Annotated in this window: 212 protein-coding genes, 6 tRNA genes, 1 other RNA gene and 9 pseudogenes; 63 read left to right on the top strand and 165 right to left on the bottom strand. The window is 45.6% G+C overall.

The window, feature by feature from the left end; translation table 11 throughout:
- Positions 1-443 precede the first annotated feature (443 nt).
- The 11 genes from UNITIG_RS16565 (at position 444) to gspD (UNITIG_RS16515) (ending at position 11277) form a co-directional block, all read left to right on the top strand.
- Positions 444-1313 (top strand): universal stress protein, encoded by an 870-nt coding sequence (locus tag UNITIG_RS16565; protein ID WP_101759494.1) that lies wholly within the window; start codon positions 444-446, stop codon positions 1311-1313.
- Between the two features lie 19 nt (positions 1314-1332).
- A complete protein-coding gene (locus tag UNITIG_RS16560) occupies positions 1333-1782 on the top strand; it encodes a hypothetical protein (RefSeq protein WP_101759493.1) in 450 nt (149 codons plus the stop codon).
- 214 nt (positions 1783-1996) lie between these two features.
- Positions 1997-2326 carry a metalloregulator ArsR/SmtB family transcription factor gene (locus tag UNITIG_RS16555; RefSeq protein WP_369809215.1) on the top strand — a complete coding sequence of 110 codons (330 nt, stop codon included), beginning with the start codon at positions 1997-1999 and terminating at the stop codon, positions 2324-2326.
- A 28-nt stretch (positions 2327-2354) separates the two neighbouring features.
- Positions 2355-2828 (top strand): arsenate reductase ArsC, encoded by a 474-nt coding sequence (locus tag UNITIG_RS16550; RefSeq protein ID WP_101759491.1) that lies wholly within the window; start codon positions 2355-2357, stop codon positions 2826-2828.
- A gap of 2 nt (positions 2829-2830) precedes the next feature.
- Positions 2831-3865 (top strand): ACR3 family arsenite efflux transporter, encoded by a 1035-nt coding sequence (arsB, locus tag UNITIG_RS16545; protein WP_101759490.1) that lies wholly within the window; start codon positions 2831-2833, stop codon positions 3863-3865.
- Positions 3862-4578, top strand: coding sequence for an arsenical resistance protein ArsH (gene arsH, locus UNITIG_RS16540; RefSeq protein ID WP_200821338.1), 717 nt, complete (start codon positions 3862-3864; stop codon positions 4576-4578). Before arsB ends, arsH begins: the two co-directional genes overlap by 4 nt.
- Positions 4579-4802: 224 nt before the next feature.
- Positions 4803-6140 (top strand): efflux RND transporter periplasmic adaptor subunit, encoded by a 1338-nt coding sequence (locus UNITIG_RS16535; RefSeq protein WP_159931181.1) that lies wholly within the window; start codon positions 4803-4805, stop codon positions 6138-6140.
- Complete coding sequence (locus tag UNITIG_RS16530; protein ID WP_101759488.1) at positions 6137-6352, top strand: efflux RND transporter permease subunit; 216 nt, start codon at positions 6137-6139, stop codon at positions 6350-6352. The genes UNITIG_RS16535 and UNITIG_RS16530 overlap by 4 nt, the downstream gene beginning before the upstream one ends.
- Entirely contained in the window at positions 6346-7680 is a 1335-nt protein-coding gene (locus UNITIG_RS25150) for an efflux RND transporter permease subunit (protein ID WP_159931180.1), read from the top strand. The genes UNITIG_RS16530 and UNITIG_RS25150 overlap by 7 nt, the downstream gene beginning before the upstream one ends.
- On the top strand, positions 7635-9263 hold the full coding sequence (locus tag UNITIG_RS25145) for an efflux RND transporter permease subunit (RefSeq protein WP_101759486.1): 1629 nt from the start codon (positions 7635-7637) through the stop codon (positions 9261-9263). Before UNITIG_RS25150 ends, UNITIG_RS25145 begins: the two co-directional genes overlap by 46 nt.
- Positions 9264-9429: 166 nt before the next feature.
- The gene (gspD, locus tag UNITIG_RS16515; protein ID WP_235015463.1) at positions 9430-11277 is read left to right on the top strand and encodes a type II secretion system secretin GspD; all 1848 of its coding nucleotides are present in this window, start codon (positions 9430-9432) and stop codon (positions 11275-11277) included.
- Here the strand turns inward: gspD (UNITIG_RS16515) and UNITIG_RS16510 are convergent, their stop codons facing one another.
- The 11 genes from UNITIG_RS16510 to gspE are packed head-to-tail and all read right to left on the bottom strand — an operon-like array spanning position 11278 to position 20510.
- Positions 11278-11850, bottom strand: a complete 573-nt coding sequence (locus UNITIG_RS16510) for a general secretion pathway protein GspB (protein WP_101759484.1) — start codon at positions 11848-11850, stop codon at positions 11278-11280. It lies immediately after the preceding gene.
- Positions 11850-12824 carry an ExeA family protein gene (locus tag UNITIG_RS16505; RefSeq protein WP_101759483.1) on the bottom strand — a complete coding sequence of 325 codons (975 nt, stop codon included), beginning with the start codon at positions 12822-12824 and terminating at the stop codon, positions 11850-11852. Before UNITIG_RS16505 ends, UNITIG_RS16510 begins: the two co-directional genes overlap by 1 nt.
- Before the next feature lie 3 nt (positions 12825-12827).
- Positions 12828-13334, bottom strand: a complete 507-nt coding sequence (gene gspM, locus UNITIG_RS16500; protein ID WP_101759482.1) for a type II secretion system protein GspM — start codon at positions 13332-13334, stop codon at positions 12828-12830.
- Positions 13334-14632 (bottom strand): type II secretion system protein GspL, encoded by a 1299-nt coding sequence (gspL, locus tag UNITIG_RS16495; protein WP_101759481.1) that lies wholly within the window; start codon positions 14630-14632, stop codon positions 13334-13336. The genes gspM and gspL overlap by 1 nt, the downstream gene beginning before the upstream one ends.
- A gap of 12 nt (positions 14633-14644) precedes the next feature.
- On the bottom strand, positions 14645-15634 hold the full coding sequence (gene gspK, locus UNITIG_RS16490; protein ID WP_101759480.1) for a type II secretion system minor pseudopilin GspK: 990 nt from the start codon (positions 15632-15634) through the stop codon (positions 14645-14647).
- Complete coding sequence (gene gspJ / locus UNITIG_RS16485) at positions 15635-16297, bottom strand: type II secretion system minor pseudopilin GspJ (RefSeq protein ID WP_101759479.1); 663 nt, start codon at positions 16295-16297, stop codon at positions 15635-15637.
- Positions 16297-16692 carry a type II secretion system minor pseudopilin GspI gene (gene gspI, locus UNITIG_RS16480; protein ID WP_101759478.1) on the bottom strand — a complete coding sequence of 132 codons (396 nt, stop codon included), beginning with the start codon at positions 16690-16692 and terminating at the stop codon, positions 16297-16299. Before gspI ends, gspJ begins: the two co-directional genes overlap by 1 nt.
- Positions 16689-17255: a type II secretion system minor pseudopilin GspH gene (gene gspH, locus UNITIG_RS16475; protein ID WP_101759477.1), complete on the bottom strand. Its 567-nt coding sequence runs from the start codon at positions 17253-17255 to the stop codon at positions 16689-16691. The genes gspI and gspH overlap by 4 nt, the downstream gene beginning before the upstream one ends.
- Positions 17256-17285: 30 nt before the next feature.
- Entirely contained in the window at positions 17286-17708 is a 423-nt protein-coding gene (gene gspG / locus UNITIG_RS16470) for a type II secretion system major pseudopilin GspG (protein WP_101759476.1), read from the bottom strand.
- A gap of 38 nt (positions 17709-17746) precedes the next feature.
- Entirely contained in the window at positions 17747-18976 is a 1230-nt protein-coding gene (gene gspF, locus UNITIG_RS16465; protein ID WP_101759475.1) for a type II secretion system inner membrane protein GspF, read from the bottom strand.
- A gap of 1 nt (position 18977) precedes the next feature.
- Positions 18978-20510 carry a type II secretion system ATPase GspE gene (gene gspE, locus UNITIG_RS16460; protein WP_101759474.1) on the bottom strand — a complete coding sequence of 511 codons (1533 nt, stop codon included), beginning with the start codon at positions 20508-20510 and terminating at the stop codon, positions 18978-18980.
- 129 nt (positions 20511-20639) lie between these two features.
- Here gspE and UNITIG_RS16455 point away from each other — a divergent pair, with 129 nt between their 5' ends.
- Complete coding sequence (locus UNITIG_RS16455; protein ID WP_101759473.1) at positions 20640-21344, top strand: type II secretion system protein N; 705 nt, start codon at positions 20640-20642, stop codon at positions 21342-21344.
- A 17-nt stretch (positions 21345-21361) separates the two neighbouring features.
- The gene (gene gspD / locus UNITIG_RS16450; RefSeq protein ID WP_101759472.1) at positions 21362-23230 is read left to right on the top strand and encodes a type II secretion system secretin GspD; all 1869 of its coding nucleotides are present in this window, start codon (positions 21362-21364) and stop codon (positions 23228-23230) included.
- A gap of 77 nt (positions 23231-23307) precedes the next feature.
- Here the strand turns inward: gspD (UNITIG_RS16450) and sohB are convergent, their stop codons facing one another.
- The 3 genes from sohB to UNITIG_RS16435 form a co-directional block, all read right to left on the bottom strand.
- On the bottom strand, positions 23308-24351 hold the full coding sequence (gene sohB, locus UNITIG_RS16445; protein ID WP_101759471.1) for a protease SohB: 1044 nt from the start codon (positions 24349-24351) through the stop codon (positions 23308-23310).
- A gap of 121 nt (positions 24352-24472) precedes the next feature.
- Positions 24473-25126: a cation/multidrug efflux pump gene (locus UNITIG_RS16440; protein ID WP_101759470.1), complete on the bottom strand. Its 654-nt coding sequence runs from the start codon at positions 25124-25126 to the stop codon at positions 24473-24475.
- Positions 25127-25136: 10 nt separating this feature from the next.
- Positions 25137-26855 carry a hypothetical protein gene (locus UNITIG_RS16435; RefSeq protein ID WP_101759469.1) on the bottom strand — a complete coding sequence of 573 codons (1719 nt, stop codon included), beginning with the start codon at positions 26853-26855 and terminating at the stop codon, positions 25137-25139.
- Positions 26856-27213: 358 nt separating this feature from the next.
- Here UNITIG_RS16435 and nhaB point away from each other — a divergent pair, with 358 nt between their 5' ends.
- Positions 27214-28716, top strand: a complete 1503-nt coding sequence (gene nhaB, locus UNITIG_RS16430) for a sodium/proton antiporter NhaB (RefSeq protein ID WP_101759468.1) — start codon at positions 27214-27216, stop codon at positions 28714-28716.
- A gap of 23 nt (positions 28717-28739) precedes the next feature.
- Here nhaB and dnaQ read toward each other — a convergent pair whose 3' ends face one another.
- The 3 genes from dnaQ to UNITIG_RS16415 are packed head-to-tail and all read right to left on the bottom strand — an operon-like array spanning position 28740 to position 30660.
- Positions 28740-29450, bottom strand: a complete 711-nt coding sequence (gene dnaQ / locus UNITIG_RS16425) for a DNA polymerase III subunit epsilon (RefSeq protein ID WP_101759467.1) — start codon at positions 29448-29450, stop codon at positions 28740-28742.
- A 12-nt stretch (positions 29451-29462) separates the two neighbouring features.
- On the bottom strand, positions 29463-29894 hold the full coding sequence (gene rnhA / locus UNITIG_RS16420; protein WP_101759466.1) for a ribonuclease HI: 432 nt from the start codon (positions 29892-29894) through the stop codon (positions 29463-29465).
- A gap of 1 nt (position 29895) precedes the next feature.
- Positions 29896-30660: a methyltransferase domain-containing protein gene (locus tag UNITIG_RS16415; protein WP_145999205.1), complete on the bottom strand. Its 765-nt coding sequence runs from the start codon at positions 30658-30660 to the stop codon at positions 29896-29898.
- A 123-nt stretch (positions 30661-30783) separates the two neighbouring features.
- On the opposite strand from UNITIG_RS16415, the gene gloB reads away from it, so the two are divergent.
- Positions 30784-31569, top strand: coding sequence for a hydroxyacylglutathione hydrolase (gloB, locus tag UNITIG_RS16410; protein ID WP_101759464.1), 786 nt, complete (start codon positions 30784-30786; stop codon positions 31567-31569).
- Positions 31570-31628: 59 nt separating this feature from the next.
- Positions 31629-33314, top strand: coding sequence for a LysM peptidoglycan-binding domain-containing protein (locus UNITIG_RS16405; RefSeq protein ID WP_101759463.1), 1686 nt, complete (start codon positions 31629-31631; stop codon positions 33312-33314).
- A 130-nt stretch (positions 33315-33444) separates the two neighbouring features.
- Here UNITIG_RS16405 and UNITIG_RS16400 read toward each other — a convergent pair whose 3' ends face one another.
- Positions 33445-34914 carry an HDOD domain-containing protein gene (locus UNITIG_RS16400; protein ID WP_101759462.1) on the bottom strand — a complete coding sequence of 490 codons (1470 nt, stop codon included), beginning with the start codon at positions 34912-34914 and terminating at the stop codon, positions 33445-33447.
- Positions 34915-35149: 235 nt separating this feature from the next.
- On the opposite strand from UNITIG_RS16400, the gene UNITIG_RS16395 reads away from it, so the two are divergent.
- From UNITIG_RS16395 to UNITIG_RS16360, 8 genes and pseudogenes are all read left to right on the top strand, one after another.
- On the top strand, positions 35150-36991 hold the full coding sequence (locus tag UNITIG_RS16395; RefSeq protein WP_101759461.1) for an extracellular solute-binding protein: 1842 nt from the start codon (positions 35150-35152) through the stop codon (positions 36989-36991).
- 11 nt (positions 36992-37002) lie between these two features.
- Positions 37003-38081 (top strand): annotated as a pseudogene (locus tag UNITIG_RS16390) (microcin C ABC transporter permease YejB).
- Positions 38082-38083: 2 nt separating this feature from the next.
- Positions 38084-39121, top strand: coding sequence for an ABC transporter permease (locus UNITIG_RS16385; RefSeq protein ID WP_101759460.1), 1038 nt, complete (start codon positions 38084-38086; stop codon positions 39119-39121).
- On the top strand, positions 39118-40752 hold the full coding sequence (locus UNITIG_RS16380) for an ABC transporter ATP-binding protein (protein WP_101759459.1): 1635 nt from the start codon (positions 39118-39120) through the stop codon (positions 40750-40752). The genes UNITIG_RS16385 and UNITIG_RS16380 overlap by 4 nt, the downstream gene beginning before the upstream one ends.
- Positions 40753-40878: 126 nt before the next feature.
- Positions 40879-41946, top strand: coding sequence for an AraC family transcriptional regulator (locus UNITIG_RS16375; protein ID WP_101759458.1), 1068 nt, complete (start codon positions 40879-40881; stop codon positions 41944-41946).
- Between the two features lie 94 nt (positions 41947-42040).
- Positions 42041-43198: a methyltransferase gene (locus UNITIG_RS16370; protein ID WP_101759457.1), complete on the top strand. Its 1158-nt coding sequence runs from the start codon at positions 42041-42043 to the stop codon at positions 43196-43198.
- A 57-nt stretch (positions 43199-43255) separates the two neighbouring features.
- The gene (locus UNITIG_RS16365; RefSeq protein WP_101759456.1) at positions 43256-43747 is read left to right on the top strand and encodes a low molecular weight protein-tyrosine-phosphatase; all 492 of its coding nucleotides are present in this window, start codon (positions 43256-43258) and stop codon (positions 43745-43747) included.
- Positions 43748-43771: 24 nt separating this feature from the next.
- On the top strand, positions 43772-44644 hold the full coding sequence (locus UNITIG_RS16360; protein WP_101759455.1) for a TIGR03619 family F420-dependent LLM class oxidoreductase: 873 nt from the start codon (positions 43772-43774) through the stop codon (positions 44642-44644).
- Between the two features lie 33 nt (positions 44645-44677).
- Here UNITIG_RS16360 and UNITIG_RS16355 read toward each other — a convergent pair whose 3' ends face one another.
- The 7 genes and pseudogenes from UNITIG_RS16355 to UNITIG_RS16330 all read right to left on the bottom strand — a co-directional run bounded on the left by UNITIG_RS16355 (position 44678) and on the right by UNITIG_RS16330 (position 54233).
- Positions 44678-45205: a hypothetical protein gene (locus UNITIG_RS16355; RefSeq protein WP_101759454.1), complete on the bottom strand. Its 528-nt coding sequence runs from the start codon at positions 45203-45205 to the stop codon at positions 44678-44680.
- A 10-nt stretch (positions 45206-45215) separates the two neighbouring features.
- Positions 45216-45701, bottom strand: a complete 486-nt coding sequence (locus tag UNITIG_RS16350) for a hypothetical protein (protein ID WP_145999204.1) — start codon at positions 45699-45701, stop codon at positions 45216-45218.
- A gap of 110 nt (positions 45702-45811) precedes the next feature.
- Positions 45812-46489: a thiol:disulfide interchange protein DsbA/DsbL gene (locus UNITIG_RS16345; RefSeq protein WP_101759452.1), complete on the bottom strand. Its 678-nt coding sequence runs from the start codon at positions 46487-46489 to the stop codon at positions 45812-45814.
- Positions 46490-46510: 21 nt separating this feature from the next.
- Complete coding sequence (locus UNITIG_RS25705; RefSeq protein WP_159931179.1) at positions 46511-46684, bottom strand: hypothetical protein; 174 nt, start codon at positions 46682-46684, stop codon at positions 46511-46513.
- A 17-nt stretch (positions 46685-46701) separates the two neighbouring features.
- A pseudogene (rlmD, locus tag UNITIG_RS16340) lies at positions 46702-47838 on the bottom strand (23S rRNA (uracil(1939)-C(5))-methyltransferase RlmD); the annotation flags it as partial.
- A 117-nt stretch (positions 47839-47955) separates the two neighbouring features.
- A complete protein-coding gene (locus tag UNITIG_RS16335) occupies positions 47956-51447 on the bottom strand; it encodes an exodeoxyribonuclease V subunit beta (protein ID WP_101759450.1) in 3492 nt (1163 codons plus the stop codon).
- On the bottom strand, positions 51444-54233 hold the full coding sequence (locus UNITIG_RS16330; RefSeq protein WP_101759449.1) for a PD-(D/E)XK nuclease family protein: 2790 nt from the start codon (positions 54231-54233) through the stop codon (positions 51444-51446). The genes UNITIG_RS16335 and UNITIG_RS16330 overlap by 4 nt, the downstream gene beginning before the upstream one ends.
- A gap of 270 nt (positions 54234-54503) precedes the next feature.
- Here UNITIG_RS16330 and UNITIG_RS16325 point away from each other — a divergent pair, with 270 nt between their 5' ends.
- Positions 54504-55577 carry a 3-deoxy-7-phosphoheptulonate synthase gene (locus UNITIG_RS16325; protein WP_101759448.1) on the top strand — a complete coding sequence of 358 codons (1074 nt, stop codon included), beginning with the start codon at positions 54504-54506 and terminating at the stop codon, positions 55575-55577.
- Between the two features lie 319 nt (positions 55578-55896).
- Here the strand turns inward: UNITIG_RS16325 and UNITIG_RS16320 are convergent, their stop codons facing one another.
- Together UNITIG_RS16320 and nfuA are read right to left on the bottom strand one after the other, a co-directional pair.
- On the bottom strand, positions 55897-56106 hold the full coding sequence (locus UNITIG_RS16320; protein WP_101759447.1) for a cold-shock protein: 210 nt from the start codon (positions 56104-56106) through the stop codon (positions 55897-55899).
- A gap of 307 nt (positions 56107-56413) precedes the next feature.
- A complete protein-coding gene (nfuA, locus tag UNITIG_RS16315) occupies positions 56414-57028 on the bottom strand; it encodes a Fe-S biogenesis protein NfuA (RefSeq protein WP_101759446.1) in 615 nt (204 codons plus the stop codon).
- 274 nt (positions 57029-57302) lie between these two features.
- Between nfuA and metH the strand changes: the two genes are divergently transcribed.
- Entirely contained in the window at positions 57303-61001 is a 3699-nt protein-coding gene (gene metH / locus UNITIG_RS16310; RefSeq protein WP_101759445.1) for a methionine synthase, read from the top strand.
- Between the two features lie 64 nt (positions 61002-61065).
- Here metH and UNITIG_RS23645 read toward each other — a convergent pair whose 3' ends face one another.
- Complete coding sequence (locus tag UNITIG_RS23645) at positions 61066-61182, bottom strand: methionine synthase (RefSeq protein ID WP_200821337.1); 117 nt, start codon at positions 61180-61182, stop codon at positions 61066-61068.
- Positions 61183-61440: 258 nt separating this feature from the next.
- Between UNITIG_RS23645 and UNITIG_RS16305 the strand changes: the two genes are divergently transcribed.
- The 3 genes from UNITIG_RS16305 to UNITIG_RS16295 all read left to right on the top strand — a co-directional run bounded on the left by UNITIG_RS16305 (position 61441) and on the right by UNITIG_RS16295 (position 64823).
- On the top strand, positions 61441-63099 hold the full coding sequence (locus UNITIG_RS16305) for a nitrite/sulfite reductase (protein WP_101759444.1): 1659 nt from the start codon (positions 61441-61443) through the stop codon (positions 63097-63099).
- A complete protein-coding gene (locus tag UNITIG_RS16300) occupies positions 63089-63571 on the top strand; it encodes a DUF934 domain-containing protein (RefSeq protein ID WP_101759443.1) in 483 nt (160 codons plus the stop codon). The genes UNITIG_RS16305 and UNITIG_RS16300 overlap by 11 nt, the downstream gene beginning before the upstream one ends.
- Positions 63572-63653: 82 nt before the next feature.
- Entirely contained in the window at positions 63654-64823 is a 1170-nt protein-coding gene (locus tag UNITIG_RS16295; RefSeq protein ID WP_101759442.1) for a cation:proton antiporter, read from the top strand.
- Positions 64824-64897: 74 nt separating this feature from the next.
- On the opposite strand, the gene UNITIG_RS16290 is transcribed toward UNITIG_RS16295, so the two are convergent.
- Positions 64898-65827 carry an electron transfer flavoprotein subunit alpha/FixB family protein gene (locus UNITIG_RS16290; protein WP_101759441.1) on the bottom strand — a complete coding sequence of 310 codons (930 nt, stop codon included), beginning with the start codon at positions 65825-65827 and terminating at the stop codon, positions 64898-64900.
- A complete protein-coding gene (locus tag UNITIG_RS16285; protein ID WP_101759440.1) occupies positions 65827-66576 on the bottom strand; it encodes an electron transfer flavoprotein subunit beta/FixA family protein in 750 nt (249 codons plus the stop codon). Before UNITIG_RS16285 ends, UNITIG_RS16290 begins: the two co-directional genes overlap by 1 nt.
- 367 nt (positions 66577-66943) lie before the next feature.
- Here UNITIG_RS16285 and UNITIG_RS16280 point away from each other — a divergent pair, with 367 nt between their 5' ends.
- A complete protein-coding gene (locus UNITIG_RS16280) occupies positions 66944-68584 on the top strand; it encodes an electron transfer flavoprotein-ubiquinone oxidoreductase (protein WP_101759439.1) in 1641 nt (546 codons plus the stop codon).
- A 74-nt stretch (positions 68585-68658) separates the two neighbouring features.
- Here the strand turns inward: UNITIG_RS16280 and UNITIG_RS16275 are convergent, their stop codons facing one another.
- From UNITIG_RS16275 to UNITIG_RS16220, 12 genes and pseudogenes are all read right to left on the bottom strand, one after another.
- On the bottom strand, positions 68659-69213 hold the full coding sequence (locus UNITIG_RS16275) for a DUF1285 domain-containing protein (RefSeq protein WP_101759438.1): 555 nt from the start codon (positions 69211-69213) through the stop codon (positions 68659-68661).
- Positions 69213-69794 carry a DUF4823 domain-containing protein gene (locus tag UNITIG_RS16270; protein ID WP_101759437.1) on the bottom strand — a complete coding sequence of 194 codons (582 nt, stop codon included), beginning with the start codon at positions 69792-69794 and terminating at the stop codon, positions 69213-69215. Before UNITIG_RS16270 ends, UNITIG_RS16275 begins: the two co-directional genes overlap by 1 nt.
- A gap of 101 nt (positions 69795-69895) precedes the next feature.
- Positions 69896-71076, bottom strand: a pseudogene (locus tag UNITIG_RS16265) (phosphoglycerate dehydrogenase).
- 79 nt (positions 71077-71155) lie between these two features.
- Entirely contained in the window at positions 71156-73036 is a 1881-nt protein-coding gene (locus UNITIG_RS16260) for a SurA N-terminal domain-containing protein (protein WP_101759436.1), read from the bottom strand.
- Positions 73037-73170: 134 nt separating this feature from the next.
- Entirely contained in the window at positions 73171-73443 is a 273-nt protein-coding gene (locus UNITIG_RS16255) for an HU family DNA-binding protein (RefSeq protein ID WP_101759435.1), read from the bottom strand.
- A 160-nt stretch (positions 73444-73603) separates the two neighbouring features.
- Positions 73604-76030 (bottom strand): endopeptidase La, encoded by a 2427-nt coding sequence (gene lon / locus UNITIG_RS16250; RefSeq protein WP_101759434.1) that lies wholly within the window; start codon positions 76028-76030, stop codon positions 73604-73606.
- 511 nt (positions 76031-76541) lie between these two features.
- A complete protein-coding gene (gene clpX, locus UNITIG_RS16245) occupies positions 76542-77843 on the bottom strand; it encodes an ATP-dependent Clp protease ATP-binding subunit ClpX (protein WP_101759433.1) in 1302 nt (433 codons plus the stop codon).
- 123 nt (positions 77844-77966) lie between these two features.
- Positions 77967-78610 (bottom strand): annotated as a pseudogene (clpP, locus tag UNITIG_RS16240) (ATP-dependent Clp endopeptidase proteolytic subunit ClpP).
- A 127-nt stretch (positions 78611-78737) separates the two neighbouring features.
- Entirely contained in the window at positions 78738-80063 is a 1326-nt protein-coding gene (gene tig / locus UNITIG_RS16235; RefSeq protein WP_101759432.1) for a trigger factor, read from the bottom strand.
- 72 nt (positions 80064-80135) lie between these two features.
- Positions 80136-80220: transfer RNA gene (locus tag UNITIG_RS16230), tRNA-Leu, on the bottom strand.
- Positions 80221-80398: 178 nt separating this feature from the next.
- The gene (locus UNITIG_RS16225; protein ID WP_101759431.1) at positions 80399-81763 is read right to left on the bottom strand and encodes a hypothetical protein; all 1365 of its coding nucleotides are present in this window, start codon (positions 81761-81763) and stop codon (positions 80399-80401) included.
- Positions 81764-81790: 27 nt separating this feature from the next.
- Positions 81791-82888 (bottom strand): beta-N-acetylglucosaminidase domain-containing protein, encoded by a 1098-nt coding sequence (locus UNITIG_RS16220; protein ID WP_101759430.1) that lies wholly within the window; start codon positions 82886-82888, stop codon positions 81791-81793.
- Positions 82889-83015: 127 nt separating this feature from the next.
- On the opposite strand from UNITIG_RS16220, the gene UNITIG_RS16215 reads away from it, so the two are divergent.
- Positions 83016-83798, top strand: a complete 783-nt coding sequence (locus UNITIG_RS16215; RefSeq protein WP_101759429.1) for a potassium channel family protein — start codon at positions 83016-83018, stop codon at positions 83796-83798.
- A 259-nt stretch (positions 83799-84057) separates the two neighbouring features.
- Here the strand turns inward: UNITIG_RS16215 and UNITIG_RS16210 are convergent, their stop codons facing one another.
- From UNITIG_RS16210 to UNITIG_RS16150, 13 genes are all read right to left on the bottom strand, one after another.
- Positions 84058-84831 carry a TatD family hydrolase gene (locus UNITIG_RS16210; RefSeq protein WP_101759428.1) on the bottom strand — a complete coding sequence of 258 codons (774 nt, stop codon included), beginning with the start codon at positions 84829-84831 and terminating at the stop codon, positions 84058-84060.
- A gap of 74 nt (positions 84832-84905) precedes the next feature.
- Positions 84906-85265 carry a PilZ domain-containing protein gene (locus UNITIG_RS16205; RefSeq protein WP_101759427.1) on the bottom strand — a complete coding sequence of 120 codons (360 nt, stop codon included), beginning with the start codon at positions 85263-85265 and terminating at the stop codon, positions 84906-84908.
- Between the two features lie 93 nt (positions 85266-85358).
- On the bottom strand, positions 85359-86354 hold the full coding sequence (locus tag UNITIG_RS16200) for a DNA polymerase III subunit delta' (protein WP_101759426.1): 996 nt from the start codon (positions 86352-86354) through the stop codon (positions 85359-85361).
- Entirely contained in the window at positions 86351-87001 is a 651-nt protein-coding gene (tmk, locus tag UNITIG_RS16195) for a dTMP kinase (protein WP_101759625.1), read from the bottom strand. Before tmk ends, UNITIG_RS16200 begins: the two co-directional genes overlap by 4 nt.
- 25 nt (positions 87002-87026) lie before the next feature.
- Positions 87027-88079 (bottom strand): endolytic transglycosylase MltG, encoded by a 1053-nt coding sequence (gene mltG, locus UNITIG_RS16190; protein ID WP_101759425.1) that lies wholly within the window; start codon positions 88077-88079, stop codon positions 87027-87029.
- Positions 88072-88896, bottom strand: a complete 825-nt coding sequence (gene pabC, locus UNITIG_RS16185) for an aminodeoxychorismate lyase (RefSeq protein WP_101759424.1) — start codon at positions 88894-88896, stop codon at positions 88072-88074. Before pabC ends, mltG begins: the two co-directional genes overlap by 8 nt.
- A gap of 43 nt (positions 88897-88939) precedes the next feature.
- The gene (fabF, locus tag UNITIG_RS16180) at positions 88940-90181 is read right to left on the bottom strand and encodes a beta-ketoacyl-ACP synthase II (protein WP_101759423.1); all 1242 of its coding nucleotides are present in this window, start codon (positions 90179-90181) and stop codon (positions 88940-88942) included.
- A 171-nt stretch (positions 90182-90352) separates the two neighbouring features.
- Complete coding sequence (acpP, locus tag UNITIG_RS16175) at positions 90353-90589, bottom strand: acyl carrier protein (RefSeq protein WP_101759422.1); 237 nt, start codon at positions 90587-90589, stop codon at positions 90353-90355.
- A gap of 215 nt (positions 90590-90804) precedes the next feature.
- Positions 90805-91542: a 3-oxoacyl-ACP reductase FabG gene (gene fabG, locus UNITIG_RS16170; RefSeq protein WP_101759421.1), complete on the bottom strand. Its 738-nt coding sequence runs from the start codon at positions 91540-91542 to the stop codon at positions 90805-90807.
- Positions 91543-91563: 21 nt separating this feature from the next.
- Positions 91564-92490: an ACP S-malonyltransferase gene (gene fabD / locus UNITIG_RS16165; RefSeq protein WP_101759420.1), complete on the bottom strand. Its 927-nt coding sequence runs from the start codon at positions 92488-92490 to the stop codon at positions 91564-91566.
- Positions 92491-92526: 36 nt separating this feature from the next.
- A complete protein-coding gene (plsX, locus tag UNITIG_RS16160) occupies positions 92527-93540 on the bottom strand; it encodes a phosphate acyltransferase PlsX (protein ID WP_101759419.1) in 1014 nt (337 codons plus the stop codon).
- 25 nt (positions 93541-93565) lie between these two features.
- Positions 93566-93748 (bottom strand): 50S ribosomal protein L32, encoded by a 183-nt coding sequence (gene rpmF / locus UNITIG_RS16155; RefSeq protein WP_101759418.1) that lies wholly within the window; start codon positions 93746-93748, stop codon positions 93566-93568.
- A 39-nt stretch (positions 93749-93787) separates the two neighbouring features.
- A complete protein-coding gene (locus UNITIG_RS16150; protein ID WP_101759417.1) occupies positions 93788-94330 on the bottom strand; it encodes a DUF177 domain-containing protein in 543 nt (180 codons plus the stop codon).
- A gap of 144 nt (positions 94331-94474) precedes the next feature.
- Between UNITIG_RS16150 and UNITIG_RS16145 the strand changes: the two genes are divergently transcribed.
- Positions 94475-95053, top strand: a complete 579-nt coding sequence (locus tag UNITIG_RS16145) for a nucleoside triphosphate pyrophosphatase (RefSeq protein ID WP_101759416.1) — start codon at positions 94475-94477, stop codon at positions 95051-95053.
- On the opposite strand, the gene UNITIG_RS16140 is transcribed toward UNITIG_RS16145, so the two are convergent.
- Positions 95050-95685: an HAD-IA family hydrolase gene (locus UNITIG_RS16140; RefSeq protein ID WP_101759415.1), complete on the bottom strand. Its 636-nt coding sequence runs from the start codon at positions 95683-95685 to the stop codon at positions 95050-95052. The two genes, UNITIG_RS16145 and UNITIG_RS16140, sit on opposite strands and share 4 nt — an antisense overlap.
- Entirely contained in the window at positions 95679-96671 is a 993-nt protein-coding gene (rluC, locus tag UNITIG_RS16135) for a 23S rRNA pseudouridine(955/2504/2580) synthase RluC (RefSeq protein ID WP_101759414.1), read from the bottom strand. The genes UNITIG_RS16140 and rluC overlap by 7 nt, the downstream gene beginning before the upstream one ends.
- Before the next feature lie 756 nt (positions 96672-97427).
- On the opposite strand from rluC, the gene rne reads away from it, so the two are divergent.
- Both rne and UNITIG_RS16125 read left to right on the top strand, forming a co-directional pair.
- Positions 97428-100100 carry a ribonuclease E gene (rne, locus tag UNITIG_RS16130; protein ID WP_101759413.1) on the top strand — a complete coding sequence of 891 codons (2673 nt, stop codon included), beginning with the start codon at positions 97428-97430 and terminating at the stop codon, positions 100098-100100.
- Between the two features lie 413 nt (positions 100101-100513).
- A tRNA-Ser gene (locus UNITIG_RS16125) sits at positions 100514-100601 on the top strand.
- Positions 100602-100683: 82 nt separating this feature from the next.
- Here the strand turns inward: UNITIG_RS16125 and UNITIG_RS16120 are convergent.
- Positions 100684-101487, bottom strand: a complete 804-nt coding sequence (locus UNITIG_RS16120) for an SDR family oxidoreductase (RefSeq protein WP_101759412.1) — start codon at positions 101485-101487, stop codon at positions 100684-100686.
- 236 nt (positions 101488-101723) lie between these two features.
- Positions 101724-102473 carry an alpha/beta hydrolase gene (locus tag UNITIG_RS16115; protein WP_101759411.1) on the bottom strand — a complete coding sequence of 250 codons (750 nt, stop codon included), beginning with the start codon at positions 102471-102473 and terminating at the stop codon, positions 101724-101726.
- Between the two features lie 95 nt (positions 102474-102568).
- On the opposite strand from UNITIG_RS16115, the gene UNITIG_RS16110 reads away from it, so the two are divergent.
- Positions 102569-103288 carry a hypothetical protein gene (locus UNITIG_RS16110; protein ID WP_101759410.1) on the top strand — a complete coding sequence of 240 codons (720 nt, stop codon included), beginning with the start codon at positions 102569-102571 and terminating at the stop codon, positions 103286-103288.
- A gap of 117 nt (positions 103289-103405) precedes the next feature.
- On the opposite strand, the gene ffs is transcribed toward UNITIG_RS16110, so the two are convergent.
- The 4 genes from ffs to UNITIG_RS16090 all read right to left on the bottom strand — a co-directional run bounded on the left by ffs (position 103406) and on the right by UNITIG_RS16090 (position 106046).
- Positions 103406-103502, bottom strand: an RNA gene (gene ffs, locus UNITIG_RS16105) — signal recognition particle sRNA small type.
- Positions 103503-103640: 138 nt separating this feature from the next.
- Positions 103641-104219, bottom strand: coding sequence for a DUF4136 domain-containing protein (locus UNITIG_RS16100; protein WP_159931177.1), 579 nt, complete (start codon positions 104217-104219; stop codon positions 103641-103643).
- 105 nt (positions 104220-104324) lie between these two features.
- A complete protein-coding gene (locus UNITIG_RS16095) occupies positions 104325-104663 on the bottom strand; it encodes a hypothetical protein (RefSeq protein WP_101759408.1) in 339 nt (112 codons plus the stop codon).
- 18 nt (positions 104664-104681) lie between these two features.
- The gene (locus tag UNITIG_RS16090) at positions 104682-106046 is read right to left on the bottom strand and encodes a DegQ family serine endoprotease (RefSeq protein WP_235015461.1); all 1365 of its coding nucleotides are present in this window, start codon (positions 106044-106046) and stop codon (positions 104682-104684) included.
- A gap of 189 nt (positions 106047-106235) precedes the next feature.
- Between UNITIG_RS16090 and UNITIG_RS16085 the strand changes: the two genes are divergently transcribed.
- Complete coding sequence (locus UNITIG_RS16085; RefSeq protein ID WP_101759407.1) at positions 106236-106658, top strand: nuclear transport factor 2 family protein; 423 nt, start codon at positions 106236-106238, stop codon at positions 106656-106658.
- A gap of 319 nt (positions 106659-106977) precedes the next feature.
- On the opposite strand, the gene UNITIG_RS16080 is transcribed toward UNITIG_RS16085, so the two are convergent.
- The 3 genes from UNITIG_RS16080 to UNITIG_RS16070 all read right to left on the bottom strand — a co-directional run bounded on the left by UNITIG_RS16080 (position 106978) and on the right by UNITIG_RS16070 (position 109195).
- Positions 106978-108042, bottom strand: coding sequence for an SMP-30/gluconolactonase/LRE family protein (locus UNITIG_RS16080; RefSeq protein ID WP_101759406.1), 1065 nt, complete (start codon positions 108040-108042; stop codon positions 106978-106980).
- 121 nt (positions 108043-108163) lie between these two features.
- Positions 108164-108508: a hypothetical protein gene (locus UNITIG_RS16075; protein ID WP_101759405.1), complete on the bottom strand. Its 345-nt coding sequence runs from the start codon at positions 108506-108508 to the stop codon at positions 108164-108166.
- 42 nt (positions 108509-108550) lie between these two features.
- Entirely contained in the window at positions 108551-109195 is a 645-nt protein-coding gene (locus tag UNITIG_RS16070; RefSeq protein ID WP_101759404.1) for an MBL fold metallo-hydrolase, read from the bottom strand.
- 157 nt (positions 109196-109352) lie between these two features.
- Between UNITIG_RS16070 and UNITIG_RS16065 the strand changes: the two genes are divergently transcribed.
- Positions 109353-109438: transfer RNA gene (locus UNITIG_RS16065), tRNA-Ser, on the top strand.
- A gap of 208 nt (positions 109439-109646) precedes the next feature.
- Here UNITIG_RS16065 and UNITIG_RS16060 read toward each other — a convergent pair.
- Together UNITIG_RS16060 and UNITIG_RS16055 are read right to left on the bottom strand one after the other, a co-directional pair.
- A tRNA-Gly gene (locus UNITIG_RS16060) sits at positions 109647-109722 on the bottom strand.
- 123 nt (positions 109723-109845) lie between these two features.
- A tRNA-Glu gene (locus UNITIG_RS16055) sits at positions 109846-109921 on the bottom strand.
- Positions 109922-110131: 210 nt separating this feature from the next.
- Here UNITIG_RS16055 and UNITIG_RS16050 point away from each other — a divergent pair.
- Positions 110132-110905, top strand: coding sequence for a hypothetical protein (locus UNITIG_RS16050; protein WP_101759403.1), 774 nt, complete (start codon positions 110132-110134; stop codon positions 110903-110905).
- Positions 110906-110911: 6 nt separating this feature from the next.
- Here UNITIG_RS16050 and UNITIG_RS16045 read toward each other — a convergent pair whose 3' ends face one another.
- Both UNITIG_RS16045 and msrB read right to left on the bottom strand, forming a co-directional pair.
- Positions 110912-111583 carry a DNA-3-methyladenine glycosylase I gene (locus UNITIG_RS16045; protein WP_101759402.1) on the bottom strand — a complete coding sequence of 224 codons (672 nt, stop codon included), beginning with the start codon at positions 111581-111583 and terminating at the stop codon, positions 110912-110914.
- A complete protein-coding gene (msrB, locus tag UNITIG_RS16040) occupies positions 111583-111981 on the bottom strand; it encodes a peptide-methionine (R)-S-oxide reductase MsrB (RefSeq protein WP_101759401.1) in 399 nt (132 codons plus the stop codon). The genes UNITIG_RS16045 and msrB overlap by 1 nt, the downstream gene beginning before the upstream one ends.
- Before the next feature lie 140 nt (positions 111982-112121).
- On the opposite strand from msrB, the gene UNITIG_RS16035 reads away from it, so the two are divergent.
- Positions 112122-113336, top strand: coding sequence for a pyridoxal phosphate-dependent aminotransferase (locus UNITIG_RS16035; RefSeq protein ID WP_235015460.1), 1215 nt, complete (start codon positions 112122-112124; stop codon positions 113334-113336).
- A gap of 12 nt (positions 113337-113348) precedes the next feature.
- Positions 113349-113828 (top strand): hypothetical protein, encoded by a 480-nt coding sequence (locus tag UNITIG_RS16030; RefSeq protein WP_101759399.1) that lies wholly within the window; start codon positions 113349-113351, stop codon positions 113826-113828.
- On the opposite strand, the gene UNITIG_RS16025 is transcribed toward UNITIG_RS16030, so the two are convergent.
- The 3 genes from UNITIG_RS16025 to UNITIG_RS16020 are packed head-to-tail and all read right to left on the bottom strand — an operon-like array spanning position 113825 to position 115919.
- Complete coding sequence (locus UNITIG_RS16025) at positions 113825-114496, bottom strand: class I SAM-dependent methyltransferase (RefSeq protein ID WP_200821336.1); 672 nt, start codon at positions 114494-114496, stop codon at positions 113825-113827. The genes UNITIG_RS16030 and UNITIG_RS16025 overlap by 4 nt on opposite strands.
- Positions 114445-114765 carry a class I SAM-dependent methyltransferase gene (locus tag UNITIG_RS25140; RefSeq protein ID WP_200821335.1) on the bottom strand — a complete coding sequence of 107 codons (321 nt, stop codon included), beginning with the start codon at positions 114763-114765 and terminating at the stop codon, positions 114445-114447. Before UNITIG_RS25140 ends, UNITIG_RS16025 begins: the two co-directional genes overlap by 52 nt.
- On the bottom strand, positions 114762-115919 hold the full coding sequence (locus UNITIG_RS16020) for an ATP-NAD kinase family protein (protein ID WP_101759398.1): 1158 nt from the start codon (positions 115917-115919) through the stop codon (positions 114762-114764). Before UNITIG_RS16020 ends, UNITIG_RS25140 begins: the two co-directional genes overlap by 4 nt.
- Positions 115920-116067: 148 nt before the next feature.
- Here UNITIG_RS16020 and UNITIG_RS16015 point away from each other — a divergent pair, with 148 nt between their 5' ends.
- Positions 116068-116265, top strand: a complete 198-nt coding sequence (locus tag UNITIG_RS16015) for a PA1571 family protein (protein WP_101759397.1) — start codon at positions 116068-116070, stop codon at positions 116263-116265.
- On the opposite strand, the gene UNITIG_RS16010 is transcribed toward UNITIG_RS16015, so the two are convergent.
- From UNITIG_RS16010 to UNITIG_RS15965, 10 genes are all read right to left on the bottom strand, one after another.
- The gene (locus UNITIG_RS16010; protein WP_235015459.1) at positions 116233-117381 is read right to left on the bottom strand and encodes a 4-phosphoerythronate dehydrogenase; all 1149 of its coding nucleotides are present in this window, start codon (positions 117379-117381) and stop codon (positions 116233-116235) included. The two genes, UNITIG_RS16015 and UNITIG_RS16010, sit on opposite strands and share 33 nt — an antisense overlap.
- A 2-nt stretch (positions 117382-117383) precedes the next feature.
- Positions 117384-118286, bottom strand: coding sequence for a 5'-3' exonuclease H3TH domain-containing protein (locus UNITIG_RS16005; RefSeq protein ID WP_101759396.1), 903 nt, complete (start codon positions 118284-118286; stop codon positions 117384-117386).
- A 41-nt stretch (positions 118287-118327) separates the two neighbouring features.
- Positions 118328-118849 carry a gamma-glutamylcyclotransferase family protein gene (locus tag UNITIG_RS16000; protein WP_255399609.1) on the bottom strand — a complete coding sequence of 174 codons (522 nt, stop codon included), beginning with the start codon at positions 118847-118849 and terminating at the stop codon, positions 118328-118330.
- 86 nt (positions 118850-118935) lie between these two features.
- Positions 118936-120747, bottom strand: coding sequence for an ATP-binding protein (locus UNITIG_RS15995; protein ID WP_101759394.1), 1812 nt, complete (start codon positions 120745-120747; stop codon positions 118936-118938).
- Positions 120713-121771, bottom strand: a complete 1059-nt coding sequence (locus tag UNITIG_RS15990; protein ID WP_255399624.1) for a hypothetical protein — start codon at positions 121769-121771, stop codon at positions 120713-120715. Before UNITIG_RS15990 ends, UNITIG_RS15995 begins: the two co-directional genes overlap by 35 nt.
- A 78-nt stretch (positions 121772-121849) precedes the next feature.
- Positions 121850-123157, bottom strand: coding sequence for a carbohydrate porin (locus UNITIG_RS15985; RefSeq protein WP_101759392.1), 1308 nt, complete (start codon positions 123155-123157; stop codon positions 121850-121852).
- A 487-nt stretch (positions 123158-123644) separates the two neighbouring features.
- The gene (locus tag UNITIG_RS15980; RefSeq protein WP_101759391.1) at positions 123645-124058 is read right to left on the bottom strand and encodes a hypothetical protein; all 414 of its coding nucleotides are present in this window, start codon (positions 124056-124058) and stop codon (positions 123645-123647) included.
- A gap of 206 nt (positions 124059-124264) precedes the next feature.
- On the bottom strand, positions 124265-124597 hold the full coding sequence (locus UNITIG_RS15975) for an STAS/SEC14 domain-containing protein (protein WP_235015457.1): 333 nt from the start codon (positions 124595-124597) through the stop codon (positions 124265-124267).
- Positions 124598-124743: 146 nt separating this feature from the next.
- Positions 124744-127911 (bottom strand): efflux RND transporter permease subunit, encoded by a 3168-nt coding sequence (locus UNITIG_RS15970; RefSeq protein ID WP_101759390.1) that lies wholly within the window; start codon positions 127909-127911, stop codon positions 124744-124746.
- Positions 127908-129113 (bottom strand): efflux RND transporter periplasmic adaptor subunit, encoded by a 1206-nt coding sequence (locus tag UNITIG_RS15965; protein ID WP_101759389.1) that lies wholly within the window; start codon positions 129111-129113, stop codon positions 127908-127910. Before UNITIG_RS15965 ends, UNITIG_RS15970 begins: the two co-directional genes overlap by 4 nt.
- Positions 129114-129316: 203 nt before the next feature.
- Here UNITIG_RS15965 and UNITIG_RS15960 point away from each other — a divergent pair, with 203 nt between their 5' ends.
- The gene (locus tag UNITIG_RS15960) at positions 129317-129889 is read left to right on the top strand and encodes a TetR/AcrR family transcriptional regulator (protein ID WP_101759388.1); all 573 of its coding nucleotides are present in this window, start codon (positions 129317-129319) and stop codon (positions 129887-129889) included.
- A gap of 186 nt (positions 129890-130075) precedes the next feature.
- The gene (locus UNITIG_RS15955) at positions 130076-130777 is read left to right on the top strand and encodes a hypothetical protein (protein WP_101759387.1); all 702 of its coding nucleotides are present in this window, start codon (positions 130076-130078) and stop codon (positions 130775-130777) included.
- A gap of 20 nt (positions 130778-130797) precedes the next feature.
- On the opposite strand, the gene tusA is transcribed toward UNITIG_RS15955, so the two are convergent.
- Positions 130798-131034: a sulfurtransferase TusA gene (gene tusA / locus UNITIG_RS15950; RefSeq protein ID WP_101759386.1), complete on the bottom strand. Its 237-nt coding sequence runs from the start codon at positions 131032-131034 to the stop codon at positions 130798-130800.
- Between the two features lie 182 nt (positions 131035-131216).
- Here tusA and UNITIG_RS15945 point away from each other — a divergent pair, with 182 nt between their 5' ends.
- Positions 131217-131612, top strand: coding sequence for a hypothetical protein (locus UNITIG_RS15945; protein ID WP_101759385.1), 396 nt, complete (start codon positions 131217-131219; stop codon positions 131610-131612).
- 60 nt (positions 131613-131672) lie between these two features.
- On the opposite strand, the gene UNITIG_RS15940 is transcribed toward UNITIG_RS15945, so the two are convergent.
- The 3 genes from UNITIG_RS15940 to UNITIG_RS15930 are packed head-to-tail and all read right to left on the bottom strand — an operon-like array spanning position 131673 to position 133869.
- The gene (locus UNITIG_RS15940; protein WP_235015456.1) at positions 131673-131909 is read right to left on the bottom strand and encodes a YheU family protein; all 237 of its coding nucleotides are present in this window, start codon (positions 131907-131909) and stop codon (positions 131673-131675) included.
- A gap of 6 nt (positions 131910-131915) precedes the next feature.
- Complete coding sequence (fghA, locus tag UNITIG_RS15935; protein ID WP_200821334.1) at positions 131916-132749, bottom strand: S-formylglutathione hydrolase; 834 nt, start codon at positions 132747-132749, stop codon at positions 131916-131918.
- Between the two features lie 10 nt (positions 132750-132759).
- Positions 132760-133869: an S-(hydroxymethyl)glutathione dehydrogenase/class III alcohol dehydrogenase gene (locus UNITIG_RS15930; RefSeq protein ID WP_101759383.1), complete on the bottom strand. Its 1110-nt coding sequence runs from the start codon at positions 133867-133869 to the stop codon at positions 132760-132762.
- Between the two features lie 258 nt (positions 133870-134127).
- Between UNITIG_RS15930 and UNITIG_RS15925 the strand changes: the two genes are divergently transcribed.
- Positions 134128-134646: a glycine cleavage system protein R gene (locus UNITIG_RS15925; RefSeq protein WP_101759382.1), complete on the top strand. Its 519-nt coding sequence runs from the start codon at positions 134128-134130 to the stop codon at positions 134644-134646.
- 46 nt (positions 134647-134692) lie between these two features.
- Complete coding sequence (locus tag UNITIG_RS15920) at positions 134693-135562, top strand: SMP-30/gluconolactonase/LRE family protein (protein ID WP_101759381.1); 870 nt, start codon at positions 134693-134695, stop codon at positions 135560-135562.
- A 41-nt stretch (positions 135563-135603) separates the two neighbouring features.
- Here UNITIG_RS15920 and UNITIG_RS15915 read toward each other — a convergent pair whose 3' ends face one another.
- The 12 genes from UNITIG_RS15915 to UNITIG_RS15865 all read right to left on the bottom strand — a co-directional run bounded on the left by UNITIG_RS15915 (position 135604) and on the right by UNITIG_RS15865 (position 146890).
- The gene (locus UNITIG_RS15915; RefSeq protein WP_101759380.1) at positions 135604-136026 is read right to left on the bottom strand and encodes a hypothetical protein; all 423 of its coding nucleotides are present in this window, start codon (positions 136024-136026) and stop codon (positions 135604-135606) included.
- 135 nt (positions 136027-136161) lie between these two features.
- Positions 136162-137478 (bottom strand): alanine racemase, encoded by a 1317-nt coding sequence (alr, locus tag UNITIG_RS15910; RefSeq protein WP_101759379.1) that lies wholly within the window; start codon positions 137476-137478, stop codon positions 136162-136164.
- A 63-nt stretch (positions 137479-137541) separates the two neighbouring features.
- The gene (locus tag UNITIG_RS15905; RefSeq protein ID WP_101759378.1) at positions 137542-138507 is read right to left on the bottom strand and encodes a biotin-dependent carboxyltransferase family protein; all 966 of its coding nucleotides are present in this window, start codon (positions 138505-138507) and stop codon (positions 137542-137544) included.
- On the bottom strand, positions 138504-139217 hold the full coding sequence (gene pxpB / locus UNITIG_RS15900) for a 5-oxoprolinase subunit PxpB (RefSeq protein WP_235015455.1): 714 nt from the start codon (positions 139215-139217) through the stop codon (positions 138504-138506). Before pxpB ends, UNITIG_RS15905 begins: the two co-directional genes overlap by 4 nt.
- Complete coding sequence (locus UNITIG_RS15895; protein ID WP_101759377.1) at positions 139214-139939, bottom strand: 5-oxoprolinase subunit PxpA; 726 nt, start codon at positions 139937-139939, stop codon at positions 139214-139216. The genes pxpB and UNITIG_RS15895 overlap by 4 nt, the downstream gene beginning before the upstream one ends.
- Before the next feature lie 19 nt (positions 139940-139958).
- Positions 139959-140810 (bottom strand): formyltetrahydrofolate deformylase, encoded by an 852-nt coding sequence (gene purU, locus UNITIG_RS15890; protein WP_200821361.1) that lies wholly within the window; start codon positions 140808-140810, stop codon positions 139959-139961.
- 22 nt (positions 140811-140832) lie between these two features.
- Entirely contained in the window at positions 140833-141081 is a 249-nt protein-coding gene (locus tag UNITIG_RS15885) for a formate dehydrogenase subunit delta (protein WP_101759375.1), read from the bottom strand.
- Positions 141082-141108: 27 nt separating this feature from the next.
- Complete coding sequence (gene fdhD / locus UNITIG_RS15880) at positions 141109-141951, bottom strand: formate dehydrogenase accessory sulfurtransferase FdhD (protein WP_101759374.1); 843 nt, start codon at positions 141949-141951, stop codon at positions 141109-141111.
- Between the two features lie 3 nt (positions 141952-141954).
- Positions 141955-144549: a formate dehydrogenase subunit alpha gene (fdhF, locus tag UNITIG_RS15875; protein ID WP_369809210.1), complete on the bottom strand. Its 2595-nt coding sequence runs from the start codon at positions 144547-144549 to the stop codon at positions 141955-141957.
- Positions 144549-144824, bottom strand: a complete 276-nt coding sequence (locus tag UNITIG_RS25700; RefSeq protein WP_369809209.1) for a 2Fe-2S iron-sulfur cluster-binding protein — start codon at positions 144822-144824, stop codon at positions 144549-144551. Before UNITIG_RS25700 ends, fdhF begins: the two co-directional genes overlap by 1 nt.
- On the bottom strand, positions 144824-146383 hold the full coding sequence (locus tag UNITIG_RS15870; RefSeq protein ID WP_101759373.1) for an NADH-quinone oxidoreductase subunit NuoF: 1560 nt from the start codon (positions 146381-146383) through the stop codon (positions 144824-144826). The genes UNITIG_RS25700 and UNITIG_RS15870 overlap by 1 nt, the downstream gene beginning before the upstream one ends.
- Positions 146384-146386: 3 nt before the next feature.
- Positions 146387-146890, bottom strand: coding sequence for a formate dehydrogenase subunit gamma (locus UNITIG_RS15865; RefSeq protein ID WP_235015454.1), 504 nt, complete (start codon positions 146888-146890; stop codon positions 146387-146389).
- 151 nt (positions 146891-147041) lie between these two features.
- Here UNITIG_RS15865 and UNITIG_RS15860 point away from each other — a divergent pair, with 151 nt between their 5' ends.
- Entirely contained in the window at positions 147042-148040 is a 999-nt protein-coding gene (locus UNITIG_RS15860) for a phospholipase A (protein WP_235015453.1), read from the top strand.
- 88 nt (positions 148041-148128) lie between these two features.
- Here the strand turns inward: UNITIG_RS15860 and UNITIG_RS15855 are convergent, their stop codons facing one another.
- The 12 genes and pseudogenes from UNITIG_RS15855 to ttcA all read right to left on the bottom strand — a co-directional run bounded on the left by UNITIG_RS15855 (position 148129) and on the right by ttcA (position 161932).
- On the bottom strand, positions 148129-149610 hold the full coding sequence (locus tag UNITIG_RS15855) for a flagellar hook-length control protein FliK (protein WP_101759372.1): 1482 nt from the start codon (positions 149608-149610) through the stop codon (positions 148129-148131).
- A 141-nt stretch (positions 149611-149751) separates the two neighbouring features.
- On the bottom strand, positions 149752-150093 hold the full coding sequence (locus tag UNITIG_RS15850) for an Hpt domain-containing protein (protein WP_101759371.1): 342 nt from the start codon (positions 150091-150093) through the stop codon (positions 149752-149754).
- 96 nt (positions 150094-150189) lie between these two features.
- The gene (locus UNITIG_RS15845; RefSeq protein WP_101759370.1) at positions 150190-151899 is read right to left on the bottom strand and encodes a SpoIIE family protein phosphatase; all 1710 of its coding nucleotides are present in this window, start codon (positions 151897-151899) and stop codon (positions 150190-150192) included.
- Positions 151900-151965: 66 nt separating this feature from the next.
- The gene (locus UNITIG_RS15840; protein WP_101759369.1) at positions 151966-152271 is read right to left on the bottom strand and encodes an STAS domain-containing protein; all 306 of its coding nucleotides are present in this window, start codon (positions 152269-152271) and stop codon (positions 151966-151968) included.
- A gap of 128 nt (positions 152272-152399) precedes the next feature.
- Positions 152400-152840: a flagellar export protein FliJ gene (gene fliJ, locus UNITIG_RS15835; protein WP_101759368.1), complete on the bottom strand. Its 441-nt coding sequence runs from the start codon at positions 152838-152840 to the stop codon at positions 152400-152402.
- 14 nt (positions 152841-152854) lie between these two features.
- A pseudogene (gene fliI, locus UNITIG_RS15830) lies at positions 152855-154248 on the bottom strand (flagellar protein export ATPase FliI).
- 5 nt (positions 154249-154253) lie between these two features.
- Positions 154254-155006: a FliH/SctL family protein gene (locus UNITIG_RS15825; protein WP_101759367.1), complete on the bottom strand. Its 753-nt coding sequence runs from the start codon at positions 155004-155006 to the stop codon at positions 154254-154256.
- Positions 155007-155074: 68 nt separating this feature from the next.
- Entirely contained in the window at positions 155075-156094 is a 1020-nt protein-coding gene (gene fliG / locus UNITIG_RS15820) for a flagellar motor switch protein FliG (RefSeq protein WP_101759366.1), read from the bottom strand.
- Entirely contained in the window at positions 156087-157760 is a 1674-nt protein-coding gene (gene fliF / locus UNITIG_RS15815) for a flagellar basal-body MS-ring/collar protein FliF (protein ID WP_101759365.1), read from the bottom strand. Before fliF ends, fliG begins: the two co-directional genes overlap by 8 nt.
- 107 nt (positions 157761-157867) lie before the next feature.
- On the bottom strand, positions 157868-158257 hold the full coding sequence (gene fliE, locus UNITIG_RS15810; protein WP_101759364.1) for a flagellar hook-basal body complex protein FliE: 390 nt from the start codon (positions 158255-158257) through the stop codon (positions 157868-157870).
- 329 nt (positions 158258-158586) lie between these two features.
- Complete coding sequence (locus tag UNITIG_RS15805) at positions 158587-160884, bottom strand: bifunctional diguanylate cyclase/phosphodiesterase (protein WP_101759363.1); 2298 nt, start codon at positions 160882-160884, stop codon at positions 158587-158589.
- A 124-nt stretch (positions 160885-161008) separates the two neighbouring features.
- Positions 161009-161932 carry a tRNA 2-thiocytidine(32) synthetase TtcA gene (ttcA, locus tag UNITIG_RS15800; protein WP_101759362.1) on the bottom strand — a complete coding sequence of 308 codons (924 nt, stop codon included), beginning with the start codon at positions 161930-161932 and terminating at the stop codon, positions 161009-161011.
- A gap of 270 nt (positions 161933-162202) precedes the next feature.
- Here ttcA and UNITIG_RS15795 point away from each other — a divergent pair, with 270 nt between their 5' ends.
- On the top strand, positions 162203-163183 hold the full coding sequence (locus tag UNITIG_RS15795; protein ID WP_101759361.1) for a malate dehydrogenase: 981 nt from the start codon (positions 162203-162205) through the stop codon (positions 163181-163183).
- 78 nt (positions 163184-163261) lie between these two features.
- Here the strand turns inward: UNITIG_RS15795 and UNITIG_RS15790 are convergent, their stop codons facing one another.
- The 11 genes from UNITIG_RS15790 to ffh all read right to left on the bottom strand — a co-directional run bounded on the left by UNITIG_RS15790 (position 163262) and on the right by ffh (position 175083).
- Complete coding sequence (locus UNITIG_RS15790) at positions 163262-164479, bottom strand: cytochrome P450 (RefSeq protein WP_101759360.1); 1218 nt, start codon at positions 164477-164479, stop codon at positions 163262-163264.
- Positions 164480-164633: 154 nt separating this feature from the next.
- Complete coding sequence (gene recJ, locus UNITIG_RS15785; RefSeq protein ID WP_101759359.1) at positions 164634-166373, bottom strand: single-stranded-DNA-specific exonuclease RecJ; 1740 nt, start codon at positions 166371-166373, stop codon at positions 164634-164636.
- A 46-nt stretch (positions 166374-166419) separates the two neighbouring features.
- Positions 166420-167817, bottom strand: coding sequence for a threonine synthase (thrC, locus tag UNITIG_RS15780; protein ID WP_101759358.1), 1398 nt, complete (start codon positions 167815-167817; stop codon positions 166420-166422).
- A gap of 49 nt (positions 167818-167866) precedes the next feature.
- On the bottom strand, positions 167867-169162 hold the full coding sequence (locus UNITIG_RS15775) for a homoserine dehydrogenase (RefSeq protein WP_101759618.1): 1296 nt from the start codon (positions 169160-169162) through the stop codon (positions 167867-167869).
- 169 nt (positions 169163-169331) lie between these two features.
- Complete coding sequence (locus tag UNITIG_RS15770; RefSeq protein WP_235015452.1) at positions 169332-170174, bottom strand: DsbC family protein; 843 nt, start codon at positions 170172-170174, stop codon at positions 169332-169334.
- 116 nt (positions 170175-170290) lie between these two features.
- Positions 170291-171193 carry a site-specific tyrosine recombinase XerD gene (gene xerD / locus UNITIG_RS15765; RefSeq protein ID WP_101759356.1) on the bottom strand — a complete coding sequence of 301 codons (903 nt, stop codon included), beginning with the start codon at positions 171191-171193 and terminating at the stop codon, positions 170291-170293.
- Positions 171194-171368: 175 nt separating this feature from the next.
- Complete coding sequence (gene rplS, locus UNITIG_RS15760) at positions 171369-171725, bottom strand: 50S ribosomal protein L19 (RefSeq protein WP_101759355.1); 357 nt, start codon at positions 171723-171725, stop codon at positions 171369-171371.
- Positions 171726-171870: 145 nt separating this feature from the next.
- Positions 171871-172614: a tRNA (guanosine(37)-N1)-methyltransferase TrmD gene (trmD, locus tag UNITIG_RS15755; RefSeq protein WP_101759354.1), complete on the bottom strand. Its 744-nt coding sequence runs from the start codon at positions 172612-172614 to the stop codon at positions 171871-171873.
- Between the two features lie 64 nt (positions 172615-172678).
- Positions 172679-173218 (bottom strand): ribosome maturation factor RimM, encoded by a 540-nt coding sequence (gene rimM, locus UNITIG_RS15750; protein ID WP_101759353.1) that lies wholly within the window; start codon positions 173216-173218, stop codon positions 172679-172681.
- Positions 173219-173229: 11 nt separating this feature from the next.
- Positions 173230-173475, bottom strand: coding sequence for a 30S ribosomal protein S16 (gene rpsP / locus UNITIG_RS15745; protein WP_101759352.1), 246 nt, complete (start codon positions 173473-173475; stop codon positions 173230-173232).
- Between the two features lie 231 nt (positions 173476-173706).
- A complete protein-coding gene (gene ffh / locus UNITIG_RS15740) occupies positions 173707-175083 on the bottom strand; it encodes a signal recognition particle protein (protein ID WP_101759351.1) in 1377 nt (458 codons plus the stop codon).
- A 252-nt stretch (positions 175084-175335) separates the two neighbouring features.
- On the opposite strand from ffh, the gene UNITIG_RS15735 reads away from it, so the two are divergent.
- Complete coding sequence (locus tag UNITIG_RS15735) at positions 175336-176055, top strand: cytochrome c biogenesis protein CcsA (RefSeq protein ID WP_200821358.1); 720 nt, start codon at positions 175336-175338, stop codon at positions 176053-176055.
- A 110-nt stretch (positions 176056-176165) separates the two neighbouring features.
- Positions 176166-177446: an HlyC/CorC family transporter gene (locus UNITIG_RS15730; protein WP_101759350.1), complete on the top strand. Its 1281-nt coding sequence runs from the start codon at positions 176166-176168 to the stop codon at positions 177444-177446.
- Between the two features lie 14 nt (positions 177447-177460).
- Here the strand turns inward: UNITIG_RS15730 and UNITIG_RS15725 are convergent, their stop codons facing one another.
- The 3 genes from UNITIG_RS15725 to UNITIG_RS15715 are packed head-to-tail and all read right to left on the bottom strand — an operon-like array spanning position 177461 to position 178830.
- A complete protein-coding gene (locus tag UNITIG_RS15725) occupies positions 177461-177649 on the bottom strand; it encodes a DUF1289 domain-containing protein (RefSeq protein ID WP_101759349.1) in 189 nt (62 codons plus the stop codon).
- Between the two features lie 44 nt (positions 177650-177693).
- Entirely contained in the window at positions 177694-178215 is a 522-nt protein-coding gene (locus UNITIG_RS15720; RefSeq protein ID WP_101759348.1) for a gamma carbonic anhydrase family protein, read from the bottom strand.
- A gap of 45 nt (positions 178216-178260) precedes the next feature.
- Positions 178261-178830: a CoA pyrophosphatase gene (locus UNITIG_RS15715; protein WP_101759347.1), complete on the bottom strand. Its 570-nt coding sequence runs from the start codon at positions 178828-178830 to the stop codon at positions 178261-178263.
- A gap of 275 nt (positions 178831-179105) precedes the next feature.
- Here UNITIG_RS15715 and UNITIG_RS15710 point away from each other — a divergent pair, with 275 nt between their 5' ends.
- Complete coding sequence (locus UNITIG_RS15710) at positions 179106-179495, top strand: DUF3135 domain-containing protein (protein ID WP_101759346.1); 390 nt, start codon at positions 179106-179108, stop codon at positions 179493-179495.
- Here the strand turns inward: UNITIG_RS15710 and UNITIG_RS15705 are convergent.
- Genes UNITIG_RS15705 through queA form a run of 3 tightly spaced genes read right to left on the bottom strand, consistent with a single transcriptional unit; the run spans position 179484 to position 182050 of the window.
- Positions 179484-179804, bottom strand: coding sequence for a YqfO family protein (locus UNITIG_RS15705; protein ID WP_101759345.1), 321 nt, complete (start codon positions 179802-179804; stop codon positions 179484-179486). The genes UNITIG_RS15710 and UNITIG_RS15705 overlap by 12 nt on opposite strands.
- Positions 179805-179820: 16 nt before the next feature.
- Positions 179821-180975 carry a tRNA guanosine(34) transglycosylase Tgt gene (tgt, locus tag UNITIG_RS15700; RefSeq protein WP_101759344.1) on the bottom strand — a complete coding sequence of 385 codons (1155 nt, stop codon included), beginning with the start codon at positions 180973-180975 and terminating at the stop codon, positions 179821-179823.
- 22 nt (positions 180976-180997) lie between these two features.
- Entirely contained in the window at positions 180998-182050 is a 1053-nt protein-coding gene (queA, locus tag UNITIG_RS15695) for a tRNA preQ1(34) S-adenosylmethionine ribosyltransferase-isomerase QueA (RefSeq protein WP_101759343.1), read from the bottom strand.
- Between the two features lie 221 nt (positions 182051-182271).
- Here queA and UNITIG_RS15690 point away from each other — a divergent pair.
- Positions 182272-182358, top strand: a tRNA-Leu gene (locus UNITIG_RS15690).
- 507 nt (positions 182359-182865) lie between these two features.
- On the opposite strand, the gene UNITIG_RS15685 is transcribed toward UNITIG_RS15690, so the two are convergent.
- From UNITIG_RS15685 to UNITIG_RS15660, 6 genes are all read right to left on the bottom strand, one after another.
- Positions 182866-183675 (bottom strand): hypothetical protein, encoded by an 810-nt coding sequence (locus UNITIG_RS15685; protein WP_101759342.1) that lies wholly within the window; start codon positions 183673-183675, stop codon positions 182866-182868.
- 128 nt (positions 183676-183803) lie between these two features.
- On the bottom strand, positions 183804-184442 hold the full coding sequence (locus UNITIG_RS15680; protein WP_200821333.1) for a mechanosensitive ion channel family protein: 639 nt from the start codon (positions 184440-184442) through the stop codon (positions 183804-183806).
- Between the two features lie 162 nt (positions 184443-184604).
- A complete protein-coding gene (locus UNITIG_RS15675) occupies positions 184605-185561 on the bottom strand; it encodes an AAA family ATPase (protein ID WP_101759340.1) in 957 nt (318 codons plus the stop codon).
- Between the two features lie 7 nt (positions 185562-185568).
- Positions 185569-185766: a hypothetical protein gene (locus UNITIG_RS15670; protein WP_101759339.1), complete on the bottom strand. Its 198-nt coding sequence runs from the start codon at positions 185764-185766 to the stop codon at positions 185569-185571.
- Positions 185759-187414, bottom strand: a complete 1656-nt coding sequence (locus UNITIG_RS15665; RefSeq protein WP_145999201.1) for an EscU/YscU/HrcU family type III secretion system export apparatus switch protein — start codon at positions 187412-187414, stop codon at positions 185759-185761. The genes UNITIG_RS15670 and UNITIG_RS15665 overlap by 8 nt, the downstream gene beginning before the upstream one ends.
- A 44-nt stretch (positions 187415-187458) precedes the next feature.
- The gene (locus tag UNITIG_RS15660) at positions 187459-189735 is read right to left on the bottom strand and encodes a patatin-like phospholipase family protein (protein ID WP_101759337.1); all 2277 of its coding nucleotides are present in this window, start codon (positions 189733-189735) and stop codon (positions 187459-187461) included.
- A 311-nt stretch (positions 189736-190046) separates the two neighbouring features.
- Between UNITIG_RS15660 and UNITIG_RS15655 the strand changes: the two genes are divergently transcribed.
- From UNITIG_RS15655 to fadA, 4 genes are all read left to right on the top strand, one after another.
- Positions 190047-191111 (top strand): AraC family transcriptional regulator, encoded by a 1065-nt coding sequence (locus UNITIG_RS15655; protein WP_101759336.1) that lies wholly within the window; start codon positions 190047-190049, stop codon positions 191109-191111.
- A 163-nt stretch (positions 191112-191274) separates the two neighbouring features.
- Positions 191275-193068 (top strand): acyl-CoA dehydrogenase C-terminal domain-containing protein, encoded by a 1794-nt coding sequence (locus tag UNITIG_RS15650; RefSeq protein ID WP_101759335.1) that lies wholly within the window; start codon positions 191275-191277, stop codon positions 193066-193068.
- 62 nt (positions 193069-193130) lie between these two features.
- On the top strand, positions 193131-195281 hold the full coding sequence (fadB, locus tag UNITIG_RS15645) for a fatty acid oxidation complex subunit alpha FadB (protein WP_101759334.1): 2151 nt from the start codon (positions 193131-193133) through the stop codon (positions 195279-195281).
- Positions 195282-195306: 25 nt separating this feature from the next.
- Positions 195307-196494 (top strand): acetyl-CoA C-acyltransferase FadA, encoded by a 1188-nt coding sequence (gene fadA / locus UNITIG_RS15640; RefSeq protein ID WP_101759333.1) that lies wholly within the window; start codon positions 195307-195309, stop codon positions 196492-196494.
- A 79-nt stretch (positions 196495-196573) separates the two neighbouring features.
- Here the strand turns inward: fadA and UNITIG_RS24500 are convergent, their stop codons facing one another.
- Genes UNITIG_RS24500 through UNITIG_RS15630 form a run of 3 tightly spaced genes read right to left on the bottom strand, consistent with a single transcriptional unit; the run spans position 196574 to position 198842 of the window.
- Positions 196574-197011: a hypothetical protein gene (locus UNITIG_RS24500; RefSeq protein ID WP_235015451.1), complete on the bottom strand. Its 438-nt coding sequence runs from the start codon at positions 197009-197011 to the stop codon at positions 196574-196576.
- Complete coding sequence (locus UNITIG_RS15635; protein ID WP_235015450.1) at positions 196954-197973, bottom strand: FAD-dependent oxidoreductase; 1020 nt, start codon at positions 197971-197973, stop codon at positions 196954-196956. Before UNITIG_RS15635 ends, UNITIG_RS24500 begins: the two co-directional genes overlap by 58 nt.
- A 23-nt stretch (positions 197974-197996) precedes the next feature.
- On the bottom strand, positions 197997-198842 hold the full coding sequence (locus UNITIG_RS15630; RefSeq protein WP_101759332.1) for an HDOD domain-containing protein: 846 nt from the start codon (positions 198840-198842) through the stop codon (positions 197997-197999).
- Positions 198843-199110: 268 nt separating this feature from the next.
- Here UNITIG_RS15630 and UNITIG_RS15625 point away from each other — a divergent pair.
- Positions 199111-199673: pseudogene (locus tag UNITIG_RS15625) on the top strand (YtfJ family protein).
- Between the two features lie 59 nt (positions 199674-199732).
- On the opposite strand, the gene UNITIG_RS15615 reads toward UNITIG_RS15625, so the two are convergent.
- Positions 199733-200107, bottom strand: a complete 375-nt coding sequence (locus UNITIG_RS15615) for an SRPBCC family protein (protein WP_101759329.1) — start codon at positions 200105-200107, stop codon at positions 199733-199735.
- Between the two features lie 295 nt (positions 200108-200402).
- Positions 200403-200669, bottom strand: a complete 267-nt coding sequence (locus UNITIG_RS15610) for a hypothetical protein (RefSeq protein WP_101759328.1) — start codon at positions 200667-200669, stop codon at positions 200403-200405.
- Between the two features lie 219 nt (positions 200670-200888).
- Between UNITIG_RS15610 and truC the strand changes: the two genes are divergently transcribed.
- A complete protein-coding gene (truC, locus tag UNITIG_RS15605) occupies positions 200889-201599 on the top strand; it encodes a tRNA pseudouridine(65) synthase TruC (RefSeq protein WP_369809208.1) in 711 nt (236 codons plus the stop codon).
- A gap of 120 nt (positions 201600-201719) precedes the next feature.
- Here the strand turns inward: truC and UNITIG_RS15600 are convergent, their stop codons facing one another.
- Positions 201720-202622 carry a DUF4437 domain-containing protein gene (locus tag UNITIG_RS15600; protein ID WP_101759326.1) on the bottom strand — a complete coding sequence of 301 codons (903 nt, stop codon included), beginning with the start codon at positions 202620-202622 and terminating at the stop codon, positions 201720-201722.
- A 128-nt stretch (positions 202623-202750) separates the two neighbouring features.
- On the opposite strand from UNITIG_RS15600, the gene UNITIG_RS15595 reads away from it, so the two are divergent.
- On the top strand, positions 202751-203800 hold the full coding sequence (locus UNITIG_RS15595) for a LysR family transcriptional regulator (protein ID WP_101759325.1): 1050 nt from the start codon (positions 202751-202753) through the stop codon (positions 203798-203800).
- On the opposite strand, the pseudogene UNITIG_RS24495 reads toward UNITIG_RS15595, so the two are convergent.
- The 4 genes and pseudogenes from UNITIG_RS24495 to UNITIG_RS15575 all read right to left on the bottom strand — a co-directional run bounded on the left by UNITIG_RS24495 (position 203752) and on the right by UNITIG_RS15575 (position 206779).
- Positions 203752-205106: pseudogene (locus UNITIG_RS24495) on the bottom strand (methyl-accepting chemotaxis protein). The gene UNITIG_RS15595 and the pseudogene UNITIG_RS24495 overlap by 49 nt on opposite strands.
- Before the next feature lie 179 nt (positions 205107-205285).
- Entirely contained in the window at positions 205286-205609 is a 324-nt protein-coding gene (locus UNITIG_RS15580; protein WP_101759322.1) for a hypothetical protein, read from the bottom strand.
- Positions 205610-205800: 191 nt separating this feature from the next.
- The gene (locus UNITIG_RS23130; protein ID WP_159931176.1) at positions 205801-205959 is read right to left on the bottom strand and encodes a hypothetical protein; all 159 of its coding nucleotides are present in this window, start codon (positions 205957-205959) and stop codon (positions 205801-205803) included.
- Positions 205960-205969: 10 nt separating this feature from the next.
- The gene (locus tag UNITIG_RS15575; protein ID WP_159931175.1) at positions 205970-206779 is read right to left on the bottom strand and encodes a PP2C family serine/threonine-protein phosphatase; all 810 of its coding nucleotides are present in this window, start codon (positions 206777-206779) and stop codon (positions 205970-205972) included.
- A gap of 488 nt (positions 206780-207267) precedes the next feature.
- Here UNITIG_RS15575 and UNITIG_RS24490 point away from each other — a divergent pair.
- Positions 207268-207471, top strand: a pseudogene (locus UNITIG_RS24490) (cold-shock protein); the annotation flags it as partial.
- Between the two features lie 69 nt (positions 207472-207540).
- On the opposite strand, the gene UNITIG_RS15565 reads toward UNITIG_RS24490, so the two are convergent.
- The 5 genes from UNITIG_RS15565 to UNITIG_RS15545 form a co-directional block, all read right to left on the bottom strand.
- Positions 207541-208842 (bottom strand): M18 family aminopeptidase, encoded by a 1302-nt coding sequence (locus UNITIG_RS15565; protein WP_101759319.1) that lies wholly within the window; start codon positions 208840-208842, stop codon positions 207541-207543.
- A 27-nt stretch (positions 208843-208869) separates the two neighbouring features.
- A complete protein-coding gene (locus UNITIG_RS15560; RefSeq protein ID WP_101759318.1) occupies positions 208870-209754 on the bottom strand; it encodes an NAD(P)-dependent oxidoreductase in 885 nt (294 codons plus the stop codon).
- An 89-nt stretch (positions 209755-209843) separates the two neighbouring features.
- The gene (locus tag UNITIG_RS15555; protein WP_101759317.1) at positions 209844-210209 is read right to left on the bottom strand and encodes a hypothetical protein; all 366 of its coding nucleotides are present in this window, start codon (positions 210207-210209) and stop codon (positions 209844-209846) included.
- A gap of 123 nt (positions 210210-210332) precedes the next feature.
- Positions 210333-211043 (bottom strand): tRNA (adenosine(37)-N6)-threonylcarbamoyltransferase complex dimerization subunit type 1 TsaB, encoded by a 711-nt coding sequence (gene tsaB, locus UNITIG_RS15550; protein WP_101759316.1) that lies wholly within the window; start codon positions 211041-211043, stop codon positions 210333-210335.
- A gap of 19 nt (positions 211044-211062) precedes the next feature.
- Positions 211063-213012, bottom strand: coding sequence for an ATP-dependent DNA helicase (locus UNITIG_RS15545; protein ID WP_101759315.1), 1950 nt, complete (start codon positions 213010-213012; stop codon positions 211063-211065).
- A 149-nt stretch (positions 213013-213161) separates the two neighbouring features.
- Between UNITIG_RS15545 and mobA the strand changes: the two genes are divergently transcribed.
- Both mobA and UNITIG_RS22920 read left to right on the top strand, forming a co-directional pair.
- Entirely contained in the window at positions 213162-213728 is a 567-nt protein-coding gene (gene mobA / locus UNITIG_RS15540; protein ID WP_101759314.1) for a molybdenum cofactor guanylyltransferase MobA, read from the top strand.
- Positions 213729-213863: 135 nt separating this feature from the next.
- A complete protein-coding gene (locus UNITIG_RS22920) occupies positions 213864-214706 on the top strand; it encodes a hypothetical protein (protein WP_200821367.1) in 843 nt (280 codons plus the stop codon).
- Positions 214707-214998: 292 nt separating this feature from the next.
- Here UNITIG_RS22920 and hemH read toward each other — a convergent pair whose 3' ends face one another.
- From hemH to rpoE, 16 genes and pseudogenes are all read right to left on the bottom strand, one after another.
- Positions 214999-215985 (bottom strand): ferrochelatase, encoded by a 987-nt coding sequence (hemH, locus tag UNITIG_RS15530; RefSeq protein WP_101759313.1) that lies wholly within the window; start codon positions 215983-215985, stop codon positions 214999-215001.
- Between the two features lie 180 nt (positions 215986-216165).
- Entirely contained in the window at positions 216166-216813 is a 648-nt protein-coding gene (adk, locus tag UNITIG_RS15525; protein ID WP_101759312.1) for an adenylate kinase, read from the bottom strand.
- A gap of 211 nt (positions 216814-217024) precedes the next feature.
- Positions 217025-217834 (bottom strand): nucleoside triphosphate pyrophosphohydrolase, encoded by an 810-nt coding sequence (gene mazG / locus UNITIG_RS15520; protein ID WP_200821332.1) that lies wholly within the window; start codon positions 217832-217834, stop codon positions 217025-217027.
- Entirely contained in the window at positions 217816-220062 is a 2247-nt protein-coding gene (relA, locus tag UNITIG_RS15515; RefSeq protein WP_101759310.1) for a GTP diphosphokinase, read from the bottom strand. The genes mazG and relA overlap by 19 nt, the downstream gene beginning before the upstream one ends.
- A 39-nt stretch (positions 220063-220101) precedes the next feature.
- Entirely contained in the window at positions 220102-221019 is a 918-nt protein-coding gene (cysM, locus tag UNITIG_RS15510; RefSeq protein ID WP_101759309.1) for a cysteine synthase CysM, read from the bottom strand.
- A 136-nt stretch (positions 221020-221155) separates the two neighbouring features.
- Positions 221156-221866 (bottom strand): DNA repair protein RecO, encoded by a 711-nt coding sequence (recO, locus tag UNITIG_RS15505; protein ID WP_101759308.1) that lies wholly within the window; start codon positions 221864-221866, stop codon positions 221156-221158.
- Between the two features lie 41 nt (positions 221867-221907).
- Complete coding sequence (gene era, locus UNITIG_RS15500; RefSeq protein WP_101759307.1) at positions 221908-222807, bottom strand: GTPase Era; 900 nt, start codon at positions 222805-222807, stop codon at positions 221908-221910.
- Between the two features lie 33 nt (positions 222808-222840).
- On the bottom strand, positions 222841-223524 hold the full coding sequence (rnc, locus tag UNITIG_RS15495) for a ribonuclease III (protein WP_369809207.1): 684 nt from the start codon (positions 223522-223524) through the stop codon (positions 222841-222843).
- Positions 223525-223541: 17 nt separating this feature from the next.
- Complete coding sequence (locus UNITIG_RS15490; RefSeq protein ID WP_159931174.1) at positions 223542-223925, bottom strand: DUF4845 domain-containing protein; 384 nt, start codon at positions 223923-223925, stop codon at positions 223542-223544.
- A 78-nt stretch (positions 223926-224003) separates the two neighbouring features.
- Positions 224004-224867 (bottom strand): signal peptidase I, encoded by an 864-nt coding sequence (gene lepB, locus UNITIG_RS15485; protein WP_235015469.1) that lies wholly within the window; start codon positions 224865-224867, stop codon positions 224004-224006.
- Between the two features lie 244 nt (positions 224868-225111).
- A pseudogene (lepA, locus tag UNITIG_RS15480) lies at positions 225112-226910 on the bottom strand (translation elongation factor 4).
- A gap of 109 nt (positions 226911-227019) precedes the next feature.
- Positions 227020-227502 carry a SoxR reducing system RseC family protein gene (locus UNITIG_RS15475; RefSeq protein WP_101759304.1) on the bottom strand — a complete coding sequence of 161 codons (483 nt, stop codon included), beginning with the start codon at positions 227500-227502 and terminating at the stop codon, positions 227020-227022.
- A 45-nt stretch (positions 227503-227547) separates the two neighbouring features.
- The gene (locus UNITIG_RS15470; protein WP_101759303.1) at positions 227548-228576 is read right to left on the bottom strand and encodes a MucB/RseB C-terminal domain-containing protein; all 1029 of its coding nucleotides are present in this window, start codon (positions 228574-228576) and stop codon (positions 227548-227550) included.
- 17 nt (positions 228577-228593) lie between these two features.
- The gene (locus UNITIG_RS15465) at positions 228594-228923 is read right to left on the bottom strand and encodes a hypothetical protein (RefSeq protein WP_101759302.1); all 330 of its coding nucleotides are present in this window, start codon (positions 228921-228923) and stop codon (positions 228594-228596) included.
- Complete coding sequence (locus tag UNITIG_RS15460) at positions 228920-229270, bottom strand: sigma-E factor negative regulatory protein (protein WP_101759301.1); 351 nt, start codon at positions 229268-229270, stop codon at positions 228920-228922. The genes UNITIG_RS15465 and UNITIG_RS15460 overlap by 4 nt, the downstream gene beginning before the upstream one ends.
- Before the next feature lie 62 nt (positions 229271-229332).
- Positions 229333-229953, bottom strand: coding sequence for an RNA polymerase sigma factor RpoE (rpoE, locus tag UNITIG_RS15455; RefSeq protein ID WP_101759616.1), 621 nt, complete (start codon positions 229951-229953; stop codon positions 229333-229335).
- A 324-nt stretch (positions 229954-230277) separates the two neighbouring features.
- On the opposite strand from rpoE, the gene UNITIG_RS15450 reads away from it, so the two are divergent.
- Positions 230278-230686: FAD-dependent oxidoreductase (locus UNITIG_RS15450; protein ID WP_369809206.1), on the top strand; the 409-nt coding region annotated here is incomplete at its 3' end.

Below are 230686 nucleotides of genomic sequence, written 5' to 3'. Positions count from 1 at the left end.
CACGAAAAATGCCTTTCTACTTGAACACTATCAGTTTGCTTGTGCATAGCAACCGATTAGGGCTATCACTATCTACACTTTAATTATGATAGGTAGTATAAAATGAGCAAAGCCTTCGCACTACATTGGCTGATGTGTGGAGCATTTAGCCTCTAATCATTCGCCAATATTATCTACCAGTGAAACTTATCTGAAACAGTTAAATTCTTTATTTTAAATTAACTTATTGATTGTGCTTATCAACCATTATTGTTGAAAAGCCCCAGAAACTGTTGTTGATATATCCTATATTAACGAGATAAAAGCCACTGGGTTTTAGCTTATATCTTTGGCACAGATAGTGCAGCGTAATAGCGAAGAAGGAAATCATATAACCACAGCACCATAGAGAGATATACATTTTTTAAGCGAAACCCTGGTCAGATCTATTAAATGAGGGCAGCATGTCAGTTAAAAGTATTCTAATGCCAATAACTAGTGGCGCATTGATAAATAATCGATTTGAGTGGGCCATACATATATCAAAATACTTTGAAACCAGCATCACCGGATTGTACATAGAACCACCCTATCAGGATGTTACACAACCCTCACTCATGCCTGATGGCCTGGAGAAAAAAACTGACTCATATGCCCGTAATTTTGAGCAGCATCATGCAATCATTAAGCATGAGATAAGTAACATCAAAGATACTTTAAATAAAGTGGGATTATTATTAAAAAAAGACATCCCGTTACTAACCACAACAGAAAAAATATCTACAGCACTAAAAAAATACAGTCAATATTATGATTTGATTATATTAGAAAAAAATCAAGTACCGGATAGTATTCTTTCGCTATTAACCGATCCAGCGATCGATATTGCTGTTAATTCAAGTTGCCCGGTTCTGGTAGTTCCTAACAGAGCTCCCAATTATCAATTTCCTCAGTCACCGGCTTTTGTTTGGGATGAGAGCCACGAAGCAAGCCGGTCATTGACACATTCCTTACCATTAATCTGCGCCAATGATTGCACAAAAGGAACTATTTTAAATATAGGGCAACAACAAAATAAAACGTTGGATTCCGAACTGGACCGTATATCTATCTCGAAATATTTAACACTGCACAAGCTAAATGCTGAGTATATATCTATCAAAGCAAATGAAAAAAATATGGCGGATAGCCTACTTGATACTCTGGATTTAAAGAATCATGATTTATTGGTGATGGGTGCCTATGGGCACTCAAAATTACGCGAATTATTTATTGGAAGTACTATTAGAGAAGTATTCAAGCATGTAGATATACCAGTATTTTTATCTCATTAGTTAATAATTAAGAGGATTTATGAAATTCACAGCAGACGCAAGCAATATTATATGCAGTCGCGTCGACACGCAGACTAAATCAAATCTTACAAATGAGTACATAGTTGCTCACTTTGATAAACGATTAAAGGAAATCCCTCCTCATGTTGAGAGTCAATTAACCGACGAGGAGACAGATGAATTACGGCACTGGCTTCTCGACCGGGAAAAGATTAAGCAAGATCCCTCAGAAAAAAATTTACTGGAATTATTACCAAAGTTAATGGATGAAGGGATTGTAGCTATCGATGAGTTAGACACGATCAACCAGAACACGTTTAACAAATTGCTTACAAGTATTGATCATTTAAGATGTAAATTACTTGGTGCAAAAAGCAAGCTTAGTAGCACACCCGCCAATAGCGCCCAACTTAACAAACAAGAGGCCAACAAAGAGCGGCTCGATCAAGTAGCTAAGCATATTATTTAACCCTGAGACGATCTTGCAAGCCAGTTGGCCCGTGTACTCCCCTGACTCGATCCTTCTCATCACGGTATACATTATCGGTAGCAGAAACCTGTTGCCTTTAAGTATTTGAGCCTATATCATTCGAATATACGGATATCCATATATTCGAATGTATCACTAACCACTATTATTCTTCGACAACATGTTAAGGATAAGGCAATAAGGCCCAACAATGATTAGCCCCGTACAACTATTCAAATGCCTTGCTGACGACACCCGCTTGAATGCCATATTGTTAATTCAGCAAGCCGGTGAGCTTTGTGTCTGTGAGTTGATGGCCGCACTGGATGACAGTCAACCTAAAATATCAAGGCATTTAGCCCAACTACGCAACTGTGGCCTGCTGTTAGACGAGCGCCGTGGCCAATGGGTGTTTTATCGAATCAACCCCGCCCTACCCGACTGGGCCCACGCCATATTCGAGCAAGCAGTCACAGCCCGCGAAGAAAACCTGCACCTCTATCAAACAAAATTAACCCGGATGAGCGACCGTCCTAGCTGCTGACTTTTATATCTTCGGGACCCCATTTCTTATGAAAATTCTATTTATCTGCACCCATAACCGCTGCCGCAGCATACTCAGCCAAGCCATTACCAATCATTTATCCAATGGCCGAGTCACCGCTTACAGCGCTGGTAGCCAGCCTGCGGACCAGGTACATCCACTATCACTTAAATACCTGCAACAAAAAGGGATTAGTACCTCAGGCCTGCATAGCAAATCCTGGGATATCGCTGAAGAACTGACGCCAGATGTAGTGATCACCGTATGCGATAGCGCAGCCAGTGAAGCGTGCCCGGTTTGGTTTGGCAATACCATTAAAGTGCACTGGGGCTTACCCGACCCCTCAAAACTGGACACAACAGAAGAGCAAGTTGAAGCTGCATTTTATTCGGTGATGACAACCATTGAGCGGCGTATTCACAGCCTGCTAGCGTTTGATTTTGAACACGCTGATAAACCTGCACTACAGGCAAAACTGCAAGAAATTTCGGAGATTAATTGATAATGGGGATTTTCGAACGCTACCTTAGTTTATGGGTTGGACTTTGTATTATTGCGGGCGTCACTTTGGGCAATACCATTCCATCATTATTTAAATGGTTTGCGGCACTTGAAATTGCCCATGTAAATATACCAGTTGCGCTCTTTATTTGGGTAATGATTTACCCGATGATGGTGCAAGTGGATTTCTCATCGATTAAAGACGTAGGCAAAAAACCGAAAGGTTTAATACTAACACTGGTCATTAATTGGCTAATCAAGCCCTTTACTATGGCGGCACTTGGCTGGCTGTTTTTTCGTGTATTGTTTGTAGATTTGGTCGACCCGGCAACGGCCACTGAATACATTGCTGGTATGATTTTGTTGGGTGTTGCACCCTGTACTGCAATGGTTTTTGTCTGGAGTCAGCTCACTAAAGGCGACGCCAATTACACCTTGGTTCAAGTGTCAGTCAACGACCTTATTATGGTTGTCGCCTTCGCGCCGATAGCTGCCTTCTTATTAGGTGTTAGTGATGTCACCGTACCCTGGGATACACTATTACTTTCCGTCGTACTTTATGTACTGATCCCGCTGGTTGCCGGGGTTATTACCCGTAAAACATTAGATTCGGCTAATGATCATCACCGTTTAAATCATTTTATCCAGACACTCAAACCCATATCGATTCTGGGTTTGTTATTAACCGTTGTATTGTTATTTGGATTCCAGGCAGAAACAATATTAGCAAAACCCTTTGCGATTGTACTCATAGCTATCCCACTACTGATACAAACTTATGGCATATTTTTTATTGCCTATGGTGCCGCAAAGGCCATCAAACTACCGCACAATATTGCCGCCCCTGCTTGCATGATTGGCACCTCAAACTTTTTTGAATTAGCGGTGGCGGTAGCTATTTCTCTATTCGGACTGCAATCAGGCGCTGCTCTTGCCACTGTTGTCGGCGTATTGGTGGAAGTACCAGTAATGCTTACCCTGGTCGCCATCGTTAATCGCAGCCGCCACTGGTTTGATCCCGAAGGAGCTAAACTATGAACATTAAAGAAATGCCTAACATAGACGGGGATTGTTTTCGCACCATTGATAGCGAACAACTTTTTCAGCGCGACACTGGCAACATAAAACCTAAAATATTGTTGTTGTATGGCTCCCTGAGATCCCGTTCTTTTAGTCGCCTTGCTAGCGAAGAAGCCGCACGAGTTTTACAGGCGCTAGGTGCAGAGACAAAAACCTATAATCCGCAAGGTTTGCCCTTACCCGACGATGACAGTGAACAGCACCCAAAAGTACAAGAGTTACGGGAATTAGCTAGCTGGGCTGATGGCATGGTGTGGTGCAGTCCCGAACGGCATGGGGCCATGACAGGAATTATGAAACTACAAATTGACTGGATTCCGTTGGCACTGGCTGGCGTTCGCCCCACCCAAGGTAAAACGTTGGCAGTGATGCAGGTTTCCGGTGGCTCCCAATCTTTTAATGCGGTCAACCAGATGCGCATACTGGGACGCTGGATGCGGATGGTGACAATACCCAATCAATCTTCAATACCTAAAGCCTATCTTGAATTTGGTGACGACGATCGAATGAAACCCTCTTCTTTATATGATCGCATAGTCGATGTGATGGAAGAGCTGGTTAAATTTACTGTGCTGCTTAAAGGCAATAAAGACTATATGGTAGAACGATACTCCGAGCAGAAAGAAACGATGGCAGAATTTAGACAGCGTATAGATAAGCGCGCGGGGTGATTATATCGCCATGCAGGGGTAGGCCATGCTAACACTAAATAGCATGGCAATGACCCCATTAGCATAGAAAAGCCACCGCCACATAGACAACTGTATCAGTCACCTTCTTTCAAACTTGTAATCATTTTCTGTTTCTAAATCAAATATATATAACCTAATTAGTGTAATATGAGGCCATATTTTTTTAACCTATGCGCTGTATTTTCAAGTTAAGGAAGCATTACGTGAATGTTATTAAACGTACATGGATTACACCACTACTGATGATTGTGGTTGCCACGGCTATTGCCGTGCTGCTCGTGATGAATCGCCCGGACAATGCCAAGGTCGAACAGCAAGTGCGCAGCTTATCGGTCGATGTTGCCGAGGTCAGTTTACAGAGTTTACGTATCCCCATTCAGGCACAGGGCTCCGTCAGCCCACATCGGGAGACGGCCATTGTTGCCGAAGTGGCTGGCAAGATAATTGAAGTGTCGCCCTCTTTTTATGCCGGTGGTTATGTATCAAAGGGAGATGTGTTATTACGAATTGATGACGTTGACCATCAGGCCAATGTATTTCGCGCCCAAGCGGCGGTTGCCTCCGCTGAAAGCCAATTAGCCCAGGAACAAGGACGAGCTGATGTCGCCGCTCAGGAACTTAAAAAAGTACCCAACAAGCATCGCAGCGAAAGCGCCAGAGCACTGTATCTGAGACAACCACAATTGAAGCAAGCACAGGCTGAATTACTCTCGGCACAAGCCAGCCTGACTAAAGCCCGGCACGATTTGAAGCGAACAGTCATTCGCGCGCCCTACGACAGTTTAATCAAAGAAAAACAAAGTGACCTGGGCTTGTACTTATCTCCCGGTAGCCCCATCGCAGTTTTATACGCCATAGATTTCGCCGAGATCAGGCTTGCTATACCGCAAAGTAAACTGTCCTACCTCGAACTCCCCACATTAAAAGACAGCCTCGACCCACTCGAAGAATATAGCAATACACGGGTAGATCTTTATACCAGCACCGGCGATGACCCAGAACACTGGCAAGCCAGCTTGCATCGCACCGAAGGTGTTTACGATGAGCGCTCAAGGGTTTTATTTGCTGTTGCCCGGGTTAAAGACCCCTATTTATTAAATAGCCCGGTATTAAATAATGCTGAAGCAATTACTGCCGCCCAAAATAAGGCGCCATTAACACCGTTGCGAATGGGCACTTTCGTTAGCGCTGCCATTGAAGGGCGCTTAATCGATAATCTGGTGGTACTGCCGCGCAATGTGCTACGCGCAGGGGATTTTTTATGGGTTGTTGATCAACAGAATAAATTAAGTAACCGCAAAGTCAGTACCTTGCGAATACAGGGTAATAAAATTTATGTCACCAAGGGCCTCGAAAATGGTGATCGCGTTTGTCTTACCCCGATTGGGGACGCTATAGCAGGATCAACCGTCATCATAAATTCGATGGTTAATTCCAGTGAACTCTTTAATGATCAAACCTCCATACCCGAAGCTGTAACTGAACAACCGTTGCCGGCGCAAGCTACAGACACGGCATTCGCTACCGGTACTGCACCATGAGTACAGACAAACAACATCAAGGTATTATCGCCTGGTTCACCCACAATCCGGTAGCCGCGAATTTACTCATGTTTGTGATTATTCTTGTCGGGATCGGCTCCGGCTTGGCGATTCAACGTTCGATGTTCCCACAAATAGAAGTGCCAATTATAACCATTAGCATCGCCTACCCCGGTGCCGCCCGGAAGAAGTTGAACTTGGAATTGTGCTAAAAGTTGAAGAGGCTCTAAAAGATCTGGAAGGCATTCAACGACTAACGGCTGAAGCAAAAGAATCAGTGGCCATGATTTTCATCGAACCAGCTGACGGCTTTGATTTATCCACATTAATGGATTCAATCAAAAATCGAGTGGATGGTATTCAGCATTTTCCTGAGCAAGCTGAAAAACCGGTTATTAATCGCTGGACAATGCGCGAGCAAGCTTTACGCCTTCAAATTTGGGGAGATCTTGATGAGCGCGGCATGAAAACGCTGGCAGAAGAAATCAAGCTTGAGCTGATGACTTTTCCAGAAGTGTCCATGGTAGAAATAAATGGCGCCAGAGACTATGAAATCAGTATAGAAATTTCCGAACACTCACTGCGTGAATATCACCTGACCCTGGGTGAAGTTGCCAATATTATCAGCTCATCATCTTTGAACCTGCCCGGAGGTTCGGTGTTCACTGAAAATGGCGATATTATGCTGCGCACTACTGGTCAGGCTTATCGTCAGTACGAATTTGAATCGATTGTATTAAAAACATTTGTCGACGGCACGCGTTTAACACTTGGCGATGTTGCTGTAGTTGATGATGGTTTTGTGGATGAAACCGGCTTTGCGCTATTTAACGGTAAACCCTCCGTCGGTCTTTCGGTGATTGCCAGCGGTGATCAGGATGAATTGGAAACGGCCGCTATTGCCACCGCTTATGTAGAAGCCAAAAGTGCAAGCTTACCTGCTGGCGTCAATCTAACCAAATGGATGGATGTGACCTACTACCTCGAGGAGCGGCTGGGCATGATGTATAAAAACCTGGCCTTTGGTGCGTTGCTGGTCTTTTTTATTCTGGCACTGTTCCTGGAAATAAAATTGGCGTTCTGGGTAATGATCGGGATCCCGGTATGTTTTTTAGGTGCAGTCGCGGTCTTTAATTTGCCGATTATTGGTGGTTCACTTAATGTATTAAGTTTATTTGGGTTTATTCTGGTGCTCGGTATTGTAGTCGATGACGCGATTATCATTGGTGAAAGTGTTTACAGCGAACAAGAAAAAAATGGTCAAACCATCACTTCTGTCATAAGAGGTACGCACCAGGTTGCCACCCCGGCAACCTTTGGCGTGTTAACGACTATCATGGCATTTTTGCCGACATTATTAACCCAGGGGGTAATGGGAGCACTACCGGCAGCTGTTGGCTGGGTAGTTATATTATGTCTTGCCTTTTCGCTGATTGAGTCTAAATGGATACTGCCCGCACACTTGGCCCACAGTAAAAAAGTGACCGGGGCTGGATGGCCGCTGTTGACCATATCCAGGAAAACACCAACCGCCGCTTAAGATCCTTTATTGATTTACGCTACCGCCCCTTTATCGAACGCTGTGTAGCCAGCAGATATACCACGATTGCCGCTTTTGCCAGCCTATTAATTTTAACCTTCGGGCTAATTGCTGGCGGTGTCGTTCGCTATGTCGTCTTCCCGGAATTACCCGCTGACATGCTTCAAGCCGAATTAAAAATGGCTGATGGCACGCCACAGCAATTAGCATTAGACGCCATGGTGAAGATCGAAGATGGCCTGCGCGCCGTCGAAGAAGAGTATCAACAACAGACTAATAGTGATCAAAAAATTATCGAAAACGTGTTTACCTTTGGTTTTAACCGAACCAATGGCGTGATGCTAGGTGAGCTGACTAAATCTGATCACCGTGATATTAATAGCGATGAAGTACTTAAACGCTGGCGAAAACAAGTCGGCGACATTCATGGCGCCGAAGTACTGACCTTTACTGCTCCGGAAGGACCAAAAATTGGCGCAGCTATTTCCTTTGATTTAATGCATAAAGATTTTGAAGTACTGGAAGCCGCAGCTGCAGAGCTAGAAGCCCATCTTAGAACCTATGATGGCGTATACGATATTCAAAATGGTGCCAGCGCCCGATCTGAAGAGTTTCATCTGGAATTATTGCCCGAAGCTGAAACATTAGGCCTCACCCGAATGGATTTAGGCACCCAGGTTCGCCACGCATTTTATGGCGCAGAAGCCCAAAGGATACAGCGTAATACGGATGAAATTAAAGTGATGGTGCGCTATCCACTAGCCGATCGCCACACGACTGGCAGCTTGGACAGCATGTTTATCCGCACACCTTCGGGTGATTCGGTTCCTTTAGCTACGGTAGCTAAAGTAGAAGTCAAACAAGGTCTCAATAAAACCAATCACATTAATTTTCAACGGGCTGTAGAGGTTAATGCCGAAGCCAATAAACAATTAGTTGAACCGTCACGGGTAACCGGAGAAATTCTTGACACGTTTTTGCCACAACTCGCTGAACGCTATCCGGAATTGCGTTACCGACGCTCTGGCATGAGTAACGAAGAAGCCAAAACCGGTCGCAGCCTGATGCTGGGATTTGCACTGGCTCTGGTAGGTATTTACGCATTATTAGCGGTACCCACTAAATCGTATATGCAGCCATTGATTATTATGGGAGCCATTCCATTTGGCATTATTGGCGCCATCATTGGCCATTTAATTACCGGCTATGCTTTTAGCATGATGTCATTTTTTGGGGTTATTGCCCTCTCGGGCGTGGTCGTCAATGACAGTTTAATTTTGGTGGATTTTGTTAACCGTGCCGTTAAATCAGGTACCCCGCTTCATCAAGCGGTTATTGATTCGGGATGCCAGCGTTTCCGCGCTATATTATTAACTTCACTAACAACTTTTGTTGGTTTACTGCCAATATTGTTAGAGACCAGTGTGCAAGCCCAGCAAATCGTCCCAATGGCGGTATCACTGGCTTTCGGGATCGTATTTGCTACTGTGATTACTTTATTATTACTTCCCTGTATGTATATAGTGCTTGAGGATATTAAGGCCGCTGTTAGTGGCGATAAGAAGCTAGCGCTCGAAAGTTAAAAGCGTTGGCGGTTAATCAATGAAAAGCTTTAGCGTAAAGCTCACGCTGAACTACAATTAGTGATAATAAAACTTTGTTTGACTGATTATGCCGCTAGCCACTTCAATCCATCAATTACATCACCACACCTGCACCGCGTTGAAATCTCTACTGCTGTGTTGCTGGTTGAGCTTTGCTACAAGCGTAATAGCCAACACTTCATCTGATGAATTATTAACAATCAATATGCGCGATGCGGATATTGGCGCGGTAATTCAATGGATGGCTGAACAAACCAATAAGAAAATAGTGGTCGACCCGCGGGTTAAAGGCAAAGTCACGGTGCTAGCGAATAAGCCAATGAGTGCCGAGCAAGCGTATCAAGTATTTTTAGCAATGCTGGACGTATACGGTTATGCGGCGGCTGAGAACGGCGGCATCTTGCGTATTTACCCTGCCGCATTATCACGAATATCCCCCGGCGATTTAGTTAAAGACATCAATTCCCTGAGTGGTAGTGAGCAGGCTCTCTATGTGTTCCGGGCTGAGAATGTCTCAGCCAGCCGACTGGTCGAATTATTAAAACCTTTATTGCCCAACTCAGCCTACCTTGCTGCTTACCCACAAACGAATAGTTTAATCATTGCTGATGAAGCCTTAAGCATTAAACGCCTGGTAGCTTTGATTCAGCGTATTGACGCCTCCGGTGATTTTGACATAGAAGTCATTAAACTGGAGCACGCCGCTGCAGACACTGTCGCCGGCTTAGTGCTATCACTTACAACTGACGACAATGCCCCGCCTTTTTCTATTGCTAGTGACGACCGCTCTAACAGTTTACTTATGTCTGGTGACCCTGCCACTCGGCAACGGGTTAAACAATTGATCAAACAGCTCGACAAACCGATACACGGTTCAGGCAATACCCGCGTCGTATATTTGCATTATTTGGATGCGGCAGAACTGTTACCCATATTGCGCGGCATGAGCACAGCAATACAAAAGGATGAAAAAATTGAAGATGGCAGCACTATTAGCATTGAAGCCAGTGAAAGTGCTAATGCCTTAATTATGACCGCCCCGCCATCAATGTTGGATGCTATGGCTGACGTGATTACGCAGGTAGATATTCGCCGTGCACAAGTCCTGGTTGAAGCAATTATCGTTGAAGTCAGTAAAGATTTTTCTGAAACTTTTGGCGTTGAATGGAGTACCAGCCTTAATAATAAAAACGGCGTAGAAGCTATAACCAACTTTGGATTGGGTAGCGCTATCGCTGATGAAGATAGTATCTTAGCCGCTGGCTTAAGTCTTGGTTTTTATCGCAACGGTAGCATCCGAGCATTAATTCAAGCTTTCGCCAATGAAAGCGACACCAATATTTTATCAACCCCTTCGATATTGACACTGGATAATCAAGAGGCTGAGATTTTAGTGGGCTCAAATGTGCCCTTCATTACTGGCCAATCAACTGGCTCATCATCGACCAGCGACCCTTTCACCACCATAGAACGGCAAGACATTGGCCTAACTTTAAAAATCACACCACAAATTAACCAGGGCGATTCTATTACCCTCGATGTTTTGCAGGAAATAGAAACTCTTTCGCAATCTTCTTCGATTGCCAGCGATATTGTTACCAACAAGCGCAGCATAAAAACCAAAGTGCTGGTAGAGGATGAGACCATATTAGTGCTGGGCGGACTGGTCTCGGACGAGGTACAAGAGCTGGTAAGAAAAGTGCCTTTGTTAGGTGACATTCCATTACTTGGAAAGTTATTTAGCAACACCACCAATCAAATAGTCAAAAAGAATTTGATGGTGTTTATCCACCCGGTCATAGTCGATTCCGAACAAGTAGCCAATGATGTCAGCAATAAGCGCTATCACTTGATGCAAGAACTACAAAAAAAGTATAACAGCGGTAAATTCATCGGCGAGACGACCGCGCCTGAATTACCGGAATTTACAGAATACAAGCCCCGCAAAAAGCCAATAGACGCTAATACTGAAAAAGCAAAACAAGAGCAGTAACTACCAGTTTTCCACCACATTGATACTAAAGCGATGTTGCTGCTGCCAATTGAAGACCACACCTTGCGCAGTGATTTCTTCTAACTGCAAACCCTGAGCAATTAAATCGCCTTCTTTGACGCGGCGCTTATTAATAATAATGGTACGCCGGGCAGGATTATCTGAGTAGACGTGGAAGGAAAAAGTCATGGCTGGAATAGCTTGCTGGATAGGATCAGGCAACTCCCAAAACTCAAGCACTGTGTCAAGCGTAGCCACTTGAGCACTAGCTGCAACGGCTTCGGGGTCAGTTACTGGCTTAGTAACTTCAGCAACTGGTGCAGGGCTAGCAATCGCTGTTTTTTCGGTAGCGGGTGCCACTGTAATCGAAACCGCATTGCCTGAAGTGAAATATAACCAACCGCCGAGCAAGCCAACCATCACAACCAAAGATGAAACAATAACCGTTGTCGCGGTGACAGAGTTTGCAGAACGTATCAGCACATGGGGCTTATGCACGGTCTGAATTCCCGGGCCACTATTTTGCTGGCGCTCCTGTTCAGATTTTTTTAGTGCATCCAATATATAAGACATTAGTTTTCAGCTTCACTCATATTTCTAATAACTGAACCTGAATAAGCATCGGCATCAATGTCAGCGCTGGCTTCAGAAATTTTTTGTGTATTCCAGACTGCAAAAGAAACAAGCATAAGAACAATAGCTAATAATATAAACCAAATAGGCTTATTCTTGTCTGTAGACTTACTAGTAAACAATTCCTGAGCGGCATTATTTACAATCTTAACGCTGGCCTGATCACTGCTAGTGGCATAAATGCCTAGCAACGTTCTATCACTGATCAAATTAATTAAACGTGGTATCCCACGACTTAATTGATAGATTTTCTTGATCGCTTTAGCAGGAAATAATTCCGAACGACAACCTGCGACAGATAACCGGTGATGGATATATGCTGTGACTTCCGATTTGGATAATGGGTCTAAATGGTAACGGGCCGTTACCCGTTGCGCTAATTGACGCAGTTCAGGCTGTTCAAGAATGTCCAGCAACTCCGGCTGCCCTAACAGTACCAACTGTAATAGTTTTTTTTCATTGGTTTCAAGGTTGGTTAATAAACGCAGCTGTTCAAGGACATCAACTGATAAATTCTGTGCTTCATCAATAATCAAAATTGTATTGCGACCACGGCCATGGGCCGCTAACAAATAATGATTCAATAAATCAATTAACTCTTTACTGGTGATGCCTTTATCATGCTCGATATTTAAATCACTACAGACAGATTGCAGTAACTGGTTAATGCTTTGCTTGGGGTTAATAATAAAAGCAACATCGGCATTATCAGGAACCTGTTGCAACAAACAACGGCAAATAGTGGTTTTACCGGTACCGACTTCACCGGTTAATACGACAAAGCCACCTTGATCACCAACGCCGTAAATAAGATGCGCCAAGGCCTCACGATGCTTGTCACTGAGATAGAGATAACGCGGATCCGGGGCAATGGAAAATGGGGCGTCGGTTAGGCCAAAGTATTGCTGATACACAATTTATCCCTGTAAGACCAGGCGTACATTAACTGTACCCTTGGCCTCTTCGCGATCAACTGATATTTCTTTCACACTAATGCCGTAGCGCTGATCCAACCGCTCAAGCCATAACACCACATCGTTAAAAGCAACGTTATTTAACCACAGACTTAAACCGTTATCGCCTTCCGGTTGGTAGCGTTTAAAACTTAAATTAAAGTTTTTGGACGTTGTATTGGCTATGCCCAATAATGACTGACCAGGATCACGGCTGGCTGCGCGCTGACTGGTGGCGCTCACCAACTGCTTATTAGCTTGCATCCATGCCAGAGTATCAACACTGCTTAAATAATGCTGCTCCGCGTTGGTTCTATATTCACTGGCTGGCAACAACAAGCCGTAAACGAGCAGCAAGATGAATGCAAAAGCGGAGAGTAACTTCAGCGCCAATTGATCGCGCGAAGCTAGACCTTGATATTTGCTATTAAGCTGTTGATACAGCGGTAGCTGCTGAAGCGCTTCAAACATTATAAGCTCCTCACCACAATACGACCCATAACAAAATTATCTTGTTCGACCGCAGAATTAATATCCACGGATAAACCAGCCTGCGCTAATTGTTGTTTTAAGCGATCCAGCTGATCAAGTGACTTACTTTTGACCTGAAACTGCAAGTCGCCATTGCTACTTTCAAAGCGCAATTGATCAACTTGTAGATCCATTGAAGAATCATCAGCATTCAACTGCTCTGCTGTTTGTGATAGCAAAGCCAGGAATTGGGTATTGCCTTGAACACCACTGAGCCGTAAATGATTTTCCATTTGTTTTTTAGGGCTGACAACACGACGTTCATTCGGAAATAATTGTTTATAGAGCGTCACTGCTTGCCCATCAATATCGTCAGCCTGTGTCTGCAAATACCAGCCACTGGCTAATGATATGATCAAATACGCACTTAGCCCTATTCCGGCAATAGAAGCAGCTGCCAACCAATTGCGCTCACTGATGGCAGTCGTGGATTTAACCGCATACCCACCTTGCAAGACATTTAATTCGCCAGTCTCATTATAAGCCGCTTCTGTTGCCAGAACCTCTGCCAACGTCTGTTGATAAACAATCGATTTAATGTCGAAATCAGCATACTGCTGCTGAAACTTGGCTGTTAATTCCTCAACCATTGCGCTGTCGATATCGCTGCTGCTCGAGCTTGCCAACTTGATTTGAGGCTTAACCCATAGCGGGTTGTCCTGCTGCTGTGACTGCAATAAATTGGACAGCGCCCACTCACACTCGGCAACAGCAACAATCATTGCACTGTACTGCCCCCAACGCAGATGCACATTTTCACCTTCGACCAATAGCGTGATAGTGTTACTGGCGAAAGGTATACACAGTGAATCAATCAATAATTTACTGGGAGAAAAGCCGTGGCTGTGTAAATGATCCAACCAATCAATAAGCACGCGGTGGCTGATAACTGCAAAATCAACGTGAGACGTATTGCTATCCAGCTTTGCAGGAATAGCGATATGAACGGTATCAACGTCATCAGCAATTAATTCTTCAACCATATAGGGCAATGCTTGTTTAACCTGTTTTAATTGCCGGGAAGGAATAGTTGTAGCGGCTAGAAAAAAAGCACTGGCTGGCGCCAGGATTGTGATTCGACAATCAGTGATAGACAGTTCTTGCTGGGCATGCAGTGTTACCAAGGTATCACGACCAAAAGCCAGTAATTCACCCGCCATAGAAAAGTGAAACCAGTCGCAAGCCATATCGACTTCGACGTTACCGTCTGGAATTCGCAGAACTAGCTGATCACTCATAGCTTTACTCAATTACTCGAACAATTGTTGGCGTTTGATTACTATTAACTGGCCATCACCTTTATCGCGATACAGATGCGTGCGGATAACACTAATACGTTGTTGATAATTAGCGATAACCCGAACTTCAAAAAACTCACTCCGCACGGTCAATTGCTGGCTAATCGAAGCAAGATCGGCTAAACCTGAACGGCTCGTCCATTGCCCAACTGTATCCAGGCCGCCCTGCCGCTGTATCTGCTCAATTTGGCTAATTTGGCGCTCATCTAATGCTACGGAAAGTACTTTAAGTAGTTTAGCATCCAAGGTGTTTAAATTGTATTTTGTTATGCCGGTTTTCTTATCATTAACAGCTAACGGTAATGCCGTCAGCGAATCTTTTATTCGCTCATAATCAGCCGCGGTCATTTGTTGTAGTAAGCGTAGCTCAGTTTCATCGATCAGTGGTTGATTAGCAGCAAGATAACCACTCTCAACATATTGCTCATCTTCAGCACCACCTTCTCTGGGGAGGGTATCTGAATCAATCCAATCCAATACTAAATCAGTGTAATCCTGGCTGAGTTCAAGCTGTGATTGCAAACGACTGAACTCTTCAGCAGCCGGGCGATTAACCCTATCCTCTTCGGCGATTAGATTATTGACATTGAAGCGGCTGTGCAAATCAATAATTTCTATGGTCATGGAACCATTTTCAATATCAAACACCTGGTCAATATTAGCCCAATTATCACTCAGGCTATCGACCGCAGTACGATCGCCCTCGCTAAAATCACGGTATAACAACTGTCGTGCCAACTGCTCACCAGCAAGGGCAAAGTGATAAGACTGTTTGCTGTCGATAAAATTAGCGGTTTTTCGAATATCACGATAATTGCGCGAAGCCACCTGGCTAGTGATAATCGCTGCTAACGCAAATATGAGCAGTACGGTTATCAAGGCCACTCCGGACTGCCTGTTAGCGCGAAAACCAATGATCCGTCTTACTCTCAATTGCGCCATCTATAACACCGGATATAAGCGGCTGAATGTGTTGTCATCATCACTCTGCCAACTCAATTGAATAGCTAATATCTTTGTTGCGGGTTTGCCATCTACCTGTTTTTTTTCCGTTGCTGGTAGCGGCCATTCCAATTGCGGCCCATCTTCAGTAATAACCGACACCGTTAAGCCAACCACATCGGCCAACAATACCTGTGTGCGTGGCGTGGCATCTGCCATGCGATCCACTGCCTGCCATATATGCCGGCGCAAGTAACTTTTTTCGTCTCTATAGAAAACACTTTGCTCATTCTCCGCTTGCGGGTGGGGGCCCACATCATAAGCAATCCGCTGCAAACTACTACGAGCCATTAATAAGGGGTTGCGCTGGCCACCACGGGTGAATTGTAGCGGGTACTCTTCATCACCCACCATTAAAGCTGCTAACGTTTGTTCGCCTTCAAGCCGTATAGAGCGATCCACCCATTGTTGTAAATCATAATCCATTACAGACAGTGCCTTAAGGTGCTTACCAAGCACTGACGAATAAACATCGCCCTGCTGCTGACCGACGATAGTGCTATTCAATACCTGGTAAGAGGCAATACCAATCATTGAAAAAATACTTAAGGCAATAAGCACTTCCAATAAGGTTAAGCCTGAATGACGGCGACTGAGTGACATTAATAGCGGCCTCTATAACCGATTAATTGCGCAAGCACCGCTGCCTCCGACTGGTTGGCAACACTATCATCCGTGACTGTTACTTCAATTTTACGAAACCAGGGATCTGAAGTACTGCTTACCTGAGTGGTGACTCGCCATTGCCGCTGAGCCAAAAGGGTAGATTGACTGGAACTACCCAGACTGGGCCAATCATCCGCAATTTGAACAACAGCCAATTGATTTTCTGCCAGCACAATGGCCGTTGCCTTCAGTTGCAATTGCTCTAACTGGCTCAGACTTTGTCGACTTTGACCAATGACCGCCAGCGACGAAATCGCCAAAATGGCCAGTGCGATTAACACTTCCAATAAAGTAAAACCAAGCCCCTGACGCTTACCTGCCAGTCTCCTCATAAGCGTTCTATCCCGGACACCCCATCACTGCGCAGAGTGATCACATCACTGACATCCGGATGCCGCAGGGTAATACTAAATGGTGTTATTTCCCCGCTGGAGAAAAACATAATTAAAGGACGAAAATCACCACCTAATTGCTGCAGCGCCTTTATCCGGGTAGCAACCGATTGATTGTCAATCTCCAGCATTTTATCGTTGAGCTCTACGGACATATAAATTGTGGGCGGCAGTGCGTAAAAACCAAATGCCTTGTCCGGCAGCAGCTGCCATGTCTTATCGACAAGATTCAACCAAAGAAATTGATAGCCGGAAAATTCGCCGTCATTCACTGATGCGAGCGATAATTCGATACCTTGCAGCAGCGCCTCTTCACTGGCCATTTCCAACACAGCCACTAAACGGTCAGCTTCACGATCTAATTGCGCCGCACTGTTATCGCCGATGGATACGGCCACCAGCGATGCCATCACCGCAATAACCACCAGCACCAGCAAAATTTCCAGCAAGGTAAAACCGGATGCTTTTACTGCTGATACCGTTGGCCTAAGCTGTTGTCTCATCGCACTGCAATTAACTGAAAGAGTCTGTGATCAGAAATTACCAATATCTGCATCGTAACCTTCGCCACCTTCGCGACCATCGGCACCATAAGAATATAAATCAAAAGGTCCCGCTGAACCGGGACTGATGTAATTGTATTCTGCTCCCCAAGGGTCAACCGGTAATTTGCCTTTTTTAAGGTAGCCTGCGGGATTCCATTTTTTTGGCGCCGGCGAAGAGGTAGGTTTTTGAACAAGCGCCTGCAGCCCTTGGTCGGTGGTTGGATAGGTCTGATTATCAAGTTTGTACATTTCCAACGCCTGCTCCATCGTGGCAATGTCCGTTTGCGCAGCGGTAACTCTGGCCTCATCAACACGACCGAGAATATTGGGGGCCACCAAGCCAATTAACACGCTGATAATAACGACGACCACCATAATTTCTATTAAGGTAAAACCTGCAGACCGTTTCATCTTACTCTCCTCCACTGAATCCAGAATATACACTGGTGTTATATCAGCTGATTTAAATTAAATATTGGCTGTAAAATAGCGAGCACGATAACCATGACCGCCACACCCATAAATAACAGCATGCCAGGCTCAAAGAAACCAATCAGGGTAGCCACTAAATTGTCTAACTCCCGTTGCTGGTTATCGGCCACCCGCTCCAACATACTATCCAGCTGGCCACTGGCCTCACCGCTGGCGATCATATGAATCATCATTGGTGGGAAGTAGCCATTTTGCTCTAATGCTGTATGCAGGCTACCACCTTCTCGTACATTTTGTGTGGCCACAGAGACGGCCTGCTGCAAAAAGCGATTTTCAATCACTTCCGCGGCTATTTTCATGGCGTCCACCAAAGGAACACCGCTGCTGGTCAAAATACTGAGGGTACTGGCATAGCGTGCGGTATTACTACCACGAGCAAATTTACCGATCAGCGGCAAGCGTAATAATTGCTCGTGCCAGCGTAATTTAAGCCTGTCACTTTGCAAGGCATATTGAAAGCCAGTGACGGCCATTAATAGTAATACAAGGACGGCAATACCATAATCCACAATAAAATCACTAATGCCGATTAAGGCCTGGGTCAACGCTGGAAGTTCCTGTCCTTGACCAATAAAAACCTCAACCACATCGGGTACCACAAAGGCCATTAAGCCGGACACGATAGCAATGGACATAACAAACAAAATAACAGGATACAGTAAGGCCAACTTGGTTTTCTGACGGGTTTGATAACTGTTTTCGGTATAGTCCGCAAGACGATTTAACACCAGATCCAAATGCCCTGCATGTTCGCCAGCTGACACGGTCGCCCGATACAAAGAGGGGAACGCCGCAGGAAAATCAGCCATGCTCACCGCCAACGGATGGCCTTCCATCACCTTGGAGTGCACAGCCATCACAATACTTTTGACGCGCGTGTTTTCCGATTGCCGACCAATGGCAGATAAAGATTCTTCAAGCGGCATTGAGGACTGAACTAATGTCGCTAACTGTCGGGTAATCATAGCAAGTTCAGCGACATTTAAGCGCGGCCCCTTATTCGCTAAAAATGCAGATGATTTTTTTGCCAATGATTTGTTGGATTGCGCGGAGGCATTATCGACTTGCAACGGTGCCAAGCCCTGATCGCGTAATATTTGACGAACCTGCCGGCTACTATCGGCTTGTATGACCCCTTTCTTTTCTTTACCGCTGCTATCTAAAGCTGCGTACGAAAACGCTGCCATATTAATCCTCTAGTGTTACCCGTAACACTTCTTCAACGGTGGTAACGCCTTCTATTATTCGCGCCCGACCATCCTCGCGGATACTCAGCATACTTTTCATTCGCATGGCATTAATCACATCTTCTTCAGAGGATTCATTATGGATAAGCTGGCGAATTTGCTCATCAACGATGAGCAATTCATAAATGCCGGTACGCCCTTTATACCCTTGATGATTGCAGCTTTCACAACCTACTGGCGCAAAAATTTTGTCATCACCCTCTAGTAAATCCCCCAAGAACTCACGTTCCAAAATACTGGGCGGCTGTTCGACTTTACACTCTTTGCAAAGCACCCTGACCAAACGCTGGGCCAGCACCCCAAGCAAGCTGGTTGCCAATAAAAAAGGCTCAACGCCCATGTCACGCAACCGGGTGATTGCTCCAGCCGCGCTATTAGTATGCAAGGTAGATAATACCAAGTGGCCGGTTAAACTAGCCTGCACAGCAATTTGTGCAGTTTCCAAATCACGAATCTCCCCCACCATCACTACATCGGGGTCCTGTCGCAACATGGCGCGCAAGCCTCTGGCAAACGTCATATCTGCTTTTGGGTTAACCTGGGTTTGGCCAATGCCTTCCAAATTATATTCAACCGGATCTTCAACGGTCAGAATATTTCTGCTGCTGTTGTTAATAGCCGACAAGCCGGCATAGAGCGTCGTTGTTTTACCGGAACCGGTAGGGCCGGTTACCAGAATAATACCGTGCGGACGATTCAGTAATCGATTGAATTGCTGGTCGCGTAACCGCGGCATCCCCAGCGCATTCAAGCTTAATCGTCCCGCTTCTTTTTCCAATAAACGCAACACAACACGCTCGGAATCATTGGAGGGCATAGTTGACACACGCACATCAATTTCACGCCCCGCTACCCGCAACGAAATACGCCCGTCTTGTGGTACGCGTTTTTCTGCAATATCCAGCTTGGCCATAACCTTGATACGTGAAATCAGCAAAGGCGCCAGTTCGCGACGGGGCTCTACAGCTTCGCGTAACACCCCATCCACCCGAAAGCGAACGACAAGGCGTTTCTCAAACGTTTCAATATGGATATCTGAAGCATTTTGTTTAACCGCTTCCGTCAACAGCGCATTAATCAAGCGGATAATAGGCGCATCGCCCTCCTGCTCCATCAAATCTTCAGATTCCTGCACAGCATTGGCCAAACTGGTGATATCCATCTCATCACCGAGACTTTCAACCATCTGCATCGCATCTGAAGAGTTTCTTTCATAGGCCGCCGACAGCTGCTCGGCAAAGACTTTCTCATCAAGGTGCAGGCAAATAAAGGGCTGCTGTAAAAAACGCCGCACTTCCGCATAGGTGGTGAGCGCAATAGTGCCCTGATGACAGAGCGCTGGTACTTCACCGCCGCCCCGGTACTGCAAGAACACGCCATAGCGCTTGGCAAAACTAAAAGGCAAGTTACGAGCACCACTAACCACAGCCGTGGCAGCGGACAAATCGGTATCAGGGTTGGTAACTACTTCCATGGGTTTAGCCGTTTTGAACTGTTCTCAACAAGAATAATCGATATCTGCTTATTTTCCACTAAGTTTCATGCCTAAGTTCTTGTTACTAGACTATAATTTAAAAAATTATTTAAGGAATTTTGACTCCAAGTGATCTCGCGCTGGCAACAAAAGTTTGATGATATCGATACCGCCCAAGCACTTCGATACGCAGGGATGCTGATCGCGTTGCTAATGGCCTTGCTCATTGGCCAGCAATTATTCAATACCTTTAACACCTTGGACCATCAACCTGTTCACGGCGTCAGTAAGGTCAGCAAGCAAACTGCTGCGCCTTACAATGCGCGTACCATTACCACCAGCCATTTGTTTGGACTCTACAGTGGTGGCAGCAACGGCGCGGCAAACCTGCCAGTAACACGACTACAGCTGGAGCTGCGCGGAGCATTTACCTCTTCCAACCCGGATCAAGCTAGCGCCATTATCAAAGGGCCTGATGGCGAATCTCGCGCATATAAGGTCAATAGCCGTATTTATGGGACTGCGCGACTGCACAAAGTGTTTGCCGATCGCATCGTACTGTCCCGTAATGGACAGCTGGAAACCCTTTATTTTCCTGACCCGTCCTCAACCACCAGCAGCCAAACTGCAGTTACCACCTCCTATTCCGATAGTAGTAGCGGCTACGACATCCCCGAAGATGCGATGAAGCTGGTGCAGGATAATATGAGTTTGCAGGAAATCCAACAAACCACCAAAGCACTAAAAAGCTCAGCAATGACCGCCGAGCAACGACAAGCCTTGATCCGCAAACGTCTGCAGGATTTACGCGATCGTGCTAATGCAAAAAAATAACCAGGACCGCCATCACCATGCGCTCGATTCGATTATTACCGCTTAACACCTGGCTCTTCTTAGCTCTACTGTACCTGGGCTTAAATAGCCAAAGCTATGCTGATCAGCTCACCATGAATATGCGCGACGCCGATATTCGCTCACTGATTCAATGGGTAGCGGATAACACAGGCAAAAATATCGTCGTTCATCGTGGCGTACAAGGGACAGTAACGGTGTTATCCCCTCAGCCGCTGAGCACCGACGAAGCCTATCAAGTCTTTCTATCGGTACTGCAAGTCCATGGTTACGCTGCTATAGAAACCCCGGAAGCGATAAAAATTGTACCCATCGCCCTCGCCACTGGCAGCGCACTGCCCTATGACACCAATAAGGCAGATGCCGACATGGTGGTGAGTGTGATTAAAATTGCCAATGTATCCGCGGTACAAATGGCTGAAACACTGCGGCCACTGCTAAGCAAAGAAGCCGTTGTTACACCCTATGCGGCTACCAATGCGCTGGTGGTTGCCGATCATGCCAGCAACATCGCCTCTGCCAAGCGGCTAATTCAACAACTGGATACCCAAAGTGACAGCGCGATTGAATTGATACCACTGAAACACGCCGATGCCGTTAGCATTTTGCAGAGCCTTACTAGTCTCGCTGCTGCAGGTGGCGCCAGTAAAGACATTTCTATTTCAGCAGATGAGCGTTCTAACAGCATCCTTATCGCAGGCGATCCTGCCAAGCGTAAACAATACGCTACCTTGATAAAACAACTGGACTCTCCGCTTAATGGCCAAGGCAATACACAGGTGGTTTATTTGCACTATGTGGATGCGCAAGAGCTAGTGCCCATCCTCAAAAGTCTGGCACAAAGTATTCAAGTATCGCAAAAAGACAGCGCCACCCAAGTCAGTATTGATTCCAGCGAGAGTGCCAATGCATTGGTAATAAATGCTCCCCCTGCCATGTTAAACACCATCAAACGCGTGATTGCACAACTGGATATTCGTCGCGCCCAAGTCATGGTAGAAGCTATGCTGGTCGAGGTCAGCGGCGATATAGCTAATGATATTGGAGTGACCTGGATTAGTGATCCCGACAAAGAATTAGTCAGCGCAGTTAATACCTTGGGTGACTTACCATTAGTAGATGTAAATTTAACTGACCCGGACAGTTTCAGACCAGGGCGGGGCTTTACGTTTGGTTATTTTCAGGACGGTGATTTACAAGCGGCGATACGTGCCTTAAACGCAACCCAAAGCGCCAATATACTTTCTACGCCCACCATTGTCGCCATTGACAACGAAGAAGCCTCATTATTAGTCGGCCAAAATGTGCCGTTCAAAACGGGACAATCCACCAGCTCCTCATCACCGACATCAGACCCATTTACTACCATTGAACGGCAAGACATCGGGCTTTCCTTGGTCGTCACTCCTCGCATTAACGAAGGCGATTCCATTACGCTGGAAATCAAGCAGAAGACTGAGAATATTGCTCAATCAATTGATGTTGCCTCGGATATTGTGACCAATAAACGCGAGATCATCACCAAGGCGTTAATTAAAGATGGTCAAATACTCGTACTCGGCGGCTTGATTAGCGATGAAGAAACTGAAATTCAGGAGAAAGTACCATTCCTTGGTGATCTGCCATTAATTGGTAAACTCTTTAGCAGTACTGGCAAATCCAAAAGCAAAACTAATTTTCTGATATTTATCCACCCGACTATCTTGAAAGATGATACCGATATTCAACAAGTAACCCAGCAACGTTATAACTTTATGCAAAATTTGCAACAACAGGCTAAAAACAAGGAGTGGAAAGTAGACACTAAAGAACCTGCGGTACTGGAAGACTTCTCAACTTTTTCCCCAGCCGGGAAAAATAAAGAATAGCTAACGTCATCTGAATAAGGAAAAAAGGAGCTAAATATCAGCTCCTTTTTTTGTATTGATAAACACATTGCCAGTGATTAAAAATGCCGATTATGACTAAAGCGCTCAATTAATTGATTAACAACACCATCAGTTGCCAACCTGGCAGCCATCCCTAATTTTTCCTGCAAGGTTTTCTTTTCCTCAAAGGTCACGGTATAGATATTGGCCTCTTTACGTTTTGACATCAGGTATTCATCACTGGTTTGAACGTCATCAATTAAATTATTTTCCAGTGCTCGCTTGCCGTACCATATTTCGCCGGTGGCGACCGCTGCAACATTTACCTGCGGACGATGCTCCGATACAAAGCTCTTGAATAATTCATGGGTATCTTCCAGTTCCTGAACAAACTTGGCCTTACCTTTGTCAGTATTTTCCCCAAACATAGTCACTGTGCGCTTATGCTCACCGGCGGTAAATGTTTCAAAATCAATATCATTCTTTTTAAGCAGGCGATGAAAATTGGGGACTTCAGCAACCACGCCGATAGAACCAATAATTGCAAAAGGTGCGGCTAATATTTTATTACCAATACAAGCCATCATATAACCACCACTGGCGGCAACCGCATCAACCGCTACGGTTAATGGAATGTCTTTGCTGGTAATGCGAGTGAGCTGCGACGCGGCAAGACCATAGGTATGTACCATGCCACCAGGGCTTTCAAGACACAGCACGACTTCATCAGCAGGTGTTGCCATGGTTAATATGGCGGTAATCTCTTCACGCAGACTAGCCACTGCCGAGGCTTTAACGTCGCCATCAAACTTCAAAACATAGATACGTTTTTTGGGTTCATCTTCATCACTGGCTTTTTTCTTGGCTTTTTTTTCTTCTTTTAGTTTTTTCTTTAAGGCTTTTTGTTCTTGTTTACGCTCATCGTCATCCAGCACAAAGGATTTGATGATATCTTCGGCATCATCATAATGATCATTGAGTAAACTCACTTCGATTTGACCGCGATGTTCTTTTTTCCCTTTACTGCTTGCGGCCAGAATACCGACTACTACAAATAAAATAGCGACAACAATAGTGACCGCTTTGGCCAAAAACAGACCATATTGACTAAGAAATTCCAATGAAAACTCCGAGGATATATCGATAATAGTTATGTTGTGGCTAGATACAATCTCGCCGAGAGCGGGCAATCTTGGAGGGATAATCAGGTTAAGTCAAGGTAGCAGGCTGGCACAAATCGATCTATTGCCATGCTGTGACGGCAGTGGTGGCGCGCTCATTCAATGGCCTGGCTAATAAACCGCTACCTGACAAGCTAACGCTGTACAAAGCACCATCACTCATGGGTAAATACGTCGCACTGCCATAAGAGGCATCCACCAGCGGCAAGAGTTGGCGGCTACTCCGTAACCACTGCCAGACATCCAGTACGCTTTTACTGGTGTTCAAGGAATGCACAGTGCGTGCAGCATTACGGTCTTCTTCCAGGGCTAAATAACGCCCACTAATACGATCCAACCGATAGCCTGGCGTCAAACCAAGTCCAGCCAGCGTTTTATTCCATTTCAGAATTCGTGCATCCAATTGCCACAAATCACCTGCAAGCTCAAAATTTTGCTCGTTACCACTACTATCAACCAGCGACACAGCAAAGCGCTGATCATCAAGCTTGGTAAAACTAATGCTGGCAATCGTCTGTTCCTTGATCAGTTGCTTGTAACTAAAAAAGTCAAAGGCTGAAAGTGCCAGTACCACAGACAACACAACAAAACACAATCCAGTCATACCGCGTAACCAACCCATAAACCAGCGGCCTTTAAAGAGTAGGCGACCGGCTCCCAACACGATGGTTAGTGACAGTGCAATAAAAAAAATCGCCAGAATGGTATAAGCCATGAATCAATCCTTACTTAGCAGGCACTACCGCAAAACCTAAAGCTGCCAAACTTTCTTCAGCAACCAATAAAATATCTTCGTTCACATTCCGGCTCCCTTCCAATTCAGTCAGATAATACTCAAGACTGATTAAAGCATCAGCCAATGTCTCCAGTAACTGATGACGCTGGTCGCCTGGGCTACGCTCACGAATATGGTGTGCGACAAAGTCACTACATCCTTTCAATACGGCCGCTGCACGATGGTAATTCAGAATATGTAAACCGCCCCTGACGGTATTCAGCGTTGTGCCTACATTGGCAATATGCGCACTGTCAAAATTGGAATCGACATAGGAGGTTATCGCACGCTTGGCCAATGAAATACCTGCCTGGGCTTCTTCCAGCACCAATTGCTCTGCTTGCCCAAACTGGCTATTGGCTATAATCTTTTTGCGCGCCAAAGCATTGGCCTGATTAAGATCGTCAATGGTAATTTCACGCCGATCTAGCCCGGATAGTGCGCTATCGATATAAAGTAAATTATCTGCAGCGGTTAAAAAGCTAGCGCTGTCGACCTGCTTTGGATTGTTTGACCAGGCTTTTATTTTTTCCAGCTGCTCATCCAATATTTGCTTTGGACCGGTTAAATTTAGAATGCTGAGAGTGTCTGAAACTCTGGCTACAATTTGACTAAGGATATCAAGATCTTCAAGCTCTATCGATTGATTCTGCGAGGCGATTTCAAGAATATCTTTAGCACTGCGCAACTCTTCAGCCAACACTTTAATAACTGATTCAATCGTATCCTGGCTTGGGCCATGCATTGCTGCACGTTGCTGGCTGATTTGTGTATCGGTAAGATCCATTTGCGGCAAACTGTAAGCTTCACGCACAGCATCAAGCTCAGCACTGCTATAATCTGTTAGCATCAGCATAAACAGGAGATCACGCTTGAGAGAGGTCACATCAAGCTGATTCAGCCCCTCTTCACCTTTGCTGACTACAAGCCGCATCAGCTTTTCAATCTCACCAAAATTACGCTTTCGATTTAAAGTAACCTCAAGCTTACCCGCAGCAAAAGCATTCAGTACCAAGATGGCTAGCTGCCAAATTTCGGCTTGCGGGTGATTACCCAACAGGCTAACAATACGGGTTACCGCACGGGTCATAAATAAATAATGCGGACTGCTATTGGGCTGCTTCAACACGCCAACCAAGCCAGTCTGATACATCTGCCGTAATCTGGGCAAGCTGGCCAGCAATAGGCGTAAATCAGGAGCCCCGTGATCGCCCATCATCATTCCCAACAGGGGAATGTTGCCACGGTAAAATAGCGATTCCGCTAATAAACTCTCGCGACGACTGGCACGCAGTTCATTGACGTAGGGGATGACCAAAATGGGTAATTCACTTTGGCGGACCGTGATAAATTCAATATAACGAGGTAATACAAAGTAGGCATGGGTTAAAGCATTCACCATGGTGTCGGTGGTTTTACGCTCAGGGTCAGCAATTACTGCCACTAACGCAGCCATCTCATCAGCTAATAAAGCCGCCCCGGGGTATTCCAGTAATCTGAAGATCCCCCCGACCTGAGCAATGGCCTCATGGCAGGCCTTAATGTGACCTTCGTTATTTTGGTCGGCGATATAAGCTTCCAGCTCGTTGCCAGATTGCGTTATGGTGTTGCCTAACTCTTCCTGAATTACTTTCAAGGAATTGAGATTGATGCTCACTTCTAGCGTCACAAATACCCCTTCAATGGCTTGTTACTGGTGCGCTGGCTCTATATATCGCGACTCAGCATGGACTGATCATTGCTCAGTATAGTAGCTTATCGGCAGTTGCTTGTTATTTTTAATAACATTAACAGCTACTTGCATCACAATATTAAAGACGAATATGCACCTTCGTATCAACCACAACCTGCAGCAAACGCTCCCGCCTCAATTTACAGCGACAGAAACAGCAAGTTAGCGCCCTTGCCGAGCTATCCAGCACTAAAAATCTTTATAAAAACAACGAAATAGCCTGCATTTTTACAAAAACCGATTATATTCAATAGTTAAGATACATAAGCAGTTATTTAATTTTAAGGAGTTACCAATGGCTCAAACTATGCCACAGGCGTTAGCAGCCAACTTTCTCGGCCAGGCGCCGCAATGGTACAAGCAGTGCATCATCGCTTTTTTGGTGTTGAACCCAATTCTATTATTTACCGTCGGTCCGTTCGTTACGGGCTGGATACTCATACTTGAGTTTATATTCACGCTGGCTCTTGCTTTAAAATGCTACCCGCTACAACCCGGTGGCTTATTGGCGATAGAGGCCATTGTAATTGGAATGGCCTCCCCTGAATCGGTTTATCACGAAGCCGCCAGCAACTTTGAAGTTATATTGCTGCTGATCTTTATGGTCGCAGGCATTTACTTCATGCAAAATTTATTGCTCTTCGTGTTCACCAAGATTTTATTGGGTGTGAAATCCAAAAAAGTATTATCCCTGCTATTTTCTTTAGTAGCCGCTGTGCTAAGTGCTTTTTTAGATGCGCTCACCGTTACCGCGGTGCTAATTAGTGTTGGTACCGGCTTTTTTGCGGTTTATCACAAAGTGGCATCTGGCAAAAAACAAAATCACTCCCACGACCACAGTGATGACGGTGGCGTTATTGAATTGCACCGCAATGATCTTGAACAATTTCGTGCATTTTTACGCAGCCTATTAATGCATGGTGCGGTAGGTACGGCTTTAGGGGGGGTGTGTACGCTGGTAGGTGAACCACAAAACCTGCTAATCGCAGAAAAAGCCGGGTGGGATTTTATTCAATTCTTTTTGCTGATGGCCCCTGTTACCATGCCTGTGCTGGCTGCCGGGCTACTCACCTGCTTGTTACTGGAGGTCACAGGTACGTTTAGTTATGGCGCAGAGCTACCCACTGCGGTGAGGGAAGTACTGGAAGAGTATTCCAAGGAAGAAGAATCCAAGCGTACTACCAGAGACAAAGCAGCACTGATCATTCAGGCGCTTGTGGCAATCTTTTTAGTCGTGGCGCTAGCCAAACACCTTGCCGCTGTTGGTATTATCGGCCTTGCCGTGATCGTGTTACTAACCGCCTTCAATGGCATCATTGAGGAACACCAGATAGGCCACGCCTTTGAAGAGGCACTCCCCTTCACAGCACTGCTAGTGGTGTTTTTTGCAATCGTTGCCGTTATCCATGAGCAACATCTATTTAGCCCCATCATCGATGCGGTATTAGTAATGGATGTCGGCATAAGACCGGTAATGTTCTTTATCGCCAACGGCGTGTTATCCATGATCAGCGACAATGTTTTCGTGGCGACAGTTTATATCAACGAGGTTAAAGCAGCTTTGGATGCTGGCACTATTACCCGCGTCGAGTTTGATCAGTTAGCGATTGCGATCAATACCGGTACCAATATCCCCAGTGTGGCAACCCCTAACGGTCAAGCAGCATTTTTGTTTCTGCTAACCTCAGCACTGGCGCCACTAATCCGCTTGTCTTATGGACGCATGGTAATTATGGCGCTGCCATATACCATTGTGATGAGTACCGTGGGTATTGTGGCGGTTTATTTTTTAATTTAGCCATGTCCAAATACTCAATGGCACTATCGCCATTGAGTATTTCCATCACTCGCTTTATCTATTTCCTCGAGCCGTAACTCATGCGCAGCTAATTCCTCAGCACTAGCACGAACGACTTTCAATGTCGGTCGATCAGCAGCCAAACGCCGAATAGCGGTATCAGCCTCACCGCCCCCTTCCTGATTATCGTCACCGGAAAGCAATAGATTGGACTGCCCACCGGTCATTAACAAATAAACGTCAGCTAAAATCTCTGAGTCGAGTAATGCGCCGTGCAAGTCACGCTGTGAATTATCAACTTCGTAGCGAGAACAGAGCGCATCCAAACTGTTGCGCTGCCCGGGGTGCTTCTGTCTAGCCATGACCAGGGTGTCGACCACAGTACAGTAATCGATCGTTTTACCGGGGCTCGCGGCACCCAATAAAGAAAATTCTGCGTCAATAAAACCAATATCAAACGGCGCGTTATGGATAACTAATTCGGCACCGTCAATGAACTCAACGAAGTCTTTAACAATCTGCTGAAAGCGTGGCTTGTCAGCTAAAAACTCATTAGTAATGCCGTGAACTTCTATTGCCCCCGCATCGATGTCACGATTCGGGTTGATATATTGATGGTAATGGCGTCCCGTTAATTTTCGATCAATTAATTCAACGCAACCGATCTCAATAATGCGATGCCCCTGACTTGGCTCCAAACCAGTCGTCTCAGTATCCAGTACAACTTGTCTCAATGTATCTTCCCCTTACAGTTCATCAATGCCGCGATTGGCCAATTGATCGGCAATTTCATTTTCGCGGTGACCGCTGTGACCTTTAACCCAGTGCCAATCGATTGTATGCCGTTGCGCTTGTTCATCCAGCGCCTGCCATAAATCAACATTTTTCACCGGCTTTTTGGCTGAAGTTTTCCAACCACGCTTTTTCCAGTTATCCATCCATTCAGTAATGCCCTTGCGAACATATTGTGAATCAGTGGTAAGACTTACCTGACAGGGTTCGTTGAGCGCTTTTAAGCCCTCTATGGCAGCCGTGAGTTCCATTCGATTATTTGTGGTATTGGGCTCGCCGCCATACAATGGTTTTTCGTTGCCCTGATAGCGTAACAATGCACCCCAGCCACCCGGGCCAGGATTACCACGGCAAGCGCCGTCGGTAAAAATTTCAATGTGTTTCAATCTACTTCCTCGTTGCCGACTGGCTTGGCCATTGCCGCTTGGCAGGTGCTAGCCCAACAAATTCGTTTCTGGCTTTTTTCCATTTTGGTTTTAACGGTGTCATTGCTGACACTTCTTTAAGCGCAGAAATAATATAAAAGTTTCCAAAGGGCCACTGCGTCAACAATTCATTCAACCAGCGCTTATCCGTGTTCTCAAGCATCGCGGGGAAATGCTGCCCGTAATTAATCTGTTGTGTTTCAAACCCTAACAAACTGAGCCAGTCCTGCATTCGCGGGCTGCTTATCAGTTGATTATGCCACACACGTTGCGGCAAAAAACGGCTGAACTGTTTGATGCTACCCAAGGGTGACCAAGGGTTAAAACCAATCATAATTAAATGTCCGTGGGGAATGACAACCCGGTGCAGCTCACGCAATAATTGGTGAGGGTTATTACTCACCTCCTGAACGTGGTGCACCACAACCACATCGAGACTTTCATTAGCAAACGGCAAGTGTTCAAACTCTGCACAGGTACTAAGCGTGTTTACTGTTGGGTGGCTGCGGTATTTATTTTGCACACGACAATCACGATAAAGCTCCAACCGGGAGTCAACACTCAGTTGCAGCAAATGATAGCCAAAACAATCAGTGAGCATTTCATCTAATAAAAGCTGCTGCTTAGCAAGCAATAAACGCCCACGCTCACCACTAAACCAGCTTTCATAGACTGGCAGCAGCTCTTCAATGGTTGCAGCTTGTTTAAATCTGGAAAAAAATGCCATGGTCAGGTTTTCAGTAGCAATACTGCACAATATGAATATGCATAAGGTAAAATCAGGTAACTATCTTAACTGAAAGCCGTTATTATTCTAGCGTTAATCCTTAATGAGTGATGCCCACCAACTATGATTAAAATTGAACCCATTGCCGCTTTTTCCGACAACTATATCTGGTGCCTTTACGATCAAGAGCGCCGGGAAGCTGCAGTAGTCGACCCCGGTGATGCTGCACCGGTTTTGGAATATCTGCAGAAACACCAATTAACATTAACAACAATTCTGATTACTCATCATCATTTTGATCATACCGGCGGTATCGCAGACCTCCTTGCAGCCCATGGTAGTAATCTGCCTGTCTATGGCCCCTACAGTGACAATATAGCGCAGATCACACATCCTCTGGACGCCACCAGCAGTTTTGAATTATTTAACCTGCATTTTGAATGCCTGACGATTCCAGGGCACACCCTCGACCACATCGCCTTATTCTGTCCCGATAATGCTGGCACACCCCTTCTCTTTTGCGGCGATACTTTATTCGCCGGCGGCTGTGGACGAGTATTTGAAGGCAACCCGGCGATGATGTTGAAATCACTCGAAAAACTGGCCTCACTGCCCGCCAGCACTCTGGTGTATTGTGCCCATGAATATACATTGAGTAATTTAGCCTTTGCTCAAGCGGTTGAACCTGACAACGAGCAGCTATTACAGCGTTTGCAATCCGATAGCGACAAACGTCAGCAGGCATTGCCAACAATACCTTCGACACTGGCGCTTGAACTGGCTACCAACCCTTTTTTACGCTGCCAACAACCATCGGTTATCCGCAGCGCCAGCCATCATAGCGAACAAGCCTGTGATGACCCCGTGGCCGTGTTTGCCGCCATTCGCGGCTGGAAAGATAGCTTCTAACATTGACCCTTATAGGACAGGCCTCTAGAATACGCCCATTTCACAACAATAAGATTCTCATGAAGTTATTATTAATCAGCAAGTTATATTTCTTTATTCAAGTTATTTCTATTCTTCTATTGCAAGCTGGCTGCCAATCTATCGGGATCAATAATAAGCCATTAAATGATCCACCGATTGCCATCACTCACGACATGGCCGCTGCGCTAACGGATGCTGATCCCTGGGAATATTTCACCGACTTCAGCAGCCCGTATGCCTGCATTCACAGCATTGACGAGCCACAAGCCACAGAACCTAACTGGGTTGAGCCAGACACTATTTGGCCCAGAATCCGCCTGGGGTTTCAGTTGGACTGGGGGCTGGAGCAGAAGCGCCTGGACGCCGAGTTTAATTGGTATCAACGTCACCCCGAATATATGTCGCGCGTCAGCAACCGTGCCAGACGCTATATCTACCATGTGACAGAACAACTGGAACAGGCCGGGTTGCCGCTGGAATTAGCACTGCTACCCATTGTCGAAAGTGCCTATGATCCATTTGCCTATTCCCATGGCCGCGCGTCCGGCATGTGGCAATTTATTCCCGGTACCGCCCGCATGTATCATTTACAACAAAGCTGGTGGTATGACGGTCGCCGCGACATTATCGATTCCACGGCGGCAGCCATAAGCCTGCTTGAACGCTTGGCTGACTACTATGACGGAGACTGGCTGCTTGCTCTAGCCGCCTATAACTCCGGCCAAGGCAACGTTAATAAAGCCATTCGTAAAAACAAAAAACGGGGCAAACCCACTGATTTTTGGTCGCTGGACTTACCTAGAGAAACCCGCAGTTATGTCCCCAAGCTATTGGCACTGGCAAAACTCGTCGACAACCCAAGACGCTACGGTATTGATCTTTACCCTGTTCCGAACCAGCCCTACTTTGCCACTGTCAGCACCCAGTCACAGATTGATCTGGCACAGGCTGCTTCGATGGCTGAGATTGATATAGACGAATTGTATCTACTAAACCCTGGCTATAATCGGTGGGCTACTGACCCATCTGGCCCTCACCGCTTACTGGTCCCGCTAGCCAATGAATCGATTTTTGAACAGGCATTAACCAAGCTACCACCGTCAAAGCGACTGCATTGGCAGCGGCATACCGTCAAAGAAGGTGAATCTTTATTGCTGCTCGCCAAACGCTTTAATACCGGTGTGGATACTATCAAGCAAATCAACAGTATCCGCGGCAACATGATTCGTGCCGGACAATCATTAATGATTCCAATGGCCTCACAAGCCGGGGAACATTACAGCTTAAGTGCCGACCAGCGACTCACCACTATTCATGAGCAGCGAACCGGTGGCGCTAACACTCGGCAAATTTTTTATACCGTAAAAAGTGGCGACAGCCTGTGGACCATAGCGCAGAAACATCATGTAAGCACCTCCAAGCTTGCCCACTGGAATGGCATTGCACCAAAGGATCTATTAAAACCTGGTCAAAAACTCAGTATCTGGCTGGCAAAAAATAATAAACAAGCAAAGGGAACTACAGCGCCGGTAAACCAGCGCAAAAACGTAGTAAAAAAGGTGGGATATAAAGTTCGTAATGGCGATTCACTTGCCAGAATAGCCGATAAATTTAATCTACGGATCACTGACATTGTGAAATGGAATAAGGTCAACCCGAAAAAATATCTACAGCCAGGGCAGCGCCTGACACTTTATGTCAATGTGATGAATACCATCAATTAGAGCCGGTGGCTAACCTGGCTAAAAGAATGCTATTACGTGAATACTGAATGGTGAACACTACCCGGCTGATGATTCATCGCTTAATCAAATACATCATTCGTACACACATAGCTGAGTTAAAATGCACGGGTTAACCACGCCGTCGCTGGCGGGCTTTTTCAGCCAGCATGGCTAAAGACATGCTCGTTTGCTGACTAAAATGATCGAAACTCTCATGTTGTTCCTGATCTATCTGCACCGGCTTTTTCAATCCTCGATCGGCAACAATAACACCAATGGGCCGGCTGCCAGCATATACTGCCGAGATTAAACAGTTATTCGTGTCGATCAACCGCTCGGTTTTTTTATTAATTAAATGATTAAACTGGTGTGTGGTGTTTTTGCGCAGCCAGGCATTGGTACGGCTGTGTAAGCAGTGGGCAAATATATTATCCTGATCGCTTTTAATAGGGAAATTTAGATCACTACGCCACTCGTCGGTATTATCACCCAGCACATATTTGGCCTGCATCTGGGTAACTTTTGGATCTACCAAACATATACACACTCGCTCCAAACCAATACCACGATGAATTCCTTCGACCACCATTTGGAACAAAGTATTAACATCCACCATCTGCTCGACCATTGCGCCCATTTCACGCAAAATATCAAGTTGTAATTGGGGGTTGGACTTCATGCTCTTGATTTCTGGGGGTGCGACTTTTTCCGTTGTGCTTGGGATCAAGTGACAAATTTTATTGGCGCCATAAGCCAGCGCAACACCTGCGGCCTTATCAGCTCCCTGCTCTATCATTTCTCGCACCGCTTCCAGGCCTAAACCTGAAAACAAAGAAGCCTTGACTAATACATCTCTAAATTCTTGCGAGTCCCAACCTTTTTCTGTGGCCAGGCTAATTTCTTCGCCGAGCAATACCGCTTCGGTTGCCTTACTAGGATGCATGCCTGGATCTAACGCTTCCTGTAAGCGACTACCAAGCTGCCACTCCTCTGCTAGCGCGCGGGTAATCTCACGCATACTGCTGCCAAGTAACTGCTGCTCAAGCTGTGGATCACCACAACTACCCGCATCAAGCTTACTATCTAACTGCTCTACAGCATCGCCCTTGGTGCTCCAAAACGCCATTTCACCCACATGCAGTAACAGTGAAGTAATAAACACTTCTTCCTCTTTTTCATTGCCACCTGCTTGTTGGAGTAAATTTTCAGCCTGCACAGCGGTATGGAAGCCCCTGGCCATCCACTCCAACATTCGCTCTTTAGTGTTCTGCTTGAGTAGTGAATCAACCATCATCACTGATAATGAAATAGCCTTGATACCCTGAAAGCCAAGCTGCACTACCGCGCGACTAATAGTAGTTACAGCATTGTCTGAATTAGGGTTATGGTAAACACTGTTAGCAATACGCAGAACTTTAGTGGTAAGTGCGCTGTCTTTAAGAATAATCTCGGAGAGTTGGGACGCTGAAGAGTCACTGCTTTGAGTAACGGCATTGAGCTCCTGCATCACGCCGGACAAAACCGGAAGCTGTACATGACTTAATTGCTTAACCCATTGCTGTGTTGTTTTGGTGGTCGGCTTTAGTTCGGGGTCACTCATACAGGTCCTGTTACTGATAATGGCTATAATTTAATGCATTGTAGGCTGTTGTCGTGAAATTGCAGACTCTTTGATCAGACTAAAGCTATTAAAAAATGAATAAGTCCCAGTATAACGTTAACTCTTCCATCCAGCAGAACTTCTTGCTAACGTGGAGGAAATTTACTGTTAAAACAATAATTTGCTCGACCCTTAGGGCAATTCGACTACTAATTAACCAGATCGCGAACCAGCCATGCGCACTAGACTATTCACATTAATTTTCAGCGTTTTAATCGCTGGCGCCAGCTATGGCAACGACACCACCATTTCTCACGCCATTGCTATGCATGGCAATGTTAAATACCCGGTGGATTTCCATGGCTTTGACTACACCTCTGCCAACGCAATAAAAGGAGGCAAATTACGGCTAGGGGTACAGGGTACTTTTGACAGCCTTAACCCATTTATTAGCAAAGGCTCCCCTGGCGATAATATCGGTTTGATTTATGACACGCTGATGGTGCATTCAGCCGATGAAGCCTTCTCCCAATATGGTTTGATTGCGGAAAGAATCGAAACCCCCGCAGATCGATCGTGGGTCATATTTCACCTGCGGAAAGAAGCCCGCTTTCACGATGGTGTCGCGATTACTGCCGACGACGTTGTATTTACCTTTAATCTATTAATCGAAAAAGGCTCACCCCTGTTCCGTTCCTACTATGCCGATGTTCAAACGGTTGAAGCGCTTGACCCGCAGCGGGTCAAATTCACCTTTAAGCCTGGGGTCAATCGCGAACTGGCACTCATCGTTGGCGACCTGGCCATACTCCCTAAACACTACTGGCAAGACCGTGATTTCAGCAAGTCATCACTGGAGATACCGCTAGGCAGCGGACCGTATAAAATCATTAACGCTGACGCCGGACGCTCAATCAGTTTTGAGCGAGTGAAGGATTATTGGGCCAGCGATCTGCCAGTGAATCGAGGGCTCTATAATTATGATCAAGTACAACTTGATTATTACAAAGATGCCGTCGTGTTGTTAGAAGCATTGAAAGCTGACCGCTACGATTTTCGACTTGAAAACGTCTCAAAACAATGGGCAACGGGTTACAACAGCCCGGCAACAGCCAAAGGGCTGCTGAAAAAAGTTAAAATTGAACATAACAATACAACCGGCATGCAGTGCCTGCTGATGAATTTACGCGACAGTAAATTTCAGGATCTACGGGTACGCAAAGCCCTCAATTATGCGTTCGATTACGAGTGGACAAATAAAAATTTATTTTATGGGGCCTATAAGCGCACCGACAGCTTCTTTTCCAATTCTGAACTAGCCTCATCCGGCCTCCCTAGCCCGGAAGAGCTAGACATTCTCACCCCTTTTAAAGAGCAAATTCCTGAAAGCGTATTCACCACGCCTTACACCAACCCTGTTAGTGACGGCAGCGGTCACAACCGTGGTAACTTACGAATAGCGGCAAAACTATTGAAAGAAGCCGGCTGGGTAGTCAGGGATAATGTGCTGGTGAATGCCACCAGCGGCGAACCCTTTACTATCGAAATACTGATTTATATGCCTACTACCGAGCGCATACTTAACCCCTATGCCAAAGCATTACAAAAGCTAGGGATTCAAATGACAGTGAAAAGCATTGAAGTCTCGCAATTTGTCAATCGATTACGTAGCTATGATTTTGAAATGCTCACCGTCGTAATCGGACAATCACTTTCACCTGGCAACGAGCAAAGAGAATACTGGCATTCAACTGCTGCCGACATTGAAGGTAGTCGCAACTATTCCGGCATCAAAGATCCTGTAGTTGACCAGCTCGTCGATCTGGTCATTTCCGCCCCGGATCGCGAACAATTAATCTACCGCACCAGAGCGCTTGATCGGGTACTGTTACATAATTATTTTGTTGTTCCCCAGTATCATAGCGGCGCTCACCGGCTGGCTTACTGGGACAAATTTGGCCAGCCAAACATCGCCCCTAAATATGATCCGAGCTTCAGTATTGGCCTTTTTAGCTGGTGGGTTGATCCCGATAAAGCACAGGCTCTGAACAAGGCCAAAGCTGCTTTAAACGAATAATATAGAGTTATATGGCCAACTACATACTACGTCGACTACTGTTAATCATCCCGACCCTGTTCGGTATTATGGTGATTAACTTTGCCATCGTGCAATCCGCCCCGGGGGCCCAGTCGACCAGATGATTGCGCAACTTCAAGGCCATGATCTTAATGCCACTAGCCGTATCAGCGGTTCTGCCAGCGGCGATACCGGGCAAACAGCACTGCGCCGCGAGCAAAGCTATGGACTCGATGCCGAGACCATCGAACGCATAAAAAAAATGTATGGTTTTGACAAGCCGCCTACCGAGCGCTTTTGGGAAATGGTCGTCAACTATGCACAATTCGATTTTGGTGAGAGCTTCTTTCGCAATACCCCCGTTATTGATCTGATCATTGACAAGCTACCGGTCTCCATCTCTTTAGGCGTATGGAGCACCTTACTGGTCTATTTTATTTCTATCCCACTAGGCATCAACAAAGCGATTCATCACGGCAACCGCTTTGATGTTTGGTCCAGTACTTTTATCACTATTAGCTACGCCATCCCCGGCTTTCTATTCGCAATTTTATTAATCGTTGTGTTTGCCGGTGGTAGTTATCTGGATTGGTTTCCTTTACGCGGCCTAACCTCGGACAACTTTGAAGAGTTATCCATGATCGATAAAATCAAAGACTATTTTTGGCACCTTGCACTGCCACTTACTGCCTATACCATTGGGGGCTTTGCCACCTTAACCATGCTCACAAAAAACTCCTTTCTTGATGAAATCAATAAGCAGTACGTCGTCACCGCCAGAGCCAAAGGTCTTGATGAACAGCAAGTCCTTTATGGTCATGTATTCAGAAATGGCATGTTGATTATTATTGCCGGGTTTCCCAGTGCATTTCTCCACATGTTTTTTACTGGCTCGATGTTGATTGAAGTTATCTTCTCGCTCGATGGGTTGGGGCTACTGAGTTACGAATCGGTTATTAATCGCGACTACCCGGTGATTTTTGCTAACTTGTTTATATTTACCCTGATGGGCTTGGTGATGAAAATCATCAGTGATTTAACCTATGTATGGATCGACCCTCGTATTGATTTTGAATCCAGGGCCGCTTAGACATGCTATTCAAGAGCGAAAATTTTAGCCCCATTAATCAACGTCGCTGGCAAACGTTCAAAGCCAATAGACGTGGCTTTTATAGCTGTTGGATATTCTGTTTATTATTTGGGTTCAGTCTTTTTGCAGAATTTATTGCCAATGATAAACCGATACTTGTTAGCTATGACAGTGAGCTGTTTGTCCCTGCGCTCTTTTCATATCCAGAAACCACCTTTGGTGGTGACTTTGAAACCGAGGCGGATTACAGCGATCCCTATGTGGTTGAACTTATTACGAATTCAGGGTGGATGATTTGGCCAATCATTCACTATAGCTACGATACCCATATAGCTGACTTACCTTCGCCAGCCCCCTCACCTCCTTCGTTAGAAAACTGGCTGGGAACAGATGACCAGGCAAGGGATGTGGTGGCTCGTATTATTTATGGCTTTCGAATTTCACTGTTATTTGCCCTGGCACTAACATTGGGCAGCACTGTTATAGGTGTCGCAGCTGGCGCTGTACAAGGTTATTACGGTGGCAATATAGACTTGTTAGGACAGCGCTTCATTGAAATATGGAGCGGCTTACCAGTGTTGTTTTTATTAATCATTTTATCCAGCATTATAACACCTAATATCTGGTGGTTATTGGCCATCATGTTGCTGTTTAGTTGGACCCAACTCGTTGACGTAGTGCGCGCTGAATTTTTACGCGGAAGAAATCTGGATTATGTTAAAGCTGCGCGAGCCATGGGAGTTACCAATACTACCATCATGTATCGACATATATTGCCCAATGCGGTCGTCGCTACCATGACCTATATGCCTTTTATACTGACCGGGGCCATTACCACTTTAACATCACTAGACTTTTTGGGTTTTGGCTTACCGCCCGGATCAGCATCACTGGGTGAATTGGTAGCGCAGGGTAAAGGCAACCTACATGCGAGTTGGTTAGGCATCAGCGCTTTTACAGTGCTTTCACTTATGCTGACACTACTGGTATTTATTGGCGAAGCAGTTAGAGATGCTTTTGATCCGAGGTTGATCCAATGAAGCCTACTTCCCCGCTTTTAAGAGTCAAGCAACTCTCCACCCGCTTTCGTCAGGGTAATACTAGCACCGACGCTGTGAAGCAGGTTTCTTTTGTCGTTAACCCCGGCGAGACCGTAGCATTAGTTGGAGAAAGTGGCTCAGGCAAATCGGTAACAGCACACTCTATTTTAGGGCTATTACCCTACCCAATGGCCAACCACCCCAGCGGCGAAATTTTTTTCCACGATCAGCAATTATTACATTTAGATGCCAAAAAATTAAAAAAAATTCGCGGCAATAAAATCAGCATGATATTTCAGGAGCCTCTGACTGCATTAAACCCACTGCATAAAGTCGGACAACAGATTGCTGAAGTCATCAGCCTTCATCAAGGGCTTCGCGGTCAGGCGTTGCAGCAACGAGTTATCGATTTGCTAACCCAAGTAGAAATACCGTTGCCCGCAGACAAGGCCAACGCCTACCCTCACGAACTTTCAGGCGGCCAACGGCAACGGGTGATGATTGCCATGGCTATTGCCAATGAGCCAGAGTTGTTAATCGCTGATGAGCCGACGACGGCCCTCGATGTGACTGTACAAAGCCAGATATTAGACTTGCTGTCCACCATTCAACAACGCATGGGAATGGCCATTTTATTAATCACCCATGATTTATCTGTCGTCAGACAAATTGCCGATCGCGTGTTAGTGATGCAACAAGGGGAATTAGTTGAGCAGCAAGACACTGAGCAGTTATTTAGCTTACCCCAACACCCCTATACTAAAATGCTATTAGCAGCCGAGCCTGCCGGTGATGCCGTAACTAGCATGCGCACCAAAGAAAGCAAGCCACTATTAATCACCAAAAATTTATCCGTTAAATTCCCCATAGGTAAACATTGGTTTTATCAAAAACCTAAAACTTTTTCCGCCGTCAGAGAAGCGAGCTTAGAGCTCTACCCAGGGGAAACCCTTGGTGTAGTCGGGGAAAGTGGATCCGGCAAAAGCACTCTGGCGATGGCTTTATTGCGCCTTACAGCTTCTGAGGGCCTGATCGAATTCCAACAACAACCCATTCATACCTATTCCCAGCAACAAATGCAGGCGGTACGTAAACAAATACAAGTAGTTTTCCAAGACCCTTTTGGTAGTTTAAGTCCACGCATGTCCGTCGCCGACATTATCAGTGAAGGCCTGAGAGTTCATTATCAACTTACTGATGAAGAGTGTGATCAGCGTGTCGTTGAGGTGTTAAATGAAGTCGATTTGGACCCAGCTATTCGACACCGCTACCCTCATGAGTTTTCTGGTGGACAACGTCAGCGTATCGCCATTGCACGCGCCGTTATATTAAAGCCCAAATTGATTATATTGGACGAACCAACGTCCGCACTAGACCGCTCAGTACAAATACAAGTACTGGAATTATTAAAAGATTTACAGCGGCGCAGGCAGTTAAGCTATATTTTTATTAGCCATGATTTGCCTGTAGTGCGTTCTATAAGCCATCGTATGCTGGTAATGAAAGGTGGCGACATCGTCGAAAGTGGTGAGAGCCAATCGATTTTTGAAAACCCTCAACATCCCTATACCCAACAATTATTAGCTGCCGCCCTACCCTCCGCAATACACGTTAAGCAGCAGCCAAGCTAATGGCGCCAGCAATTTACAGTGACGGGGTTAATCTAAAAACCGTTAATATGATCTACCGACAATATCAGCTATTATAATAGTAGCTAACCACCATTAATTATAATGACTCATTAGATATTTTTTATCATGGAAAAAGACTCTGTCCCATTAAAATACGCCCGGACCATGCTTAACGTGGCGGAGGCGCAAGGTTACAACCTAAACACACTCGTGGTTTCGTTGAACTCTCCTATCGATATCCTTGATCCAGACATAGACCCCAATACACCAGTACCGTCACAGGTTTATACCAATATTTTCAATTATGTAATGTGGCTGCTTCAGGACGAATCATTTGGTCTTGGTTTAAAACAAAAAGCCCATACTGGCACTTTTCGTATGATGTGCCTTACGATTATTCATTGCAACAACCTTGAGCAAGCCATGCGTAGAGCCGCCGAGTTCAACGCTTTTTGTCGAACATTGAGTGGTGAAAACAGCGCTTTTGACATTAATCCTATCTACCGTTTAGAAGATGGTACAGCCGAATACTTATTCCCCAGTAACAATGAATTATTAGACCAAGAATCTGCCGACAACATTATAACGATGGCGCACTGTGTGGCCATTTGGCGACGATTTTGTGGCTGGCTAATTGGCAAAAATATTGAACTGGTTCAGGTAAATTTTCAAACCAGCGCACCAAAAAATATTTCGTATCTTCAGCAATTATTTAAATGCGATTTACACTTTGAGCAACCGGCCAATAGTTTTCGTTTTCCGGCCAATTATTTACTCGCCCCGCTAGTGCATACAGAAGATTCACTCAAAGAATTTTTACGTAACGCGCCCTATCATCTACTTGCTTCCAATGAGGAAGATGAAAAAAGCATTCTCTCACAAATGAAGCGCATCATTGGCAATGATTTTAGTCGTGACTTTTTAAGCGTAGTAGAGATGGCTAATCATTTGCACATGTCAGTCAGGACACTGCGCCGCCGCTTAAAAGATGTCGGCACTACTTACCAACAATTCAAGGATGATTTGCGCTGCAATGCGGCAAAAAGCTACCTAAGTCGACCGGAGTTAAAAATTAATGCGGTATCAGCGTTATTAGGCTTTGATGAGCCCAGTGCATTTCATCGATCATTTAAAAAATGGACGGGGATGACGCCAGGTGAATTTCGCAGCAACCAACAACAAGAACCCAATTAACCACTAAATGACTGATAGTTAACATCGCTAACGCTAGCTCCAAAGTGCCAAGCCACGTAAAATAAGCTCCCTGCTAGCTCAGAACATTACCCTAATGGACCAACTCGAAACTGCATTCGCCTCGCTTCAACTGGAACGTCTTCCACTTGAGGCCAATACTAAAAACTTACGCGCCTGGGATGCTGCTGACGAGCTAATGCTTACCCACCTTGATCAGCACTCGATACTTACACCAAACAGCTCAATATTGATAGCAAATGATAATTTTGGCGCTCTAGCTTGTAGTCTTCATCAATACCAGTGTCATCACTGGGGCGATTCATATATCAGTCATCAGGCTATTTTACATAATCAACAGCTTAATCAACTCACACCAGCAGAACACACACTATCCAGCATGACACCCTTACAGCACGAATACGACGTAGTGCTATTGAAAATCCCCAAAAGTAATGCCCTGCTGGAACAACAGCTCATCGACTTACAAACAGCTATCAACACTACAACTATTATTATCGCCGCCGGCATGGTGAAATACTTAACTAAAGCACAGTTACAATTATTTGAAAAGTATATTGGTACGACTACCACCTCACTAGCCAGTAAAAAAGCCCGATTAATTTTCTCTATACCTAAAGAAAAAAATGAAATAGGCAAGCTTCATCGCGAACCCTATCCCAGCATAATTACAATTGATGAACTCAACTTGGTATTAAGCAATTATGCCAATGTTTTTTCCCGTGAAAAGCTGGATATCGGTAGCAGGTTTTTCTTGCAACAGTTTCAGCATATGCCACTGGCAGAACATATCGTAGACTTAGGGTGTGGCAACGGACTATTAGGTATTATGGCTCAGCGGCAACAGCCCAATAGCCAACTCTATTTTGTCGACGAATCCTATATGGCGGTAGCCTCAGCCCAGCTTAATTATCACAACAATATCAACCCTTCAGACATTAATGGCGATAAAACCCCAATCTTTAAGGCTGGCGACGGATTAGAGCCACTGGCAACAATGCCCATCGAGCTGATACTGTGCAATCCACCATTCCACCAAAATAATACCGTTGGTGACCATATTGCCCAAAACCTGTTTCATCAAAGCCACCAGCACCTCAGTCAAGGAGGGGCACTGTGGGTCGTAGGTAATCGACACCTGAATTATCATATTACGCTAAAGCGTATTTTCGGCAATTGTCGCACCGTTGCCGGCAACCAAAAATTTGTTGTACTAGCCGCCAATAAACGATGACAGTTACAGCAATATTGTATTTTTTTTGTGCATAACCCAATTGGATGACGTTTTACCATGACCATCAACGTACTATTTGTTTGCTTAGGCAATATATGTCGCTCCCCGGCTGCGCAAGGCATATTTGAAAGACTGGTGAGTGAAAAAAACCTGGCTACGAGTATTTCGGTTGATTCATGCGGCACAGCACCGTTTAACGTTGGCAAACATCCAGACCCGCGATCAGTCGCTGCCTCAGCCAGAGCTGGATATGACATTAGCCAACAAATTGCTCGGCAAATCGATGATCAGGATTACTCGACTTATAACTACATCATAGCAATGGATAGAGCTAACTTAACGAATGTACAAGCATGGGCACCTTCAGACTATCAAGGTGAAATCAACTTACTCATGCACTACAGTCAACGTGGGGGTAACAGGCAAATCCCTGATCCTTACTACGATGATGAAGAGCAGTTTGACAAAGTGATTGTGGCGATCGAAAAAGCGTGCAGGCATTTACTTAGCTATATAATCAATAAACATGAACTTCTACACGATAAATAAAACGAAAATTTACACAGGTCCATTATGAAATTTGTTTTATCCACCTCATTCAGCACAGTCAGTCATCTTACACAAATTGCCCCTGTGGCTGACGAGGCTGGCTGGGAAGCAATGTCTTTTTCTGATCATGTGGTCCACCCTGAAAAAATATCAACACCCTATCCTTATACCAAAGACGGTAGCAGGCGCTGGCAAGCATTTACCGATTGGCCAGATCCATGGGTAATGGTTGGCGCCCTGGCCACCATAACAAAGCGATTACGTTTCACCAATAATGTTTTTGTTCTGCCTATGCGCAACCCATATTTGGTCGCAAAGGCCATCAGTACAGCTGCAGTTGTTTCTAACAATCGGGTTACTCCTGCAATTGGTGTGGGCTGGTCAAAAGATGAATTTGAATTAATGCAACAGGATTTTCATACTCGAGGAAAACGTGCCAATGAAATGATAGAAGTCATGCGCCTATTATGGTCTGGTGAAATGGTGGAATATCATGGTCAATACTATCAATTTGATAAACTGGAAATGAATCCGGCGCCAACAGAATATATTCCGATTTGGTCTGGCGGAATCAGTTCTCCAGCAATGAAACGTGCCGCCAGAATTGCCGACGGCTGGGTAACAGACTTACAAACTTCTGACGAAATAATAGACTCAATTGCCAATATCCAACAATTACGTAAAGACTATGGGCGCGACCACCTACCTTTTGATGTTATGGCCACACCTAGCGATGCATTCACCATTGATGCCTATAAAAAATTAGCCGATGGCGGTGTCACTCATATTTTAACCCAGCCTTGGCCGTTCTATCATGGCGACACACAAGACATTAACAAAAAAATTGACGGGATAAAACGCTATGCAGATGACATCATATTGCCGATGAACAAATAATTCAGGCTAAGTGAATGCACGTATAATAAATAGCTAATCAGCCTGTAAATACGCCATCAATTTTTCTTCACGCTGCTGTGACCTTAAAATTAAATTTTTAATTTTTTTCTCATGATAAAAAAACCACTGTCCTGACCCACGAATCCGACTGGCATTCTCATAATTCACTTTCTGATAGACATCCAACAGCTGGGTGTAATCCTGCTCACTCTCTCCAGATAGCTGATACATAACGCGAAAATTTTCATTTATCGTTAAAATAGACTTATCTTCCATTTTATCCAAATAATTAGCATATTGTTTTTCTGCCTTCTGTTTAACACCTTCAATATTTCTGGAAAACATTTCAAGCTTATTGACCGGCTTTTCGGCGACAATACTGCTAGTTTGTTTGTGCGCGTTGGCTAAGGTAATAATGCCTACCACAAAAATAATTAGTATTACAGGGATGCATGCTATTGCTATCCAAAATTGCTTACTTGCTTTAACAGCGACGACTTCAATTTTATCTTCAAGCGTCTGCTCTTTCGGAGTGTCTTCATCTCTGTTATCGCCTGCCATATCACACCATTTAATTAACTAATTTATCAAGTTTAGCTTTACGAATCACACTGGCATCTTTTAAATCATCCAACGCAGCGGCATGCGGAACCAGCCATTTTTTTGAACCTTGATTCATTCCTGCTAAATTACTAGAACCAGACTTTATTGCTTCGACCAACAGCTGATAATCCTCCTCTCTAGCTGCCAGAAAATCACGGTAAGGAGCTGATTTTTCAGGACTGCAATCATTAGCAATTTTATCAAGCTGCTTGGTATATGCTGATATTTTCTTTAGCTCGCTTTTTCTAAAATCGGCTAACAACATTAACTGCTGTTCAAGAGCAATAAATTGCTCTTCCATTGGGTCTTCCTCTTCTATTTCAGTGGCGGCTGTTAATTCAGCAATTCGTAAAAACATGACTGTCAAACCGGTAGCCATCACAGTAATCAACAAGCCTGAAATTGATAACACCACAATCATCAATATTTTATTAGTTGCTGCTTGCTTTTCCACTTTCTTTAATAGCTGGACAGGGTTCTCTTCCTGTTGCTCGTCATCATCTGCCATTTATTTCTCCAGCGTGAGTAAATTAACATTATCGTTTACATACGTGCTTAATATTATCACCACCAATCTTCAGGCTGATGATCTATTTCATCTTGCATGAGATGGCGAGCAACCGAGAGCAACTCCTCTCTAGTTTTAAATGGCCCCCCGGTCAACACATATTTTCCATTAATCAAAAAGGTCGGGGTTGAACTAATACCAGCCTCTTTCATTACCGCAAAACTAAGGCCAACTTTCGACTTTATCTCTTCTGACTCATATAAATCATTAAATTCGTTTTCAGAAATACCATTGGATTTAAATAAACTGGCAATACGACTGCGATGAAAGTCCAAGTCCTGACTTGAACGCGAAGCCAATACCCGAGTAAACAGCTGCATATGGAAGTCGTGCCCTAACTCAAGTTGTTGTGCAATAAAAAAAGCATGAGCATGAATGATCATAAGGTCATTCCAAATCGCAGGCAGACGCCCAAACTCCAAATTAACCGGCAATGTTTTAATCCAGTCTTGCAGGAAAGGCTCGAAGCGCTCACAATGAGGACAACCGTACCAAAATATCTCTATCATATTCGGCAATGGTGATTCGCCAAAACGAATAGGGGTATTCAGTACTTTATAATCAATACCCGCAACATACTCGGTACCATTAACAGTTATAGTAGTTGATTTATGCTGCTCACAAGCCAACAACATAGTAGCTAACCATACGCCCAGGAATAATTTTTTAAACATTCATCACCTATTAATTTATTATTATAGTGTATTCGGCATCACAAAAAGTGCAATAGCTTCGCTGTGCGCCGTGTGCGGAAACATATCAGCCAGCATTAATTTTTCCAACTGGTAGCCAGCAGCAAGTAATTCTTTAGCGTCACGATAAAGGGTGGATGGATTACACGAGATATATACAATATGCCTAATACCCATCCCCCTATTTGTTGACATAGTGATAAAGCACCAGACCTGGGCGGGTCCAGGACCGCCTTGTTGTAATCTCCAACTACATTTACCTTGTCTGACATCAGGTTTCGACAATGAAATGTAGCATTATCAATACCATTAACTTCAGCACTAATAACCGCTTTTGCAACCATTGCAGGCACTAACTCATAGCCCGTAACACTAGCTGCGAGCTGCGCCAGCGGTAAACTAAAATTACCAATACCACAAAAGAAATCAGCAACGATGTCCTCATCAGTTAGTTCCAGCCATTCCAATGCGGTAGCAATAAGCTGTTGATTAATGACAGGGTTAACCTGAGTAAAATCATTAACAGCAAAGGGTAAGCTTACATCATAGCTATCAAGGCGGTATTCAAATTGCTGCGGCTGTAGCGGCCATACCGACATAATTTCAGGCTGATTTGCCGATATTATATTTATACTCATACTCTGTTGGTGTGCGAAAACCCTTAAACTCTCTATATCGTCATCCGGTAAGCTCGTTTTACAATTTAGCAGTACGCCATGCTTGCCTGCACTATCCTCAACCAAGGTTAACTCGGTAACAGCTTTACGCTTTCTTAGGACTGAGATCAAAGTTTTAAGCATTGGCAGCTGCTGGTTGATACTCTCGTAGACAATGTGGCAGCGATCAATATCAACTAGATTATGACTTTCGCGCTGCCTGAATCCAATGGACAAGCCATCACGATTGGCACTTACTGCAAAGCGCGCGCGATGACGATAATGTGCTGGTGGCGCCGATAGAATTAGTTCGGATATTATATTCTCGTTTGCTAATAATGGCCTAAATTGTGAGGCCAAGCGTTGTTGCTTATGCCTTAACTGCTGCGAGTAATCTAAATGCTGCAGACTACAGCCACCACACTGCTGGTAGTAATGGCATTCAGGTATAACCCGATCAGCTGAAGCCTCTTTTATCGCAAGCAAATCAGCTTGATCATAATCTTTGTGCACTGAGGTATATCGAGCGGTGATTAGCTCACCAGGGAGCGCGCCAGCAACAAAAACACGCTTGTTTTTATTACAAACTCGCCCACTTTCCCCTATAGCTACAGCTATACCACGACCATCGTCGGCAAGAGATTGAACACGAAGCAAATGACTACCTGCAGGCACTTCACGCTTTGACGGTCTGAACGTCCTGAGCTTAGAATGACCTGCTTTGGATTTAAATTTAGCCAAGGGAAACACCCTGCAATATTTTCATCGAGCGACTTCGCGGACATACAACTCTCATAGATCCAACTCCAACCATTGCGGGTAATGAGTAAAATACAAGGCCGTTCTAATAGTGAGCTGATCGAAATTTAGTCCAGCTATAGCACTTGTGGGATCTTTCAGTAGTTGCTGCAAATACACCGAAAGATGCAACTTATAATCTTGTAGCTGTGACCGATGGTGACTCAGCTCTCTACTTAAAAACTGCTCTTTTGATTCTTCCGCTAAAGGCATAGACGTTTTATAATCCACAATCCATACATCATGGTTTGAATCTATAAAACAGCGATCGATAACCTTTTGTTTTAGCAAGCCAGCAAAACTGGACAGCATCGGCAGCTCAGTAAAGGCTAACAAGTGGTCATTAGCTAACAGCCAAAGCCCTTTTTGATCATTTACCGTGTTGTTGACTGCCTGCACAATACGACAGCTAGCAGTAGTGATCATTTCAGGTGGAGTCTGATGATAGTGCAGCAATGCTTGAAGCCAACTCGATTGTTGTTGGGCATCCATCGACCGCCAAAAATCCACCCCTTGATTCGCCAGCACTTCTAACACCCAATGACTGACCGTTCCAATTAATACTGGCAATGAATCGGTAATAATATCCGGAATATTATCGCCAGCTGAGTCGTATTCAAAGTCCAGATAAAATTCTTGAAGCGGGTTGGGTGACGACATCAATGGTGCACGCCAATCAGCAATAAGCCGCTGCAAAATTCCCTGGTGGCTGACTGATTCAAAGTCCAAGCCAAATTGTGTGACTTCATTGTTGCTTGCCGCAGTCGGGACAAACCACTGTACTTGGTCAACTAGAGCCGACCAGGCATCGATGATTAAACTACTTTTAGCTGGCGATTTTGGTTCACCGCTTCTGGCATCTAACTCAACAGTTAATAAACAATATAATTGTCTAATCGCTCTGGTTGCTGCAACATATAATAACCGGGTATTTTCAAGCTGTGTTGACTGCGACTGCTCGTAGCGTAAATGTTGATATATTTTATCATCGACATCACCGCTGGCGCCGAGGGGACTAATTAATAAACCATTTTGAACATGCGTATCAGTCACCGAATGGCTTAGATATTCGCGCCATAATAACAGTGATTTATCATCACTACGGGGGGCTCTAGCCAAACCCGGTAAAATAACGCAGTCAAACTCAAGACCTTTAGACTTATGTATTGTCATGATCGAAAGCTGATGGTGAGTTGATTGGGGCCTGGCGTAGAGCTGACTAACGGACTGTTCAAACGCATCTATTGACGCAATCGACTCGCCCTGCTGATGGCTTTCTAGCATATCAAGATAATCATCAACCATAACAAATTCATCGCTACTGGCGACACAAGCAGCACCACCCAGCGCCATCCATACACCTTCTACCCATACTCGAAATGAATGACGCTGGCGGCCGGTAACCGCAGCATTAAGTATCGGCAACACTGCCGATAACCGGTTGCGTCCGTGCTCAGACAACGCTGACAAAACAACAGATGACTGCAACGCTGAATAGACACTTAGCCTGGTTTCAGCAACTAACAAACTATGCAGGTCATGATTGTTCAAGCCTAACCAAGGAGTGCGCAAGAGTGCCGCCCAACTAATATCATCACTGATATTAAGCAATGCTTTAGTTAAAGTGAGCAGGTCTTTAATCAATCCATAACTTGCCAGCGGGTCAATGTCGGTAGCACTCCACTGAATACCTGCCCTATGCAAAGCGGGAATAATTGCTTGTAAATGCCCACGACTTCTAACCAATATAGCAACACTGCCATTAGCATTTTCAGCTTGAAACTGCTGTACCAACTTTACCACTTGAGCAGCCTCTTCATCGCGCGCATTGTCACCAGCGAATCCGAGTACCTTAATGCTACTATCCGTAGTTGCAGGATTAAAGGCCTCAGCAAACTCAAAGGGCACAGCACCACGGGATAAATTTTCCAGCTTGGGAAATGCTTCACTAAAAGTGTTATTAACCCAATTCACTACCGCAGGATCAGAACGAAAATTCACCGTCAGCCGTAGGTCATCTAATAAAACACCATTGACACCGTGTTTTTTTGCTTCCAAAAATAGACCGACATTGGCTTGCCTAAACCCATAAATCGATTGCATACCATCACCGACAATAAACAAGGTATTTGGTTGCTCAGGGTGCGCGGCATTATATTCATCCCAACCTTCTACTAAACGTTGCAACAATTGAAACTGAGTACTGGCAGTGTCCTGAAATTCATCAACCAATATATGGCTTAAGCGATAATCCAGCTTCATTGCCAATTCACTAGGCCTTAACCCGTCACCTAATGCCTGCAAAGCGGCCATGGAAATCTGACTGTAATCCACTTCGCCATGCTGCTGAAATACCAGCGTTAATTCAGCTACTAACAGCGGCAGCAGGCGACTTAAGGACTCCAACATTTGCCACTGACTGGGTTCATATTTTGTGGCTGGTAGAAAACGTAAATCTAATAAATTGGCCCGTAAACTATCAATTAAAGATAGATTTGCTAGCAAAGCCATAAATTCAGTTTTTAATGTTTTCGCTAAGGCCTTATCCCCATCCTCGGTTTCAGTAGGGAAACCGGATCTTCTATCAACACTCTTACGCCACTCATTGGTTTTAGTCAGCAACAATTCAGCAATAGCTAGCCACTGTGAGATACATTCAGGCTCGGGAGCTGGCAGATCGATATTACCCGCAAGAGAAGTGATAGCCGAATCTGCATTCTGCCACTGTAGATTACAACCGGCATAATCCATTAACGGTAGCAACTCGACAGCCCAAGGCATTAATTGCGCATGCAATGCAGACAGTACATCACGATGCACCTGCTCCAGAACAGCTTCGAGTTGTAGTTTAGCCTTGGCAACATCCTGACCAATACCAAGATGTAACAACCACTGATCTCTTTTTTGCAGCAACGTAATTAGCAAGCGCTCTAACTTGGCCATATCGTTATCGACATGGACAAGCAAACCCGCTAAATCGTCGGCAATAAAATGATTGCTTTCGAGTTTATCGAGCAAGTTATGTACTGCAGTCTGGTAATACGGTTGCGGGTTATCTGCTATTTTCGGTTGCGCACCAAAATTAGATAAAATAGGCATTTGACGGGTCAAATTAGCACAAAGACTATCAATGGTTTGAATTTTTAAGCGCGAGGTGTTACTTAATAAATTCCAGCCTAGCCGATCATTTTGCATTAAAGCATCTTTCGCCAACCGCCAGGTTAATTGCTTATGCCCCGCTTCTGGCTCATCAGCAACCAAAGCAAACTGTAGCGCAGCAATAATCCGGTGATGCATTTCTGCAGCAGCTTTACGAGTAAAGGTGATCGCCAATATTTCTTCAGGCTGTTGTGCACGAGAAAGTAATTTTAGCACTCGCTGACTCAGTAATTCTGTTTTTCCAGAACCAGCAGGAGCAGTAACACAGATCGAACGTAAAGGATTTAATGCTGCCAAGCGCTGGTCATGATCAACAGGTAGCATCATAGTGTTCCACCTGCCAACAAGTCTTCATCCTCTTGCAGAGGGTTAGACTGATGCTCTACTCTGCACAGGGGTGACAAGTGGCAATACAAGCACGTTTTAACTGGCTGCTTCGGGTCAACCTCAGCCTTACCACTAATAAAATCATTCGCCAAGGCTGTTAATACTTTTCGCCATTGCTGCTGTAATTGCGGCCAGGCCATCACCCCTGCATCGGTTTTTATCTTATCGCTCCACTGAATAGCAGGCTCAGCACAATCCTCACTCCCCACACCTTTGAGCTTGCAAGCAGAAAGATTTATTTGTGCATAAGCAATGCCGGCCACTTGCTTTTCGGCTTGGTCAGCTAGCGTGCTATACAAAGGTAATTGTGGCTCATCGGGCCGCTCACCCCACCAGCTGGCGATATTACTGTTAGCCGTTTTGTAATCGATGATTAGTAAGCTACCATCATCTAATCGATCGATTCGATCAATCCGCGTTTGCACCGACAAGGCCTCGTACTGAAAAGCCTTTCTGTCTTCGATACTCTCGACGGTAAAATTTTCGCGGTCTTTTTCAACATTAAGCCAGGCAAGCAGTAATTTTTGCAAGCGCATATTTTCTAACTGTTGGTAACGCAAGCCAAATCGTGCAGGGATTCTTTGGGCGAGTTCATTTATGGCATAACGACTACAATCTTCACACAGTGACTGCAGAGCCGACTCATCCAACACTAGCAATGTCTGCTGGTTTTTTAATTTTTGCCAGAGAAATTCCAAAGCACGATGCAGCAAACTACCTCGATCTGCAGCGCTTAAACCTAAAGCTGGCTTATCCAGAGGCTTCAATACCAGCCGGTGCTGGGCAAATGCTCTGAAAGGACAAGCCGATTGACTGGAAAATATGCGACTACCACCACTGACCGACTCACCTTCCACTAATGAAGGCGCATTACCGGGTTGCCACTGTTGCAACTGCTGAGATTCATAATGACGGCGCCGAATTTCATTAATCGGTAATAGTTGCAATAACGGGCGACCTAATAACTCAGTAATAGTGCGGCGCGGAAATGCGTCGAATAAACGGCTAACTGAAGCAGGACTGTTATCAATACTTAACGGCGAACTCACAACTATATGATCAGCACTATGAATAAACCGATGCGTTAATTCCTGCGCGTATAGCAACTCACGCTCTGCCGTTGCATGCGGCATCTGCTGCTCGCGCTGCAAACCAAAAGGGATTAAAGGATTTGGCGCAGGTGACTGCGGCCATTGCTGCTCGGACATGGATTGCAACCACACATGCGTAAACTGTAAACCAGCAGCTTCCAGGGTACCCAATACCTGCAACGAAGAATCTGCTGTTTGTGGCTGGAAAATCTGTTTGCCAAGAATCGTTCTAAGTTGGCTTATTGCTTGAGTAGCATTGACAGGTGCACCGACTAAATCAAGAGCAACAAAGGTTTTCACTACCGCATGCCATTGCGTCACTTGCTGAAATTCAATGCTATCGAGGCGACGATCACCAGGCCAACCCAGTATCTGCAAAGTCTCACTAAAGAGCGTATACCACTGCTGATAAGTACGCGATTTATAGTGGTCACTTAACCGGTTATTAGTTGATATAGCCTGCAAGCTATTAACAAAGTGCCAGTCATCACAGCAATGTTTTTTTGCGGCACTTTCAGCTAACTGTCTGAGCCTTGCGGTAGTCAAAGAGTATTCACGCTGCTCTCGGAGCAAACGAATGAGTCGACACACAATGGCATCATCGCTTGCACTTAATCGATGGAATGGCGATTGGCACAACAGCTCGATCGAGTCTAATGACATGCGGCCAGTCAGCAATTCGAGCGCATTGAGTGCAAAATTAATAATGGGCGCTTCTGCCAGCGGATATCCTGCTGAAAAATTAAATGGCAGATTTCGTCGCGACCTAAGCCGCCCATCTTCATCTAACGGAATATTATAGCCGGGTTCAAATACCTGCTGTAAAATTCGCTCTACTTTGAGCCGCTGTTGTGCCAAATCAGGAATGACAATTGCCACCGTAGCCGCAGTATTTTGTTTTAATATCTGTTTAGCCCAAACTGCCGCAGCGACTATTTCTTGTTGGATATCTTCGCACTCAACAATGCTGACCTCGCCCGCCTGACGGGAGCTTTGAAATAAGTGAAATTGTCCTGCAGCTTTCAGTAGTGCTTTATCGGCAGGGGCAATATCATCAAAACCGACACCAATAATACTGTCCTCTCCCAATAATAACCCATCGCTATACGCTTGCGAGACCCTACGCTTTACTTCCAAAGCTGTGATCCAGCCTCCCGTTAAGCACAGCTGATCAAATTGTTTAATCCATTCCAGCAACAGCGCTGAATCTTCATCACCGGCAAATCGTTGATGTAGTTGTTCAGCGTATAAATCTTGCTGCCAATCAGACAAAACCTTATAGGCGGCAGCGGCTTGTTGAGCTGTTGCAGCTGGACGCAGCAAGGCCGCCCCAACATTCGAGGTGACAACCACTTGCTCCCAAAGTATTTGCTCCTGCGCCTGCGATAGCGGACGCACTGACAAAGCCAGCGGATTTGCAGCCATTAGCAATTGCTGCCAGCATTGGTCGACCCATTGCTGCAACGAATAAACCTGCGGGGCGCGCACAACTTTTAATCCACGGTGATGACAGGCGATATTAAACGCCGTACGGATACGGCTGGCCAGCCGCTGGTTAGGCGTCAATATGAGCTGCCCACTTAATAACTGCTCGAAAATTGGCTCAACATCAAAAAGTGAAATGAGTCTTGGCATGATTTTATTCTTAGGGAAGTATTAGGTTCTTATCAACACCCCAGTAAATGACCGCTGCAATGTAGGATAATTCTAAGCCAAATTGTAACTGTGATAACTGCAAAGTTATAGCGTAAACAACATATTATCTTGGCCCTTAAGACTTAAATAAATAAGAAGTTTTTCTCTAGAACAACCCTATTGCTTACATTTTCGGCTACAATTACCGGCTTTATTATTTGGGTAAGATATGCCCGCGCCAATTACTGTATAAAACGGGATCAACAGAGCATGAGCACTACCGTCGTAGACAATTTAAATGTGGAATCGCAGGAAGTATTGATTACCCCGCAACAACTTAAGGCCGATCTCCCCATGTCAGCCGCGGCAGCCGATAGCATTGCCAACAGTAGAGAAGTCATTCGCAATATTCTGGACGGCACAGATCACCGCTTATTTATCGTTGTTGGCCCCTGCTCTATTCACGACGTTGATGCTGCTTTAGATTATGCCAAGCGCCTACAGGCCCTTGCCGAGGAAGTAAAAGATACACTGTACATTGTCATGCGCGTCTATTTTGAAAAGCCACGCACCACCGTGGGCTGGAAAGGTCTGATTAACGACCCACACCTGAATGACACTTTTAAAATCCACGAAGGTTTACATATCGGCCGTAAATTATTGCTTGATGTCGCTGAAATGGGCCTACCCACTTCCACCGAGGCGCTGGATCCTATTTCACCACAGTACATGCAAGACTGTATCGCCTGGTCGGCAATCGGTGCCCGCACCACTGAATCACAGACCCACCGTGAAATGGCCAGCGGTCTATCCTCTGCCGTCGGCTTTAAGAATGGTACAGATGGTGGCCTGGATGTTGCGATGAATGCCATTCAATCTGCCAGCAAACCCCACCGCTTTTTAGGCATTAACAGCCAGGGTCAGGTTGCTATTATTCATACCAAAGGTAACCCTTACGCGCATGTCGTGCTTCGCGGTGGCTCCAATGGCCCTAACTATGATTCCGTGCATATTGAACTCACCGAACAGGCACTGGCAAAAGCCGGAGCTGCTAACAACATCATGGTTGACTGCTCACACGCTAACTCCAGTAAACAACCGAATCTGCAACCCAAGGTCATGGAGGATGTCAGCAATCAAATTGTCAGCGGCAATAACTCAATAGTTGGCTTGATGATTGAATCCAATATACACGCGGGCAACCAATCTATACCTGATGATTTATCGCAATTACAGTATGGTGTATCAGTAACCGATGGCTGTATCGACTGGGAAACTACATCGGAGTCTATCAAAGCCATGCGCGACAAACTGAAAGAACTACTCCCAGCCAGAAAACGTTAAGCGCATAAAAGCAAAAATGCCGCGCCAGTCGCGGCTTTTTTCACCTTAAAGCTAACCCGTTTTAATGACAGTATGAAAAGGACAGAAACTGCGGGCATAAAAAAACCGTGGCGAGCACGGTTGTTTACTTTTATCCAGTTTTGAATAAAGCATTATCGTAAGAGTTAAAGACAGGCTCTAATTCTTAACAGGCTTGAGATAACCAAACCCAAAGCAGCAATCAAAGTACCAATTTAAAACTCGTGCTAGCACGAAGCGTTAAAACCAACACTTTAAATAATACTTTTATAAAATATTTATAAAAGTATCTAAACAGTACTTATAAAGGTACTACGTTTTCTGCTTGAGGGCCTTTTTGACCCTGAGTTACGGTGAACTGAACTTTCTGGCCTTCAGCCAAAGTTTTGAAACCTGAAGAGCTGATAGCACTAAAGTGTACGAACACATCAGGGCCAGACTCTTGCTCGATAAAACCAAAACCTTTGCTTTCATTGAACCACTTAACGGTGCCAGTAGTTTGATCAGACATATTACAATCCTATTTATTTATTGAAATTGCGCCTTCATCGCTTAAGCGAAGACACTATCGAAATCGATAATATCACACACAATAGCAACAAAATATTGCGATGCGATGTTGGCAAACTAGCTGGGAAATATTGGTGTTACTTATGATAAACAGGACGAAGTACTACCGCGGAACATCGTTTTGATTGAACATAAAAACAAGCCGTATTTACAAGCTATAAAGATTGTAACTGCTTATAACAGCTCGTCAATGATTTTATGGCATTTTTGCAGGAGAATTTTACGTGCAACCTGCACCAAAAACAGGCCTAGATATAGGCCTGTGAGCGATCGGTATGATCAGTCATATCGCGAACCGCAGTTAGCTCAGGGACCTGTTCAAGCAAGGATTTTTCCACCCCGTCACGCAAAGTGGCTTCAACCATTCCGCACCCCTGACAACCGCCACCGAACTTAAGAATAGCGACACTGTCTTTAGTAACCTCAATCAGGGACACTTCTCCGCCATGAGAAGCTAAAGAGGGATTCACTTCATTGTATAAAACATAATTAATGCGATCTTCAATCGGACTATCCGCATTAACTCTGGGTAATTTTGCATTAGGTGCCTTAATGGTGAGCTGACCACCCATTCGATCCTTGGCGTAATCAACAAAAGCATCTTCCAAAAAAGGCACACTGCGCTGCTCAAACCGGGCGTTAAACTTTTCATACTTGACCAGTACGTCTTCAGCTTCGCAATCATCCTCACGGCAGTAAGCAATACAGGTTTCAGCCTTTGGCGTGCCAGGGGCATTCACAAACATGCGAATACCAAGCACATCACCCTCTTGACCTGCCAATAGCTCCGCGAGGTAATCCTGAGCGGATTCCGTTATGGTTAATTTTAACTCTGTGTTTTGCTGTTCAACTGCTTCTGACATTGCTGCGGTAAACCCTTAATGTTGTGGACTGATCCGTCTATTATGACTAAATCTTTACTGGCCAAAAAATTCAACCAGCAATCTATATCAAAATATTTCAATATAGTTTATTATGCGCCAATCTTAATCCCAAGCAGATATACCAAGGAATAATTCCGCTGCCATTATACTGCTTTCGGGACTCTATAGAGAAGCTGTAATTAGTAATATTTACTCTAAACAACATTAATTAAGCCCTTATTTTCTAAGGGCTTTTAACCAAAGTAACGAGACCATGAACGATAGAAAACAGCGCTTAGAAACACTATTCAACGCTCTAGACCAGCGCATTCTAGTATTAGACGGCGCCATGGGTAGTTTGATTCAAAGTTACCAATTGGAAGAAGCCGATTACCGCGGCGAACGATTTTCAGACTATCACATGGACATCAAAGGTAATAATGACCTGCTCAGCCTGACTCAACCGCAGATAATTGAAGAGATTCATACCGCATATTTAGCGGCTGGCGCTGATATTCTGGAAACCAACACCTTTAACGCCACTCAGGTATCGCAAAGTGATTACGATATGCAGTCACTGGCCCGTGAACTGAACGTTGCCGGCGCTCAAGTTGCACGTAAAGCTGCCGATGCGATGACGGCTAAAACCCCCGATCGACCTCGATTTGTTGCAGGCGTCGTCGGTCCGACTAGCCGCACCGCGACATTATCGCCTGACGTGAACGACCCAGGCTTTCGCAACATCACTTTTGATCAACTAGTGCACGATTATTCAGAAGCTACTGAGGGCTTGATTGAAGGTGGCGCGGACATCATCCTGATTGAAACTATTTTTGATACCCTGAATGCTAAAGCTGCGATTTTCGCTGTACAAGGGGTTTTCGAAAAACTGGGCATCACCCTGCCTGTTATGATTTCGGGCACCATTACCGATGCCAGCGGCCGGACCTTATCAGGCCAAACTACCGAGGCTTTCTGGTATTCAGTTGCGCACGCCAAACCTTTATCGATCGGACTCAACTGCGCACTGGGAGCCAAAGAACTACGTCAGTATGTGCAAACGCTGGCGACCATTGCTGACGTCCGCGTCAGCGCGCACCCTAATGCAGGCTTGCCGAATGAATTTGGCGAATATGACGAAACAGCAGAAGAAATGGCTGCGATCGTCGAAGAGTTTGCCGCCAGCGGCTTTCTCAACATTGTCGGCGGTTGCTGTGGCACTACACCTGAACACATACAAGCTATTGCTGATGCTGTAGCCAAGCACCCTCCACGCGCTATTCCCGACATTAAACCCGCTACCAGAATCAGCGGTTTAGAACCTTTTGTCATCGACGAAGACTCACTCTTCGTCAACGTAGGTGAAAGAACCAACATTACCGGGTCAGCAAAATTTAAACGTTTAATCCTGGATGAGGATTATGACACTGCGCTCGAAGTCGCCTTGCAACAGGTAGAAAGCGGCGCACAAATCATTGATATCAACATGGATGAAGGCATGCTGGATTCGCAGGCCGCTATGGTTCGGTTTTTACATTTAATTGCCTCAGAACCAGATATCTGCCGTGTACCCATTATGATCGATTCATCAAAATGGGACATCATAGAAGCGGGCCTCAAATGCATACAAGGCAAAGCCATCGTCAATTCTATTAGCTTGAAAGAAGGCGAAAAAGAATTTATCGAACGAGCTAAACTGTGCCTGCGCTATGGCGCCGCAGTTATTGTGATGGCGTTTGATGAAGATGGCCAGGCTGATACTGAAACGCGTAAGAATGAAATCTGCAAACGCTCCTATGACATTCTGGTTGAGCAAGTGGGCTTCCCGCCACAAGATATTATTTTTGACCCAAACGTTTTTGCTGTGGCAACCGGTATTGATGAGCACAACAACTACGCCGTGGATTTTATTAAAAGCTGTGAATATATTCGCCGCGAACTTCCCCACGCCAAAATTTCTGGCGGTATCAGTAATGTCTCGTTTTCATTCCGTGGTAATAACCCGGTAAGGGAAGCAATTCATGCCGTATTTCTCTACCACGCCATCAAAGCGGGCTTATCGATGGGCATAGTGAATGCTGGACAACTCGCTATTTATGCTGACATCCCCACTGAATTGCGTGACGCGGTGGAAGACGTCATTCTAAACCGCCGCGAAGACAGCACAGAACAATTATTAGAATTGGCGCCCAAATATGCAGAAGCAGGCACCGTTCGCGAGGAAGAAAATCTTGAATGGCGTGATCTCCCGGTTAATAAGCGCCTGGAATACGCACTGGTAAAAGGAATTACCGCGTTTATAGATGAAGATACCGAAGCCGCCAGACAAATAGCCGCCCGCCCGATTGATGTTATCGAAGGGCCATTAATGGATGGCATGAATGTAGTTGGCGATTTATTCGGTGAAGGTAAAATGTTTTTACCGCAAGTTGTTAAAAGTGCACGGGTAATGAAACAATCCGTGGCTTACATCACGCCATTTATCGAAGCCGCAAAGGATGGCAAAGCCAGCAGTAATGGTAAAATCATCATGGCCACCGTAAAAGGTGATGTTCACGATATCGGAAAAAATATAGTGGGCGTTGTCTTGCAGTGCAACAATTTTGAAATTGTTGATCTTGGTGTAATGGTATCCTGTGACAATATTCTCAAAGCTGCCAGAGAAGAAAATGCCGACCTCATCGGTCTCAGCGGTTTAATTACCCCGTCACTTGATGAAATGGTTTATGTCGCAAAAGAAATGCAACGTCAAGGCATGGACCTGCCATTAATGATTGGTGGTGCCACCACATCCAAAGCCCACACTGCGGTAAAAATTGATCCGCAATATCAAAACTCAGGTGCAGTTTACGTAGCGGATGCGTCACGCAGCGTTTCAGTTGCCAGCATGCTCATTAACAAAGATCAACGGACTGCCTTCTTACAGGAGCGCAGTGATGAATACGCAGTTATCCGAGAGCGTAACGCCAACCGGAAGCCCAAAGCCAATAAACTCAGTTACCAGCGAGCAATCGCTAATGCGACCAAAATTGACTGGACTGACTACCAACCACCAACACCTGGTTTTCAGGGCACCAAAGTATTTGATGACTACGACCTGAATTTATTACTGGAGACTATGGATTGGACACCGTTCTTTATTAGCTGGAATTTGGCTGGAAAATATCCAAAGATACTAGACGATGAAAAGGTGGGCGAAGCAGCGCGTAATCTTTTTGACGATGCACAAAAAATGCTAAGGCACTTAATCGATAATAAGTTAATCCAGGCAAAAGCCGTTATTGGTTTCTGGCCAGCAGCACAAGTTAATCATGATGACATTGAACTCTATAGCGATGAGAGTCGCGACACTGTACTGACAACACTTCATCACATTCGCCAACAAACTGAGAAGCCCAACGGCAAAACCAATAGTAGCTTGGCTGATTTTATTGCACCGAAAACCAATGCAACAAAAGATTACATTGGGGGCTTTGTAGTATCTGCAGGGTTTGGCGTCGATGAACTGGCAAAAGAATATCAGGATAAAGGCGATGACTATAATGCCATCATGGTTAAAGCCCTGGCTGACCGCTTAGCGGAATCGTTTGCTGAACACATGCACTTGCGCGTGCGCAAAGAGTTTTGGGCTTATGCTGAAAACGAAGCGCTAAGCAACGAGGAGCTAATCAAGGAACGTTACCATGGTATCCGCCCTGCTCCTGGTTATCCCGCTTGTCCGGACCACACTGAAAAAGCGACATTATTCAAGTTATTAGATGCTGAACAGCAAATTGGCGTAAGCCTCACTGAACACTTTGCAATGACGCCAACAGCAGCGGTAAGCGGATTTTACTATTCGCATGCGGATTCACGCTACTTTGCCACCGGTAAAATTGGTAAGGATCAGGTTGCAAGTTTAGCAGAGCGTAAAGGCATGCCGCAGGCCGAACTCGAACGCTGGCTCTCACCAGTGCTGGATTATGAAGCGTAACAAGGCATAAAAAAACGGCGAAGTAGCTTAACTACTTCGCCGTTTTTTTATGCCTGACTTTTAGCTAGCTTGGCATACCGCTCAGCCAATATGTGACAGTAACAACCACCAGGGCAATAATGGCTGTAGCGGCAATAGCATCGTTGATGCCATCATTTAGATTCGATTGTTGCTCAGACATACTAGATTCCTCATTTCATCTGGATAAGATATTTTCTATGGGAACTAACGGAGTCAGTTCCAGCGCCATTTTTGCTGGCGGCATTATAGCAGCATAGCAACAAATCAAAAGCAGCAAACAACAAAACAGCGACTCTCTATATCGGTAAAGAGAATAAGCATTATTAGGATAAACCGTTAGATTATAGATAGTTAGCTCGCCCAGCGGAGACTTTTTTAGTATCATTGCGCGTCATTTTCAACAGCATCAGCGATTACCATGTATATATACAATGAATACGACCAGCGTATGGTCGATGAACGGGTTCAGCAGTACCGCGATCAAACCGAGCGATATTTAGCCGGTGACATCACCGATGAGCAATTCCTGCCTCTGCGACTCCAAAACGGACTCTATGTGCAGCGGCTCGCGCCGATGTTACGTATCGCTATTCCTTACGGTACTTTCAATAGCACCCAAATGCGTAAATTCGCCGAGATTAGCCGAAATTTCGATAAAGGCTATGGTCATTTCTCTACTCGCCAAAATCTGCAGCTAAACTGGCCTCAATTAGAAGAAGTACCTGAGATACTGGCGGAACTTGCCACGGTACAGATGCACGCCATTCAAACCAGCGGTAACTGTATACGTAACACTACCACTGACCAATTTGCCGGCGCTGCCGCGGATGAAATAGAAGATCCCCGCCCCTATTGCGAAATCATTCGCCAGTGGTCAACTTTCCACCCTGAATTCGCTTTCTTACCACGTAAATTTAAAATTGCAGTCTGTGCATCAGCCGCCGATCGGGCAGCCATTCACATGCACGATATTGGTGTAGAAGTGGTGCACAATGCCGCTGGCGAAACTGGATTCAAAATTCTAGTCGGTGGCGGTTTGGGCCGTACCCCAGTGATTGGTACCGAGATTATCGACTTTTTACCCAAGCAGCACCTGATCACTTACCTCGACGCAATATTACGCGTATACAACCAGCAAGGGCGCCGCGATAACAAATATAAAGCAAGAATCAAAATCCTGGTTCGGGCAATGGGCATAGAGGCCTTTCGTGAAGCCGTAGAGCAGGAATGGGCTGTACTCAAAGATGGGCCATCTACATTGACTGACGAAGAGTTCAGCTATGCCCAATCGTTCTTCCATTCACCGGATTACGCCGAGATAGATGAAGCAGCAGCCAACCAGGCACTGCAAAAGCAAGCTGAACAAAACCCTATCTTCGGTAACTGGTTAAAGCGCAATACCACCGAACACCAAGCACCCGGTTATAGCATTGCGACCTTATCACTTAAGTCTACCGGCTATGCCCCAGGCGACGTTTCCGATGCCCAAATGGAAGCCATTGCCGATATGGCCGATCAATTTTCATTTGGTGAAATCCGAGCCAGCCACCAGCAGAATTTAATTCTGGCACATGTACGCAAAGATCAATTATTTGCCTTATGGCAACAGGCTCAAGCTAATGGCTTGGCCACAGCCAATATTAACTATCTTACCGATATGATTTGCTGCCCTGGCGGTGATTTCTGTGCATTGGCTAACGCCAAATCCATTCCAATAGCAGAAGCCATACAACGCAAGTTTGATGACCAGGATTACCTTTACGATCTCGGCGAAATCGATCTGAATATTTCTGGCTGCATGAATGCCTGTGGTCACCACCATATTGGTCACATAGGTATTTTAGGTGTGGATAAAAAAGGCCAGGAGTTCTATCAGATTTGTTTAGGTGGCAGCCAGGATCGTGACGCCTCAATTGCCAAGATTCTTGGCCCGTCTTTTTCACAAGAAGATGTTCCGAACGTCATAGAAACGATTCTTAACCTCTATGTAGAGCAACGGACCGAAGAAGAAACCTTTCTCGATACCTACCGCCGTATCGGCCTTGACCCATTTAAGGAGAAAGTTTATGCCAAATAAAATCATTAAAGACGGCGCTGTTATTGATGACCAGTGGCAATTACTTGCTGCAGATGCCACAGAGATTCCAGCTGGTGCTGTTATTATTCCGCTAGCGCTGTGGAACACCCATAAAGACCAACTTGCTGGCCGCGAACAACTGGGGATCTGGTTAGACAGTGATGAATCCCCCAAACTTATCGCCAGCAGTCTCGAGCAGTTTCAGTTGATCGCGATTAACTTCCCTGCTTTCGCTGATGGTCGTGGTTTTTCCTATGGTCGAGAACTTCGCGAAACACACCACTACTGCGGTGAACTAAGAGCAATTGGTGGTATTATTCGCGATCAGCTGTACTTTTTAAAACGCTGTGGCTTTAACAGTTTCGCTGTAAGCAATACGGATTTGGATGCAGCGCTAAGTAGCTTTACAGACTTTTCCAACAGCTATCAAGCTGCAATCGACCAACCCGAACCACTATTTCGAAGACGCTAATACATTAAAGGCCACTTGATAGTGGCCTTTTTTTTGCTTTAACGTAAACTGATTGCCAACACACTTTTGTACTTAAAACCCTATGGATACCAGCAGCATTACATTTGCTTTTTTCCTGATCTTTTCCGGTGCTGCCGTATTAGCCTCGGTAGCACTCTATACCCGCCAACCTATGCTCATTGCTTATATTATTTTAGGCGCCCTAATTGGCCCTTATGGGCTAGCCTACGTTACCGATTTGCAACTGTTATCCGACATTGCTCAATTCGGTATTATCTTCTTACTGTTCTTGCTAGGGCTAGACATGCAGCCGCAAGCATTACTCAGCACCCTTAAAAAAGCTTCCTGGGTTGCCATTATTAGTTCTGTTGTGTTTGCAGCAATTGGTTATGCCGTCGCCTGGCTGTTTGGCTTTATTCATGCTGAAGCGATGGTAATTGGTGCGGCAATGATGTTTTCCAGCACCATTATAGGGATCAAATTATTACCCACTACCGTACTGCATCATCGGCATATGGGTGAAATGATGATTGGCCTGTTATTAATTCAGGATGTAATCGCTATTTTTGTACTGCTTATTTTATTAAGCGGCGATGTAGGTGAGTTCGATTTAATGATCCTGGGCAAAACCATTATTGCGCTGCCTTTGTTTATCGCTTTTGCTGTGCTATTTGTAAAATATATATTACTTAATCTCATTCAAAAATTTGATCGTTTTCATGAATATATATTTCTGCTGGCAATTGGCTGGTGCCTCGGCTTGGCTGAGGCGGCACATGCAGTTGGCTTATCGGCCGAGATTGGCGCATTTATCGCTGGCATATCTTTAGCTACCAGCCCCATATCACAATATATTGCGGTCAATTTAAAACCTTTACGGGACTTCTTTTTAGTATTATTTTTCTTTTCACTGGGCGCGCGTTTTGATTTGACTTTATTAGCAGATATATTAGTGCCTGCAGCGGTGCTGGCAGTATTAATTCTACTCATTAAACCCATCACGTATTACGGCTTGCTGCGCAATGTAAGTGAAAGAAAACTATTGGCCTGGGATATAGGCTTCCGGCTAGGCCAAATTAGCGAGTTTTCACTGTTGATCGCCTATGTAGCGGCTGGCACTTCACTGATTGGCACAGAAGCCTCGCACTTGATTCAAGCCACTGCGATCATTACTTTTATCATTTCATCTTATATTGTTATTTTTAATTGCATGACCCCCATTGCAGTCTCGGATAAATTGCGCAGGGATTGATACCTAAAACGATAAATATAAGCAATAAAAAAACCCAGCTATTAGCTGGGTTTTTTTATTGAGGAAGCGCGTAATTATAACGCGTTTTCTAACTCAGGTACGGCATCAAACAAGTCAGCCACCAAGCCATAATCGGCAACCTGGAAGATTGGAGCATCTTCGTCCTTATTGATTGCAACTATAACTTTAGAGTCTTTCATACCCGCCAAGTGCTGGATAGCTCCTGAAATACCTACAGCGATATACAAGTCTGGAGCAACGATCTTACCGGTCTGACCTACTTGCATATCGTTAGGTACAAATCCAGCGTCAACTGCAGCACGTGATGCACCAACAGCGGCACCCAATTTATCGGCAACGCGCTCCAGCATGGCAAAGTTTTCACCATTCTGCATACCGCGACCACCAGAGATGATGACTCCAGCAGAGGTCAGCTCAGGGCGATCACTAACAGCAACTTCTTCTCCAACGAAAGATGAAAGCGCTGCATCGTGCGCACTAGCAACCGTTTCTACTGCAGCAGAACCACCTTCAGCAGCGACCGCATCAAAGGCAGTAGTACGTACAGTGATAACTTTGATGGCATCAGCAGTCTGTACAGTTTCAATAACGTTACCTGCGTAAATAGGACGCTTAAACGTATCAGCACTTTCAACTGCAATAATTTCAGAAATTTGAGCAACGTCCAGCAAAGCAGCCGCACGAGGCAAAATATTTTTACCCGTCGTGGTCGCCGCAGCCAAAATATGACTGTAATCTTTACCCAGCTCAGCAACTAACAAACTGACATTTTCAGCCAGTTGATTAGCATAAGCAGCGTTATCAGCTACCAGCACTTTACTGACCCCGGCAATCGCTGCAGCAGCAGTTCCAGCAGCGGCACAATCACTACCAGCAACCAGCACAACCACATCACCACCAATAGCATTGGCGCAAGCAACCGTGCTTAAAGTAGCCCCTTTAATCGAGACATTATCGTGTTCAGCAAGAATTAAAATACTCATTAGATCACCTTCGCCTCATTTTTCAGTTTTTCGACCAATTCAGCTACTGACGCGACTTTAATACCAGCAGCGCGCTCAGCAGGTGGCTCAACTTTTACTGACTTAATCCGGGGAGCGGCATCAACACCTAACTCTTCAGGGGTCATCACATCCAATGGCTTTTTCTTAGCCTTCATAATATTCGGCAAAGACGCATAACGCGGCTCGTTCAAACGTAAATCAGTAGTGACTACAGCTGGTAACGTTAATGCCACCGTTTGTAAGCCGCCATCAATCTCACGAGTAACGTTAACCTTACCGTCAGCAACGACTACTTCCGAAGCAAATGTACCCTGAGGGAAGCCAGCCAAAGCAGCCAACATTTGACCAGTCTGATTGTTATCACCATCGATAGATTGCTTACCCAGAATGATTAATTCTGGCTGCTCTTTATCGACAATTGCCTTCAACAATTTGGCCACAGCCAATGGCTGTAACTCAGCATCAGTTTCTACCTGAATACCGCGATCGGCACCCAGTGCCAAAGCCGTACGAATTTGTTCCTGACAGGATTTAGTGCCCATAGAAACTGCAATAATTTCAGTCGCTATGCCCGCTTCTTTCAAGCGAACCGCCTCTTCAACTGCAATTTCACAGAATGGGTTAATCGCCATTTTGACGTTATTGAGGTCAGCACCCGAGCCATCAGACTTAGGGCGAACCTTTACGTTGGCATCAGCTACACGCTTAACAGCAACAAGAACCTTCATAAGATTCTCCGTTTCAAGTTCAGTGGATTTGGCTAACAGAAGCAAGGTTCATAGATAAAAGACCTATCATTAGAACAAACCTCCGCTCTTAGCCTGCGAAAAAACGCGCGTATGTTGACGCTAATCCGAAGTAAGGTCAATACCTTTTTATGTCATCGCAGCTAACATAAAAAGCCATTTTTAGCGGCTTTGAGCAGCATTTTTAGCGAATTTGAAATGCATCAGTAAAATCCTCAATTTTTACTCGCCAACTTCCTATGAGGTTGGCCATTTTGTTAATGAACTTATATACTTGCGGCCTTTCGCGCCCAGCATAAATACAAACTATCGCTGGCGTCATTGTATTCACTAAAATGAGGAATGAATTGTGGAACGTGAATCTATGGAGTTCGACGTCGTTATCGTCGGTGCTGGCCCTGCTGGACTATCAACGGCATGCCGAATTCGACAGCTCAGTGAAGACATCACCGTCTGTGTGGTAGAAAAAGGCGCCGAAGTGGGTGCTCATATTCTTTCAGGGGCGGTTATGGATCCCAAGGCCATGGCCGAGTTATTTCCCGACTGGAAAGAGCGAGGTGCGCCTTTAAACGTCCCTGTATCCAAAGACCAAGTCATGTTGATGCAAAATCAATCCAGCGCTATTAGTGTGCCATTGATGTTTGCCCCTGGCTTCCACAACGATGGCAACTATGTCGTTAGCCTGGCGAATATCTGCCGCTGGCTCGCCGAACAAGCAGAATCGATGGGTGTTGAAATCTATCCGGGGTTTGCCGCCGCCGAAGTGCTCTATCATGAAGACGGCAGCGTTAAAGGTATCGCCACCGGTGATATGGGCGTATCCGCAGATGGCAGCCATAAAGATGCCTATATGCAGGGTATGGAATTGCACGCCAAGTATACGGTATTTGCCGAAGGCTGCAGAGGCCATCTTGGTAAGCAGCTGATTGAAAAGTTTAAACTGGACGAAGGCTGTGACCCACAACACTATGGCATTGGCTTTAAGGAGATATGGGAGATTGACCCGGCCAAACACAGCGAAGGCTTAGTGATCCATACCACCGGCTGGCCCGCCTCTAAAGGCACTGCCTCTGGCAGTTATCTATATCATTCCGACAACAATCAAATTGCTATTGGCTATGTAGTACCCTTAAGCTATGACAATCCGCACGTCTCTCCTTTTGATGAATTCCAGCAATGGAAACATCATGAAAAAATCAAACATTACCTCGAAGGCGGTACCCGTATTGCCTACGGCGCCAGAGCATTGATAAAAGGTGGTCCTCAATCACGGCCCAAAATGAGCTTCCCAGGCGGCCTGTTGATCGGGGATGATGCCGGGACACTTAATTTCGCCAGAATCAAAGGCAGCCACACGGCAATGAAATCCGGGATTATAGCTGGTGATACTTTACATGCTGCGCTAACTGCTGATGCCACAGCTACTACCCGCGATCTGGTTGATTACGCGCAACGCTTTAAAGCTTCATGGTTGCATGAAGAACTACAAAAATGGCGCAACTTCGGCCCGTTGCTGCACAAGTTTGGCGGTATGATCGGCGCGGCATTGGCATTTATTGATCAAGGTATTCTGCAAGGTAAATTACCGATTACGTTGCGTGACACAAAACCAGATCATGAGTGCTTAAAACCCGCAGCCCAGATGCCGAAGATCTCATATCCTAAGCCTGATGGCGTGATAAGCTTTGATAAACTTTCTTCAGTATTTTTATCCAATACCAATCATGAAGAAGATCAGCCATGTCACTTAACGCTAAAAGATGCGGATATTCCATTGCAGCACAATTTGCCTATGTACGACGAACCCGCGCAGCGCTATTGTCCTGCTGGCGTTTATGAAATTGTCGAAGAGAGCAATGGCGATAAGCGCTTTCAGATTAATGGTCAAAACTGTGTCCACTGTAAAACCTGTGACATCAAAGACCCTAGTCAGAATATCGTTTGGGTAACCCCTGAGGGCTTGGGCGGCCCCAATTACCCAAACATGTAATAGCTAAAAAAATAATGGGCGGTTTAACCGCCCATTATTTTATCTGTAACGTTTAATGTCTATAGGCACTGGTGCTAGTTACCCTCTAACTGAAACCAATGACAACCGCTTAACAACCCATGCCCTCCCTCTCGCTCAGTGGCACAATCAACCATACGGTAAAATACAGCCCGACTTACTCTGGCTGTTAGTCCATTGTCTAGCGTAACCACCGGGAATGGCTCGTTCGACGTTTCAGCTGTGGTGACCTGCAATAAATAGTGTTCACCCAACATATATTTTTCGCCGACATTAGACGTAACAACAACACGTTGGTTAGACAAACCCTTATCTAATACATCCATGTCAATTATCAATAAAGCTGTTTGCTCGACCTGAATCCGCCACTTTTCTAGTGGCGTTACTAAATAGTATTCTCCATCCCCTTCACGACGCAAAATGGTAGAAAACAACTTAACCAGCGGCAAACGCTCTATTTTTCCACCTAAATGAAACCAATCGCCGTTGGCCGCTATCCGGATATCAATATCGCCACTGAGCTCCGGGTGCCATAGATGCAGCGGTGGTTTGTCCGGCTGGTCATGCAAGGCAATTTCAATAGCGCTCAAGCTTGTCGAGGAACCAGCCATTAGCGTGCAACCCCTGCTAGATCCTGTGCAATTTTTGTAACAGGCTTTGCCAGCAAGTCCTGCATATCATCACCCAGTAACAACACCCATGAACTCTTTGCCGTAAGTGTAATTTTATCAAGCGTGTTGCCATTCACAACATCCAGTAGGGTCATCGTTAAATGCAGTTTATTGTAAGCGCTATCGGACTGGGCTTGATCATCTTCGACTATAGACTGGCTATCCACTATTTCCAAATATACAAGAAAATGGCTGCCCTTATTTACAGCTAAAGTTCTAGCGGCGGCCAGAGACTCTTTAACATAGCCACCGCTAACACTGGCAAAGTATGGGGACATATTCTGTGCAACAACATTACTTAGCGCCACGGCATCAACCGTATCAATTTTATCACTGACTATCAGGAAGCTTGCACTTGGCTCTAGCCGACGAGTATTCCAGCGACTAATACTAAAGCTGTTAATAACACCAAGACTGCCAGCCATTTGACTGGTTTCACTTTTTACAAAATCAGGCTGACAAGCAGATAGGAACATCGTTGACAAAACGGTCAGCAGCACACTCAAATGTTTAAATTTCATCTCAAGTGACCCTTTAGTAAACACTGTTAACAAACAATATAGCAGAAACAAAAAAGGATTCCTCTGGAATCCTTTAAACACTTACGCAATACTCTATCAGCCTAGCCAATCAAACGAACATTCACCACACCTGTAATCTCACGCATTTTTTGAATAACGCTTTCAGGTGGTGCTGACTCAAGATCGATAAGGTTATAAGCAACTTCATCACGGCTTTTGTTTAACATGTCGATAACATTGATATTTTCGTCAGCCAAAATTGATAGAATATGACCCAAAATCTTCGGCACATTCCGATTACTGATAGATAAGCGCACACTTTTACAACCGGGAGTACGATCAAGCTGTAATGGGGGAAATTGACTGAGTTTTTAATATTACCGTGTTCTAAAAAATCTTTTAGCTGGGTCGCCGCCATAACAGCACAATTTTCTTCGGCCTCATCAGTACTAGCTCCGATATGAGGCATTAATACCGCACCGGCTACTCCGATCAGGTTGGGAGTTGGAAAATCAGCAATATACTTAGCTAACTGATTTGACTCCAAGGCGTTAACCACTGCTGTAGTATCTACAATTTCTTCACGGGCGAAGTTCAACAGGACGGCCCCAGGTTTTAAGTGAGATAACAGCTCACTGTTAACCAAATTGCGGGTTGAATCCAGCACTGGCAAATGCAAAGTAATAAAGTCTGAACGAGAAACCAGCGAAGTAATATTATCGACCTTTTGTACCTCGCTCGATAAACGCCAAGCAGCATCTACAGAAAGTGCCGGGTCATAGCCCGCCACATTCATGCCCAATCCAAGTGCAGTATCAGCAACCATGGAACCAATTGCTCCCAAGCCGATAACACCCAGAGTTTTACCAGCCAACTCATTGCCTTTAAAACGTTTCTTTTCTTTTTCCAGCAACTGACTCATTTCGGCAGCATCAGTCATTTCGTTAAGCGTATTGACATAACTAATGCCTTCAAGGATACCACGTGAACCCAAGGTCAACGCTGAGACAATCAACTCCTTTACCGCATTAGCGTTAGCGCCAGGAGTATTAAAAACAGGAATACCGCGCTCCGTACAATGTGTAACCGGTATGTTATTAACGCCAGCACCCGCTCTAGCGATCGCTAAAATTGATGCGGAAATATCTTCAGGTTTCAGCTTATGGCTACGAACTAAAATCGCATCGGGCTTAGTAAACTCACTAGCAATTTCATAATTATCACGGGGCAGCTTATCCAGGCCCTTTACTGAAATCTGATTTAACGTTAAAACTTTATACACAAAGAACTCCTAAAACAAAGTAACTGGATTATTGTTAATGACTACTTAAAACTCACCCAAACAACTAGACTCAAACCAATCACAAAATATCTATTTCGGCACTTTTACGCAGTGAGCTGACCATATTACTAATACTTGAGCCGACCAAATTACGCTGCAGTTCGTTTTTTAATCCAGCCTGTTCTGCTGCAGAAAGCATTTGCAAATCTCCATCTTTAACTTTTTCCAGCTGCACCACTACTACATCACCATTAGCCAAGCTAACGGTTTTATGGCTAAATTCATCATCGTTAGCTAAGGGCATCGTAAAAACTGCTGCTAATATTTCACGGTTCACTTTAGACGAGCTACGACGAAGACCTTGCTGCACTTGCCATTCATAACCCATCTCTTGGGCTAATACATCCATCGCCTGACCTGTTTCGAGCTTCGCGATCAGTTGAGCAGCCTGAGCCTCTGATAATTCAATCGCTTGTTGCATTGCTAATTGTGAAACGATTTCATCTTTAACTTCAGCCAAGGCTTTAACTTTAGGAGGCTGACTCTCAGTAACATTTACCACGATAAAATGATCAGCTGCCAGTTCAATCACCGGGCTATTATTACCTTCCTTTAGCACATCATCACTGAATGCTGCAGCTAACACTTGTCGACCAGCCAAACTACCTGTCGCAGTACGACGACTAAACAAATCAGACTTGGAAAGTGTTAAGCCTAATTCTTTTGCTGGCGAAGCCAAACCCTCGGAATTAAAAACTATATCTCTTAAGTCTTCTACAGCGGTGACAAATTCTTTTTCAGCTGCCGCTAACTGTAAGCGTTGGGTTAATACCGGTTTAAGCTCATCGATTGACGGTTGCTCACCTTGATTAATTTCAGTCGCTTTTATTAAGTGATAACCAGAGTCGGTTTTAATAATATCTGAAACTTGATTCAAACCGAGATCGAATAAAGCATCTTCAAACTCCGAAGGGAAAGTTTCACCGGCGGTGTAGCCCAAGTCACCGCCACTTTCGGCAGAGCCTATGTCATCTGAAAAAGCTTTCGCCAGCTCGGCGAACTCTTCACCAGCAGATAACTTTGCTGCTACGTCTTCGATCCGCTTTAAAGCGGAGGCGTCATCACGATCATCGGTAATTTCCACCAAAATATGCGAAGCACGTCGCTCTTCACTCGCCTGAAATGCAGCCAACTCTAGCGCGTAAGCCTCATCCAGATCTTCAGGCGAAACGGGCTTGAAAAAATCCTGTTGTTTAACCTCAATATAATCGAGTTTAACCATGGCTTCAGACATAAAACTATCGAGGTTATCATCGTAATATTGCTGTACGTCCTCATCCGTTACATTGACCTGAGCTGCGACTTTATCTTTTGGCAGTGTCAAATAACGGAAACTGCGTGTCTCAGCGACAATATGAGCGACCGCTTCCATTTCTTTCGCAGTAACAAAATCAGAACCGGCAACCCCCGCATTCATTTGGCTGGTCAACATCTCGTCAGCCATCAACCGCTTGAAGTAGGCCGTGGTATAGCCATTGCTACGCAGCACGTTCTCGTACATCTGCGGAGAAAATTGTCCGTCCAGTTGAAACTGCTGCATATTGATAATATTTTGATCAACCGCCACCGCTGATACGCCAATATCTTCAGCTTTAGCAATCTGTAATAACAACCGTTGTTGAATCAAGCGCTCCAGAGCCGGGGCGCGTAAACGCGCTTCATCCAGCAGCTCTGGTTCAACCTGCTCACCCATTAAATTGAGTAATCTACGACGCTCTACATTAACTGCCTGCTGAAGCTCTGCTGCGGTAATATCCTCACCATTGACGGTAGCAACTTTAGCGGGCCCTCCACCGCCAACAAGGCTATCAATACCAAACAAGGCAAAAGGAATAATAATCAGACCAATAATAAACTTGGCAATGAGGCCTTGGGTATTATCACGTATGTTTTGCAGCATCGGGGCTCCCGGCGGATATAATCCTTAACAAAAAAAACGCATCAAATTGATGCGCCTTTTAGATAACTTGAAATCTTTACATATTATTGTTGTTTTACCAGCCCTGCAGGCAATGCAGAGCTAACAAAATACAATTAGTTAACAGCGTCTTTTAACGCCTTACCGGCTTTAAAACCAGGTACTTTAGCCGCTTTAATTTGAATTTCAGCGCCAGTTTGTGGATTACGGCCAGTACGTGCAGCGCGATCTTTAACTGAAAAAGTACCAAAACCCACTAAAACCACTTGATCATTTTCCTTTAAAGCACCGGTAATAGAGTCAACCATGGCATCTAAAGCACGTCCGGCAGCAGCTTTTGGTAAGTCAGCAGAAGCTGCAATAGCTTCGATCAATTCAGATTTATTCACACTTATCCCCTTAGAAAATTACTGATGGTGCTAACCGAGGTCTGATTAGGCACCGTTGAATTTATTCGCCCTATTTATTATCACTAACAATTTGGCACCGCTTAAAGCAGGACGCAATTTATACCAATTGCGTCCATAGCGGTCAAGCTGAAAGCCTTATTTAATGGGCACTTATGCGAGATTTACCACTCTTTTTAGGTTTTTCTTTTATTGCTGGCGAATTGTCATCCGACTTGCTCAGAAACTCATCATCACTAATCGGTTTTGGCATCGCCTCCAAAGCAATCTCCAGAACTTCATCGATCCACTTAACCGGCTTAATATCCAGATCTGCCTTAATATTATCAGGAATTTCTTTTAGATCACGACTGTTCTCATCAGGGATAATAACGGTTTTGATACCACCGCGATGGGCCGCTAATAACTTTTCCTTGAGCCCCCCTATCGGCAACACTTGTCCACGAAGTGTAATCTCACCTGTCATCGCCACATCTGACTTAACCGGTATGCCCGTTAACACGGAGACCAAGGCAGTACACATGCCAATACCCGCACTTGGACCATCTTTGGGGGTAGCACCTTCAGGCACATGTATATGCAAATCATGCTCATCAAAGTATTTAGCCTTTATACCCAATAACTGTGAACGACTGCGAACAACAGTGGTAGCGGCCTGAATTGACTCCAGCATCACATCGCCCAATGACCCTGTTTTAACTTGTAGGCCTTTACCTGCAACGGAGACGGCCTCAATAGTTAACAGCTCTCCACCGACCTGAGTCCATGCCAAACCGGTCACCTGACCAATTTGGTTCTTTTCCTCAGCCTTACCGTAGTTAAATTTACGCACACCACTATAATGCTCCAGTAATTCCGGCGTAATAGTGATCGGAGACTCTTTTTCCTTGAGAGAAAACTCTTTAACCACCTTACGGCACAACTTGGCGACTTCACGCTCCAGGTTACGCACGCCGGCCTCTCGGGTGTAGTAGCGTACCAAGTCACGAATCGCGTCTTCGGTAATATCTAACTCAGACTCTTTCAAGCCACTATTCTTCATCGCTTTAGGTCTTAAGTAGCGGGTAGCGATATTAACTTTTTCATCCTCGGTGTAACCGGGAATACGAATAACTTCCATTCGATCCAGTAGCGGTGCCGGAATATTCATCGAGTTGGAGGTACAAATAAACATTACATCGGATAAATCGTAATCAACCTCAAGATAGTGATCATTGAAATTGTTATTTTGCTCTGGATCCAGAACTTCCAATAATGCCGATGCAGGATCGCCACGGTGATCCATGCCCATCTTGTCAATCTCATCTAATAAAAACAGTGGGTTTTTTACACCGACCTTGGCCAATTTCTGAACAATTTTGCCTGGCATAGAGCCAATATAGGTACGACGATGACCACGAATTTCGGCCTCATCTCTCACCCCACCCAAAGCCATACGGATAAATTCACGATTAGTAGAGCGTGCGATCGACTCCCCTAATGAGGTTTTACCCACCCCAGGAGGGCCGACTAGACATAGAACCGGACCTTTAATTTTGCGGACCCGTTTTTGTACCGCCAAGTATTCAAGGATACGCTCTTTGACTTCTTTCAAGCCGAAGTGATCAGCTTCTAAAATTTGCTCAGCACGCTTTAAGTCATGCTTGACCTTGGAACGTTTTTTCCAGGGTACAGTCACCATCCAGTCTATGTAGCTGCGTACCACCGAAGCTTCTGCTGACATAGGCGACATCATTTTTAATTTATGCAATTCAGCATTGGCTTTTTCAGTCGCTTCCTTACTCATGCCACTTTCCTGAATTTTACTAGCAAGGGCTTCAAGCTCATTCGGCGCCTCGTCCATATCACCCAATTCTTTTTGGATGGCCTTCATTTGTTCGTTCAGATAATACTCGCGCTGACTTTTTTCCATCTGTTTTTTAACGCGACCACGGATGCGCTTTTCAACCTGAAACAAGTCAATTTCTGCCTCCATCAAGCCCATCAAATGCTCAATGCGTTCATGGACATCAGCTACTTCCAGAATGGCCTGCTTTTGCTCAAGCTCCAATGACATATGAGCGGCTATGGTATCTGCCAACCGACCCGGCTCATCGATACCTGATAGCGAATTCAATACTTCAGAAGGGACTTTCTTACTCAAATTGACGTATTTATCAAACTGCGTCATGGTCGATTGAACCAGTGCCTCACCCTCTGTTGCAGCTAACGGCTCCGGCTCGTCCTTAACGGTAATTGCAGAGTAGAAGGTATCCGTTTCGACGACATCTTCGACCTTAGCGCGATAACCGCCTTCAACCAGTACTTTCACCGTGCCATCAGGCAGTTTCAATAATTGCAGCACGGTAGACACCGTACCAACCCGGTAAATATCATCTTTACCCGGATCATCTATAGAGGCGTTCTTCTGCGCCACCAGCAAAATTTGCTTATCGTTAGCCATCGCCTCTTCCAGCGCATCAATAGAGCGCTCGCGGCCGACGAATAATGGAATGACCATATGTGGATAAACCACTACATCACGCAATGGCAATAGTGGTAATTCGATGGTTTTCAGGTTGTCACCCATATAGCTCACCTTGAGGGTCTGTCGGCCAAATGTAGCACCGGAAATTCAATACATTGATTAATAATAGGCGCATATAGCGATTAAGCCAAAACCTATAATCTCTGAATAAAGAAATTGGGGCAATAACTAAAGATTACAAGGTTGCTCGTTAATATTTTATAACGTTATAAATAATGATCATTATTTATACACACCTGCTTAAATGAGCTCAAAGCCTCATTAAACCATCAACCATTCCAATATTTTGCACGAAGGCCATAAATAAAAAAAGCCGGGAATGAATTCCCGGCTTTAGACTTGCTATCAATACCCTATTACTTAGAAGTTATAAGTACCGCCTAATGTTCGCGCTTAACAGGAGTCATGTTCGAAATGCTCCATGCGACCAATAGAGAAAATTAGCCGAAATAAAATGACTTCTTGGTCAATATAACCAGGCAAAAAAACAAAAAACCCCAGCAAAATACCGGGGTTTATAGCTAGCGAACACAGGCAGGCGTTTTGAATCCAGTTACTCTTCCGGCCTGGCTGACTTCAACGGCTCATCAACGTGTTCAGGTGTCTTATAGACCAGCAAAGGCTCTGAATCACCATTAATAACAGATGCATCGATAACCACTTTGGAAACGGTATCTTCTGATGGGATTTTATACATTGTCTCAAGCAGCACCGATTCTAATATCGAACGCAAACCACGTGCGCCGGTCTTACGCACCATTGCCTTTTCAGCAATAGCCCTAACACCATCCTCACGGAAATCAACCTCCACTGACTCCATCTCAAACAATTTAGCATACTGTTTGGTCAAAGAATTCTTGGGCTCAGTCAAAATACTCACAAGCGCATCGATATCCAATTCCTCAAGCGTTGCAATAATGGGCAAACGACCTACAAACTCAGGAATTAAACCGTAACGAACCAAATCCTCTGGCTCTACAACGGCCAGCACTTCACCTACATTTTTAGAATCATCTTTACTTTTTACTTCAGCACTAAACCCTATCCCGCCTTTTTCTGAACGGTCACGGATAACCTTATCAAGGCCAGCGAACGCACCACCACAAATAAACAGAATATTGGCAGTATCTACTTGAAGGAACTCCTGCTGTGGATGCTTACGCCCACCCTGAGGCGGCACTGAGGCAACAGTCCCCTCGATTAATTTCAACAGTGCTTGCTGAACACCTTCACCGGAAACATCACGAGTGATAGAGGGGTTATCAGATTTACGGGATATTTTGTCAATTTCATCGATATAAACAATGCCGTTCTGGGCTTTCTCCACATCGTAATCACATTTTTGCAACAGCTTTTGGATAATATTTTCAACATCCTCACCCACATAGCCTGCTTCAGTTAAAGTGGTGGCATCAGCAATGGTAAAAGGGACGTCCAATAAACGAGCAAGGGTTTCTGCAAGTAACGTTTTACCGCTACCCGTTGGGCCTACCAGCAATATATTACTCTTACCCAACTCAACTTGATCCTTCTTCGGATCACCGTAACGTAAACGCTTATAATGGTTATATACCGCAACGGCCAACACTTTCTTAGCGCGCTGCTGACCAATAACATACTCGTCAAGGATCTCTTTGATCTCTACTGGTGTTGGTAGCTTATCCTGGCCGCCCTCACCTGAGGATTCCTGAACTTCTTCACGAATAATATCGTTACAAAGATCGACACATTCATCACAAATAAAGACTGATGGACCGGCAATTAACTTCCGAACTTCATGCTGACTCTTTCCGCAAAAGGAACAGTACAACAGCTTGCCGCCATCATCACCGCTGTCTTTAGTATTATTACTCATTGAACGCTCTACCCCGTCTCACTCTCAATCTTCACATTCTTACTGCTAAAGATGCTGCCTTTTAGCTGATATTGCAAGCCCCTATAGCTATATTCGGCCACCATGGTGAATAATTAAGGAGGATTAATCTTTACTTAACTTACGGTTGGACAATACTTCATCAACCAGGCCATATTCCTTGGATGTTTCTGCGTTCATGAAGTTATCCCGCTCAGTATCACGGGCGATGGTCTCATAGTCTTTACCGGTATGCTCAGCCATCAAGTGATTTAAACGCTCCCGGATAATCAAGATTTCACGCGCTTGAATATCGATATCAGTTGCCTGACCCTGAGCACCGCCGCTAGGCTGATGGATCATGGTTCGCGCATTAGGCAGCATAAAGCGCTTGCCCTTGGCGCCACCAGACAAAAGGAAGGCACCCATGCTAGCAGCTTGACCAATACACATAGTACTGACATCCGGCTTGATGAACTGCATAGTGTCATAAATCGATAGGCCAGCTGTGACGGACCCACCCGGGAGTTGATATACAGGTGAATATCTTTATCAGGATTCTCGGATTCAAGGAATAACATCTGCGCGACGATAAGGTTCGCCATATGATCTTCCACTTGCCCAACCATGAAGATTACCCGCTCTTTTAATAGACGTGAGTAAATATCATAGGAACGCTCACCCTTGGCAGTTTGCTCAACCACCATAGGCACCAAACCTAAATTAGTAACTTCTTGCTGATTGATGCTATTAGGATCAAATCTGGACATAGTGTATTCGCTCTCGGGTGTTATCGTGTATTTATTAAGCGCTTAAACAAACAAGCGGCTATCTACGCTGCCGTGTTAGGCAACATAGTATAGCCGCTTGTGTTAAATTGTAGAGTATTCAGAACAATTAGGCCTCTTCTGCTGATGCCTCAGGAGCCATAACTTCGTCGTAGCTGCATTTCTTTTCAGTAACTTTTGCTATCGATAAAAGCTTTTCGACTACAGAATCCTCTAACACCATTGCCTGAATTTCCTGCAACTGCTGCTGGTTACTGTAGTAATAATTTACCACTTCTTCAGGATCCTCATAGGTTGAAGCAAAACCTTCAATAGTTTCTTTAACCTTTTCCGGGTCAGCAGAAATACTCTCTTTGCTGATATATTCGTTCAAAATCAAACCCAGACGAACGCGACGCTCAGCCTGCTCGATAAACATATCATCGGGCAACAGTGAATCAACATCCAGAGAAGCAGCGGCACCGCCAAACTGCTGTACCATTTGACCCTTCAAGCCTGATATCTCTTGCTTAACCAGCGCCTGAGGTAACTGTAAATCGCTATGAATATCAACCAACCCTTCCATCACTTGATTTTTGGTTTTGGATTTAATGCCGTTGTCCAATTCACGCTGCATATTCTGGGTAACATCTTTACGGAACTGCTCTTCACCGCCTTCTTTAACACCGAACTTCTCAAAAAACGCGTCATCCAATTCAGGTAGTTTTTTCTCGGAAACTGAATTCACAGTCACTACAAATTCAACAGCAGCACCTTTCAACTCTTCAGCGTGATAATCTTCCGGAAACGATAAAGACAAGGTTTTTTCTTCGCCTGCACTCATCCCAACAATGCCATCTTCAAAACCGGGAATCATTGAACCCGAACCCAGTACCAGGCTGGAACCTTCAGCAGTACCACCGTCAAAAGCCTCACCATCTTTGGTGCCGGCAAAATTAATGTCTACCGTATCGCCGCTTTTAGCCGCACGCTCAACAGCGTCCAATGTTGATTGCTGCTCACGCAAGGTGGCAATCATCTTATCAATATCAGCGTCAGTAATAGCTGCAACTGGTTTTTCGATAGTAATAGCACTGTAGTCTTTCAAATCCAGCTCAGGGAATACTTCAAAAGTGGCGACGTATTCAAGGTCGCGCCCCTCTTCCAGATTCTTGGGTTCAATGTTAGGCATACCTGCTGGCTTAAGGTTTTCCTGTACTACGGCCTCACTAAAGCTTTGGTTCATCACTTCCTGCAATACCTCCTGACGAACTCCTGCACCAAAGCGCTGCTTCATCACTTTCATTGGTACTTTACCTGGACGAAAGCCATCCAGGCGAACCGTCGATGATGCTTTTTGCAAGCGATTATTGACCTCATTATCAACACGGTCAGCAGGAATACCTACTGTTAACTTACGCTCAAGACCTGAAGTCGTCTGAATTGAAACTTGCATGGAAAAATCCTCTAAACCCCAAATGCGTTCAGGTAATTTTTGCGCAAGAAGGGATATTTTTATCTGAATAAATGGTGCGGACGGAGAGACTCGAACTCTCACACCTTGCGGCACCAGAACCTAAATCTGGCGTGTCTACCAATTTCACCACGTCCGCTTGATCAATAAGGCCTTTAAAAGCGCCGCCCAGTTTTTAATCAACATGAGCTATTTCTGCTAACTAATTGAAATCCCACACCTATAAGTAATGATCCCGTGGGGCACCTCAATCTCAGGGGCGGTGATTCTGCCACATGATGCTAGCCGGTTCAACAGACCTTTTTCGCTTATATCGGCTATTTAGGGTAAGCCAGCAAAAAACTGAGGGATTTTGATGAAGGATTGTACAAATCCAGACCCGAGCAGCTGCCCGGCAGTAACAACGCCTGCTCTGCCGTTAACTCAACCTCACCTGCTTTCAAGCCTGCGTCAATACTCATCAACAAACCATATTTCAGTGGCGAATTAATTTTCAACGCCTCCCCAACCCCCAACACAACACGTTGAACTTCAAAATCCTCAAAATCCACAATACGATCAACCGCAACACCTTTGTTGGCAAAGATAGTCTGATGCGCTTGCTGCTGTGGCGACTCTATATTCATGAGCTCGACTGCCTGCGCCGTATCCCAGTGCGCCTGGGTAAGCACTTTTTGCGCAAAAGACAGAATTAAACGCTCGTATACCGGAGTTTGAAACTCAACCGTCCTAACCCCGTGCTGCAAAGCATGCGGCGTTAAACACGGTACTTTCACCACATCTCCCACAGTAAGCGGCAGCGTATCAGTAAAAGCGTCCATGTGCTGTCGCAGGTCAATCTCTTGCTGCCTCAATTCAACTGGTGTCTGCAGCAACCAATCAGATACCTGCTGAGCACTTACAGGCTCATTTAATTGATAACCTGCGGCAATACGCAACTCATCGAGACGATCATCCAACTGCCTGCGAATGGCTTCATACTGGCGCACCGACTGAGCAAATGCCTGCTTAAAAGCGGCATCATCGCTATATAGTGCGCGCTTAGCAGCATTAAAACCAAACCGTATAGCGCCTACTTTATCTGGCCATGCGCGCTCATCGACATGAGTAACCACGTAGACTTCACGCTTTTGCTGATGTAGCTCGAAATACAAATCACCAAAGACCGGCTCTGGTAACGGATCAAGGATCTTTAACAGAATCAACTCTTGCTGACAGCCGGCACTCAATCGATTCGGCAGTGCGGATAGAATATAAGGCAATAACTGCTTACCACCTTCACCGACGGCGAAAACTACACCGCGCTCCTCTACACCCGTAAACCAAATCTCCTGCCCCCATGGCTTAGGGATTTTTATCGGCTCAAGAGACAATGGTCTGGACGTGGTAAACACCGCAAGGCCATGTTGCTGACACCACATACGGAAGTCGGAAGAAGACTCATCCAACTCGAACTTTTCGCTGCTAACAGTAAACTCGATATCTACATCGCCATGCCGTCGGGCAAAAGCGTAGTAAGCCGTCAGCTGAACAACTGGCTTGCCAGGAAGCCAATACTGGGCAAACAGGTAAGATACCTGCAACCGTGATACAGGCTCATCCCCCTCCAATAAACGGGCAACAGCCGCATCAACCAAAGGTTCCGGCTTATCATCGGCGCTTACAATGACATCAATTATCAACTTCCAACCTTCCTAATTTAGCTGCTATCAACCGGTCAAACAGGCCGGATCAAACGTATACTCACCGGCCAACCATGCTGCTATCTCATCGGCAACCGGGTGATTAAACCGACTATAAGTCTCGAATAACTGTGTTTTGACCTGGACATCCAATGACTGCAGGCCTTCAAATTGGAAACTGTGCATATCTGTAGCTAGTTGCTCAGCCAATTGATCGTCCCCCAACCAAGCAAAACTCTGCTCTAACACATCATCAACCGAGTAAGCACGCACCGCATAAACAGCTGCAAGCGTCTGCAACACAAATTGAGACAATGAAGGCTGATTCATAGGGTTCACCACATGGCCTGCCGTCCACTGAGCGAGAGCCCCCGAGCGTCCACTGTAGGGTGCCAAATGTAAATACTGACTCGTCAGCCGACCATCATTAACCGGATAATTATCCCAAAGTACTGGGGCGCGCTGTAGCATCGCAGTTATTTTAGCTAAATCCGGCTGGTTGTACTGCTGAGATATCACCTGATTTCCAGTCCAGAAAACACCGACTTCTGCAGGCAAGCCGGCACCTAACATGGCTAAATACCCCTCAGGCATTGGCCCGAATACCTGCTCAAGTACAGGATCAAATGAATAATAGGTCGGACAAACGATATGCCTCGCCGCGGTACTGACGGCTAAAATATCTCCAACGATCTCCAATTGACGCTCGGCGATCCCTTCAATATCGCCTCTTACATCATCAAATAAGATACAAAGAATGTCTGGCGATAAGGTAGATATTTGTTTAACTTTCGACTGTAACTCACTCTTATCATTATGAGAATAAGATTCAGACAATCCCAGAGGAGAAATACCCAGCCCCCAGCGCAGACCCGCGAGATGATAATGTGCAGATAGCCTCTGCAGCTTCTCCCATTCCTCCTCAGGGTGCCGCTGACGCCAGTCAGATCGCAAATACGAATCACCTTTGGGGGCATAAATGTAACAATCAAAACCGAACTGTTTCAAAAAAGCAGCGTAATCAGCTCTAGCCTGCCATGACCATTGCCGACCATAGAATCCCTCGATTACTCCATAAAAAAAACCAAACATGGTAGCGCTTGCCGGCAATAAGAAAGCTGGCATGTTACACAAGCCAAGTTAACTTTAAAACATTAGTATAATCAGCGACCTATTTTGCCAATTCGATAAAGTACATCAACTGAAGTATGCTGCAAAAACCAAAGGAATCAGGCAAGCAAAGAGTAATGTCATGACCAACAAGAGACTGCATGACTGGATCGGGCTCAGCGGCGTAGGCGCCCATGAAAATCCTCGAGCGAAAATGTGGGCCAAGCGACTGGACTTACCGCTACTTCTACTCGCGTTATGGATAGTGATCAGCTGGTATTGGGAAACGACTACTCAAGCGACACTGCATAATAACTATATTGACTGGGGGGTCTGGCTGTTCTTTGTTATTGAAACCTGTGTGCTGTCCCTTCTTGTCGATAACACTAAAAGCTACCTGACGCATAACTGGCTTAATCTAGTCATCATAATCAGTGGCTTTCCTATGCTTTGGCTGGATAGCCCGACAGTAGGAGGGCTGCGCGTTTTACGCATCTTAATTTTCGTCAGTCTGATGCTACAACTATCAGGGTCAATTCAACGCGTCCTTGCCCGCAACCATCTTGGCGCCACACTGGCGGTAAGTGCCATTTTTATCATTTTCGCAGGCTATCTAATTGCGGCCATTGATCCAGCCATCAACACGCCTGCCGATGGCATATGGTGGGCCTGGATAACTGCCACAACCGTCGGTTACGGCGATATCGTCCCAGTTAGCCAGCAAGGCAGAATTATCGCAGGCATCCTGATATTACTCGGTATAGTGCTCCTATCTCTGATTACCGCAAATACCTCAGCTTACTTCATCGCAAGCCAGCGAGATCAAAATGAAAATAAACGACTTAAAAAGATAGAAAAACAACTCAACCGGATTGAACAGCAACTGGAATCGCTTAGTCAAAAAAATGAGCCTCCGGATTTATGAACCTAAGCAGATAACACGCAGACTGGTTATGAAAAAAGTGTTTAAAAAGAGACCAACACAGACTGGCAAAGATGACAACTTTAACGATACTTAAACATGCAGATGTCTTATCCCCTATGTTCAAGCAGACATCTACTGGAACTGGCGGGCCGTAAATCCCTCCATGTTTCACTCCTAAATGGTCTTAACCGGCACTCTTCCAAGGGCGCCGGTTTTTTTATTTATGCTTACTTTATAACTACGCAAAGATAAACATTAATTATTTATTAAACAGTAAGTTATCGAAGTTATCTGAAGTGATTTCTGCGATTCGATCAATCGGCAAACCCCTTAATTCAGCAAGGCAGCTGGCAACCTCTACCACATACTTAGGCTCATTCTTTTTCCCACGATAGGGTATGGGGGCCAGATATGGCGAGTCGGTCTCAATCAACAACCGGTCCAGCGGCACTTTACGCGCCACCTCCCGCAGCGTATCTGCATTCTTAAAGGTGACGATACCCGAAAAGGAAATATAGTAATTTAGATCAAGCGCCTGCTTAGCCATCTCCCAACTTTCAGTAAAGCAATGCAAAACGCCTCCAACACTACTATCACCATATTCACGGATTAGTTGAATAGTGTCCTCACGAGCGTCCCGAGTATGCACTATCACTGGCTTGGCAAGCTCTGCAGACAACGCTAAATGCAACTTGAAACTTTCTTGCTGTAGCAGCGCTGATTCTTTTGAATAAAAATAGTCCAGTCCAGTCTCACCAATAGCGACGACTTTGGGCTGAGTCGCCAACGCTCGTAACTGGTTCCTATCCACCAAGTCATCTGCGACATCCATTGGATGTACTCCGACAGAGCAATGAACACCTTCAAATTGATTGGCGATATCTACTACGGTCTGTGCATTTTGCATATCAACACCAATGCAAAGCATCCTCTCAACACCACACTGCCTGGCAGCATCGACAGCTGCCTCAAGGCTATTACCGTAAGGCGATAAATCCAGGCGATCAAGATGACAATGGGAATCTACAAACATAAAAACTCTGATACTGGCATATTAAAACGACTACGGCCCGGTAAACCGGGCCGTATAATTGGTTAAAAACATCATTACATAGTATGAGTAGGTCGATCAGAATCCAGGGAGCCAGCCAAATAATTTTCAATTTTATTATTTGCGGTATCATCCTGACCATTAAACTGAACACCGATACCGGCGGCGCGATTTCCTTGAGCACCACGAGGAGTCACCCAAACCACCCGCCCTGCCACCGGAATTTTTTCAGGCTCATCCATTAAATTCAGCAGCATAAAGACTTCATCATTTACTTTATACGGTTTATTAGTGGGGATAAACAATCCACCATTAATTAAAAAAGGCATATAGGCAGCGTACAATACGGCCTTATCTTTTATCGTTAGCGAAAGAATGCCATTTCTTGCACCTTGCGGTGCGCTAGCTGTATTCATTCCAGAGATTGCCTCCCGAGGCTACTATTCATTAATCTATCCACACCTAAGAATAGACCTAGTTAGACAGATTCACCATACTCAAGCCGCTGTCTAACTGTGATTTTTTTCACAACATTCGAGCAACAAGCTTTCCAGTGCCAACAGTTTATTGGGGTTTGCACCCCGCTCCAAGCTAACTCGTAGATTAGTGACTTGATCGAGTAGAGCAAATAAGTTGCGCGCACTTATCAAGGGCATATGCTTGAACAACTCGGCGACACCTGCTGCAACCTCACCTTCCTCAGCGACATAGGGCCGGGCTAGTAAGCCAGAAAACTTGTTTGCCAGCCAATACAGAATATCGCGCAAATCATACTGTTGCCATTTTTCAGCTAACGCCAATGCTGACAAGCGCCCTGAAAGCAGCATACTGAAATCCGTCATTAATTGTTGGCGACGCTCTAAACCATCGTCACTTAACAACTCCAATGCAGTCATTGGCTGACCAGCAGCCTCCTCATAGAGCAGCTCTAACGATGTACTGGCCGGTGCCAATGTGGCCAGCCAATCTTTAACTATTGGCATAGACGGCAAAGGAAAGCCAACAACCTGACAGCGTGAACGTATCGTTGGCAACAATTGGCTTTGCGCATCGCTAATCAATACCAGTAACGTTTTCGCAGCAGGCTCTTCAAGACTTTTTAGCAACGCATTCGCAGCATTAATATTCATTGCCTCAGCCGGTGCCAATACGACAACTTTATAACCACTTTGCTGAGCGGTATGTCCAAGTGACTCTACCAAAGCCCTTACCTGATCAATTTTAATTTGCTTACCACGTTCCTCAGGTGCAATCCACTTCAAGTCCGGGTGTGAACCCGCTTGAATAAATCCACACTGGCGACATTCTCCGCAAGCGACATTTTGACGCGGAGACTCACACAATAGATATTGAGTAAACGCTTCAGCAAACCGCTGCTTACCTATCCCCTGAGGCCCTGCCAACAAAATGGCATGAGGCAAGGTATTTTGCTGATGCAGTTCAACTAAGTGCAGCCATTGTTGCTCTTGCCAAGGTAATCTGATGGCCGCAGCAGCTTCCGTCATGAGCTAGCCTTTAAGCCAGCAACTGCGGCTAACATTTCAGTAATAACTATAGCCAAATCTTGCTGCACTTCAGCCAGCGATTGAGCCGCATTGATAATCCTAAAGCGATCAGGGTTAGCCTTCGCCAGAGACAAGTAGGTCGCACGGACTTTATCAAAAAAATCCTGCTGCTCCCGTTCAAACCGATCGAGTTCGCCGCGTTTATGTGCCCGCCCCAAACCTACGTCAACCGGCGCATCCAGAAGCAAGGTATAATCTGGCCGCAATTCACCTTGCACCCACTGCTCCAGATCGGAGATTTTTGACAGCGAGATACCTCTTCCACCGCCCTGATAAGCATAGGTTGCATCGGTAAATCGATCACAAATAACCCACTCGCCCCTGGCCAAAGCAGGCTCAATGACCTGAGCGATATGCTGCGCCCTGGCAGCAAACATCAATAACAGCTCGGTATTTTCCGCCACAGCTTCCTCTCTCGGGCTTAATAACAATTTCCGGACATCTTCTGCCAACGGCGTGCCGCCAGGCTCACGCGTCAAACACAAAGCGATGCCCGCAGACGATAATTGCTCAGCCAAATACTGGATGTTAGTGGACTTACCTACGCCCTCCCCACCCTCTATGGTAATAAAGACACCACGCGTCACTGACAAAAAAACACTCTCCTCACACTCAACCTTGCCGCTTACTATCCGGCATAGATGAGTAATTTTTACTGCGTTGAAAAATTTGATATTTGCGCACCGCTTGTTGATGCTCCTCAAGCGTGCTCGAAAAATAATGGCTGCCGTCACCTTTAGCAACAAAATATAGGGCATCTCCTTTAGCGGGATGCAACGCCGCGTGTATCGCCTCTCTACCAGCAAGCGCAATCGGTGTAGGCGTTAAGCCATGGTAACGATAGGTATTATAAATATTAGTTTTATCTTTTAAATGACGCGAACGTAAATTGCCATCAAACCCGGCACCCAAACCATAAATTATCGTCGGATCTGTTTGTAATCGCATACCTTTTTGCAAACGACGCACAAACACTCCCGCAATAATCGGCCGCTCATTCGCCACACCGGTTTCTTTTTCAATCAGTGAAGCCATTATCAACGCCTCATAAGGTGATGCGTAAGGCAAACCCTCCTCGCGAAGCTGCCACTCCTCGAGCAAAACCTGCTGTAAACGTGCTGCGGCTTGCTGCAATAGTTCTAAATCTGAAATGCCTCGTTGATAGCGATAAGTATCGGGAAATAACAACCCCTCCAAAGAAGAATATTCTTTGTCTAGACCCAGCAATGCCGGTGTAAGTAACTCAGCCGAAGTATCAAGTGTTTGCTTAAGCTGAGACTGAGCACGCAGTGCAGCGATAACTTGTGTTAGATTCCAACCTTCTACTAAAGTGACCGTATAATATCGAACGTCACCACGCTCTAATTTGTTTAGCAACTGACGGGGCGTCAAACCTGCTGCAAAAAAATAATCCCCTGCTTTAATATGCCGCCCCTTACCACTCAAACGAGAATATATTTTTAATAGCAGCGGGTTGCTTAGGGCGCCCTCAGCGGTTAAATCAGCAATCACTGAATGAAAAGAACTGCCTTTTAATAAATTATATTCCAGCCCATCGGCTGATAAATCCAAAGGACTGTCCATATAGCGCTGTACATATGAGAATGAAATAACACTACCGACGGCCAATAACAACACAGCAATAACGAACAACCGTTTAATCATTACCTTTCTCCGCCGAGGCCAACAAACGCTGCAATGCCAACGTAAATGCTCCGACATTTTTTTGATGGCAACCGATAGCGGTCACCGGCAAAATTCCAATCAAGCTATTACAAATAAAAACTTCATCGGCGCGATAAACATCCTCAAGGATACAGTCGCGTTGCAGGCACTCAGGACTTAACACCTCACAAATTACTCCGCGAATAATACCGGCGACCCCGCATCGATGTAGCTTGGGCGTCCACAACCGGCCCGATAAAACCAGAAATACATTCGACATAGTCCCTTCAATGAGTCGACCATCAGTATCCAACATTAAACCTTCAGTAATCGACGCTTGCGACCACTCGGCTCTAGCCAATACATTTTCCAATCGACACAGATGCTTAACTCCGGCCAAAGCGGGATTAACGGTTAAACGCGTATCACACACACGGACATTTACGCCCGCTGCACGCTGCTGCTGATAGTCGCTACTGTCTTTTGTGATTGAAACAATACGATGACAGCCGACTGCAATGCCTGGTCTATAACCACGAGCTTGTCCCGCACGGGTGATAATTATTTTAAGGATATAGGAACTATGATCACAACCTGACAACAAAGTATTTATATCAGCAAGCACCAACGCAACATCCAATGCAATCGATAAGCGCTGACAGCCATCGACTAAGCGTCGCAGATGACGATCAACAAACACTGCACGCCGATTAACGACACGAAGTGTTTCAAAAACACCATCACCATAGGCAAGACCACGATCGTTAATATCGACAGTATGACAGGCCCTGCCGTCGACTAACGCACACTCATTCATAAAGCTAATGCCAACCCAAACGCGAATGCGTTTTCATCACCGGTTAAACCATCTTCCCAAATAACAAACTACCATTCGTGCCACCAAAACCAAATGAGTTTGATAGCGCATAATTTATTGTCATTGGTTGAGCATTATGCGGAACGTAATTTAAATTGCAGCCTTCATCCGGATTATCGAGATTAATAGTTGGGGGAGCTACCTGATCACGAATAGCTAGCACTGAAAACACCGCCTCGACAGCACCAGCAGCACCCAATAAATGGCCAATCATCGACTTGGTTGAACTCACCGCTACGCTTTCTGCCGCAGCGCCCAACACTGATTCAATAGCCTGACTTTCTGCCACGTCACCCGCCTGAGTAGAAGTGCCATGAGCGTTTATATAATTAATATTTTCAGCGGCCAATCCCGCATCAGCAATCGCGTTTCTCATTGCAGCCGCTGCACCACGCCCATCTTCAGGGGGTGATGTCATATGGTAAGCATCGCCACTCATACCAAAGCCAACAAGTTCAGCATAAATAGTAGCGCCGCGTGCTTTTGCCATTTCATATTCCTCAAGCACCAACATGCCGGCACCGTCAGACAGTACAAATCCATCTCGATCTTTATCCCAAGGACGACTGGCCGCCTGCGGATCATCGTTACGAGTAGACAATGCCCTTGCGGCTGCAAAACCACCCAAGCCTAACGGGGTTGATGACATTTCTGCACCGCCAGCAACCATCACATCCGCATCCCCGTAAGCAATAACTCTAGCCGCATGACCAATATTATGGGTCCCCGTGGTACAAGCTGTGGTAATAGCAAAATTGGGGCCTTGTAAACCATATTTGATAGACAGGTTTCCTGCCACCATATTGATGACTGTGCCAGGAACAAAGAAAGGAGATATTTTTCGCGGGCCATCCTTAAGTAGGATGTCGTAATTTTTTTCAATATAACTGACCCCGCCAATTCCTGAGCCAATAGCCACCCCAATACGACCCGCATTACTTTCTGTTACGGTGACCCCGGAATCATCAAAAGCCTGAATCCCTGCAGCCAAACCATACTGGATAAAAACATCCATCCTGCGGGCATCTTTTGGTGACATATAAGGACTAATATCGAAGTCTTTAACCGAGCCTCCAAATCGAGTGGTGTAAGCAGAAACATCGAAATGGTCGAGTGGCCCAATGCCACTTTTGCCGTCAAGTATATTAGCCCAGGTACTTTTAACGTCATTGCCCAACGGCGTGACTAAACCTAAACCAGTTACTACAACTCTACGTTTTGACACCGCAACCTCCCTTCAAAAACGCTCAATCATTATTAGGATTTAACGAGCATTATGCACAAGGCACTGACTAAAAACAAAAATTACGAAGCAAAAAATGAAACTACTGAAACGAAAAAAGCCGCTCTAGATAGAACGGCTTTTACACAAGACATCTGCAAAGCAGATTGGATATTAACCCAGGTTCTTGTTGATGTAATCGATAGCTAACTGAACAGTAGTAATCAGTTCGGCTTCTTCATCTGGAATTTCAGTTTCAAATTCTTCTTCAAGAGCCATAACCAATTCAACGGTATCTAAAGAGTCAGCACCTAAATCCTCAACAAATGAGGCGGATGCCTGTACTTCTTCTTCTTTAACACCTAGTTGCTCGGCGACAATCTTTTTGACGCGATCTTCAATGCTGCTCATAGTCTTTATCGACTCCTGTTATGGAAAACAAAAATGGTACATCCTCAACCATACGGCTTACTGGCTGAAAGTTTACTCCAAAAAACACGGATGAAATAAACCGGAATTAGTTACCGTTGGATTTCGGCGGGCATTTTACTCGATTTTATCCAGCTTGTAACAGTGTTTTATAAAATTAGTCTTCAAAATATAAAAAATCTTTATATTTCAGTTAGTTAACCCATGTACATACCGCCATTTACATGAATGGTTTCACCTGTAATATAAGCTGCTGCATCACTTGCCAGAAATGCAACAACCGCTGCAATTTCTTCAGGCTGGCCTAATCGCGACAATGGAATTTGCGCCAACATCAAATTTTTATTGTCCTCAGCCAAATCTTTTGTCATATCAGTATCAATAAAACCCGGTGCAACAGAGTTAACAGTAATACTTCGTGAGCCTAACTCTTTTGCCAACGCTCTTGAATAACCTTCCATACCGGCCTTGGTCGCCGCATAGTTGGACTGACCAGCATTACCCATCGATCCCACCACAGAACTGATATTAATGATGCGTCCCCACCGCGCTTTAGTCATGCCACGAACGCACGCTTTGGATAATCGATAGATTGAACTGAGATTAGTGCCAATCACATCGTCCCACTCCTCATCTTTCATCCGCATTAAAATATTATCCTTGGTGATCCCGGCATTGTTAACCAATACCAATGGCGCCGCATATTTTTCACCAACAGCTTTCACTACTGAGGCAACAGAATCAGCATCTGTTACATTTAACGCCATACCTTCACCAGTAATTCCTGCGGCGGCCAGATACTCACTAATACTCGCCGCGCCTCTGTCAGTAGTCGCCGTACCCACCACAATAAAACCGTTAGCACCCAATTGCTTGGCAATGGCCTGACCAATACCCCGGCTGGCACCAGTAACTAATGCAACTTTTTCTGTCATGCTTTTACTCTCCCTAACAATTTATAATTCAGCTACTGCCTGCTGCAATCCAGCCGGCTCTTCAATGTTATAAGCGGATATTGATCGATCTATGCGCTTACTCAAACCACTAAGGACTTTACCCGGACCACACTCCAGTGTTTTTGTTACACCCGCCGCAACCATAGCTTGTACGCAGCCCGTCCATTTTACAGGGCTGTAAATCTGTTGTACTAATAGTTCTTTAATTCTGTCTGGGTCAGCTTCGGTTTGGGCATGAACATTATGAACTACTGGAATTAATGGCGCCTTAACATCTAAAGCGGCAACTTTTTCCGCAAGTTTCTCACCTGCAGGTCGCATCAATGATGTATGGAAAGGCGCGCTAACAGGTAATGGCAATGCACGCTTTGCACCCGCCTCCTTCAGTTGTTCGATAGCCTGCTCTACAGCCGCAACCTTACCGGCAATAACCACTTGGCCAGGAGAATTAAAATTCACTGCCTCAGCACCAGTAGCAGCACAAATATCTATAATCACATGATCGTCCAACCCTAACACCGCCGCCATGGCGCCCTCACCTACCGGCACGGCCGTTTGCATAAACTGACCACGATCCCGCACCAGAGTAACCGCATCGGCAAAACCTAAACTACCTGCGCACACCAGTGCAGAAAATTCACCGAGACTATGTCCTGCCAGCATTGCTGGCTGAGTTGCTGATTGCTGCTGCCAGACCCGCCACAAAGCAACGCTGGAAGTTAATAATAAAGGCTGGGTTCTTTCTGTAAGATTTAATTGCTCCTGCTCACCATTTTGGATTAAATCCCAAACATCATAGCCCAGCGCCTCTGATGCCTCAGCAAAAGTATCTTTAACAATTGAAAATTGCTCGGCGATATCGGCAAGCATGCCGACCTTCTGCGACCCCTGACCGGGAAAAACAAAGGCTAGTGATTGGTCGGTCATAATGACTCCTCTGAATTCTTAATTAAAATGTATTATTTATTTATCGATATTATGTAGTTGCGCCAAACGCTCGCTCAGCACCGCTATTAAATTACTTTTCACTTCCAATCTGGCGCGGGCAATGGCATTCACAAAACCTAATTCAGTACTGGCACCATGGCTTTTTACGACCACGCCCTGCAAGCCCAAAAAACTGGCGCCATTATACTGCTCGGGATCAAGGTGATGGAAAATTCTTTTAAGTACCGGGCTAGCAATTAATCCTGCTAAACGTGACACATAAGATTGATTAAAATATTGCTTCACCACATCGGCTATATGAAAAGCCGTCCCCTCACAAACCTTAAGGGCGACATTACCCACAAAACCATCAGCGACTACCACATCAGCGACACCTTTAAATAATGCATCACCTTCAACAAAGCCGACATAATTCAAACCGGCGTTGACATCAATAAGCTTGCCGGCTTGCTGAACTTGCTCGTTACCTTTTATTGCCTCTTCGCCAATATTAAGCAACGCGATACGCGGCGCATCAATACCATCAACAACAGAGGATAAGGCAGCACCCATAATGGCAAATTGTTCCAACTGTTCCGCACTACTATCAACATTGGCCCCCAGGTCCAATAAATGGCAATGCCCAAGAGGAGATGGCAAGGCCGAACAAATAGCCGGCCGCTCAATCCCTGGCAACGTTTTCAATACCAAACAACCAATCGCCATTAACGCGCCGGTATTGCCAGCACTGACTACAGCATCAACTTGTGATTGGGCGAGCAAATCAATAGCCATGCGCATTGAAGATTGCGGCTTTCGCCTGAGCGCATGAGATGGCTTATCAGACATTTCGACAACGTCTGGCGCGTGCAAAATAGTAAACGAAGAATTGGCCTGACCTAACACTGAGGCGATAGCTGACTCATCACCGACTAGAGTGATATCAAGATCTGGAAAAAGGGACTGCGCTTGAATTGCGGCGGGGATAGAAACGCGGAGACCTAAGTCTCCGCCCATACAGTCAATAGCTATGCGGATGCGCGAAGCCATTTATACAATATGAATAGACTCGAACTTAATCGTCGTTTGACGTATCAACAACTTTTTTACCACGGTAAAATCCATCAGCTGACACGTGATGACGACGGTGAGTTTCACCACTGGTAGGATCAACAGATAAAGTTGGTCCAGTTAATGAATCGTGCGAACGACGCTGACCGCGACGTGAACGGGTTACTTTACTCTTCTGTACGGCCATTGCCTGATACTCCTCTAGATCTTAACTGTTCGATAAGATTTATTTATCGAACTTCAAATTCTTTAATACTTCGAAAGGTTTAGGCCTTTCACTTTGCTCTGCTTTAGCAATTGCAGCTTCAACTTTAGGGTCGACACTGCTGTAGCCAACCGTCTGTTTACATTCCGCTGCCGGATGATAATTTACGAAAGGCAAACTTAATATCAGCTCTTCGGAAACTATATCAGCCAAATCAACCAACTCTTCACCAACAATCAATGGCTCAAGTGATTTAGGTAGCCGCTCCGCGTCTTCTTCAGACCAAACAATACCCAATTCAAAACGGGTATCTACAGCAACCGACATCGGCTCCATACAACGCTGGCAAATAACATTTACAGTCCCTGCGACTTGCCCATCGACACGACGAAAATGCCCTTCATCCTTGTAAAACTGCAGATCAACTTGCAGCGAACCCTCAACATCGGCCAATAGATCAGCAACTCGTGGCAGTGAAGAAACCGGGGCTTGCGCACTAATTTCAGCACCTTTTACCACCAGTTTGCGGATATCAATTTCGCTTGGCAGAGGGGTGGTCAACATAAGCGCGCCATCATAGGGATGAAGACCAGAACTGTCAAAGGGAAATAGCTGTAAAATGGGGTTTTATGTAGCAAAATCAGTGATTTCCCGGCCAAACTAATAAATTATCTTACCGAACGACTCGAAAACTGCTAATTTCACTCCATGCTTCCCATTATCCTTGCCTCAAGCTCAGACTATCGGCGCCAACTACTGACTCGGCTGGGTTTAGATTTTGAGTATTTCAGCCCGGACATTGACGAATCTGCACATATAGATGAAAGCGCCCAGCAACTTGCCTGCAGGTTGGCCGTCGAAAAAACCCAAGCCGTCGCCACCCACTACCCCAATGCATTGATTATTGGCTCCGATCAAGTTGCGTCAGCAAATGGCTCCATCCTCAATAAGCCTGGTAACTATCAACGGGCCCATCAACAACTATCAGCCTGCAGCGGCAACGCTGTACATTTTTATACCGGTCTTGCACTACTCAATAGCCAAACCAATGAAATCCAGTCCGTTGTTGAAACATTCACCGTCCACTTTCGGACACTCACCGCTGCCAACATCGGAAAATACCTTAGCCTTGAACAGCCTTATGATTGTGCAGGTAGCTTTAAAATGGAGGGGTTGGGAATCGCGTTATTTGAGCGATTGGAAGGTGACGACCCAAATAGTTTGATTGGCCTGCCGCTAATTCAATTAATTAATCTGCTCAAAAACCAGGGGCTAGAGGTTATCTAATCGATACATTCGAGTAACTGCTCAAATCGATCAATAATTCGTCGCGGCTTATGTAGCAGCAGTCGATCGACCGGATGTGCACCGTAACTCACCCCGACACTCGCCACTCCGGCATTGGCCGCCATTTCAAGGTCGAAAGCGGTATCACCTACCATCACTGCCGCACCGGCGTCATAATTCAGCTCTGCTAGTAGTTGGTGCAACATTAATGGGTCAGGCTTAGACGCCGTCTCATCAGCACAGCGGCTAGCGTCGAAATAATCCGTCAATTGTAAATTACTCAATACTCGATTTAAGCCGTTGCGGCTTTTGCCAGTAGCGACAGCTAACTGATGCCCCTTATCCCGCAAGTGATCAAGAACCCTCTCAACATCGGGATAAAAATGACACGGAACCCGGTCTGCCGCTATAAAATACTGCGAATAACTACTGCGCAACTGATCCAGTCGGGCGACATCAGTGCCGGGGTATAAGGTAGCCACAGCCTCGGGCAAGCCCAAACCAATAATGCCTTTCACTGCATCATCAGCTATGGGCGGCAAACCTAACTCGGCAATAGCCAGCTGCATGCTGCCAATAATCTTAGCGGTGGAATCGATTAATGTGCCATCCCAATCAAAAATAATCAGCATCGTGATTCGTCTACCAAGGAATCTAACAGTGACTGAAGATCAGCACTCAACGCAGCAGACACCTCAAGCGGCTTCTCTTCCTCAGGCATGGGCACTTTTAGGCTCGCCGCATGCAGAAATAGCCGTTTCAAGCCTTTTTCTTTAAATAACTTGCACGCTTGCTGATCGCCGTATTTATCATCACCTAGCAAGGGGTAGCCAACATGCAACGCATGCACTCTTATTTGGTGGGTGCGACCGGAAATCGGCTTTGCTTCCACCAAGGTTGCCTGCTGGTAGCGCGAAATAACCGCAAACTCCGTTACTGAGCGTTTTCCTTCAGGCGAGACATGCACCATCCTTTCACCGGATTGCAGGGTATTCTTTAATAGCGGGGCATTGACCACCTTACGCCGATTAGGCCAGCGACCCGCAACCAAGGCGAGATAGCGCTTATCAATTGTGCCATTGCGTAATTGCTCGTGCAGGAAGCGCAGCATGCTGCGCTTTTTTGCCACCATGATGCAGCCAGAGGTGTCACGATCCAGGCGGTGAACCAGCTCCAGAAAGCGAGCATCCGGCCGCATCACCCGCAGGACTTCAATTAAACCCTGTGAGATCCCACTGCCACCATGCACTGCGAGACCAGAGGGCTTGTTAACTACCAGCAACCGGTCATCTTCAAACAGAATAGAGGCTTGAATTAACTTGCCCAAGCTAGCCGATACTCCCAATGGGCGCTTCTCTTCAGAGACTCGAATCGGTGGAATTCTAATCAAATCGCCTTCACATAGCCGGTATTCAGCTTTGATTCGCCCCTTATTAACCCGCACCTCACCTTTGCGTAGAATCCGGTAAACCCTTGATTTAGGAACCCCTTTCAAATAGGTAATAAGGAAGTTATCAATTCGCTGGCCCGCATGAGCATCGGTAATCTCAACGAAACTGACTGCTGATTTTTCAGCCTGACTTTGTGGACTGCCACTCCCTACTTCCAAGTCAGTCATTAAATACCTTCGCTAAGTAATTGATACGCATAGTAAATACTGTTACACTCCTGCCACATTTTGCAGGCTATGGTTTCCGCCTCGCTGATTATGCTAACCGTCGAGTGCTGTAAAAGGCGCAATTGTATATCCCTTTTAAGGAATTAAATAGGCGACAAAGCAGTAATCGAAATCGAGATGTTTGGAAATACCTCCGACAAAATGTTGTTGGTGCACCGCGACTAAAAATTTCATTGTCGCTAATGGGTGCAAGAGAAAAATTGTCAGACCACTTGCTGAATTGATTAGCAAAGTAAGTGAATTATTTAACAATGCAGACGAAATGTCGCAAGCATCGTTGACACAGTTTAAATTTGAGAGCGTGTGAAGCACCGATAAGTTTCCGCAAGTTTTTATTGAAGTAAACTTGCCTAAACCGAAAGTAACTGCCTAAGGCAGCGCAATTTAAACAAGCGCCTTTCCAGTTAAAGATCTCAACGTAATCGACAAACGATTACCAGCTTCACCGCAGTATTGCGAGATTGTTACCACCAGAAGAATAGAAGGTGGAATATTGAGTGTGTTTTTTCTGTTTTTTAAAGAGCGCACCTTTTAGTAATAAACCGTTATTTTTTGCGGGCTATAACACTAAAATTATGGTTTTATGCCACTCACTATATTGGCCAACCTAACAAGCAAGCACTACCTCCTCCCAAGCTAAAACCGTACTCACGGCGCTGCACAAATCCTCCGCAAACTTTAGGATTTGTTTTCCACATGAAAAGAATGCTCATTAATGCAACTCAACCCGAAGAGATGCGCGTAGCCCTCGTTGATGGCCAGCGTCTTTACGATCTAGATATAGAAAACCGAACTCGTATACAAAAGAAAGACAATATTTATAAGGGCGTAATCACCCGCGTCGAGCCCAGTCTCGAAGCAGCCTTTGTTGATTTTGGCGCTGAACGCCATGGTTTTTTACCACTGAAAGAAATTTCCCGCGAATACTTTTACCGTAAACCTTCCGATGTCCAAGGTCGGTTTAAAATAAAAGATGTCGTTAAAGAAGGTACAGAAATAATTGTACAAGTGGATAAGGAAGAGCGCGGTAATAAAGGCGCTGCGCTCACCACCTTTATCAGCCTGGCAGGTCGTTACTTGGTGCTTATGCCCAACAACTCCCGGGCCGGCGGTATCTCACGCAGTATCGAAGGTGAAGACCGCATAGAACTAAAAGAAGCCTTAAGTAGCATGACAATACCCAATGGCATGGGAACCATCGTAAGAACAGCAGCCTTAGGCCGCAGTGGTGAAGAGTTACAGTGGGATTTGAACTACCTCAGCCAGCTATGGGAAGCCATAGTGAACGCCTCTAATGAGAAAAAAGCGCCATTTTTGCTACTTCAGGACAGCAATGTCGTTATCCGTGCTATTCGCGACTACTTACGGGATGATATTGATCAGGTATTAATCGATAACCCTGATGCCTACAAAGACGCCATGAGTTTTGTTACTCAAATTATGCCACATTACCAGAGCCGCGTGCGCCTTTATGAAGACCCAGTGCCGCTGTTTAATCGCTACCAAATTGAAAGCCAAATCGAAACCGCCTATCAGCGAGAAGTGCAGCTCCCCTCGGGCGGCTCTATTGTTATCGATCCTACTGAAGCACTGGTTTCAATTGACATTAACTCTGCTCGTGCCACCAAGGGCGGCGATATCGAAGAAACCGCACTGCAAACTAACCTCGAAGCTGCTGATGAGATTGCTCGTCAATTACGCCTGCGTGATATGGGCGGTTTAATCGTCATCGATTTCATTGATATGAACCCCGCGAAAAACCAGCGCGCAGTCGAAAACCGGATGCGCGATGCTCTCAACATTGATAGAGCACGGGTTCAAGTCGGCCGAATCTCACGCTTTGGACTACTGGAAATGTCCCGCCAACGTTTACGCCCATCATTGGATGAGACCAGCGCCAAAGTGTGCCCCCGCTGTACTGGGCAGGGTACTATCCGCGATACCAAATCGCTGTCTCTATCAATTCTTCGTTTGGTCGAAGAAGCAGCTAATAAAGAGCGCAGCGCAGAAGTTCGTGCCTTAGTACCTGTAAATGTAGCTTCATATCTACTAAACGAAAAACGCGAACCGATTCTGGATATTGAACAGCGCACCAGCGTTCGAGTCGTGATCGTACCAATTCCGGAATTGGAAACTCCGCACTTTGAAGTGCAACGTTTACGAGATGATGAAATCAGCAGCCAAGTTGCGCTGAGCTATAAGATCCAGGTCGACCAGCCTGATGAAAATAGCCCGCAACAAAGGGCAACAGCCCCGATGCAGCAAGCTGCAGTGCAGGCAGTCAATCAACAGGCACCAGCACCCGCTCCCGCGGCGCCTGCACCAACAGAAGCTGTAGCTACGGCAACACCGGTAGCAAAGGCCCCCGGCTTTTTATCTAAAATTATTAGCCTCTTTGCAACTGAAAAAACAGAAGAACCTAAAGAACCTAAAGAACCTGAAGTAAAAACCGAACAAGAGTCACGGCCCAACAATCGTAATCGCAACCGCAATCAAAGCCGTGGCAACCAACAAGGACGCAATCGTAATCGCAATCGCAACAATGAACGTCGCAAAGATCGTGATGAAGACGGCGGCTCAAACAGAAACAAAAACCGTGAACAGCGTAAATCGGAACCCAAAGCTGACCCTAAGCCGGCCCAGGAAGAAACGACTTCAGCAACGGATAGCAATGAGGATAAGCCACAACGCCGCCCCTCAAATCGCAAGCCACGTAACTCGCAGCGTCGCCGGAACAGAGGCCCACGCACTGAAGCTACCGACAATGAAGTGAATACGAATAATCAGCAAGAAGCTGAGGATAGCAACGCAGCCACTAAAGCAAAGCCAATTGAAAAGATTCAGGACCAACAGGCTGTTGCCACTGAGGAGGCAACTGAAGGCACTGCGATCGCCAACCAAGAGCAACAAGCAGCGCCGGAAACAGCGCTTCAACAGGAGCAACCTACTGAAGCTGTTGTTACCACAGCTGAGGAAGCTACCGATGAAAAAGTCGCGTCGCCTGCCAGCAGTGATGATGAGGTAAGTGCTATAACGAAAGAGGTCATTGAGCAAGCTGTAATCGAACAACCGATCAGTGAAACTGCCTCAGTTACTGAAACCTCCGAGCCGCCAGCTGTAGAGGTTATTCAACCTGCAATCGCCATCCCTGAGGCTCCGGCAAAAACAAATACTGCCACCGTAACCAAGCCCCAAGGCCGCGCGGCAAATGACCCTCGCTTAACACCTAAAGTCATTACGGAAGTGGCGATTGTCACGCAGCTATTGGATACCGCACCGAAAGAACCAGCAGCACCAACACTTCCGGATGCCAATAAACCAAAAGCCGAGCGCGCTCAAAACGATCCAAGGATCAAACGTCAAGCGTAATTGATCAAGCTTAAAAGCCCGGTATTAACCGGGCCTTTTTTTGCTCATTGATTATAAAACAGCCTAAATAACAGTTATCAAAACAATAGCTTAGCTGCAAAGACATATTCACTTATTACAGTAAAAGCCCTTGTCTATAGAACAAAGCTATGTATAATTCCGTCCGTGTTGAAAGGACGCCTAGCGTATTCAATTCGTTGATATAACGCCAAGCAACGTTATTTATCCGTGCCGACAACAGCACCGATTTAGTAACCTACCGATCTTGAACGTCATATTGCACCACAATCCAATTTACCGATTAAATGGATTAGTTAAACAGCTGAAGTTATCAGTATTGATAATACTTATAGGCATGCAACTCAAGATCGAACAAGTCTAATGCGGCTTAAAAAATACAGCATTACAGTTATGGTGAGGTGGCTGAGTGGCCTAAAGCACCGGTCTTGAAAACCGGCGAGGGTAATACCTCCGAGAGTTCGACTCTCTCCCTCACCGCCATATAAAAAAAGCCCGGCTAATTTGCCGGGCTTTTTTTATGCGTTTGTAAACTGCATCTGCTCAGCTAGCCACAACTTACACCTCAACCTTGGCGATACTTCTGTTTTTTCTTTCTGCCTAACCAATATAAAAACCCACGACTAAAACGCCTTAGCCCAGGAAAAAAATAGCCTACAGAGGTAAGCAAGGCACTAGTGCGTGGAAGACAGATCTCCACAGCGTCACCGCGAGCGATGCTAACTACCGCATCAGCGACTTGCTGCGGACTACTCATCCCTTGCGAAAACACAATATCCTCTACCTGATCAATATCATTCATAATAAAGCCTGTATCAATTGGACCAACAGACACGACTCCCACATGCACTCCGCTACCACGCAACTCATCGTCCAGTGAATAAGCGAACGATCTAACGGCTGCCTTGGTTGCTGCATATATTGAAGCGCCTTGCAGGGGCGCCCTACCAGCTAATGAACCCACCATGATCACAGCGCCACCGGATTGCAGTAAATAAGGAAGACATTCTGACGTGAGTTGAACGGGCGCGCGCAAATTCACATCAACCATAGCGCTCAACTCACGAGGGGAGCGCGTGCTAAAATCTCCGCGATGATGCAAACCGGCGTTATTGACTAGAATATCTATCTTTCCAAAATACTCGAGACACTGCTTAACCAAGTCCGTACACGCCTGCTGATCGGCGACATCGATTGTTAGAGCCAATACTTTGACCTGTGGACTTAATTCCTTGGTCATTTTTTCAAGCGCTTCGGCACCTCTGGCAACTAACACTAAATTTGCGCCGAGCCCCGCAAAAGTCCTAGCACAGCTAGCGCCTACCCCGGCCGATGCGCCGGTAATAATTACTGTTTTATCAGTAAACATGGCAGCGTCCCCGTACAAAATAATTAAGTAAGAATATCTCGATGTTAACACTATCGCGCAAGCAGTGAGTCCGCCATAGTATTTTATCCTGAGAAACCTTCAAACAACCGGCAGAAAATAGCAGAAGAAATCAAAACCCTAAGCACACTAGCTTATTGTACTTGCCGCCTAACACCACCACGATGGCGCACAAAAATATTACCAATCAGGCATTAAATCCACCCATTGAAAGTAGGTTAGCGAATCATCTTGCCAATTTGCTGTAACATCGCAGCCACTACTATCTCCTGTTGCTCTGCTCGAGTGATAGCCGGCGCCCACTCTTCCTCGTAACCCCCACCAGCAAAAGAGCCAAAATACATATGCTGCCCCCCTGGTATCGGAATCCACTGGCTATTAACAGGGAATAGATCTCTGACCACTGCAAACTTTCGCGGCGGCAAGGCATCAGGAGTGGCTCGATGAATCAGCGTGACTGGCAGTGGCGAATCAACCAATGAGCTGGATTCCGGAGGATGAGAATCCCAGAGAATAATCCCCGATAACAGCTGTGGATTATTTGCAGCAAAACGCCCTGCCATAGCTCCGCCCAAAGAATGGCCAACAATAATCCAATGTTTAATGTCCGGATAGGAATTGATCACCTCTGCAGCCACATCGGGCGACAGAATAGCCATACCAAACGGCATCGCCACAGTGACACTAAAGTAACCTGCAGAGGCAATTCTTCTTAGCACTGGCGCGTAGCCGGAAATATCGCAATAAGCACCCGGGTAAACAATTAAACCGGTATGAGTCGTATTGTTCGCGGGCGTCATCACCATCCAGTCATTCACCTTAACTGTGACTTGCTGATCGCCCACTATTGCCGCCAGTGCTTGCTGGTCTGGAGCGGCGTAATTACTAGTGGAGTTGTATTCCAGCCAGGCGTAACTGCCAACGACAAGAATAATTAAAGCAACGAGACCAATTTTTATTATTTTCATAAAGTAATTTTATAGTTATTAAACAATTATAGGCTATTAAATAAATGGCTAATTAGTTAGGCTCTGTACTCTGCATTAGCAAGGACAGTATCAAGATGATAACAGTATTGCCAGATTGGATTAGACAACAGCCATTATTATTTTTATTCACCTTTATCCTCCCTTGCAGCACTTTCGCCAATAGTGAGTGGCCACAGATCGATGCCAACAACACTGAGTTCTGTCAGACTGTACAACAAAAAATCTCCAACACCAAAGTACCGAGTCACAACACCCTGCTCACCGATATGGCCTCTTTTCGTCATGCAAAACCCGCTATAGATCCACTGACTATTTATCAAGTTGTGACCTACCAGCAAAGCTTACCCGTCATGGTGTCATGCAAAGTAAAAAGCGCCGATCATATTAGAGAACACTATGGGGCCAATGCTGCTGGAGAGCAGCAGCATTGCACTGATATAGCTAAATTGACTATCGCCAAAGCGATATCAGAATTACAAATGACCAATACCCAAGCCGCACATCAGGCAGAAAAAATACAAGTCAATAACATTGCACCGGGAGTCACTGGCCGCAGCTATCTTGCTTCTTTTCAATTGTCATATCTGGATGACGCGGGACGAGTCTATTTAAATGCGCCCGGCCTATTAACCCGCTGGGAAGATTGGCGCTTTTATTTATTCCCCAACAAACTGCGTGGTCAGGTTTATTGCCATATTCCGACCACTGAATATATCAAAGCACTGGCTCTGGGCAAAATTGAACCGGGGCTAGAGGTAACGACAGAGGATGATGCACCGACACAGCCTTGGTAATACCAGACAAGTAACGTGCTATTGTTAATACCCAGCTGCTTGTAACAACATCGAGAATTGCAGTCTTAACCTGACAAAATGAAATGGATATAAGTAACCGCTTGATAAGGGTGGCGATCCAACCAGCCACATCTCGGCACACATGTCAGTAACTACCGTTGCTCCCTTCCGGGCCTGGCGGGGTTTGCTACCTAATGTTGCGAGAGGACCAGAAGGACCACCATAAAGACATTGAAACTCGCTATGCACTAAACAAAAAACTGGCTTGCTTCAAAGGCCGCGTATTGTGCTTAAAATTGTAACGCCATGCAAGGGGCTTGACGGCACAATACAGGCAAAAATTTTAACTTTATTAATTCGTTTTCCCAGTCGGTGGAAATTTAGCCAATATTGCGGTGACAATTTCATCTACAAACACATCACGCTCCTGCGGTGTTCTAGTCTCACTTAACCGCCGCCCCGCTATTCCACGCCAAATTAACCCACTATTTGCCGGGTCGACGACATCCAGCATAAAAGTCCCCTGCTGATACTCACGTACGGTTGTGTGCTGGCCACCAAAACTGTTGTAGCCAAAACATCCCCAGCAAGGATAATAACCGTAGCCTGCATGAAAGGTATCAACACTGAGCTTGGTTTTACTGCTGACATGATAAGTAATTAAAAAATCGACCGCGGTATCGCCTTCAGCCTTAACGAAGCCTTGCGCCGCTAATTGCCGCTCAACCGCGCGTTGCACGCGCATATTCATCAAGCTGTTATCCACCAAAGGATCTACAACCAATTTCTGCTTTGGTTCAAGCCATGCATAGTGCTTCAACTTGCCGAAATTGCGCGAAGTATCATAATCAGTATTAACCACAACGCCCGTACAAGCGGTCAAGCTAGTAACCAGCACTAGCAATAGGTATTTTGCGAAAATGTTCATCATTGTTATCCTCTGCCAATGGCTGTAGATGATACGCGATAACACAGTATAAAACCACATAGCGTATCCTAATCCATCACACATGAGACCGCATAAGCCTGATTCAGTTCAAGCCTCGATCTTATCTGCCGACGGCCAATGCACGCCACAGCGCTGACAGGTAAACCCGGACTGACCCTTGCTGAGTATAGCGTTGCTAACTATCCATCCCTGCTGCTGCCGCTGCAAACAGTTAGGGCATTTATGCATGACTACTTCACAGCGATGGCAAGACCATCGTGCCACCCCGCCTGAGCTGTCAACCAAGCGCCGGACTGTTCGTCGCTCACAATAGTGGCAATCTAATAACAGCGTCTCAGCCTGGCACTGTCGACATGCGAAAACTTCCTGCCGGCGGTCAAAACGGACCAGTCGCATTTCACCTTCAGCACACTGATTACATTGCATTCGTTTTCCTATGCATACTTATTGCAAAACCAAGTAAAAAGCAGCATTGCCACGCTTGATCCTTAAAACGAGACGCTGTTTGTATCGTGCCGCCAACTCACGTAAATCATCGACCGAATTCACTGCATAGCGATTTACTGAAAGAATCACATCACCGGCACGAAGGCCCGAGCTGGCAGCCCTGGAGCCCTCCGCCAATGCAGTGACCTCTATGCCTCCCTGCTTGGAAACTTGTAAGCTAGCACCTTCAAGGGCCGGGTGTATTGTGGCACTAGATATCTGCTTACTTACCGCCTCCGCCACTGTAGCCTTAACGGTTTTGCTGCGGCCTTCACGTAAAATAGTAAGGGACACCTTCTCACCAATTCGACGCTGTCCAATTTCATTACGCAACTGGGCAGAATTCTCTACTACATCACCATCCACGCTAATCACCACATCACCCGCTCTCAAGCCAGCCTTGTCAGCAGCCGAGTTCAACTGAACTTCGGCAATCAAAACCCCCTGCTGCTGTTTATCAATAGCAAAAGCCTCGGCTAAATCGCGAGTCAAATCCTGGATAATAATACCTAGCTGGCCTCGGCGAACTTCTCCGTGCTCGACAATTTGATCAATACTTGATTTAGCCATATCCGCAGGAATAGCAAAGCCAATACCAATGTTACCTCCCGCAGGCGCTATAATAGCGGTATTGATACCCACTAACTCACCTCTTAAATTTACCAGCGCACCGCCAGAGTTACCGGGATTAATTGAGGCATCTGTTTGAATAAAATTTTCATAACCCTCTATTCCCAATCCGCTGCGCCCCAAGGCACTCACTACACCCGAGGTAACACTCTGCCCCAAGCCAAAAGGGTTGCCAATCGCAATCACAAAATCACCAACACGTAACTTATCAGGTTTAGCCATTGGCAATGCTTTTAATTCACCAAACTCTTTTAGCTTAAGCACAGCAATATCTACATCGGGATCCGAACCAATCAATTCAGCTTGATAGGAACGCCCATCCTGAAGGCCCACATGTATCTCATCAGCACCATTAATCACATGATGATTGGTAACTACGGTGCCATTTTTTGCATCAGTAATAACGCCAGAGCCCGCACTCTGTGTTTTACGGGTATGCGGTACTTGCTGGCCTGGAGGTACATTAAAAAAGCGCCTGAAAAAAGGGTCTCGTAATAGCGGGTTTTGCTGCAATGTTTGTGTTGTATAGGTTGAAATATTAACCACAGAAGGTGCCACCTCTTCGACCAATGGCGCCAGACTGGGGAGCGGCTGCCCTTGACTATCCAATGCCGGTAACATCGACCAGGATAAATTGGGTACTAACATCATCAGAAATAAAAACCCAAACGCAGGACCAAACATTGATCGCATAAAACACTCCTTACAAATTGTTAATTAACTGTTTTATAGCTTGTCGAATATGGGGATCTTAAAAGCAAAGACAAGTAGTAAGCACGCGCTTTAGAGTCTACAAATATATTATATATCCGTAACAGCCAGAATTTTTTATTCATCTATAATAAAATCGCAGCGAGTCCATTAATCCCCGAGAACTAAAATATGCCCCACTATGCCAATGATCGTATCTGTATCCGTGATATTGCCTACCTTTATGCTAATGCAGTCGACCAACGAGACTATCCATTATTTGAAAGCATCGTTACTGAAGATGCCAAAATATATGGCCCGGAATTTTGTTTTAACGGTACCGATGAAATTATTGCAGGAATGAGCGCGGTAGAACAATTCAAGCGTACCTTTCATGCCGTACACAATCACATTGTTACCATTGAGGATGATATTGCAGAGGGCGAGATTTATTGTGTAGCCACACACATCTACGATAAAGACGGTATCGAGAGAAAACTGGATTGGGGCATCCGCTATCAGGATAAATATCGACGAACCGATGCAGGCTGGCGCTTATATGAAAGGGAATTAATACTGGATTGGAGCCAGGACTTACCGACAAAAGGCGAATAAAACCAGGCTAGCTGGCAGGCAACACTTTTATTTTTTAACTATCTGCTGATCCGACAACAATAATATTGCTAAAATCAAGTGAGCGCGATGCAAATAACATTGAGACAAGCTGCCTGTCGACTAACATCATTCTACTGATAGAAATATTCAAAACAAACTAAGCGAGCATAAATCTTTACTAACATAATAATTAAAACCAATACAGACATGATGTATGCAAGGGTATTTTAACTATCGTATGACTATCTATTAATCCCACGAAACTGTGAGCTATTAATATCTACTGGTAGATATTAATAGCTCGGAAGAACTACAGCCACTAGACACCAGGCTGGCAAATTAAAAACTTTTTCGGGGTAATTCCACCGACATAAAATTGCCCCGCAAATTCTGCCGCCACACTGGAAGCTGACAAATCATCTCCCAGACTGGTAAATAAATCCACTGGCTCAGCTAAACGACCATCAGCAGCAACGGTATCCACAGGCAATAAATAAATTTGGGACGGAGCCGGCTTATCCCCATTACTGGTAAAATGGCTAATGAGATCAATCACTTTAGGATGACCCGCAACCCACACCGAACCATCCGCAGCCACATCAATATTATCAACACCCATTGCCAAAGGAATAGACTGCATAAACGTTAAAGCACCTGTAGCCATATCGCGACGATAAACCTCTAGCGTCTTACTGGAAGTACCACCAATATAAAGCGTATGTCCATCGGCACTGCGATTAATTCCACCGGAAGTAGGGAAGTTTTCCAATACTGGCTTGGCAGACTCACCGTCAAAATACACAATTTTAGCCAGTGACATAAGACCCATCATCTCCATGCCTTTTTCAAAGCCTGTCGTTGCGCCGGAATCATTGGCGACGTAAAACTGTTCCATACCGACAGCGACCAAATCATTGGGAGAAAACAATAATTCATGTTTGATGGTTTTAACATGCGCTAGAGAGTGATCTGCCGCGACATCGAACAATTCAATTGACTCCTCCCCCGAATGGCGATGGTTAATCACAAATAATCGGCGCAGACCTTCCGGAGATTGATACAAACTAATACCGTGGGGACTAAAATCATCCAATGAGGATATAGGCAGCATATCGAATTGCTTTGCTGCTTTGCCTAAATCATAAACAGAAATTGTGCCATTATTTTCAGCGCCACTAGCGGCTCCCAATCGATCTTTGGCCGAGATAAACATGACACCTGCCTGCCGATCAATATCTATATCTTCAGCGCTCCCCTCACCAGTGACAGTTCGGCAACTACCAGCAAAATGCGGCTCTATGGATTTAAAGCCATCCATCGACCAATACGACCAGATAGAAAAACCTGCGACTAAAATCACTAGAGAAAGTAATATTTTTTTCATCAAAGATACCGCCACTAAATTAATTATTGTCGTGCGACTCAAACAAGCCAAGCACTCAAGTCTATACACTGAGACCAAAGTTCAGCAAGCAACTCTGATTTAAGATTTATTAACAGCGTAATTACTGATAGAGCTCGAGAAAGCTAATAGTGGTCCCGTCCCTACTTGCAAGGTCATGATAGATAGGCAGCGAAGAAAATACGATGAGCGCGGTTAATACCGCCAAGCCCATAATCGAGCCACGAATCTTAGCCGGCCACATCGCACTGAGCAGCCCGTAGGCATAGGCTATTCCAGCTATGACCAACACAGCGATGATACCTTGCGCAACTAACAACCAGGAAAAAGTGCTAAACGCCATGACGAATAAGACGGTAGAGCTATACCAACCTTCGAAATAAAAAGGCATTGGCAGCAGCACTATTAGTGACACCGCTAAAAACCAGCGCGCGGTCATGACTGGCACAGTAAACTCCCGATAAGGTAATAACGGTTAATTGCCTGCCACTTAACCAAAACGCATATCCGCAACAAAGGGGTTGGTCTGCCGTTCCTGACCAAAGGTAGAGGTCGGCCCATGACCGGGAATAAAGGATACATCATCGCCAAGCGGCCAAAGCTTCTCTCTAATAGACCGGATTAACGCTTCATGATCACCCATCGGGAAATCGGTGCGTCCTATGGACCCCTGAAAGAGGACATCACCAACAATAGCCACTTTAACCCCGGCATGAAAAAACACCACATGCCCAGGTGTATGTCCCGGACAGTGTTTAACATCCAACGTTTGTTCACCAAATTGTACTGTGTCACCATCGTGCAGCCAGCGATCGGACTCAAAAGCCTCAGCATGAGGAAATCCAGACATCTCACACCACTCTGGTAGTTTATCAATCCAGAAACGGTCGGCTTCATGCGGACCTTCGATAGGTACGTTATATTTTGTCCGTATGTCGTCAGCAATTGCGCAATGATCCATATGGCCATGGGTCAGCAGTATTTTCTCTAACTTCACACCTAGCTGCTGAAGCGCTTGCTCGATTTTATCTAAATCGCCCCCGGGATCGACTACCGCTGCTTTTTTAGTCTGCTCGCAGACCAAAATTGAGCAGTTCTGCTGATAGGCAGTGACAGGGACAATAGCGCACTTCATGGAAACTCTCACAACAATAGAAACTGGCCGCGAAGAATAGCATAAATGACTAAAAAGACCTTGGGAATCATTGATATGGAGTTGCTAAAGGTACCGTTCTCCAGTACATTAGCGCCCCTCTTTATGGCCTATCGCTTATCCCGTTAGACCAAACTCTGGTGAGTTGTCCGAGTGGCTGAAGGAGCACGCCTGGAAAGTGTGTATACGCAAGTATCGAGAGTTCGAATCTCTCACTCACCGCCATTTCCTCCAGTTATGATGAATCCTGCTGCAAAGGTGGCACTAGTTTACCGTATACCCTATAAAGCCCTATATAGTTTTGAAATGCCCGCAGTTAAAGCCAGACTCGAAATCTGAATCAGTTTGCGATGGATGATATTTCACAAGCAGGCTAAATGAGTAGTAGCGTACTACTATCGACGGGCTGTACTTAGAAAATGACAAGAGAAAATGGAGCGGAATATCGGGTTCGAACCGACGACCTGTACCTTGGCAAGGTACCGCTCTACCAACTGAGCTAATTCCGCATTCTACTGACGGCTAAACAATATCGTAAGACACTGTATTCAATCATCAACAACTAACACATTGTCCCGATTGTGCCCAAGCAACAACTAAAACCATAAGCTGTTGATTACATAGTAAAAAATTGGCGTCCCCTAGGGGGTTCGAACCCCTGTTACCGCCGTGAAAGGGCGGTGTCCTAGGCCTCTAGACGAAGGGGACGCATCAGGTCTTCAGCGGTGTCCGTTGAAGAGGCGCGCATAATAAGAAGCTTCCTTGCAAAGGTCAAGCCCCATTGTAATTTTTTTCTATAAGTTGCTGTTTTTATGGCTTATTAGCTAAAAAATAATCGAAAAAAAGCTAGACTATATACTGTAGTAACAGCGACTGTTATAAAGCCTATGTATTTCACTTAGCTATACGAGAGTAATTATGTCCACCACCGTTATCGTCGGCATCATCACGATTGGTTTGTTCATCCTGGTGACCCTTGCCATCACCATGCAGACTATAGATAAAAACAACAAAGAAAAACGCCGCCTTGAAGCCGCGCTAAATTCCCGTTCACGCAACTTCGACTATATGCTGGATGGCTTCCCTGAAGGTTTTCTCAGCCGCGATCTGCAAGTGTTAGTCTGTAACTGCTTGGTAGAAGTCTATTCTCAACTCTACCAAATTAACTCCAAGAACAAGGACTATAAAGACAAACTCGATAAAGCCAATATGCGGATGGCCGAATGCAAGCAAAAACCGGCGAATGCTCCTAGTGTTACATTAAGCGACCCGGAGCAAATCAAAGAAGTCCAGAAAATGCTGACTAGTTTGTTTAATTTTATTGCCAAACTAGCTGCCAGCGGCAGGGTTAACAGCAAAGAGGCTAAAATCTATGGCCAACAAGTGCGTCGTTTAATTGTACAAACTTCAGTTGATGCACTGGCTGAACCGATACAGAATGCCATAAAGCAAAGCAAGCCGCGGCTTGCCATTCACTATTTGCATATGATTATCGAAAAAATGAAAAAGGAAAACAACGACGGCTTCTATACCGATCGAATTAACCAGTACACTGCAAAAATTGCCGAACTAGAAGTACAGGCAACCAAAGTTGATGCTAAAGAAGACCCTAATAGAGCAGCAGCTGACGCAGAATGGGATGAGCTGAATAAACCGGATGACACCTGGAAAAAGAAAGCGGTATACGATTAATTAAGCTCAGTAATTCACTGTCATTGCCAGCATCCGGCTGATTTGACACAAAGGCCGCCCACTCTGTTCCATCCACTGATTAAATGCGGCCTGAACCTTGGCTAAATCTTTCTGGCTCGTCGGTTTTTTATCGACAATACCCTGGGCTATTAAAGCCACAACGACATCCTCAGTTAAAATAAACGTATCTTTGCCGACCATTCTTAAAAAGGAAGCCGCAGAGTTGCCGCCCATTTGACTGCCCTGCTTCTTCAATGCCGTCCATAAACCAACCACATCATCACTGTGCCACTGCGCTAACCAATGGCCAACACTCTGATATTCCTCAATGATAGCCAGTAAGAAACCCGCATTGACAGGAACCGATTTAATCTTGCCCCAATGACGAATGATTGCGGTATTCGCCATCAAAGCATCCAGTTCATCATCGCTCATCATCGCTACCCGACGAGGGTTAAACTGGAAAAAGGCTTGCTCAAATGCGGGCCATTTAGCATCCACTAAGGCATGCTTTAAACCCGCTCGAAAAATCCGCCGCGACATGGCTGACAAATAAAAACTATCTGATTGTTTAATCAGCTGGCTGGCTGTTTTAGGCGTTTGTAACAGCGCCTCGAATTTTCGTTCGTCACCGTACCGCTCCAATACGTGATGATAAATAAAATCAAAGTCCTTCATTACTCCCCATCAGCCTGCAAAGTCAATGAAGCAGAATTAATACAATAGCGTAAGCCGGTTGGCGCGGGACCATCATTAAAGACATGCCCCAGGTGCGAGCCACAACGCTTACACATTACCTCGACCCTGACCATGCCGTGAGAGCTATCTCGGTCTTCAGCAATAACTTCAGCGGAGACGGGTTGATAGAAACTGGGCCACCCTGACCCCGAGTCATACTTTGTTCCGGATTCAAACAAACTATCGCCGCAGCATTTACACAGATAAACCCCCGGAGTCTTGGTATCCCAATACTCACCACTGAATGCCCGTTCAGTTCCCTTTTGACGGCAAATAGAAAATTCTTCTGCGCTTAGCTGCTGCTTCCATTCCTGCTCAGTCTTCTCAACATTACTCATAATAAACACCCCAATAATCTATTTCTTTTCACTAAACCCTCATAAACCGAATGGATAGATGGCGTGAATCATTTTTTTTTCTTAAACTAGCCTTTTACTTCACCGGCAATAACCGGTTTATAACTTTTACAGGTCACCCCTTGAACAAGCCAGCCATCACAAAATCCAATAAACTCGCTAATGTTTGCTATGACATCCGCGGCCCCGTGCTGATAGAGGCCAACCGCATGGAGGAAGAAGGCCATCGTATTTTAAAATTAAATATCGGCAACCCCGCTCCATTTGGCTTTGATGCCCCGGATGAAATATTACAGGATGTTATTCGACTTTTGCCTAGCAGCCAAGGGTATTGTGAATCCAAAGGCTTATATTCTGCACGTAAAGCGGTCATGCAACACTACCAGCAACGCGGCTTGCTAAATGTAGACATTGATGACATATACCTAGGCAATGGTGCCAGTGAACTGATTACCATGTCGATGCAGGCCTTACTTAATAATGGCGACGAAGTATTGATTCCAGCTCCTGATTACCCGCTATGGACTGCTGCTGTGTCTTTATCAGGGGGCAAACCCGTACATTATATATGTGACGAGCAATCAGGCTGGTTTCCTGATGTAGAGGACATGCGCAGTAAAATTACTGCTAACACTAAAGCTCTGGTGATTATCAATCCCAACAACCCTACCGGGGCTGTTTACTCCGAAGATTTATTACTGCAGATTGTGGCCCTTGCTGAAGAACACAATTTAATTATTTTCGCTGATGAGATTTACGACAAAATTCTTTACGACGAAGCCAAACATATTCCAATGTGTACGCTAACACACAATGTGCTGTGCGTTACCCTAAATGGCTTATCAAAAGCCTATCGGCTGGCAGGTTTCCGCAGTGGCTGGATGCTATTAACCGGTGCCAAGCATCGCGCCAAAGATTATATCGAGGGTTTGGATATACTTGCGAATATGCGGCTGTGCGCCAATGTTCCTGCTCAACATGCCATTCAAACTTGCCTGGGAGGCTACCAAAGTATCAATGATCTGGTCCTTCCCGGTGGCAGGTTGCGTGAACAGCGCGATGTTGCCTATGATTTAATCACTAAAATACCGGGCGTTAGCTGCGTGAAACCAAAGGGGGCCATTTATATGTTTCCCAAACTGGATCCCAAAATATTTGACATCGAAAGTGATGAAAAATTAATTCTGGATTTTTTGCAACAAGAGAAAATCCTATTGGTACAAGGTACCGCTTTTAATTGGCCAACACCGGATCATTTTCGTATCGTGTTTTTACCAAGAGTCGATGATTTAACTCATGCCATCACCCGACTTGAAGAGTTTTTATCCCGTTATTGAGTAGTAATTAGCATGTCAGATATCCATATCGATGATTTCTATAAGGATGTAGCTGTGAGCTTTCTACATCTTTATAACAGTTTCCCTCGTAAAATAATTCTCTATACCGAGGATATTTGCGGGTCCGACGAACCTGATGAGTTTGGCTTACACAGTGTGCGGTTTTTATCCGCCTTCAGCGCGATAGTTTGGCTAGGAGAGCAAGGTTACTTACAATATGATGCAACGATTAAACAGGAAGGTTTGGACCAGGTAACGCTCACAGAGAAAGGCCTATTGCTCCTTTCATCACGCTCCGACCTGGATTTTGGCGACCCTTTAATTCAACACCGTGATGGTCACGTTGACGACAGCACATCACTACCTAGCTCGATACTGGAGCAATCAAAAACCAATATTAGCCAATTACGCAAGGCGGTCAAAAGCGGCTCTTCGATCATGATCGGACAATGTGTGCGTCATATGCTCAGCACCGCTTACGAAAGAGCTTAGCCAGCAGGTAAATAATAGTGAAGCATCTTTAAGTTACGCTGCGGGTTTTTCTCAGGAAAATCTGCACGATTAGATAGCCGCTCAACAAACTTCGCTAGCGGACATTCCTCAGCCATCAATTCCAGTAAAAAATGTTCACTCAATTCCGGCGCATTTAAACACGCTAATACTTGACCACCATGAGGCAATAACGCCGGTAATCGCCGTAACACCTTGGCATAATCCGTGTCAGCAATAAAACTGCCCTTTTGTCGCGACGGTGGGTCAATGATAACTATATCGTATGGCCCTTTACTGGTAATTTTTTTCCACGAACGAAAAATATCGTAGGGCAAAAACTCAATATCACGACGTAATTGTTGTTCATGTCCATTTAGGCGGTGATTATGGCGGCCAACATTTAATGCCGCCCGACTCATATCAGCATTAACGACTGTTTTAGCACCGCCCGCGATTGCGGCAACAGAAAATGAACAGGTATAGGAAAACAGATTAAGTACCTTCATCCCCTGACTACGCTGCTTTAGCCATTCGCGGCCTGGTGCCATATCCAAAAAGAAGCCTATATTTTGTTTACCACCCAAGGTTAACTCGAACGTCATGCCTTGCTCTACTGCTAACGCTTTGATTGAGTGGCCACCTTGCTCGTCTGTATCTGGTTCGCCCACAGACACTCAAAAGGCGCGCCACGAATGTAACGCCGCTGCACCAGCGCACAATCGACCTGTCCTTTAACAAGCTCGAGCTGCTTTATAAAATCAGCCCATAGAGTTGCGTCCGGTTGTTGGTATAAGGTCAGGAGCAATACCGGAGAAAACCAATCAACATTAATAAATTCAAGACCTTCATAATACTGACCGCGACCATGAAACAAGCGACGGGCATCTGTTATTGTTAGTGATAAGCCCGTTTGAATAGCTTCAAGAACCTGTTTCATGAAACAAGCTCCGGTACCGCTTTTGCCCCATAACCGACAGGATAAATTATGGAATCATGATACCCCGTGATGACTGTACGATAGCCAGACAAGGCCTCATCCAGTTCGGGGTCATTACTGTCCACCAGCAAGGGCCGGCCTGACAGACCAGTGATTTTGGTTTTAGTCGCAACGATAATCAAATTATCCAAGCCCACCATCCTGATCACTGCCGGACTTAATTGTTGGTTGCCACGACCTAAAATATGTCCCTGCCCCCCAATGGCAGTAATTATTATTTTTGTTTTGCCAGGATGCCGCTCAACCAATGCGATCAGCCCTTTTTCATCCAGATCATGACCCAATACCTGCCCCCCTTTAATGGCATCAAAACCCAGTAATGTATTGGGCACCCCTAACTCTTCCATTATTCCCTGAGGGGTTGTGCCCGGGCCTATAAGATACAAATAATCAGCGCCCATGGATTCAACAATATCCGCGCCGATATCCTGTACCACCAATGCTTCAACTTCGCGGCCTGAGGATTTCACCTGCTGTAAAAACTGCCCTTCCCGCGGCACTAATAATTCACCATAAAATCTAGAACGAACCACACCCTGCCGAAAAGCCTGCTCATCGATATCGCGCACCTCTGCCAAACCAATATCGACTAATCCCCCCTCCAGCATTCGCAACATAATTTCACCCGCACCTTGTGGGGAAATAGCATAGACAGCTGAATGCATTTTTACTCCACAGGGGATGCCTAAGACGGGGAAGTCGCTACCCAGCACCTGAAATACATCACGGGCAGTACCGTCTCCACCGGCAAAAACAATAATATCAACCCCCTCCTCAAGCAGCCTGCTAACCGCATGTTGAGTATCAGCTGCGGTACTATGCCGCCCCTTAAGTAAATGCTCGGACTGGCCAACCAATTGATAATTCAACCCAGCCATTTTGGCGGAGGTTTCACCCATATCATCGGCAAAACAAAACACCATCAAGGGCTGCCCAACCAGCATGCGCAACGCCTCCGCAGTCCGTTGCATTGCCCGACACTCGGCACCTCGGCGTTCAGCCTCAGCCACTATGTCGTCACCATCACTACCTTTGAGAGCAAGCGGACCACCAATGCCAGCTAAAGGATTAACCACCAAACCTAAATTAAACATCTAACCTCTGTACTTAGCTGCGTTCAAATAAGTAAAAAATTAACTAAAAAAATAGTAAATAAACTCGCTTTTATCTGTGTAATAGCACATAGGCTGCCACAAAAGTGTCACATATACTTCGTAACATAAGCATAATAAAGGAGGCCGAATGACTATTTCATATCTGACCAATACTGCAAGCAACAATAATGCTGATGATTCAATAACAGAATCTATTTTTCAATGCGCACTAATTGATGATGACGGGCGTGAAATTTTTATCACTGAACAAATGATTCAAAATGCGTGTCAGGCACTCGAAGCTGAAGCGCTTTCATTCTATCAACACAAAACCCAGAGCCGTTAGCGCATCCCGCAATGCCGGTACTAATTTGCCAGTATGGTTAATCTGATACTGACTGATTTCTCGCCTTACAGGATAGTGCTTTCGCAACTGATCAAAAATCGACCCTCGATCGCTATCAGCACCATGTAATATGCTGCCACGCAGCCGCTGATCGTCTAACCCCACATCATAACAAGCCAGTACGGCCTCTATTAAACCTTCATCTAGTAGGTGAGTTTTCTGCAAATGTAATGACAACAACTGGCCTTGATCATGGGATGAATCACACGCTAACACCCCTAAAAATTCACAACACGCCTGATATAACATCTCGCAACCTGCTAACTTACCATCCAGGCTATAACCAGCAATATGCGGCGTTGCAATATCCACTCGCTTCATCAACTCAATATCAATATCAGGCTCCGGCTCCCACACATCGAGCACCACACACAAATCATCACGCTGTTCCAACAATTGTTTTAAAGCCTGATTATCGATAACTGCACCGCGGCCCGCATTAATTAAAACAGTACCGGACTGTAAAGACGCCAATTTTTCTTTATCAAGTAAATGATAACTTGGAAAGTCACCCGTTGTAGTCAGTGGCGTATGCAAACAAATCACATCCGCAGCCAACACAGTTTCAAGATCAGTCATCACGGGATAACGATCCTGTTCAATCAAAGGGTCGTAGCCATAACACTTTATACCCAGCCGTGATAATCGTTGATAAACACGGCTACCAACATTTCCCATTCCCACGATACCTACTGTAGCGCCTCGCAGCAGACTCCCAATAACGCCATCTAACCGGCACAGGGAGCTGATCACATAATCTGCAACTGAGTCCGCATTACTACCCGGCGCGCTGACCCAATGAATGCCATGATCATCAAGGTAAGTGGTATCCAGATGATCTACCCCTATAGTTGCGGTGCCGACGAAACGTACGCCTGTGCCGGCCAGTAATGAGGCGGCAACTGGTGTAACTGAACGCACCAATAATACATCAACATCTTGCAGCTGATCACTCGTTAAAGCCCTCCCATTAACCGTTTTCACTGACCCTAAGCCAGAGAAACGTTCAATAACATTAGGAATATTTTCATCAGCAACAATGCGTATTTCATTCATGCTTATTGCCACCAATAACAACGTGATAACTGTGATTTAAATCTTTTTTCCAAACTATAATCAGCAAAAAAATTATTGACATGACTAACTGGCGGCGGCGACCACTCCAGCATAGTGGTATCAAAATCGAGCAAGTGAGGTATCGCCGTCTCCAAACGAACCAAGGCTTGCGCCATACTAATTTGCTGACGATAGTGCTGTAACTTTAAAGCAATGCTTTTCGCACCTCGCAAACCGCATTGTGCGACAGCATCCAAGTCATTAAACAAATTTTCTATACTCCCAAATTGCCTCAAAAGATTCGCTGCAGTTTTTTTCCCAATGCCAGGGACACCGGGTATATCGTCAACGCTATCACCAAGTAATGCCAAATAATCTAACAACTGATCCGGCCTAACTAAGAAGTGCTCATATAATTGCTGCTGATAGTTTTTTTTATCTGCGGCAAAATCCCAAAGGCAATCGTGCTCATTTAATAACAACTGCCCCAAATCTTTATCCCGGCTTACTATAGAGATAGCTTGCTGCCGCTGCTGAGCCTGTGTGGCTAACGTAGCGATAATATCATCGGCTTCGTAGCGAGCATCAGCTAAAGAAGTAATCCCCAGCGCTTCGGTAAAAGCTTTACATGCCTGTAATTGAAATGCCAAAGTATCGTCAGGTAAAGCTCGACTCACTTTATAGTCAGGGTAGATATCATTTCGAAAGCAACTACCAAGACTTTCATCATAAGCCACAACCAACTGTTCAGGTTTTGCAGCTTGTAAAAACTTTAACATGAACTGAGCATAGCCATAGAGAGCATTAACAGGCATGCCCTCTTTAGTATGCCACTCATCAGGAATCGCAAAATAAGCTCTAAAAATATAGATAGAGGCGTCGATCAGAAACACGGGGCTAGACAAATCTACCTCAACTCAACGGCAGTAATAATAAAATAGATAACCTAAACATTATAAATCAATCCGTCTTTGCCCGAATTATCAACTGTACTATCTACACAAGGTTCATTGAGCAACCGCTGATGATAAGCTTCGCTGTGCCAGGCTTTACCAGCTAATAAATGATTTAAATAGTTTCGCTCGGGCAATAAGCCCTCCTTTAGCATTGCTTTATTAGCGACATACACCCAAGCATGAATCAGCCCAACTGAAGTGTGGAGACTGTAGACCTCACGACTATAACGTACCGGACTACCTTCAAAAGGATCCATCAATGTAATATCTTCAGCAGTGGCCAATCGATAGACAACGCCTTCCACGCACTCGCCGCGGGCATAAGCCACGTTCGCATAAGCAATACCTGGCTTTGCAGTAGCCTGCTTATTAAAAACCAATTTGAAATCGAGCAAACTAGCAGCTACTGCCTCCCTAAAATCGATACCGCGCGCGCGCATTCGATCGGGGTTCATATTGCTACCGTAGGCGAAGTAGTAGTTTACATAATTATGGCGTGTAGATGTTTTCACTAGTGATACTGGCTAAAAATTTTGCGGAAATTGTATGTATAGATCGAAATGAAAGCAATTGCTTAAATAACGTGTAAGCTTAAACATTATGACGAAACCTGAACAGTTACAAGCGGAAGCCAGCTAGTAATTTTTTCATTCAGATCAGCAGCGCTACAGGGTTTTTTCACTACATCATCCATCCCCGCTTTAATGCATTTGTCATTATCAGCGGGCATTACATTCGCAGTCAACGCGATAATAGGCACTCGTGGCTGGCCTGACAAAGCGGCCTCTCGCTCTCTAATCGCCTCAGTCATTGCATAACCATCCATCCTGGGCATGTGACAATCAGAAAAGATAAGATCATAAGCACCTCGCTCCCAGGCAGCCAAGCCCGCAATACCATCATTAGAAAAATCGGCATTATGTCCCAAGCTCTCTAGTTGCTTGGCAATCACCATACGATTGGTTGGATTATCTTCAACAACCAAAATTTTAATAGCATCATTATTCACAGCCTGCCGCGGTGACATCGATAGTGGGGCGAGATCAGAACCACCTGCAACTATTGAAGGCTGATTGGCCGAATGAAAGATCTCAACGGGCTGCTGGTAGTGGAATTTACTTCCTGCACCCTTGGCACTCTCTAAAGTAATATTCCCTCCCATTAAGTGAGCAAGGCGTAACGCGATGGCAAGGCCTAATCCTGTGCCGCCAAACCGGCGAGTGGTTGTAGATTCAGCCTGAGTGAATGCCTGAAAAAGCTTTTGTTGATGTTCAGCGCTAATACCGATACCCGTATCAACAACATCAAAGCAGAGTATAGTGCGGCCATCCTCAATTCCCTTATTGGTAATTTCAACTGTAACGCTACCCTTTAGAGTGAATTTAATCGCATTAGTAATTAAGTTACTTAGTATTTGCTTGATCCTAAAATCATCTGCACAAATTAACCGAGGAACATCTGCAGCTAAATTAACGGTATAGTCAATAGTCTTTTTTTCTGCCTGTTCTTTAAAGGCCAACGTCAAATAATTTACCAACTCGATCAAATCAACTTCATGGATATCAATGTCTAATTTTTCAGCTTCAATTTTAGAAATATCCAGCACATCATTAATTATATTCATAAGAATAAAAGAAGAGGAATGCATAACATCCAAAAATCTTTTTTGCTCAGCATCCAGCTTGCTTTTTCGCAACAGCTCCAACAACCCTAAAATAGCATTCATTGGCGTGCGAATCTCATGGGACATATTAGCCAAAAATTGACCCTTTATCGCATTAGCTTCTTCTGCAGAACTTTTCGCCTGGGACATACGAAGAGCAAAATATAAAATAGCTATTACCAGCACAGTAATAATAAGCAGGTCTAGTAACTCAACGAAAGGATTAATTGGAAATTGATCATTCCAATTTTTTTCTGAATAGTAAACAGCAACAGAGCCTATCGTCATGCTCCCTTGCTTAATGGCGCCTTGCGTCATTTTAGACGACAATATTTCTTCTGCCTTGCTGTGAATTATTTTATTATAGGTAACTAAGTTGCCGCTGGAATCCTTAACCCTACCCATAAAAGTATGACCAAAGTTTCCATACACAATAATCGCGACTATAGGATTTTCCTCTAACTCGAAATCCAGTAACGCAGATGCAGTGCTATCTTCGTAATGCCGGCCTGTTGATTTTTTAAAAACGCTCCAAATAGTAGGCGCCGTAGTCTTTGATACCCTACGAACCACGGATTGAGCCATTTCATTAAGGGCACTAACCCTGTTCTGCTCAAGTAGATTGAGACGAAAATACCCCAAAAAAGACATCCCTGTTAAAACAAGCAGGGAAACAATGATGAAAACGTTTTTGCTGTATTGCAGTTTCATACTAATCGTATGCACCGAACAACAAATAGTATTCATTGAACTTTTGCTTAAACATGCGCTTGGATTTAATTAATTTATCACTAAAATCATTATCCGACTGATATTGCTTATAAATAACATCTGATTCCACTCGCATAGTTTCTATATCTTCTGCAGACCAGCGATTAATGACTGTACCAGAGTCCTTAAATTTTTTAAGCGCTGCGATGTCACTTACTTTGTTTTTCATTGTTGTTGTGAGCGTATAAGAGCGGATTGCCGTTTCTAGAATTTTTTGTAAATCTGTAGGTAACTCAGTATAGGATTTTTCATTAATTAAAAAATCTGCAAGTACCGCCGGCTGCCATATAGCAGGAACAATGGCGTGCTTGGCAATATCCTGTAAGCCTAAATCCCAAGCGCCAGATGTGGTCGTCCACTCAACCGCATCGAGCTCATCACTTTCTAATGCAGGACGTATTTCTTGCGGTATCAAAGGTATTGAAAAAGCTCCGACAGCAGCTAACAACTCACTCGGCAGGCCGGGTCCTACTCTGACCTTCTTCGACTTTAAATCTTCGATCGAACGGATACTGTCCTTGGACAACAACCCAAACTCCATTCCCGGCCACCATGCCGGCCGCCAAATAACGCCATCCGGCATGGATAACTCATTCGCCAGACGCGTCCCATCCCCGGCTAGAAAAAACATCATAGATGCATCAAGATTCATAAAGTCAAAGGGCCCTGCATTCATCACGCCCCAAGCAGGATGCTGCCCCGACCACCAATTGGGCCAGCCATTCCCCATGGCTACACGACCATCTTTTACCGCGTTAAAAATATCCGGACCATTGGTTATGGTCCCGCCAGGCACTGGCGTTATAATAAACCGCCCGGAACTCATTATTTTTATATCTTCAGCCATTACTAACAGCTCTTTGAAGTCGCTACTTGATTCCGTAGCTTGAGACTGTAATTGCCAAGAATAGATTATAGCTTCTTGCTCTGTACAAGCTGATAAAAATATACTGCTGCACAAAAGAAACAAGGAAGTACTCGACCTTAGCTGCCTAAACATATTTAAAATAAAATTTTGTTTTTTCATAAAAACAACTCCATTATCAATCGTGCAAATAGGGCAAGCGCATACTAGTTGTTACCATATATGCTCAATCTGAGTGCCAATCGTCCACCCATCATTATCATTTCCATACGGCGCATTATCTGGTCGATTCCCAACGTAACCCACAAGATCATCACTCCACTGAGCGTAGGTCATAAAAAATCGTAAAACGGGTCTGGACATAAACTTTTTATCAGGACTTAACTGCAATGCAAACGATATTTTTTCAACACTGCCCTGCACACCAAGAATTTCATTATCAACGTAATCAATTCCAAACTCCGCTGCGACATTCCAGCGTTGACTTAAATATAATGTCGGTCTTGCCCCCGTGCTATACCAATATATCGTGTCACCATCGACACCATTTTCCCCATAATTTTCTGCTCTTGCCAATAACAGCCACTGTACAGCGTAATTACTACGGTCATCCCATAGCCAGCTATTATTTATTTCCCATTGACTAGCATTATCGAGATCATAACCACTGGATTCTCTAATCGGCTCAGCATTATAAGTCGACTGATGCATGGCAGCGCCCTCACGATACGTAACTGCCAAAGTGTTTATGCCGCCCATTACATCAGTGAGGTCTAGCCAGCTACCAAGTCCCCAACCACTTTGCTGCTCATACCCTAAATTTTCGTGCTTAGACCTATCCGCATACAGCCCCCAAAAGTTGAGCTGACTGGTTTCACTAATCACCATTTTTTCAAGCCGGATATCCAGCGTCATTGCTTTTAATGTGCCGGTGTTATTATTTGCAGAATTAAGCGAAATAGCATCATCATCACGATGCTGGAAAACTGCAATATTCAATTCGGAATTGGCTAATTTTATGCCTTCGACGCCCAGCCCCAGATTGGACTTCTGGCCAGAATTTAACCACCAATAATCGTTAATATAACTCCCTTTACGCTTATACCAGCGACGCCCCACCCAGAAGCTAACATCATCAGCTAAAACGTTGCCAAATCTTAGCCAGGCTTTTGGCACTTGGTTTAAAGTAAAGTCACGAGAGTTACCCAAACGCTGATAATCCTCTACTGCTATCTCAGCCTGTACATAGGGCTCTGTCGTAGCCACATCCCCATACTGGTAATTTAGGCGCAAGCGCAACTGCACATCAGACTCATTACCTAACCGGTACTTTGCGCCAGCACCTGGCGCTGCGAACTCTGCCGCAGTCTCCCCGGCCTCACTGGTCATAAAACCGCCCCGGGCGTAGCCATGAAATGAAAAATCATGCTCCGTAGCATCCACAACCGCATAGGTTACCAGTGTATATTGAATAGAAAACAAGCAAAAAGTAGCCAGTAAGGCGGGAATAGGTCTTGACATGTTTAGCACTCCAACAAGCGACCCCGATCCGTTAGGAAGCTAAAATCAATAAAAAAGTAGAATAAAGCGGGTTATTTGAAGTTTAGTATAGAAGAGTTCTGTAATTCGCCAAGCCAATAAACATCTATCTTATTGATTTAATGATGATTTAATGATCGAACTATATTTTAGTAAATCAATATCACAAATACAGGTAGATCATTACCTCAGCATTAAACGCCATCCAGACTGCAGATTTGGTGACTGCACTACTGACTCGGACATTTCTTTTACAAAAGGTATGGGCATAACAGCAGCCAACTGCCAGCAATGCACAAGCTCAAGCAACCCCTATCTGTAGAGATAAGGTTAATGAACCTGGTGAGCACTAGTCCGTGACACCATAGCACCAACGAAAAACCCTATTTATCATGGGATGATAAAAAACTAAAACAGACCGCAAAAACCCCGTTTAATAAGACCCGATTTCTTCTTTTTTGCAGTGGCTTTACTCAAACTGCAGGCCTAAAGAAGTAATCAGCTCGTAATAACCAAATATGACGAATAGAAAAAACATAAACAACACAAGCTCATGCTTAAATTGATGACTATGAAAAAAATCACGGTCTTTATGGTGCACTACATCTAGCAACTCATCACCAAAGCGAATAGATAAAAATGTACCAAAACCGGACAATACTATTACCGCCCAATAAGGGAATGGCGTTAGCAATATCGCGTGCATTAATTTTGTTAGCACAGTAGTTTGATAGAAACCGTCAAAAAATAACAAGGCTATAATATTGATCAGTATGGCCACAACCCAAACCACGATTTCTGACAACACCATTCGAATCCCAAACAATAAACGCAGTGGAAAATCCAACAAGAATCCGGCATCTGCAACCGGGGTGCAAAGCACGAAAAAACTCCATGTAATTAAGGCAGCAACGCCCCCGTTAGAAAATCAAATTTATACGTGAGATAAGCAAAGTAACCAATTAATATCAGCAGTAATAATAAAAATTTAACCAAGACCTGATTTTGTAAATTTTTCATTCAAACAACGTTTGTCAATCTCCCACTACCCGATAAATTTTCAAACCTAAATTCAAATAGGCACAGCAACTACTGCGATTTTATCCAAGCCATAGCCTCATTGCTACTAACGAAGCATTTGACATCACCACTAACAAACCAGTCGCCGACTTTAGCAGCAACTTCCATCCATTTTTTATTACCAACAATAGCGACACGCCTAAACTCTTTACCGTGCTTTAAACCCAACTTAAAGTCATCCCAGGCGGCCCTTAGCTCCCAGCCTTCCAAATCCGAGCAATCCGCCAATACATCCAACTGAGCGTTTTTCACGCCCCGGGTCGCATCATCAACCATTGGTACAATTAGTTGATAATCTTCATGAGTTAATTTGCCAACAGCCTTTAACAAAAAAACTCTCATTACCTACAGTTTCAATACTTAATGTTAGCCCATGCCTAATGTCACTCATTATTGTGCCTCCAGAAAAAAAATAGGGACTTAACCGTTTTTAATTCTATACTTACTGCAACGCAATATATTGATATAGCGCAAGCAAAAACCAACTCTCAAGCCTCAACTGGCGCTATCAAAGTGACTTTTTCATCGCTACCGATTCTGGCCAGCAGCAAATATAGACAGGGCACAATAAACCAGGTAATCACCGTGGCAAACAACACACCAAAAGCCAGTGAAATGGCCATGGGCATAAAAAACTGAATTTCCTGGCTAGGAGATAAGATGATTGGTAACAATCCTAAAAAAGTCGTAATTGAAGTCAACAATACAGGCCGAAAACGCACACAACCGGCCTCAATTAATGCATCCATCAAAGGCATACCTTCCCGTCGCTGACGATTGATATAGTCAACTAATACCAAGCTGGCATTCACTACCACCCCTGATAAAGCCACAATACCAAGTATAGAAAAAAAGGCGAGCGGCCGGCCAATCAACCAGTGACCGAGTACCGCACCAATTGCACCAAACGGAATCACACTCATAATAACTAAAGGCTGGAGGTAAGACTTTAACGGGATAGCAAGTAACGCATAAACCAACACCATGCTCAGCAGAAAGCTTTTAAGCAGACCGTAAAATGCACCACTACTTTGCTCGGCCTCACCACCAAGCGCAAAATGCACTTGCGGGTAACGAGCTAATAAATCTGGTAACTCTTTGGACTGAATTGAATCCAATACCTCCTCAGGCATAGTGATGTCTCTATTCACATCAGCTGTCACTCGAATTATACGCTGCCCATCTTCGCGATTTATGGTCGAAAAGCCTCGACCCAAGGTATAACTAGCCACACGGGAAAAAGGAACTTCCACGCCTTGCTGATTACGAATACGCATTTGTTCCAGATTACTAATTGACCGGCGCTGGTCTGCTGGATAACGCAGCATTACTTTCAAATCATCCTGGCCGCGCTGTATCCGCTGCACCTCTTCGCCATAAAATGCCTGCCTTACCTGACGCGCTAAATCTGCTGCAGTGATTCCAAGCGTTTGCGCCTCAGGTAATAATTTCAGTTGGATCTCCTGCTTCCCCCCGCGAAAACTATCACTGATATCAAAAACACCAGGATAAACAGCTAAAGCCTGTCTCAATTCACTTGCCACGGCACGCAGCTGATCTATATTTCTGCCTCGAAATTCAATATCGATAGGAGCACCAACTGAAACCTCACTGGCAGTAAAAGCCAGCTCTACCGCTTCCGGGACTGGTCCTACTAATTCACGCCAGCGATTAGCGATCTCCGGCGTTGCCGGTCGATTATCTGCACTAACTAATTCCAAAATTATTTCTGCCATATTGGCGTCGCTAGTGGAAATACCGCCATGTGAACCAACACCGGTACTACCCCCGATTGAGGACAACGAGAATCGAAGATGACTGCCCGATGTTAACGGGTATTTGGCATTTAATTCCTGTTCCAGCAAAACGGCAGATTGTTCTAATCTTGTAACTACCTGACTAGTAACATCAATGGGTGTTCCTTCCGGCATAGCCAGTCGCACCGTAATATTGTTACCGGCAATAGCGGGGAAAAACTGCACATTAATCCAGCCACTGATCAACATGGCGATACTGATAATCACAACCGAACAAGCAATTGCTAAAGTAGTCAATGGCTGCCTTAAGACCTTTATTAACAGCGGACGAAAACGTTGCTGCACAAAACGCTCAAGTCCATTACTCAAAGCTTGCTGTAAGCGCCGCCAGGCTCTGGTAATTACCCCCGCCGACAAAGGCTTGTCTTGATCTGATTTGGTTGTGGGGTGGGCAAGATGCGCTGGCAATATCAACTGCGCCTCCAGCACACTAAACAACAACGCTAATATTGCAACGACACCAATAACCAGGAAAAATGGCCCGAGATGACCAGGTATATTCATCAATGGCAAGAAAGTAGCCGCCGTAGTGAGCACGCCAAAAATAACCGGCACTGACACTTCCTGTGTACCTTTTATAGCCGCATCACGCCAACTAAAGCCTTGACGCTGATAAGAAAAAACCCTCTCCCCTACCACTATTGCGTCATCAACTAAAATTCCAATAACCATAATAAAGGCGATGACTGATAAGGTACTGATAGAAATACCCAGTGGTGGAAATAAAGACAAAGCACCCAACATCGCAATCAACAATCCAGCTGCCACCCAGAATGCCAAACGCAGATCTAAAAAAAGAGCCAATGCCGCCAGTACTAGCAACAAGCCACTCAAAGCATTATCTGTTAACACATCGAGTCGCTCGATCAAATCGTCTGACTCATCACTCCATATCAACACATCAATGCCCACTGGCAGCCAACCCTGCATCTCATTAACATAGCTTTTTACTTGTTTGGCTATAGCAACAATATCCTCGTCACCGATCCGCTGTACGTCCACAATAACGGCCGGTTTACCATTAAAGCGAGCAAGCATTTCACTATCTTCAAAACCATCCAATACAGTAGCTATATCCCGAAGCTTTAATTGGGTACCATCTTTACGCGTAAATACCACTACTTGTTCAAATTCTTCTCGGCTATAAGATTGCTCGCGAGTGCGCAGCATCACTTCACCACTGGTAGCTCGAATACTGCCTGCTGGCAAATCAATAGAACTGTTGCGAATGGCGTCTGCAATTTCCTGAAAACTTAAACCATAACGCCTTAAATTTTTCTCAGGGACTTCGATACTAAACTCATAAGGACGCACGTAATTTAGAGTCACTTGTGAAATTCCCGGCTTGGCTAACAGTTCATCTCTAACTCGCTCGCCCAACTTTTTTAAGCTACGTTCATCAGTATCACCTGCAATAGCAACTTGCATTACCTTGGAAGCAAATATCATCTCAGACACAGCAGGTTTTTCTACATCACGAGGAAATGTTGAAATGGTATCCACTCGATTTTTAATATCAGTGATGACACTGGATTTGTCAGCTGAAGACATGAGTTCAGCGTCCACACGGCAATTATTTTCCTGTGCCCTGCTCCTTAACTTATTAACCCCTGCTACACCTTCAATGGCCTCTTCAATACGAATACAAACACTTTGTTCCATTTCAAGCGGCGTAGCGCCCAGATAGGCAACATTGATACTAATCGTATTGGCTTCGATAATGGGAAATTCTTCCTGATAAATACTCGGCAAAGATAGCAAACCGCCAAGAATAAAAATCCACATCAATAGATTGGCCGCAACAGGATTATCAACAAACCAACGTATAGGATTATTCATAACCCCTCCTCAGCCTGAATGGAGAGTGAACTAGTAACCGCCATCACCTCAACCCCATCAATTACAAAAGGAGGCGGCATTAGTGCTATTTTTTCACCAGATGATAATCCTGACCGAACAAGTATTTGATCTTTATCGATACGCAAAATATCAATATCTCTCACCCGTAATCGACTAGCCTCATCCAATACCAACACCTGATTATGCTGATACAAACTACTTCGCGGTAACTGAATAATATTGTCATATTTACGACCAGCAATGCTGACATTTACGTACATACCTACTTGCAAAGCAGTTGACTGTATATCAACGCTATTACTGACCCTGACCACTGCATAAACCATTCGGCTATCCGTATCCAACTCAGCTTCTAGTCGAACCAGCTTTCCCGGCCACTGAAACTGCTTACCGGCAAACTCTCCTGCTACCACAGCATCCATCTGTGTCTCAACGGCAAGATAATTAGCTGAGCTGAGCGATAGATCCAGAAAAGCTAATTGCCGGTCATTCATAGGTAAACGAACCTCTACATAATCAGTGGCATAAACTGTTGCCAGCAACTCACCACGGCGAATGAATTGATTATTCTCAACCTGTTCCTGGCGAATCCGCCCGTCAAAAGGGGCGAACAATTGTGTTCTGGCAAGATCTCGTTGCGCCCGTTTTAGTCGAATATGACTCTCATTAAAATTTGCCGTAGCCACTTTCGCGGTACGCCGCGCCTGGTCAAGTTGCGATTCACTGGCTAATTTTTTGCTATAAAGTTTTTCCAGACGCTGAAGCTCAGCACTAGCCAACTCAAACTCTACTTCCGCTTTAGCTCTAGCCGCCTCACTTAAGGAAACGGCATCCTGATAATCTTCATCATCCAGAGACAGTAACAACTCGCCGTGATGAATATATCCTCCGACCACCAGATTCGGGCTCATGTTTTTTACCCGACCGTCAACTTCTGACATTAACTGGACTTCGGAACGTGGACTAACAACACCCTGTGCCTCAACGTGTAACAACATGGATTCCGGGGTGACCGTTGTAATAACCACAGTAGGTAATACACGTACCACTGGCTGGGTATCTATCACCGGCTTGGTGGCGATAATGACTCCAGCAATAATAAAAGCGACGACTATTATTCCAGCAGGGCGCACCAAATTGCTGTGTTTCACCCGGCTTATTAACTGCTTTAACATTGACATAAGGTTCGATTCTTTAATGACTAAGGTTCAATACTAGATAGACGCACTGATTGAACCACAGCAACCGAAATAACGAAACAACAGTGTTCTATTTTATGCTATGGTAATCTCCTTTACAGGCCTACTTGGCAAGCCAAATTGGCCAAACAAAACACTTCACATTCATTTTGTTCGATTACTGATTTAGTAAAGAGAATACAAGTATGAAAACGCCTCCTACCACCTCAAGCCTGCAGCCGAGGGTCACTCGCAGTAAACAAAAAGTACTTGGCATCTGTGGCACCTTATTTGTTGACCAAGGATTTGAAAACGTTAGTGTCGAAAACATTTTGCAAGAATCAGGTATAGCGCGAAGTACTTTTTATCGACTATTTGAAAATAAAGAAGCGGTACTGGAACAACTCACCTGCCCTGCTTTTTTTGCAGGTGAAAGCCAGTTGCGAAAACTGCGACAAATCGATGGCCGGGAACTCATGCGGGAGCTATTGAACATCTATGTCAATATGTGGGAAAGCCATGCTGACGGGATGATATTGGCGATTAGAATTGGCAAGCAATATCAACATATCATTCAGCACTCTCACGATAAATTTGTACAGGCCATGCAGCCTATCGTGAATAAAATTCAACGCCAGGGGGTACTAAGAAATGGCGATGCCAAGCTAAGTACAATTATCATTGCACGCACCAGTATCACTCTATTACAGATATATCGTCATCAACCACAGAAAAGAGCCTTATTTATCAATGCGATGGAAGGATTATTGCTTATATAAATGAGCGATAAAAGAACTAGCAGATTGATGTAAAATAGCTATAATCGAACAAACAGTCATAAAAAGAATCATCATCGATAAAGAAGCAAAAAAGCTTCCGGCTGTAACTGCATATAATCGACACTAGAACTTCTGGTCGCTAGAAAGCACTGGGGGTATTATCCAAGCGGTTAAATGGAGGTTCGAATGAGCACTTCAATGCATAGCGACTCATCTTCCAGCAGCAACGTCGTTGATCTGTTTTCTGGTAAAACCTACTCCACCCTAAAACATGAGCGCTTTATTCGGTTATCCCCTGAATATGATGGCTTATGCATGCTCTACTCCACCAGCCAAACCAGTGCTGATAAATTCTACACAATGAAAATTTTATGCTGGGGCATCCGTGAAAACGGCGAAGTGGTCGGCCTGGTCCCCTGGCTAAACAAGGTAGTCCCTTGTGATGAGCTAAACGATACTGACCTGGGGCTATACGAAGGTTATTACGATCTCGCCACCGAGCAAGTATTTTATACACCACCAGCACACAAAATAATGGAGCTGGAAACTGCCAGCAACCATTCGGATAAACTGCCCAACAGCGATCGAATTTTACAAGAAATTCCGGATGGCATTGGCACCCATGCGATGCTTACCGCTGACGATGAACACAGCCTGATACTGACAGAAGTGGTGAGCTGGCGATTAATGGGAGATGGCAAGATACTGGCCATGTTAATTGATGAAGCCGGTGTAGATGTTACCCCGGTTTTACCGGGAGATAATTGTCTTTACCCAGCCAAAGAGAATCCAAACTTTCGCTACTTTTTTCAATATCGAATTGCCAATCAGCTGAAATCAGAAGACCCGGAAGCTATGGCCGCGATAGCATTGCTATTTGACGAGTAAAAACTCGCAGCTAAAGATAGCTATCCCTGTTTCTGGATATAAAAGTAAAATTTGTTATCACGCTCTTCATGGCGCAACAATTCATGACCCAGAAAGCTGCAAAATTTGGGGATATCACGTTGCGTCGAAGGATCAGTGGCAATGACTTCCAGTACGGTGCCTACATCAATATCGCGAATAGCATTATGCAACATCATCACCGGTTCCGGGCACATCAAACCACTGGTATCCAGCGTTTTCTCAGTAGAAAAAATCATATATTATTCTAACATTACCATCTCTTCGTATTGTCCGTTATCATGCAGAATTATCAAGCGATACCTGCTATCGTTTTGGCTAATTAATCTGGATGTTCAGGCCATAGCGAAAAAACGAAACGCAATCATCCTGACAAAAATAGCATCACGACATAACTACCACGACCAATGAGGCTTCTATTTTGGACAAGGCTACGTTATTTCATCACTCCCAGCCTATCGACCCGATAGCAATAGCGGCAAACTATTTCAGCCTCGACTGCCTGGAACTATCATTCCAATTACTGAGAGATAACCATCCGGCCACAGCTTTGCGTATTCAAAACCTCATCGCCGAGCAACGACTGCAACACATAAACAATGCACAGGATAAATTAATTGCCCTGGACTTAGATGTCTATGAAGTAAGTGATATCGTGTCGATCATTGCCCAACAAGCAGAAATCATTGCAACTCAAGAAAATAAAACGAAAACTGAAATGATTATTGTTCATCAAACACTGCTGGACTGGCTACTCTACGCACAGAGCTTTTTAGCTGATATAGACTTACTATCAATACATGAACCGAAACTGTAATAGCTACGATCAAGCATAATTATAGAACTTTGACATTCGGATATTAATCCACATCGGCTTTTATCTATTTTCACGCAATAACACACTGCAGCTTTCACTCACCGGGTCAAATGCAATAAATGCCCTGCCTGAACTCAGTTGTTTTTCTACCTGCGCGACTTTTTGCTCAAGCGAGTATTCGTGCACACCGTAATCTGTGCCTTCACGGGTAATAAACTCTTCAATTAATGCCTGCAATACTTCAACTGATAATTGCTGGTACGGGATGTCTATATATTCTTCATTAGATTCTGACATAAGTCCTTATAGACTCAATGCTTCTGCATGATGCTTGATATGATCACCAATAAAACTACTTATAAAATAATAACTATGGTCGTATCCCGTTTTCATCCGCAAGGTTAATGGGTGATTATGTTCAGCGCAGACCAGCTGTAATACCTCAGGCTTAAGCTGCTGCTCTAAAAACTCATCATCACCACCCTGATCAACCAGCAACGGTATTTTTTGAGTGGCTTTGGAAATTAATTCACAACTATCATATTGCCGCCACAACTCTCGATCCGAACCCAAGTATTGACTAAAGGCCTTTTCACCCCACGCGCATTGCATCGGCGCACAAATAGGAGAAAAAGCCGACACTGAGCGATATTTATCAGGATTTTTCAAAGCAATCGTTAACGCGCCATGCCCCCCCATTGAATGCCCAAAAATACCGCACCGGGCAGAGTCTACTGGCTGAGTGCGGTTTATCAATGCAGGTAACTCTTCCACAATGTAATCATACATGCGGAAGTTGTCTGACCAGGGCGACTGGGTCGCATTAAGATAAAACCCTGCGCCTTGAGCGAAATCCCAGGCGTCATCATCAGCTACCGACTCACCACGCGGGCTGGTATCAGGGGCAATAATGGCCACGCCGTATTCGGCTGCATAGCGCTGCGCGCCTGCCTTGGTAACAAAATTTTGATCATTACAGGTTAAGCCTGACAACCAATACAACACCGGGACCTTTTGTGTGGCCGCTTGCGGTGGCAAATAAACTGAGAACACCATGTCACAGGCAAGGACTTCTGACGTATGCTGGTAGCGCTTTTGCCAACCACCGGATACTTTATTACTCGCAATCTCTTTCACAATAGCACCCCTAAAAAATAACTACTGAGCGAATACTTTCACCGGAATGCATTAAATCAAACGCCTTGTTGATATCTTCCAAGCCCATAGTATGGGTAACCATTTCATCAACTTTGATGTCACCCTGCATATACTGATCAACATAACCTGGCAATTGTGACCGCCCTTTCACGCCACCAAAAGCACTACCGCGCCAAACGCGGCCAGTGACTAATTGAAACGGACGAGTAGTAATTTGCTGGCCAGCACCAGCAACACCGATAATAGTCGACTCTCCCCAACCTTTGTGACAACACTCTAACGCTGAGCGCATGGTTTCAGTACGACCAATAGCTTCAAACGAATAGTCGACACCACCATCGGTTAAATCAACAATGACATCCTGAACTGGCGCATCATATTTTTTAGGATTCACAAAATCGGTAGCCCCCAGCAATTTTGCCATTTCAAATTTATCTTCATTGATATCTACAACAATAATCCGGCTTGCTTTGGCCAGTACCGCACCCTGCACTACCGACAAACCGACGCCTCCCAATCCAAAGACAGCAACTGTAGCACCCGGTTCAACCTTGGCAGTATTCAGCACCGCACCGATACCTGTAGTAATACCGCATCCCAGTAAACAGACCTTATCCAAAGGTGCCGCTTTATTTATTTTGGCGACAGCAATTTCTGGCATAACGGTGTACTCAGAAAAAGTCGAAGTCCCCATAAAGTGAAATATTGGCTTACCATTATGTGAAAAACGTGACGTACCGTCAGGCATCAAGCCCTGTCCCTGGGTAACACGAATGGCCTGACATAAATTGGTTTTACCCGATAGACAAAATTTACATTGCCCACACTCAGGGGTATATAACGGAATTACATGATCCCCTACAGACACAGAGGTAACACCTGCGCCCACTTCTTCAACCACACCGCCGCCCTCATGGCCGAGAATAGCGGGAAAAATACCTTCAGGGTCATCACCACTTAAGGTGAAAGCATCTGTGTGGCAGACCCCAGTAGCAACTATACGAATAAGGACTTCACCCGCTTTAGGCCCTGCAACATCCACTTCTTCAATTGTTAATGGTTTTCCAACTTCCCAAGCTACGGCTGCACGTGATTTCATATTTTCGATCCTGTTAATGGTTAATTATTATGATAAATGCGACAGATTAATTGTCCTGAGGCTTTATTATCAGTCGCTAGGCATCAACACCCGATCTCCTCGACTACTGCAGTAATATAAAGGCAATTTTGCGCCAGCACAGTCTATAATGATAACAATAAATAGTTAGGATGGTTAAGTAAGCAATTATTAAGTATTGATTAGTATCCTGCTGAGAAAATAATCTAACCAACAACACTCATCTACTGGAGGCTGCACTTGTCCCACTCAATAGTCTTTACCTTCGTCGGCGCGGACAAACCCGGCTTGGTTGAAAAAGTATCCAATACTGTCACCGTATATGGTGGCAATTGGCAGGAAAGCCGGATGAATCAATTAGCAGGCTACTTCACCGGAATTGCCAAGGTACAAGTCAGCAATGAGCAACATGCTGGCCTGATGACTGCATTAACAGATTTAACGGGCGAAGAACTAACCGTCAGCATCCAACAACAAAACCTAAGTGCTGAGGCCGGTGACTTTAAGCTACAACAACTTAGCCTTCTCGGCAATGACCGCCCCGGCATAGTCAAAGAACTATCCCGTGCACTGGCTGCTTTTAATATCAACGTATGTGAAATGAATACTGCGGTTACTAGTGCACCCATGACCGCAGAACCGTTATTTGAGGCTAACGCCAGTATTCAGGTACCAATTACACTGAATATTAGTCAGCTCAGTGATAAGCTCGAAGAAATCGCTAATCAGCTGTCAGTTGATATCACCCTCGAAGATTAGAATGCCACTCATTGAACGCACCGTCTAATAGCGCTAGAGAAGATTTATGGACACGACCAACGTATTTGATCAGCGGATATGCACGTTGGGAGAAGGCATCTTGTGGCACCCACTAAGGCAACAGCTTTTTTGGTTTGATATTATTGGCAAAAAACTTCTAACGAGCACAGAGGACGACAGTAAACAGCAAATTATTTTCAAGGAGCATGTATCAGCTGCTGGCTGGATAGACCACGACCACTTACTCATTGCCAGTGAATCCGCTCTAAGTAAGCTACATATCGAAAGCGGCTCATGTGAAAGAATTTGCCCGCTTGAAGCCGACAAGCCCAACAACCGTTCAAATGATGGCCGCGCCGATCCCTGGGGCGGGTTTTGGATCGGTACCATGGGTAAAAATGCCGACGCTGATGTTGGCGCCATTTATCGTTATTACCAAGGCGAAGTACGGCAACTTTTTAATGCACTCACTATACCCAATGCGATTTGTTTTTCGCCAGATCGCCGTTACGGTTTTTTTACCGATACCACCAAGGGAATAATCTGGCGACAAGCACTTAATGACACACACGGCTGGCCTCAGGGGGAACCCACTGTCTATATCGATTTTTCTGGCCAAGGCATTTACCCTGACGGTGCTGTAATTGATCAATCAGGACAATTCTGGAACGCACAATGGGGTGCATCCAGAGTAGCCTGCTATGACAGCAACGGCCATATTGTAACGGCCATCTCGCTACCCACATCACACATCACTTGCCCTGCTTTTGGCGGGAAGAACTTAAGCAGCCTTTACGCAACGTCAGCAACACAAGGCCTTTCAACCCAGGCACTTAAAGAACAACCTCATGGAGGAAAAACTTTTATCATAGCAAGCAATGTACGGGGCCAAGCCGAGCACCGAATCTTACTCTGAGCGCGATAAAATGTTGATTAGCACATTACAATATCCAACTACTATTCTGTTTTATAACACTCACACTCAGCAGAATCTACCTTAGTTGCGGTGCCTGCAGTGCAATCAATCGTCTTAGTAACACATCTTCCGCTCATTGAACCACAGGCAGTGTCACAATTACGGGATGAGATATCTGCACTGGGATTGTGCTGATGACAGCTGCTAGTACGGTACTCATTAATAACTTTATCGCTTAAACAAGAGTCACCCACTGCACTGACAACTGTTCGAGCATTATCCGCATTACAACCAGCCAAACTAATGTATTCTTTATGACAGCCCGCAGTTTTAGCATCATTGCCGCCATCAACAGTATCTTTAAAATAATAACTCGGTGTGATTCTGGTGTCGGATGTTGAATTTGTACATGCGCTAAGCAACACCAGGCATACAAGAAAAGTATATCTGCAATTTATTTCCATAACTATTCCTTGAATATTATTCCGTCCCTTTGAGAGTAGCAGCTCTACTATACAGGCTTAGAGTATTTAGTCATTGCTGGACATCGAGTTATTCTTAACTTATCTGATAATACTAACAAACAACTTAAACAAAATTTAACTGCCACCAAACAACTTGCGCAACAACATCCGCAAGCCGGTGAAAGCCAAAGCGGCCATGACAATTATCCCAAGCCCTAATAAACTGGCTAGGAAAAAATTTAGCATTAAGCGCGGATCAACATCAAACACCCATATTGCCGAACCCACAAAAGTAGCCGTGGCAAAAATTGCCAGAAAAATAGTTCGAAAAGAGCGATTTTTATAAAGTTTCACTAACAAAAATTTGACCTTAGTATTTATGTATTCGGGTGTACGCAGGGACATGCGCGTTAACAGTTCATAGGCACTGGTATCAGCCCATTGCGCAATTTCATTAGCTGTAATTGATTCTCCCCATAATAAAACTTCGTCGCCAAGTTTTACACTGGGAATATCAGTAACATCAACGGTAATCATATCCATCGACACCCTCCCTACCAATGTTGCACGCTGACCATTAATAGCTACCGGCGTGCCATTTTTTGCATGCCGGGGATAACCATCACCATAACCAATAGCTACAGTTGCAATTATGGAGTGCCTTTCTGCACGCCAGGTTTCACCATAACCGACAGCTTCACCTATCGCCACTTCACGAAGAGCGATGACAGCTGAACTCAAACTCATTACAGGTTGCAATAAGTCAGCTTGCGGATGCGAGCACGAAAACGGCGTGTTTCCATACAACATAAAACCGGGACGATTCCACTGTAAACGGGAATCCGGCCAGCCTAACAAGCCCGGCGAGTTCGCCATGCTCAACTCCGCACCTAAAGGCTGATTCAACTGCTGCAAACGCTTAAGCTGGAGTTTAGGGCTAGAACTATTTAAATCATCAGCGCTGGCAAAGTGACTGGCCAAAACCATATCACCTTGAACATGATTACAAGCTTCCAGCCGACGATAACACTCAGCGGCTTGCGAGATAGTCACACCTAAGCGATGCATGCCGGTATCAACTTTTAACCAGACAGTTAATGGCGCTGCTGTAGCATTTTGGCAAACCCAGTCTACTTGCTGTGATGTAGACAACATTAACCAAAAATTCAGACTTGCAGCTTCCGCAATTTCATCTGCTGAAAACGGACCTTCCAATAACAAGATAGGCAGCTTTATACCTGCTTGCCTAAGTTCAATCGCCTCTTCAATACAGGCAACACCCAAAGCCGGTGCCACATCAGCCAAGGCCGTAGCTACAGCAACCGCGCCATGACCGTATGCATTAGCTTTTACCACTGGCAAGCACTGTCCTGCGTTAGACAACTCTTCAGCCAAACGGTAATTGTGCAGCAGTGCTTTAAGGTTTATTTCAGCTTTCGCGGGACGGGCCATAAATAGGATTCTTTCGAGTTCTTTCAACAATAAATACACGACAGTATAAGCTAGTCATTACTGTCAACCTACCCTCTGTAGAACCACATCGTTTAATTTCTGATCATACTCACGAAATAATCTTTGTGCTTGCTCAATATTAACGGCTTCAAATTTGATCTTCGCACCTGGTGACAATTGCCCCAGGCGTGGCAGGTCACTGCTAATGACAGCACCCAGCTTGGGGTATCCCCCTATTGTTTGGCGGTCACTGAGTAAAATAATAGGCTGACCATCAGCAGGAATTTGAATGGCACCAAGACAAATCCCCTCGGACAATAACGCCACTGCATCATTGCCATCATCCTCAGCGTCTATGTTGACTTTCGGCCCTTGTAAGCGATAACCCATTCGGTCACTACCCGCAGAGAGTTGATAACTGCTGGCAAAAAAACGTTGCTGCTGATCGTGATTAAAGTAACGATATTGATAACCTAACACTACCCTCAATGTTATCGTTCGGGTAAATGATATGCGCGCGGATTCATCCAAACGTAGCAAATAATCTATTGAATGCGCCTGACAAGGTAATAAATCATTCGCTGCTAAAGCCGCACCTGAAATACCGCCAACGTTTTCACGGACAACGGTTGAAGTACTACCAAACTGCGGCACAATGGCAAAACCGCCAGCGACAGCAAAATAACTCCGACTCCCCTGAGTTGCAAAACCGATGACCAGTTTATCGCCGACCATGACCCGATGAGTCCGCCATAAAGATTTCTGTTTCCCATTGATACTGAAAGGCATATCTGCACCGGCTAACGCTACCACTGTATTGGTATTGGCCACTAACTCCAAACCACCGACAGAGATCTCAATCGCCGTGGCTGACGGTGAATTTTCACAAAGTCTATTGGCCCAATAAAAAGACTCACTATCCATTGGCCCGCCACTGGTCAAACCCAAGCGATGAGATCCATAGCGGCCAGAGTCTTGCAGCAAACTTAAAACACCTGGCTTCAACACGGTAAAACCGTTAGCGCTCATAACTCGCCACCAAGATCCAGGAATTCAAGCTGACTTACTGCTTTAAATTTAACACTATCCCCTACCGCTATCGGCATCACCGGCTCAGCTGCAGGATTAAATAAATCTAGCGGGCAGCGACCAATAATATTCCAACCACCAGGAGAAGGAGCCGGATAAACCGCTGTTTGTTGATCCGCGATAGCCACTGCACCTTTAGGTACTTTGGCTCTAGGTGAGGCCAACCTTGGCATTGCAATGTGACTATCCACTTTACCCAAGTAAGCAAAACCCGGCGCAAAACCGATGGCATAAACACGATACTCGGCCTGCTGATGCAGCTCGATGACTTGCTCCACCGATAAACCTTTGGCTTGTGCTATACGTTTGAGGTCGGGCCCTGTTTGTTGGCTGTAATACACTGGCAAGGTGACCTGTTTTGAAGGTTCTGATTGAATTTGGGTAGTAGCCTGCTGCTCAAGTGCTTTTTCAAGTTGTATTTTAATAGATGCACAATCAATCTTTAACGCATCGTAAACGACTAACAGGGAGGCATAGGAGGGAACGGTATCAATGATATATAGCCCACACAATTTCCTGAACAAAATATCTGCAGCTTTTACTTGTTCCGATAAATGCGGCGCAATAGTATCGCCAAAATAAACAATTAGTGACTGATCGCCAGCCAACTCCACCCGCGGAAAAGAACACGCAGCCACATCATCTATCACCGAATCAAACCATCAACAAGCTGTTTGATTTCTGAAATAACTTTAACCGCTCGCTGATTATCACCATGCACGCATAAACTATCAGCGTCGACAAGTAGTGCTTGACCACTCAAACTGGTGACACTGTTGTGCTGACACAACTGCTGCACTTGCTGCAAAGTTTTCTGTTGATTATGTACAGCGGCTGGATTGCTACGTGCTAGCAACAACCCATCATCGGTATAGCAACGGTCGGCAAAAGCTTCAAACAATAAAGTAATACCGTGCCCGGCGGCTTCTTGTTGATGAATTTGATTTTCTGGAGTGGCCTGTAACATCAACAACAACGCGGGGTACTCAGCTACTGCTGCCATCACGGCACTGCGTAAATCGGCATTACTCATCATATCGTTATACAAAGCACCATGTGGCTTAACATAACTCACCGTCACAGCTAAAGAATCGGCTAAGGTTTTCAGCAAGTTCAATTGCTGATGAATCAAATCAGTAATCTGTTGCCGACTGCAATCCATTGAACGGCGACCAAAGTTTTCCCGATCGGGATAGGATGGATGTGCCCCTACATGAACCCCGTACTTTTTTGCCAACTGTAAAGTACGCAACATTGTGTGCTCGTTACCGGCATGAAATCCACAGGCGATATTAGCTTGATCGATATAGGGCATGACTGCCGCATCAATCTCGTCACTTTCAAACTCACCAAGATCACAATTTAATAGCAACGCAGCACCTTAACTAAAATCATTCAAATACAACCGTCTTATTCCCCAACACAATCACTCTATCAGCTAAATGATTACGTAAAGCGCGTGCTAATACGCTGCGCTCTACATCTTTACCTAAACGCACCAACTCATCTTTGTTGTGGTTATGATTAACACGCACCACATCCTGCTCAATAATGGGGCCTTCATCTAATTCTTGAGTTACATAATGACTGGTCGCACCAATAAGTTTTACGCCTCGTTCAAACGCTTTTTGATAGGGGTTTGCTCCGATAAACGAAGGCAAAAAACTGTGGTGTATATTGATCAAACGGCCGGCAAATTTTTCACATAAGGATGGTGGAATAATTTGCATATAGCGCGCCAATACTATTGTTTCGGCGTTGTGACGCTCAACAATCTCTTCCATTTTGGTAAAAGCGGATTCTTTATCGTTTTTATCCACGGGCACATAGTGGAATGGGATACCATGCCACTCCACCATACTGCGTAAATTATCATGATTAGAAATGACACAAGGAATCTCACAATCCAATTCCCCGCTGTGATAACGATACAATAAATCTGCCAAACAATGCGAGGCATGACTGGCTAGCAGTACCACTTTTTGTTTTACTTCTGAATCACGGATATACCATTTCATCTGATATTCATCAGCAATGATCGCAAAGCGTTGACGAAACTCGGGCAAAGAACAACCCACTGTATTCGCATTAATCACGCAGCGAATAAAAAACCAACCGTTTTCTACATCGGTATGGTTGTTGGCCTCCATTAGGGAGCCACCTTGCTCCGCAATAAAGCGGGTAACACGGGCGACAATACCTACTTTATCCGGACAAGAAATCACCAAACGATAACTGTGTATGGATGTATCACTCATAAACTTCTCATTTATTATTTTGTTTGTTGCTGTCTGATTGTTCTAAACTGGCAATAGCCGCTGCAGCGCAGGCGTTTAAACCGCTAGCATTAGCGCGGCAATGTTCGAAAAGCTGTTGCTTCATCGGCCTTGCCCAAAACCGCTGAATATGATCTGCCACTTTCCCAGCAGCAACAGACTGCTCTTCACCAATAGCAATATTATCTGCAATTTGGTTAGCCATTTTAATCAGGTGATCCAATTCTGTCGCGGACATTATTTACCAATCATTCACATTATCGATTTAAGACTGTTCAGTTAACCGCTGCGCATGGGTATAGACCACATGCCTATTTTCTCTTGAAAACCCTACCAGCGTAATATTGGCCCTATTAGCCATCTCAACCGCGAGCGATGTAGCTGCCGAAACCGTCACTATCACCGCGATATTAGCACGGGCTGCTTTTTGTACAATTTCATAACTAGCCCTGCTCGACATTAATAAAAAACCAGCGGTGTTTATTGTCTCGCAACCCCATAGTGAACCTAGTAATTTATCTAATGCATTATGCCGGCCCACATCTTCAAACAATTGAAGAATGTGACCTTGGTTATTACACCAGGCAGCCCCATGCATCCCGCCGGTATACTTTTGAGCAGGCTGGTGATGCTGCAAACTGGCAGTGGCCAGATCTATGGCACTATGACTTATCAAAAATTGCTGTTCTGGGTTAACCGCCGTTAAATCCAGCGCCACTTGCTGCAATGCCTCAACACCACATAAACCGCACCCCGTGCTGCCGGCCAAGGTGCGACGCCTATCTTTCAGGCGACTAAAACATTGACTGGAGATCTCGATTGCCAGTTCTATGCCCTGCGAGCGATGATGAATTGTTATCTCATAGATGTCTTCCGGCCGATCAATAATACCTTCAGATAAGCTAAAGCCACAGGCAAAATTTTCCAAGTCGGACGGTGTTGCCATCATCACAGCGTGAGAGATGCCGTTATAAACCAGCGCTACAGGAATCTCCACCGCTAGCGTATCAGCTACCGAATTATCACCTTCCGGCCACACCACCACAGCGTGATATAAAGTGCCGTTATTTACAGCGGAGGTGAATTTATCTGGGTTAGACTGCGACATTGTTTATGGTTCTGGCTGCGTTAATAATTTATTTTGTTGCGTATTAAACTGTTCATGCTGAGTTTGCCAGCGGCTAATGCCTGTCACTTTTTTAATGTCTACAGCTGTCACTTTGTACTCGGGGCAATTTGTCGCCCAATCCGAATTATCAGTGGTAATCACATTAGCGCCCGTTTCAGGGTGATGAAAGGTGGTGTAAATCACGCCGGGTTGCACTCTATCCGTTAGCAGCGCAGTCAACACAGTCTCTCCGGCTCGACTGACCACGGATACCCGATCACCATTTAAAATCCCTCTATCCTCAGCATCATGGGGATGTACTTCTAACACATCCTGTGAGTGCCAATCACTATTAGCTGTCCTACGGGTTTGTGCCCCGACATTGTATTGGCTAAGGATTCGACCAGTGGTTAATAACAATGGAAAACGTTTAGTGACTTTTTCATTGGTAGCGACATATTCAGTGATAGCAAAATAACCTTTGCCTCTGACGAATTCATCCACATGCATAATCGGCGTACCCTGTGGTGTTTGATCATTACATGGCCACTGTAATGATCCCTGTTCATCGATACGCTTATAACTAACGCCGCTGAAGGTTGGTGTTAAGGATGCTATTTCATCCATTATTTCTGAGGGGTGACTGTAATTCATTGCATATCCCAATGCATTCGATAACGCTACTGTACCTTCCCAATCGGCTTTACCACCCAATGGCTCCATCACTTTTCTAACTGGTGAAATTCTGCGTTCCGCATTAGTGAAAGTACCATCTTTTTCTAAAAAACTGGCACCCGGTAAAAACACATGGGCAAATTTAGCGGTCTCATTGATAAATATATCCTGCACGATTAAACATTCCAAACTGCGCAATGCCTGCTCAACATGCTGGGTATTCGGGTCGGATTGCGCAATATCTTCGCCCTGACAATAAAGCCCTTTATAGGAACCGGATATGGCAGCATCTAACATATTAGGGATTCGCAATCCCGGCTCATTATCAATGCTAACGCCCCAGACTTTTTCAAACTGCGTTCGCACCGCATCATCAGCGACATGACGGTAGCCGGGCAACTCATGGGGGAAAGAGCCCATATCGCATGACCCCTGCACATTGTTCTGGCCACGCAATGGGTTAACGCCCACGCCTTCACGACCGATATTACCGGTCAACATCGCCAGGTTGGCAATACCCATCACCATGGACGAACCCTGACTATGTTCAGTTACACCCAAACCATAATAGATTGCGGCATTATCGCCCTTGGCATAGAGCCTTGCAGCCTGACGTAATTGCTCAGCGGGGATGCCGGTGATGGCAGCCATCGCTTCTGGTGAGTTTTTAGTTTGACGGATAAATTGCTGCCATTTATCAAACGCCTGCTGATCGCAGCGCTCATCAATAAATGCATCTGCTGCCAAATTTTCGGTGACGATGACATGCGCCATGGAATTAATAAACGCCACATTAGTCCCAGGCAATAAAGGCAAATGATACGCAGCGCTAACATGGGGACTCTTTACTAAATCAATCCGCCGTGGATCCGCGACAATTAGCCGAGCACCTTCCCGTAAACGTTTTTTTAGTCGTGAAGCAAACACCGGATGCGCATCGGTGGGGTTGGCGCCAATCACCAGTATGACATCGGCTTTTTCAACGGAAGCAAAGGTTTGAGTACCCGCCGATTCACCCAAGGTGGTTTTAAGCCCATAACCGGTAGGCGAATGACAGACACGAGCGCAGGTATCAACATTATTATTACCAAATGCTGCTCGTACTAATTTTTGTACGAGATACGTTTCTTCATTGGTACAACGTGAAGAAGTTATACCCCCGACACTGTCTTTACCATATTGCCGCTGAATAGATTTTATTTTGTTAGCGGCAAACGTTACTGCTTCATCCCAGCTCACAAGCTGCCATGGCTGGTCAATACTGTCGCGGATCATCGGCGTGGTGATTCGATCTTTATGGGTTGCATAACCATAAGCGAAACGGCCTTTAACGCAAGAGTGGCCTTCATTGGCTGCACCGCCCTTGTAAGGCTCCATTCGTACAACTTCGACGCCACCAGCCACGGCACTATTATTTTTGACTTCCGCTTTAAACGCACAACCGACACCACAGTATGCGCAAGTGGTAACAACTGAATGCTCAGGCTGACCGCTTTCGATGATCGACTTTTCAGTCAGCGCTACCGTCGGACAGGCCTGTACGCAGGCGCCACAAGACACGCAATCCGAAGCCATAAATGATTGTGCCTGACCGGCTGCAACCACCGAATCAAAACCGCGACCATCAATAGTTAAAGCAAATGTACCTTGTACTTCTTCACAGGCACGCACACACCGCGAACACACAATGCACTGACTACTATCAAAACTAAAATAGGGATTACTGTCATCAATGGCCGCTGTGGAATGATTTTTTGCTGTATTCGTGTAGCGACTATCGGTCACAGCGTATTCCAAGGTTAAATCCTGCAGCTGACAGTTACCATTAGCGGCACAGTTGCCACAGTCCAGTGGATGATCTGAGACGTATAGCTCCAGGACATTGCGACGCAGCTTGGTTAACTTGTCAGTTTGGGTACGCACTACCAACCCTGCTCCACCGGTGTGGTACAGGAGGCCGGATAACCTTTACGTCCGTCAATTTCAACCAGACAAACGCGACAGGAGCCAAAGGCATCGAGTGAGTCAGATGCACACAATTTTGGAATATCAATATTGGCGAGCGCTGCTGCACGCATCACCGAAGTACCCGCAGGCACCGTGACAGCCTGGCCATTTATCTGCAGTGTCACCGGCTCAGTAGTAGTGACAACCGCAGGCGTACCGTAATCTTTGGCTGGATCGAAAAACTGCAACATTAAACGTCACCTTGCGAAATGTTGTTCAGGCCGAAATCTTCAGGAAATTGCTTTAATGCACTTAGCACAGGAATCGGCGTCATCCCACCCATCGCACACAACGAGCCATTGGCCATGGTATCGCAAAGATCTTCTAATAATTCACGACTGGATTCCGCATTATCACCGCCGCGAATGGTGTCGATAAGCTCTACGCCACGGCTTGAACCAATGCGACAAGGAGTACATTTACCACAAGACTCAACGGCGCAAAATTCCATAGAAAACTGTGCCTGCTCACTCATATCGACCGAGTCATCAAACACTACCACACCGCCATGCCCCAATACTGCATCCGCTGCAGTAAAGGTTTCATAATCCAATGCTATGTCCAATTGATCAACAGATAAATAAGCCCCCAACGGGCCGCCAACCTGCACCGCCTTAATAGGTTTTTCGGTTCGAGTGCCACCACCAAACTGATTAAGCAATACACCCAAACTTGTGCCAAAAGCCAATTCAACCAGCCCGGCTCGTTTTACATTGCCCGCTAATTGAAATGCCAGGCTGCCACGAGAACGGCCCATACCATATTGCTGATAAGCGTCAGCGCCATGAGCAAAAATCCACGGCACTGTCGCCAGCGAAATAACATTGTTAATGACTGTCGGCAAACCGAATAAACCTTTTATTGCTGGCAATGGCGGCTTGGCTCTGACCATGCCGCGCTTGCCTTCCAGACTATCCAGCAAAGCCGTTTCTTCGCCACAAATATAAGCACCGGCACCTAAACGTACTTCCAGTGAAAAAGAATGCTCACTGCCAGCAATATTGTCGCCCAAATAATTGTGTTGCTGCGCAATAGCTATGGCCTGCTTCAGTTGCTGATGCGCCAACGGATATTCTTCACGTAGATAAATATAACCGTGACTAGCACCAACCGCTAAACCAGCGATAATCATACCTTCAATTAAGCTCAATGGATCCGACTCCATTAACATGCGATCAGCATAGGTGCCTGAGTCACCCTCATCGGCGTTACAAACAATATATTTTTGTGTTGCTACCGTATCTAACACTGTCTGCCATTTAATCCCGGTAGGAAACGCAGCACCGCCACGACCCCGTAGTCCCGAATCTTTTACAGCATCGACCAACTGTTGCGAAGACAACATCAACGCTTTTTCCAAACCAATAAAGCCACCTGATTGGCGATAATCCGCTAACGATAAGGGATCGATCACACCCACGCGAGCAAAGGTTAATCGTTGTTGATTTTTGAGATAAGCAATCTCATCAGTTAAACCTAAACAGAGCGGATTCTGCTTATTACCCAGCCAACACTCGCCATCAATAAAATCTGCAAGTGCATCTAAAGTCACTGGGCCGTAGGCCATACGACCTTGCTCAGTGTCGACCTCTATCATCGGCTCTAACCAGTAAAGACCACGACTACCATTACGCACAATCTCTACAGCTATTTGCTGATCGTCAAAGTAAGCTGCCAACTTGGTAGCGATTTTATCTGCCCCTAAAGAAACACTTGTTGTATCGCGAGGAATATAAATTTTTGCAGTCATACCCTAAACTACCCTAATCGCAGTGGTGCTTAGTTCATCAATGATTGCGTCAAAACTACTGGCCGACACATGACTGTAGACCGCATCGCCAACCCGCATCGAAGGTGAACAAGCACAGTTTCCCAAACAATAAACCGGCTCCAAATAAAATTCACCATCCGCCGTGGTTTGATGGTAATCAATATTTAATTGTGATTTAGCATGCTGCTCTAACTGACGGCTACCCATCGCCTGACACGACTCCGCGCGACAAATTTGTACTGTATGCCGTCCTACCGGCTGAGTTTTAAAATAATGATAAAAACTGATAACGCCATGCACCTCTGCGCGCGATAGATTTAAACCATCAGCAATTATTGGCACAGCGCCGGCCGGAATAAAACCGATTTCATTTTGCAGCGCATGCAGGATCGGCAACAAGGCACCGGGCATTGTAATATGTTGATTAACTATTGTACTAACCACACCGGCATCAAATGGATAATCAGTAGTCACATGCTCATTCACAACAGTAGTTTCCAAAATTAATAGGCGATAATTAAGTATAGACAGATTTTACCGATTTATTATGTCATTATCCGCTGCCAGCGTGACGCGCCGAAACGGCCACACTCACATGAAAAATAATTAACCCAATACTGCTCCCAGTGACTGCCCCATGAAACCCTATTTAATGCTGTTGCCATTTATTTTTTCCGGGACAAGCTCAGCCGCAGAAACCTTTGAAGCCTGCCTGCTGTCTCAATTACAACAAGCCGCTGACAATACCACCGTCAAAACGATTCGTAATGCTTGTAAACAAAAGTTAGACGCTGAGCCCACTATCAGCGAGCAACAAGTCACAGCGTCAACAACACCCGTGACCACTGCAGAGGAAGCGGTGAGCTATCGATTAGAAAGCGAGGATAGAACAGAATCCAATCCGTTCACGATGAGCTCATACCGCCCCAATTACATGCTGATCGCTACCTATAACGATAATATTGATAGCGGCACCTGGAATAATATTTTTCCCGAGGCTGAAATGGACGCCGTCGAGGCGAAATTCCAACTCAGCTTTAAAACCCGGATTGCTAAAGGCGTATTAGGTGGCGAATTATGGGGAGCTTATAGCCAACAATCCTGGTGGCAGCTTTACAACTCGGATCAATCAGCTCCGTTTCGTGAAACCAATTACGAACCCGAAATTTTCCTGCGCTGGGATACTGACTTCGACATCGCCGGTTTCAATAACAGCGTAGTCAGCATTGGCTTCAATCATGAATCCAATGGTCGTGGTGAATTGCTGTCACGCAGCTGGAACCGAATCATTACCAGTACCACCTTTGCTAAAGACAATCTGCTAGTCATCGGCCGTGCCTGGTATCGACTTCCCGAGGACGAGGAAGACGACGACAATCCGGACATTCTGGAATATATGGGTTACGGAGACCTTCAGCTCACCTATAAATGGGATCAGCAAAACCTCGGCGTCACTCTGATGAATAATTTGCGCAAAGATAATAAAGGCGCCATCCAATTAGACTGGACTTTTCCTGTGGGGGACCGCTTTAAGGGCTATATACAGTATTACAACGGTTATGGAGAAAGCCTGATTGACCACGATGTGATCGTTCGACGTATAGGTGTCGGGGTCTTATTAAATGACTGGCTGTAACCTGCTAGCAGCCAGCCATTTTAAGGTAGAAGTGAAATTAGTTGCTGTAAGGCACTAGCCAATCCCAGTGCCTTTGAATGGAGAAACTTTAAACGTATTGATCGACCAATGACGACTGACTAATTACTACCGCCTGCTCACTTAAATCGTCAACCTGCTCTTCAGTTGCCATCAAATTATCTGCAGTACTACTATTATTAGCGCCGTCAGTTTGTGACCCTTCAGCGCCTGAGCGCTGCTGCTGGGCTTGCTGGTCGGAAACATCCACATCAGCTAAATCCAAACCCTGACTTTCCATCATTTCACGCAGCCTTGGCAAACCTTGATCAAGCGCATCACGCACGACCCCATGGGAACTGGTAAAAACCACGCTGGTTTGATCACCGCTAGAACTGATACGAACTTGCAAAGGGCCTAGCTCCGGTGGATCCAAAGCGATTTCAGCCTTGGAAACATTCTGCGAGCTCATCCACATTACTCGCTGCATGACAGTCTCACTCCACCCCTGCTTACCGACTTCGACAGGCACTGAAGTATGCACAGTGCTGGTAGCAGCTGCAGCTCTCGCCGCTGGCGTGTTATCCGTACGCAATGGGCTGGCAGAGTCAATAGTATCATCGCTTACCGCAGCAGCCACGGACTCAGTAATCAGCTTACCTGCTGTGGATTGCTCCATCACCGCTTTAAACGCATTACTGCTGTTCGCGGCAACTGCTCCAGCCAAACCGGCTTGCTGCAATACATTGTTAGTCTGCACTACAGCAGCCTCAGCCCCCCCGGCAACCGTGGTTGACATAGGCGACGTCGCCGCTGCTACAGTCACAGAGATATCAGCAGGTGTTGCCAGCAACCCTTGTGACGCCCCAGCTGCGGAAATATCAGCCACGGGCCCCGCCACTGATGACGGCATTACCCCCGAGCTACCCGGTTGAGCAAAACCCTGCGATGCAGTATTAGCCGGTTGCGATCCAACCTTACTAGCACCATTGGTCATTTGGGGTGTATTGGCAGGTACCCCGCCACTACTAATAACTGCCGATGCCGCATCGACATCCAATGCATCGTCGGCTGCAATAGCTATTGGAGTAACCGCTTCATCACCCGTCAGTGGATTTTCATCGGTTGCAATCAACGCTGATGGCTCCGTAGCAGCCTGCAGACTTAAAGTCGCAGCACCTTGATCACTGCTGGAATTCGCCCTCCCTAAGACAGTCATACCAGCATTGGCAGCGGTCGAAACGATATCCGTCGTGAGCTCTGGCGGCAAGCCAAGGCCATCAACTGGCAAGCTTTTGCCGCCGGCAGCGGCAAACAACGTCACAGGGCTATGAGCAGCAAATATGGGTATTGAGGGAATGGAAGCTGGACTGGAAACTACCGCAGCGGCCTGCGTGGTCGGCACATTATTTTCGCTCAGCTGCCGCCCCATTATATTGGAAAAGTCTTTATTATTGAGTGACTTGGAGGCAGCTAGTGACGCATCCAGGGACTTACCCCGATCAGCACTGGCAGCTAGATCCACCTTACCCAACAAAGGATTTGAACTAAGTCCCTGACCTGTAGAGTTCATTGTATTCCCCAAAATTAATCATCATATAAGTGTGACTAACGGGATAAATGCAATTACATGGCCAACATTACAGATTTAGCAAAAACAACACTGACCTGAATCTTATAAGCGGCTTTGATAGGGTGTTTTGACAACGAGACTTTATAACGAGGCCAGCACCGTTTTGACCTGTTCATATTCGGCCTCGATACTGACCAGTAATTCTGCACAGCCGTCGCTGCTACCCTGAAAGCCAATTTCTTCCATGGAACGACACAATTCAGTCAGGCGAATGGCAGCCATATTACCCGCACTACCTTTGAAACTGTGAGCCGCGCGCCGAATGGCTTCTGGATCCGCACTGGCTACAGCAGCTTTAATACCTTCAATACGTAAAATACTGTCACTGGTAAACGTATCTATCAACAACGAAAACTCTTCACCCATCACCGCTTGTAGCTCTTTCAAAGCCTCTAAATCGATGTGATCTGTTGCCTGCTCCATTGCACACCCTCTTATTATTGATCAAAATCAAACCTGGTTTCTTAATTTCTTAGCCTAGACGATATCAAGGCCCTAGTCGATGATTGGTTAGCACAATCAATCACCCCAAACAAATGTGGCACAGACCCTATTACCCCGACCAAAAAATTCTACAGACTCACAGATCGAAAGCAATAGATTGATGCCGCGCCCTGAATACGGCTGATCGGGTGAGCCCATTAACAACCCCTGATGATTAAAACCCTCACCACTATCTTCCACGATGATACGTAAAACACCGCCATGGCGACTGCCTTTATAGTCCAGCTCCACACTAATTAAACCCTCGGTAAGCTGCTCCAGCCGCTCCTTGCGTAATTGATAATATTGGTTAAAACCCTCAGTGGAGTCTTTCATTGCAGACTCCAGTTTTAAAACGCCATGCTCTAAGGCATTGGCATAGAGCTCCGCCATGACCGTATAGATTTGGCCTCCAGAGTTACGCAAAAAAGGTACACTCATTAATACGTACAGTAACATTGGCAAAGGATCAAAATCACGTAGTGTATCCGGCCGCAGTTGGTAATTGAGCGACCAATCTCTTGGCCCTGCTTGCTGCTCACCAATAATCTGGGGGCGCTCAACCTTAAATTGCTCTGGAGGGACCATTTTTACTTCAACTAACGAAATGTCATCACCAACGGAATCCTCTGCAATAAAAGAGTTAACAGCGATATTCAATTCCGTAAATAAATTCTCAGCATCGGTATTATCTTCAAAAACCTGAACCAGTCGCGGCTCACCAAACATCTCACCACTTTCATTGGTCGCTTCATGGATGCCATCCGACCACAAATACAATCGATCATCCGTTTCAATCCCATAGGTCATCACACTATTATTAAAATCCAGTTGTGCACGGACACCCAAGGGGAGATGTTGGGAAGCAAGCCGGGTAATATCCGCTGATGATGGCCGATATATAAATGCATCTGGTAAACCGCCATTCCACACCCGCATGGTTGCAGCAGTAAAATTAATTTCAGCCATAATGGCACAACAAAATACACCTACCGGCAACACTTCATGCAATTTACTATTAATTTCTGCCAAAATATCCTGCATGGAAAAGCCTTTTTCCAACATGCTATAAAAGCTTTGTGCCAAAGGCATAGCACCGATTGCGGCATCCAAACCATGGCCGGTAAAATCTCCTAACAAAACCACTAAGTGACCAGCAGAACTAACACCAGCCAAGGCTACATCACCATTAAAAATAGCGATGGGCGATAACGCATACTTAATATTAGAGGCATCAAGACACCCTTCATGGGCGACTTTATCAAACACTCTTTTCGCGACTTCCTGCTCACGAAGCAAGCGATCATTGTGAGCAGAAATTTCATCACGCTGCGACTTAACCGTTCTATGCATTTCGCGCATGCGTGAAAATGCATTAATTTTGGCTTGTAAAATGACGCTATTATAAGGCTTGGATAAAAAATCATCCCCGCCAGCATCCAGACAACGGGCTAGCGAATCAGCTTCTTGTAACGAGGTGAGAAAAATAATCGGCACAAAATCTTCACCCGCTAACTGTTTGATTTTTTGCGCGGCCTCAAAGCCATCCATTCTGGGCATCAGCGCATCCATCAATACAATGCTTGGTGATTGCGCTAGAAAAACATCAACGGCCTCAAGGCCATCGCTAGCAACCACGACCTCATGGCCCTGCTTTTTCAGAATAGTCTGGAGTAGTAAGCGATCAGTATTGCTATCATCAGCAATGAGAATTTTAATCTTACCGAGGGGACTGGAATTTAACATAGCAGCACGGGCTCATCTATAGAGACTGAATGGATAAGCCCTGGGATACTGAATAGCCGAGCCGAGCTACTTAATTTTAAAGAGTTGTTCAAAATTAGAAATTGAAAGGATCTTTTTCACATCATCATTACAATTAGCAATACTGATATTTGCACTGTCACCACCAGCATAATCTCTTAACAACAACAACATCCCCAAGGCTGAACTATCCAAATAAGCGGTTGCGTTCATATCCACCACATAGCTATCTGGCTTAGTGGCCAAACCTTCATAGGCGCGACGAAATTCCTGATGCGAACTAAAGTCAAAGCGTCCTTCAATAGTAATAGTTAGTTCGTTGGAATCTGCCGTAATTGAAGAAGAGATTGCCATAGCTGGGCTCCGTTATAAACTTGAGAGTATGTTGAAATCTATCAATGAATATAGACCATAGCCAAGAAAATACACAAGCGAATCAATAAATTGAAATAAGCTAATACCCATTAACCAAGCCAGAAAAGCTAATCATGGTCAGAAGGATATTTACGATCATCCTGTTCACGTTGCAGTTTTTTATCCTCAGACGCCTGTTCTTGATGCTGCTTGCGCTCAATCAGAGATTGCATATTTTTATGCCGTGAATATTGCTGCTGCCAGAGCGCTCTGGCCTGATCTTGTTGCTGTTCAGCCAGCACCTGTCGCTCTTGCTGGGTTTCCCCCACCTGCTCCAGATTATGATAAAAACGCTGGAAATTAGCCAACTTGGCTACATTAAGCTGTTGCGCAACGGACTGTTGAAATTGATTGCCGTATTCAGCCTTATACTGATCAAGCTGTTGCAACTGCGCTTTCTGCGCCTGCACTAGCCGAATCGCATTGGCGAGCTTCTCCGCTGCCTGCTGCTCTTTTAGCTTAGCCAGCCTAAGTACTGTCTGTAAGCGTTTAGAGGGTTTTTCGGCCATGGCACTCTACCGGCTCAACGTGCTTTTACTGCAGGCAACTCAGCCTGCTGAGTTGCAGCTGGTTTGGGAGGGGTTAAGATACTTTTTAGCTCCGCAACACTCATTGCCACACTCATGGATTCTTTCAGCCCTTGCTGTAAGAATTTTTTAATAGCGGGCAAGCGCTCTATCGCCGCATCCGTTTCCGGGTCACTCCCTGCCACATAAGCTCCAACACTGATTAAATCGCGGCTTTGTTGATAGCGAGAATACAAATGCCGCAACCGCTGTGCCGATGCTAAATGCTCCGGCGCAACAATATTAGGCATTGCACGGCTGATTGAACCTTCGATATCGATTGCCGGATAGTGCCCCTCATCAGCCAGCGCCCGTGACAGCACCACATGACCATCGAGTATGGCTCGGGCAGCATCAGCAACCGGATCTTGCAGGTCGTCTCCTTCAGTCAGCACCGTATAAAATGCGGTGACAGACCCCTTGCCTTCAGCATCGTTGCCTGCCCTCTCTACCAGCTGTGGAATTTTTGCAAATACCGATGGCGGGTATCCTTTAGTGGCTGGCGGCTCGCCAATGGACAGCGCAATTTCACGCTGCGCTTGAGCATAGCGGGTTAAGGAATCCATTAATAACAGCACATGCTTACCTTCATCGCGAAACTGCTCCGCCACCCGGGTCGCCAGCATCGCCGCTCGCATCCTCATTAATGGCGCATCATCTGCGGGGGATGCTATCACCACTGAACGCCGCAACCCTCCTCATCCAGCACTTGCTCAATAAATTCTTTGACCTCACGACCACGTTCGCCCACCAGCCCCACCACCACCACATCGGCCTCGGTAAATTTGGTCATCATACCCAATAAAACACTTTTACCAACGCCACTACCTGCAAACAAACCCAGCCGCTGACCTCGCCCCACAGTTAATACCGAATTAATTGCGCGGATACCAACATCTAACACTGTTGAAATCGGCTTGCGCTCCAACGGGTTAATTAATTCAGCCTGCATATCCACGGTTTGTGTATTACCTAGCGGCCCTTTACCATCCAAAGGCCTACCCGCACCATCTATCACTCGACCTAATAATTCCATACCCGCTGGAATTTTATCGTCGCTACCAATAGGGACAACGCGTAAGCCGGGTTTTAAATGCGCAACAGGCTCGATTGGCATTAAAAATAATTTGTGCTCAGCAAAACCAACCACTTCAGCTTCTATACTTCGTTGGTCGGTATTCAAGATTAAACAGCGACAACCAATCGCCAGCTCCAGACCAACGACCTCAAGAGTCATACCTACTACTCGGACTAACTGCCCGGAAATATGGGGATGAGCAAGATGATGCTCAGAAAGCTGATACTGTGCCAAGCGATCAGTAAACGGACGACGCGGTTTAATAGCAGCCATAACATTCAAGCTTCATCATCAGCCGAGCCCAAACGCTGCTTGGCCGCTTGCGCCAACTCGGCGTAGCGACGCTCAACAATTTCATTCACTGCTTGCTGGAATTGCTCTTCCAAAGTGAAATCGACAACACTGTACTGGCTGCGAACTTGACAACCACCCGGCGTAAGATTTCGCTTGACCTGAAGCTGCCAATTAGAAGGGATTTCGTCAGGCTCCGCAGTTAATAATTTATGGTCCTGTTCACTCAAAAAAACAGTGATATTACTAGCGTCCATTGGCAGCATGGCGACGGCTTCAGTAACGATTTGCAAGATCTGCGAACTATCGATGGTTAATTCGCGTCGCAATACTGCCGATGCAATACAGGTCGCAACATTCATCAATGCCTGCTCGACTTCGTCATCCTGACCCGCTAAAAAATTATAAATTTCTGCAACCGCAGCCTGCAAACCTTGAGATTGTTTTTTTACCGTTTGGCTAGCTGCTTGCATACCTGCTTGATGGCCTTCAGCATGGCCTTTTTGATAACCCTCTTTACGCGCTTGCTCACTGACATCGTTGTAAGCCTGACTGGAAATTTCTTCAAGCTGTGCTGCAGTGATTGAACTATAAATAACTTCGTTTTTATCAACATTAATCAACTCACCACGAGGACCGCGGTTTTGTAGTTTTTCGACCTTAACGATCTGGCCATCCTTAACTTCAGGAATTTGCCAAGCGCCATAAGCACTGGATTGATTGGAAGGAATTCGCGTCACAAGTTACTACCTGGTTTACAAAAGATTGAGCATTGATTTAGAATCACGTTAATACCTTGGTTCAAGTATTAAACCATTTCTTCACCGCTACCACCCAACATTATCTCGCCGGCATCGGCCATGCGACGAGCAATAAGCAGAATTTCTTTCTGTGCACCTTCAACTTCGCTGAGTTTGACCGGCCCTTTGGCCTCCAAATCATCACGCAGTAATTCAGCAGCACGTTTCGACATATTGCCAAAGATTTTTTCCTGCAACTCTTCGTCAGAACCTTTGAGAGCAAGAATAAGCACTTCAGAAGAGACTTCGCGCAGCAACGCTTGAATTCCACGATCATCAACAGCTTTCAGGTTATCAAAGACAAACATTTGATCCTGAATAGTCGCACCCATATCCTCATCAATTTCTTTAATCGACTCCATCAATTCAGATTCAATACTGGTATCGAGGTTATTCATAATTTCGGCGGCCACTTTAGTACCACCCATCGCTTTAGCTTGTGAACCGGCGTTACCTGAGAATTGTTTTTCCAGAATGGTATTCAATTCTTGCAAGGCGGAAGGCTGTACCGCATCCAGTGATGCAACCCGCATGATAATATCCAGTCGCACTTTTTCTGGCAGGTTGGTTAATACTTCAGCGGATTGATCGCCATCGAGATGCGCAATAACAATCGCCTGAATCTGCGGGTGCTCATTGCGAATAATGTCAGCCACCGAACGCGGGTCCATCCATTTCAAGGTATCCAGACCACTGGTATTGCCACCCAAAAGAATACGGTCAACCAATGATCCCGCTTTGTCTTCACCAAGCGCTGCTACCAGCATATTGCGAATATAGCCATCCGAGCCCATCCCCAAGCCGGTGATATTACGCGCTTCTTCGAGAAAGTTGCCCATCACAAATTCAACGTGGCTCTGAGGCACATTTTCTAACGCCGTCATTGCAGAACCTATACGCTGCACATCTTTAGGGCCAAGATGCTTTAACACTTCTGCCGCCTCGGCCTCTCCCAGTGACATCATTAAAATCGCCGCCTGATCCAATGTGGTCAGATTAATCTTGGCTTTGTTTGCGTCGTTACTCACTCGATACTACCCACTTCTTCACTACTTGCGCCACTCGGCCAGGGTCATCAGCAATCAACCCTTTGACTGCATTGAGTTGCTGATCATAACTCTCACTGGGCCCAGTTAACATTAAACTATCACCTCCTGATAAAGTCACTGTTTCATCAGACAAATCGGCGCCTAAATCTCCCGATAATTCACCTAGCGCACGCTGCGCTTCCATCTCACGCATATTTTTGGAAGTATCAGTCAAACCCCGCATCGCCGGCCTCAGCACCAAAATCGCCATCAACAGTACAAACAAAAAACCGGCTAATTGCTTCACATAGCTAAACAGCTCAGGCTGCTGCCAAATGGGGACTTCTTCAAACGGCACTGGCTCAACTACTTCTTTAGGAATAAAAGCAGAATTAACGATATTGACACTATCGCCACGGGTCGCATCAAACCCTACGGCATCCCGCACCAGTGTCGCTAATTGATCCAGCTCCGCATCTGAAAGCGGCTCCGAACTCACCTCACCGGTTTCCGCATCAGTCGATGCGGCGTTATCAACTAACACGGCAACCGACAAACGATTTAACCGCCCTACCTGATGCCGCGTATGACTGATAGTGCGATCTAATTCATAATTACGAACTGATTGGCGGCGGCTCGTTCCTGCACTCGCTATACCACCCGCCCCCTCGCCAGGGCCCGCTTCTTCCGGTGCCTGCCCATCGGCCGGAGGCTGATTGCTCAACGCACCCGGTATCCCGCCAGCACCACCACTACCACGGGCCTCCTCAACGGTTTGTTCGCTGCGAATAGCGGGTAAGTCAGGGTTAAACAGCTCATCGGTTTGTTCTACTTGAGTAAAATCGATATCGGCACTGACTTCAGCACGAAACCGATCCGGACCTAACACAGGCTCCAATATTGAACTGATACGTTTAACTAAACGGGACTCAAGCTGGTGTACATAGTCCAGTTGCTTATTGGCCATCGCCATATCTTTATCGACATCAAAGTTGGACAGCAAGTTGCCGCGCTGATCAACTACCGTCACATTATCAATGGTTAACGCAGGAATACTAAAGGCCACCATATTGGCTACCGCTCGCACCTGTTCGCTGCTAAGCCCGTTACCGGTGTATAAATCCAGGAATACTGACGCCGTCGGCTTACGCACGTCGCGAATAAAGGCTGATGTTTTTGGCAGGGCCAAGTGTACACGGGCTGCCCTTACCGCTCGGATACTGGCAATAGTTCTTGCTAACTCCCCTTCAAGGCCACGCTTGAAACGCGCATTCTCCATAAATTGGCTAGTACCCAGCGGCTGCTCTTTATCGAGCATTTCGAAACCGAAGCTACCGTCAGGCGAGATACCCGCCCCCGCCAGCTTTAAGCGTGCGTTATGTATTTGATCAGCGACCACCAATAAGGCGCCGCTGTTTTCATCAACTTTGTAATCAATTTGATTGCTCTGCAAAATATTGAGCACATCGGAGGGGTCCATCTTATCGAGGTTGGCGTAGAGCGGCTTATAATCTTCACCTTGAGACCAAAGCACCACAGCAAACCCAATCGCCACGCTGGCCGCTAAGCCAATCATCAACCCTAGCTGACGAAATATACCTAAACCACTTATCCCTTGCAGGAAATCACTCTGTGGTGGCGCTGCATTATCGGGTAACGCTGCCATTCTTAACCTCTTAACGACTACTTAATGATGATTCGGTTATTGTTTTACTAACTACCAGCTTGCTGAAAAAAAATAACGGCTAACAATACTGCTACGCGATATAGCCGCTAAATTGGCATATTCATCACATCCTTGTAAGCCTCAACCAGCTTGTTACGTACCTGTGTAATCGCCTGAAATGAGACCGACGCTTTCTGGGATGCCACCATCACCTGGGTTAAACTCACCCCGGCATCACCCTGTTGGTAAGCAGTAGCCAGTGCTGCCGACGTTTTCTGTGTTTCATTCACCGAGTTCACGGCATTGCCAAACATCTCGCTGAAACTGGGAACACTATTACTCCCCTCAACGCGGTTGCTACCTCCGACTTTTAACGCCGCTTCAACATCAGAGCGCGGATTGATAGTGTTAGCAGAAACATCAACCCCTGCCTGCGCCTTCATGTCACGCATTTGCATCAACAAAGAATTTATATCGGTTCGGTTAGAGACATTCATGTGTAATACCTGGAGCAAACAGAGTAAATGATCCTGACCCAAGTCAAACTACTGACACCCAACAGGAGGCTAGCCTCAACAGCGTTGTGAACCAGCGGTAACCATCGACAAGTAATTGACAGATTGGAGACTCAGAGCCGCTTAACGGTAGGAAATTGCATAATTCGGGCCAACTTGATGGCATGGCTTTGCAAGGCAGTGAAAACACTGTCTTTAGTGATAAAGCGATGTGAAACGATAAAGGTTTGGATCGGATAACTGGATACTGGCAAGTGAAAAATCACCAGCCAATTACAGACGAATGTATTCGAAAAGTGACTATTAAAGAATCAACTGCGAGGAGATTCAACTAACAATTGGGCAAAATCGGCCGCCGCAATGGGTCGACTGAACAAATAGCCCTGTAACAAATCGCAGCCCATTTTCTGCAACAGCTGCTGCTGCAAAGCAGTCTCAACCCCTTCTGCCACTGAGGTTAAACCCAGCTCATTACAGATACTAAGAATGGAGCGCACAATAGCCTGGTCATTGCCCTCTTCGGTACAATGATCAATAAATGATTTATCAATTTTCAGTACGTCAATGGGTAGTTGTTTTAAATAGGCTAGCGACGAGTAACCGGTACCAAAGTCATCAATTGAGAAACTAATACCTAACTGGTTTAAAGTAGCCAAAACCAGCCCCACCCGCTCAACATTTTCAACCAGTACATTCTCAGTGATTTCAAATTCGATTAACGACGCGGGTAATTCACTGACAGCCAGCGCGGCTTCGACCTGCTCAACAAAATGTGCTTCCAATAACTGCTTGGGACTGATATTGATAGCGAGCCGCATATCACTGTGCCATAGACCGTCACGCATCCATTGCGCCAATTGCTGAAAACTGCTTTCCAACACCCACAAACCCACTTGCGAAATCAAGGCCGAGCCTTCCAATACCGGAATAAATTCAGCCGGCGAAACGGCGCCAAAGTCCTGATTATTCCAGCGCAGTAATGCCTCTGCTCCCATTAAAGTGTTATCACGCATTGATACTTTTGGTTGATACACCAGTGACATTTCATCTCGACTAATGGCACCACGTAAACTGTTTAACAGCTGCAAGTGACGCGCCGCTTGTTGACTCATTTCGGTTTCGAAAAAGGTGTAATTATTCCGTCCCTTGCGCTTACTCTCGTACAGAGCAAGATCGGCCTGCCTTAATAACTCATCCTCACTGCATTGATCACTATTAAATAATGTTATCCCAACGCTACAGGTTAAGGAGTATTCAGTATCATCGAGCTTGAAAGGATCTTGTAGTAATAATTGCAACGAGCGCGCAACCTGGGCTGACATTAATTGTGACTGTTCGTAATCAGGATCCAATGCTTCTAATAGCACCACGAACTCATCGCCACCAAACCTAGCTAATGTGTCATATTGGCGTAAGCGCGCCTGTAAACGTTTTGCAAATTGCGCCAACACGATATCGCCAAAAGAATGCCCCATGGAGTCATTGATATCTTTAAAGTGATCCAAATCAACAAAAAACACTGCATTGTATTGCCTGGTTCTATTGGCCATACTAATTTTTTGCTGCAAGCGGTCTTGAAAATAATTGCGATTAGGTAAATCCGTTACCGCGTCATAATAAGCTTGACGAGTGATTAATTCTTCACGCTGAATACGCTTGGTCACATCACGTACAAAAGAGGTATAGCCAACCAATTGTTGATCGGCCAAACGCATTGGCACACTAGTCCATTCACAGTTAATGGTTTTACCATCACCTGTTTGGCTGGCTAGCGTTGCGGTTAAAAAATGCTCTGCCGCAGTCAATTTTTCAAAATACTCTACTCCCTGCTGCAACATGGATAGCTTCGAGAAATTCTGGCCTAACATGGCAGCACTGGGGCGACCAAATATTAATTCGGCAGCGGGGTTCCAACGACTAATGCTGAAATCGATATCCCACTCAATAATACCCAACGGGCTGCGATCAAAATGTAAATCCAGTCGCCGCCGGGATTCGATCAACGCTTGTTGTTGCTCATCGAGTGAACAGGACTGCTGCAAGTTTTGATAAGCGGTTTGGTAATTTCGTAAACAAGTTGTCCACATAAAAATCATATATATGTAACACAGGCTAACCAGCCACCAACCCGTTTGCTTATCCAAAAAATAGAGTGCAGTAGACAGCGGCACCAGACAACTGGCCATAAAAAATATAAAAGCCAAAGGTGTTAATGACAGCGTGCTGGATGCCCCGGAACAGACACCTGCTATGGCAATAATAAAAAACAATTGGTGTGCCATAGAATCTGCTGGCATCAACCACAATACAGCGTACCCCCAGACCAAACCAGTGATAGCAGCAAACACTGTGTGCCAAAACAGCCAAGCAAGTAATGACCGGGACAACGGCGCGCGCAGATATTGCAAATAGAATTGATAGCGGACAATTGATATCAGCACAGCGGCCCCAAACCACAACCACGCATGAAAACCCACATCTTCAAGCGGCGACAGCATTAACGTATTCAGCAGCACCAACAACAATGAGCTGGTAATAGCTATAGGATAAAATCCAAATACCGTTTTAAGTTGTCCTGGCAAAATCTGCGAGGCAGCGGAAAATAACATCAATAAAAAACTCTTCGCAACGGGCTAATCGAAGACAAAAGTATAGTGCGGGATCAGTTATATTCCATTTATGGCTATATAATCGGCGCTATGTTGATAAGCAAGGATAAATTATAGGCAGCAATCAGGCTTTTAAAGCATCAATAAAACGTACCACATCGACTGCCGACGCAGTAATTTCTGCCTCAGCAAAAGCATATTCTTCTCGCTCTCCGGCGCGGTCAACACGAAGGCTGGAAAAATCAAATAAGTTGGCATCAGCCAACTGCGAGGGCGCTACGTTTTGTAGCGCGCCAAAAATACTAGCGACTCTGCCAGGCTGTGTTTTTTCCCAACCTTGCAACATGGTTTTGATATTTTGTCGCTGCAAATTTTCTTGAGAGCCACACAAGTTACAGGGGATGATAGGAAACTGTTTCAGCTGTGCATACTCTTCCAGATCGGCTTCCTTACAGTAAGCCATAGGGCGAATCACCACATTGCGTTTGTCATCGGCTAGCAACTTAGGTGGCATTGCCGATAATTTAGAACCATAAAATAAATTCAAAAACAGCGTTTCGACAATATCATCGCGATGGTGGCCCAGTGCAATCTTGTTACAGTTAATTTCTTCAGCAAAGGCATAGAGTGTTCCACGCCGCAAACGCGAACAGAGGCCGCAAGTGGTTTTACCTTCAGGGACTTTTTGCTTAACCACAGAATAAGTGTCTTTCTCAACGATATAGTACTCAATATCTAACGCATCAAGATAAGTTGGCAATACAGTCTCGGGAAAACCCGGTTGCTTCTGGTCCATATTGACTGCCACCAGCTCAAAGGCTACTGGCGCACTGCGCTGCAGGTTCATCAATATATCAAGCATGGCATAGGAATCTTTGCCGCCGGAAAGGCATACCATAACCCGGTCCCCCGCTTCAATCATGCGGTATTCCTCGATCGCCTGCCCGACATAGCGACGCAGCCGCTTTTGCAGCTTATTGAATTCGGTTTTCTCTTTTTTCGACAGTTCTAACACGCTATTACCACCCGGTTTCTGTGTGCGGCGCATTCTACGCAATTTTGCTGAAAAAATCCGCAACAAGGAAATCGCTATTGATGATTAATTAGGCTGGAAATTTAACCGGCAAATCACTAGAATTGCCCCCGATTTTAAGGCATTCGGCTCCACACCCGCCCAATGCGGCCTTACCCGGCCCAGGTAGCCACTCGTTGCGAGACCCGCAACGTTGAAAGACTCCCTGCCCGCAAACCCGATTCAGGGCTACCCTTTAACGATGGTAGCTAAAATAAGCAACATTCCAACTACAGGACTCAACCCATGAAACAACCCGTTCGCGTTACCGTTACAGGTGCAGCAGGCCAAATTGGCTATGCACTGTTATTCCGCATTGCCTCTGGTGCCATGTTAGGTGCTGACCAGCCTGTTATTTTGCAATTACTGGACATCACTCCTGCTTTAGAGGCCCTGGAAGGGGTAAAAATGGAACTGGACGATTGTGCCTTTCCATTGTTAGCGGGTGTGGTATGTACGGATGATCCGAATGTTGGCTTTAAAGATGCTGATTACGCATTATTGGTAGGCGCTCGTCCTCGTGGACCAGGTATGGAGCGTAAAGACTTGCTGGAAGCCAATGCTGCTATCTTCTCTGTGCAAGGTAAAGCCATTGACCAGAATGCCAGTAAAAACATTAAAGTACTGGTTGTCGGTAACCCGGCTAACACCAATGCCCTGATCACTCAGCGCAATGCTCCCAGCATCAACCCACGTAACTTTACTGCAATGATGCGTCTGGATCACAACCGCGCCAAAACACAAATTGCCCAGAAAACAAGCAAGACCGTTGATGACGTCACTAACATGGTCGTTTGGGGTAATCACTCTGCAACACAGTTCCCTGACTTGTACTCTGCCAAAGTATCGGGCACTGCCGCTATCGATCAGGTTGATCAGGCTTGGTACGAAAGCGACTTTATCCCTACGGTTCAGCAACGTGGTGCCGCCATCATCAAAGCGCGTGGCGCATCTTCTGCGGCCTCAGCTGCAAATGCTGCCATCGACCATATGCGCGACTGGGCACTAGGCACTCACGGCGATGACTGGGTTAGCATGGGGATTTACTCTGACGGTTCTTACGGTATTACTGAAGGCCTGATCTATTCTTTCCCTTGTCGCTGCAACAATGGCGAGTGGGAAATCGTACAGGGCTTATCAATCAATGATTTCAGCCGTGCAAAAATGCAAGCGACTGAAAAAGAATTGACTGAAGAACGCGATGCTGTTGCTCACCTATTACCTTAATAGACAGAGCACGCAATAAAAAAGGCGCTCATTATGAGCGCCTTTTTTATTACTATTGATGTTGCTATTGAATAGAAATCACACTTCGGGATCAAAGGTGATTTTCATTTCTTTAATGCCATTAATAAAATTAGAGCGCAAACGCTTTACTGGAGCAGCAAATTTTGGATTTTTCATTCGCGAAATCACTTCTTCAAAAATGACTCGCAATTCCAGTCGAGCCAAATGCGACCCCAGACAAAAATGCTCGCCTATGCCAAAACTGCGATGCTGGTCGGCATTGTTGCGATAAATATCAAAAGCATCTCCTTCATCAAATAAAGCCTCATCGCGATTTGCCGATGGGTAAAACATAATCACCTTATCGCCTTTCTTTAATTGCTGGCCACTAACCACAACATCTTCCATCACAGTACGACGGAATTGAATAACCGCCGGCTGGTGACGCAGCATTTCTTCAACCGCATTAGGTAATAACGACATATCAGCGGCAATAGCTTGTAACTGCTCAGGATGCTCCATCAACAAGCGCATACCATTAACCGTCACAGTTCTAGTGGTTTCATTTCCAGCCACCAATAAAATCAAAAAGAATGAACAGAATTCATCTTCGCTGAGGCCTTCACCATCGACAGAATCAACCAATATTCCAGTCAAAGAGTCGGTAGGGTTTTCGCGATGTTCAGCTAATAACTGCATACCGTAGGTATAAATTTGTGCAGCTGCCATCTGACCATCTTCTTCACTGGTGGACATATCAGGATCATCGGCAAATACCATGGTATTAGTGCAATCAAAAATCATTTGTCGATCTTCTTTTTTAACACCCATCAGTTCACAGATCACAATCAATGGCAAATCAGTTGCCACTTCGGTAACAAATTCACATTCACCTTTTGCCGCAACCTTATCGACAATTTCTTTGGAAATATCTTTGATATTAGCCAGCTTCGACTCAATAACTTTTGGGATAAAGGCTTTGTTAACGATGCGCCGATTTTGTAAATGATCCGGCGGGTCCATGTTGATCATCATCAGCCGCTGCATAGCCACCGCCTCTTCATTCATTTCTCTCATCAGACAGGTCTTTTCGGCGGAGGAGAAAATCAGTGGATGCTTGGAAATATAATCGAGATCTTCATGCTTGGTAACCGCCCAAAACCCCACGCCTGTTGACTTGTCGTCATACCAGGCCAGCGGCGCTTCCGCGCGTAACTCTTTGAGGAAGTGGTTGGGTACACCTTCTCTGTAAATATCCGGATCAACCAAATCTATATGGACTGGGCACTTTGACATTATCACTTTCCTTTCAACGTTATTATTGTTCTACCAATTTTGGGGTATTAGCTAAAACGGTCGTAGATGGCTAGCACTCGACAACCTTTATAGGATAACTATAGTACAAGCGCATTACACATTAATAGTCATTAGTTAGATTGTTAATGACATGTCATCCAACAGCCTCTATATGATCAACCAATAACTGCAGAGATTGCTTGCCACGAAACTCATTCACATCCAGCTTATACGCCACCAGTACTTTTTGAACCGCTGCATTTGGCCACAGTTTAGAGTCAATATTAAATGCGATCGCATCCATTAACTGGCTGCCCTCAGCATCCAGCGCTAACACCATCTTCAAATGATTGGTGCCGACCAGACGCTGCTGTATCAAGTAAAACTGACCATCAAACACTGGCTCAGGGAAGTGCTGCCCCCAGGGGCCGGCATCGCGTAATTCCGCGGCGATTTCAAGCCTAAAATCCTGCTGCATCAACTCGCCATCACTGAGCAGCTTTGCCTGTAAGTCGTCCTCCGTCAGTTGTCGACGCACTTCCCAATCAAAAGCTTGCGCAAACTCATGGTAATTGCTTTTTTCAAGGCTCATGCCCGCAGCCATGGCATGACCACCAAACTTATTCAGCAAATGGGGATAACGAGCAGCGACTGCATCCAGCGCATCGCGAATATGTAAACCGGCAATAGAGCGCGCCGAACCTTTAATGACATTGCTATCATCAGTATCAGCAAAGGCGATGACCGGACGATGATAACGATCCTTAATTCGTGAGGCCAAAATTCCAATAACGCCCTGATGCCAGGCAGCATCATAAATACACAAGCCCATAGGCAAACTGCCTTCCTCCATCTTCAGGTTGGCTAAACCTGCCAAAGCCTCATGCTGCATACTGCCTTCAATAGCTTTTCTATCCTGATTCAAGTCATTCATCTGCTGGGCAATATCTCTTGCCTGATAGGGATCATCGGTGAGCAAACACTGAATCCCCAGTGACATATCATCCAACCTGCCAGCAGCATTCAAACGTGGGCCTATAGCAAAACCTAAATCTGCACTCACTAAACGGTGGACGCTACGATTGGCGACTTCCAACAGTGCTTTGATACCAGGACGGGTTTTACCGGCGCGGATTCGGCGCAAGCCCTGGGCGACTAATATTCGATTGTTGTGATCAAGCGGCACCACATCGGCCACAGTACCCAACGCCACCAAATCAAGGTATTCCGCCATATTAGGCTCTTCAATCTGCTGCTGCTTAAACCATTGTTGCCGACGTAGATGAGTACGGAGAGCTGACATTACATAAAAAATCACCCCAACACCCGCCAGATTCTTGCTGGCGAACGTACAGCCGGCCTGATTCGGATTAACGATAGCTGCGGCAGCTGGCAATACCGCTCCTGGCAAATGGTGATCGGTTACCAGTACTTTAATACCCGCAGTATTGGCAGCCTCAACACCCGCAATACTGGAAATACCATTATCAACTGTGACGATTAAATCCGGCGAATACTGGGTTGCGACTGCCACAATTTCGGGAGTCAAACCATAGCCATACTCGAAACGATTGGGCACTAAAAAATCAACAAAACCAGCACCCATTGCGCGCAAAGCCAGTACAGCTAATGCACTGCTAGTAGCACCATCGGCATCAAAATCACCCACCACTAAAATACGCTGTTGCTGTTGCAGAGCTGTTTGCAACAATTGCAACGCCGCAGGCAATCCTTTTAAAGTGTCAGGCTTTAATAGCAAGGATAAATCAGCGCGCACTTGCTGCCCGGAGGTAATACCTCTGGCGCTATAGATGCGTTGCAACAAGGGGGAAAGACCTTCGACAAGCAGCTGCTTATCTGTTGATTGGGGACGACGCTTTATTATGGTTTGCATTGCTCTCCAAACGTGATCGGGGGAAGCCCCCGAAGCAGTAGCAGAATTAGGCAGTAATATTATTAGCCACAAACTGTTGCACTACCGTCAAATCATTAGCCAACACCGTGCAGCGCTCTTCCTGCTCAAACAAATCAGCCATATGGTGCGGTAATTGTGGTTCCTGTGGATAGCCCGCTTTCATTACCGCTTCCGGGAATTTTGCCGGATGAGCAGTCGCCAAGGTAATCATTGGAATATCATTACGACGACGGACTTTTCTCGCAGCCTCAACACCAATAGCGGAGTGGGGATCTAATAAATATTCAGTACTCTCATAGACATCAGCAATAGTTTGCACGGTCTGTTTATCATCGACCATATAGCTATCAAATAATGCCTGCACATTACTAAAAGCACTATCAGCAATCGAAACTTCTTCCGATTGGAAACGAGTCATTAAATCATCAATAGCAGCACCATCACGACCATAGCAATCAAACAATAAACGTTCGAAATTACTGGAAATCACAATATCCATACTTGGTGACAATGTATGTACTAATGGCTGCTTGGAAAAATCATTAGCGGAAATACAACGGTGCAAAATATCATTGGTGTTGGTTGCAACTACCAATTGATCAATCGGCAAACCCATTTTTGACGCTAAATAACCAGCGTAAATATCTCCGAAGTTACCGGTGGGAACAGAAAATGCAACTGGTCGCAAGGGACCGCCCAGTGATAACGACGCATAAAAATAATAAACGATCTGCGCCATTATCCGCGCCCAGTTGATCGAATTAACTGCCACCAATTGACGATCTTCTGGCAAAAAACTTTTATCGTTAAAGCTGGCCTTAATCATCGATTGGCAATCGTCGAAGTTACCCTGCACGGCGATATTGTGAATATTGTCTGCCAGCACAGTGGTCATTTGCTTGCGCTGCACGTCGGATACGCGCTGATGAGGATGTAGTATAAAAATATCGATATTACTGCAACGTTTGCAGCCCTGAATTGCAGCCGAACCTGTGTCACCAGAAGTAGCCCCCATAATGACAACTTTTTGATGGCGGCGCTCCAATATATAATCCAACAAACGACCCAACATTTGCAGCGCAAAATCTTTAAACGCTAACGTGGGGCCCTGAAATAATTCCAGTACCCATTCATTTTTATCCAGCTGCACTAACGGTGCAATTGAGGGGTGACGAAAATCAATATAGGTATCATCAATAATCGCCTTCAAATCGTCAGCGGGAATACAATCATCGACGAAGGGTTGCACAATTTTAAACGCCAAATCGGTATAACTTAGCCCTGCCCAGGAAGCGATTTCCTGTTGCGAAAATTGTGGCAGTGTTTCCGGTACATATAGCCCGCCATCGGGAGCAAGGCCAGTTAATAAAACCTGTTCAAAATTTAACGCCGGCGCCTTGCCGCGAGTACTTATGTATTTCATGATAAACCTTGCCTGAATTTATTTTATCTTTCTGAATTAAGTCGCCAGCCTAACCCAATGACTCAACTCTAATTCGTGTGACCTGACCGAATATACTCGGCAGCGCTTCAATATCTGTAATAGCCGTATTTAATTTACGTTCCACAACACGGCTGGTCAGAATAATTAAAGGCACATGATCCTGATCTTCTGGTGGCTCCTTCTGAATAATAGCTTCAATACTGATTGCGGCCTCAGAAAGAATTTGTGCAACTTTAGATAAAACCCCGGGGCGATCCAACGCTGAGATGCGCAAATAGTAGGCGGTCTCAACGTCATCCATACTTAAAATTGGCGTATCACTTAACTGATTGGGCTGAAATGCCAAATGAGGAACACGGTGTTTTGGTTCGGCACTCAGCGTTCGCGCCACATCAATAACATCAGCCACTACAGCTGATGCAGTCGGCTCTGCGCCTGCGCCCGCGCCATAAAACAAGGTGGGGCCAACCGCATCACCTTTCACTAGAATCGCATTCATCACCCCGTTCACATTGGCAATTAAACGTTTTTCAGGAATCAGTGTTGGGTGCACCCGTAACTCAACACCTTTCTCGGTCTTGCGTGCGACACCTAAATGTTTAATGCGGTAACCAAGCTCCTCAGCATAGTTGACATCTTCAGTAGATATTCTAGTAATACCTTCGGTAAAAACCTTATCAAATTGCAGTGGGATTCCAAAAGACAACGAAGCTAAAATCACTAATTTATGCGCAGCATCAATACCTTCCACATCAAAGGTTGGATCAGCTTCGGCATAGCCTAACTGCTGCGCTTCGGTTAACACATCACCAAAGTCGCGACCTTTTTCCCGCATCTCAGTGAGAATAAAATTACCTGTGCCATTAATAATTCCGGCCAACCACTCAATTTTATTGGCCGCCAGACCTTCTCGAATAGCTTTGATAATAGGGATACCGCCCGCAACCGCGGCTTCAAAAGAAACACTGACACCCTTTACAGCTGCTGCAGCAAAAATTTCATTGCCAAATTCAGCGATTAAAGCCTTATTTGCAGTGATCACATGCTTACCATTTTCAATGGCTTTCATAACCAGCTCTTTGGCCACGGTCGTGCCGCCAATTAACTCGACCAATACATGAACATCTGGATCTTCGGCTACCGCGAAAATATCAGTACTGACTTTAATTCCAGCTACGTCTGCACCACCACGAGCACCGATATGGGTGATAACAATGTCACACCCTGAACGCGCTGATATTTCTGCATTATTGCGCGTTAAGACATCCAGCGTGCCTTTACCTACTGTTCCTAGACCACAAATACCTACATTGACCGGGTTCAAACTGCCCACTCCCACCTAAATTGATTATTTAAATATTGGTTTATTTTCCGAGCGCGCATTGTATTTCAGCTTGGCGCTCAATGCCATCCAGAAACACCCAATGCAGCTACCGACTCGCAAATACAAACGGCACCCGAAGGTGCCGTTTAACATTATACGTATAGAACTTTTAGCGCTGCTTTTGTGCGGCTTGCTTTGCTTGAAGTTCAGCAGCGATTTCAGGATCAACCGGCACTCCCAACGCACTCGCCAATTGCAAAGCAGGCATATACCCAGGCATTAAACGACCCTGCTCGGTAATAAGTGCAGGCGTTCCTGTCACACCCACTTGTTGACCTAAACTAAACTGTGCAGCGACTGGATTGGTCGCACAAACATTGGTAGTAATCGGCTGACGATTTTTTAATTTAGTCAGTGCCTCTTGCTTATCTTTTGCACACCAGGCACTGGCAATTTTCTTATATGAGTCAGACCCAATACCGGCACGAGGATAAGCCAAATAACGTACCTCAATACCCAAGCGATTCAGATCCGGTACTTCCTGGTGCAGTTTCTGACAATAGAAGCAATCGACATCGGTAAAGACCATGATAGACGCCTTGGCCGGCTGCTGCTTTGGTGAAAACACAATCATATCTGCCATATTGACTCCGGCCATCAACTCGGCACGACCGGATTCACGCTCCTGTTCGGCCAAATTCACAAAGCCACCTACAGCCACCTGGTACAAATCACCTAGCACGAAATACTTGCCATCAGCCGTCGAATACAGCACCGGACCGTTAGCAATTTGGACGGCATACAAACCTGCGATTGGGCTAGCTTTAATACTCTCGACACTTAAACCCGGACGGCTAGCTAGCAAGCTTGTTTTGATAGTTTCCGCGATAGCGGTTTCGCCTTCGATTGCAGCGGGCGCTGCTTGAGCGACAACCACACTACTCATCAAACAGATAAAGCACCCCAGCAAATAGTTGCTTGCAGAGTGAAACTTTCGACCTAAATAATTCATTAAATACTCTCTCAATTGTTATTGTTTACGCACCAGGACCCACATACTGACATTAGTCTTCGGCACACTCACTTGGTTCCTTGATTGCTTATCCCATTATACGCTCAACCCTATAACTAACCGCGCGGATGATGCTGGGTATGTAATTCTTTCATACGTTCACGAGCAACATGAGTATATATTTGTGTGGTGCTCAGGTCACTGTGTCCTAACAGTAATTGTACCACCCGCAAATCTGCCCCATGATTAATCAAATGTGTGGCAAAAGCATGCCTCAGGGTATGGGGAGACAATGTTTTTTTGATTCCCGCTCGCTGCGCATATAACTTTATCCGGTGCCAAAAGGTTTGTCGGGTCATCATAGTGCCACGTCTTGACGGGAAAATAACATCGCTCATGTGAGTCCCCAATAATAGGGGCCGCCCATGCTGCATATACCGCTGCATCCAATATAAAGCCTCCTCACCAGTCGGCACCAAGCGTTCTTTACTACCTTTGCCCATCACTTTAACTACACCTTGCGTCAAACTAAGCTGCCCCATACGTAAAGAGACTAACTCCGTCACTCGCAAACCCGAGGCATATAACAGTTCCAGCATCGCCCGGTCACGCAGTTCCAATGGTACCTCTACATCCGGGGCACTTAATAACTCCTCAACCTCGGTCTCACTAAGTGACTTGGGAAGCGGCATCGGTAGTTTAGGGCTATCTATATCCAGTGTTGGATCCAGTGCTATTTTAGATTCACGCAACTGGTACTGATAAAATCCGCGTAAGCAAGATAACAATCGAGCGGTCGATCGGGGGGATTTTTGGTCGCGCAAACGTGCCGCAAGATAACTTTGAATATCGCTAGGCTGTACTTGAAGCAGCCCGGGACTGGCCGTGCACTGCAACCATTGGTCAAACAGTTTCAAATCCCTACGATAGGAAGATAACGTGTTTTGGCTTAAACCTTTTTCCATCCATAAAGCGTCGAGAAAAAGATCTATAATGGGGTTTTCAGTTGTTATTGTCATCGTGGCACTAGCTTGCCGCGCTTCGCAAACAACCACAAGTGCTGAGTGTCTAATTTGGCTAGCAATTTACAACTAAGCTGGGCGATACTTTCATTCGCGCATAAAAAAGGCAGCCAATGGCTGCCTTTCTATAAGCTGCTGATCGAATTAATCAGCCCGATTTATTCGCTACTGGTTATTTAGCCAATTTCTCTTTAATACGAGCGGCACGACCACTCAATTCACGCAAGTAGTATAGCTTGGCCTGGCGAACATCACCGCGGCGCTTAACTTCAATGCTATCCACCAAAGGACTATAGGTTTGAAAAGTACGTTCAACACCAATGCCGTGAGATATCTTACGGACAGTAAAAGCAGAATTCAGTGCACGGTTACGAACACCGATTACCACGCCTTCAAATGCCTGTAGACGCTCGCGATCGCCGTCAATAACTTTTACCTGCACAACCACGGTATCACCCGGGGCAAACGCAGGAATCTCTTTGCTCATTTGTTCCGCTTCTAATTCAGCGATAATTTTGTTGGTGCTCATTACTTACTCCTAATAGTCCTGACCCAGCTTGTTGACTGCAGTCAGTAGTTACCCCGTACTTATATGCCGCTACTATGTGAAATTCTCGCTTAGCGACTGAAAAACACACACATACATTGGTCCGGATGAAAACGCTGTACCTGTTTTATAGTTGCTTATATGCCGCAATAAAACTGGCCAATAATTCTTGCTCTTCGGCGCTTAATTCGCGGCTTTCTATCAGCTCGCGTCTTCGCAACCAGGTTCGACCTAACGCTTGCTGTAAACGCCAACGCCGAATTTTTTCATGATCGCCACTCATCAGTACCTCCGGTACTGGCAGCCCCTCTAATAATTCAGGCCTGGTGTAGTGTGGACAATCCAGTAATCCATCAACTGCAAAAGAGTCTTCTTGCGCTGATTGCTCATGACCTAATGCCCCGGGTATTTGTCGCACCAAGGTGTCGATCATTACCATCGCAGCCAATTCGCCGCCACTCAATACATAGTCACCAATGGACCACTCTTCATCGACTTCCGTTTCGATTAAACGCTCGTCGATACCTTCGTAACGACCAGCGACAAAAATTAATTGTTGATTCTGACTGAGTAGCTCTACCCCAGCCTGATCCAGTTTGCGACCCTGCGGTGAAAGATATATCACTTTCGCCGTGGACAATTGCTGCTTCGCTGCGGCAATCGCTGCACGTAAGGGGGCGACTTTCATCACCATCCCAGGGCCTCCGCCGTAGGGACGATCATCGACAGTGCGGTGTTTATCCTCGGTAAAATCACGAGGGTTCCAGCTCTGCACTGTCAGTAAATTCTGTTTTACTGCACGGCCACTGATACCACTTTCAGTTACCGCTGCCAGCATTTCGGGAAACAGTGTGATTACACCTATTTGCATCAGCTGTGCACCCTAAAACACTGCATACCGGTTTGTATCGATATCAATCCAACAACGGATCTCATTAAAACTCGGGATCCCAATCAACACGAATTAAACCAGCATCAGTATCAACCAGCTTGATCACCTGATCCGGCAACCACGGAATTAACCGCTCCCGCTTATCAATACTGCCCTTACTCTTTTTTACCACCAGTACATCGTTAGCACCGGTTTCCATCATTTCCTGTACCGTGCCTAGCAACAACTCTTTACCATCGGCGCCGGAGGTATAGACCTCTAACCCTTCAAGCTGATGCCAGTAATATTCATCCTCTTCCAACTCAGGCATGGCTGATCGCTCAACCGCTATATTGCACTGGCAATAAAGCCTTGCCTGTTCACGGTCGTTAACTCCGGCTATTAAAGCCACTAGACCTTTACCGTGAAATTTGGCGTCTTCAATCACTAACGGTTGCCATTGGCCGCCGCGCTCAAGAAAACATTGCTGATAGCCCAATAGATTTTCCATGGGATCAGTAAAAGAATGAATCTTGACCCAACCTTTAACACCATAAACCGTCGTAATTTTTCCAACGACGATCAACTCAGCGGGGTCAACCATTATCGCTGCCGTTAAGCTGCTTTAACTTCTGCAACCAACTTAGCAACACGCTCGGATAATTGAGCGCCCTGGCCAACCCAATATTCAATGCGATCCTGATCAACACGTAAACGCTCTTCAGCGCCACTGGCGATTGGATTGAAAAAGCCAACACGTTCAATGAAACGACCATTACGTGAAGTGCGGCTGTCACTGACATTCAAGTGATAAAAAGGACGCTTCTTGGAGCCGCCACGAGATAAACGAATAGTTACCATTACGCTATATTTCCTACTGATTTGGCCGGGCTAAACGCAGCCCATACACGATAAATTAATTCCTGCCATGGCAGGTCCGAAACCATAGAGCCCCGGAAAGGCGGCGTATTCTACGGTAAAGACCAGCAATTTGGAACTATTGTGAACAGTTTTTTAGCCCTATTTCAGGGACTTAGCGGCTATTTAGCGCGAATTTAACGCCAATAGCCCTTCTCAGAAGCAAAATCCGCCTTACATGCCAGGGAAACCACCCTTGCCGCCAGGTGGCATCATGCCACCAAGGCCGCGCATCATATTCGCCATACCGCCTTTGGATTTCATCTTTTTCATCATTTTGGCCATTTGCTTATGCTGTTTCAGCAGCCGGTTCAAATCCTGAATATCAGTACCAGAGCCCGCCGTGATACGCTTTTTGCGCGAACCGTTTAGCACATCCGGGTTGCGGCGCTCTTGAGGGGTCATAGAGTTAATAATGGCTTCCATGCGAGTAAACATTTTGTTGTCGATTTGTGATTGCGCAGCCTGAGCGATATTTCCCATGCCCGGCAGCTTATCAAGCATATCGCTGATACCGCCCATGTCCTTCATCTGTTGTAACTGATCACGCAGATCTTCCAGATCGAAGCGCTTACCCTTTTTGATTTTTTGCGCGAGTTTTTCCGCTTTTTTCTTATCGAGCTTTTGTTCCGCCTCTTCGATTAATGATAAGACGTCACCCATCCCCAAAATGCGAGAGGCGATACGGTCGGGATGAAATGGATCCAAAGCAGTGGTTTTTTCACCCACACCAAGAAACTTGATCGGCTTACCGGTGATATGACGAACAGATAATGCAGCACCACCACGGCTATCAGCGTCGGCTTTGGTTAATACCACCCCCGTTAACGGCAACGCATCATTAAAGGCTTTGGCTGTATTAGCGGCATCCTGACCGGTCATTGCGTCCACGACAAACAAGGTTTCAGCTGGCGTAATCGCTGCATGTAACTGCTTGATCTCTGCCATCATCGCTTCATCAATCGCCAGACGACCAGCGGTATCCACAATCACCACATCGGCAAATTGCAATTTAGCCGCTGCAATAGCGGCATTGGCGATATCAATAGGCTTTTGCTCGATTGATGAAGGGAAAAACAAGGCACCGACTTCTGTAGCTAAGGTTTCCAATTGCTTGATTGCGGCCGGACGATACACATCAGCACTGACAACCATCACTTTTTTCTTTTCTTTCTCTTGCAGAAAACGCGCTAACTTGGCCACCGAAGTAGTCTTACCTGCACCCTGCAAACCAGCCATCAGAATAACCGCGGGGGGCTGTACCGATAGATTCAGGGTTTCATTGGCCTGCCCCATCACTGCCTGTAATTCATCATTAACAATTTTGACGAACATCTGACCAGGGTTCAGGCTCTTGCTGACATCCTGACCTACCGCCCGCTGCTTTACCGCCTCAACAAAATCTTTAACGACAGGTAACGCGACGTCAGCTTCCAGCAACGCCATCCTCACCTCACGCAAGGTGCCCTGAATATTTTCCTCAGTCAGCCGCGCCTGACCAGTAATACTTCTTAATGAACCGGAAAGTCGGTCTGTTAGATTCTCGAACATAATTTAGCAATTCTCATGACTCTGTTTGTGCTAACGTATTCAAATTAGCAACAGCAAGAGTGCTTATGGTTGATTTAATGGCCCTAAACTGTTGAAGTATAACCGAGCAAGCGTACGAACTAAAACCAACAACAAAGATTTCCTACTTTTCCGTAGCCATTAATTGATATCAATGATCACAATCGCCAATACCATTGCCATCTCGCTATACCTGCTAGCAGCAGCACTGCAAGTCAGGTACTTAGTTAAGCAATCAACGCCGCCCCCGCTAAAGGCCTGTTATTAAGCCTGAGCCTGATCGCCGTCGTTGCACACAGCTACAGCGCTATCCATACCATTTACCGTGACCAGATCATCGATATTGGTTTTTACCGGGTATCCTCGCTTATATTCTGCGTCATCAGCGCTATCACCCTGATCAGCCTGCTGCGACGCCCCACCAATACTTTAGTTATTGCGCTCTACCCGTTGGCAGCCTTATCAGTGATCGCCTCCAGCTTTGCATCCCCCGCGATTGTCTTACATAACACAATCTCTGCCGGTATGTTCAGCCATATATTGATCTCTATTCTGGCTTATAGCCTACTGACTATTGCCACCATTCAGGCCATCACACTGGCATTGCAGGAGCGCCATTTAAAACACCGACACATGGGTGGCATCCTTAAAGCGCTGCCACCACTTCAAACCATGGAGCAAATTCTTTTTGAATTACTCTGGCTAGGCATTGTGTTCCTGACTCTCTCACTGGTTACTGGCTTTATCTTTATTGAGGATATTTTCGCCCAACATTTAGCCCATAAAACTTTTTTTAGTTTTGTTGCCTGGGGACTTTTTGCCACGCTGTTATGGGGGCGCCACCAACTCGGCTGGCGCAGCCAAACAGCCGCTCGCTGGACTATCGGTGGATTTATCGCCCTGATGCTGGCCTATTACGGCAGTAAATTTGTACTCGAGCTAGTCCTTACCTAATTAGCCAGCCATCATCGAAAAAGACTAAAAACATCCATTTTAACCGGTTGCAGCTTCTGAACTTTTTGTTCAATATAAGCGCCTGCCAATAATTAAAGGAACACCACTCGTTGAACGAGTTATCGTTAGAACTTCTCTTCGCCATTCTGGCGGTTTTGCTCATGCTTTCTGCTTTTTTCTCCAGTGCCGAAACTGGCATGATGTCGCTCAATCGCTACCGTTTGAAACATCTTCGTAATAAAGGGCACAAAGGCGCCATTCGCGCATCAAAATTGCTGAAATACCCCGACCGGCTGATCAGCCTAATATTGATTGGTAACAATCTGGTGAACTTTATTGGCGCCTCATTATTTACCGTTATTGTTATTCGACTCTGGGGCGAAGCGGCATCCGTTGTTATCGGTCCCATTATCCTGACCCTGGTCTTTTTAATTTTTGCTGAAATCACCCCCAAAACAATTGCCGCTTTCTACCCTGAAAAGATTGCCTTTCCAGCAAGTAATATACTTACGCCATTGTTGTTCATTCTCTATCCACTGGTTTGGTTCATTAATAACATTACTAACCGCATCCTGCGATTAATCGGCATTGATACCCGCCTTGGCAACCAAGAACAACTTAGCCCTGAAGAACTTCGAACTATTGTTGGCGAAGCTGGACCACACATCCCTCAACGCCACCAGGGCATGCTGCTTAATATTCTCGATCTGGAACAGGCGTCCGTAGAAGATATTATGATTCCGCGCAATGAAATTGTCGGAATCGATTTAAATGACGATGATCTAACGCTACTTGAGCACTTACGTAGCCTGGAGTTTACCCGCATTCCGGTTTTTAAAGATGACGTTAACAATGTGGTGGGGATATTCCACCAACGCAATATAAGTCGCGTCATCGATGAAAATGGCAACCTCGATCGTAACAGCTTGATGTCACAAATTCGCGAACCTTACTTCACACCGGAAATCACCCCACTGCATATGCAGCTGGTTAATTTCCAGCACCAGAAACGACGCATGGGCATCGTGGTTGATGAATACGGGGTAGTCCAGGGCTTGGTGACATTGGAAGATATTCTTGAAGAGATTGTTGGCGAATTCACCTCCAACATGACCAGCCAGTTACGGGATATACACTCGCAACAGGATGGTTCATTTATTATTAACGGCACCACCACTATCCGCGAAGTGAACAAAAGTCTGGGCTGGGAATTACCCACCGAAGGACCAAAAACCCTGAGTGGCTTATTACTGGAAAATCTCGAATCTTTTCCCGACGCCCAGGTGGGTGTCACCATTAATAATTATCATTTTGAGATTTTGGAAATCAAAGACAATATCGCCAAAACCGTCAAGGCCATTGCCTTTGAGGGACCCGAGCAGGAAAAATAAAAACGAACCGGCACTTACAATAACAAATGTTTATTCAGTTGCTTGAAACGTTGCCGCACCTCAACCATGACCGACTGCTTTTCAGTATTGGATAAAACCGACCAATCAGTAATTTCCTGCGCACTGCGATAACACCCTTCACATACATCATCTTCATTAAGCACACACACTGAAATACAGGGTGATTTTACTTCTTCACTCATACACTACTCACACACTTCACTAGCATTACAATAATACCTGCCAATTAATTTTGGACTTTTAAGCCTTTGGCAAAGCGCTGACCATTCGTGACATAGTGCTGTGCCTGTAACTCCAAAGCCAGCTGCTGCTCAGCTGTTAACTGGCGCTTGATTTTGGCCGGGGAACCCACCACCAAAGAACCATCGGGAACATCCATATTTTCTGGCACTAAGGTGTTTGCACCGATCAAACAGTGCTTGCCAATGCGCGCACCATTTAACACCACAGCATTAATGCCCACTAAACTGAAGTCACCTACGGTACAACCATGCAACATCGCCTTATGCCCTACGGTAACCCCTTTGCCCAGGGTCAATGGTACCCCTGGATCCGTATGCAAGACCGAGCCATCCTGGATATTACAATCCTCGCCAATGCTAATTAACTCCGAGTCACCACGGATCACCACGTTAAACCAAATACTGACATTGTTTCCAACACTAACATTACCGATCACGGTGGCGTTGTCAGCAACAAAATTATCGCCATGAAACTGCACACTTAAATCATCCAGACTGTAAATCACATCATCACCCTTACATTACATATAAAAAAATTATAAAACTTGTGCTTAATTATCGATGGTTAAACCTGCATCAAAAGCAGTATTCATTAAATCCATAATCATCAGTGCTGTCACGCCCCAAATACCATATTGCTGATAATCAAAATGAGGGACTTTTTTAAGACGGCCGCGATAGGGCTTTTCAGCTGCCTGCAAATTGTCCGGCTCTAAAAAATGACGCAAGGGCGTTTTAAAAATGGCATCCAGCTCATTAAGGTTCGGTGTCAGCATTAAGCCATCAGGCACAAAAGCAACAAAGGGTGAAATGTTTATGTTGGTCCGTGTTAGATATTGACTTAACGCTCCAACACAAGTCACATCGGCTGCTAACAAACCCACTTCCTCATTGGCTTCTCTTAGTGCGGTTGCCCACAGACTGTCATCCTCAGGATCTCGCTTACCACCAGGAAATGCCACCTCCCCCGGATGCAACGTTAAATGCCTGGCTCTTCGCGTGAGGATCAGTTCAGGCTCTTCAGCTGCAGTTATTGCCAACAACACCGCCGCCTGCCGGTAATTGCTGTTATATAATCGGGGCTCGAAAGCCGCCAGCCGCTGCTGGATCCTGCCTAACATCCAATCTCTGGTCACTGAATTAAGCACCTCACTACCCAAAACTGCGGTAAAAAATCACGATTAAACCTAATAAATAACATTAAATAACATACTTAAATATTTGAAATTTAATAAAATAATATAAAATTAATTTTATATTATTAGAAAAACCAGCATATACGTTACTCCTAAATCGGGTTACCATCGATCCATGCTCAAATAACAACCAGAACAGAGGTGACTAGCCGCACTGAAGCCGCAGCTAAACCACAATCACCTGTTAGAGGCCGCTCACCATGACACCGGATATGCCCAACTTCGACACACTACTGGAACTGGCTCAGAACAATCCTGATGAACTGGAAAAATTACGCAATGAACTGGCCGATCAAATTATCAGCAGCGCCTCACAATCCGTATACCAGCGTCTACTTGGCTTACAATTTCAAATAAACTCCACCCGACGATTGTCTAAAACGCCACTGGCCGCCTGCATTCGTATCTCTGAAATGATGCAGCAATCCTTTGATGAACTTAGAGAGGCACTGAATAAGCCAGCCCCCCCGACGGCGAACCCAGTTCGCAGCCAAACCGCTTCCACGCGAACACTAGCGCTGACATCCTCAGCTTTCCCTGCAATTCCTGATATCGCCACTTACACCCCAAAGAAGTATCTAATCTACTAGCACCGACTCCAAGCGCCAGACATCATAGGCAGGCTCCTCGTAAGGATGGGCTGATTTCAGCGCGCTCACCGCCTGCCCTATCAAGTGATCATCGCACACTAGCTCGACCCGATATTCGTCAACCTGCTCAAGTTGTCCTAACTCACCAATAAAAGGATCACTCCCGGACAAGGCGCGAAACTGTCCTTGCCCTAATACCTGCCAGCAGCACTGATCATAGTTGCCAATGCAACCAGCGCCGGTAGTGAACACGGCTTGCTTTACAGCTTCCAAATGAGAGGGTGGTACAAAAAAACATAGCTTATACATACCAAGCTCCTTCAGGCTAAACCGGGTTTTGATCCTCTGGCGCGATGCCTTGGGCCGCGTAAAATTCTGCGGCATATTCTGCCAGGCGGTTATGCGCTATGGCGTCACGTATATTTTGCATATGCTGCTGGTAATAGCGCAGGTTATGAATAGTGTTCAATTGACCGCCCAGCATCTCCTTGCACTTATCCAGATGGTACAAGTAACTGCGAGTAAAATTTTTGCAGGTATAACAATCACAGTTAGGGTCTAACGGCTCAGTGCTGTGACGATGCTTGGCATTGCGGATTTTAACTACCCCTTGCGAGGTAAACAGGTGGGCATTGCGGGCATGACGGGTTGGCATCACACAATCGAACATATCGACGCCACGCATCACCCCTTCCAGTAAATCCTGCGGCGTACCCACACCCATTAAATAACGTGGTTTATCTGCGGGCAGATGCGGAGTCACTACATCTAATACCCGCATCATATCGTCTTTGGGCTCACCGACTGACAACCCACCAATCGCGTAGCCATCAAAACCTATCTCTTTTAAGCCCTCAGCCGACTGTTGCCGCAAATCTTCATACATACCGCCCTGCACAATACCAAATAAAGCCGAAGCACTGTCGCCGTGTGCTACTTTACTGCGTGCGCCCCAGCGCAGCGACAATTCCATCGAGTCTTTCGCCTGTTCATGGGTGGCAGGAAATGGCGTGCACTCATCAAAAATCATCACAATGTCGGAACCTAAATCCCGCTGCACTTGCATTGAGGTTTCCGGGTCGAGAAAAACTTTTGAGCCATCGATGGGTGATTTAAACGTCACCCCTTGCTCAGTAATTTTACGCAACGCTCCCAAGCTGAATACCTGAAACCCACCCGAGTCGGTCAAGATAGGTTTGTGCCACTGCATAAAATCATGCAATGTGCCGCTCTCATCAGGACCATGTTCTTTGACAACTTGCGTACCTGGCCGCAACATCAGATGGAAGGTGTTTCCCAGAATAATATCCGCGCCAATGGCTTCGATATCGCGAGGCAACATCCCCTTTACCGTGCCGTAGGTGCCCACCGGCATAAACGCAGGGGTTTCTACCACGCCGCGCGGGAACGTCAAGCGACCGCGACGGGCCATGCCATCGTTGTTGTCTTGCTCAAATTCCATAAAACACTGTCGACTCATTATTAACTCTCTTCTCAAATCATTATGCTGATGGCAGCACCAACATGGCATCACCATAACTGAAAAAGCGATAGCGCTCCGCGACTGCCTGCTGATAAGCCTGCATTACATTATCCTGCCCAGCAAAGGCACTGACTAACATAATCAGGGTTGATTCCGGTAAATGGAAATTTGTCACCATCGCATCCACCGAGCGGAATTGATAACCGGGATAAATAAAAATACGACTATCGCCAGCAAAGGGGGCTATTTCACCAGCAGCTGACGCCGACTCCAAGCTGCGAACCGCAGTAGTCCCCACCGCCACCACTCGACCACCTCTTGCCCGTGTAGCTTTGACCTGCTCACAAACTTGCGACGACACCTCGATATATTCGGCATGCATCTGGTGGTCTTCAATATTGTCCACCCGCACCGGCTGAAACGTCCCCGCCCCTACATGCAGAGTCACATACGCGGTGTCGATACCCTTGGCCTGACAGCGCTGAATATATTCCTCGGTAAAATGCAGCCCCGCCGTTGGTGCTGCCACCGCCCCTTCCCGTTTTCCGTAAACCGTTTGATAGCGCTCACGATCAGCTAACTCATCAGCACGGTCAATATAGGGTGGCAGCGGCATATGACCCAAACGGTTCATTACTGCAATAGCGTCTTCTTCGCCCTGATCAAAAGCCAATTCAAATAACGCGTCATGACGACCCAGCACACTCACTGCTGCCAACACTTCATCACTACCTTCAGTGGCAGTAAGATGCACGACTGCCCCAGCCTTCGGCGACTTACTCGAACGCATATGCGCCAACACACGGCGATCATCCAATAGCCGCTCAATCAAAATTTCAATTCGGCCACCGGTCGCTTTTTTACCCCACAATCGGGCTGGCAATACTTTGGTATCATTAAACACCAATAGATCTTCAGGCTTTAGATAATCAATTAAGTCAGCAAATTGCCGATGCTGAACACTGCCGTCAACCCCATCCAACAGCAATAAACGACTAGCCGTACGCTCCGACATTGGATAGCGGGCGATCAGCTCATCAGGCAAATCAAAATGAAAATCGGCTAACTGCATAACACTGAAGTCTAAATAATGGGGATTTGAAAACCAGGACCTGAAATAAAAATGAGGCACAACTCAATAGGCGCGCAAGATTATCGTAAATCGCTACCACAAACCAGCCGAAATGGCTTAATAATGAACAACTTGCAGCAGCCATCGGCAATAAAATCCGTTGACCTTTAAAACTCTATTGCTATAATGCCGCGCTCGCGCAATGCGCCAAACAGCTTTAAGCCAGAGTGGTGAAATTGGTAGACACACGGGATTCAAAATCCCGCGCCCTTAAAAGCGTGCCGGTTCGAGTCCGGCCTCTGGTACCAAATCAAAATGCCTCGTTCACAGAACGGGGCATTTTTTTGGAGTTCGGGGTCAGAGTAAAGATTACTTTCTTTTGAGGCCTAGTTCCAGCAATCTCTGCCTGCGATTCCCCAGAGCATCTATCGCATCCTTAAACCGTCCCGACGCTATGGCTAATTCACTTTGAGTAGGTTGAGTTATATCTTCAGGAGTAAAACGACGTATTCGGGCCATTGATTCATCCATGAATATCATGGCTAGGTGTGAATAATTTTGAACTTACTTTAATTGGCAAGTGTAGGAATCTTCATGGCTTTACTCTGACCACAAACTCTTTAAAACTCCTTAGTTTTTACTCTGACCCCAAACTCTGGTCAGAGCAGTAAATACCAAGCAGAATACTATGGATAGGTATCTAGACATTTTGTTATTACCTTTTAATCAATTACTCACAATCCATCACGCTACAAATTACTAAACAGCAAAAACTTTAACGTCACTATCAATCTTCATGACGGTATATCCTTAAACTACTTCGCACACTGGGTCGACTGCTCAATAAAACGCTGCAGATAGCTACTCATTACTTTATTAGTCAGCCCCTTACTGTTAAACATTGCGAGATGCTTATCGATTGCCTGAAGCGGAGCCTCCCATTTTGAATGGGTTTTTACCCCTGCGTGAATTGCAACATCCTGACGTGGCCAAGAACCGAAATTCAGTTGATTCTCAATGCCATGCTGTCTGGCAATAATTAATGCGTGATAATAATCAATGACAAGGTAGTCAGCCTCTTTGCTAATGATTTTTTGCAAGGCTGCTAAAGTATCTGTTTCTAATGCCTCGATATCGTAGCCTTTGGCTTTAAGGTTTTTATAAACAGCATGCTTTGTTCCCCGCCCTTTAAAATGCTGCATAATGCCTTTGTATGTATCCAAATCAGCAGCATCATGGGTAATTGAAGTATCACCTTTTCGATGAACAATACTGTCTTTTTGCCACGCTAAAGGTGACGAAGATATAGTAATTCCGGGGAGCGGTGGAGAATACATAGTAGGCATTATGTGGATTTTTTCGGTAGCCACTTGACGGTCGAATTCAGCCCAAGCATTGGCATCTGTCTTAATCGGCGGCGCTACCAGCACCTCATAACCCTCCATCTCAAGACTCTTCCTTAACAAATGAATGGAGCCACCTTCTAACACATTGGTGCAGGGATTTACCCAGTGGTAAGGCGGGCTCATTTTATCAGGCACACCGCCAATCACTATTGGCTCAGCTGAGACCAAGCCTACAAACAGAGTTATCAATGCCAATAGCGAAATGTAGCGTCTATCCATAATGCTTTATTGTCTCTTGTTTACAATGATCTTTACTACCCTGGAAGGCCCTTCAGTCTCCTATAATGACATTAGTAGCGCCTTAAGAAAAACCCCCGCGAATTGCAAATGCCAGCCAAAATTACGCTCTATTTAATCATCGGCCGCTTAACATTCGCCTCCAGAAACAATTGTGCCACTCTGCTGGTAATATCACTTTGAAAGGCTTTCTCGTAATTCACATCAAGCACGTAGGCTTTTGCCCGCAACCGAATTGCCAAGCGCTCTGCAATGGCTATCTCCTCAATAGCAAATGTCACCGGCTTTTTCAGAAAAGCAAAGCGGCTAGTGACAATCACCTGACGGACAATTTCTTTTGCTCGCTCTAAATCCGCATCAAGCGCCAAGTGAAAATCGGTCACCACCATCATATCCATCGCGCCCATATTACCCGATGCCACAACGTCGGTGATGAAACGGGAATTAGGAATGGTAACGATATTATCGTCCAGCGTTTGTAAACGCACAGAGCGTAAGGTGATAGCCGTTATCTGGCCGTATACATTTTCAAAGGCCACCCGGTCCCCAACTTGGAATGGACGATCGAACAATAAAATCAAACCCGACACCAGAGAAGCGGCAACATCTTTTAAGGCAAAACCAAAAGCAACCGCTGCCGAACCACCGACAGCTATCAGAAATTCTCTTGGTGGTTGCAGTACACCACTGACCAGCGCAATGGTGCCACCGATATAAAGCATAAAACTTACCAATGTAGATAGCTGCATAATGAGAAATCGGCGTGACGGCAACCGATCCATCAAGCCCTGACTAAAGCGCCGGATACACCAATTAATCAACCAAATAACAAACAAGCCGAGAAAAATAATAACAGTGTGCTGGTATTCAGCATGCTGGAAACCATGTCGAACTCGCTAATCAAATCGGAGTTATTCATGCAACAAATTCTTCCTGGCTAAAAATTTAGTAATCGCCGGGTACCACAACGGTACGATACGATAGCGACGAAGTATGGTGCGCTCAATAAAGCCGGTATCAAAGGCAGTCTTCAACGCCGACCTCACTACACCATGTGGGATGGCAGTAACAGCTACCAACTCATCACTGGTCATGTTCTCGTGCATTACCAGCGCAGCATAAACAAAATGTAATTCCTCGCCTAACTTTTCCAGCGCCGCAGCGTTAACTTCTACAGGTAGCCCAACGGTTACTATTTGCCGGTTGACAGTAATAGAGCCAAGCCACATCTGCAGCGCCAGCATCGGGTTACCACGGCAAGCATCCCATAACAAACTAAAATACAATTGTTCGGCATTACGAATACTACCCGCCTCGGGACCGCGAGTTGACAGCAAAATACTATCGTAGCGAATACGAAAACCACTCAATTGATTGCGCGACAATACCAGCGAGCGAATATCATTGAGACTCCAGGGACGAGTATAGGTCACTGAGCTGAATTGATAATCGCGCCCAAAGACATTGCTGAGGTATGCCCAACTTTGGCTATTGACTGAGATTACCCAGAAGATATTACTCAACCTTGCGTGAGTAAAACTTAACAAAGCTTCCCAGCCTGCCAACCCACCCACTTCACGTAGAAAAAAGTTATGCGCATTTTCCAAAATTATCACGGTCGGCTGACGCTCACCATCCGTTTTGACCAACTCTGCTGGACCGCCACTAAGGTCGACATTCAATTCTGCGCCCAGCAGCGTCGCAACGGCTTCGGCAGTAATAATTTTAGCTGGAATATCGACTGAGCGGATATTCAGATCACCATGTTCCGCCGTCAACCATTCTTGCAAACGATGAATAGTAGTGGATTTACCACCACCTTTCTCACCCGCTATTAACAACGTATTTTCTTCAGAACGATCTGCCAACCAAGGGTTATAAACCCTGAACCCTATCGAGTAATTTTACGTCTATATAAGGGAATTTCTCCGCACCTATGCTCTCACCAAACCAGGATTGATAAGAAACCAGCTCGCCAGCATCAGATTCCACAACATCTTCAGTATCGTGCGCACCCGATCGGAGCTTGAAACCCCGCGCCATAATTTTGCGATACCAATCAAAATTAACCAAACCTTTGTGAAAAATCCACCAATACCGCCACTAAAAACAGCGGTACAAATAACGGCGCCAGTAATATAAAAGCAACGCTATTTAAAATTCGTTCTACTAAATTATCTAACCGTTGCGGGAAAAAAGTTTGTAGCGCGAGAATAAACTCGCGCTGCCAGGGCCCGAGCAAAAAGCCCACCGCAAACCACAATGCAAACAATGTTATCCAATCAAAAATGCCGAGCATTAAGGATGGCCCAATAGCAAGCTTCACCAAATCCATTAACAACCATGGCAAGATGACAATAGCGGCAGCTTGTTTAGTTTGTCTCTCGGCAAGCAGTATTTGCTGTTCATTCTGAAATACACTCGCCTGTTGGTTAACCCGGCTGAGCAACCATCCACCAAAGAGCCGGAGCAAACCATAAACGATATAAAGACGAGCAAAAGACAGCAACGGCAATAGCAGCGGTAAGTCGTAGCTTGCAAACAGGGACTCCATGTACTCCAGCCCCAGCCAGCCAATAACCCAAGGCAGCATTAACGAAATCGTCAAAGTAATACGGCTAACCTGCGCATAACCCCGCTGCCTGCGTAGCTTGAGCACATAAAATGCCTGTATGTCCGCCGCTGGTTTTTTACTTTTACTCGCCACTAGTGCCAATAAAAAAAATGAAAGCAAGCCAAATAAATATTCAAAACCCTGAAAAAACCGCCACACAACCGGGTTATTTCCCGGACCGGATTGACGGAAATCTACTGTGGCATCAACATAAAGCCATCGCAGAATATTGCGTACAGCAAACACTTCATCGAGCAGTAATTGCTGATCACTATCGGCCGAAGCTTGCCGCGCCCGAGCGAAACTAGACTGATGTTTTTTCCACAACCAGGCGCGAATATTATTAACAACATTGGACATCACCAACTGATCCAACTCAGCGATACGATAGTGATCTACCACGATTGATTGAATACCTGCTGGTAGCTCGTCGGTCTCAGGTAACTGGTGCTCGTAAATTAATCGTAACGACTGACGCCACAACACAATCCACTCGGAGACGTTGTGGTAATTAATGCCCTCAGATAATTTCGGCAGCAAACGAAAAAAAGCGATACGCTGTGCTTGCAAGTTACTATGCAGCGCTTCAATTTTGGTCTGCAACGTAACGGACGGAAGGTTTTGTAATTGATTGTTTAATTCTTGCTCATGTTGCAGCAGGCGCTGACGAGAACGCCAAACACTGAGTATAGCCGAACGTACAACGGACGACTGCGCCCACCAATACAAATTTCGCAACTGAGACAAATGTTCTTTTTGCCAGATCAAGCTAGCTCTATTTTTTGTGTAGCTTTGCTGTAAATCCTCACAGCTAATTACTTCAGGCCAGCTGGTCGGCAATGCCTCACCATCCTTACCTGATAGCAACGCCTGCAGTTCAATAACACCTACTGAAACCGAAGCCGAGCCATTGATGACCTCCTCAAGCTGAGTTACTAATGACTGGAAAGTCTGCTGCTCTTTCTCTAAATCACCAGCCAGAATTTTTGCGTCACGACAAACACTAGTCACTGCTGATGCTTCAGCGTGCACATATGAGAATGGCAGACACAAAAACATACCAAGGAGTGCCGCTTTTATTATGCCACCGGCTGTAGATAGGCTCATTTTTTTCACTCTGAAATAGTTAGACGATAATGCAATCGCGACCACTAGAACACCACGCCCAGAAAAACGTATAAACTCTCATCACCTGCATCCGAATGTCCATAGGCTAAATATGCAGGCCCTATCGGACTATCCCAGCCGATGAATACGCTGCCACTATAAATTAGCTCATCATAATCAATATCACTCTTTTGAGCCCAGACATTACCGGCCTCTAAGGATGCACCCAGATATAATGGCAGCTGAATAGCGCCGAAATCATTCGCCGCCATTTCGTAGGTATACACTAAACTACTAAAACGCACATGCTGGCCACTGAGTGATACTGGGCTCAGCCCGGATAAATTTAAAAACCCTCCCAATTGAAAGGCGCCTAGCAAGGACAGCGGATCATCGTTTACCGTACTTTGATAACGCAGCAAGGCTCGCAAGGTGTTATTGCCTAAAGATCCCACTAAATTTAATTCGACATCAACCTGGGTGGTGTAATCGATTATTTTCTCCAGCTCATCTTTGGTGCGGCGTATTTCAGCACTGAGCTTAGCCCCCTTGGAAGGGAAGGTTGCGTGATCCAGTGTGTCGTAGTTGGCATCCAACACAAGCCCGAACTGGTTATACTCCAACTCGTCAATCATCGCGAGTTCTACCAATAAATCCGGCAGCTTTAATTCCCCTTCCTGGTACACCGCAGACAAACGCAAATCAAATTTATCTGTAGTACTCCATCCAATACCACCACTTGCTCCAGCACTGGAGTTAATAGTTTCTCCCAGGGAAACACCCTCTAAAGTGTAACCTTGCACAGATCGGTTTACTGCACCCGCCGTGGTAATAAAAAAACCGGTTGTGGAAAGTGGCCAATACAACTCAGAAAAAAACAATTTATCAGTACCAAACTCTGCCACGCTATACCACTCCGCCCCATAAGGTGAGAGGTTGGTCAACCGAAAAGAACCACCCAGTTGATAACGGCTGAACGAACTAAAATCATCTTCCAGCGCCAGTTTAAAATCCAGATAACCAGGCCCCCATTCTTTTTCACCTACATCGATATTAAGCGTCGATAGGCCATCATCAGTCAAAGACGTATTCGTCCTGGCAATGGTGCCCTGCCCATGCAGTCTTTCCATTCCCAGCTGAATATCCTCTTGGCTATAGGTGCTATTGGGCTGTAGCTGCATACGATCAAGAATATAGTCATCACCGAGACGGGAATTATTATTGAGTTCGATCGCATCAACCTGAAACACTGCTTCCGATAGTAATACCTCGGGCTTGCGAATGTGATCCTCAGCCATTTCAACCAGATTTGCCAATGCCTTGCTCTGGCTAAATACGCGTTGCGCCTCCAGGTAACCCGGTTCAAGTGCCTCCAGCGTTCGCTCAAAGCTCAGTATGCTCACGTCTTGAATATCAGGCTGTAGATACACATCATCCTCACCCAATAAGGATTTTTGTTGTTCGACATTGGCGCGAGTGAGGAACGCAGTAATCTGTAACAGAATCGCCAAGCCCGAATCTAATTCGTCTTTTTGCTTGGTCGGTGAGCCGATATCTACAGCAATAATCAGGTCAGCACCGATTGCTTTGGCAACACTGACGGGTAAATTATTGGCTATACCCCCGTCCACCAATAAGCGGCCATCCAATTCGATCGGTCGAACAACACCGGGGATGGACATAGATGTTTGCAACGCATCGGCCAAATCACCGGCATCCAAAATGACTTGTTCACCGGTTTCGGCATCTGCCGCTACCGCACGAAAGGGAATTGACAGCTCATCAAAGCTATTAAAACGCGGATAGTTACCCAGCAAGCGCTCAACCAAGGCCTTCATCCCCTGACCCTGTACGAAACCTTGCGGTAGTTTTATCGACTGCCCATCAAAACCTAAATCCAGATGGATCGGTATACTATCTAACTGTCTCTTGCGACGATTGGGGGTTTTGCTGCGATCCGTTCTATCCCGATAGCCATCAGTCCAATTGGTTTCCCTGAACAACTGCTCTATTTCATCGGCAGTTTTACCAGTGGCATACAAGCCCCCGACCAGCGAACCGATGCTAGTACCCACAATGACATCCACTGGGATATGGTATTCTTCCAGCGCTTTTAAAACACCGATATGAGCGCTACCACGCGCACCACCGCCACCCAGCACCAAGCCAACACAGGGTCGGCCCAAGTTGGGCGGGCAAGATGAGCGCCACACTTTAGCCGTATCCACGACCGCTTCAGCTGAAGATTGCGCCATCACCGACGCAGCCAATAGCCATAACATCGCAACCAGTGATCTATACTGTACAGAGTGCAACGCCATCAATAGCTTTCCATTATTTTTTTATCCATTTATAAGGCGACATAGGATGATGCAGCAAGTCTAACGGAATGGAAGATGAAACCAAGGATTATCTATAGTGATCGCAGCGAGTGAACCACCCATAGACAAATAACACAGATGGCTCCAAATTAAGCTGAGAGACATCGCCAACCATCATATAAGCTATACTCTAACCACCTGACACTAAAGGATATCTGCCAAGAATATCGATACGAAAGTTATGCCAATATTGTTACCATTCTCAGGCCAACACCATCCTTAAATAACTAACACTTAAGAAAAAATACTTGATGGATAATAACCAGCTTACCGTTCCCACACGATTTGTAAATATCATGCTTTCTATAGCCGCCGATCATCAGTGCAATACCGATGAACTGCTAACCAGTATCGGCATTGATCCTCAAGATATTATTAACGAACAGCCTATCTCCGCCCTCCTCTACGGCGAACTCCATCACCACATTATTGAATTAGTGCAGGATGAATGGTTTGGCATGCTTAGCGGCGGCCCCGTACCCAAAGGTGCCATCCGCTTATTACTGCAAAGCGTGGTGCACTGCAAAAGCCTTGAGCAGGCGCTACTTCGCAGCAGTGATTTTTTTGAAGTGTGCCGGGGCTTTAAAGTCAAACAAATTTATACCATTGAAGGTGATAGCGTAGTACTAAAAGTCGTTAAGCTCGACTGCATTGAGCAGCGGGAATTTGACACCCTGCTTGCCAATACTCATGCCGACACCATCAAAGCTACGCTATCCGCATGGCATGGTTTTTACAGTTGGCTGATTGGCAAATATGTACCGTTGGAGGATGTGTATTACAGCTTTCATAATGATCTTGCAGAACCGATCACGCACAAACCCAAAGCCGGCAAGCATCATACCCACTACCATTATGAACACCCCTTTAACGGTCAGCGTTTTGATAAAAAATACCTCGACTATCCCATTGTGCAGAATGAGGACAGCATTGAAGACTTTATGCGTAAAGCGCCCTACTACGGTCTCATTAAAAAGCACCCCGACGAGGGCTTAACCCCACATGTAAAATCCTTATTGGCCAAAAGCATCGGTGAGGAGCTACCTAACGCCAGCGAAGTGGCTGAATTCTTTAATGTATCTGTCACCACCCTGCATCGGCGTTTAGGCAATGAAGGCTGTAGCTTTCAGACACTGAAAGATGAATCCCGCATGGAGGCTGCCATCCACTATCTAAATTGTCCCGATATCAGCACAGCCGCTATCTCCGACCTGCTCAGTTTTGAAAATCCAAGCACATTTTATCGCGCTTTCAAGAAATGGACCGGCCTTCCTCCCGGGGAATACCGCAAGCAAATACTGGCAAAGCAGCAGTAAACGTCCACAATAATAAGATGGCCACGTGATCTACCCACTAGCGCTATCTAATTGATGACGATGAGCCGATATGCAACTAGGGTTGGTGCAATCGGATATTGTATGTCTACGCCTGATAGCCGATCCTTGCCACCGTTGAAAATTAGCCTTTGAGGACTATGTTATGGCGCACTACAAAGCCCCCCTTCGTGATTTAGAGTTCGTTCGGAACGAGCTATTGTCCATGAATCAATTCTATGCAGACTCAGCACAGTGGAGTGAAGTCAGCCACGACCTCGCTAGCGCTATCCTTGATGAATGCGCTAAATTCAGCGAAAACGTACTTGCCCCGCTCAATCCTATCGGCGACAAACAGGGTTGTACCCTTACAGACGGGCAAGTCAGCACACCTGAAGGCTTTAAAGAAGCCTATCAGCAATATGTTGAGGGTGGCTGGCCAACACTGGAAGGCCCTGCGGCTTACGGTGGTCAGGATTTACCTTCATCGTTGGCACTAGCCGTTACCGAAATGACGGGCACCGCCAACTGGGCCTGGAGCATGTATCCGGGATTGTCCCATGGTGCCTGCCATACCATTGATCATCATGGTACTGACCAGCAAAAAGAAACCTATCTGCACCATCTGATGAGCGGCCAATGGACTGGTACTATGTGCCTGACTGAATCGCACTGCGGAAGCGATCTGGGTCTGTTACGCACCAAAGCAGAACCTAATGCCGATGGCAGCTACAATATTAGCGGCACCAAAATTTTTATCTCCTCCGGTGACCATGATCTGGCTGAAAACATTGTCCACATTGTGTTAGCACGCCTGCCTGATGCCCCCAAAGGCACCAAAGGTATTTCATTATTTATTGTCCCCAAAGTGAACGTTAACCCGGATGGTACCCTGGGCGATAATAATGCTCTCAGCTGTGGTTCACTGGAAGAAAAAATGGGCATTCATGGTAACGCCACTTGCGTAATGAATTTCGATGGCGCCAAAGGTTACTTATTAGGCCCTGAAAATCGCGGTCTGAACTGCATGTTTACCTTTATGAATACCGCCCGCATCGGCACCTCAATTCAGGGGCTTGCCCACGCGGAACTGGCTTACCAGAACTCACTGGCTTATGCCAAAGACCGGCTACAAATGCGCGCGCTCTCTGGCCCGGTAGAACCTGACAAAGCAGCCGATCCGATTATTGTTCACCCCGATGTACGCCGCATGCTGTTGACACAAAAAGCCTTCGCTGAAGGCGGCCGCATGATGATTTATTATGTTGCCCTATTTTCCGATGCATTAAAGATTGCGAAAACGGACGAAGAAAAACAGCAACTGGAAAACCTGCTGGCACTGCTGACGCCAATATCCAAAGCGTTTATGACCGAAACCGGTTTCGAAGCCGCTAACCTTGGCATGCAAATTTTCGGTGGCCACGGTTACATCAGAGAATGGGGCATGGAACAAAATGTCCGTGATAGCCGCATCTCAATGCTCTATGAAGGCACTACCGGCATTCAGGCTTTAGATTTATTAGGCCGCAAAGTTATTATGAGCGGCGGCAAATTATTACAAGAAGCGATCGGGCCTATGATCGAATTTTGTAATAACAATGCCGACCGTGAAGAATTGGCAGAATTTATTACCCCACTCAGCGCCTTGCTAAAACAATGGAATAGCTTAACCGAGCAAATCGGGGCCGCAGCGATGAACAATGCCGATGAAGTTAATGCTGCCTGTGTCGATTACCTGATGTTCTCGGGTTACGTTTGTTATGCTTTTTTATTCGCTCGCGCGGCTAAAATTTCACAAGCAAAATTAGCGGAAGGCACTAATGATAAAGAGTTTTATGAAGCTAAAATTTATTTGGCTAAATTCTTCTATCAACGCCTACTACCCAGAACCAGTAGCCTGGCTCAAACGATGACTTCGGGCGTAGACAACCTACTCAATAAAGACATTAATCCATTTTAATTAACCAGCAAAATCGCTATTAATTTTAACGCCCTATGGATTCCTAACAGGAGCTTTTTGTAATGACCTATCAAGGCAAGGCAATCACTGTCACCGTCAATGAGGGGATCGCGACCCTCACTTTTGATCTGCAAGGCGAATCGGTTAATAAATTTAACCAGCTAACACTGCGGGAGTTGCAGGAAGTTGGTCAACAGTTAACTACCGATAAAACCATAAAAGGTTTATTAGTCACCAGTGCGAAAAATGTGTTTATCGTCGGTGCTGACATCACTGAATTTGGCGAACTGTTCGATAACAACGAAGAAGCCGTTATTGCCGAACAAGTGTATAAGGTTAATACCGAAATTTTTAATGTTATCGAAGACCTGCCCTTCCCGATCGTGAGTGTTATTAACGGCCTCGCGCTGGGCGGCGGCTTTGAGATGTGTTTGGCCACCGACTACCGGGTAATGGCCAGCACTGCTCAGGTAGGCTTTCCCGAAGTGAACCTCGGTATCATTCCCGGCTACGGCGGCACCGTACGGACACCCCGTATTATTGGCGGCGACAATGCAGTCGAGTGGATTTCCGGTGGCAAACAATACAAAGCGCCTGCGGCATTAGCCGTAGGCATTGTCGACGCAGTGGTTGAGCCCGAGCTGTTAAATGAAGCAGCTATGGATTTATTACAAAAAGCCATTGCGGGTGACTTTGATTACCAGCAGCGCCGGACTGAAAAATGTGGCCCGCAATTACTCGATGATATTGAGTTAATGATGGCCTATACCACCGGTAAAGCGATGGTATCGCAACAATCGCCAAAAGGGATGATAGCGCCCATTACTGCCGCTAAAACCATGGAGAAGCACGCCAAACTTAGCCGTGACGAAGCCCTGAAAATTGAAGGCCAGCAAATCGCGAAACTGGCCAAGACCGAAGTTTCTCGCAATCTGATTAATCTGTATTTAGCGGATCAGGTATTAATTAAAACCGCTAAAACCTATGCTTCGGGTTCCGCTCCTGTCAGTCAGGCTGCGGTACTCGGTGCCGGTATTATGGGTGGCGGCATTGCCTATCAATCTGCCTCAACGGGCACACCGATCATTATGAAAGACATTGCTCAGGCTGGTATTGATATGGGCATGTCAGAGGCTGGCAGTTTATTGGCCAAGCGCGTTAGTCGCGGTCGGTTAACCCCCGAAGCAATGGCCGATACCCTCAGCAAAATTACACCAACATTGAGTTACGAAGGCATTGATGCGGCAGAACTCGTCGTTGAGGCCGTGGTTGAAAATGCCAAGGTTAAAAAAGCGGTGCTTAGCGAACTTGAAAACCTGGTCAGCGCCGATACCATTATTACCTCTAACACCTCGACGATTCCGATTTCTGAATTAGCGGGCGCACTAAAAAGACCAGAAAACTTCTGTGGCATGCACTTTTTCAACCCGGTGCATCGCATGCCTTTAGTAGAAATTATCCGCGGCGAAAAAACCAGCGAGCAGGCTATCGCTCGCACTGTTAGTTTTGCTCTGGCCATGGGTAAAAAACCAGTGGTAGTGAACGATTGCCCGGGGTTTTTGGTTAATCGAATTTTATTCGCTTACTTCGCTGGCTTTGTAGCCTTATTAAAAGAAGGCGCTGATTTTCTCGCCGTCGATAAAGCCGCTGAAAAATTTGGCTGGCCGATGGGCCCTGCGTATTTAATTGACGTCGTGGGTATTGATACAGGCGTCCATGCTGGCGCAGTAATGGCTGAAGGTTTTCCTGACCGCATGAAACAGGAATACACTACCGGCATGGAAGTCTTGCTAGAAAATAGTCGCCTAGGCGAGAAAAACGGTAAGGGCTTTTACAGCTATGAAGCGGATAAGCGCGGCAAAGTGCGCAAGACCTATGATGAGAGTGTGCGCGCATTATTAGCCCCGCATGTAGACAGCCCTAAAGAATTTAGCGAAGAAGAAATCATTGATCGCTTAATGATTCCTCTGTGCCTGGAGTCTATCCGCTGCCTGGACGATAACATCGCCGACAATGCTACTGAGTTGGATATGGCTTTATTGTACGGTGTGGGTTTTCCAATCTTTCGCGGCGGTGCTATGCGCTATGTGGAAAATATGGGGCTGGCAACGTTTGTTGCCAAGGCAGACCAATACCAGCATCTCGGCCCGCTATTCCATCCCACGGATTCACTTCGCCAACTCGCCGCCAGCAATGGCAGCCTATTCGCATAACGGCTAATACTTTTAGGAGAACATTGTGAGCTTATCTAACTTAAATCCCAGAGATGCCGTGATTGTTGATTTTGGTCGTACCCCGATGGGACGTTCCAAAGGCGGTTGCTTTAGAAATACCCGCGCAGAAAATTTGTCTGCCCACCTGATCAATGAATTATTTGCCCGCAACAGCAAGCTAGACCCCGCTGAAGTCGAAGATGTGATATGGGGCTGCGTCAACCAAACCAAAGAACAGGGCTGGAATATTGGCCGTATGCTCAGTTTGTTGTCGGTGATCCCCCATCAAGCGGGCGGCCAAACGGTCAGCCGCTTATGTGGCTCATCCATGAGCGCCATGCACAGCGCTGCTCAGGCGATCATGACCAACAATGGCGATATGTTTGTCGTTGGCGGCGTTGAACACATGGGCCATTTACCTATGGATCATGGCATTGACCCCAACCCCACTGCCAGTAAATACGTAGCAAAAGCGGCCGGCATGATGGGCATGACTGCAGAATTCCTGGCAATCATGCACGGTATCAGCCGTCAGGATCAGGATGCGTTTGCTGCCCGCTCACATCGCTTAGCCCATGACGCTACAATTAACGGCCGCTTCGATCGAGAGATCATCGCCACCGAAGGTCATGCCAGCAATGGTTTCAAAACCTTAGTGCGCACGGATGAAACTATTCGACCGGACACCACACTGGAATCGTTAGCCGAACTCAAGCCGGTATTCGATCCTAAAAACGGTACCGTAACTGCGGGAACATCCTCGCAAATTTCTGACGGTGCTTCAGCGATGATTATGATGTCCGCAGAAAAAGCGCAAGCACTGGGTATTAAACCGATTGCGGTCATCCGCTCGATGGCTGTTGCCGGCGTTAATCCATCGATTATGGGTTATGGTCCGGTGCCTTCGACCGAAAAAGCCCTGAAGCGCGCAGGTTTAACACTGGATGATATTGATTGTTTTGAATTAAACGAAGCGTTTGCCGCACAATCACTACCGGTATTAAAAGACTTGAATCTTTTGGACAAGATGGATGACAAGGTCAATTTGTATGGCGGCGCCATCGCCCTGGGTCATCCCTTTGGCTGCTCGGGTACACGCATCACCGGCACTTTGCTAAACGTTATGGAACACAAAGATGCCAGCCTCGGTATCTCCACCATGTGTATTGGTTTGGGACAAGGGATTACAACCGTCATTGAACGGTTGAACTAAACCTCGTTAAACCCACTAATAAAAAAGCCCCGATAACGTTAGCTACCGGGGCTTTTTTATGAGTGAGAATAATTAAATATTAACCCCGCAGTTTTTGTGCGCGCTGACCGACAATATGCAATGCCGCAACACGGTAGGTTTCTGCCAAAGTGGGGAAGTTAAAAATATTTTCAACGAAAGCATCAACCTCCATATGCGATAACAAAGCCATTTGCCCGATATGAATTAACTCAGTAGCGCCCTCACCAATTATTTGCACACCCAATAATTTTTTGCCACTGGGGTCGGCAACCATACGCAGCAACCCGTCCTGAATGCCGGAAATTTGACCGCGCGCAATCTCTTCAAATTTAGCTACACCGATAATCGGATCGCCGTAATCTTCAATCGCCTGCGCCTCACTCATGCCGACAGTAGACAGTTCAGGTATAGCATAAATTCCGCCGGGGATAAGCTCGGTCATTTCACCCATATCCAAACCCAAGGCCGCACAACTGGCACGACGGCCCTGCTCCATAGAGGCAGAAGCCAATGAGGGGGGCCGATCACATCACCCGCAGCATAAATATTTTCAATCGCCGTACGGCAGTGTCGATCTACTGGAATGATACCTCTGTCATTTAATGCCAGACCGACATTTTCAATATTTAAACCTTTAATATTGGAAACCCGGCCAGCAGCTGACAACAATTTCTCACTGCGATAAATGGTGCCATCTTCCAATTCAGTAATTACCTGTGAAACCCCATCCCAATACACTCGAGTAACATTGGCATTAGGAATAAAACGTGCGCCTTCAGATTCAAACGCGTGCACAAAACGATCGGTAAGCGCTTTATCCAAAAAACCCAAGGGCCTTGGATAGCGGTCGATCATAGTGACCCGCACCCCAAGACTGGCAAAAATGGACGCGTACTCGCTGGCAATAACACCACCGCCCAATACCGTTAGTGTTTGCGGCAAGTACATCATCGACAAAATAGAATCACTGTCGTACACATACTCGTGATCCACTTCAATATTATCGACCTGACGCGGAACCGAACCGGTAGCGATTACAAAGTAATCGGCGGTAAGCTGATCAGTGGCGCCTCCGGGCATACTGATATCAATGGTATTTTTATCGACAAAACTGGCGCGACCCAATATCCGTTCAATTTTATTACGCTGAATCTGGTTATTAATATATTCGTCGTGAGCACTAATTACCGAGTGCATATTATCAATTAATGCGGCCATCTCCATATCCGGACGCAACGAAAAAGAAAACAGTTCTGCATGATGACGTAAGCCGGCTATCCGCAATGCATTCTCGCGTAAGGTTTTACTGGGAATGGTACCGCGGTGAACGCAGGCACCACCCAATACTTTATCCGCTTCAACCAGTGCCACTTTTTTATTTGCCTTGGCCGCCTGTACCGCCGCTTTTTGTCCAGCAGGGCCGCTGCCAATAATAATAATGTCGTAATGCTTACTCATAAGGTTTTTACTCTGACTACGCGCTATAGCGATAATTCGGCAATGGTATTGTGAATGGATTCCGCTTTTTCCAGTAACTGCTGCACATCATCAGCATACAGATTCATCTCGATGATAGTGGGATCAGCACTTAGACTATCCGCTTGATAATTTCTATCGCCCAACGTCACCGCCGCGAACACCTGTGCCGCTTTCACCGTAGCGACGACATCAGCTGAGTGTGAAGGCGCTACTGTTGAATTTATACCTTCAATCGTGTGCCCTACTGCTACGGGCAACTGCCAATGCTTGGCTAACTGCTGACCCACTTCGCTCTGATACTGTTGCATAAATTGAGTCACTAAAGCCTCATCAATCGTTAGCTCATCCTGGTTGGCAATATCGATAACCGTTTGCAATACTACCGGACGGCCAATCTGGCATAACAAACCACACAGAAAGGTTGACTCCACATTCCGGCGACCTTGGCGCGCAATTTCCCTTGCCCATACCGCAGTCGCTAGCGAGTCCTCCCAAATTTGCTTTACCAGTGACTCAAAGCCCTTGGCATCAAATATCTTTGGCCCCATTGTCGCCGCCATCGCAATATCCGACATATTTTGCATACCCAGTCGGGCTATCGCCTGCTGTAATGAGGTCATTTTTGCATTGGGACTATAGGCGGCTGAATTGGCAATGCGCATGACATGCCCCGCCAGCGCCTGATCGCTTTGAATCAATTTGGCTAGAGCGGCGGCATCGGAGTTGACATCGTTTACCAGTGACAGCACCTGGGTGGTGACTTGTGGCAGCATTGGCAGTGCCAGGGCTTTCATACTAATACGCTTCTCTAACTGGGAGCGTATGGCGTCAATTAGTGCTTCAGGCATACCGTTATACTCAGGTTATTATCAATAGGCAGCTTACGAGGGCCACAGAAAAATGTTCTATTCGTATCAACAGTTTAGATCATCTTTCTAATAACTAAAGTGAATTTAGCTACTCGCCAACAATCGTCCCGCAGACGCCCTCCTTAAACGGGATAAAATGTGCAAAATTAGCAAATTTTCACTTGATCCATTACCCGCCAATGATACCCTCTGCTGCAAAATATTGGCCTAAAGCCAAATCATACTAATAACAACTCGAGGATAGGAAATGCCTATAAAAATCATAGTATGCTCAATGTTGCTAATGGTGAGCAGCTGGCTGACTCAGGCCGACATTACCGTGGGTGAAAAATTACCCGAACTGGAAATCAAAAAAAAGGGGGAGCTGATCCTGACAGGTGATGACATCAGCTATGCCGAATGGAGCACTAAAGCACTGCAAAATAAAGTACAGATTCTACAATATTTGGCCGGACGTATGACTGCCAGCAAAGTTAACAAACCCTTTACCGACAAACTAGAAACTCTGGATCTGTCGGCCGACCACCACCACACAACCACCATTATCAACTTGAACGACACATTCTTTGGTACTTCTGGCTTTGTCGCCAGTGAACTGAAAAAGAACAAAATAAAATATCCTTCTACCAGCATAGTTGCTGATAAAAAGGGATCCGGTCAAAAATCTGGGGGCTGAAACCAGAAAGCTCTGCGATCGCTATTATTTCACCGCGAGGTGAAGTGTTATTCTTTAAAGATGGCGCGCTTAGCGAAACTGAAATTGATAGTACGCTGGATCTTATCCAGCAACAAATAGCACAAATCAAGTAGGTAAAACCAGGATAGCAGGGAGTCGCTAGGATGCGACTCCTTATTGAAACAAAAAATGATCAACCGGCCACAGCAACTGCCGCTTGCTGCTCAACGTAACGGCGGAAATTTTTAAACATTCGACGATTAAACCAAGCCATTAATGGACCGAATAGGGTTAATACAATTTTGCTGAACCCTTTTGGCTCCATCGCCATAACCCACACCACTTTGCAACTGCCATTCCCCAAATCTGTCACTTGATAATCTTCAGCAAACGATTCAGTGGAATCCTGACTCATAGCAGTAAAACAAAAGGCCATACGCTTTCCGGGCTCCCAAGCAATAAACTCTTCTTCACCCACTAAACCACCGCTCATATAAACCGTACGGGTAGTCCCTACAGCAAATGGCTTGGGCGATGTCCACTCCACTTTTTGAATCGGGTCGCCCATACAGTCCAGGATTCCGCATCTTCAAATACTGCAAATAATTGTTCAGGGGTGGCCTGAATAATTTCCTCACAGTGATAGCGATGCTTTGCCGATTGCAGAAAATCCAGACCCACTTTTTTACATTGAAACATAGCAATACCTATGGCGATTGTTATTATTGACCAATAGCACACCACAACCATAACACACGTACAAGTTAACAGCTGTTAATACAGGCCAGCATATTACTTCGGCTATCCAGAATTATAATGAGACAGGAGTTAATAGGCCTTGGCTCGAGCTGTGTCAAACGGCCTTAAACAATCTCAGTTTGACGCAAGGGAGCCTGCAAGTGATTGCTAAAGCACTTTGAATGCAGAAAACTACCCCCCTCCTCTATGACTACCGGAATCTTACTCAGCTGCTCTATGGGTAGGTCAAAAAAATCTTGCTCAACCACAACAGCCTCTTGTATATGGGAACAAGCAACCATAAAAATGACCAATACAAGCATTGATGCTCGCATCCATCTATCGCAATACCACACTGTTATTGTTTGGCCTACACGAAAATTGCTGTCCATAGTTTCTTCCTTAAAATAAATCCGGTTAAACTAACGCAATCCACTTAAGCTTCCGTTACACAACGCCTACAAAGCCTGTAATTGACTATGAACTACTTTATCCAAAGCACCAGCAACTTAAAATAACTATTAGCTTCTATTCAAAGCCTGTAATATTTAAAAAAATTATAACCAATACCAATCTTCCCTTAGACCTACTAACCCAGAGCGAGCTCACTGTTGACCACTCTTGAAATCATTTACCAGGACGATTATCTGGTTGCGATCAATAAACCTGGCGGCCTATTAGTTCATCGCAGCATGATTGACCGTCATGAAACCCAATTCGCACTGCAAATATTGCGGGACCAGATAGGCCGTCGCGTTTACCCGGTACACCGCTTGGACAAACCAACATCGGGTGTATTGATATTCGCACTTAACGCTGACATAGCGCGCCTGATATCAATCCAATTTGCGGAGCAAAAAATCAACAAAACCTATCAACTGGTAGTTCGAGGATACTGCCCCCAAGAAGGACGGATTGATCACCCGCTAAAAGAACAATTCGACAAAATAACAGACAAACTTAGCCGCAAAGATAAACCCGCACAAAGCGCGGTGACTTCCTATAAACGACTAGCAACCGTCGAGTTGCCCTTCGCCGTTGACCGCTACCCACAATCCCGTTACTCACTGGTTGAAGCCTATCCCGAGACCGGTAGAAAGCACCAAATTCGACGCCACTTCAAACACATCGCCCACCCCATTATTGGGGACGCCAAACACGGAAAAGGAAACCACAACCGTTTTTTTCAACAGCAGTTTAATTGCCATCGGTTACTATTAGCCTGTACCCGAATAGAACTGCAGCACCCTACAAACAAAAAAATATTGCAACTAAATGCTGATCTGGACGATAGCTTTCGAGACATAGTTAAACTCTTCTAATAGCTCACTGATAAACCGTAAAAAAAAACCGCTTCCCCCTAACAGAGAAACGGTTGCAAAGGTCTAGTGAGACCTAGACGAAATTTTTCAAAAGTACAGGTAGTAAAATCAGCCTAACAGTTATTGGTAATTAGGATCTTTCCATGGTCCAGCGGTTTTTGAGCGCACCGGCTGAATCATCACGGGCGGCTCGCTCAAGGGGTAATCTTCCCCCCAGTTGACCGCATCACCTTGCATTTCTACTCGTGCATTGTCGGTATACCAATCGACTAAATCGCCGTCACAACGCAGGATAAAGGTGAAACCATCTTCATCACCAGCGACGAAATCACCATGACGAATACCTGCGGGGCGGAAAAAGTAGCCGCCACGACGAATCTCGCCATAGTTATAATCAAACTCTCCATCTAACAAATAGGCTTCTTCGAACACTGGATGATGCGCTAAAGGGTGCTCAACCCAACCTGCTTTGGCTTTTATTAATCGTGTATAAAACCCGGTATCGGGATTACGATAAAGCAATTTGATGAACAACCCTGGTACCGGCGTACCGCCACGTTCAAAATTCATAGGACTGCCATTATCTGGATCCACTACGTCATACCATTCCATCGCATTGCTATGTTTAATAGTTAATTCAGCATGCTCTGCTTTATCAGAACCGTGTTGATTACCAGGAGCGAACACCCAATCGCCATACTCTCTGAACAATAAGATCTCAGTGCCGGCCTTCACTTCTATCGCGGGCGTTAACACACCTTTAGGCGCACACCAGTAGTCACCCTCACCCAACATTGTGTCCCCTAGCTTCACTTCACCCTTCAGAATAAACCACTCAGTAACCGCTGCATGCAGACCCGCAGGTCGAGACCAATCGGTAACAAAGTCAACTCGCAAGGAAGCCGATCCATCCTCTTCGTCGTAACTAAGGTTTCGCTGCTTGGCCTCGCCAACGCCGTGAGGCAATTCAGCCAAATGCCAAATCAGGTCTTTTTCATCAATAAATTCCACATGGGGACGCATGGCGCTTTCTCCTAACCGTTGCTGTTTACAATAAGTGTAAGGTAGCCCACTTGCTTGATAGATAAAAATAGATATTATATTCATTAATCATAGACTTTAATCTATGAAATTGAATAACAGGACCTCTTGTGACTACCACCATCGACACCCACCTACTGACCAAGCTAGGCACGCTGCGGCAATTACAGATTTTTATGAGTGTTGCCCAGTGCGGCAGCATTGGGCGTGCCGCAGAACAGCTACACCTCACCCAGCCCAGTGTTTCCATGCAAGTACGCAAACTGAGCGAAGCCATCGGCTTGCCGCTCTACGAAGTGATTGGCCGCAAGCTTAACCTTACCGCCGTTGGCCACGAAGTACTGGCAGCGGGAGAAGAAATTTTTGATGCGGTGAACCGACTCAATCACCGAATTAGTGATATCAAAGGCCTGGATTCAGGAATTTTAAAAATCGCCGTGGTTAGCACTGCCAAGTATTTTCTTTATCACGTACTAGGCCCTTTTTGTGAGCGATATCCCGGCGTTGATGTGGAATTTACGGTGGGGAACCGCAGCGAAATCATTGAGCGGATGCATAAAAATCTTGATGATTTATACATTATTGGCAACCCACCGGATGAATTCGAGCTGATTGAATATCCTTTTTTACCCAACCCGGTCGTGGTAATCGCCAGCAACAAACATCCTCTCGCCGAAGCAGCAACGCTGGATTGGAGTGACTTGGCCGAGCAACGGTTTATATTGCGAGAATTAGGCTCTGATACCCGCCTAAGTATTGAGCAACATCTGGCAAAATATCAATTAAGCATGCCTAAGGCAATGACCATAAAAAGCAATGAAGCGATTAAATACGCCGTCATAGCAAATATGGGGATTTCTATTTTATCCGCTTATATTTTATACGACAGCAAAGATTTGATTCAGCTTCAAGTCACTAACTTTCCCATTATGTCGCAATGGCAAATGGTACATTTACGCGACAAGCGACTCTCTGTGGTAGCAGAAAGGTTTTTACGATTTTTTTTAGAGCAGGGCAACAAATTACTGCCATGCAAAGGATTGAAAAAAATATTCGATCTGCCACAGACTGCAACTGGTAATTGCAGCTGGGCCAATCAAGATTTTGTAGACTACACCTTGAACGCTTTTACCATATCGCGTAACGAGGCACCCAATTGAGCCAGATCGTGGCTGGCAATCGATGTCTGCTCGGTCTGGTCGTTAACACCACGAGACAAATCAGAAACGCGAGTAACATTGCGGCTAATTTCTTCTGCAGTTGCACCCTGCTCTTCAGCCGCAGCAGCGATCTGTATGTTCATATCGTTAATGCTACTGATCATCAACGATATATCATTGAGAATATCTGCAGAACGCGTTACCCGCTCAATACCCGTTTCAGCGCGCTGGTTAGAATTACTTACGGTTGCCACAACTTGATTGGTGCCTTGCTGAAAAGCAGTAATAGTTTGACGAATGGTTTCTGTCGATTCCTGAGTACGCTGCGCCAGCGTTCTAACCTCATCAGCCACTACCGCAAAACCACGACCTGCTCGCCCGCTCTGGCAGCTTCAATCGCTGCGTTTAATGCCAGCAAATTTGTTTGTTCAGCGACATTTTGAATGGCATCCAGTACATGCCCGATATTCTTAGAGTTACTTTCTAACTCTTTAATGGCATTAGCTGCGTCCTGAACCTCATGGGTTAAAGTTTCAATTTCAAGTCTGGCTTCTTGTGCAACCTTTGAACCTTCTAATAATTGCGCATGTACTTCCGATACGCTATCAGCCGCGGCCGAAGCATTACGGGCAATTTCCAAGGCAGTGGAACTCATTTCATTCACTGCCACCGCCGCATGCTCCACTTCGTTAGTTTGCGACTCTGAAGACTGCTTCACCTCCAGCGTAATCATTGACATTTCTTCGGCAGAACTGGCCACCATTAAAGACGCTTCATTTATTTTCCCTATCATTTCATTTAAGGCAGCTAACAAATCATTAAACGAAAAAGCTACCTGTGCAATCTCATCATTTCCTTTTGCATCTAGCCGTACTGTTAAATCTTTATTCTTTATAATCTCGGTAATATCCTGGGTAAACGCTAATAGTGGACGCGTAATGGAAAACGCAACCAATAATACAATTACCGTCACTACAATACCGACGATGCTAATGGATGCCACCAGAAATTGATTATGACTAGTGGTTGCTGCAACAATTTCTTCATGAATGGTTTTTTTCAAACCATCAAATAAGGTTTCTGTTTTATGAATAGTTGCTCTTAACTCACCCAAAGCACCACTGCTCGAGTCTAAACCCTTATTTTTTTCCGCTGCTACCAAGGCGTTAAATTGACGAGCATAACTGCTGATCGACTGATTGACCGCAGCGCTTTCAGCAACAGACAAATTAGCCGACGCGATAGATTTAAAGTTGGCTATTTCAGCATCAAATTTCTCCAGATATTTTAGATCGCCGCGTAACATAAAATCTTTTTCATGGCGCCTTAGCATTAACATTGAAGCCAATACTCTTGGATTATCGGATAGCAGTTCTTCAACTGAGTGTACGGCTGATCTTAAGCCACCATATAAGCCTGATTTTGGATCTAAGCCTATCTCCTGTTGTAACGCAGCAATATTATTAAAACGTTGCTTATACTCTGTTAACAAGCCCCCATACTATCCAGACTCGGCGCCTCGATATCTGCGTCATTCAGCTGAGCACTTAATTTTTTAAGATCGGACAAACCCTCTTCAGCGGTAACATTGAAGGCTTCTACATATTTCAGATCTTTTCGAGCAAGAAAGTCCTTTTCATGTCGACGCAAGGTCAACATATTGACTTTCAAATCACTCAATAAGGTATCGCTTTGCTCAATTTTATGAAGAGTCGATACGCTATTAGCAACAATGACACCGATAATCACCAATGCTACTACCGTGACAGCCGCCAATAAAAACAAGCGGTTCTTGATTGATAAACTCATAGTTACTCCAGCAGGGAAAGACATTTAAGCATTACATGTCCCTAGCTAAAAGCGCTTTATTGAAACGCTACGGAACCAGGATTAGTAAATGAATCTTATAGCCACAGTGTAGCCAAAACACATAATTACACTAGGCCTATGAGTTTATCGGCCAAGCGTTTAATAATTAAAGCTAAAATTCACTATATTTGCTACGAAAAGTAAGAAAGCACCAGCAGCAATAAGGCAATGAGCAAACCTGAGCCTATCAAGGCAACCGCATTTAACTCAATAAAGTCTTTTAATGTTAGCCAAAAGCCCTCACCACTACCGCCACCCTCATCCTCTTCCACATAAGCAGGACCGCCCATCCTGGTGATATCAGCACTTGGCGCTGGTCGTGGCTGAGTAGGCGTCGCTTGTTCTGCGGGGTTGCCTAAAGGTAAGCCTAACGATTTCCGGCTCAATTGCTGGCCCGGAAGCTTCATTTGCAGGGACGGTAACAATAACAACAGTGATATTGTCATGACCACCCGCCACTACTGCAGCCCGGATTAGCGCATTCAGGGCCTCTTCTGGATCTTCAGCAGCAGCCAATAGTTTGGCTATATCATGATCCAGTACCTCATCCACCAAGCCGTCACTGCATAAAATAAGCTGCTGACCCGCAGCCAATCTGCCACGAACACTACCAACGTCCAGACCACCTTCGGCGGCCACACCGACAGCCTGAGTGATTAAATTACGATTGGGGTGATTAATAGCTTCTTCGTAGCTGATTGCACCATTGCTGAGCAAACTTTCTACATAGGAATGATCACGACTGATTTGCTTGAGCTCTGATTCACCATCCCATAAATAGGCGCGACTATCACCGACCCAAGCCACGTGATAATCAAGGCCGCTAAACTTAACAGCTACCGCAGTAGAACCCATGCCGGCCTTGCTTTCATCCGCTGCGGCCGCTGCTGTAACTGCACTGTGCGCTTGGGTGATTGCCGCTACCAGATCCTCACCCTTGGCGGTCGCTCGCTCGATGGTGACTTTGACTAGTTCACTGGCAACTTCGCCACAGGCATATCCGCCCATACCATCAGCAACGACGCCCAAGCCTGAGGCCGTATCGACAGCAAAACAATCTTCGTTATGTTCTCTTTGACCGGGGTGGGTAGCTCCAATAATAGAAATCATATCGCGATTAGATCCGGACTGATTCGGGGTCGCAGCTTGAGGACAAACCATAAGGCATTGTGTATATCTCCATCACATTGTTTATTTACTTTATTTTTATTACACACAAAGTATGGCCGACATTTGGCCTTATCTACCCATTGAGCTTAGCAATAGTCCCTGATTATCGCCACTTCTATTACAGATTAGTGCTAAACTACTGCTGGCCCAAAATAAACGTTACGGGCCATTTTTTTAACTATCTACTTAAGAAGAGAACCATGACTATATTTTATCGAATCATACTTAGTGCAGTACTGGCGGCAGCCGGCACTTTCGCTATTCAATCAATGGTACCAAGCGACAATAGCACTGCCTTTAACCCTATCCTATTCGCAATCATTTTTATCTGTTGCGCACTAACTGGATTAATCAGTTCCAGCCTAAACTCATCAACTAGCACCACTGGCAAAACTAGCCCCAAAGCAAAAAAGCCTAGCGCCGAAGGCCGTGAACAAGGTCAAGTTAAGTGGTTTAATGTGAGCAAGGGCTACGGTTTTGTAACCCGCGCCAATGGCGAAGATATTTTTGTACACTTTCGCTCGATTCGCGGCACTGGCCGCAAAGTATTGCGCGATGGACAAGCCGTAGAATTTACGGTGACTGACGGAGACAAGGGACCTCAAGCCGAGGACGTGGAAGCGGTCGCTTAACCCGGACAAGTTTTCGTTCTATCAATACCAAAACGGCTTAAGCAGATAACAATCGCTTAAGCCGTTTTTTTATACTGCCTTTACTCCAACATCAGTCGCTGCAAGAAACTGCTGAAATACACGGTACAAGCTGTAGCCATCACAACTCCCCGCTAATTCACGGATAGAATGCATCGCGAATGTGGGCACCCCAATATCCAACGTTTTAACCCCTAACTCACTCGCTGTAATCGGACCAATCGTGCTACCACAGCCCAAGTCGGTTCTTACCACAAAGGATTGCACCGGCTCACCTGCAACGTCACACCAATGCTTGAATAAAGACGAGGTATCACTATTGGTGGCATAGCGCTGATTGGCATTCATTTTAATCACCGGGCCTGCATTGAGACGCGGGCCGTGATTACCATCATGCCGATCAGCAAAATTAGGGTGAAGTCCATGAGCATTATCCGCCGATATAATCATCGACTGATCCATCGAGCGCGATAAATCTTTGTCACTCACTAATATCCGCTGTAGCACTGACTTCAGCATAGGACCATTAGCACCGACAGCAGAAGTGCTTCCAACTTCTTCATGATCATTACAAACCAATACTGAATTTTGACTATCATCTGCGATTAACGCCTGCAAACCAATATAGCATGACAGCAAATTATCGAGCCGCGCACTGGCAATAAAATCTTCATTCAAGCCAATCAATGCCGCGGCCTGAGTGTCATAAAAACTCAGTTCGTAATCCAGCACTTGTACCGCCGCACAAACAGGGTGCTCTAACAATAATTGTGCAAGCAACAGCTCTCTAAAATTTACTGGATCCGCAGCATCCAACATCAATAATGGCGGGATATCCGTTTGCGGATTCACCGTGCGGTTTTTATTCGCTTCACGATCAAGATGGATTGCCAAACTTGGAACCGTGGCGATGGGCTTTATAAAATTAATCAAGGCACTGCAAACTGCACCCGACTTGTCCTTGAAGTTGACTCGCCCTGCCAAGGATAAATCCCGATCAAACCAGGGATTTAATAGTGCACCACCATAAACTTCGACCCCCAACTGGAAATACCCTTCACCCTGCAATTCCGGTTGCGGCTTGACCTTAAGACACGGGCTATCAGTGTGCGCACCTATCATTCTAAAACCGGATGATACGGGATCTTTATCACTAACATTGAACGCAACAATGGAAGAACCATTACGTACCACATAATAACGCCCTGCGCCCAACTGCCATTCATCGGCTTCACGCAACGCCGTAAACCCAGCAACATCCAAGCGCTGAGTTATTTGCTCAACCGCGTGAAAAGGCGTACAGGACGCCGTTAAAAACGCCAGTAAATCATCATTAAACTCTTTGATATCCATCATTCTCTCTTATCGAATTGACTAATATTACTTTCGGAAATGCTCTAAACGCGCCAATAAACTAGAGGTATCCCAGCGACCACCACCCAAAGATTGCACTTCACTATAAAATTGATCGACCAAACTGGTCACGGGTAAGTGACTGCCATTACGGCGTGCTTCTTCTAACACATAAGCTAAATCTTTACGCATCCAGTCTACGGCAAAACCATGATCATATTGACCGTTAATCATTGTTTGGTGGCGATTATTCATTTGCCAGGACTGCGCCGCACCTTGGCTGATGACTTCAACCACCGCTGCTACATCTAAATCTGCCGCCTGCGCAAAATGCAAACCTTCCGCCAACCCTTGAACCAATCCGGCGATACATATTTGATTAACCATTTTAGCTAACTGTCCGGCGCCAGTATCGCCTAGCCATTTGATGGTCCCAGCGTAAGCTGCAACCACACCCGTAACTTGTCGATAAATATCATCACGGCCACCGCACATGACTGTTAGCTGACCATTTATAGCCCCGGCTTGACCACCAGAAACAGGCGCATCTATAAAACCATTACCATGTGCCGCTAATAAACCTGCCACTTCACGAGCGACTTCTGCAGAGGTAGTGGTGTGATCTACCACAATCGCCGCTGGCGCAAGCCCTCTCAACACGCCATCTTCACCCAGCATCACCGCGCGTAAGTCATCATCATTACCTACACAACTAAATACCATGGTGGCATTAGCTGCTGCCTGCGCCGGTGTCGTCGCCCACTGACCACCATATTCTTCTGCCCATTGGCGGGCTTTATCGGTATTGCGGTTGAAAACCGTGACCTCATGCCCTGCTTTTTGCAAATGCCCTGCCATCGGGTAACCCATTACCCCGAGACCAATAAAGGCTAATGCTTTTGATTCAGACATTGTGTCAACCCCTCTTCAAAGCAAATAAATTACTTTAGTAAATACAGATAATAAATTGATATATAAGGAAATAAATTTTGACTAAAACGCTACGCAAACGTGTCAATACCGACCAATTCAACTCCCAATCGCTGCTCAGGGGTGGGGGTATTTTCAGCAAAGGTTTGTAGCGCCTTACGGGTATTTAACGGTAAATCATCACGACTCAATGGTTGGCGGTTGGCCTGATTACTATTGCTATTATTCAGGCCACTACCTGCCGATGCCGAATCAACTCGTTGCTGTAATAACTCGTCACTGCGAGCACGTAACTCATCCAATGAACTGTTGTTACGGTCGTCATCAGCATTGCGCGTGGTTTCCCGCTGTACGTCCTTCACCACCCGGGTACTAATATCCGAACGCTGGGTTTGCGAAGGCGGGAGCGTAACGATTGGCAGCGAAGAAATTTGCACGCTAATAACTCGACACAGTTAATAAAACGGAGGTTATTATAGGCTCTGATCGTCGCTTATGGAATAGCCTCAAAACCATCAATAACATGAAATAAAGCAGCCACCAGATAAAATAAATAAGCCTTAAACAGATTGCTTTTGCCAGGCCACCTCATCACGTAGATAAACAGGGAGCGCCTGTTCAGCCGGATACAACAGGCCTCGTTCAAAATCATACTGCGCCAGCTCAGCTACGGCAGACGCTGTTGGCAAAATGTCAGCATGCCATTGCTGATAGTGCTCAAATTGATTGACTTGAACAGCGTACTGATAACCACTACCCAAGCCTATAATATTTTGTCTATCGACGTGATGACCGGCTAACAACTGCTCTGGCGCTGTCAACCGCTCATCCCCGACACAAACCAACTGATGCCCCTCTAATTGGTACAGCGCCCAGTACACTTCGCTCATTCGTGCATCCAGAGTACTCAATAAAAAATCGGACTTAACGCCCTGCCCTTCAGTCATGAGCCACGCCTGAGCCTGAGCAGCCAAGGTGGAAATAGCGATCACCGGTATGTCTGCTCCATAGGCCAAACCCTGTACGGCCCCTAAACAAATACGCAAACCGGTAAATGACCCTGGCCCACGACCAAAAGCTATTGCATCTATTTGCGACAGTGACACACCACAATCAACCAGTAATTGATCCACCATTGGCAATAATCGCTGAGTATGTTGACGTGCTGCCAACTCAAAATGATGCTGAATGACTGCCTCGGCATTCGACTGTTTATCTAACAGCGCCACTGAGCAGGCATGCGTTGAACTATCAAGAGCCAGTATTTTCATTTATTACCACACAATCAAATTAACTAACGGCATCGGTTTTTTTGCGAGCTAAAAAATCGGTTACAAGCGGCAGTGAAGTCACTTGAGCCATCACCGGCAAACTAGCTAAAAAAACACGGCCATATGGCTTACTTAGTAACCGTTTATCAGCAATCATTATAACCCCCCGATCAGATGGACGCCGTAATAAACGACCACAACCCTGACGCAAACGAATGACTGCCGCCGGCAGCATATAGTGCTCAAAACTATCAACACCATGGGCTGCCAACTCAGCAGCGCGCAATTGAATCAATGGCGAATCGGGTGGCGCAAAGGGTAACTTATCGATCACCACTGCCGATAAAGGCACACCCGACAAATCCAGCCCCTCCCAAAAGCTGCCCGTCCCTAACAATACCCCATTGTTGCACGCCTTGAACTGCTGGATTAACTGAAAATTATCACCACCTGCCGCTGCAACACCACGCTTATTTGCAGAGGTTTTTTGAATCAGTAGTGTTCGACTGGTTTTAGATGCAAGCAGCGAAGCCGTTTGCTCCAGATACTGATAACTGCTGAACAATACCAATACACGGCCATCAACTTGCTCAATCAGCGATAACAAATGTGAAGCAAAGCACTCAATAAATTCAGCATGCTCTGGCTCAACCGGCAATGGCGGTAGATACAAAATGGCCTGCTGCTGATGATCTATTTCACTGCTCATACGGTTAAAACTTGCCGGTGGCAAACCCAACGAAGATAAAAAGCGGGAGGGATCATCAGCTACGGATAATGTCGCCGAGGTAAACGCCCATCTCGCGTTGGATTCCTGTTGCAAATCTTGCAACAAAGCGGACAAGTGCAAAGGGATCGACTGCATTAAAAAGCCATTGGTTCTAGCTTGCACCCAACACAAGCCCTCCGAGCTAGCAATAGCAGTCAAGCACGCCAATAAATGCTGACTTTTAATTGAGAGCTCCAACAAAATCTGGTCGCGCTGCTCCAGCTGCTGCAAGCTACTCGCCATACGATCAAAGACGCCAACCCAGTGCATGACCACTGCACGGTGCCGGAACGCTTCATAGTCAACCAATGAAGGTAACTTCCCACCCAGTTGATCAGCAACAGCTGTTACTTGCGAAATAAATTTAAGCAAACTGCGTTGTTCGGGGCAAAACTCAACCAATACGTCCTGCGCTTGTTTACAAAACGCCTTTATCTTTTTGCTGCTGACTTGTTGACCTAAAATAGTGTCAGCGAAATCTGCCAGGCGATGCGCCTCATCAACTAACACAAGGTCGACTTCAGGCAATAAGTCACCCAGACTTTCTCGACGCATGACTTTATCAGAAAATAAAATACTGTGATTAATCACCAGGATATCGGCGCACTGGGCTTTTGCTCGGGCTAGCATTAATGGGCAACGATCAAACTGAGGACAACGCTGACCAAGACAGTCATCGTTATCACAACTAACCAAAGGATGAATTTGCGGAGTAAGTAACGACTCGTACTTCGACAATTCACCATAACCGGTCGTATGGTAAAACTGTTTTATTCTAGCCAAAGCGGGCAAGACTCCCAACTTGGATGTCTTTAAGTGCTGCTCAAGATAATAGGGACACAGATAATTTTTTCGCCCCTGCAATAAAGCTACACGAGGGGATTTCTGTAAAATTTTAGCTACTAAGGGAATATCATGCCGGCAGAGTTGATTCTGTAAATAGCGGCTCGCCGTTGAAATGATAACCCGACGGCCGTACTGAATAATGGGTACAAGGTATGCCAGCGTTTTTCCAGACCCGGAAGGCGCCTCAAGTACTAACGGTTGATTTACCACAGTATCATTAGTTACATCTGACTCAATCAACAACTGAATAGCTTCCGCCATCTGCTGCTGCCCTATACGCGGTAAAAAACGCGACCACTGCTGAGCAAAGGGCCCGTTCGCAGACAATAATTCAGCACTACCAAGTTTTGACATTATTAACGATCACTAACTTATTATACGTACGGCGGGTATTGGAATTGACATATAATAATGCCCTTAATTTTACGACCATTGTAACAAGCTGATTCAAGCCTTAATACAATTCAACGTTTCAATATCACAGCAAATCAAAGACAGCACTCATGAAACAGCCGATTACTACAATTATATTAGCCGGTGGACAAGGCCAGCGATTTAACCAACAGGACAAAGGACTGGTTATCTGGCGAGGGAAAAAGCTGGTGCAATATGTGATTGACCAGATGGAGCCTCAGTGCCAGCAAATCATCATTAACTGTAATCGTAATATTGAGCGCTACCAACAACTGGGGTTTCCACTGACCCACGATGAGCTCGATGGTTTTCAAGGGCCGCTGGCAGGAATTCAAGCATCATTACCGCTAGCAACTCACCAATGGGCACTGGTTTGCGCCTGTGATACGCCTCTATTGCCCCAACATCTGGCAACAACATTACTGCAAGCAGCGAGCTCGCAACAGGCAGATATTGCCTACCCTCTCGCCCATAATCGCCAACATTATTTACCGGTACTCTTAAAGCGGTCACTCCTAAACGACATTAACCGGTATTTAGCCAATGGGGAGCGAAGCTTGAAGGGGTGGTACCAGACCATGAATACAGTTGCCGTGCCCTTTACTGCAGAAAAGGCCGCTTTTAGCAACTTTAACGTCCCTGAAGACTTACTTTAAACCGCTATTACAGGCATAAAAAAACCGCTGATTAGGGCAATCAGCGGTTTTGGACTAATACAAAGCTAAATAAGCTTACTTTTTCTTCGCTTTAGCCTTTTTCTTAGCAGCTGGCTTCTTCTTAGCTGCTTTTTCTTGGGTGCTGCCTTTTTCTTGGCAGCTGGCTTTTTCTTAGCTACTGCTTTTTTCTTAGCAGGCTTTTTCTTAGCTGCTTTTTTCTTAGCTGGCTTTTTCTTAGCTACTGCCTTTTTCTTAGCAGGCTTCTTCTTAGCAGCAGCTTTTTTCTTAGCTGGCTTTTTCTTAGCGGCCTTTTTGGCTTTAGCAGCAGCTTTCTTAGCAGCAGCTTTGGCTTTAGCAGCAGCTTTACGCTCTGCAGCCTTGGCTTTAGCAGCGGCTTTCTTAGCAGCAGCTTTGGCTTTAGCAGCAGCTTTACGCTCTGCAGCCTTGGCTTTAGCAGCTAACTTTCTGGCAGCGGCTTTAGCTTTAGCAGCAGCTTTACGCTCTGCAGCTTTAGCTCTTGCCGCAGCTTTACGCGCAGCAGCCTTAGCTCTTGCTGCAGCCTTCTTCTCAGCTGCCTTCACTTTCTTAGCTTCAGCCTTTGCTGCTGCAGAAGCTTTACGGGCTACTACACGGGCATCTGCCAGCTTTGCACGCAAACCTGATAGCTTACCGCCAATTTTAACTACTCGGGCTCTTGCACGCTTAGCAGCGTTCTTATCGACAGCCTTACCAGATTTAGCCGCTTTCTTCTTAGCTGCATCTGATGCTTTCTTCAAAGCGGCCTGGGTTTTCTTTTCAGCAGCTATAGACGCCTGCAGTTTAGCTAATACCGCTTCTGCACTTGCCAATGCTTTTACTACATCAACTTTCTTCTTAGCTTTCTTTGCCGGTGCCTTTTTGGCAACGGCCTTTCTAGCTGCTGGTTTCTTTTTGGCTTTTGCTTTTGCTGTTGCCATTATGGTTTCTCCTCAAATGTGATCACATTTGTGCTAACTCAGTTTCTTAATTCGAGTTAAACAACAAACAGGAAATAAGAAAACTAGCACCGATTTTTAAAATCAATTTAATTTTTAGACTAAAAAATGGAAATACAAAAGTTTTTTTTCGATTTTCAATGCTTTTTTTTCGATTTTTTGCCTATTTTGATAAAAAAGAGATGAAAAATGAGATTTGGCGCATATTTTTATTTTAGTTTGCACAAAATGGCAAAAGTCCGAACTGGGTACTTTCCCTTAAAACATAACAAGGTTTTTACAATCAAAATCAATGATTATGATGTTTTGGGCAAATAATTATCGATAATCGAAGCCATCATTTCTATGTGATCCGGGTGTTCATTCAGACAGGGAATTAGGTTGAACTGCTCCCCTCCAGCTGCAATGAAAACGGCTTTATTTTCATATTGAATTTCTTCCAGCGTTTCTAAACAATCAGCAGCAAATGCAGGGCATATTACGTCAACATGTTTAATCTCTTGCTCACCCAGCTCTTTGAGCACTTCAATCGTGTATGGCGACAGCCATTTAGCAAAACCAATTCGTGACTGAAAGCTCACCAGCCACTGCCCCTGATTCAAACCTAATTTTTCCGCCAATAATTTTGCTGTACCCATGCATTGCTCATAATAGGGGTCGCCAGCATCAACATAACGTTGCGGGATGCTATGAAAAGACATCAATAAACGATCCGGGCGCCCGGTTTGCGACCACTGCTCCTCAACCGAGTGAGCCAGTGCTTTTATGTAAAGCGGGTGATCGAAATACTGCTTAATAATGTGAACCGATGGAATATCACGCTGACGGACAATAATCGCTGCCAACTGATCATAAATACTACCTGTAGTTGTTGCCGAGTATTGAGGATACAAAGGCAGCAGCACAATATGATCCACACCTTGCTGCTGGAGTTCGCTAACCACATCAGCAAGGCAAGGGCCCGAATAGGTCATTGCCAGCTTCACTTGAGGGCAATCGGCTTTACCATAAGTCGTTTGCAGGTGTGTTTGCAGCTTGTCGGCCTGTGCTACGGTAATAACACGCAAGGGCGATCCATCCTGCTGCCAGATTTTTTGATAAGCCCTGGCAACTCTCGGCGTTCTGAAATTCAGAATAATTAAATGCAAAATCCACCACCAAATTGCGCGTGGGATTTCTACTACCCGGGAATCAGACAAGAACTCCTTTAAAAATGACCGCACTGCATTTTTGGTGGGTTCAGCAGGCGTGCCCAGGTTCATTATCACAACAGCTTTTTTCATTAAGGGTTCCGAAATGGTTAGTGGTATAGATGATTGCTAACAATTATTAATCGAATGGAAATTAGCTACCCGTTAGTTATACGTTAGTTTCAGGACTTTGGTGCAGTATTATAAAAGCTGTATAGATAAGTCACCATAAAAAAGGCCCCAATCAAGGGGCCTTTTTTGCTAGCATTTAGCTTAAACCGCTAAAGCCCGGTAAACTTTTTCACGTATTTCATCTACGCTACCCACGCCCTCTACACATCGATAAACTGGCACATTATCACCCTGCATATCCTGATAGAAAGCTACTAATGGCTCAGTCTGCTCATGATAAACATTTAAACGGGTCCGAACTGTATCCTCAGCATCATCTTTGCGCTGTAGCAACGGCTCGCCAGTTTCATCATCGAGCCCATCTTGCTTCGGTGGATTAAACACAGTGTGATAAACACGACCCGATGCTTCATGCACACGACGGCCACTCATACGAGTCACTATTTCCTCATCATCCACTGCAATCTCCAATACCACATCAATCTCAACATTGGCAGCCTGCAACGCTTCCGCTTGTGGAATAGTGCGCGGAAATCCATCAAATAGAAATCCGTTAGCGCAATCACTTTCAGCGATACGCTCTTTTACAATACCTATAATAATTTCGTCAGAAACCAAACCGCCCGAATCCATCACCGCTTTAACCTGAAGCCCCATAACTGTTTCGGCTTTAACTGCGGCCCTTAGCATATCGCCGGTAGAAATCTGCGGGATACTAAATTTTTCACAAATGAATTGTGCTTGAGTACCTTTGCCGGCACCTGGGGGGCCTAATAAAATTGCTCGCATATAAATGCTCCTGACATTACTGAAGGTAGCTAGCCCGGGGTTCAAAAAAACCAAGCTGACCAGAATGGCGCAACACCATACACAGGTAACCTCCTAAGCTCAAGCAAATCGAGTTTAGACCAGCAAGCCTCAGAACAATCACTTTAAAATCAATCACTTAAGATAGTATTTTATTTAACCAGCAACAGCAAAAAGCATTCATTGGCACAGTTTAAAACCCACTTTGCTTGGCCTTCTCCCAAAGCTCATCCATTAGCTCCAGACTTGCATCAGCGGGGGAACTATGGGCCAGCGATAACTGCTCTTCAATAAACCGAAAGCGCTGTTCAAACTTTCGGTTTGCTTTACGCAAAGCCGTCTCTGGCTCTATCTTTAAATGACGCGCAATATTGACCGCACAAAACAACACATCTCCCATTTCTTCCTCAATAGATTGTGGTGATTGCTGCTCTCTTGCTGCTAACAATTCTTCAATTTCTGATTTCAGGTGCATTAACACTTGATCAACATCATCCCAATCAAAACCAACGGCTGCCGCTCTTTTTTGCAGTTTAGCCGCACGAGCTAATGCCGGCAGAGCCAACGGTACATCGTCTAACACGGCTGACTGCTGCTTGGCCTGCCGTTCCGATGTTTTGATTGACTCCCAGTTACGCTTAATGTCTTCAGTAGCAACCTGTTGTTGCCCCACACGACTGCGCAGCGTGCCATCTGGAAATACATGCGGGTGACGTCGAATCAACTTGGATATCAGCGTGGAAACAATATCGGAAAAATTGAAATGATTCTGCTCATTACCTAATTGGGCATGAAACACCACTTGAAATAAGACATCGCCAAGCTCTTCCTTTATCTGCTGAAAGTTGCCACTGACAATAGCATCCTCCAGCTCATAACTCTCTTCAATAGTATGCGGAGCGATAGTGGAAAAATCCTGCACTAAATCCCAAGGACAGCCATCTTGGGGATCACGCAATCGCGACATTAAATACAATAGATCGTCTAGCGTGTACTCAGGCAAAACCTAACCGCCTCCCGCACGCGTTCAGCAGACAATACATTAGGCAAGCGATTGATCCGCACGAGTAAATTACCCAGCGCTTCCAAACCAGCAATTTCAACACTTAAGTTCATGGTGGCAGTATTCGCTAATTTATCAGACAAGGTATTTACTGCGATAACATTGATGCGGGCATTAGCTAGCATAGTAGTAACATCACGTAGTAAGCCACTTCTGTCATAAGCCTTGATAACAATATCAACCGGATAGGTTACTTCTGGCGTATCACCCCAGCTCACTTCAATAATCCGCTCAGGCTCGGTATATTGCAACTGCAATACTTTATTACAATCTTCCCGGTGAATACTCACCCCACGCCCTTGAGTAACGTAACCAATAATCACATCTCCAGGCAGTGGCTTACAGCAGCCGGCATAGTGAATCAGCAAGTTCCCCACACCTCTTACATGGATGGCATCATTACTGACTTGCGTTGATTTAGGCTCAGCAGGTTTTAACGTAGGCTCCGGTAACTGCTGGAATAAATGCTGGACTGCATGCATCACTTGCGCAGCGCTGATATCGGCAGAACCCACTGCCGCATACATATCCTCAACCGCATGATGACCAAAGTACTTAGCCAGCGCTTTGTAATCAAGACTAGTCAAAGCCAAACGCTTACAGATTTTTTCAATAAGGCCTCGACCTGCCGCAACATTATCCTCGCGAGCCTGCTGCTTAAACCAGTGTTGCACTTTGGCGCGAGCGCGACCTGACTTTAAATAGCCCAGGCTGGACTGTAACCAATCGCGACGTGGGGCATTTTCTTTCGACGTAAGGATTTCTACCCGTTCGCCAGTACCTAACTGATAGGTAAGCGGCACAATGCGACCATTGACTTTGGCCCCACGGCAACGATGCCCTACCTCAGTATGAATATGGTAAGCAAAATCCAAAGGCGTTGAACCTTGCGCTAAATTCACTACATGCCCTTCTGGAGTGAAAACATAAACTCTATCCTGTGCACGCGAAAAATGCTCCGCCACTTCCGAAGAGCCTGCCCCGGTTTCTTCATGCCAATCCAACACCTGTCGCAGCCAGGCAATCTTTTCTTCATAGCTATTGCCGCCCTGATTATCGCTGCCTTTGTAGCGCCAATGCGCGCACACACCAAATTCGGCTTCTTCATGCATTTGGAAGGTGCGAATTTGTATTTCTAATACTTTACCTTCGGGACCTATAACGGCAGTATGAAGTGACCGATAACCATTATCCTTAGGGTTAGCGATGTAATCATCGAACTCATTGGGAATATTCCGCCACAAACCATGCACTAAGCCCAAGGCCGCGTAACAGTCTTTCATTTCCGGCACCAACACACGCACGGCACGAATATCGTACACCTGGGAAAAGCCAATTCCTTTGCGTTGCATTTTTCGCCAAATGCTGTAGATGTGCTTGGCTCGACCGCTTAGCTCAGCCTCAATCCCGCTGGATTGAAGTACGGACTGCAAGCTACTAGTGACTTCCATAATATAACTTTGTCGATTTAAACGTTTCTCATCTAATAGCTTGGCAATTTTTTTATATGCCACAGGCTGTAGATAGCGAAAAGATAAATCTTCTAATTCCCACTTAATCTGACCAATACCTAAACGGTGTGCCAACGGCGCATAGATATCATGTACTTCCCTTGCAACCCGGTAACGCTTGGCAGGATTATTTTTTACCATACGGATAGCACACGTACGTTCGGCCAATTTGATTAACGCAACGCGTACATCATCAACCAGTGCCACTAGCATTTTGCGAATATTGTCTTTCTGGGCTTCAGCCTGACCTAGCACCGGACTATCACTGGCAACGACCTTACTCATCGCAGCCATGCGCATAACACCCGCAATCATACGACTAATTTCGTCACCAAATTGTGACTCCACAACACTTAACTCCAGCTTTTCTTCCCTGACCGCGCGATACAAAATAGCGACTATTAACGATGGCTGATCCAAGCGTAAATCGGCCAAAATTTCAGCCATTTCCAAACCGATGCGAAAACTACTGGTCATTTCATCCCAGGCTTTATCCGAAACTGCAATAGCCTTTTTTTCAGCCTGATAACTCAGCTCACAAGCTTGCTGCAACTGCTTTTTATCGAGCTCAGCATCAACAGGCAATCGCGCCAGCCAACGTTCTATATTGACTGAACCATCATCATTTTCCGGATGTTCTTCGCGGACTTTTACCATCGTTATTATATTAATCCTTTTGGTAATGAATAGAAGACGCTAACCATCACCACTAACGTCCGTTAGTGCCGAGTCAAATACCCCCGTCGATAAGTAACGATCACCTCGATCGCAAATAATCGCAACTATCACCGCATTTTCAACCTCGGCTGATAACTGCAATGCTCCCGCAACTGCACCACCAGAAGACACACCACAAAATATGCCCTCTTCTGCAGCTAAACGTTTCATCGTTTGCTCAGCCAACTGCTGATCGATATCGATCACCCGGTCTACTCGTGTACTATCAAAAATACTCGGTAGATATTGTTCTGGCCAACGCCGAATACCCGGAATACTGGAGCCATCTTCTGGCTGCAAACCAATAATTTCAATAGCTGGATTTTGTTCTTTTAGATAGCGCGAAACCCCCATAATGGTACCGGTGGTACCCATAGAACTCACGAAATGAGTAATTCGCTGTTGCGATTGTTGCCAAATCTCTGGCCCTGTCGTTTCATAATGGGCTATGGGATTATCGGCATTTGCAAACTGATCCAGCACAATCCCTTTGCCTTCTGCTTGCATCGCCAGAGCCAAGTCTCTGGCCCCCTCCATACCTTGTTGCTGGGTGACTTCAATCAGCTGCGCACCATAAGCAGCCATTGCCAGCTTACGCTCTGTACTCATATGATTGGGCATAATCAGCAGCATTTTATAACCTTTAATCGCCGCGGCCATTGCCAGTGCTATACCGGTGTTACCACTGGTCGCTTCTATTAACGTATCGCCAGGTTTAATGTCACCACGCATTTCTGCACGGTTGATCATACTCAGCGCAGGCCGATCTTTAACAGATCCCGCAGGGTTATTGCCCTCAAGCTTTAGCAAGATGGTATTGGTGGAATCTCCTATCATTCGCTGTAAGCGAACTAGCGGGGTAGAACCTACATAATCTTCGATGGTTGGAAAGACCATAACAACTTAAAACCTATTACATTCAGTGTGAATTATTAAATATCGACGATGATACACTGGCAATTTGCAATGAACCAGCAAGCCCACTCAGGCAACTTATAATTCCACCTTTTATGACTACAATTAGTTCGCAGATCTAGCGAAATAGTTCCCGGCTTTTTAACGGTTTATCACCTAAATAGACTTTTAATAACTGCCGACAAAGCTGTTTCGCGATGCGGCGATTGTGTTCATCAAACTGACCACAAGCAATGCCCAATAAATCCTTCCCCAGATAAACTGTGCCTGGAACTTGCTGGGCTTCGCCGGCAGGCACGCGTACCAGCCCCTGACCAACTAATAGTTGATAATGGTCAACTGGATCAAGCTGCTGGCCGGATTCCGCATCAACGGTCAAATCCAGGCCGTAACCCATCTCCTCTAATAAACGAAATTCAAAGCGGCGTAAAATTAGATCGATAGCTTCATCTCGCTGCAAACTTTTTAGCGCCCACTCATAGAGCGTATAAATCTCACTATGCACGTCATAGGACTGCAATAAACGCGACAGTAATTCATTAATATAAAAACCACTATATAAACGCTCTGCATGCAAGGGCATAGACGCCCCTCGGCACTCAAGTGCAGTAATGGTTTTTAAATCGGTTTTACCGGTCCAGCTAATTATTAGTGGAATAAAAGGTTGAGTTGCAGCACGTTTTTGCTTGGCTGTTTTGGAACTGGAGCGAACACCTTTGACCACACCGCTAATACGGCCAAAATCAGCGGTAAGAAAATCAACAATTAAGCTACTGTCGCGAAAGTTGCGCGTATGGAGAATATAAGCGGGCTGAGCATCGACGCGCATAAACTCAGCACCGATCAGTCAAATAATCACTGGAGAGAAAATTATTCATCATAACCTAAACTACGTAGTGCACGCTCATCGTCAGACCAACCAGACTTCACTTTCACCCATAATTTAAGCATAACTTTACGTTCAAACATGTTTTCCATTTCCAGCCTCGCCTCTTGGCCAATTAAACGCAATCGACTACCTTTATCACCAATCACAATGCGTTTTTGCCCTTCACGCTCGACCAGAATTAACGCGTGGATATGTAAGCTTTTACCACTGTCTTTAAAATCTTCGATTTCAACCGTCATGGCATAGGGCAACTCTGCACCCAACTGTCGCATGATTTTCTCCCGCACCAACTCCGCCGCCATAAAACGCTGACTACGATCAGTGATTTGATCTTCAGGAAATAGATGGATCGATTCAGGTAAAAAATTATGAATCGCTTGCTCTAAAGGCTCCAGATTTGAACCGTTCAATGCAGAGACTGGAATGAGTTCTGCAAAATTCATTTTTTGGTTACAGGATTCTACAAAAGGCAGTAACATCGATTTATCTTTAATTTGATCGACTTTATTAATCACCAATATCACCGGACAATCCGCGTGCTTCACTTGACCTAACACCCATTCATCGGCGTCAGTCCACTGCCCACGTTCGACTACAAACACCACCACATCCACATCATTAATGGTTGAGCTGGCAGCGCGATTCATATAGCGGTTAATAGCCTTATCCGCATCTCCGCCCTGATGAATACCAGGCGTGTCGACAAATATTGTTTGACAGTCACCCTCGGTTTTAATCCCCATCACCCGGTGACGGGTAGTCTGCGGCTTGCGCGAGGTAATGCTGATTTTCTGGCCGAGAATATGATTCAGCAATGTGGATTTACCCACATTGGGGCGACCAACAATAGCAACGTAACCACAACGGGGTTGTTCTGTCATAAGTATGTCTTTTAGTTAAAATTAATCGAACGATTATAGCTGCAAGAAATCCAATGCGGCCTGCGCAGCAACCTGTTCGGCAACTTTGCGGCTTGAACCCGAGCCGGTGAAACTCTGCTGCAAATGCTCCACTTGGCATTCTACGTCAAACAGCTGCTGGTGATCACTACCCGTGGTAGCGCGTAATAAATACTTGGGTAATCCGCGGCCTTTTGATTGCAGCCATTCCTGCAATAAAGATTTTGCATCTCGATTGGATTGCTGCGGAGAAATAGCCAGTAGTCGTGACTGATACCATGTCAATACATGTTGCCGACAGCTATCCATACCACCATCAAGAAATATCGCACCAATTAAAGCCTCAACCGCATCAGCCAAAATTGACTCACGGCGATGGCCGCCACTTTTCAATTCGCCCGGACCTAAATTAAGGTAATCACCCAGCTCGAATTCTATGGCAATCTCAGCTAGTGTGGCACCTTTGACTAACTGCGCCCGCATCTGACTTAGTTCACCTTCACGACAGTCAGGAAACTTGTAAAACAGCGCTTCAGCCATAAGAAAGTTAACAATAGAGTCACCCAAAAACTCTAACCGCTCATTGTTGTTGGCGCCAATACTGCGGTGACTTAACGCCAATTCAACGAGGGATATATCATTAAACTGATAGCCTAATCGCCTCACTAACGTACGTATTTTAGTTGGATTCAGTGACACTCGTTTAGGCCAGCTTACTATCTTTTGTCAGCTTTGAATTCGAATAGTAAATCATCAAACTTTACTACTACATCAATGTTATACATCATCGGTAAACGCTGCTCATACCTAGCATCAATCTTGATAATACCTTTATCGTTCTTAATACCGATATCTCTGGCATTCACCCCTTCAATCATATTGATTTCAAAAAACTTTCCAATTTTTGACTTCATGGCCCCGGTGCTCATGCCTTTAAATTCGTCCTTATCAATGGCCGACTGAATCGAGCTACGAACCGTAGCGCCTTCAATATAAACCGGGATCAATTTAATGGCCACAGTAGCGGCAAAACCGATAATCAATAGAATAAATAATATGGCCAATAGTGATAGGCCGGTTTGACGATGGGGAGTATGCATTGTAGTGGTTGCTCCTGTTGCTGGCTTTGCACCAAGTTTAGTGCCAATCCGCATAATTGTCCTGTAATTATACGGACACTATTGTATTAAACCGTCACGACTAAAGCTGGGTAGCTGCCCAAACGACGGCCAGTGCATCCAGATAGCAAACGCTTTACCTACAATGCGCTGCTCAGGCACCTGGCCCCAAACACGACTATCACTGCTGTTATCGCGATTATCACCCATCATCCAGTAATGACCTGGCTTTACTGTAATAGAGAAGTCATCCTTGCGCAGCACGCGCTTATTTTTATGGGCCAAATGCTCAGCGCCTAACAGATTCTCAGAAAATAGTTCAACCTGCGGATTAATTGGTGGTAGCTCTGCTAAAAAAGTTTGCGTAACCGGCTTCCCGTTCACAGTCAACATTTTATCTTTATAGGTAACTTGATCGCCAGGCAAACCTATGACGCGCTTAATAAAATAAATATCTTTATGCGGAGGGAAAAACACCATCACATCGCCGCGCTGCGGCTCCCCCAACTCAACCACCTTAGTTCCCAGCACAGGTAAACGCAGGCCATAAGTAAATTTATTAACCAGAATATAATCACCTACCTGAAGAGTAGGCACCATCGATGCAGAAGGTATTTGAAAGGGCTCAACAATAAATGAGCGCAGTACCAATACTATGGCCAACACTGGGAAGAATGAGCGCGCATACTCGCCAACGATCAGATCCTGCTTGAGATAACTTTCCAGAGAGTCACGTTGCTCCTGAGTATATTTACCCAAGTACTCCACCAACGCCTTAGAACTGGCAAAAGCATTACGGCCTTTGCGAAACAACAGATTATCCAAACCGGTAATAACACCGGACAACAGCGTCAGTATCACTAATACAAACGCAAAATCGCCATCTTTCACTAAAATAACCGCAGCCGCCCAACCCAACCACATAAATGAGACTAAATAAAACATCCATTGATTGGAAGCCGGCATTGTCTCCAGCTGTAGCTGATCAACGGGCACTGGCTGCCCCTTGGTTACGAGCTTATCTACTTTGTTCTGTAATTCAGGACGAACCAGCTTTTCCTGTAAAAACCAAATGACAATAGAGGCTAGTGCCACTAATAATAAAATTGAATCAACCATAGAACCATTTAAACCTTTAACATTTATTTATTATAGTTAGTTGCTCGAGCTAGCTATCCATTTTCAATACTGCCAGAAATGCACTTTGCGGTATCTCAACACTACCCACTTGTTTCATTCGCTTCTTACCCGCTTTTTGCTTTTCCAGTAATTTTTTCTTGCGTGAGGCATCGCCGCCATAACATTTTGCAGTCACATTTTTGCGTAACGCTTTGACTGTTTGCCTTGCTACTATCTGACCACCAATCGCCGCCTGAATAGCGACATCGAACATCTGTCGGTGAATTAATTCTTTCATTTTTTCGGTCAGCGAACGCCCTTTGGATTGAGCGTGATCACGATGCACAATCATCGCCAATGCATCAACCCGATCACCATTAATTAATACATCTAAACGAACCAGATTAGCATTTTCAAAACGCTCAAAACTGTAATCCAAGGAAGCATAACCCCGGCTCACTGATTTCAATCTATCAAAGAAATCCATCACCACTTCATTCATGGGAATTTCAAAACGTAACGACACCTGACGGCCAAGGAATTGCATATCTTTTTGCACGCCGCGCTTTTCTATACACAGCGTTAGTACATTGCCGAGATATTCCTGAGGTACAAGAATACTGACCGCTGCAATCGGCTCGCGAATTTCATTAATTTCACCCGCTCCCGGTAAAGCAGAGGGGTTATCCACCATCAAAATATCGCCATTATTTTTTTCAATTTCATAAATGACTGTCGGGGCGGTAGTGATCAAGTCTAAATCATATTCACGCTCAAGACGCTCTTGAATGATTTCCATGTGCAACATACCAAGGAAACCAATACGGAAACCAAACCCTAAGGCATCTGAAGATTCGGGCTCATAAAACAAGGAAGCATCATTCAGGGTCAGCTTGGCCAAGGCGTCACGAAAATCTTCATAATCATCCGAGGATACGGTAAACATACCGGCGTAGACCTGAGGCTTTATAGTCTGAAACCCCGGCAATTGTTTTACATCAGGGGTTTTAGCATGGGTAATGGTATCGCCTACCGGCGCACCATGAATGTCTTTAATACCCGCTACCACAAACCCCACTTCTCCCGCTTTCAGAGAGCCTGTGACCAGTCGCTTGGGGGTAAATATGCCAATGCTTTCGGCGATATGAGCTTTGCCCTGCGACTTCATAATAATCTTGTCGCCTTTTTTGATCTCGCCATTTTTTACTCGAACCAGCGACACCACACCAAGATAATTATCAAACCATGAATCAATAATCAGCGCCTGCAAGTCGGCGGTCACATCACCTTGGGGAGGCGGAATCAGCTCAACCAGCTGCTCAAGCAACTCATCTACACCCATTCCGGATTTCGCACTGACAGGAATCGCATGGGAGGCGTCAAGGCCGATAATTTCTTCTATTTCGTGCTTCACCGTATCGGGGTCAGCCTGCGGTAAATCCATTTTGTTCAATACCGGTAGTACTTCAAGCCCTTGCTCTATCGCTGTATAACAGTTTGCAACTGATTGCGCCTCAACACCCTGCGCAGCATCTACCACTAGCAATGCCCCTTCACAGGCGGCCAGCGAACGTGAAACCTCGTAAGTAAAGTCAACGTGACCAGGGTATCAATGAAATTCAGCATGTAGATGTTGCCATCTTTGGCTTTATATTTCAGCGTGACACTTTGTGCTTTGATGGTGATACCACGCTCGCGCTCGATATCCATGGAATCTAACACCTGCGAGGCCATTTCGCGGGCGGTTAAGCCTCCGCAAATCTGAATAAACCGGTCGGCCAAGGTAGATTTACCGTGGTCAATATGGGCAATGATGGAAAAATTTCGAATTAAAGCTAAATCACTCACTTACAAATACTACCTAATGGGCCAAGCGCGCGATTTTACAGTAAAGCCCCTAGCGGCGCTATCCGCGAAATGCCATAAGTCCAAGGAAAATCGTTAATAAATGAAATACTTAGCTGGGATGAAGCTGTTGGTGAGCATGGTAGCCCGTTGCTGGCGCCAGACCGATTAAAACTGGCTGCATGGTGATATTGTTACGATTAAACTGGGCGTGAATTCTGACCATACCCACACCCATAGCAAAACCGCACAGGGCGCCGATAAAGGCCATAAAATCACCCGGCCACCATTGACCTATTACTGATGCTCCAGCCAACAATGTCACTAAAGGCAATAAATAAACCAATAGCGCTCCACTAACCAACACCTGCTCGGGTACGCTGATTTCGACCTGATCATCAATCGCAAAATCGGTCGCTACACGTTCACCGAGTAGCACACGGATATGGTGGCGCCTGCCATTACCAATTTTATTCATCATGCCGTGGCCGCAGCCCTTTTGCGCAGAGCACGTATTGCAGGTACTCTGACGAATCGTCTCTACCCACAAACAATCATTTTCAATAGCCACTACGCGGCCGTTTTCTCTCATCATGGCAGTTGTTAAATACACCGTTAGCCGTGGAATAAAGCTGAATGGTTATTGTTGAGTAACCAGAGCGACAGAGGTAGCAACCTGCTGCGCCGTCCTGGCAGGAATTTCACCAACAACCGTTACTCTATGAGGATGCCCCGCCAATAGCAAGGTTCTTGAATAGGCGGTAGTAGCACCGCGCTGTGCGCGCCCTTCTTGTTCGCTCTTGCTTGCAACCTCAAAAAAGACTGAAAATACCGTTAAGCCATCAGTAAATGTGGCCATATCAGAGGTTACACCCGCTGCACCGGTAACAGTGGCGGTAAAACCCTTTGGCAACCAATTCACCTGCCAACCTTCCAAAAGTCGTGATTTTGAAGCCTCTACTTCCATGTTAGGGGCCGCATGCTGAGGCTTAAAGCTATGACCAGCATCGGAAAAATACTCGATAGGCTTGGCCACCCCCACCGTTATATCAACATACTGAAAACGCTCCAACACTTGGCCTTTGCTGCCGATAAGTTCAGAACGCAGCATTAAGCCAGTTGCTTCATCCAAAGCGAGCCTATAGCCAAAACGGTGCTGATCTTTAGGGGTAACCAGTATTTGCACCGCGTTACGCCCGGCCACGCGCGTCTCACCAGTTATATCAAACCGATAAAGATCAGCAATACTGGACGCTTGCTTCGTTCCAGCACTTCCAGCCCCGCCTGAATGCTGGTAAAAACGCAGCAAATGATGACCGGTATGAATACAATTAACCTCATGACCCCGGCGGATAATTTCACGCTGATCGCCATCCAAATAATCGAGGCGCTCGTACTCTTCACCAGCTATCACCGCATGGGCCATGCGCAACGACTCCATCCGCTCGCCTTGCTGAAAACTGAGGGTGCCACTGTAATTTAACTCGCGAAAACTATGTGACATTTTGTCTAGCCAACCGACTGCGTTAATGGGCTGCATTGATTGCACATCGGCAGCCACGCTAACTCGAGGCAGCAAGAAACCCAGCACCAAAAACAACAGCACCAGCCGAAGCTGGTGAGTCGTTGATATTGATCGAATAACACTAGATGTAACACAGAAAGACATCAATCCTACCTATTGCCCTATTTCTTGGCTGCTGGCCCCTGAATATCGTAATTACTCAATCGAGCAAATGACGCCATTCCCTGACCATTGTTTAACACTGCGCGCTGGGTATGGCGCAACATCAGCTGATCAAGTCTTTTTTGCATTTCCAGATCAGCATCTGCCGCGACCACATCATTACTAGCAGCAGGGCTGGTTAACAATCCTGCACTAGGCAAACTCTGATTTTGGTATCCCGCGACACTACCTGATGCCTGCAAACTGCCAGTCCCTGACCCCTGTATAGCCACCGGATAAACCCGACTGGCAACGGCAGGCTGATCAGCTGCTGGTACGCCATTATTCAACCCGGGGTAATCGACCCTGAAGTTTGCACACCAATCACCACTGCGGCGGCGACTGAAGCTGCCACGGCAAAACCGGCAACTGGCTGCCACCAGGCTTTGCTGGCCGTTGACGAATGAGCTGGCTGCTCGCTGATCGCCATACTAACCTGCTTTGAAATGTCCATATGCCGAAATTGCCCATGCACATCCTCGCCATGCATAACATCTCTTGCTAAATGATAACGGGACCAACGCTGTTGCAGCGAAACCTTCTCCTCACCATCAACCGACAGCACACGCCTTAACTCCAACTCCTGCGCCTCACCATCTACTAGCGCTGAAATGGATTCCTGTAACTGCTCGCTCATGAAACTACCTCTTGTACTCAAAACTGCTGTATGACAAAACACAGCATAAAAATTGCCTTCAATTAGCCTTTGACCAAGCTTAAATGCTCTTCTGCCTCTGACTGACCTAATACCTGCTGTTGGACCTGTTTATCAATAGCCTCACGGGCTCTGAAAATTCTGGATCTAACCGTACCTACCGGGCAATCCATGACATCGGCGATATCTTCATAACTCAGACCATCAAACTCTCGCAAAGTTAGCGCCGTGCGCAAATCTTCGGGCAGGGACTTGATGGCAGTATCGACTACCAGTGTCAGCTCCTCTCCATAGAGAACATTTTCCGGATTTTCGATATCCTTCAATGACGATTCCAATTCGTAATGTTCTGCATCAGCCACATCGACATCGGTTGACGGCGGCCGCCGATTTCTAGCCACTAAATAGTTTTTTGCTGTATTAATCGCAATCCTGTAAAGCCAGGTATAAAAAGCACTATCGCCACGAAACTTGGGCAAGGCACGGTACGCTTTGATAAACGCCTCCTGTGCCACATCCTGAATCTCACTGTGATCGCGTATATAGCGGGAAATCAGCCCAAAGATTTTGTGCTGGTATTTAAGTACCAGTAAATCAAAGGCCCGGGTATCACCTTGCTGCACCCTTTCCACCAATTGCTGATCCGTTTGCGTCGCCGCTGCCATTACGCCCCCAGTACTCTGGCGACCTTTCGCATGACTCTGCGCAGCCGTTTGAATAACTTCATTTTGTGCTTTTGCTAACCCCATATTCCGTTGACCATCGCCCCGTCCGGAAATTCTTTTACTGATGCAAAACAACTACAGCAGCACCAAATCTGACTATTATGAACGCCGATATTCCAAGAAGTTCAGCCAACAGGCATTTTTTAATACTAAACTTGCCAATTCCGATAGAAGCAGGTTTATACTAGCCCACTTTTTCAGGAACGACCCTACAATTGTCACACTATCAATGTAACCAACCGCTTAAAGATCGACTATCCCAGCATGAGTAAACAATTTCAGCACGATGTTCTGGTCATTGGTAGCGGCGCCGCTGGCTTATCGCTGGCCTTGCAACTGCCTTCTCACCTGCAAGTTGCCGTGTTATGCAAAGGCGAGCTCAATGAGGGCGCCACCTATTATGCACAGGGTGGTATTGCCGCCGTTTTAGATCAGCGAGACAGCATAGAATCCCATATTGAAGATACCCTCAATGCCGGCGCCAACCTTTGTCATAGTGATGCAGTGACTTTTACTGTAGAAAATAGTCGCAACACAATTGAGTGGTTAGTAGAGCAAGGGGTGCAATTCACCCGTAATACTGATGCAGACAGTTCTTTTCATCTAACCAAAGAAGGGGCCACAGTCAGCGTCGAATTATTCATGCGCCGATGCTACGGACGAGCGGTCTCTG

It is taken from the genome of Oceanicoccus sp. KOV_DT_Chl (assembly GCF_900120175.1).
Lineage (GTDB): Bacteria > Pseudomonadota > Gammaproteobacteria > Pseudomonadales > Dasaniaceae > Oceanicoccus.
This window is presented reverse-complemented; position numbering and strand designations above follow the sequence as displayed.

Bases quoted from the DNA above. Each gene is read 5' to 3' on its own strand.
- UNITIG_RS16565 (WP_101759494.1), top strand. From the start codon at position 444: ATGTCAGTTAAAAGTATTCTAATGCCAATAACTAGTGGCGCATTGATA.
- UNITIG_RS16560 (WP_101759493.1), top strand. From the start codon at position 1,333: ATGAAATTCACAGCAGACGCAAGCAATATTATATGCAGTCGCGTCGAC.
- UNITIG_RS16550 (WP_101759491.1), top strand. From the start codon at position 2,355: ATGAAAATTCTATTTATCTGCACCCATAACCGCTGCCGCAGCATACTC.
- arsB (WP_101759490.1), top strand. From the start codon at position 2,831: ATGGGGATTTTCGAACGCTACCTTAGTTTATGGGTTGGACTTTGTATT.
- arsH (WP_200821338.1), top strand. From the start codon at position 3,862: ATGAACATTAAAGAAATGCCTAACATAGACGGGGATTGTTTTCGCACC.
- UNITIG_RS16530 (WP_101759488.1), top strand. From the start codon at position 6,137: ATGAGTACAGACAAACAACATCAAGGTATTATCGCCTGGTTCACCCAC.
- UNITIG_RS25145 (WP_101759486.1), top strand. From the start codon at position 7,635: ATGGCCGCTGTTGACCATATCCAGGAAAACACCAACCGCCGCTTAAGA.
- UNITIG_RS16510 (WP_101759484.1), bottom strand. From the start codon at position 11,850: ATGTCTTATATATTGGATGCACTAAAAAAATCTGAACAGGAGCGCCAG.
- gspM (WP_101759482.1), bottom strand. From the start codon at position 13,334: ATGTTTGAAGCGCTTCAGCAGCTACCGCTGTATCAACAGCTTAATAGC.
- gspL (WP_101759481.1), bottom strand. From the start codon at position 14,632: ATGAGTGATCAGCTAGTTCTGCGAATTCCAGACGGTAACGTCGAAGTC.
- gspK (WP_101759480.1), bottom strand. From the start codon at position 15,634: ATGGCGCAATTGAGAGTAAGACGGATCATTGGTTTTCGCGCTAACAGG.
- gspJ (WP_101759479.1), bottom strand. From the start codon at position 16,297: ATGTCACTCAGTCGCCGTCATTCAGGCTTAACCTTATTGGAAGTGCTT.
- gspI (WP_101759478.1), bottom strand. From the start codon at position 16,692: ATGAGGAGACTGGCAGGTAAGCGTCAGGGGCTTGGTTTTACTTTATTG.
- gspH (WP_101759477.1), bottom strand. From the start codon at position 17,255: ATGAGACAACAGCTTAGGCCAACGGTATCAGCAGTAAAAGCATCCGGT.
- gspG (WP_101759476.1), bottom strand. From the start codon at position 17,708: ATGAAACGGTCTGCAGGTTTTACCTTAATAGAAATTATGGTGGTCGTC.
- gspF (WP_101759475.1), bottom strand. From the start codon at position 18,976: ATGGCAGCGTTTTCGTACGCAGCTTTAGATAGCAGCGGTAAAGAAAAG.
- gspE (WP_101759474.1), bottom strand. From the start codon at position 20,510: ATGGAAGTAGTTACCAACCCTGATACCGATTTGTCCGCTGCCACGGCT.
- gspD (WP_101759472.1), top strand. From the start codon at position 21,362: ATGCGCTCGATTCGATTATTACCGCTTAACACCTGGCTCTTCTTAGCT.
- UNITIG_RS16440 (WP_101759470.1), bottom strand. From the start codon at position 25,126: ATGGCTTATACCATTCTGGCGATTTTTTTTATTGCACTGTCACTAACC.
- nhaB (WP_101759468.1), top strand. From the start codon at position 27,214: ATGGCTCAAACTATGCCACAGGCGTTAGCAGCCAACTTTCTCGGCCAG.
- UNITIG_RS16415 (WP_145999205.1), bottom strand. From the start codon at position 30,660: ATGGCATTTTTTTCCAGATTTAAACAAGCTGCAACCATTGAAGAGCTG.
- gloB (WP_101759464.1), top strand. From the start codon at position 30,784: ATGATTAAAATTGAACCCATTGCCGCTTTTTCCGACAACTATATCTGG.
- UNITIG_RS16405 (WP_101759463.1), top strand. From the start codon at position 31,629: ATGAAGTTATTATTAATCAGCAAGTTATATTTCTTTATTCAAGTTATT.
- UNITIG_RS16400 (WP_101759462.1), bottom strand. From the start codon at position 34,914: ATGAGTGACCCCGAACTAAAGCCGACCACCAAAACAACACAGCAATGG.
- UNITIG_RS16395 (WP_101759461.1), top strand. From the start codon at position 35,150: ATGCGCACTAGACTATTCACATTAATTTTCAGCGTTTTAATCGCTGGC.
- UNITIG_RS16385 (WP_101759460.1), top strand. From the start codon at position 38,084: ATGCTATTCAAGAGCGAAAATTTTAGCCCCATTAATCAACGTCGCTGG.
- UNITIG_RS16380 (WP_101759459.1), top strand. From the start codon at position 39,118: ATGAAGCCTACTTCCCCGCTTTTAAGAGTCAAGCAACTCTCCACCCGC.
- UNITIG_RS16375 (WP_101759458.1), top strand. From the start codon at position 40,879: ATGGAAAAAGACTCTGTCCCATTAAAATACGCCCGGACCATGCTTAAC.
- UNITIG_RS16370 (WP_101759457.1), top strand. From the start codon at position 42,041: ATGGACCAACTCGAAACTGCATTCGCCTCGCTTCAACTGGAACGTCTT.
- UNITIG_RS16365 (WP_101759456.1), top strand. From the start codon at position 43,256: ATGACCATCAACGTACTATTTGTTTGCTTAGGCAATATATGTCGCTCC.
- UNITIG_RS16360 (WP_101759455.1), top strand. From the start codon at position 43,772: ATGAAATTTGTTTTATCCACCTCATTCAGCACAGTCAGTCATCTTACA.
- UNITIG_RS16355 (WP_101759454.1), bottom strand. From the start codon at position 45,205: ATGGCAGGCGATAACAGAGATGAAGACACTCCGAAAGAGCAGACGCTT.
- UNITIG_RS16345 (WP_101759452.1), bottom strand. From the start codon at position 46,489: ATGTTTAAAAAATTATTCCTGGGCGTATGGTTAGCTACTATGTTGTTG.
- UNITIG_RS25705 (WP_159931179.1), bottom strand. From the start codon at position 46,684: ATGGGTATTAGGCATATTGTATATATCTCGTGTAATCCATCCACCCTT.
- UNITIG_RS16335 (WP_101759450.1), bottom strand. From the start codon at position 51,447: ATGATGCTACCTGTTGATCATGACCAGCGCTTGGCAGCATTAAATCCT.
- UNITIG_RS16330 (WP_101759449.1), bottom strand. From the start codon at position 54,233: ATGCCAAGACTCATTTCACTTTTTGATGTTGAGCCAATTTTCGAGCAG.
- UNITIG_RS16325 (WP_101759448.1), top strand. From the start codon at position 54,504: ATGAGCACTACCGTCGTAGACAATTTAAATGTGGAATCGCAGGAAGTA.
- UNITIG_RS16320 (WP_101759447.1), bottom strand. From the start codon at position 56,106: ATGTCTGATCAAACTACTGGCACCGTTAAGTGGTTCAATGAAAGCAAA.
- nfuA (WP_101759446.1), bottom strand. From the start codon at position 57,028: ATGTCAGAAGCAGTTGAACAGCAAAACACAGAGTTAAAATTAACCATA.
- metH (WP_101759445.1), top strand. From the start codon at position 57,303: ATGAACGATAGAAAACAGCGCTTAGAAACACTATTCAACGCTCTAGAC.
- UNITIG_RS23645 (WP_200821337.1), bottom strand. From the start codon at position 61,182: ATGTCTGAGCAACAATCGAATCTAAATGATGGCATCAACGATGCTATT.
- UNITIG_RS16305 (WP_101759444.1), top strand. From the start codon at position 61,441: ATGTATATATACAATGAATACGACCAGCGTATGGTCGATGAACGGGTT.
- UNITIG_RS16300 (WP_101759443.1), top strand. From the start codon at position 63,089: ATGCCAAATAAAATCATTAAAGACGGCGCTGTTATTGATGACCAGTGG.
- UNITIG_RS16295 (WP_101759442.1), top strand. From the start codon at position 63,654: ATGGATACCAGCAGCATTACATTTGCTTTTTTCCTGATCTTTTCCGGT.
- UNITIG_RS16290 (WP_101759441.1), bottom strand. From the start codon at position 65,827: ATGAGTATTTTAATTCTTGCTGAACACGATAATGTCTCGATTAAAGGG.
- UNITIG_RS16285 (WP_101759440.1), bottom strand. From the start codon at position 66,576: ATGAAGGTTCTTGTTGCTGTTAAGCGTGTAGCTGATGCCAACGTAAAG.
- UNITIG_RS16275 (WP_101759438.1), bottom strand. From the start codon at position 69,213: ATGGCTGGTTCCTCGACAAGCTTGAGCGCTATTGAAATTGCCTTGCAT.
- UNITIG_RS16270 (WP_101759437.1), bottom strand. From the start codon at position 69,794: ATGAAATTTAAACATTTGAGTGTGCTGCTGACCGTTTTGTCAACGATG.
- UNITIG_RS16260 (WP_101759436.1), bottom strand. From the start codon at position 73,036: ATGCTGCAAAACATACGTGATAATACCCAAGGCCTCATTGCCAAGTTT.
- lon (WP_101759434.1), bottom strand. From the start codon at position 76,030: ATGGGTGACAACCTGAAAACCATCGAATTACCACTATTGCCATTGCGT.
- clpX (WP_101759433.1), bottom strand. From the start codon at position 77,843: ATGAGTAATAATACTAAAGACAGCGGTGATGATGGCGGCAAGCTGTTG.
- tig (WP_101759432.1), bottom strand. From the start codon at position 80,063: ATGCAAGTTTCAATTCAGACGACTTCAGGTCTTGAGCGTAAGTTAACA.
- UNITIG_RS16220 (WP_101759430.1), bottom strand. From the start codon at position 82,888: ATGCCAGCTTTCTTATTGCCGGCAAGCGCTACCATGTTTGGTTTTTTT.
- UNITIG_RS16215 (WP_101759429.1), top strand. From the start codon at position 83,016: ATGACCAACAAGAGACTGCATGACTGGATCGGGCTCAGCGGCGTAGGC.
- UNITIG_RS16210 (WP_101759428.1), bottom strand. From the start codon at position 84,831: ATGTTTGTAGATTCCCATTGTCATCTTGATCGCCTGGATTTATCGCCT.
- UNITIG_RS16205 (WP_101759427.1), bottom strand. From the start codon at position 85,265: ATGAATACAGCTAGCGCACCGCAAGGTGCAAGAAATGGCATTCTTTCG.
- UNITIG_RS16200 (WP_101759426.1), bottom strand. From the start codon at position 86,354: ATGACGGAAGCTGCTGCGGCCATCAGATTACCTTGGCAAGAGCAACAA.
- mltG (WP_101759425.1), bottom strand. From the start codon at position 88,079: ATGATTAAACGGTTGTTCGTTATTGCTGTGTTGTTATTGGCCGTCGGT.
- pabC (WP_101759424.1), bottom strand. From the start codon at position 88,896: ATGAATGAGTGTGCGTTAGTCGACGGCAGGGCCTGTCATACTGTCGAT.
- acpP (WP_101759422.1), bottom strand. From the start codon at position 90,589: ATGAGCAGCATTGAAGATCGCGTCAAAAAGATTGTCGCCGAGCAACTA.
- fabG (WP_101759421.1), bottom strand. From the start codon at position 91,542: ATGACAGAAAAAGTTGCATTAGTTACTGGTGCCAGCCGGGGTATTGGT.
- fabD (WP_101759420.1), bottom strand. From the start codon at position 92,490: ATGACCGACCAATCACTAGCCTTTGTTTTTCCCGGTCAGGGGTCGCAG.
- plsX (WP_101759419.1), bottom strand. From the start codon at position 93,540: ATGGCTTCGCGCATCCGCATAGCTATTGACTGTATGGGCGGAGACTTA.
- rpmF (WP_101759418.1), bottom strand. From the start codon at position 93,748: ATGGCCGTACAGAAGAGTAAAGTAACCCGTTCACGTCGCGGTCAGCGT.
- UNITIG_RS16150 (WP_101759417.1), bottom strand. From the start codon at position 94,330: ATGTTGACCACCCCTCTGCCAAGCGAAATTGATATCCGCAAACTGGTG.
- UNITIG_RS16145 (WP_101759416.1), top strand. From the start codon at position 94,475: ATGCTTCCCATTATCCTTGCCTCAAGCTCAGACTATCGGCGCCAACTA.
- UNITIG_RS16140 (WP_101759415.1), bottom strand. From the start codon at position 95,685: ATGCTGATTATTTTTGATTGGGATGGCACATTAATCGATTCCACCGCT.
- rluC (WP_101759414.1), bottom strand. From the start codon at position 96,671: ATGACTGACTTGGAAGTAGGGAGTGGCAGTCCACAAAGTCAGGCTGAA.
- rne (WP_101759413.1), top strand. From the start codon at position 97,428: ATGAAAAGAATGCTCATTAATGCAACTCAACCCGAAGAGATGCGCGTA.
- UNITIG_RS16120 (WP_101759412.1), bottom strand. From the start codon at position 101,487: ATGTTTACTGATAAAACAGTAATTATTACCGGCGCATCGGCCGGGGTA.
- UNITIG_RS16115 (WP_101759411.1), bottom strand. From the start codon at position 102,473: ATGAAAATAATAAAAATTGGTCTCGTTGCTTTAATTATTCTTGTCGTT.
- UNITIG_RS16110 (WP_101759410.1), top strand. From the start codon at position 102,569: ATGATAACAGTATTGCCAGATTGGATTAGACAACAGCCATTATTATTT.
- UNITIG_RS16100 (WP_159931177.1), bottom strand. From the start codon at position 104,219: ATGATGAACATTTTCGCAAAATACCTATTGCTAGTGCTGGTTACTAGC.
- UNITIG_RS16095 (WP_101759408.1), bottom strand. From the start codon at position 104,663: ATGCAATGTAATCAGTGTGCTGAAGGTGAAATGCGACTGGTCCGTTTT.
- UNITIG_RS16090 (WP_235015461.1), bottom strand. From the start codon at position 106,046: ATGCGATCAATGTTTGGTCCTGCGTTTGGGTTTTTATTTCTGATGATG.
- UNITIG_RS16085 (WP_101759407.1), top strand. From the start codon at position 106,236: ATGCCCCACTATGCCAATGATCGTATCTGTATCCGTGATATTGCCTAC.
- UNITIG_RS16080 (WP_101759406.1), bottom strand. From the start codon at position 108,042: ATGAAAAAAATATTACTTTCTCTAGTGATTTTAGTCGCAGGTTTTTCT.
- UNITIG_RS16070 (WP_101759404.1), bottom strand. From the start codon at position 109,195: ATGAAGTGCGCTATTGTCCCTGTCACTGCCTATCAGCAGAACTGCTCA.
- UNITIG_RS16050 (WP_101759403.1), top strand. From the start codon at position 110,132: ATGTCCACCACCGTTATCGTCGGCATCATCACGATTGGTTTGTTCATC.
- UNITIG_RS16045 (WP_101759402.1), bottom strand. From the start codon at position 111,583: ATGAAGGACTTTGATTTTATTTATCATCACGTATTGGAGCGGTACGGT.
- msrB (WP_101759401.1), bottom strand. From the start codon at position 111,981: ATGAGTAATGTTGAGAAGACTGAGCAGGAATGGAAGCAGCAGCTAAGC.
- UNITIG_RS16030 (WP_101759399.1), top strand. From the start codon at position 113,349: ATGTCAGATATCCATATCGATGATTTCTATAAGGATGTAGCTGTGAGC.
- UNITIG_RS25140 (WP_200821335.1), bottom strand. From the start codon at position 114,765: ATGAAACAGGTTCTTGAAGCTATTCAAACGGGCTTATCACTAACAATA.
- UNITIG_RS16020 (WP_101759398.1), bottom strand. From the start codon at position 115,919: ATGTTTAATTTAGGTTTGGTGGTTAATCCTTTAGCTGGCATTGGTGGT.
- UNITIG_RS16015 (WP_101759397.1), top strand. From the start codon at position 116,068: ATGACTATTTCATATCTGACCAATACTGCAAGCAACAATAATGCTGAT.
- UNITIG_RS16010 (WP_235015459.1), bottom strand. From the start codon at position 117,381: ATGAATGAAATACGCATTGTTGCTGATGAAAATATTCCTAATGTTATT.
- UNITIG_RS15995 (WP_101759394.1), bottom strand. From the start codon at position 120,747: ATGAATACTATTTGTTGTTCGGTGCATACGATTAGTATGAAACTGCAA.
- UNITIG_RS15990 (WP_255399624.1), bottom strand. From the start codon at position 121,771: ATGTTTAGGCAGCTAAGGTCGAGTACTTCCTTGTTTCTTTTGTGCAGC.
- UNITIG_RS15985 (WP_101759392.1), bottom strand. From the start codon at position 123,157: ATGTCAAGACCTATTCCCGCCTTACTGGCTACTTTTTGCTTGTTTTCT.
- UNITIG_RS15975 (WP_235015457.1), bottom strand. From the start codon at position 124,597: ATGAGAGTTTTTTTGTTAAAGGCTGTTGGCAAATTAACTCATGAAGAT.
- UNITIG_RS15970 (WP_101759390.1), bottom strand. From the start codon at position 127,911: ATGAATAATCCTATACGTTGGTTTGTTGATAATCCTGTTGCGGCCAAT.
- UNITIG_RS15965 (WP_101759389.1), bottom strand. From the start codon at position 129,113: ATGTCAATGTTAAAGCAGTTAATAAGCCGGGTGAAACACAGCAATTTG.
- UNITIG_RS15960 (WP_101759388.1), top strand. From the start codon at position 129,317: ATGAAAACGCCTCCTACCACCTCAAGCCTGCAGCCGAGGGTCACTCGC.
- UNITIG_RS15955 (WP_101759387.1), top strand. From the start codon at position 130,076: ATGAGCACTTCAATGCATAGCGACTCATCTTCCAGCAGCAACGTCGTT.
- tusA (WP_101759386.1), bottom strand. From the start codon at position 131,034: ATGATTTTTTCTACTGAGAAAACGCTGGATACCAGTGGTTTGATGTGC.
- UNITIG_RS15940 (WP_235015456.1), bottom strand. From the start codon at position 131,909: ATGTCAGAATCTAATGAAGAATATATAGACATCCCGTACCAGCAATTA.
- UNITIG_RS15930 (WP_101759383.1), bottom strand. From the start codon at position 133,869: ATGAAATCACGTGCAGCCGTAGCTTGGGAAGTTGGAAAACCATTAACA.
- UNITIG_RS15920 (WP_101759381.1), top strand. From the start codon at position 134,693: ATGGACACGACCAACGTATTTGATCAGCGGATATGCACGTTGGGAGAA.
- UNITIG_RS15915 (WP_101759380.1), bottom strand. From the start codon at position 136,026: ATGGAAATAAATTGCAGATATACTTTTCTTGTATGCCTGGTGTTGCTT.
- alr (WP_101759379.1), bottom strand. From the start codon at position 137,478: ATGGCCCGTCCCGCGAAAGCTGAAATAAACCTTAAAGCACTGCTGCAC.
- UNITIG_RS15905 (WP_101759378.1), bottom strand. From the start codon at position 138,507: ATGAGCGCTAACGGTTTTACCGTGTTGAAGCCAGGTGTTTTAAGTTTG.
- UNITIG_RS15885 (WP_101759375.1), bottom strand. From the start codon at position 141,081: ATGTCCGCGACAGAATTGGATCACCTGATTAAAATGGCTAACCAAATT.
- fdhD (WP_101759374.1), bottom strand. From the start codon at position 141,951: ATGTCGCAGTCTAACCCAGATAAATTCACCTCCGCTGTAAATAACGGC.
- UNITIG_RS25700 (WP_369809209.1), bottom strand. From the start codon at position 144,824: ATGTTGCAGTTTTTCGATCCAGCCAAAGATTACGGTACGCCTGCGGTT.
- UNITIG_RS15870 (WP_101759373.1), bottom strand. From the start codon at position 146,383: ATGACTGCAAAAATTTATATTCCTCGCGATACAACAAGTGTTTCTTTA.
- UNITIG_RS15860 (WP_235015453.1), top strand. From the start codon at position 147,042: ATGAAACCCTATTTAATGCTGTTGCCATTTATTTTTTCCGGGACAAGC.
- UNITIG_RS15855 (WP_101759372.1), bottom strand. From the start codon at position 149,610: ATGAACTCTACAGGTCAGGGACTTAGTTCAAATCCTTTGTTGGGTAAG.
- UNITIG_RS15850 (WP_101759371.1), bottom strand. From the start codon at position 150,093: ATGGAGCAGGCAACAGATCACATCGATTTAGAGGCTTTGAAAGAGCTA.
- UNITIG_RS15845 (WP_101759370.1), bottom strand. From the start codon at position 151,899: ATGTTAAATTCCAGTCCCCTCGGTAAGATTAAAATTCTCATTGCTGAT.
- UNITIG_RS15840 (WP_101759369.1), bottom strand. From the start codon at position 152,271: ATGGCAATCTCTTCTTCAATTACGGCAGATTCCAACGAACTAACTATT.
- fliJ (WP_101759368.1), bottom strand. From the start codon at position 152,840: ATGGCCGAAAAACCCTCTAAACGCTTACAGACAGTACTTAGGCTGGCT.
- fliF (WP_101759365.1), bottom strand. From the start codon at position 157,760: ATGGCAGCGTTACCCGATAATGCAGCGCCACCACAGAGTGATTTCCTG.
- fliE (WP_101759364.1), bottom strand. From the start codon at position 158,257: ATGAATGTCTCTAACCGAACCGATATAAATTCTTTGTTGATGCAAATG.
- UNITIG_RS15805 (WP_101759363.1), bottom strand. From the start codon at position 160,884: ATGTTATTTTCCGCTGCCTCGCAGATTTTGCCAGGACAACTTAAAACG.
- ttcA (WP_101759362.1), bottom strand. From the start codon at position 161,932: ATGCGCCGCACACAGAAACCGGGTGGTAATAGCGTGTTAGAACTGTCG.
- UNITIG_RS15795 (WP_101759361.1), top strand. From the start codon at position 162,203: ATGAAACAACCCGTTCGCGTTACCGTTACAGGTGCAGCAGGCCAAATT.
- UNITIG_RS15790 (WP_101759360.1), bottom strand. From the start codon at position 164,479: ATGTCAAAGTGCCCAGTCCATATAGATTTGGTTGATCCGGATATTTAC.
- recJ (WP_101759359.1), bottom strand. From the start codon at position 166,373: ATGCAAACCATAATAAAGCGTCGTCCCCAATCAACAGATAAGCAGCTG.
- thrC (WP_101759358.1), bottom strand. From the start codon at position 167,817: ATGAAATACATAAGTACTCGCGGCAAGGCGCCGGCGTTAAATTTTGAA.
- UNITIG_RS15770 (WP_235015452.1), bottom strand. From the start codon at position 170,174: ATGAATTATTTAGGTCGAAAGTTTCACTCTGCAAGCAACTATTTGCTG.
- xerD (WP_101759356.1), bottom strand. From the start codon at position 171,193: ATGACAATAACAACTGAAAACCCCATTATAGATCTTTTTCTCGACGCT.
- rplS (WP_101759355.1), bottom strand. From the start codon at position 171,725: ATGAGCACCAACAAAATTATCGCTGAATTAGAAGCGGAACAAATGAGC.
- trmD (WP_101759354.1), bottom strand. From the start codon at position 172,614: ATGCAAATAGGTGTAATCACACTGTTTCCCGAAATGCTGGCAGCGGTA.
- rimM (WP_101759353.1), bottom strand. From the start codon at position 173,218: ATGGTTGACCCCGCTGAGTTGATCGTCGTTGGAAAAATTACGACGGTT.
- rpsP (WP_101759352.1), bottom strand. From the start codon at position 173,475: ATGGTAACTATTCGTTTATCTCGTGGCGGCTCCAAGAAGCGTCCTTTT.
- ffh (WP_101759351.1), bottom strand. From the start codon at position 175,083: ATGTTCGAGAATCTAACAGACCGACTTTCCGGTTCATTAAGAAGTATT.
- UNITIG_RS15725 (WP_101759349.1), bottom strand. From the start codon at position 177,649: ATGAGTGAAGAAGTAAAATCACCCTGTATTTCAGTGTGTGTGCTTAAT.
- UNITIG_RS15715 (WP_101759347.1), bottom strand. From the start codon at position 178,830: ATGTTAGGCAGGATCCAGCAGCGGCTGGCGGCTTTCGAGCCCCGATTA.
- UNITIG_RS15710 (WP_101759346.1), top strand. From the start codon at position 179,106: ATGACACCGGATATGCCCAACTTCGACACACTACTGGAACTGGCTCAG.
- UNITIG_RS15705 (WP_101759345.1), bottom strand. From the start codon at position 179,804: ATGTATAAGCTATGTTTTTTTGTACCACCCTCTCATTTGGAAGCTGTA.
- tgt (WP_101759344.1), bottom strand. From the start codon at position 180,975: ATGAGTCGACAGTGTTTTATGGAATTTGAGCAAGACAACAACGATGGC.
- queA (WP_101759343.1), bottom strand. From the start codon at position 182,050: ATGCAGTTAGCCGATTTTCATTTTGATTTGCCTGATGAGCTGATCGCC.
- UNITIG_RS15685 (WP_101759342.1), bottom strand. From the start codon at position 183,675: ATGGATAGACGCTACATTTCGCTATTGGCATTGATAACTCTGTTTGTA.
- UNITIG_RS15680 (WP_200821333.1), bottom strand. From the start codon at position 184,442: ATGCAGCTATCTACATTGGTAAGTTTTATGCTTTATATCGGTGGCACC.
- UNITIG_RS15665 (WP_145999201.1), bottom strand. From the start codon at position 187,414: ATGAGCCTATCTACAGCCGGTGGCATAATAAAAGCGGCACTCCTTGGT.
- UNITIG_RS15660 (WP_101759337.1), bottom strand. From the start codon at position 189,735: ATGGCGTTGCACTCTGTACAGTATAGATCACTGGTTGCGATGTTATGG.
- UNITIG_RS15655 (WP_101759336.1), top strand. From the start codon at position 190,047: ATGGATAATAACCAGCTTACCGTTCCCACACGATTTGTAAATATCATG.
- UNITIG_RS15650 (WP_101759335.1), top strand. From the start codon at position 191,275: ATGGCGCACTACAAAGCCCCCCTTCGTGATTTAGAGTTCGTTCGGAAC.
- fadB (WP_101759334.1), top strand. From the start codon at position 193,131: ATGACCTATCAAGGCAAGGCAATCACTGTCACCGTCAATGAGGGGATC.
- UNITIG_RS24500 (WP_235015451.1), bottom strand. From the start codon at position 197,011: ATGGAGCAGGGCCGTCGTGCCAGTTGTGCGGCCTTGGGTTTGGATATG.
- UNITIG_RS15635 (WP_235015450.1), bottom strand. From the start codon at position 197,973: ATGAGTAAGCATTACGACATTATTATTATTGGCAGCGGCCCTGCTGGA.
- UNITIG_RS15630 (WP_101759332.1), bottom strand. From the start codon at position 198,842: ATGCCTGAAGCACTAATTGACGCCATACGCTCCCAGTTAGAGAAGCGT.
- UNITIG_RS15615 (WP_101759329.1), bottom strand. From the start codon at position 200,107: ATGGGCGACCCGATTCAAAAAGTGGAGTGGACATCGCCCAAGCCATTT.
- UNITIG_RS15610 (WP_101759328.1), bottom strand. From the start codon at position 200,669: ATGGACAGCAATTTTCGTGTAGGCCAAACAATAACAGTGTGGTATTGC.
- UNITIG_RS15600 (WP_101759326.1), bottom strand. From the start codon at position 202,622: ATGCGTCCCCATGTGGAATTTATTGATGAAAAAGACCTGATTTGGCAT.
- UNITIG_RS15580 (WP_101759322.1), bottom strand. From the start codon at position 205,609: ATGAGTTTATCAATCAAGAACCGCTTGTTTTTATTGGCGGCTGTCACG.
- UNITIG_RS23130 (WP_159931176.1), bottom strand. From the start codon at position 205,959: ATGGGCGGTCCTGCTTATGTGGAAGAGGATGAGGGTGGCGGTAGTGGT.
- UNITIG_RS15575 (WP_159931175.1), bottom strand. From the start codon at position 206,779: ATGATTTCTATTATTGGAGCTACCCACCCCGGTCAAAGAGAACATAAC.
- UNITIG_RS15565 (WP_101759319.1), bottom strand. From the start codon at position 208,842: ATGGATATCAAAGAGTTTAATGATGATTTACTGGCGTTTTTAACGGCG.
- UNITIG_RS15560 (WP_101759318.1), bottom strand. From the start codon at position 209,754: ATGTCTGAATCAAAAGCATTAGCCTTTATTGGTCTCGGGGTAATGGGT.
- tsaB (WP_101759316.1), bottom strand. From the start codon at position 211,043: ATGAAAATACTGGCTCTTGATAGTTCAACGCATGCCTGCTCAGTGGCG.
- UNITIG_RS15545 (WP_101759315.1), bottom strand. From the start codon at position 213,012: ATGTCAAAACTTGGTAGTGCTGAATTATTGTCTGCGAACGGGCCCTTT.
- mobA (WP_101759314.1), top strand. From the start codon at position 213,162: ATGAAACAGCCGATTACTACAATTATATTAGCCGGTGGACAAGGCCAG.
- hemH (WP_101759313.1), bottom strand. From the start codon at position 215,985: ATGAAAAAAGCTGTTGTGATAATGAACCTGGGCACGCCTGCTGAACCC.
- adk (WP_101759312.1), bottom strand. From the start codon at position 216,813: ATGCGAGCAATTTTATTAGGCCCCCCAGGTGCCGGCAAAGGTACTCAA.
- relA (WP_101759310.1), bottom strand. From the start codon at position 220,062: ATGGTAAAAGTCCGCGAAGAACATCCGGAAAATGATGATGGTTCAGTC.
- cysM (WP_101759309.1), bottom strand. From the start codon at position 221,019: ATGGTCTTTCCAACCATCGAAGATTATGTAGGTTCTACCCCGCTAGTT.
- recO (WP_101759308.1), bottom strand. From the start codon at position 221,866: ATGCGCGTCGATGCTCAGCCCGCTTATATTCTCCATACGCGCAACTTT.
- era (WP_101759307.1), bottom strand. From the start codon at position 222,807: ATGACAGAACAACCCCGTTGTGGTTACGTTGCTATTGTTGGTCGCCCC.
- UNITIG_RS15490 (WP_159931174.1), bottom strand. From the start codon at position 223,925: ATGCATACTCCCCATCGTCAAACCGGCCTATCACTATTGGCCATATTA.
- lepB (WP_235015469.1), bottom strand. From the start codon at position 224,867: ATGTGGTTGGGTTGGGCGGCTGCGGTTATTTTAGTGAAAGATGGCGAT.
- UNITIG_RS15475 (WP_101759304.1), bottom strand. From the start codon at position 227,502: ATGATGAGAGAAAACGGCCGCGTAGTGGCTATTGAAAATGATTGTTTG.
- UNITIG_RS15470 (WP_101759303.1), bottom strand. From the start codon at position 228,576: ATGTCTTTCTGTGTTACATCTAGTGTTATTCGATCAATATCAACGACT.
- UNITIG_RS15460 (WP_101759301.1), bottom strand. From the start codon at position 229,270: ATGAGCGAGCAGTTACAGGAATCCATTTCAGCGCTAGTAGATGGTGAG.
- rpoE (WP_101759616.1), bottom strand. From the start codon at position 229,953: ATGGCAGCGGCGACGCAAACGGATCAGCAATTGGTGGAAAGGGTGCAG.